General features: G+C 31.5%; 220 protein-coding genes, 4 tRNA genes and 3 pseudogenes (1 of these 227 cut by a window edge). 101 read left to right on the forward strand and 126 right to left on the reverse strand.

Annotated elements, in window-relative coordinates; genetic code table 11:
- Positions 1 to 94: 94 nt before the first annotated feature.
- The 21 genes and pseudogenes from G4L40_RS02665 to tpx all read right to left on the reverse strand — a co-directional run bounded on the left by G4L40_RS02665 (position 95) and on the right by tpx (position 26,436).
- Positions 95 to 370, reverse strand: coding sequence for a hypothetical protein (locus G4L40_RS02665; protein ID WP_166235619.1), 276 nt, complete (start codon positions 368 to 370; stop codon positions 95 to 97).
- A gap of 6 nt (positions 371 to 376) precedes the next feature.
- Positions 377 to 3,298, reverse strand: coding sequence for a restriction endonuclease (locus G4L40_RS02670; RefSeq protein WP_166235620.1), 2,922 nt, complete (start codon positions 3,296 to 3,298; stop codon positions 377 to 379).
- Position 3,299: 1 nt separating this feature from the next.
- Entirely contained in the window at positions 3,300 to 4,004 is a 705-nt protein-coding gene (locus G4L40_RS02675; protein ID WP_166235621.1) for a hypothetical protein, read from the reverse strand.
- A gap of 12 nt (positions 4,005 to 4,016) precedes the next feature.
- Entirely contained in the window at positions 4,017 to 5,930 is a 1,914-nt protein-coding gene (locus G4L40_RS02680; RefSeq protein WP_166235622.1) for a site-specific DNA-methyltransferase, read from the reverse strand.
- 10 nt (positions 5,931 to 5,940) lie between these two features.
- The gene (locus tag G4L40_RS02685; RefSeq protein ID WP_166235623.1) at positions 5,941 to 6,723 is read right to left on the reverse strand and encodes a hypothetical protein; all 783 of its coding nucleotides are present in this window, start codon (positions 6,721 to 6,723) and stop codon (positions 5,941 to 5,943) included.
- 2 nt (positions 6,724 to 6,725) lie between these two features.
- The gene (locus G4L40_RS02690) at positions 6,726 to 8,648 is read right to left on the reverse strand and encodes a site-specific DNA-methyltransferase (protein WP_166235624.1); all 1,923 of its coding nucleotides are present in this window, start codon (positions 8,646 to 8,648) and stop codon (positions 6,726 to 6,728) included.
- Positions 8,632 to 10,035, reverse strand: coding sequence for a GmrSD restriction endonuclease domain-containing protein (locus G4L40_RS02695; protein WP_166235625.1), 1,404 nt, complete (start codon positions 10,033 to 10,035; stop codon positions 8,632 to 8,634). The genes G4L40_RS02690 and G4L40_RS02695 overlap by 17 nt, the downstream gene beginning before the upstream one ends.
- An 18-nt stretch (positions 10,036 to 10,053) precedes the next feature.
- The gene (locus G4L40_RS02700; RefSeq protein ID WP_207785313.1) at positions 10,054 to 12,912 is read right to left on the reverse strand and encodes an SNF2-related protein; all 2,859 of its coding nucleotides are present in this window, start codon (positions 12,910 to 12,912) and stop codon (positions 10,054 to 10,056) included.
- Between the two features lie 317 nt (positions 12,913 to 13,229).
- On the reverse strand, positions 13,230 to 13,892 hold the full coding sequence (locus G4L40_RS02705; RefSeq protein ID WP_166235626.1) for a hypothetical protein: 663 nt from the start codon (positions 13,890 to 13,892) through the stop codon (positions 13,230 to 13,232).
- Between the two features lie 200 nt (positions 13,893 to 14,092).
- Positions 14,093 to 14,752, reverse strand: a complete 660-nt coding sequence (locus tag G4L40_RS02710) for an ATPase (RefSeq protein WP_166235627.1) — start codon at positions 14,750 to 14,752, stop codon at positions 14,093 to 14,095.
- Positions 14,736 to 15,707 (reverse strand): transcriptional regulator, encoded by a 972-nt coding sequence (locus G4L40_RS02715; protein ID WP_166235628.1) that lies wholly within the window; start codon positions 15,705 to 15,707, stop codon positions 14,736 to 14,738. The genes G4L40_RS02710 and G4L40_RS02715 overlap by 17 nt, the downstream gene beginning before the upstream one ends.
- 394 nt (positions 15,708 to 16,101) lie before the next feature.
- Positions 16,102 to 16,404, reverse strand: coding sequence for a helix-turn-helix domain-containing protein (locus G4L40_RS02720; RefSeq protein ID WP_166235629.1), 303 nt, complete (start codon positions 16,402 to 16,404; stop codon positions 16,102 to 16,104).
- Positions 16,405 to 16,520: 116 nt separating this feature from the next.
- Complete coding sequence (locus G4L40_RS02725; protein ID WP_166235630.1) at positions 16,521 to 17,360, reverse strand: RteC domain-containing protein; 840 nt, start codon at positions 17,358 to 17,360, stop codon at positions 16,521 to 16,523.
- Between the two features lie 92 nt (positions 17,361 to 17,452).
- A complete protein-coding gene (locus tag G4L40_RS02730) occupies positions 17,453 to 18,700 on the reverse strand; it encodes a site-specific integrase (protein ID WP_166235631.1) in 1,248 nt (415 codons plus the stop codon).
- Between the two features lie 249 nt (positions 18,701 to 18,949).
- Positions 18,950 to 19,037: transfer RNA gene (locus G4L40_RS02735), tRNA-Ser, on the reverse strand.
- Between the two features lie 146 nt (positions 19,038 to 19,183).
- Entirely contained in the window at positions 19,184 to 20,317 is a 1,134-nt protein-coding gene (ribB, locus tag G4L40_RS02740) for a 3,4-dihydroxy-2-butanone-4-phosphate synthase (RefSeq protein ID WP_166235632.1), read from the reverse strand.
- Positions 20,318 to 20,904: 587 nt separating this feature from the next.
- A pseudogene (locus G4L40_RS02745) lies at positions 20,905 to 22,338 on the reverse strand (LptF/LptG family permease); the annotation flags it as partial.
- A gap of 10 nt (positions 22,339 to 22,348) precedes the next feature.
- Positions 22,349 to 22,993: a LolA family protein gene (locus G4L40_RS02750; RefSeq protein ID WP_235922574.1), complete on the reverse strand. Its 645-nt coding sequence runs from the start codon at positions 22,991 to 22,993 to the stop codon at positions 22,349 to 22,351.
- 13 nt (positions 22,994 to 23,006) lie between these two features.
- Positions 23,007 to 25,526, reverse strand: coding sequence for a DNA translocase FtsK (locus G4L40_RS02755; RefSeq protein ID WP_166235634.1), 2,520 nt, complete (start codon positions 25,524 to 25,526; stop codon positions 23,007 to 23,009).
- Positions 25,527 to 25,559: 33 nt separating this feature from the next.
- Positions 25,560 to 25,934 carry a diacylglycerol kinase gene (locus G4L40_RS02760; RefSeq protein ID WP_166235635.1) on the reverse strand — a complete coding sequence of 125 codons (375 nt, stop codon included), beginning with the start codon at positions 25,932 to 25,934 and terminating at the stop codon, positions 25,560 to 25,562.
- Between the two features lie 4 nt (positions 25,935 to 25,938).
- Entirely contained in the window at positions 25,939 to 26,436 is a 498-nt protein-coding gene (tpx, locus tag G4L40_RS02765; protein ID WP_166235636.1) for a thiol peroxidase, read from the reverse strand.
- Positions 26,437 to 26,582: 146 nt separating this feature from the next.
- Between tpx and G4L40_RS02770 the strand changes: the two genes are divergently transcribed.
- The gene (locus G4L40_RS02770) at positions 26,583 to 27,152 is read left to right on the forward strand and encodes a fasciclin domain-containing protein (protein ID WP_166235637.1); all 570 of its coding nucleotides are present in this window, start codon (positions 26,583 to 26,585) and stop codon (positions 27,150 to 27,152) included.
- Between the two features lie 70 nt (positions 27,153 to 27,222).
- Here G4L40_RS02770 and G4L40_RS02775 read toward each other — a convergent pair whose 3' ends face one another.
- The 5 genes from G4L40_RS02775 to G4L40_RS02795 all read right to left on the reverse strand — a co-directional run bounded on the left by G4L40_RS02775 (position 27,223) and on the right by G4L40_RS02795 (position 32,891).
- Positions 27,223 to 27,861 carry an alpha/beta hydrolase gene (locus G4L40_RS02775; RefSeq protein ID WP_166235638.1) on the reverse strand — a complete coding sequence of 213 codons (639 nt, stop codon included), beginning with the start codon at positions 27,859 to 27,861 and terminating at the stop codon, positions 27,223 to 27,225.
- 4 nt (positions 27,862 to 27,865) lie between these two features.
- The gene (locus G4L40_RS02780; protein ID WP_166235639.1) at positions 27,866 to 28,189 is read right to left on the reverse strand and encodes a hypothetical protein; all 324 of its coding nucleotides are present in this window, start codon (positions 28,187 to 28,189) and stop codon (positions 27,866 to 27,868) included.
- 25 nt (positions 28,190 to 28,214) lie between these two features.
- Complete coding sequence (locus G4L40_RS02785; protein WP_166235640.1) at positions 28,215 to 29,471, reverse strand: dihydroorotase; 1,257 nt, start codon at positions 29,469 to 29,471, stop codon at positions 28,215 to 28,217.
- On the reverse strand, positions 29,468 to 31,393 hold the full coding sequence (locus G4L40_RS02790; RefSeq protein ID WP_166235641.1) for a vWA domain-containing protein: 1,926 nt from the start codon (positions 31,391 to 31,393) through the stop codon (positions 29,468 to 29,470). Before G4L40_RS02790 ends, G4L40_RS02785 begins: the two co-directional genes overlap by 4 nt.
- 151 nt (positions 31,394 to 31,544) lie before the next feature.
- Complete coding sequence (locus G4L40_RS02795; RefSeq protein ID WP_166235642.1) at positions 31,545 to 32,891, reverse strand: DEAD/DEAH box helicase; 1,347 nt, start codon at positions 32,889 to 32,891, stop codon at positions 31,545 to 31,547.
- A gap of 192 nt (positions 32,892 to 33,083) precedes the next feature.
- Between G4L40_RS02795 and G4L40_RS02800 the strand changes: the two genes are divergently transcribed.
- Complete coding sequence (locus G4L40_RS02800; protein WP_166235643.1) at positions 33,084 to 34,865, forward strand: BamA/TamA family outer membrane protein; 1,782 nt, start codon at positions 33,084 to 33,086, stop codon at positions 34,863 to 34,865.
- A 28-nt stretch (positions 34,866 to 34,893) separates the two neighbouring features.
- Here the strand turns inward: G4L40_RS02800 and hemN are convergent, their stop codons facing one another.
- Complete coding sequence (hemN, locus tag G4L40_RS02805; protein ID WP_166235644.1) at positions 34,894 to 36,258, reverse strand: oxygen-independent coproporphyrinogen III oxidase; 1,365 nt, start codon at positions 36,256 to 36,258, stop codon at positions 34,894 to 34,896.
- Between the two features lie 144 nt (positions 36,259 to 36,402).
- Between hemN and trxA the strand changes: the two genes are divergently transcribed.
- The 3 genes from trxA to G4L40_RS02820 all read left to right on the forward strand — a co-directional run bounded on the left by trxA (position 36,403) and on the right by G4L40_RS02820 (position 37,372).
- Positions 36,403 to 36,705 (forward strand): thioredoxin, encoded by a 303-nt coding sequence (gene trxA / locus G4L40_RS02810; protein ID WP_166235645.1) that lies wholly within the window; start codon positions 36,403 to 36,405, stop codon positions 36,703 to 36,705.
- 82 nt (positions 36,706 to 36,787) lie between these two features.
- Entirely contained in the window at positions 36,788 to 37,141 is a 354-nt protein-coding gene (locus tag G4L40_RS02815) for a rhodanese-like domain-containing protein (RefSeq protein ID WP_166235646.1), read from the forward strand.
- Positions 37,142 to 37,159: 18 nt separating this feature from the next.
- Entirely contained in the window at positions 37,160 to 37,372 is a 213-nt protein-coding gene (locus tag G4L40_RS02820; RefSeq protein ID WP_166235647.1) for a YgaP family membrane protein, read from the forward strand.
- Between the two features lie 34 nt (positions 37,373 to 37,406).
- On the opposite strand, the gene G4L40_RS02825 is transcribed toward G4L40_RS02820, so the two are convergent.
- From G4L40_RS02825 to G4L40_RS02835, 3 genes are all read right to left on the reverse strand, one after another.
- The gene (locus G4L40_RS02825; protein WP_166235648.1) at positions 37,407 to 37,550 is read right to left on the reverse strand and encodes a hypothetical protein; all 144 of its coding nucleotides are present in this window, start codon (positions 37,548 to 37,550) and stop codon (positions 37,407 to 37,409) included.
- A 74-nt stretch (positions 37,551 to 37,624) separates the two neighbouring features.
- Positions 37,625 to 38,047 (reverse strand): thiol-disulfide oxidoreductase DCC family protein, encoded by a 423-nt coding sequence (locus tag G4L40_RS02830; RefSeq protein WP_166235649.1) that lies wholly within the window; start codon positions 38,045 to 38,047, stop codon positions 37,625 to 37,627.
- A gap of 49 nt (positions 38,048 to 38,096) precedes the next feature.
- On the reverse strand, positions 38,097 to 40,265 hold the full coding sequence (locus tag G4L40_RS02835) for an endonuclease MutS2 (RefSeq protein ID WP_166235650.1): 2,169 nt from the start codon (positions 40,263 to 40,265) through the stop codon (positions 38,097 to 38,099).
- An 84-nt stretch (positions 40,266 to 40,349) separates the two neighbouring features.
- Here G4L40_RS02835 and ung point away from each other — a divergent pair, with 84 nt between their 5' ends.
- Positions 40,350 to 41,015, forward strand: a complete 666-nt coding sequence (gene ung, locus G4L40_RS02840) for a uracil-DNA glycosylase (RefSeq protein WP_166235651.1) — start codon at positions 40,350 to 40,352, stop codon at positions 41,013 to 41,015.
- 35 nt (positions 41,016 to 41,050) lie between these two features.
- Here the strand turns inward: ung and G4L40_RS02845 are convergent, their stop codons facing one another.
- From G4L40_RS02845 to G4L40_RS02940, 20 genes are all read right to left on the reverse strand, one after another.
- Positions 41,051 to 41,794: a DUF3667 domain-containing protein gene (locus tag G4L40_RS02845; protein ID WP_166235652.1), complete on the reverse strand. Its 744-nt coding sequence runs from the start codon at positions 41,792 to 41,794 to the stop codon at positions 41,051 to 41,053.
- 56 nt (positions 41,795 to 41,850) lie between these two features.
- On the reverse strand, positions 41,851 to 42,273 hold the full coding sequence (locus G4L40_RS02850) for a VOC family protein (protein WP_166235653.1): 423 nt from the start codon (positions 42,271 to 42,273) through the stop codon (positions 41,851 to 41,853).
- Between the two features lie 3 nt (positions 42,274 to 42,276).
- Positions 42,277 to 42,759 (reverse strand): hypothetical protein, encoded by a 483-nt coding sequence (locus G4L40_RS02855; RefSeq protein WP_166235654.1) that lies wholly within the window; start codon positions 42,757 to 42,759, stop codon positions 42,277 to 42,279.
- A 727-nt stretch (positions 42,760 to 43,486) separates the two neighbouring features.
- A complete protein-coding gene (locus G4L40_RS02860; protein ID WP_166235655.1) occupies positions 43,487 to 44,239 on the reverse strand; it encodes a hypothetical protein in 753 nt (250 codons plus the stop codon).
- A 176-nt stretch (positions 44,240 to 44,415) separates the two neighbouring features.
- On the reverse strand, positions 44,416 to 44,775 hold the full coding sequence (locus G4L40_RS02865; RefSeq protein WP_166235656.1) for a hypothetical protein: 360 nt from the start codon (positions 44,773 to 44,775) through the stop codon (positions 44,416 to 44,418).
- 163 nt (positions 44,776 to 44,938) lie between these two features.
- Positions 44,939 to 45,775 (reverse strand): hypothetical protein, encoded by an 837-nt coding sequence (locus G4L40_RS02870; RefSeq protein ID WP_166235657.1) that lies wholly within the window; start codon positions 45,773 to 45,775, stop codon positions 44,939 to 44,941.
- Positions 45,776 to 45,955: 180 nt separating this feature from the next.
- Positions 45,956 to 46,399 carry a hypothetical protein gene (locus tag G4L40_RS02875; RefSeq protein WP_166235658.1) on the reverse strand — a complete coding sequence of 148 codons (444 nt, stop codon included), beginning with the start codon at positions 46,397 to 46,399 and terminating at the stop codon, positions 45,956 to 45,958.
- Positions 46,400 to 46,571: 172 nt separating this feature from the next.
- On the reverse strand, positions 46,572 to 47,057 hold the full coding sequence (locus G4L40_RS02880) for a hypothetical protein (RefSeq protein ID WP_166235659.1): 486 nt from the start codon (positions 47,055 to 47,057) through the stop codon (positions 46,572 to 46,574).
- A gap of 164 nt (positions 47,058 to 47,221) precedes the next feature.
- On the reverse strand, positions 47,222 to 48,124 hold the full coding sequence (locus tag G4L40_RS02885) for a hypothetical protein (protein WP_166235660.1): 903 nt from the start codon (positions 48,122 to 48,124) through the stop codon (positions 47,222 to 47,224).
- Between the two features lie 68 nt (positions 48,125 to 48,192).
- Positions 48,193 to 48,516 carry a hypothetical protein gene (locus tag G4L40_RS02890; protein ID WP_166235661.1) on the reverse strand — a complete coding sequence of 108 codons (324 nt, stop codon included), beginning with the start codon at positions 48,514 to 48,516 and terminating at the stop codon, positions 48,193 to 48,195.
- 61 nt (positions 48,517 to 48,577) lie between these two features.
- A complete protein-coding gene (locus G4L40_RS02895) occupies positions 48,578 to 49,123 on the reverse strand; it encodes a hypothetical protein (protein WP_166235662.1) in 546 nt (181 codons plus the stop codon).
- A gap of 39 nt (positions 49,124 to 49,162) precedes the next feature.
- Entirely contained in the window at positions 49,163 to 49,744 is a 582-nt protein-coding gene (locus G4L40_RS02900) for a DUF3575 domain-containing protein (protein ID WP_166235663.1), read from the reverse strand.
- Between the two features lie 40 nt (positions 49,745 to 49,784).
- Complete coding sequence (locus G4L40_RS02905; RefSeq protein WP_166235664.1) at positions 49,785 to 50,717, reverse strand: transglutaminase; 933 nt, start codon at positions 50,715 to 50,717, stop codon at positions 49,785 to 49,787.
- 19 nt (positions 50,718 to 50,736) lie between these two features.
- Complete coding sequence (locus tag G4L40_RS02910) at positions 50,737 to 51,585, reverse strand: substrate-binding domain-containing protein (protein WP_166235665.1); 849 nt, start codon at positions 51,583 to 51,585, stop codon at positions 50,737 to 50,739.
- A gap of 49 nt (positions 51,586 to 51,634) precedes the next feature.
- On the reverse strand, positions 51,635 to 52,759 hold the full coding sequence (locus G4L40_RS02915) for an SDR family oxidoreductase (RefSeq protein WP_166235666.1): 1,125 nt from the start codon (positions 52,757 to 52,759) through the stop codon (positions 51,635 to 51,637).
- Positions 52,760 to 52,788: 29 nt separating this feature from the next.
- Positions 52,789 to 53,325 (reverse strand): GNAT family N-acetyltransferase, encoded by a 537-nt coding sequence (locus tag G4L40_RS02920; RefSeq protein WP_166235667.1) that lies wholly within the window; start codon positions 53,323 to 53,325, stop codon positions 52,789 to 52,791.
- 214 nt (positions 53,326 to 53,539) lie between these two features.
- Positions 53,540 to 54,406 (reverse strand): nucleoside phosphorylase, encoded by an 867-nt coding sequence (locus tag G4L40_RS02925; protein ID WP_166235668.1) that lies wholly within the window; start codon positions 54,404 to 54,406, stop codon positions 53,540 to 53,542.
- A 75-nt stretch (positions 54,407 to 54,481) separates the two neighbouring features.
- Positions 54,482 to 54,814, reverse strand: a complete 333-nt coding sequence (locus G4L40_RS02930) for a translation initiation factor (protein WP_166235669.1) — start codon at positions 54,812 to 54,814, stop codon at positions 54,482 to 54,484.
- A gap of 443 nt (positions 54,815 to 55,257) precedes the next feature.
- Positions 55,258 to 55,653, reverse strand: a complete 396-nt coding sequence (locus G4L40_RS02935; protein ID WP_166235670.1) for a GxxExxY protein — start codon at positions 55,651 to 55,653, stop codon at positions 55,258 to 55,260.
- A 190-nt stretch (positions 55,654 to 55,843) separates the two neighbouring features.
- Entirely contained in the window at positions 55,844 to 56,797 is a 954-nt protein-coding gene (locus G4L40_RS02940; RefSeq protein ID WP_166235671.1) for an isopenicillin N synthase family dioxygenase, read from the reverse strand.
- Positions 56,798 to 57,188: 391 nt separating this feature from the next.
- On the opposite strand from G4L40_RS02940, the gene G4L40_RS02945 reads away from it, so the two are divergent.
- The 6 genes from G4L40_RS02945 (at position 57,189) to G4L40_RS12995 (ending at position 63,875) form a co-directional block, all read left to right on the forward strand.
- Positions 57,189 to 59,165 (forward strand): alpha-ketoacid dehydrogenase subunit alpha/beta, encoded by a 1,977-nt coding sequence (locus G4L40_RS02945; RefSeq protein WP_166235672.1) that lies wholly within the window; start codon positions 57,189 to 57,191, stop codon positions 59,163 to 59,165.
- Positions 59,166 to 59,583: 418 nt separating this feature from the next.
- The gene (locus tag G4L40_RS02950) at positions 59,584 to 61,326 is read left to right on the forward strand and encodes a tyrosine-type recombinase/integrase (RefSeq protein WP_166235673.1); all 1,743 of its coding nucleotides are present in this window, start codon (positions 59,584 to 59,586) and stop codon (positions 61,324 to 61,326) included.
- 71 nt (positions 61,327 to 61,397) lie between these two features.
- The gene (locus G4L40_RS02955) at positions 61,398 to 61,859 is read left to right on the forward strand and encodes a hypothetical protein (protein ID WP_166235674.1); all 462 of its coding nucleotides are present in this window, start codon (positions 61,398 to 61,400) and stop codon (positions 61,857 to 61,859) included.
- A 168-nt stretch (positions 61,860 to 62,027) separates the two neighbouring features.
- Positions 62,028 to 62,627, forward strand: a complete 600-nt coding sequence (locus tag G4L40_RS02960) for a hypothetical protein (RefSeq protein WP_166235675.1) — start codon at positions 62,028 to 62,030, stop codon at positions 62,625 to 62,627.
- Positions 62,628 to 62,783: 156 nt separating this feature from the next.
- Positions 62,784 to 63,143: a hypothetical protein gene (locus G4L40_RS02965; RefSeq protein WP_166235676.1), complete on the forward strand. Its 360-nt coding sequence runs from the start codon at positions 62,784 to 62,786 to the stop codon at positions 63,141 to 63,143.
- Positions 63,144 to 63,305: 162 nt separating this feature from the next.
- Entirely contained in the window at positions 63,306 to 63,875 is a 570-nt protein-coding gene (locus G4L40_RS12995; protein WP_166235677.1) for a carboxypeptidase-like regulatory domain-containing protein, read from the forward strand.
- A gap of 277 nt (positions 63,876 to 64,152) precedes the next feature.
- On the opposite strand, the gene G4L40_RS02975 is transcribed toward G4L40_RS12995, so the two are convergent.
- Positions 64,153 to 64,668, reverse strand: a complete 516-nt coding sequence (locus tag G4L40_RS02975; RefSeq protein WP_166235678.1) for a hypothetical protein — start codon at positions 64,666 to 64,668, stop codon at positions 64,153 to 64,155.
- A gap of 252 nt (positions 64,669 to 64,920) precedes the next feature.
- On the opposite strand from G4L40_RS02975, the gene G4L40_RS02980 reads away from it, so the two are divergent.
- The 15 genes from G4L40_RS02980 to G4L40_RS03050 all read left to right on the forward strand — a co-directional run bounded on the left by G4L40_RS02980 (position 64,921) and on the right by G4L40_RS03050 (position 77,062).
- Entirely contained in the window at positions 64,921 to 65,553 is a 633-nt protein-coding gene (locus tag G4L40_RS02980; RefSeq protein ID WP_166235679.1) for a tetratricopeptide repeat protein, read from the forward strand.
- A 190-nt stretch (positions 65,554 to 65,743) separates the two neighbouring features.
- A complete protein-coding gene (locus G4L40_RS02985; RefSeq protein WP_166235680.1) occupies positions 65,744 to 66,235 on the forward strand; it encodes a hypothetical protein in 492 nt (163 codons plus the stop codon).
- A 196-nt stretch (positions 66,236 to 66,431) separates the two neighbouring features.
- Positions 66,432 to 67,316: a hypothetical protein gene (locus G4L40_RS02990; protein ID WP_166235681.1), complete on the forward strand. Its 885-nt coding sequence runs from the start codon at positions 66,432 to 66,434 to the stop codon at positions 67,314 to 67,316.
- Positions 67,317 to 67,509: 193 nt separating this feature from the next.
- Positions 67,510 to 68,847, forward strand: coding sequence for a hypothetical protein (locus tag G4L40_RS02995; protein ID WP_166235682.1), 1,338 nt, complete (start codon positions 67,510 to 67,512; stop codon positions 68,845 to 68,847).
- Between the two features lie 95 nt (positions 68,848 to 68,942).
- A complete protein-coding gene (locus G4L40_RS03000) occupies positions 68,943 to 69,431 on the forward strand; it encodes a hypothetical protein (RefSeq protein WP_166235683.1) in 489 nt (162 codons plus the stop codon).
- Positions 69,432 to 69,607: 176 nt separating this feature from the next.
- The gene (locus G4L40_RS03005; protein ID WP_166235684.1) at positions 69,608 to 70,144 is read left to right on the forward strand and encodes a hypothetical protein; all 537 of its coding nucleotides are present in this window, start codon (positions 69,608 to 69,610) and stop codon (positions 70,142 to 70,144) included.
- 182 nt (positions 70,145 to 70,326) lie between these two features.
- On the forward strand, positions 70,327 to 70,701 hold the full coding sequence (locus G4L40_RS03010; protein WP_166235685.1) for a hypothetical protein: 375 nt from the start codon (positions 70,327 to 70,329) through the stop codon (positions 70,699 to 70,701).
- A gap of 179 nt (positions 70,702 to 70,880) precedes the next feature.
- Positions 70,881 to 71,525: a hypothetical protein gene (locus tag G4L40_RS03015; protein WP_166235686.1), complete on the forward strand. Its 645-nt coding sequence runs from the start codon at positions 70,881 to 70,883 to the stop codon at positions 71,523 to 71,525.
- 163 nt (positions 71,526 to 71,688) lie between these two features.
- Positions 71,689 to 72,255, forward strand: coding sequence for a hypothetical protein (locus G4L40_RS03020; protein WP_166235687.1), 567 nt, complete (start codon positions 71,689 to 71,691; stop codon positions 72,253 to 72,255).
- A gap of 307 nt (positions 72,256 to 72,562) precedes the next feature.
- Complete coding sequence (locus G4L40_RS03025) at positions 72,563 to 73,351, forward strand: hypothetical protein (protein WP_166235688.1); 789 nt, start codon at positions 72,563 to 72,565, stop codon at positions 73,349 to 73,351.
- 176 nt (positions 73,352 to 73,527) lie between these two features.
- Positions 73,528 to 74,370: a toxin-antitoxin system YwqK family antitoxin gene (locus G4L40_RS03030; protein WP_166235689.1), complete on the forward strand. Its 843-nt coding sequence runs from the start codon at positions 73,528 to 73,530 to the stop codon at positions 74,368 to 74,370.
- A 171-nt stretch (positions 74,371 to 74,541) separates the two neighbouring features.
- The gene (locus G4L40_RS03035) at positions 74,542 to 74,979 is read left to right on the forward strand and encodes a protease inhibitor I42 family protein (protein ID WP_166235690.1); all 438 of its coding nucleotides are present in this window, start codon (positions 74,542 to 74,544) and stop codon (positions 74,977 to 74,979) included.
- 169 nt (positions 74,980 to 75,148) lie between these two features.
- Positions 75,149 to 75,799 (forward strand): DUF6630 family protein, encoded by a 651-nt coding sequence (locus G4L40_RS03040; protein WP_235922576.1) that lies wholly within the window; start codon positions 75,149 to 75,151, stop codon positions 75,797 to 75,799.
- A 122-nt stretch (positions 75,800 to 75,921) separates the two neighbouring features.
- Positions 75,922 to 76,467, forward strand: coding sequence for a hypothetical protein (locus G4L40_RS03045; RefSeq protein ID WP_166235691.1), 546 nt, complete (start codon positions 75,922 to 75,924; stop codon positions 76,465 to 76,467).
- 154 nt (positions 76,468 to 76,621) lie between these two features.
- Entirely contained in the window at positions 76,622 to 77,062 is a 441-nt protein-coding gene (locus tag G4L40_RS03050) for a hypothetical protein (RefSeq protein WP_166235692.1), read from the forward strand.
- Positions 77,063 to 77,167: 105 nt separating this feature from the next.
- On the opposite strand, the gene G4L40_RS03055 is transcribed toward G4L40_RS03050, so the two are convergent.
- On the reverse strand, positions 77,168 to 77,659 hold the full coding sequence (locus G4L40_RS03055) for a thermonuclease family protein (protein WP_166235693.1): 492 nt from the start codon (positions 77,657 to 77,659) through the stop codon (positions 77,168 to 77,170).
- Between the two features lie 97 nt (positions 77,660 to 77,756).
- Between G4L40_RS03055 and G4L40_RS03060 the strand changes: the two genes are divergently transcribed.
- From G4L40_RS03060 to G4L40_RS03075, 4 genes are all read left to right on the forward strand, one after another.
- The gene (locus G4L40_RS03060; RefSeq protein ID WP_166235694.1) at positions 77,757 to 78,560 is read left to right on the forward strand and encodes a hypothetical protein; all 804 of its coding nucleotides are present in this window, start codon (positions 77,757 to 77,759) and stop codon (positions 78,558 to 78,560) included.
- Positions 78,561 to 78,628: 68 nt separating this feature from the next.
- Positions 78,629 to 79,081 (forward strand): DUF5675 family protein, encoded by a 453-nt coding sequence (locus G4L40_RS03065; RefSeq protein ID WP_166235695.1) that lies wholly within the window; start codon positions 78,629 to 78,631, stop codon positions 79,079 to 79,081.
- Between the two features lie 12 nt (positions 79,082 to 79,093).
- Positions 79,094 to 79,357, forward strand: coding sequence for a hypothetical protein (locus tag G4L40_RS03070; RefSeq protein WP_166235696.1), 264 nt, complete (start codon positions 79,094 to 79,096; stop codon positions 79,355 to 79,357).
- Positions 79,347 to 79,604, forward strand: a complete 258-nt coding sequence (locus G4L40_RS03075; protein ID WP_309508540.1) for a hypothetical protein — start codon at positions 79,347 to 79,349, stop codon at positions 79,602 to 79,604. Before G4L40_RS03070 ends, G4L40_RS03075 begins: the two co-directional genes overlap by 11 nt.
- 203 nt (positions 79,605 to 79,807) lie before the next feature.
- Here the strand turns inward: G4L40_RS03075 and G4L40_RS03080 are convergent, their stop codons facing one another.
- Both G4L40_RS03080 and G4L40_RS03085 read right to left on the reverse strand, forming a co-directional pair.
- A complete protein-coding gene (locus G4L40_RS03080; protein ID WP_166235697.1) occupies positions 79,808 to 80,230 on the reverse strand; it encodes a DUF6943 family protein in 423 nt (140 codons plus the stop codon).
- 997 nt (positions 80,231 to 81,227) lie between these two features.
- On the reverse strand, positions 81,228 to 81,671 hold the full coding sequence (locus tag G4L40_RS03085) for a hypothetical protein (protein ID WP_166235698.1): 444 nt from the start codon (positions 81,669 to 81,671) through the stop codon (positions 81,228 to 81,230).
- A 395-nt stretch (positions 81,672 to 82,066) separates the two neighbouring features.
- Here G4L40_RS03085 and G4L40_RS03090 point away from each other — a divergent pair, with 395 nt between their 5' ends.
- The gene (locus tag G4L40_RS03090; RefSeq protein WP_166235699.1) at positions 82,067 to 82,975 is read left to right on the forward strand and encodes a tetratricopeptide repeat protein; all 909 of its coding nucleotides are present in this window, start codon (positions 82,067 to 82,069) and stop codon (positions 82,973 to 82,975) included.
- A 232-nt stretch (positions 82,976 to 83,207) separates the two neighbouring features.
- Here the strand turns inward: G4L40_RS03090 and G4L40_RS03095 are convergent, their stop codons facing one another.
- The 12 genes from G4L40_RS03095 to G4L40_RS03150 all read right to left on the reverse strand — a co-directional run bounded on the left by G4L40_RS03095 (position 83,208) and on the right by G4L40_RS03150 (position 102,833).
- Entirely contained in the window at positions 83,208 to 84,926 is a 1,719-nt protein-coding gene (locus G4L40_RS03095) for an FHA domain-containing serine/threonine-protein kinase (protein WP_166235700.1), read from the reverse strand.
- 2 nt (positions 84,927 to 84,928) lie between these two features.
- Positions 84,929 to 86,326: a DUF6339 family protein gene (locus G4L40_RS03100; protein ID WP_166235701.1), complete on the reverse strand. Its 1,398-nt coding sequence runs from the start codon at positions 86,324 to 86,326 to the stop codon at positions 84,929 to 84,931.
- Between the two features lies 1 nt (position 86,327).
- Positions 86,328 to 87,176, reverse strand: a complete 849-nt coding sequence (locus G4L40_RS03105; protein ID WP_166235702.1) for a hypothetical protein — start codon at positions 87,174 to 87,176, stop codon at positions 86,328 to 86,330.
- The gene (locus tag G4L40_RS03110; RefSeq protein ID WP_166235703.1) at positions 87,166 to 88,854 is read right to left on the reverse strand and encodes a hypothetical protein; all 1,689 of its coding nucleotides are present in this window, start codon (positions 88,852 to 88,854) and stop codon (positions 87,166 to 87,168) included. The genes G4L40_RS03105 and G4L40_RS03110 overlap by 11 nt, the downstream gene beginning before the upstream one ends.
- 64 nt (positions 88,855 to 88,918) lie before the next feature.
- Positions 88,919 to 92,278, reverse strand: a complete 3,360-nt coding sequence (locus tag G4L40_RS03115; RefSeq protein ID WP_166235704.1) for a helicase-related protein — start codon at positions 92,276 to 92,278, stop codon at positions 88,919 to 88,921.
- A 72-nt stretch (positions 92,279 to 92,350) separates the two neighbouring features.
- On the reverse strand, positions 92,351 to 92,803 hold the full coding sequence (locus tag G4L40_RS03120; protein ID WP_166235705.1) for a type II toxin-antitoxin system death-on-curing family toxin: 453 nt from the start codon (positions 92,801 to 92,803) through the stop codon (positions 92,351 to 92,353).
- A gap of 3 nt (positions 92,804 to 92,806) precedes the next feature.
- Positions 92,807 to 93,808 (reverse strand): DNA-binding protein, encoded by a 1,002-nt coding sequence (locus tag G4L40_RS03125; RefSeq protein WP_166235706.1) that lies wholly within the window; start codon positions 93,806 to 93,808, stop codon positions 92,807 to 92,809.
- 239 nt (positions 93,809 to 94,047) lie between these two features.
- Positions 94,048 to 97,179, reverse strand: a complete 3,132-nt coding sequence (locus G4L40_RS03130) for an Eco57I restriction-modification methylase domain-containing protein (protein WP_166235707.1) — start codon at positions 97,177 to 97,179, stop codon at positions 94,048 to 94,050.
- Positions 97,180 to 97,686: 507 nt separating this feature from the next.
- Entirely contained in the window at positions 97,687 to 99,912 is a 2,226-nt protein-coding gene (locus G4L40_RS03135) for a VapE domain-containing protein (RefSeq protein ID WP_166235708.1), read from the reverse strand.
- A gap of 97 nt (positions 99,913 to 100,009) precedes the next feature.
- Entirely contained in the window at positions 100,010 to 100,291 is a 282-nt protein-coding gene (locus G4L40_RS03140; RefSeq protein ID WP_166235709.1) for a helix-turn-helix domain-containing protein, read from the reverse strand.
- An 89-nt stretch (positions 100,292 to 100,380) separates the two neighbouring features.
- Entirely contained in the window at positions 100,381 to 101,283 is a 903-nt protein-coding gene (locus G4L40_RS03145; protein ID WP_166235710.1) for a hypothetical protein, read from the reverse strand.
- 332 nt (positions 101,284 to 101,615) lie between these two features.
- Entirely contained in the window at positions 101,616 to 102,833 is a 1,218-nt protein-coding gene (locus G4L40_RS03150; protein WP_166235711.1) for a site-specific integrase, read from the reverse strand.
- A 395-nt stretch (positions 102,834 to 103,228) separates the two neighbouring features.
- Between G4L40_RS03150 and G4L40_RS03155 the strand changes: the two genes are divergently transcribed.
- Positions 103,229 to 103,759 (forward strand): hypothetical protein, encoded by a 531-nt coding sequence (locus tag G4L40_RS03155; protein ID WP_166235712.1) that lies wholly within the window; start codon positions 103,229 to 103,231, stop codon positions 103,757 to 103,759.
- Positions 103,760 to 103,827: 68 nt separating this feature from the next.
- A complete protein-coding gene (locus G4L40_RS03160; protein ID WP_166235713.1) occupies positions 103,828 to 104,412 on the forward strand; it encodes a hypothetical protein in 585 nt (194 codons plus the stop codon).
- A 66-nt stretch (positions 104,413 to 104,478) separates the two neighbouring features.
- Here G4L40_RS03160 and G4L40_RS03165 read toward each other — a convergent pair whose 3' ends face one another.
- Complete coding sequence (locus G4L40_RS03165; protein WP_166235714.1) at positions 104,479 to 107,199, reverse strand: T9SS type A sorting domain-containing protein; 2,721 nt, start codon at positions 107,197 to 107,199, stop codon at positions 104,479 to 104,481.
- A 645-nt stretch (positions 107,200 to 107,844) separates the two neighbouring features.
- Between G4L40_RS03165 and G4L40_RS03170 the strand changes: the two genes are divergently transcribed.
- On the forward strand, positions 107,845 to 108,321 hold the full coding sequence (locus G4L40_RS03170; protein ID WP_166235715.1) for a T9SS type A sorting domain-containing protein: 477 nt from the start codon (positions 107,845 to 107,847) through the stop codon (positions 108,319 to 108,321).
- A gap of 32 nt (positions 108,322 to 108,353) precedes the next feature.
- On the forward strand, positions 108,354 to 110,672 hold the full coding sequence (locus tag G4L40_RS03175) for a collagen-like protein (protein ID WP_166235716.1): 2,319 nt from the start codon (positions 108,354 to 108,356) through the stop codon (positions 110,670 to 110,672).
- A gap of 154 nt (positions 110,673 to 110,826) precedes the next feature.
- Here the strand turns inward: G4L40_RS03175 and G4L40_RS03180 are convergent, their stop codons facing one another.
- The 9 genes from G4L40_RS03180 to aroC all read right to left on the reverse strand — a co-directional run bounded on the left by G4L40_RS03180 (position 110,827) and on the right by aroC (position 121,070).
- Positions 110,827 to 111,573 carry a maleate cis-trans isomerase family protein gene (locus G4L40_RS03180; RefSeq protein WP_316044629.1) on the reverse strand — a complete coding sequence of 249 codons (747 nt, stop codon included), beginning with the start codon at positions 111,571 to 111,573 and terminating at the stop codon, positions 110,827 to 110,829.
- Between the two features lie 69 nt (positions 111,574 to 111,642).
- Positions 111,643 to 112,551, reverse strand: a complete 909-nt coding sequence (locus tag G4L40_RS03185; RefSeq protein ID WP_166235717.1) for a fumarylacetoacetate hydrolase family protein — start codon at positions 112,549 to 112,551, stop codon at positions 111,643 to 111,645.
- Positions 112,552 to 112,611: 60 nt separating this feature from the next.
- Entirely contained in the window at positions 112,612 to 113,724 is a 1,113-nt protein-coding gene (locus tag G4L40_RS03190; RefSeq protein WP_166235718.1) for a cupin domain-containing protein, read from the reverse strand.
- A 44-nt stretch (positions 113,725 to 113,768) separates the two neighbouring features.
- Positions 113,769 to 114,752: a carbon-nitrogen hydrolase family protein gene (locus G4L40_RS03195; protein WP_166235719.1), complete on the reverse strand. Its 984-nt coding sequence runs from the start codon at positions 114,750 to 114,752 to the stop codon at positions 113,769 to 113,771.
- Between the two features lie 77 nt (positions 114,753 to 114,829).
- Entirely contained in the window at positions 114,830 to 115,249 is a 420-nt protein-coding gene (locus tag G4L40_RS03200) for an acyl-CoA thioesterase (RefSeq protein WP_166235720.1), read from the reverse strand.
- Positions 115,250 to 115,339: 90 nt separating this feature from the next.
- The gene (locus tag G4L40_RS03205; RefSeq protein WP_166235721.1) at positions 115,340 to 116,929 is read right to left on the reverse strand and encodes an AMP-binding protein; all 1,590 of its coding nucleotides are present in this window, start codon (positions 116,927 to 116,929) and stop codon (positions 115,340 to 115,342) included.
- A 9-nt stretch (positions 116,930 to 116,938) separates the two neighbouring features.
- Positions 116,939 to 119,236 carry an oxidoreductase gene (locus G4L40_RS03210; RefSeq protein WP_166235722.1) on the reverse strand — a complete coding sequence of 766 codons (2,298 nt, stop codon included), beginning with the start codon at positions 119,234 to 119,236 and terminating at the stop codon, positions 116,939 to 116,941.
- 65 nt (positions 119,237 to 119,301) lie between these two features.
- Complete coding sequence (locus G4L40_RS03215; protein ID WP_166235723.1) at positions 119,302 to 119,907, reverse strand: flavin reductase family protein; 606 nt, start codon at positions 119,905 to 119,907, stop codon at positions 119,302 to 119,304.
- A gap of 113 nt (positions 119,908 to 120,020) precedes the next feature.
- A complete protein-coding gene (gene aroC / locus G4L40_RS03220; RefSeq protein WP_166235724.1) occupies positions 120,021 to 121,070 on the reverse strand; it encodes a chorismate synthase in 1,050 nt (349 codons plus the stop codon).
- Between the two features lie 169 nt (positions 121,071 to 121,239).
- Here aroC and G4L40_RS03225 point away from each other — a divergent pair, with 169 nt between their 5' ends.
- The 3 genes from G4L40_RS03225 to G4L40_RS03235 all read left to right on the forward strand — a co-directional run bounded on the left by G4L40_RS03225 (position 121,240) and on the right by G4L40_RS03235 (position 123,454).
- Positions 121,240 to 122,064, forward strand: a complete 825-nt coding sequence (locus G4L40_RS03225) for a UDP-2,3-diacylglucosamine diphosphatase (RefSeq protein ID WP_166235725.1) — start codon at positions 121,240 to 121,242, stop codon at positions 122,062 to 122,064.
- A 43-nt stretch (positions 122,065 to 122,107) separates the two neighbouring features.
- Positions 122,108 to 122,896, forward strand: coding sequence for a hypothetical protein (locus tag G4L40_RS03230; RefSeq protein ID WP_166235726.1), 789 nt, complete (start codon positions 122,108 to 122,110; stop codon positions 122,894 to 122,896).
- A gap of 66 nt (positions 122,897 to 122,962) precedes the next feature.
- Positions 122,963 to 123,454 (forward strand): hypothetical protein, encoded by a 492-nt coding sequence (locus tag G4L40_RS03235; RefSeq protein WP_166235727.1) that lies wholly within the window; start codon positions 122,963 to 122,965, stop codon positions 123,452 to 123,454.
- 37 nt (positions 123,455 to 123,491) lie between these two features.
- Here G4L40_RS03235 and G4L40_RS03240 read toward each other — a convergent pair whose 3' ends face one another.
- The 13 genes from G4L40_RS03240 to G4L40_RS03300 all read right to left on the reverse strand — a co-directional run bounded on the left by G4L40_RS03240 (position 123,492) and on the right by G4L40_RS03300 (position 136,260).
- On the reverse strand, positions 123,492 to 123,926 hold the full coding sequence (locus G4L40_RS03240; protein ID WP_166235728.1) for a protease complex subunit PrcB family protein: 435 nt from the start codon (positions 123,924 to 123,926) through the stop codon (positions 123,492 to 123,494).
- Positions 123,919 to 125,055 carry an N-acetyl-alpha-D-glucosaminyl L-malate synthase BshA gene (gene bshA, locus G4L40_RS03245; protein ID WP_166235729.1) on the reverse strand — a complete coding sequence of 379 codons (1,137 nt, stop codon included), beginning with the start codon at positions 125,053 to 125,055 and terminating at the stop codon, positions 123,919 to 123,921. The genes G4L40_RS03240 and bshA overlap by 8 nt, the downstream gene beginning before the upstream one ends.
- 63 nt (positions 125,056 to 125,118) lie before the next feature.
- Positions 125,119 to 125,574 (reverse strand): DUF1801 domain-containing protein, encoded by a 456-nt coding sequence (locus G4L40_RS03250; protein WP_166235730.1) that lies wholly within the window; start codon positions 125,572 to 125,574, stop codon positions 125,119 to 125,121.
- 33 nt (positions 125,575 to 125,607) lie between these two features.
- The gene (locus G4L40_RS03255) at positions 125,608 to 128,496 is read right to left on the reverse strand and encodes a glycoside hydrolase family 3 N-terminal domain-containing protein (RefSeq protein ID WP_166235731.1); all 2,889 of its coding nucleotides are present in this window, start codon (positions 128,494 to 128,496) and stop codon (positions 125,608 to 125,610) included.
- 82 nt (positions 128,497 to 128,578) lie between these two features.
- Positions 128,579 to 129,061: an ABC transporter ATPase gene (locus G4L40_RS03260; protein ID WP_166235732.1), complete on the reverse strand. Its 483-nt coding sequence runs from the start codon at positions 129,059 to 129,061 to the stop codon at positions 128,579 to 128,581.
- A 2-nt stretch (positions 129,062 to 129,063) separates the two neighbouring features.
- Complete coding sequence (locus G4L40_RS03265) at positions 129,064 to 129,672, reverse strand: hypothetical protein (protein ID WP_166235733.1); 609 nt, start codon at positions 129,670 to 129,672, stop codon at positions 129,064 to 129,066.
- Positions 129,673 to 129,750: 78 nt separating this feature from the next.
- Entirely contained in the window at positions 129,751 to 130,380 is a 630-nt protein-coding gene (locus tag G4L40_RS03270) for a hypothetical protein (RefSeq protein ID WP_166235734.1), read from the reverse strand.
- A 7-nt stretch (positions 130,381 to 130,387) separates the two neighbouring features.
- Positions 130,388 to 131,179, reverse strand: a complete 792-nt coding sequence (locus tag G4L40_RS03275; protein WP_166235735.1) for a (Fe-S)-binding protein — start codon at positions 131,177 to 131,179, stop codon at positions 130,388 to 130,390.
- A 72-nt stretch (positions 131,180 to 131,251) separates the two neighbouring features.
- Positions 131,252 to 131,698, reverse strand: a complete 447-nt coding sequence (locus tag G4L40_RS03280; RefSeq protein WP_166235736.1) for an LNS2 domain-containing protein — start codon at positions 131,696 to 131,698, stop codon at positions 131,252 to 131,254.
- A 21-nt stretch (positions 131,699 to 131,719) separates the two neighbouring features.
- Entirely contained in the window at positions 131,720 to 133,045 is a 1,326-nt protein-coding gene (locus tag G4L40_RS03285) for a (Fe-S)-binding protein (protein WP_166235737.1), read from the reverse strand.
- 12 nt (positions 133,046 to 133,057) lie between these two features.
- Positions 133,058 to 134,011 carry an MlaD family protein gene (locus tag G4L40_RS03290; RefSeq protein WP_166235738.1) on the reverse strand — a complete coding sequence of 318 codons (954 nt, stop codon included), beginning with the start codon at positions 134,009 to 134,011 and terminating at the stop codon, positions 133,058 to 133,060.
- 36 nt (positions 134,012 to 134,047) lie between these two features.
- On the reverse strand, positions 134,048 to 135,160 hold the full coding sequence (locus tag G4L40_RS03295) for an N-acetylmuramoyl-L-alanine amidase (protein WP_166235739.1): 1,113 nt from the start codon (positions 135,158 to 135,160) through the stop codon (positions 134,048 to 134,050).
- 5 nt (positions 135,161 to 135,165) lie between these two features.
- Positions 135,166 to 136,260 (reverse strand): N-acetylmuramoyl-L-alanine amidase family protein, encoded by a 1,095-nt coding sequence (locus tag G4L40_RS03300; RefSeq protein ID WP_166235740.1) that lies wholly within the window; start codon positions 136,258 to 136,260, stop codon positions 135,166 to 135,168.
- A gap of 71 nt (positions 136,261 to 136,331) precedes the next feature.
- Here G4L40_RS03300 and G4L40_RS03305 point away from each other — a divergent pair, with 71 nt between their 5' ends.
- The 5 genes from G4L40_RS03305 (at position 136,332) to G4L40_RS03325 (ending at position 141,001) form a co-directional block, all read left to right on the forward strand.
- Positions 136,332 to 139,016: a putative LPS assembly protein LptD gene (locus G4L40_RS03305; RefSeq protein WP_166235741.1), complete on the forward strand. Its 2,685-nt coding sequence runs from the start codon at positions 136,332 to 136,334 to the stop codon at positions 139,014 to 139,016.
- 26 nt (positions 139,017 to 139,042) lie between these two features.
- On the forward strand, positions 139,043 to 139,423 hold the full coding sequence (locus G4L40_RS03310) for a RidA family protein (protein ID WP_166235742.1): 381 nt from the start codon (positions 139,043 to 139,045) through the stop codon (positions 139,421 to 139,423).
- Positions 139,424 to 139,614: 191 nt separating this feature from the next.
- Positions 139,615 to 139,989, forward strand: a complete 375-nt coding sequence (locus G4L40_RS03315) for a hypothetical protein (protein WP_166235743.1) — start codon at positions 139,615 to 139,617, stop codon at positions 139,987 to 139,989.
- Positions 139,989 to 140,435: a hypothetical protein gene (locus G4L40_RS03320; protein WP_166235744.1), complete on the forward strand. Its 447-nt coding sequence runs from the start codon at positions 139,989 to 139,991 to the stop codon at positions 140,433 to 140,435. Before G4L40_RS03315 ends, G4L40_RS03320 begins: the two co-directional genes overlap by 1 nt.
- Before the next feature lie 200 nt (positions 140,436 to 140,635).
- Positions 140,636 to 141,001 carry a hypothetical protein gene (locus G4L40_RS03325; RefSeq protein WP_166235745.1) on the forward strand — a complete coding sequence of 122 codons (366 nt, stop codon included), beginning with the start codon at positions 140,636 to 140,638 and terminating at the stop codon, positions 140,999 to 141,001.
- A gap of 115 nt (positions 141,002 to 141,116) precedes the next feature.
- Here the strand turns inward: G4L40_RS03325 and G4L40_RS03330 are convergent, their stop codons facing one another.
- The 5 genes from G4L40_RS03330 to G4L40_RS03350 form a co-directional block, all read right to left on the reverse strand.
- Positions 141,117 to 141,488, reverse strand: coding sequence for a methylglyoxal synthase (locus G4L40_RS03330; protein ID WP_166235746.1), 372 nt, complete (start codon positions 141,486 to 141,488; stop codon positions 141,117 to 141,119).
- A gap of 67 nt (positions 141,489 to 141,555) precedes the next feature.
- Positions 141,556 to 142,407, reverse strand: a complete 852-nt coding sequence (locus tag G4L40_RS03335; protein ID WP_166235747.1) for a BadF/BadG/BcrA/BcrD ATPase family protein — start codon at positions 142,405 to 142,407, stop codon at positions 141,556 to 141,558.
- Between the two features lie 71 nt (positions 142,408 to 142,478).
- The gene (gene gap, locus G4L40_RS03340; RefSeq protein WP_166235748.1) at positions 142,479 to 143,486 is read right to left on the reverse strand and encodes a type I glyceraldehyde-3-phosphate dehydrogenase; all 1,008 of its coding nucleotides are present in this window, start codon (positions 143,484 to 143,486) and stop codon (positions 142,479 to 142,481) included.
- Positions 143,487 to 143,533: 47 nt separating this feature from the next.
- Complete coding sequence (gene pfkA / locus G4L40_RS03345; protein WP_166235749.1) at positions 143,534 to 144,520, reverse strand: 6-phosphofructokinase; 987 nt, start codon at positions 144,518 to 144,520, stop codon at positions 143,534 to 143,536.
- A 134-nt stretch (positions 144,521 to 144,654) separates the two neighbouring features.
- Positions 144,655 to 149,052 (reverse strand): translocation/assembly module TamB domain-containing protein, encoded by a 4,398-nt coding sequence (locus G4L40_RS03350; protein ID WP_317163929.1) that lies wholly within the window; start codon positions 149,050 to 149,052, stop codon positions 144,655 to 144,657.
- A 203-nt stretch (positions 149,053 to 149,255) separates the two neighbouring features.
- Between G4L40_RS03350 and tsaD the strand changes: the two genes are divergently transcribed.
- The 12 genes from tsaD to G4L40_RS03410 all read left to right on the forward strand — a co-directional run bounded on the left by tsaD (position 149,256) and on the right by G4L40_RS03410 (position 160,241).
- The gene (gene tsaD, locus G4L40_RS03355) at positions 149,256 to 150,278 is read left to right on the forward strand and encodes a tRNA (adenosine(37)-N6)-threonylcarbamoyltransferase complex transferase subunit TsaD (protein WP_166235750.1); all 1,023 of its coding nucleotides are present in this window, start codon (positions 149,256 to 149,258) and stop codon (positions 150,276 to 150,278) included.
- A 4-nt stretch (positions 150,279 to 150,282) separates the two neighbouring features.
- Complete coding sequence (locus G4L40_RS03360; RefSeq protein ID WP_166235751.1) at positions 150,283 to 150,750, forward strand: hypothetical protein; 468 nt, start codon at positions 150,283 to 150,285, stop codon at positions 150,748 to 150,750.
- Positions 150,751 to 150,754: 4 nt separating this feature from the next.
- The gene (locus G4L40_RS03365; protein ID WP_166235752.1) at positions 150,755 to 151,459 is read left to right on the forward strand and encodes a 16S rRNA (uracil(1498)-N(3))-methyltransferase; all 705 of its coding nucleotides are present in this window, start codon (positions 150,755 to 150,757) and stop codon (positions 151,457 to 151,459) included.
- Positions 151,452 to 152,093 (forward strand): DUF4159 domain-containing protein, encoded by a 642-nt coding sequence (locus G4L40_RS03370; RefSeq protein WP_166235753.1) that lies wholly within the window; start codon positions 151,452 to 151,454, stop codon positions 152,091 to 152,093. The genes G4L40_RS03365 and G4L40_RS03370 overlap by 8 nt, the downstream gene beginning before the upstream one ends.
- A 266-nt stretch (positions 152,094 to 152,359) precedes the next feature.
- Complete coding sequence (locus G4L40_RS03375; protein WP_166235754.1) at positions 152,360 to 153,325, forward strand: zinc metalloprotease; 966 nt, start codon at positions 152,360 to 152,362, stop codon at positions 153,323 to 153,325.
- Positions 153,326 to 153,399: 74 nt separating this feature from the next.
- Positions 153,400 to 154,494 carry an AI-2E family transporter gene (locus G4L40_RS03380; RefSeq protein ID WP_166235755.1) on the forward strand — a complete coding sequence of 365 codons (1,095 nt, stop codon included), beginning with the start codon at positions 153,400 to 153,402 and terminating at the stop codon, positions 154,492 to 154,494.
- Between the two features lie 2 nt (positions 154,495 to 154,496).
- Positions 154,497 to 155,675 (forward strand): class I SAM-dependent methyltransferase, encoded by a 1,179-nt coding sequence (locus G4L40_RS03385; protein WP_166235756.1) that lies wholly within the window; start codon positions 154,497 to 154,499, stop codon positions 155,673 to 155,675.
- A gap of 5 nt (positions 155,676 to 155,680) precedes the next feature.
- Entirely contained in the window at positions 155,681 to 156,250 is a 570-nt protein-coding gene (locus G4L40_RS03390) for a hypothetical protein (RefSeq protein WP_166235757.1), read from the forward strand.
- An 11-nt stretch (positions 156,251 to 156,261) separates the two neighbouring features.
- Entirely contained in the window at positions 156,262 to 156,714 is a 453-nt protein-coding gene (locus G4L40_RS03395; protein ID WP_166235758.1) for a hypothetical protein, read from the forward strand.
- A 359-nt stretch (positions 156,715 to 157,073) separates the two neighbouring features.
- Entirely contained in the window at positions 157,074 to 158,216 is a 1,143-nt protein-coding gene (locus tag G4L40_RS03400) for a Shedu immune nuclease family protein (protein ID WP_166235759.1), read from the forward strand.
- 200 nt (positions 158,217 to 158,416) lie between these two features.
- Complete coding sequence (locus G4L40_RS03405; protein ID WP_166235760.1) at positions 158,417 to 159,079, forward strand: hypothetical protein; 663 nt, start codon at positions 158,417 to 158,419, stop codon at positions 159,077 to 159,079.
- A 121-nt stretch (positions 159,080 to 159,200) separates the two neighbouring features.
- Entirely contained in the window at positions 159,201 to 160,241 is a 1,041-nt protein-coding gene (locus G4L40_RS03410; RefSeq protein ID WP_166235761.1) for an RES family NAD+ phosphorylase, read from the forward strand.
- A 288-nt stretch (positions 160,242 to 160,529) separates the two neighbouring features.
- On the opposite strand, the gene G4L40_RS03415 is transcribed toward G4L40_RS03410, so the two are convergent.
- The 3 genes from G4L40_RS03415 to G4L40_RS03425 all read right to left on the reverse strand — a co-directional run bounded on the left by G4L40_RS03415 (position 160,530) and on the right by G4L40_RS03425 (position 160,788).
- Positions 160,530 to 160,603 (reverse strand) — tRNA-Arg (locus tag G4L40_RS03415).
- A 13-nt stretch (positions 160,604 to 160,616) separates the two neighbouring features.
- Positions 160,617 to 160,691, reverse strand: a tRNA-Pro gene (locus G4L40_RS03420).
- A 13-nt stretch (positions 160,692 to 160,704) separates the two neighbouring features.
- Positions 160,705 to 160,788, reverse strand: a tRNA-Ser gene (locus G4L40_RS03425).
- 322 nt (positions 160,789 to 161,110) lie between these two features.
- Between G4L40_RS03425 and G4L40_RS03430 the strand changes: the two genes are divergently transcribed.
- Together G4L40_RS03430 and G4L40_RS03435 are read left to right on the forward strand one after the other, a co-directional pair.
- Positions 161,111 to 162,289: an acetyl-CoA C-acyltransferase gene (locus tag G4L40_RS03430; RefSeq protein ID WP_166235762.1), complete on the forward strand. Its 1,179-nt coding sequence runs from the start codon at positions 161,111 to 161,113 to the stop codon at positions 162,287 to 162,289.
- Positions 162,290 to 162,376: 87 nt separating this feature from the next.
- Positions 162,377 to 163,138, forward strand: coding sequence for a C40 family peptidase (locus G4L40_RS03435; protein WP_166235763.1), 762 nt, complete (start codon positions 162,377 to 162,379; stop codon positions 163,136 to 163,138).
- Between the two features lie 42 nt (positions 163,139 to 163,180).
- Here the strand turns inward: G4L40_RS03435 and G4L40_RS03440 are convergent, their stop codons facing one another.
- The 6 genes from G4L40_RS03440 to G4L40_RS03465 all read right to left on the reverse strand — a co-directional run bounded on the left by G4L40_RS03440 (position 163,181) and on the right by G4L40_RS03465 (position 170,768).
- Positions 163,181 to 165,382, reverse strand: coding sequence for a TonB-dependent receptor (locus G4L40_RS03440; protein ID WP_166235764.1), 2,202 nt, complete (start codon positions 165,380 to 165,382; stop codon positions 163,181 to 163,183).
- Between the two features lie 93 nt (positions 165,383 to 165,475).
- On the reverse strand, positions 165,476 to 165,826 hold the full coding sequence (locus G4L40_RS03445; RefSeq protein ID WP_166235765.1) for a hypothetical protein: 351 nt from the start codon (positions 165,824 to 165,826) through the stop codon (positions 165,476 to 165,478).
- Between the two features lie 13 nt (positions 165,827 to 165,839).
- Positions 165,840 to 166,829: an aspartate-semialdehyde dehydrogenase gene (locus G4L40_RS03450; RefSeq protein WP_166235766.1), complete on the reverse strand. Its 990-nt coding sequence runs from the start codon at positions 166,827 to 166,829 to the stop codon at positions 165,840 to 165,842.
- A 451-nt stretch (positions 166,830 to 167,280) separates the two neighbouring features.
- The gene (gene mscL, locus G4L40_RS03455) at positions 167,281 to 167,658 is read right to left on the reverse strand and encodes a large conductance mechanosensitive channel protein MscL (protein WP_166235767.1); all 378 of its coding nucleotides are present in this window, start codon (positions 167,656 to 167,658) and stop codon (positions 167,281 to 167,283) included.
- A 67-nt stretch (positions 167,659 to 167,725) separates the two neighbouring features.
- Positions 167,726 to 170,170 (reverse strand): bifunctional UDP-N-acetylmuramoyl-tripeptide:D-alanyl-D-alanine ligase/alanine racemase, encoded by a 2,445-nt coding sequence (locus G4L40_RS03460; RefSeq protein WP_235922578.1) that lies wholly within the window; start codon positions 170,168 to 170,170, stop codon positions 167,726 to 167,728.
- Position 170,171: 1 nt separating this feature from the next.
- Positions 170,172 to 170,768, reverse strand: a complete 597-nt coding sequence (locus G4L40_RS03465) for a thymidine kinase (protein WP_166235768.1) — start codon at positions 170,766 to 170,768, stop codon at positions 170,172 to 170,174.
- A gap of 103 nt (positions 170,769 to 170,871) precedes the next feature.
- Here G4L40_RS03465 and G4L40_RS03470 point away from each other — a divergent pair, with 103 nt between their 5' ends.
- The 6 genes from G4L40_RS03470 to G4L40_RS03495 all read left to right on the forward strand — a co-directional run bounded on the left by G4L40_RS03470 (position 170,872) and on the right by G4L40_RS03495 (position 176,688).
- Complete coding sequence (locus G4L40_RS03470; RefSeq protein WP_166235769.1) at positions 170,872 to 171,798, forward strand: hypothetical protein; 927 nt, start codon at positions 170,872 to 170,874, stop codon at positions 171,796 to 171,798.
- Positions 171,799 to 171,803: 5 nt separating this feature from the next.
- Positions 171,804 to 172,484, forward strand: coding sequence for a 16S rRNA (cytidine(1402)-2'-O)-methyltransferase (rsmI, locus tag G4L40_RS03475; RefSeq protein ID WP_166235770.1), 681 nt, complete (start codon positions 171,804 to 171,806; stop codon positions 172,482 to 172,484).
- A gap of 321 nt (positions 172,485 to 172,805) precedes the next feature.
- Positions 172,806 to 173,231: an OsmC family protein gene (locus G4L40_RS03480; RefSeq protein WP_166235771.1), complete on the forward strand. Its 426-nt coding sequence runs from the start codon at positions 172,806 to 172,808 to the stop codon at positions 173,229 to 173,231.
- Between the two features lie 48 nt (positions 173,232 to 173,279).
- Entirely contained in the window at positions 173,280 to 173,603 is a 324-nt protein-coding gene (locus G4L40_RS03485) for a GIY-YIG nuclease family protein (protein ID WP_166235772.1), read from the forward strand.
- Positions 173,604 to 173,738: 135 nt separating this feature from the next.
- Complete coding sequence (gene recJ / locus G4L40_RS03490) at positions 173,739 to 175,439, forward strand: single-stranded-DNA-specific exonuclease RecJ (protein ID WP_166235773.1); 1,701 nt, start codon at positions 173,739 to 173,741, stop codon at positions 175,437 to 175,439.
- Positions 175,432 to 176,688: an MFS transporter gene (locus tag G4L40_RS03495; RefSeq protein WP_166235774.1), complete on the forward strand. Its 1,257-nt coding sequence runs from the start codon at positions 175,432 to 175,434 to the stop codon at positions 176,686 to 176,688. The genes recJ and G4L40_RS03495 overlap by 8 nt, the downstream gene beginning before the upstream one ends.
- Here G4L40_RS03495 and G4L40_RS03500 read toward each other — a convergent pair.
- Entirely contained in the window at positions 176,685 to 177,437 is a 753-nt protein-coding gene (locus tag G4L40_RS03500; RefSeq protein WP_166235775.1) for a UDP-2,3-diacylglucosamine diphosphatase, read from the reverse strand. The genes G4L40_RS03495 and G4L40_RS03500 overlap by 4 nt on opposite strands.
- Positions 177,438 to 177,502: 65 nt before the next feature.
- Positions 177,503 to 177,904 carry a TerB family tellurite resistance protein gene (locus G4L40_RS03505; RefSeq protein ID WP_166235776.1) on the reverse strand — a complete coding sequence of 134 codons (402 nt, stop codon included), beginning with the start codon at positions 177,902 to 177,904 and terminating at the stop codon, positions 177,503 to 177,505.
- Between the two features lie 43 nt (positions 177,905 to 177,947).
- On the opposite strand from G4L40_RS03505, the gene G4L40_RS03510 reads away from it, so the two are divergent.
- The 4 genes from G4L40_RS03510 (at position 177,948) to G4L40_RS03525 (ending at position 180,718) form a co-directional block, all read left to right on the forward strand.
- Positions 177,948 to 178,736 (forward strand): alpha/beta hydrolase, encoded by a 789-nt coding sequence (locus G4L40_RS03510; RefSeq protein WP_166235777.1) that lies wholly within the window; start codon positions 177,948 to 177,950, stop codon positions 178,734 to 178,736.
- A 46-nt stretch (positions 178,737 to 178,782) separates the two neighbouring features.
- Complete coding sequence (locus G4L40_RS03515; protein ID WP_166235778.1) at positions 178,783 to 179,247, forward strand: DUF1456 family protein; 465 nt, start codon at positions 178,783 to 178,785, stop codon at positions 179,245 to 179,247.
- A gap of 82 nt (positions 179,248 to 179,329) precedes the next feature.
- Positions 179,330 to 179,749, forward strand: coding sequence for a DUF1801 domain-containing protein (locus tag G4L40_RS03520; RefSeq protein ID WP_166235779.1), 420 nt, complete (start codon positions 179,330 to 179,332; stop codon positions 179,747 to 179,749).
- Positions 179,750 to 179,776: 27 nt separating this feature from the next.
- Complete coding sequence (locus G4L40_RS03525) at positions 179,777 to 180,718, forward strand: hypothetical protein (RefSeq protein ID WP_166235780.1); 942 nt, start codon at positions 179,777 to 179,779, stop codon at positions 180,716 to 180,718.
- Positions 180,719 to 180,761: 43 nt separating this feature from the next.
- Here the strand turns inward: G4L40_RS03525 and G4L40_RS03530 are convergent, their stop codons facing one another.
- Together G4L40_RS03530 and menD are read right to left on the reverse strand one after the other, a co-directional pair.
- Positions 180,762 to 181,103: a DUF2853 family protein gene (locus G4L40_RS03530; RefSeq protein WP_166235781.1), complete on the reverse strand. Its 342-nt coding sequence runs from the start codon at positions 181,101 to 181,103 to the stop codon at positions 180,762 to 180,764.
- 71 nt (positions 181,104 to 181,174) lie between these two features.
- A complete protein-coding gene (gene menD / locus G4L40_RS03535; RefSeq protein ID WP_166235782.1) occupies positions 181,175 to 182,830 on the reverse strand; it encodes a 2-succinyl-5-enolpyruvyl-6-hydroxy-3-cyclohexene-1-carboxylic-acid synthase in 1,656 nt (551 codons plus the stop codon).
- A gap of 82 nt (positions 182,831 to 182,912) precedes the next feature.
- On the opposite strand from menD, the gene G4L40_RS03540 reads away from it, so the two are divergent.
- Positions 182,913 to 183,407, forward strand: coding sequence for a GNAT family N-acetyltransferase (locus G4L40_RS03540; RefSeq protein ID WP_166235783.1), 495 nt, complete (start codon positions 182,913 to 182,915; stop codon positions 183,405 to 183,407).
- 67 nt (positions 183,408 to 183,474) lie between these two features.
- Here the strand turns inward: G4L40_RS03540 and G4L40_RS03545 are convergent, their stop codons facing one another.
- The 3 genes from G4L40_RS03545 to G4L40_RS03555 form a co-directional block, all read right to left on the reverse strand.
- Positions 183,475 to 184,071 (reverse strand): glutathione peroxidase, encoded by a 597-nt coding sequence (locus G4L40_RS03545; protein WP_166235784.1) that lies wholly within the window; start codon positions 184,069 to 184,071, stop codon positions 183,475 to 183,477.
- Between the two features lie 107 nt (positions 184,072 to 184,178).
- Positions 184,179 to 187,334, reverse strand: a complete 3,156-nt coding sequence (ccsA, locus tag G4L40_RS03550) for a cytochrome c biogenesis protein CcsA (RefSeq protein ID WP_166235785.1) — start codon at positions 187,332 to 187,334, stop codon at positions 184,179 to 184,181.
- A 101-nt stretch (positions 187,335 to 187,435) separates the two neighbouring features.
- Positions 187,436 to 188,167, reverse strand: a complete 732-nt coding sequence (locus G4L40_RS03555; RefSeq protein WP_166235786.1) for a biotin--[acetyl-CoA-carboxylase] ligase — start codon at positions 188,165 to 188,167, stop codon at positions 187,436 to 187,438.
- Between the two features lie 85 nt (positions 188,168 to 188,252).
- Between G4L40_RS03555 and rsfS the strand changes: the two genes are divergently transcribed.
- The 7 genes from rsfS (at position 188,253) to G4L40_RS03590 (ending at position 193,783) form a co-directional block, all read left to right on the forward strand.
- Positions 188,253 to 188,624 carry a ribosome silencing factor gene (gene rsfS, locus G4L40_RS03560; protein ID WP_166235787.1) on the forward strand — a complete coding sequence of 124 codons (372 nt, stop codon included), beginning with the start codon at positions 188,253 to 188,255 and terminating at the stop codon, positions 188,622 to 188,624.
- A gap of 8 nt (positions 188,625 to 188,632) precedes the next feature.
- Positions 188,633 to 190,558: an ATP-dependent zinc metalloprotease FtsH gene (ftsH, locus tag G4L40_RS03565; protein ID WP_166235788.1), complete on the forward strand. Its 1,926-nt coding sequence runs from the start codon at positions 188,633 to 188,635 to the stop codon at positions 190,556 to 190,558.
- A 106-nt stretch (positions 190,559 to 190,664) separates the two neighbouring features.
- On the forward strand, positions 190,665 to 191,270 hold the full coding sequence (locus G4L40_RS03570; protein WP_166235789.1) for a lactate utilization protein B/C: 606 nt from the start codon (positions 190,665 to 190,667) through the stop codon (positions 191,268 to 191,270).
- A gap of 1 nt (position 191,271) precedes the next feature.
- Positions 191,272 to 192,078, forward strand: coding sequence for a phosphatidate cytidylyltransferase (locus G4L40_RS03575; protein WP_166235790.1), 807 nt, complete (start codon positions 191,272 to 191,274; stop codon positions 192,076 to 192,078).
- Entirely contained in the window at positions 192,068 to 192,724 is a 657-nt protein-coding gene (locus G4L40_RS03580; RefSeq protein ID WP_166235791.1) for a phosphatidylserine decarboxylase family protein, read from the forward strand. Before G4L40_RS03575 ends, G4L40_RS03580 begins: the two co-directional genes overlap by 11 nt.
- Positions 192,725 to 193,006, forward strand: coding sequence for an acyl-CoA-binding protein (locus G4L40_RS03585; RefSeq protein WP_166235792.1), 282 nt, complete (start codon positions 192,725 to 192,727; stop codon positions 193,004 to 193,006).
- Between the two features lie 3 nt (positions 193,007 to 193,009).
- Complete coding sequence (locus tag G4L40_RS03590; protein ID WP_166235793.1) at positions 193,010 to 193,783, forward strand: superoxide dismutase; 774 nt, start codon at positions 193,010 to 193,012, stop codon at positions 193,781 to 193,783.
- 53 nt (positions 193,784 to 193,836) lie between these two features.
- Here the strand turns inward: G4L40_RS03590 and rocD are convergent, their stop codons facing one another.
- From rocD to G4L40_RS03615, 5 genes and pseudogenes are all read right to left on the reverse strand, one after another.
- A complete protein-coding gene (gene rocD, locus G4L40_RS03595) occupies positions 193,837 to 195,081 on the reverse strand; it encodes an ornithine--oxo-acid transaminase (protein WP_166235794.1) in 1,245 nt (414 codons plus the stop codon).
- A 125-nt stretch (positions 195,082 to 195,206) separates the two neighbouring features.
- Entirely contained in the window at positions 195,207 to 195,746 is a 540-nt protein-coding gene (locus G4L40_RS03600; RefSeq protein ID WP_166235795.1) for a DUF1697 domain-containing protein, read from the reverse strand.
- 30 nt (positions 195,747 to 195,776) lie between these two features.
- Positions 195,777 to 196,475 (reverse strand): DUF1003 domain-containing protein, encoded by a 699-nt coding sequence (locus tag G4L40_RS03605; protein WP_166235796.1) that lies wholly within the window; start codon positions 196,473 to 196,475, stop codon positions 195,777 to 195,779.
- A 211-nt stretch (positions 196,476 to 196,686) separates the two neighbouring features.
- Positions 196,687 to 196,839, reverse strand: a pseudogene (locus tag G4L40_RS13000) (DUF1697 domain-containing protein); the annotation flags it as partial.
- Positions 196,840 to 196,860: 21 nt separating this feature from the next.
- Complete coding sequence (locus G4L40_RS03615; RefSeq protein ID WP_166235797.1) at positions 196,861 to 199,725, reverse strand: ADP-ribosylation factor-like protein; 2,865 nt, start codon at positions 199,723 to 199,725, stop codon at positions 196,861 to 196,863.
- Positions 199,726 to 200,061: 336 nt separating this feature from the next.
- Between G4L40_RS03615 and rlmD the strand changes: the two genes are divergently transcribed.
- The 7 genes from rlmD to G4L40_RS03650 all read left to right on the forward strand — a co-directional run bounded on the left by rlmD (position 200,062) and on the right by G4L40_RS03650 (position 206,013).
- Positions 200,062 to 201,474, forward strand: a complete 1,413-nt coding sequence (rlmD, locus tag G4L40_RS03620) for a 23S rRNA (uracil(1939)-C(5))-methyltransferase RlmD (protein WP_166235798.1) — start codon at positions 200,062 to 200,064, stop codon at positions 201,472 to 201,474.
- A gap of 2 nt (positions 201,475 to 201,476) precedes the next feature.
- Positions 201,477 to 201,980, forward strand: a complete 504-nt coding sequence (locus G4L40_RS03625) for a DUF6452 family protein (RefSeq protein ID WP_166235799.1) — start codon at positions 201,477 to 201,479, stop codon at positions 201,978 to 201,980.
- Entirely contained in the window at positions 201,961 to 202,668 is a 708-nt protein-coding gene (locus G4L40_RS03630) for a DUF6048 family protein (protein ID WP_166235800.1), read from the forward strand. Before G4L40_RS03625 ends, G4L40_RS03630 begins: the two co-directional genes overlap by 20 nt.
- A gap of 166 nt (positions 202,669 to 202,834) precedes the next feature.
- Entirely contained in the window at positions 202,835 to 203,212 is a 378-nt protein-coding gene (locus G4L40_RS03635; protein WP_166235801.1) for a DUF6864 domain-containing function, read from the forward strand.
- Entirely contained in the window at positions 203,209 to 203,448 is a 240-nt protein-coding gene (locus tag G4L40_RS03640) for a hypothetical protein (RefSeq protein WP_166235802.1), read from the forward strand. The genes G4L40_RS03635 and G4L40_RS03640 overlap by 4 nt, the downstream gene beginning before the upstream one ends.
- A 203-nt stretch (positions 203,449 to 203,651) precedes the next feature.
- The gene (locus G4L40_RS03645; protein WP_166235803.1) at positions 203,652 to 205,232 is read left to right on the forward strand and encodes an ATP-binding protein; all 1,581 of its coding nucleotides are present in this window, start codon (positions 203,652 to 203,654) and stop codon (positions 205,230 to 205,232) included.
- A 226-nt stretch (positions 205,233 to 205,458) separates the two neighbouring features.
- Positions 205,459 to 206,013 carry a hypothetical protein gene (locus G4L40_RS03650; RefSeq protein ID WP_166235804.1) on the forward strand — a complete coding sequence of 185 codons (555 nt, stop codon included), beginning with the start codon at positions 205,459 to 205,461 and terminating at the stop codon, positions 206,011 to 206,013.
- A gap of 358 nt (positions 206,014 to 206,371) precedes the next feature.
- Here G4L40_RS03650 and G4L40_RS03655 read toward each other — a convergent pair whose 3' ends face one another.
- The gene (locus G4L40_RS03655) at positions 206,372 to 206,605 is read right to left on the reverse strand and encodes a hypothetical protein (protein ID WP_166235805.1); all 234 of its coding nucleotides are present in this window, start codon (positions 206,603 to 206,605) and stop codon (positions 206,372 to 206,374) included.
- A gap of 80 nt (positions 206,606 to 206,685) precedes the next feature.
- Positions 206,686 to 207,846: a THUMP domain-containing class I SAM-dependent RNA methyltransferase gene (locus tag G4L40_RS03660; protein WP_166235806.1), complete on the reverse strand. Its 1,161-nt coding sequence runs from the start codon at positions 207,844 to 207,846 to the stop codon at positions 206,686 to 206,688.
- A 110-nt stretch (positions 207,847 to 207,956) separates the two neighbouring features.
- Here G4L40_RS03660 and G4L40_RS03665 point away from each other — a divergent pair, with 110 nt between their 5' ends.
- The 7 genes from G4L40_RS03665 (at position 207,957) to G4L40_RS03695 (ending at position 212,323) form a co-directional block, all read left to right on the forward strand.
- Positions 207,957 to 208,721 carry an SAM-dependent methyltransferase gene (locus tag G4L40_RS03665; RefSeq protein WP_166236013.1) on the forward strand — a complete coding sequence of 255 codons (765 nt, stop codon included), beginning with the start codon at positions 207,957 to 207,959 and terminating at the stop codon, positions 208,719 to 208,721.
- Entirely contained in the window at positions 208,721 to 209,455 is a 735-nt protein-coding gene (locus G4L40_RS03670) for a ZIP family metal transporter (protein WP_166235807.1), read from the forward strand. The genes G4L40_RS03665 and G4L40_RS03670 overlap by 1 nt, the downstream gene beginning before the upstream one ends.
- Before the next feature lie 72 nt (positions 209,456 to 209,527).
- Positions 209,528 to 210,346, forward strand: coding sequence for an N-acetylmuramic acid 6-phosphate etherase (gene murQ, locus G4L40_RS03675; protein ID WP_166235808.1), 819 nt, complete (start codon positions 209,528 to 209,530; stop codon positions 210,344 to 210,346).
- Between the two features lie 4 nt (positions 210,347 to 210,350).
- A complete protein-coding gene (locus tag G4L40_RS03680) occupies positions 210,351 to 210,815 on the forward strand; it encodes a hypothetical protein (RefSeq protein ID WP_166235809.1) in 465 nt (154 codons plus the stop codon).
- Positions 210,815 to 211,054 (forward strand): DUF6095 family protein, encoded by a 240-nt coding sequence (locus G4L40_RS03685; protein ID WP_166235810.1) that lies wholly within the window; start codon positions 210,815 to 210,817, stop codon positions 211,052 to 211,054. Before G4L40_RS03680 ends, G4L40_RS03685 begins: the two co-directional genes overlap by 1 nt.
- 1 nt (position 211,055) lies before the next feature.
- Positions 211,056 to 211,427 carry a DNA topoisomerase IV gene (locus G4L40_RS03690; protein WP_166235811.1) on the forward strand — a complete coding sequence of 124 codons (372 nt, stop codon included), beginning with the start codon at positions 211,056 to 211,058 and terminating at the stop codon, positions 211,425 to 211,427.
- Between the two features lie 29 nt (positions 211,428 to 211,456).
- Positions 211,457 to 212,323: a TerC family protein gene (locus tag G4L40_RS03695; RefSeq protein WP_166236014.1), complete on the forward strand. Its 867-nt coding sequence runs from the start codon at positions 211,457 to 211,459 to the stop codon at positions 212,321 to 212,323.
- A 49-nt stretch (positions 212,324 to 212,372) separates the two neighbouring features.
- Here G4L40_RS03695 and G4L40_RS03700 read toward each other — a convergent pair whose 3' ends face one another.
- From G4L40_RS03700 to G4L40_RS03710, 3 genes are all read right to left on the reverse strand, one after another.
- A complete protein-coding gene (locus tag G4L40_RS03700) occupies positions 212,373 to 212,915 on the reverse strand; it encodes a hypothetical protein (RefSeq protein ID WP_166235812.1) in 543 nt (180 codons plus the stop codon).
- Between the two features lie 28 nt (positions 212,916 to 212,943).
- The gene (locus tag G4L40_RS03705; protein ID WP_166235813.1) at positions 212,944 to 213,225 is read right to left on the reverse strand and encodes a hypothetical protein; all 282 of its coding nucleotides are present in this window, start codon (positions 213,223 to 213,225) and stop codon (positions 212,944 to 212,946) included.
- A gap of 175 nt (positions 213,226 to 213,400) precedes the next feature.
- Entirely contained in the window at positions 213,401 to 214,063 is a 663-nt protein-coding gene (locus tag G4L40_RS03710; protein WP_166235814.1) for an OmpW/AlkL family protein, read from the reverse strand.
- 139 nt (positions 214,064 to 214,202) lie between these two features.
- Here G4L40_RS03710 and smpB point away from each other — a divergent pair, with 139 nt between their 5' ends.
- A complete protein-coding gene (gene smpB / locus G4L40_RS03715) occupies positions 214,203 to 214,655 on the forward strand; it encodes an SsrA-binding protein SmpB (RefSeq protein WP_166235815.1) in 453 nt (150 codons plus the stop codon).
- 58 nt (positions 214,656 to 214,713) lie between these two features.
- The gene (locus G4L40_RS03720) at positions 214,714 to 215,766 is read left to right on the forward strand and encodes a Fic family protein (RefSeq protein WP_166235816.1); all 1,053 of its coding nucleotides are present in this window, start codon (positions 214,714 to 214,716) and stop codon (positions 215,764 to 215,766) included.
- 25 nt (positions 215,767 to 215,791) lie between these two features.
- Here the strand turns inward: G4L40_RS03720 and G4L40_RS03725 are convergent, their stop codons facing one another.
- Positions 215,792 to 216,433: a protein-L-isoaspartate(D-aspartate) O-methyltransferase gene (locus G4L40_RS03725; protein WP_166235817.1), complete on the reverse strand. Its 642-nt coding sequence runs from the start codon at positions 216,431 to 216,433 to the stop codon at positions 215,792 to 215,794.
- Positions 216,434 to 216,572: 139 nt separating this feature from the next.
- Here G4L40_RS03725 and nadA point away from each other — a divergent pair, with 139 nt between their 5' ends.
- The 9 genes from nadA (at position 216,573) to G4L40_RS03770 (ending at position 226,243) form a co-directional block, all read left to right on the forward strand.
- A complete protein-coding gene (nadA, locus tag G4L40_RS03730; protein WP_166235818.1) occupies positions 216,573 to 217,565 on the forward strand; it encodes a quinolinate synthase NadA in 993 nt (330 codons plus the stop codon).
- Between the two features lies 1 nt (position 217,566).
- On the forward strand, positions 217,567 to 219,141 hold the full coding sequence (nadB, locus tag G4L40_RS03735; RefSeq protein WP_166235819.1) for an L-aspartate oxidase: 1,575 nt from the start codon (positions 217,567 to 217,569) through the stop codon (positions 219,139 to 219,141).
- A 74-nt stretch (positions 219,142 to 219,215) separates the two neighbouring features.
- Entirely contained in the window at positions 219,216 to 220,181 is a 966-nt protein-coding gene (locus G4L40_RS03740; protein ID WP_166235820.1) for a Gfo/Idh/MocA family protein, read from the forward strand.
- 28 nt (positions 220,182 to 220,209) lie between these two features.
- Entirely contained in the window at positions 220,210 to 221,100 is an 891-nt protein-coding gene (locus G4L40_RS03745) for a 3-hydroxyacyl-CoA dehydrogenase family protein (RefSeq protein WP_166235821.1), read from the forward strand.
- Between the two features lie 65 nt (positions 221,101 to 221,165).
- Positions 221,166 to 222,386 (forward strand): DUF1015 domain-containing protein, encoded by a 1,221-nt coding sequence (locus G4L40_RS03750; RefSeq protein ID WP_166235822.1) that lies wholly within the window; start codon positions 221,166 to 221,168, stop codon positions 222,384 to 222,386.
- A 90-nt stretch (positions 222,387 to 222,476) separates the two neighbouring features.
- Complete coding sequence (locus G4L40_RS03755; protein ID WP_166235823.1) at positions 222,477 to 223,139, forward strand: YggS family pyridoxal phosphate-dependent enzyme; 663 nt, start codon at positions 222,477 to 222,479, stop codon at positions 223,137 to 223,139.
- 74 nt (positions 223,140 to 223,213) lie between these two features.
- Positions 223,214 to 224,575: an exonuclease domain-containing protein gene (locus G4L40_RS03760; RefSeq protein ID WP_166236015.1), complete on the forward strand. Its 1,362-nt coding sequence runs from the start codon at positions 223,214 to 223,216 to the stop codon at positions 224,573 to 224,575.
- Between the two features lie 2 nt (positions 224,576 to 224,577).
- Entirely contained in the window at positions 224,578 to 225,513 is a 936-nt protein-coding gene (gene miaA, locus G4L40_RS03765) for a tRNA (adenosine(37)-N6)-dimethylallyltransferase MiaA (protein ID WP_166235824.1), read from the forward strand.
- A gap of 4 nt (positions 225,514 to 225,517) precedes the next feature.
- Positions 225,518 to 226,243, forward strand: coding sequence for an acyl-[acyl-carrier-protein] thioesterase (locus G4L40_RS03770; protein WP_166235825.1), 726 nt, complete (start codon positions 225,518 to 225,520; stop codon positions 226,241 to 226,243).
- A 33-nt stretch (positions 226,244 to 226,276) separates the two neighbouring features.
- Here G4L40_RS03770 and G4L40_RS03775 read toward each other — a convergent pair whose 3' ends face one another.
- The 5 genes and pseudogenes from G4L40_RS03775 to G4L40_RS03795 form a co-directional block, all read right to left on the reverse strand.
- The gene (locus G4L40_RS03775; RefSeq protein WP_166235826.1) at positions 226,277 to 226,975 is read right to left on the reverse strand and encodes a response regulator transcription factor; all 699 of its coding nucleotides are present in this window, start codon (positions 226,973 to 226,975) and stop codon (positions 226,277 to 226,279) included.
- Between the two features lie 23 nt (positions 226,976 to 226,998).
- Positions 226,999 to 228,582 (reverse strand): annotated as a pseudogene (locus G4L40_RS03780) (sensor histidine kinase).
- Positions 228,583 to 228,654: 72 nt separating this feature from the next.
- Positions 228,655 to 229,242 carry a dephospho-CoA kinase gene (coaE, locus tag G4L40_RS03785; protein ID WP_166235827.1) on the reverse strand — a complete coding sequence of 196 codons (588 nt, stop codon included), beginning with the start codon at positions 229,240 to 229,242 and terminating at the stop codon, positions 228,655 to 228,657.
- Positions 229,243 to 229,244: 2 nt separating this feature from the next.
- Positions 229,245 to 230,243, reverse strand: coding sequence for a glycosyltransferase (locus G4L40_RS03790; RefSeq protein ID WP_166235828.1), 999 nt, complete (start codon positions 230,241 to 230,243; stop codon positions 229,245 to 229,247).
- Positions 230,244 to 230,324: 81 nt separating this feature from the next.
- Positions 230,325 to 230,686 carry the final stretch of a T9SS type A sorting domain-containing protein gene (locus G4L40_RS03795; RefSeq protein WP_166235829.1) on the reverse strand. It continues 4,402 nt past the right edge of the window, so only the last 362 of its 4,764 coding nucleotides appear in the window; the start codon falls outside the window, past its right edge — the gene reads right to left on this strand; the stop codon is at positions 230,325 to 230,327.

Consider the following 230,686-nt stretch of genomic DNA (forward strand, 5'->3'; position numbering starts at 1 on the left):
ATGTCTTTGATGAAATTCTCTGCTGTTTTTTTCTTAGGTGTTTTCATACTATTTCAAAGTTAATAATTTTTGAAAACACTCTCTTAGTTTTGAACTAAATCAGTCCACTTTTTGCTGACGATTTACACTCAAAATTTTCTAGTGAACTTACTTCTTTTTGAATTTCAATATTTACTTTATTGTCTTTAGAATATTCGTCAAATAGTGTGTTGTAAAAACTTGTCTGGTCAAATATTTTTTTTAAAACTTCATGCAAAAGCAATTTATCTTCTTGAAGACAAATTGCTAATGCTCTTGTTAAATCGTTTTCTAATTTGTATCCTTTATCTTCTTTGGAATAGGAACTAAAAATGTTCAGATGTTTATTCATTAAAAATTATATACCAGAGTTAGTAATATCTGTTGCTACATCGTAATCTACACCTATTTCTTCAAAGTGTTTGCGACCACATTTGATTTTATCGTTTTCAGTTGTTCTTAATTTTAATTGGTCTTTTGTGGATTTAGTTTCTCTAACCATGTAGACCACATCACCGTTTTGCTTCATTATTGCCCAATCGGGATTATAACCTCCAACTGGCGTGTCTATTTTAAACCAACCTGGTAACTTGATGAAGTATTTAACATCTTTATTTTCCATTAGGTCTTTAGCAAATTTTTTCTCAATACTTGAGTCACACATTATCATATCTTGATAAATTTTATGTGATTGTTCCTTGGTAACTTCAACAACTTTATCTTTTGGATATTCTACTAATCTGTCAAAATCTCTTCTAATTTGTGACATTTCATATTGAACTCCTTCTAGTCTTTCATATTTGATACCGTCAATAATTACACGATTCATCACATAACGAATTTCTTTTACAACAGAATCCATAAACTGCTGCGGATTGATTTTAAATTCGTCTAATCTTTTTGATTGAATTAGAATTTGATAAATAGTATTTCTGGTTAACTCTGTTTTACCTTGAATGTATGTAAGAATATCTGGAACTACTTTAGCTGGTTCCGCATATTTAACTTGACCTAATTGTACTAATTGTGTTGAAACCCCTTTTGAGTGAATATCTAAATCTGCTAGTTGTGTTCTAATTTGTGGAGCTTTTATTTTCTCCATTAACTTGATAGCCTTAACTGCTTCTTCGATTAAATATTCGGTACTAAATTTGACTGAGTAGATTGTTTTTGTATTAATTGCATTCCAGAATTTTTCAAACTCTGGGTCTAATAATACTTTTTCATTGAATTTTACTTTTATGCGATTGTTTTTGTTTTCAATGATTTGATTTAATTGGTATTTTTCAACTGCTTTAATTACCTCTTTTAATGGAACTTCTTTAAGTTCTTCGGGTAAATTAATGGTGTAATTTTCTACAGCTTCATTAAATTCTTTATTAATAAATCCATCTTCAGCTATCCATTTATTGTCTTTAAGATGGTCCCAAATAATTTCAGATTCTTTTTCAGCAACTTTAAGAGATTTATCCTCTTTTGTATATTTAATACCTATGAATGCTTCTATTGGCAATCTACCAAATACAAAACCACAATCTTCTTCAAATTCTTTTTGTAATGAAGCTGCGAAATCTTCATAACTTTCATTTGCTATTACTACTAAATTATTTATGTTTTTATCAAAAATTCTTTCCCCTTTTTGATTAACTGGTAAACGTAAACCACGTCCAATCTCTTGACGTTTTTTAAGACCCGATTTAGTATCGTTTAAAGTACAAATTTGGAATACATTTGGATTATCCCAACCTTCTCTTAAAGCAGAGTGAGAGAAAATGAATTTTAATGGTTCCTCTAGTGATAATAATTTCTCCTTATCACGCATGATTAATGAATACGTATCTTCATCATCTGCTTGAGAACCACTTGTATTTTTTTCGTTTCCTTTTTTGTCTTTAGAGAAATAACCATTGTGTACTTTATCTACAGGAAGAATATCCAAGAACATTGTAAACTCTTGTGCGACTTCTTTATATATTTCTTCAAACCAAATACCATATTGTCCTAACTCAAAACCTGTATCCGTATGAATACGATAATTTTCTACCTTATCTAAAAAGAATAACGATAAAACTTTAATTCCAAGATCTTTAACTTGAAGCTCTTTTTCGAAATGATTTTTGATTGTTGCTCGAATTTGTTCTTTAATTATGTCTTTTTTAACACCTCCATTTTCTTGACCAATTCCTAAGCGTAAACCATTTGAGAATTTTACAAATTCCATACCTGGTCTTGAATTGATTTCAGTAATTTGGAAACCATTACGATATATTTCTCTTTCTTCTGATTCTATGAATAAATCCTTATCCTGAGTTAATGTTTTTTTAACTTCAACTGGACCTTCTTTTGTTTGTTTATGAAATGATACATTACAAGTAATCTTGCCTTTATTGTTTGTAATGCTATTTACTTTTACAAAGGCATTGTTTGCGTCGTTTTCTCCTAAAACCGAAGCAACCGATATCTTTTTTACTAACCCTTTTTGGAAAGCTTGAACAGGGTCTAAACTATATAATAAGTTATACTTGTCTTTGTGAGTAGCTGAATAACGAAGTGTGCATAAAGGATTTAAATTATTGATTGCCTCTTTTGCTTTAACACTCTCCATATTTTGAGGTTCATCCAAAATAACAATTGGATTTGTTGCTTGGATAAATTCAATAGGAGCTCTACCGGACATTCTATCATTCGGTATGTGAATTACATTGTTTGTTGCTTTGTTGAATGAATCGATATTAATAATCATTAATTGTAGTTCATTGCCAATTGCAAAGTTTCTTAATTCATTTACTCTCTTACTATCATATACAAAATGATTGAAAGGAACACGATTATAAAGATTAAGAAAATCTTCTTTTAAGGTTTTAATAGATTGTAATACTCCCTCACGAATAGCAATAGAAGGTACTACAATAATGAATTTCTTGAAACCATACTTTGCTTGTAATTCAAAAACTGTACGCAGGTAAACATAGGTTTTACCTGTACCTGTTTCCATTTCAATTGAAAAGTTTTTTCCTTTTGATTGCGGTGTATATTTTTGAAAAATATTATTGTATTTCTGAATTTCGTTGATATTATCGATAATTGAATTATCATCAATGATAATTTGATTACCAATACCTAATTCGTTTTGTACTTGGTTTGCAAAAATACCTTTACCCTGAGTCCCTAATTGTATTTCAAAGTCCCCTTTATTTAAAGGTTGTCCTTTAAAAGTGTCAACTACCGCTTTAATTGCTTCTAGTTGATATGATTGTTTATGGTCGAATTTTAGTTTCATCTTAATACCCAATTGATTTTAAAAATTCAATAAACTTGTTGGTATCCAAAGTATTCATATATTCAAGTACTCGATAATTACCTGGCTCTATTGCAAAACCATCCCATGCATTTAAATGAGTATTAAAACCATCATTTAGAATCATTTCCCAAGTTGAAGAACCAACAAGACTAAATTTTATAATTTCACTTGTCAAAATATCTTTTTTTTGTGTTTCAAATAAAACACCACAATAAAAATTTTTCTGAATTTCACCTGGTTTGATAGAATTACTATAGGGTCCAATATTTTTAAAATTATTAAATTTTGAACAAATACCAAACTTTACTCCATTTCTTATAAAAGATGATCTAACCTCTATTGTTTCTCCTTTTTTTAGAACAATATCAATTTGATTTTTGGCGTCATTACATATAGTTAAAGAAGCTATATTTCCTAATTCTTCATTAATGTATTGTAACCAAGCTTTTTCTGATAACAATCCTCCAAATGAATCTTTTAATTTTAATTCATCATCTCTTGTTATCGCTGAATCACTTGCAGCTCCAGAGTTCACTAATCCAGCTAATTTTTTTGCTTCATTTAATATGTTAATGTATTCTTCAGACCCTTTAATTAATTCAACATCTACTACATTAAATTCTATGTCTAAATAACTATTATTTACAGGTACTTGACATTTAATTGTGTTTCTTGACAATTTCATATTCATTATTCTTTAAACTGTTCTAAAATCTTCTATATTATGTGACTTTAAAATTTGAACAGCATTAGTTTTTAAATCATCTTTTTGATTAAAACCAGAATCTAATACAATTACTCTAGCTGGGTCCAATTTTGCAATTTCTTTAATCACTTCAACATTTAAACTATCATCTAAACATATTAATAATGAATTGTTCTCTATTGAATACACGTCTTTATTTGCAAGTTTTAACAAATCAATTTTTACTGACAATTTAAAACCAGATTTAAGAATTAATTCAGTTAATATATCTTCTTTTGAACTATTTAAATCAATGTGAAAAAGACCATTTTCTAATTCATTCTCTAATTTCATGTTTTCAGTATTTCCATCCCAAATTTTGAAATTTGATTTATCTAGTTTGAATGATTTAAAACCTAAATCTAAGTTTGTATCGTTCGACTCAACTTCAAATTTTATTTTATTAATTTCTTCTTGTTTTTTAGATTCAATTGTGTTTCTATAATAATTCAAAGCTTTTTTAATTCTATCTCTGCCAATATCCGCGATTGTTTTATAACCTTTTTTAAAAGCTTCAGATTTTTCATTACATAATTCTGGTAGTTGAATCATAATAAATTTTCTATTACCATTTGTAATATGATTTAAATCTAATACAGCATGAGCAGTAGAACATGAACCACCAAAAAAATCTAAAATAATATCATTATCATTATCAGAAGTTGCAAAAGACATTAAATGTTTTAAGAGTTCTATTGGCTTTGGATTATTAAATAAATTTGCTGTTCCAAGTGTATTTGTTAATAAAGCCTTACCTTTACTATTAGTTGCTTCATTAATTATCATTGATCTAGGAACTTTCATTTTTTCATCACCATCTTTATCTTTAGCATATATTTTATATTCAACTTTCCAATTTCCTTTAGTATCTTTTTCAATTAATACTTTATTTTCAGATAAAGCTTTTAAAAAAGAATTTTGTTCCCACTTCCATTCATCAAATAACTTGGTACCATCAGGACAATCAATTTCATATTGTAAACCTGGTCTAGGATCATCGGGACGCATCCTTAAGAATGATTTAGTTTGATAAGCTCCTAATTCATTAAAATGTTCATCTCTATACTTATATTTTTTTAAATCATCATCATCTAAAGGTAATCTTAACTTATCAATATAGTTTAGGTTCTTAGCATAGCATAATATGTACTCGTGATCTATTGCAAAATATTTAGAATCATTGCCACCACCACCATGCCTTTTCCAAATTATCTCTTGCAAATAATTTTCTTCACCAAAGATTTCATTACAAATTGATCGTAAATTATGAATTTCATTATCATCAATTGAAATACAAATTATTCCGTCTTTCTTTAATAAATTTCTTGCTAAAAATAATCTAGAATACATCATATTAGCCCAATTTGAGTGATACCTACCAGTTGTTTCTGAATTGGTTGAAAATTTTATACCTTCTTCATTCACTTGACCAGTATATGCTAAATATGTGTTTAAATTTTCTTGAAATCTATCTGGATAAATGAATTCACCCCCCGTGTTATAAGGTGGGTCTATATAAATCATTTTTATTTTACCATAATATGATTTTTGAAGTAGTTTCAATACTTCTAAATTATCACCTTCAATGAAAATATTTTCAGTTGTATCCCAATTAACACTTTCTTCTTTGCAAGGTTTTAAGGTTCCAATGCTTGGTTCTTGAATTACTTTAAAGCAATCTTTTTTACCTGGCCATTGCAACCCGAAACGTTCTTCAGAATCTGATACATCTTCACCTAAAGTTAGTTTTAGTTTTTCGAAATCTATTTTATCTTCTGAAAATACTTGAGGCATGATAGCTTTTAATTGCTTTTTTAAATCCTCAGTTATTTCAAGTGATTTTAAGTTTACTTTTTCAACTTCCATTATCTATATGTTATTCTTTTAAAAAATCTTCTATTGAGAATATTCCTAAATCAATTATTTTAAATTCATTTGTATCAATAGGAATATTAAAAACTTTCACTTTTGAAACATCATCATTGAAAGGAAACTTTGTTCTTTGATTATATAAAATATTAAATTCAATATTTGCTCTTTTACAAACTTTCCAAACTAGAATAAAATTATTATAATCGTCAGAATATGGCTCCCATTTATTTAAATCAATATACGAACGTTTTAATTCATAAATTTTAATGATATTATCACTTAAATCATATTTTATCAAATCAAAATCAGATACCTTTAAATCACTACCCAAACTAACTCTTTGCCATTTGTGATAAGCATTTGATGTTTTATCATTTAAATATTTTCCTGTAGAAATATTTTCCTTTATTGGCAATAAAAATTCTTTAAAAATTTGGTGTAAATCTTTTAAATTAATTTTTGTCAAATTAGTTGGATTGTTAACATAATCAACAATAAAGACTTCCTCAAGCTCTTCAATATCCTTATCAAACCTCAATAAAACTAAAGGAATAGATGTTCTTTTGTGAATTTCTTTTAATGGTTTCCATAATTTTTTTTCTTCATCTAACAACTTCTTTGTTTCAATTAAATTAGAAGAAGTACCTGATAAGCCAATAAGTAACTTAGGCTCACAATTTTTATCACCATAAATAATTTGCCATTGGTTTTCACAAACAAAAGAGAAATGATTAATAGAATTAATATTTAAATAATCATATAGGGCATTACCATTGTAATAATTCATATCTAAATTGTTTTAAAATCTTCAACCCCAAATGATTTTAATATTTGAGCTGCATTTGCCTTTAATTCATCTTTTTGATAGAAACCTGAATCTAAAAAGACCACTCTTGCTGGTTCTAACACTGCAATTTCTTTTATTACTTCATCATTTAAATTATCGTCTAAACAAATGATTAAACTGTCGTTTTCTATAGAAAAAACTTCTTTGTTTGCTAAAACTTTTGAATCTATTTTTACTGTTAATTCAAAACCAGATTTAAGAAATATTTCTGTTAAGATGTCTTCTTTAGAACTATTTATATCTATATGGAACAAGGCTTTTTCCAATTGATTTTGAAGTGTTTCATTTTCAGTATTTCCTTCCCAAGTTTTGAAATTTGAGCGATCGAGTTTGTAAATTTTCAAACCTAAATCAGAGGAAGACGATTCTTTATAGTTATCTGTGATTCGTTTAATTCTTTCAACACTTAAATTTGATATAGAATTTATTTTACTGGTTTCGCCAGTATTTGAAATAGGCTCTGGAAGCTGAATCATAATAAATTTTATATTTTTAGAATATTTATTATTAAGCTCAATAACTGCGTGAGCAGTTGTGGAAGACCCTGCAAAAAAATCAAGCACTATATCTCCATTTTCTACTAAAGGATTAATGATGTCACTTACAAATAAATAAGGCTTAGGATTATCAAATGAAAGTTTAATTCTTTTAAATAATTCATCATCACTCCCTCCATATTCTAAAATACTCGGAATATTTTCTTCCATATTTTCCTTTAGAAAATATTTTCGTTCAGGTTGTTTGGTTTCATCATCCCCAAATAAAATTAAATCATCTTCCAAAAGTTTTTTCATAGTTGAAGAAGGATTTCTCCATCCACGATCAGGAAAAGGGCATGGTTTATTTGTAATTGGATGAATCAAGGGTACAAAATAATCATCTGGAGCTTTCTTTTTATTTGGCCAAGCCATTGAAACACCTCTGTAAACATTTCCTTTTAGATCTATTTTTGAATATGCTTTTTCTCCTCCGCTAAAATTTTGTTTTCTAATCCAAGAACTAAATTCTTTATTTGCTTCATCTAATGGTAGCTTTTCATACAAAGATTTTGCTTTTTCTAGAATTTTTTCAGCATTTTTTTTGGGTCTTTTGAATTCTGATTTAGAAAATAAATACTCCTTATTTTTAGCAAAAATTAAAATATTTTCGTGTTGATATGAAACTCCTTTTGAATCACCTTTTGGATTTAATTTGTTCCATATTATATTACCAATAAAGTTTTCTTCACCAAATATTTCTTTACATAATTGTTCTAAATTACATACTTCATTTTCATCAATATGAATAATAAGAACACCATCATTTTTTAATAGATTTCTTGCTAAAAACAAACGTGGATACATCATGTTTAGCCAATTAGAATGAAAACGACCAGAAGTTTCCGTATTAGTGGAGAACTTTTTGCCTTCATCATTAACTTGACCTGTGTAAGCTAAATATGTATCTAAATTTTCTTGAAATCTATCTGGGTAAATGAATTCACCTCCTGTGTTGTAAGGAGGGTCAATGTAAATCATTTTGATTTTACTGTAATACGATTTTTGAAGTAGCTTTAAAACTTCTAGGTTATCTCCTTCAATGAAAATATTTTCAGTTGAATCCCAATTGACACTTTCTTCTTTACAAGGTTTTAATGTACCAATACTCGGTTCTTGAATTACTTTGAAACAATCTTTTTTACCAGGCCATTGCAAACCAAATCGTTCTTCAGAATCCGATATATCTTCACCTAAAGTAAGTTTTAGTTTTTCGAAATCAATTTTGTCTTCTGAAAACACTTCTGGAAAAAGTTCTTTTAACTTGTTCTTTTTGTCTTCTGAAATATTCATTGATTTTAAGTCTAATTTGTTAATTGTTTCCGACATTGTATTCTGTATTATTCTTCTTTGCTCTATTAAAATATCTTAACACTAACTGTGCATTAGCATACTCTGTTTTTCCCCCTTTTGAGAAAGGAACAATATGATCTACTTCTGAATCTTCGATTGCTAGAATTTGTTGGCCACTCAATGCACATACAGGATTTTCTTCAAATAACCTTTTCTTAATACTATATGGAAAAATTCTTTGTTGATACGATTTATCACCAATGATTTCATCTAATTTTTCATACCAAATTTTGAAGCGTTTTTTTAATATGTTTTTATCAGAAGTTTGAATTAATATTGACTCAATAAATTCTTGATTATTTGACATTAAATCTAACATTGCTTCTCTAATGTAATCTGCATGCTGTAATACTTCATTTTTTGAATAATTTACAAAACCACACATTTGGATATCAAACAATGCCATGTTTAATCGTGTTTTTATCCAACCTCCTTTATCAGTATTTTCATCGATTGGAACATATCTTCTGAAAGCTGTCTCACCAAAAACTACTTTAACTAAGTCAACAACATGTAAAAATCTTTCTCTGTATTCTTTTTCTTTAGCTGCTGAAAAGTTTCTATTATCTCTTAATTCTTTATTACAGAATTGTTTCATACTTGGTTTATAATTCAAATATGTTTTTTCACTTAATGCAAAGAATCTCAAAATCATACCACGATAAATCATTCTTTTCTTGTAGTTGTCTTTACTTACAAGGAAATGAAATGTTGAATCTTGTTCTAATTCGCCTAAAAGTTTTACATAGTTACCACGATAAACCGTATTACGAATTTCATCTTCATTCAATTTGATTGAACCTGTATTTAAACGTTCAAATATTTCAAATTTGATGTCTTCGTTTGATTCTTTCTTAATTATAATTGTATGAAGTGTTGTCTTCTTTATTTTGTTTTGTTGTTCTTTGTCTAACTGAGCAAATGTTTTTTTGTTTAATTCCTTTAACACATTTAAACCCGTTAATTTAAAATCAGTTCTATCGGGATATTTCCCACTCAAAAATGAGATAAAAGTTGTAAGTCTTTGTTGACCATCAATTACACTATAAGTTTCATTTTGTTCTTCGGCTAAATAAACAACTGGAATAGGTACATCCATTAAAACAGATTCTATTAATTTACTTGCTATAGCTGGAGTTGCTACATATTTACGTTGGTAATCCGGTTGTAAATCAATATCACCATCTTGATGCATTGAATGGAATTCGCGAATGGAAAAATCTTTTGCTTGCCAAATAATTTTTCTATTATCTTCTTCTGATAATTCTAATTCTTCATTTGTATCAAATTCATTTTGTAAATCTAATAAATCATCATCACTCCATTCATCGTTTTCTATATTTGAGTTTGATTTTGTATTCATGTGTTCCAATATATTTTATTAAATTAATTCCCAGTTTATTTTAAAAAGTAATTTTGACTCTATCTTTTGTTGCAATTTAGCTTCAACAATATCTATGATTTTATCTTTTTCTTCTTCGATTTTTCTTCCTTCGATTTCATATTGTCGCCAAGCTTCATCGCGTTTTTGTTCTTTATCCTTGAGTTTTTTTCGCATGCTTAATTTCTCAGGTAAACTTTGAGATAATCTACTAATACGTTTTAAATCTTTGATTTCTTCCTCTAATTCTTTTAAAGTTACTTTCAAAGAGTTTCTTTTATCATCTGACCATTTATCTAATTTTTCTAATTCTTCATCAAAAAATGCTGCATTTCTATTTTCAATTTGTTTTAAAATAGTTGCTTTATTTTTATCAAAAGTGTTTTCTAGAATGGATTCTTTATAGATTTCATAAGTAGTTATTTGTTCTTTAACTGGAAGACTTAACAATCTTTCACATTCTTCTTTTGTTAAACGTGTGTCTTCTGAAACACCCGAAAGTACAATGTAGTCTTCTTCTTCAAGAGCAGAAACAGTTACTTGATTTATTTGTAAACTTCCTTTTTTGCCAATGTACTTTTCTAATAAGGCTATGTTTGTTTTTGTACCTGTATAATCAAAAGTTAAAGTACTATTTTCAAGATTTATTTCTTTAAAATAATTTATTATTGATTGAGCCAAAGGATGACCTAAACGATAAAAATAGGCACTTTCCGCTTCTTTATTTAATTGATATCTTCCGGTATTAATGTTAGGAACATTGTATGGGTTTTTATTCAATTGAAATAAGAATTTATTATCATCAAAATTAGCTACTTCTTTTAGAGCCAATTTTGTTATTTTCCATAACCACTGTTGGTATTTGTTTAAATAAATTTCACTGTCGTTAAGTGTAACCTTTAATTTTTCAATTACTTCTTCATCAAAATTTTCAAGTAACTTTTGTCTTGTTTTTTTATATTCTACATCAATGTCTTCTTTGAATTCTTCTTTTAATTTATCAAAAGCTAGATTGATTTCTTCATTAGTTCTACAATATTGGTATATCTCAGCAATTTTCTTTTCAAAATCAATTCCACTTTCAATAGAACCCAATACTTCATCACTAGCCCCAAATACTCCATCAAATAACTTGAACTTTTCATTAAGAATTTCAAAAACTCTTTGATCTGCTGCATTGTTAGTATTTACAAAGTTTACCACAACTACGTCAAATTTTTGGCCATATCTATGACAACGACCAATTCTTTGTTCAATTCTTTGTGGGTTCCAAGGTAAGTCGTAATTGATTAAAAGCGAACAAAATTGTAAATTGATACCTTCAGCAGCAGCTTCGGTAGCAATCATAATTTTAGCTTCGTTTCTAAAATGTTCAACAATAGCAGCTCTAGTATCAGCACTTTTAGCACCACTAATTACATCCGTGCCTTTATGTTTCGCTATCCAAGATTGATAAATTTCGTTAATTTCTGGTGTATTATTTTGACCATTGAATAAAACTACTTTTCCTTTGTAATCTTCTGATTGTTCTAATAACTCTTTTAAATAGTACTGAGTTCGTTGTGATTCAGTAAAAATTATAGCTTTTTCATTAGCTTTAAATTCTCTTAACTTATCAAAACCTTGTTCTAAGGCTGTTTTTAACTTTTCACCTTTAGCATTATGTACAATATTTTCAGCTAAATCTCTGAATGTGAAAAGTTCTTCAACTTCGTTTTCTATTGCTTTTATTTCTTCATCAGAATAGAATTCCTCTTCTTCAACAACGTCGTTTTCGTAATATTCCTCCTCTAACTCTTCATAAGTATCGTAGTCTTCAAAAATATCATCAAAAGATTGATTGACTTTTATTTTCTTTAATTTGTTGTCTAATTTAACCGCCAAAGAACCAATTGTTTTTGCAATAGCGTGAGTTGAAGAAGCAAGCAATTTTCTCAGTATTAGCGTAATCAGATGCCTTTGACTATTTGGTAAAGCATATAAACTCTCTCTTTGTAGATACTCAGACACCATATCGTATAACAACTGTTCATCTTTACTGGGGGTAAAGTTAATTGTTAATGGTATTCTGTTTGTATAGTTAATATACTCCTGAACTTGTCTTCTTAGATTTCTTTTACAAATTGGTTTTAATCTTTCTTTTAAATCATCAAAATCTTCTTCGTTGTTAAGTCGAGAAAATTGAGATTTAAAACTTTTTATGTCACCAAATGTAAATTCATCTATAATGCTTACTAAACCAAACAACTCTAATAATGAATTTTGTAATGGTGTAGCAGTTAACAATACTTTCTTTCTTAATTCTAAAGCATTTTTGATGTTGTTGCCAATTTTATTATTTGGACGATATACATTTCTTAATTTGTGAGCTTCATCAATAATTACTAAATCCCAGTTAACCAAACTTAAAAAATCAGATTTATTACTTGCAAAATTGTATGATGTTATGACTATCTGATTTTGTTCAAATGGATTGAAAACATCATTTTTTTTGAACTGATTAAATGATTTAGTTTCTAAAATCAATGACGGTAGATAGAATTTATCCATCAATTCCTGATTCCATTGTTTTCTTAAACTTGAAGGGCAAATGATTAACAACTTTCTTTTACCAACAGCCCAATGCTGAGACAATAAAATACCAGCTTCAATTGTTTTTCCTAAACCAACTTCATCTGCTAAAATAGCACCTTTGGAAAGGGGAGAATTAAATGCAAATAAAGCTGCTTCAATTTGATGTGGATTCAAATCAACTTTAGCGTCCATTAATGTTGCACTAAGTTTTTCAACACTATCACTAGGACAACGTTTCGTTAATTCAAAGGCATAATATTTGGCTTGATATTGATTAATAATCATCTTGAAGAATAGAATAGAAATGTATAGAATATTAATTCGTAAACTTACAAAAAAAGTATTGAAAGAAAAATACTAGAATAAACAAAACAAAATATTTATCAACAAAATGTATTAAATATCTTATTTGTTCATAGGATTTGTTTGGTTTTGATTATTTAGAATTTTTTTCAAGTTTCAAGTTTCAGGTTTAAGGTTTCAGGATGAAGTTTAAGCTGCGCTTAAAAGTAAGCCTACTACTTAGGAGATTCCTAGCAAGCTCGGAAAGACAGAAAAAAAAGATGCTGAAACCAGTTCAGCATGACAAAGTTTTTTTAGAGTTATTCAAATAAAATTTTTAGCTTTCTACTGTAATTGATTTTTACGAGATAGTCAATGAATTCGGGGAGTTCTGATAGTGATAGTAAGCCGTTTGTGTTTTGTGGCATTGCTTCGCAGTTGAAGTCATAGATGTGTTTTTTGCATTTGATTTCACCGAGTGTAAATAGTAATAAAATATAAGCATTTCGTTCCAATTTTTTTTTACGGATTTGCATGGTGTTTTTATTACCATACAATGTCAAAATTATTTTTTTAGTTGCGATATTGTAATCTTCTAATTTGATTTTTGTGTTTTGGATTAATTCTGATAAATCATTTGGTATTGTTGGGTTTTCAAGGTTTAATGGTGTTATAAATACCTGAATGGAGAAGTATTGTAACGTCGGGGTTTTTTGTTCTAGTTCATTCATTTTTGGGAATAGTTTTCTGTAGCCGTGAGCTGTAAAAAAAAGTTTTAATTTATCTTCATTTTGTGGGTGGTTTGTGATGAAATATTCTATTCGTTTGGATACGTAGTTGAGGTTTCTTTGGAGGTGAAAGAGTACTTCTTTTTTGTTGATATCTAGTTTGCAAGCGTTGTAGATGGCTTGTTCGTTGTCTTGGAACCAGGTCCAGAAGTTTTGGATGGTTTTTATTTGGCGAGGGGATAGGTGTTTGTTCATTTTTATCGGATTTTACGTTGCACTTAGTTGGCACGCGGATGAAGCGGATTTTTAAGCGCGGGTTTGACGGATTTTTTTTGGTTGTCGGTTGTTGGTTGTTTGGGTGCATTTAAGCTGCGCTTAAAAGAGAATGCCTGCTTTGCAGGAGATTCCTAGTTTCACTCGGAATGACACAATCATTTTCATTATCATTGAAAATTTTATCTTTTATCCCTGGATTCATTGTTGAAGGTGATTAGGTTGAACATTGACCTCATCCTTGATCGAAGGCGGTTGCCGTAGAGGGCTTCGATTTCGCTTGCAGAGAGGTTTGTAGTTATGTGGGTGATGGAATGATTTTGCACAAAATCTTCGTATCGTGAAATGATTATTTCTGCCATTACGTTGAGGTCGTTGCCGTAGTGTTTGATGTTTTGTTCGGCGCCTAAGTCGTCGAAACAATAGCCGGTTAAGCGTGATTGTGTGTGTTCTTTTTGGGTGTAATTTTGGAGTGCTTCGAAGCCGTTTTTTGCGAACTCGAATGATATTTCTCTACACGTTTTAATTTTGTAGTCGTGTTTGTGGTAAAAAAATGGCCGAATTAACGCCATAATTGACGTTTTCCCGCATCCAATTGGTCCCGATAATAAAATACCTTTGCGAAGGTCTAAATCGAGCTCTAAAGCCGTTTTTTCATCTCGAATAGCATAAATTACTAATTTGAGAATGGTTTGGTGGTCGATAGCTTCAATTTTGAAATAACGACCGTAGATGAGTTTGCCCTGGTACTCGATGTAGTTTAAGCACCAGTTGAAGTTGTAAACTTTGATTCCGTTTTGGATAACGAAAGTGTCTTTGATGGTGTTAAAGTGCTTCTCCATAATTTTTTTGATTTGTTACGTGAAGGTGGTTTGGATTTAGATTAATGGTTCTCGACCCCGAACGGTCGGGACAGGCTTCCGCTCGAGATGACAGCGTGGAATTCTTGTTATCATTTTTGGAAAACTTTTTTGCGTTAAGCATCCAGTTTCTTGCAGCTGCTTTCCAATCTTTCATTTTGGTTCTGCCACCGACTAACCAGCCGTTGCTTTCGAAATAGTTGAAGAACCGTTGTGCTTCGATTTCGGTGAAGTTTTTTTCAATGAAGTAAATTTGAGCTTCTTCCTGAGTGGGTTTTGAAAATTTTGAAACAAGCTTCTCGACTGAGTTGGTGGAAACAGAAGAATTGTTTGAAAAATTCTTTTTCTTTTTTTCGCGCAACTTTTTTTCTTTTTCTTCTTCAACTTTTAAATCCAATTCTTGAACCTCTTCAAAAATTGAATTTGTAAAATTTAATTTTTTTTCATTTTTTGAATTTTCTTGCTTAGCTATGTTTATAATGTTTGTATTGTTTATATTGTTTATATAAGGTACATGTTTAGAGCTTGTTTGATGCTTGTTTAGAGCTTGTTTAGTAACCTGTTCATCAACCTGTTCAATGACTTGGTCATTTTTTGACTTGGTTGTGCGCTTTTTTAGTTCTTTTTTAGGAACTGGTTTGGTGTAAAAATCTAGGTTACATACTTCCAAAATTGACCCTTTAAATGGGTTAAAAGATGGTTTATAAATCACATATTCTCTATCCGTTAAATCTTTCATGCATTTGTGGTAAGTTGCGGTGGATGCAATTTTGCTAATGCGCATCAGTTCGTCTCGTGAAATGCTAATTGGATTTTGAAAGCGGTTTTGATTCCATAGTTGGAATATGGCCATGTAGAGGCTTATGTGTGTTGGGTTGAGGTCGTAATCGGCGCTTACTTTTTCGAAGAAGCCGGTCAAATGTTTTATATAGTTCATGGTTAATTGTTTATTGTTAAATGTTATGGTTTTAAGCTACGCTTAAAAGATGTCTCGACTACGCTCGATTTGACAAGGTTTAACTGAGTTAAACATTAGTCTACTTCGAAGGTGTCTCGACTGCGCTTGATTTGACAAGGTTTAACTGGATTAAACATTAGCCTACTTCGTAGGTGTCTCGACTTCGCTCGATTTGACAAGGTTTACTGGGTTAAACATTAGCCTACTTCGTAGATATCTCGACTGCGCTCGATATGACAAGGTTTAACTGGGTTAAACGTGAACCTACTTCGTAGGAGATACTTTGGCAAGCGCAGTATAACAACTTTTTGTGTTCGATTTGCAGGTGCAAACTTCACAGGTGCTGTTGCAGGTGTTTGTGTTTTCTTGCATCTTACTTTTCTAGCATTTTAGTGATGTCTTCGTAGTTGTAGTAGATGATGCCGCCGATGCGTTTGTACTTAAGTGTTCCGTTGATTCGGAGATTTTGTAAGGTGCCTGGAGAGATTTTTAGGATTTCACGAACTTCCGCTGATTTGAGCCAAGGTTTGTGAAGTGTTTCTTGAGTTGTTGAACTTTTGATTTCTTGAAGTAGCAGATTACCAAAGTTTAGTAAATCTCTTTTGGTTACTACTTGGTGGTTTAGTAGTTCGATGTTGTCTGTTTCTGGGAACAGGGCTTTGTGATTGAAATTCATAATGCTATGTTTTGAAGTTATTTGGTACAAAACAATTGCATTTGAAAAAGAAAAGTTCCCAAGTTGGTACCAACTTGGGAACGATTTTTATGCTTTTTGGTTGAATTTAGTTTTCTTTATTTATAATCGTTTTCGATTTTTGATTCCAGAGCTGCTTGCAACTGAATTAAAAATCTAGTTTGATCAGTTTTTCGGTTTTTGATATCGATGAAGCTTCTGGTGATGTTATCACCTAAATCGATTTGAAATGCTTTTTCAAAAACATGTGTAATCTCTTTTATATCGGCTTGACCGTTATCGAAAACTTTAGCTTCGTGTAACGCGTAAATTAATTCAATTAAATCTACTTTTTTGGCTGTCCAATGAAGATTGGATTTTATTTGATTGTTAGTAATTGCACATGATTGATTCAGATTATCAATACGGTTTTCGATGTGTAATGCTAGTAATTCGAAAGCAATTACTTCCGCTAGCAAAAAATCATGTGACGTACATAATTTAGCATCATGAATAATCACGGCGCAATCGTTTAAAAATATGTCTTTATACTTTTTCCTGGTAAAATACAATTCATCAAAATGAGTGGAATGGCTTTTTATGTATTTGATAAATTCTCTGTTTTTCCTGTAAAATTGGTTTATTATATCCAGCTTTTTCTCAAAGTGTTTTATCCTTTTGCTTTTATCTAATGGAAGAGATGCCACTAAAGAAAGGATTTCTTTGTAAAAAATAAGTTTTGCTACAATATTGGGTTTAATTTCTTTGAAGAATTTGATTTCTTCTTGAATGGTTTTGAAGACATGGTGTTTAAGCCAGTCTGTTAACTGCTTTAAAACGTCTTCAATGAAAATGATAATTTTTTTTGCTTTTTCTACATCATTGGAATAGGTGTTAAGGATTAGACTTAATTCGTGTTCAAAATCTACCAAAGAATTGTTTTTTATACTTGTAATCATAAAAAAATAGATTTTAGTTTGTCAAATAAAACTAAAATCTATTAAAATTATTGCAAATAAAATACTAAAAATTTTACAAAACTTTATATTTTTTAATAATTAATTGGTTTTGATTGGTTTTGTATGTTAGCATTGAATTTTGCTTTCAATATTTGCATATCCTCACTAATTTTCTTGTCTAAAATTTTAGCATAATGCTGTGTTGTTTTTAGATTGGTATGTCCTAACATTTTACTTACGGTTTCAATTGGAACTCCGTTACTCAATGTCACGGTTGTCGCAAAAGTGTGTCGAGCAATATGAAATGTTAGTTCTTTGTTGATTCCGCAAACCGTTGCAATTTCTTTCAGGTAAGCGTTCATTTTTTGATTGGAAAGTATAGGAAGAATGTTGCCTTTGTTTTTACTTGCTGGATGATTTTCGTATTTATCCATAATATATTTAGCTGTTGGTAACAATGGGATTTTAGAATTAGTATCTGTTTTCTGGCGGTTTTTATTTATCCATTTATCTCCATCGATACCCAGAACAATATTATCCGGTGTCAGTTGTTTCACGTCTATATATGCTAATCCAGTAAAGCAACTGAAAACAAATATATCACGAACTAGTGCCAAACGTTCTGAAACGAATTCTTTTTCCATCAAACTTTGAATTTCCTTTTCTGTAAGGAATTCACGAGTTACCTCTTTGACTTTTGCTTTGTAATTTGCAAATGGGTCTTTATTTAGCCATCCATTGGCCAAGCAAATGTTTATAATCTTGTGGAAGTTTTTAATATACTTTACAGCTGTGTTGTTCGCACACTTTCTTTCTGTACGAAGATAGAATTCATACTCGGTAATAAAAGCATGATCTATTTTCTCAATATCAATATCCGAAACTTTGTATTTCCATTGGAGAAAGTCTTTTGTATGTTTCAAGGATGTTTCATAACGTTCTAGTGTTCCTGGAGCGTACTCGCTTCCAACCAATTCTTTAATTTTTCGGTTGTGTTCTGTGAAGATAGGGATTAGTAGGCGTTCGCGTTGTTTTATGCCAAAAAGTTCATTTCTGAGGTTTTCGGAATTAACTAGAATTTCTTTCTTGTATAATCTTTTTTCAGCATCCATTATCTGATTTTTGATTATGTCAAGTTGATTATTTATTGATCTAGCATCTTCCGAATTGCCCTTAACTTTGGCACCTTCAGTAGACCATTTGTCTGGACTAATAAATTTATTCGTACTAAACTCAAATCTTTTTGAGTTAATTGTCACACGAGTGTAAATTGGACATACACCGTTAACATTGATTTTTGCTCTTTTTATGTAAAAGAGAATTGATACTTCAGAATTCATAATCGGTAACCTTTTAGTTTATATTAAATTTAATTGATTTAATATCATTTTACAAGATGTTCATTTGCTAAACAGCTTGTAAACTTTGGTGTTTCGACAAAAAGGAGTCACTTGGTTGCATTAAAAACTATAGACCCCTTGAAAGACACCATAACTTTGAGTTTATATGAATAATTTGATGAAGATATAAAAGAAAAAACCCACTAAATCGTTGAATTTAGTGGGTTTTAGTACCGTTTGTATTTCTACTGGCGGAGAAAGAGGGATTCGAACCCCCGGACCTGTTACAGTCAACAGTTTTCAAGACTGCCGCATTCGACCACTCTGCCATTTCTCCAATAAGTCGTGCAATCATTTCCGTATTGCGAGTGCAAATATAGAACGTTTTTTTATTTTTGCAAACCTTTTAAGGATAAAAAATATAAAAAAATACACTTTTTTTTTAACTCTTTCATTACGAAATAATTATAGAATTAAAAAAAATCAATAATTTACATATTCCGTAATTTCTAAACCATATCCAATCATTCCTACGCGCTTTGTTTGCTCTGTACTGTTTGAAAGTAATTTGATTTTTGAAATATCAATATCATGCAAGATTTGAGCTCCAATACCAAAATCTTTGGTATCCATTTTAATTTGTGGTGCTTTTAACTCTCCTGATTCTTGTATTACTTTTAATTCAGTCAATCGATCTAATAACTCTATAGACTGTATTTCTTGATTAATGAAAATGATAGCTCCTTTTTCAGCATCGTTTATCTTGCGAAACATATCATCTAACTTTTTATCAAGATTATTTGTCAAAGTACCTAAAATATCATTATTAACTTGGGTTGAATTAATACGTGTTAAAATAGATTCTCCACTACTCCATGTGCCTTTAGTTAAAGCAATATGAACTTGCTTATTAGTAGTTTGCAAATAAGCTCTCAAACGAAATGTTCCAAAACGTGTTTGGATATCAAAATCTTCTTTCTTTTGAATTAAACTATCGTGTTGCATTCTATAAGCAACTAAATCTTCAATAGAAACTAATTTTAAATCAAACTTCTTAGCCACTTCTACTAATTGTGGTAAACGAGCCATCGTTCCATCCTCATTCATGATTTCAACAATTACCCCAGCTGATTTAAAACCTGCTAATCGGGCAAAATCAATAGCTGCCTCTGTGTGACCTGTACGTCTTAAAACACCACCTTGCTTCGCTATTAGCGGAAAAATATGTCCTGGTCTTGCTAAATCATAAGGCTTAGTATCTGGATCAATAAGTGCTTGAATTGTTTTAGCTCTATCAGAAGCAGAAATACCCGTGCTTACTCCATTTCCTTTCAAATCTACCGAAACGGTAAAGGCAGTTTCCATATGATCTGTATTATTACGAACCATGGCGTGTAAATCTAATTCCTTACAACGAGATTCTGTCAAAGGAGCGCAAATAAGACCTCTTCCATGTGTTGCCATGAAATTAATCATCTCTGGAGTTACTTTTTCAGCAGCGGCTAAAAAATCACCTTCATTTTCTCTATCTTCATCGTCCACTACTATAATGATTTTTCCTTGTCGGATATCTTCAATAGCTTCTTCAATAGTGTTTAGTTGTATGTTGCTTGACATGGGGTAGTTAGTTGTTGTTTGTTTTAATTACTGAATTCAGAAACTGCTTCTTTTAATTGCTTTTTATTATATAAATAAATTAAAAGGAAAAAAGGAAATCCAAATAAAAGAGCTATATAAATATTTGTAAAATTATTTCTATTAGTAATTTTACTTATCTCTTCTAAATTCTGTTGGGATTTATAATTAAAAATGTAAAATAAAAATAAAATTATCAAACCTAAAGCTATTATTATTAAATTATTTGTTGTTGAAAGAGCAGAGAATACAAAAGAAATTATATAAAAAACAATGGCCAAATTAGAAAAGCTATTGTATTGCTGTTTCAAAAATGTGAGTCTTAAGTACGATTCATTAAAAAGTGAATTCTTTTCAAGTAATTCATGCTGTGAAATTCCTCTTATTTCAAGTATCTTTAGTGCAATTAATCTTTGCCCTGAATTATAATTAAATTGTTCTGAATTTTTAACAATATTCATCAAAACACTCGTTTCTTTACTCATAAAATCTTTTATAAACACATCATTTTCATCTAACTGAATTGTATCTAAAGAAACAATCTCTTTTTTAAATTCAATTTCGCTTGTATTTTTTTTATTAAATAACTTCATAATTGGATCTGTTATCCAATCAAAGTTGACCATAATTCCAATATCGTTAGTAGCTCTATAAGTTAATAATATTGCAAAAGGCGTCATTAATATAGAAGCCAACCATGCTCCAAGAAATGGCGGAATAGTATCTTCTTGCGCTAACTTTCTTCCAAATGTATTAATGAAATGAAAAGAAATAAAGATTAGCATCGCAAATACAATTGGCAAACCCAATCCTCCTTTTCTAATAATAGCTCCCAAAGGTGCTCCAATAAAAAACATCAAAAGACAAGAATAAGCAATAACAAATTTTTCATGAATAGCTAACCAATGTGAATTAATATTTTTTGATTTGTGCTCTAAATCTGTTTTGCTATTGTGTATACTAAACTCTGTACTTGAAACATTATTTTTGGCCATTTCAAGGATTTGTCTTTTTTCTATTTTTGAAAAAATTGATAACAAATCTCTTGTTTCATTTTCCTTTACATTAGGTTGCACAACCGAATTAGGCATTTTTTTATTAAAAACATTGTCATTTCTTTGTACAATATTGTCTGCAAAAGAAATTACATCTTTATTATAGCTTTTTTGAAGTGAATCGATAGTATATTTTAATTCAGGAACTGTTAACATTTTTTCAGATGTAATCTCTCCATTATCCATCTCTGCCTGATTTAACTTGGTTAAATCAATATTAATTACATACTTTTTAAAACTACTTTTGGCGAAAGGCATTTTATTTCGCTCTTCATATTTTTTTGGATGAATATCTTCGTAATAATAACCATCATACAATTCCAATTGCAAATAGTTTGAATCATCTTCACTAGTTAATAAACCTCTTTTTGCTTTAATAATAGTGTTGGCTCCTAATCCCATGTTATTATTTTTAACATGCATAGTAACACCTTCTAAAAACTCTCCGTTGTCTCCAGATTTCTTATCTACCTTAATATTCGAAGTCCCAATAGTATTAAATTGACCTTCTGCGATAGCCATAGCTGGTTTTTGCTGTACAATTGTTTTTCTAAGATTTATGAATTTATATTGTGCTTCAGGAATAACATTATTAGCAAAAAAGAATGAGACAAATGCTAATATTCCAATAGTTATCGTTAGCATTTTCATCGCTCGTTGTAAAGAAATCCCAGATGATTTCATTGCCGCAAACTCATAATTCTCAGCAAAACTTCCAAAAGTCATAATACCCGCCAATAAAATAGATAAAGGCAAAACCAACGGAACAATGGTAGGAGCATAAAATGAAAGGAACTTTATAATTGTAAAAAAATCTAAATCTTTACCCGCTAATTCGGCAATAAAAAGCCAAATTCCTTGCAAAACGAATATAAAAAACAAGATTACAAATACCGTAGTAAATGTAATCATGAAGGATTTAATAATGTATTTATCTAAAATTTTCACCCGAACTTTTTTAGTCTAATTTATTGATGTAATAATTAGGATATTTTGATTTGGTAAAGGTAAAATGATTTTTCGATAATGGTTGATTTGTTTTAAAAGAATTAACAGTTAACGTTGTTTTTGTTCCATTTTTTCCAACTTCAATAACTGTATAGATATGTTTTGTTTGTGTATCGATTCCTATAAGAATTTCTTTTCGTGTATCTTTGGCGCTATTAGGCGTCAACTTTACGTATTGAATTTTTCTTCCTTTTACATTTTGAAGTATGTCCCAAGCATATTTATATCCCGAATTAAAAAAAGTTAACATCTTATTAGGTGTTATCGATTTATCATCGGATTCGTTATAATCTTCTACTGTTATCTCTTCATCTTCAGGAACAATTGTGTATATTTTTTTTCCATCAAAAATTTTAGTAACTCCCATAAAGTTCAAGTTATATAAGTTGCCTTTTAATGCCACATTACCATTACTTTCTTGGTTAATTTTCTCTTTTGGGTTACTCAAAGAATATTTAAAGTCGATTACTATATTTTCATAAGACTTCACTTTAGCAGACACCTGATCTAAAAGCTCTTTTGCTTTTTTAGCATCTTGTGCATGCACTGATAATCCTATAAAAAGTACAAATACAACACTTAAAATACGTTTCATTTTGATATTAATTTTATTCATTATTTAAAAAATGTTCCAATGCTACTAAATCTGGAATTAAAACGGAACGGGCTTTACTTCCTTCAAACGGTCCTACAATACCTGCTGCCTCTAATTGATCAATTAATCGTCCAGCTCTATTGTAACCTAATTTTAATTTTCTTTGTATCAAAGAAGCACTTCCTTGTTGTGCCGTTACAATTACTTCTGCGGCTTCTCTAAACAAAGAATCTCTTTCAGAAATATCTATATCAAGTTTTATGCCACTTTCCTCACCTACATACTCAGGAAGCAAATAAGCTTCTGGATAAGCTTTTTGTGAACCAATAAAATCACATATCTTATCTACTTCTGGAGTGTCTACAAAGGCACATTGTACTCTGACAATCTCATTTCCTTGTGTGTATAATAAATCACCTCGACCTATCAACTGGTCTGCTCCTCCCGAATCTAAAATAGTTCTAGAGTCAATTTTAGAGGTTACTCTAAAAGCAATACGTGCAGGAAAGTTTGCTTTAATCATCCCTGTAATTACATTTACTGATGGACGCTGTGTAGCAATAATCAAGTGAATACCAATAGCCCGAGCTAACTGTGCTAGACGAGCAATAGGTGTTTCTACTTCTTTTCCTGCTGTCATAATTAAATCTGCAAACTCATCAACCACTAAGACTATATAGGGTAAAAAACGATGTCCATTTTGCGGGTTTAATTTTCTGTGTTTAAATTTTTCGTTGTATTCTTTGATATTTCTAACCATTGCATCTTTTAACAAAGAATAACGATTATCCATTTCAATACACAACGAATTTAAAGTATTAATTACTTTAGTATTGTCAGTAATGATAGCATCGCCACCATCTGGCAATTTGGCTAAATAATGACGCTCAATTTTATTAAAAAGCGTTAATTCTACTTTCTTAGGGTCAACCAAAACAAACTTAACTTCTGCTGGATGCTTTTTATACAGTAACGAAGTTAATACTGCATTCAATCCTACCGATTTTCCTTGTCCAGTTGCACCAGCCATCAATAAGTGAGGCATTTTTGCTAAATCCACAACAAATGTTTCATTAGAAATGGTCTTTCCTAATGCGATAGGTAGTTCCATTTCTGCGGTTTGAAATTTCGGTGAAGAAATTACGCTTTTCATTGAAACCATTGTCGGATTATTATTAGGCACTTCAATACCAATAGTTCCTTTCCCAGGAATTGGTGCAATAATACGAATACCCAATGCCGCTAACGATAAGGCAATGTCGTCTTCTAAGTTCTTGATTTTTGAAATACGAATTCCTGCTTCAGGAACAATTTCATATAACGTAACCGTTGGACCAACAGTAGCTTTGATTTGCGAAATACCAATGCTATAATTCTTTAAGGTATCTACAATTTTATTCTTATTTTCTTCTAATTCTGCTTGATTAATAGTAATTCCGCCTGAAGAATATTCTTTTAATAAATCAATTGGAGGAAATTGATAATGAGATAATTCTAATGTTGGATCAAATTCCCCAAAATCTTGTACTAATCTAGCTGCCAAATTTTCTTCCACCAAAACTTCTTCTTCTACTTTCTCAATTACAAAAGCATCTTCATTAACAAATGTTTCTTGTGGAATACTCCTATCTTCAATCGAAAAATTTTGTGTTTCAGGAATTTCGTTTTTTATTTTTGGATCCAAATTTAATTCAGAAGCATTTGAAATAGTTGGTTTTAATGCGTCTTTATCAATTTCAAATGAACTTGGATAAGTTTTCAATTCAAAATTTCCCATTTCCTCTTCATCTTCTGTAAGTACAAAATCATCCTCTTTAGAAGTAACGGGAATAATTGGCAAATCATTTTCAGCTTCTAAATGTTCCTCAGCTGGTAAATTTTCTGATAGTGTCGCGTCAGATGAAACTTCTGCCACCATATCTTCTTTGAACGAATCATTTGATTTTTCAAAAACAGAAGTAAAAGTATCAGGTGAAATCTTAATTTTAAATACCAAGAAAATTAAAATCCCAAAAAGCAACACCAATAAAGTTCCTGTTTTACCTATATAATCTTGAATGAATAAATTCATTTCATAACCTACAGTTCCTCCCAATTGCGGGATTACATTCCAAAAGAATCCTAATAAAACAGAACCAATAATAATTAAAAAACAATCCCAGAAGAAACTTTTTCTCAATTTAGTAAGTGCCATATCTAAAACCATATAGGCGCCAACTAAGAAAATAATTCTAATAAAAATAAATGAAGTAACTCCAAAACCTTTATACAAGAAAAAATCAGCTAAAAAAGCACCTATTTTTCCTAACCAATTATCGGTTTTAGCACTTCTATTTGCTAATTGCGCAACTTCACTCTGATCTGCATTCCCAGTAACAAAATAGGAAATGAAAGATAATAGTAACGCTATAGAAAAGAAAATAAGCAAAACACCAACAATAAACTTTTGTTGGCGGCTCATATTTAATGAAAACTTTTTATTGACTTTTTCTGTTGCTGTTTGAGCAGTGTCTTTTGAATTTTGTTTGGCCATTTAAACGGAACAATTTTTACAAAAGTAGCTAAATTAAAACAAATATGGAAAATAAATAATACATCCAATTGTAATAGCTGTCAAGGCAGCAAAAAACACTGCTCCAGCAGCAATATCTTTAATAAAACCGATACGCTCATGGTAATCAGGATGAATAAAATCGGCTATTTTTTCAACCGCAGTATTCAGTCCTTCGATACCTAAAACCAACCCAAAAACAAGGATTTGCATCATCCATTCCATTCGGTTAATTCCAAAATAAAAACCCGCAATTGTCATTAATACAGCCAATGATGATTGCACCATTACACTATGTTCTGTAGTAATTAATTTAAATGCACCTTTAAGGGCAAATACCATACTTTTTAACCGACCTGTAAAAAGCGTTTCGTCTTTTTCAAATTTCATATTTCTATAATACTGCTAATGCAGCTTCGTAGTTAGGCTCATCAGCAATTTCATTCACTTGTTCAGTGTGAAGAATAGTTCCATTTTCATCTAAAACTATTACAACACGTGAATGTAAACCCGCTAAAGGTCCATCAATAATTTCTAAACCATAATTTTTTCCAAAACTTCCGTCTTTGAAATCAGATAGATTGATTACGTTTTCTAACCCTTCAGCACCACAAAAACGTTTTTGAGCAAATGGTAAATCTCTTGAAATACACAAAACTTTAGTGTTTTCTAATGCACTCGCCTTCTCATTAAATTTACGCACTGATGCCGCACATGTTCCTGTATCTACGCTTGGAAAAATATTTAAAACTACTCTTGAACCAGCAAAATCAGCTAAAGTAGCAGTTCCTAAATCTATTTTAACTAAATTAAAATCTATTGCTTTTGTACCTACTTTTGGTAATTCACCTGATGTGTGAATTGGATTTCCTCCTAATGTTACTGTTGCCATACCTAATATTTTTTTGAAGAACAAATTTAAAGAATATTATCGAATCTAAATAAATAAAGTCTTAAGATTAAATTATTTTTCATTTTTTCAAATCCAATATTTATTTTTCTGCGTAAATGCAATTATAACTTTTAAAAATATAAAAAATGAAAACCTACAAAATTTTAGCTACAGGATTAGTAGCCTTCGGATTATTTTTCAGCACAACAACTTTAGCGCAATCAAAAGAAAAGACTGTAGAAGTAGGCGGAGCTCCAATGTATCCAAGTAAAAACATTATTGAAAATGCAGTAAACGCTAAAGACCACACAACTTTAGTTGCCGCTGTAAAAGCAGCAGGATTAGTTGATATATTAATGTCCGAAGGACCATTCACCCTTTTTGCCCCAACAAATGCCGCGTTTGATAAATTACCTAAAGGAACTGTTGAAACACTATTAAAACCAGAAAATAAAGAAATATTGCAAACTATTTTAAAATATCATGTTGTTGCTGGAAAATGGAACGTTAATGATATTATGGAAGCTACTAAAAAAGGAAATGGAAAATATTCTTTTAAAACTGTAAGTGGTGGCACATTAACTGCTTGGATGAAAGGCAACGACCTTTATATTACAGATGAAAATGGGAATAATGCTAAAGTAACTATTTCAGATGTAAATCAAAAAAATGGAGTTATTCACGTTATTGATGCAGTAGTAACTCCAAAATCTTAATGCTCATAATAGATTGTTTAGTTTAAAGTTGGTTCAAAAAAACTCCGAAATTACGTTCGGAGTTTTTATTTTATTTTTGTAACCAATTCTTAAAATCAAAAAAGTTTTGAGGTGCAACACCATGACCAACTGGGTACTCATGATACTCTACTTCTATCCCTAAACTTTCTAAAGCTGGCTTTGCTTTTCTTGCCCATTCCACAGGTATTACTTGATCAACAGAACCATGAGAAACAAAGAATTTTAAATGCGAAATCGCTTTGGTATCGATAACTTCTGGCATGATTTCCTGATTAAAATAACCACTTAACGCAACTACTTTTGTTATTTTATTTGGAAAAGTCAATGCTGTTGCGTAGCTCAAAATAGCGCCTTGACTAAAACCTATTAAATTTACATTTGTCGTATCAATTGGATATTTACTTACAATTTCATCTATGAAACTAGCAATTAACTGAACCGATTCTTTAGCTTGCTCATTGTCTGAAAATTTATTTTCATCTGCATCAAAATGAATCGCATACCAAGCATGACCATAAGGCTGTAAATCATAAGGCGCTCGAACAGAAATTACATAATATTCATCTGGTAATTCTGACGCAAAAGAAAACAAGTCCTCTTCGTTGCTACCATAACCGTGTAATAAAAGTAAAAGCGGATTTTTAGCTAACTTGATTTTTGGCTCTTGTATAAGATAATATAAATTCATTTTTTTAGAAGCTTTTAAATATTTTTTGATAAAATTCTCCTAAAAAAGGAACTATTTTCATTTGATCATTCAAACAATTAATGAATCCATAAATCCATAAAATAAAAATAAATACCCAAAAAGAAGCCGAAACCATCCAATTATCAAAATAACCAATTGGATATCCTAACAAAAAGAAAGTTAAAAAAATTCCTAAAGCTTGTCGAATATGAAAACTAGCAAATTCACTACGATTTTCTTCTTGATTCATAAATATAGCTATTACAGCACCTATAATGGTTAAATAGCTCACAATTGCCGTTTGTTTTCCTTGTTCGATTTTATTCATTTTACTAAAATTAATCCAATATCAATTAATCAATTATTAATTGTCCATTATTATAAATACCTATGACTTTACCTTTCATTTTTAGTCCTAAGAAAGCTGAATTTTTAGATTTTGAAAGGATGTTTTCTTTTCCAAATGTCCAATTATCTTCTGTTGTGAAAAGCGAAATATCAGCCTTATTTCCAATTGTTATTGATGAATTTTCTACATTGAAAACCAGTTTATTAGAATTCAGTTTCTCAACAACCACTTCAAGTGGTAGAATAGTTAATAAAGCACCAAAAGCACTTTCTAAACCAATGGTTCCATCCTTCGCTAAATCAAACTCTAATTTCTTATGTTCAATATCCAACGGATTGTGATCAGAAGTAATACAATCAATGGTGCCATCTAAAACGGCTTCTACCAAAGCTTTTCTTGTTGCTTCTTCTCGTAATGGAGGCAATACTTTGTATCGAGTATCGAATCCCATTAACACTTCGTCATTCAAAACTAAATTATGAACCGCAACACTACAAGTAATTTTTAATCCTTTGGCTTTTGCTTCTTTGATTAACTTGATACTTCCTTGTGTTGAAATAGTCGGAATGTGTAATTTTCCTCCTGTATATTCTAATAAAAATAAGTTTCGTGCCACTTGTAGTTCTTCTGCAAGCGCAGGAATTCCTTTCATTCCTAATTTTGTACTTACCACACCTTCATTTGCAATTCCGTTACCTTTTAAAGTACTATCCTGACAAAAACTAATCAACATACCATCGAAATCTTGTACATATTGCAAAGCAATTTTTTGAAGATTTGCATTTTGCATGGCTTTCTTGTAATCACCAAACGCAATAGCTCCGGCGTTTTTCATGTCGAATAATTCCGCCAAATCTGTCCCTTCGCTACCTTTGGTTAAGGCTCCGATTGGATATAAAGTTGTCGCTTGATTTTTAGCTCTATCCAATACAAATCGCACTTGAGCTTGATTATCTATCGTTGGATTTGAATTTGGTTGTAGTGCTACAGCAGTAAATCCGCTTTTAGCTGCTACTTTTAATCCGTTTTCTATGGTTTCTCTATCTTCATACCCAGGTTCTCCAAAAGAAACAGAACTATCCATCCAACCTTTGGAAACATGTAAATTAGGAATATTTACTACTTCAAATCCCGAAGTAGCTGAAATTTCTTTTTCTATTTGGGTTATCGTGCCATTCTCAATTTTAATATCCATCGTTTGGTTATGAAACGGACTTGATGTATCAATTATTTTGGCTTGTTTTAGAATAACTTGCGTCATTTTACAAATTTTTGGATTAGTAGTTCAGTTATTAAAAATAGTAGTGTTGCGATGATAAACCATTTCCAAATTTCATTACTTGTGCGTTCAGAAGCAATATCGTTTAGAACGGTTGATATGTTGTTTACTTTAGTAAAATCTTCAAAACTTGAAGTAGAAACTTGCGTTAAATCACTTTCAGTTCTTGGGTAATTAAAACTAATTTTACTTAACGATTGATTGCCTTTAATTACTTCAAAATTTCCAGCTTTTTCAGGATAATCTCCAAATGATAATTTACATTTTGCATTTAAAATTTGTTGCATTGGAATGAAACTATACTCTTTGTTTTTTATCGAAATTACCTCATCTTTTGCTAAAATGGTTTCTAAGATAAGTTTTTCGTTTTCTCCAATTGTATAAGCATTGACACCTGTTTTTCCTTGATTTTGACCCATGTTGTAAAATGTTGGAACAATCAGAGGAGCATTTTGAAAGTTACTATTCTGCTTATTTATCGGAGCCGAAAAAGCATAAAAAGTTCCCAAGCGATTGGTAGTCGAACCCACAAAAACAGCATTATCTTCGTATTGTAAAATATTTGTGATTCCTGTTAAACCAAAACTTTCTTTTACATTTGGATATTGAAAATTAGTCACCTTTTTCTCAAAAACAGTTTGATATAATGGATGACTAAAGTTGATTTTAGTAATTTGTTTAACCGAAGTCGTAAGTTGCGAATAACTCAATCCGCCGAAATTTTTCGCAAAACCATTCAAAAGACTTGGTGCATTTTTTGCATTCGGAATCAAAATAACATTACCTCCTTTTTCATAAAATGATTTCAATGTTGTTCCTAGAGCTGTTGGCAAATCTTCCAATTCATTTAACACAATCGCATCTTGATTTTCAATTTTGTTATAATCTAAAGTAGCTAATTCTGTACTTTGGAAATTGAATTCATCTGAAGTGAAAATACGACTTAAAAAATTGTTTTTATCTGAATTTCCAATAGCAATTACATTTGCTTTTTCTGGTTTTGAAATACTTAGATAATAGTCATTATCATAACTCAAACTATTATCTTCAATACTAATGTTTCCGTGGAAATCGTTTTTTGGTATGGTAATTGAAATTTCAGTTTTCTGATTTTCAAATTTTGCAATTGTTTTGGCAACCGCCTTGTTGTTACTAAAAACAGAAAGTGGCACTTCTAAATCTGTTTCACCAAAAGCATTTAACGAAATTTTTAATTCATAAAATTGGTCTAAAACTTGAGAAATTAGTACTTTTTCAATACTAACATTGTTTTTATTTTCTGCTTCAGGCTGAATGAAATAAACTACATTTTGTTCTGCTAAATCCAATGCTTTTTTACTTTCAGACTGAATAGCATCGGTTATGATTACATAATCTTTCTTGGTGTTCTTCTTTTTGGTTTCAACCTGATTAATCAAATAATCCAACTGAAAAGGCATAGCTGAATACTCTAAATTTTGCAATTCTTTTTGAATGGATTTTATATCGGTATCCCAAAAAATTTCAGAATTGGTTAGTAATGAGAATTGTTGATTTTCAGGTAATTCTTCTAATAATTCTTGGATGCTTCGTTTTAGTAATTCTCCTTTAGCCCCTTTGGCTTGCATCGAAAACGAATTATCTAATAATATGATAAGTTCGTTACCTTTATTAGTGGTGTCTTTGGCTTCAAAAAAAGGTTGGGCAAAAGCTAAAATCAAACAAGTTAACAATAATAAACGCGTGGCTAGCAAAAGCCATTTCTTTATTTTAGAACTTTTTCGGGTTTGAATTTGTAGTTCTTTGAGTAGTTTAACATTAGTAAAATACTCTTTTTTAAAGCGTCGCAATTGAAATAAATGCACCAAAATTGGTATAACCAACAGAAAAAGGAAATAGAGAATTTCTGGATGTTTGAACTGCATTTATAATTAGAATTTGTCAAAAGTACGAAATTCCATTTAGATTACTATAGATATTTGATTCATTTTTTTGGAACACGGATTACGCGGATTTGAGAAATTTACACAGATTTTTTTACTGCCAACTTAAAACTGACTACTGACCACTAAAACATTATCTCTTCTTTTTCTTCTCCGCACGTTTTCTTTCCACAGCTCGGTTTCTAGATTCTGTTTTTCTTGGTGTTCGTTTTCCGGGACCGCCTAAGTTGACTTTTTTGTTTTTGTCTTTCTTTTCATGAAATGCTTGACCACCTTCTTTTTTAGGGGTTTTCAACAAGAACTTCATTTTTTTCTTTTCCTTTTCGAAGTCTAAATAACGTTCTTCGATTTTTAAATCTTCAGGAAGTGGAAATTCTCTGATTTCGGTATCCATTAATAATTCTACCTCAATTTTACTTTCTACTTCACTTGGGGAAACCAAACTTATAGCAACACCTGTTTTGTCTGCACGACCGGTTCTTCCAATTCGGTGCATGTATTTTTCTGGCTCATCGGTAAATTGTAAATTGATTACGTGTGTAATATCGGAAATATCCAATCCACGCGCCATGATATCTGTGGTAACCAAACCACGTAATTCTCCCGCTTGAAAAGCAGCCATCGTATTCAAACGATAATTTTGTGATTTATTCGAGTGAATAACTCCAAATTGCTCTGGAAATTCACTTTCTAAGGTTTCAGAAACTAATTCTACAATACGTTTGTTGTTTACAAAAATCAACACACGATCCATTCCTTCCGTTTCACGAACCAAATGTTTCAACATATTTAATTTGGTTAGAAAATTTGGAACTTGATAAACGATTTGCTCGATTTGTTCTAGTGGTGTTCCACTTGGCGCTAGAGAAACTTCTTCTGGAAAATCGAAATATTCATCTAGCATAGCATCTACTTCTTCGGTCATTGTTGCCGAGAATAAGATGTTTTGTTTTTTTCCTCGCATCATCGATAAAATCGAAGTTAATTGCGCACGAAAACCTAAATTTAAAATTTCGTCAAATTCGTCAATCACTAATTTTTGTAACGCATCAAAACGTAAAACACCGTCAAGAGCTAAATCCATAACACGTCCTGGTGTTCCTACTAAAATATCTACTCCTTCTGCTAATGCTTTTCTTTGTGTATTGATATTTACTCCTCCATAAATTCCAAGTGTTCGCACACTCATGTATTTGGTTAGTTTTTCAACTTCTTCCGCAACTTGTACTACTAATTCACGTGTCGGAACTAAAATAACAACTCTTGCCGATTCATTATTTTGAAATTTCCAGTGTTTTAAAATTGGCAATAAATAGGCAAATGTTTTCCCTGTTCCTGTTTGCGCAATTCCCATCATGTCTCTTCCAGAAAGAATTACAGCGTGCGATTTTTCTTGAATAGGTGTAGCGTGCACAAAACCTAATTCGTCTAATGCTTTTTGCAGTGATTTTGGTAAATCAAATTCTTGGAACGTTTTCATAATGCTAATAAAAAATTATTGGCAAAGGTACATAAAGTTTTTGTAATGTTTTTTGGAGTAAAATAATATAGTTTATTCCGTTTTTAGTTACTTTACAGGCTCAATTTATACTAATTTGAATTGAAATGAGTTTATTAATCTATGAATAAGAAAAAGCTGCTATACTTTATACTTTGTTTTTGTTTTTTTACAATGAGCGCCAATGCACAAGTAAATGAACAAGAGAGTGATAGCGCTAAAATTTATAAAGACATTCATGATTTATCTAAAAAAAGTAAGTTCAATAAGTTTATCTATAAATTACTTTTTCGCCCTTCTGCGCTCAAAGTCCAGAATTTAATTCCAGAAAAAAACAGTAAGAAACAATTACTAATTTCTAAAAAAGCGTCTGGAAAAGTAATTAGAAATATTACTATAGAAACACTTGATCCCTTTGGTTATTCTATAAAAAACGAAAATCGCGTTCCTAAAAATGGAATTGAAAAATTTGGGAATTCAATTCATATTAAAACAAAAGAATTTACAATCCGAAATTTGATTTTATTTCGAAAAAATGATCTTTGTGATTCATTACTATTAAAAGAAACCGAACGTTTAATAAGAAGTCAGCGGTATGTAAGAGAAGTTTCTGTAACACCTGTTTTAATTTCAACTGCATCAGATTCTATTGATATAAAAATTAGAGTTTTAGACTCGTGGAGTTTGATACCAAATGGGAGTTTATCTGGAAATCAAAGCAGTGTAAAAGTAACCGAACGAAATATTCTTGGTTTTGGTCATCAGATTTCTGGTGAATTGGAAAATAAATTTTCACCTAAAGAACAAGCTGTTTTTGCACAATATAGTGTAAACAATATTAAAAATAGTTTCATCAAACTTGACTTGGAATACACTAACGAATACAACAACGATAGCAAACGAAGCGTCTCTTTAAACAGACCTTTTTATTCTGTGATTGCTAAAAATGCAGGTGGTTTTTATTTTGAAAATAGAACTTTTACTGAACAATTTCCAATAGCAGACACATTAGCAGCTGTAGCCACGCAATATGAATTTCAAGAATATTGGTACGGAAGGGCTTTCAAAATTAATGGTGAAAGCACTTTTGATAAAAAGACGACCAATTTAATTACCGCGATTTCTTATAATAGAAAAGCTTTTTTACTACAACCAAGCAGTATTTATGATAGTACTAATTTTTTTGCTACTGAAAAAAATATTATTGGCTATGTAGGTATTTCTAAACAAAGATTTTATCAAGACAAATATATTTTTAACTATGATATTACCGAAGATATTCCATATGGAGAAAATATTGCCTTAATTTTAGGATATCAAAATAAAGCCAATCGCTCAAGATGGTATTCGGGAATTACCCTTTCAAAAGGAAAAAAGTTTCACTTTGGATATCTAAGTAGTTTTGTAGAATGGGGAAGTTTTTATAAAAATAACGTTACTGAACAAACGGCTTTTAAATTAGGCTTTAACTACTTTAGTCCGCTGTTGCATCTGGGAAAATGGAAATTGCGTCAGTTTATCAAACCCACCTATATTTGGGGAAATAATAGAGATGCCTCGTTTAAAGACCAGCTTACACTGAACAATTATTATGGCATTGAAGGTTTTAATAACAGATTGACAGGAACTCAAAAATGGTTGGTTTCATTGCAAACGCAAACCTATATGCCTGGGAGTTGGAATGGCTTTCGTTTTAGCCCATATTTAAACATTTCAATGGGATCATTAGCAAACAAAAACGAACTCCTCAACAGCAAAGTCTATTCGAAGTTTAGTCTTGGAATTCAAATTAACAACGACTATTTGGTATTCAATAGTTTTCAAATTTCGTTGTCTTATTATCCATCAATACCGTTTGAAGGTGATAATTTATTGAAAACAAATTCTTTTGAAAACACTGATTTAATCATTAACGATTTTCAATTAGGCAAGCCTGCTTATATTCGATATGAGTAGTTTTTGGGTTTCAAGTTTCAGGTTTAACTCAAATCGTCATTGAAAATAATTTTGTTTCGGGAGCTTTTCTAATTAAACGTAAATCAAAAGCCATACATATATTTCGAACAAAAGGCTTTCCTTTTTCGGTTACAATTATTCCATGGTCTAAGAATTTCAATAAACCATCGGCTTCCATTTCTTCTAAATTGCTATGAATTGCTTCTAGTTCTGGAAATTGCATTGAAACATCGTTCCATGAAGTTGTAAACTGGCACATCAAATTTAAAATATGCTTTCTGATTACTAAATCTTCTGGAGTAAGTAAATGACCTCTAAAAACAGGTAATTGATTGGCTTCTAATCTAGAATAATAATCTTCTATTGTTTTTTCATTTTGGGCAAAACTATACCAACTATCACTAATTGACGAAACACCTAAACCTATCATCAATTGTGTTTTTGAAGCAGTATATCCCATGAAATTTCGATGTAATTTTCCCTCTTTAAAAGAAGTAAACATGGTGTCATTTTCTAGTGCAAAATGATCCATTCCTATTTCGTGATAACCATTGGTTGCCAGCATTTTTTTACCTTCTTCATACAACTGACGTTTTTCATCGTCTTTAGGCAAATCTTCATCATTAAATCCGCGTTGTCCATTGCCCTTAATCCATGGCACATGTGCATAACTATAAAAAGCTAATCTATCTGGAAGTAATGATTTTGTTTTGTCAATCGTGTCTTTAACATTGCTCAACGTTTGAAACGGTAAACCAAAAATTAAATCATGACCAATTGAAGTATAACCAATCTCTTTTGCCCAAAAGCTCACTTTTGCTACATTATGAAAAGGTTGAATACGATGAATTGCTTGTTGCACTTTTTCTGCATAATCTTGCACACCAAAACTTACTCTTCTAAAGCCCAAATCATATAGCTTTTGTAAATGTTGGCGAGTAGTATTATTGGGATGTCCTTCAAAACTAAATTCATACGCTGTAGCCTTTTCAGCATATTGAAAAATTCCGTTGATTAGCAATTCTAAATTTTCTGGTGAAAAAAAAGTTGGTGTTCCTCCGCCCAAATGAATTTCTTTAATAATTGGCTTTCTAGGAAACAAATCACAATACATACGCCACTCTTTCAAAACAGCTAATATGTATGGATGCTCTACTTCATGGCGTTTTGTAATGCGCTTATTACAACCACAAAAAGTACATAAACTCTCGCAAAAAGGCAAATGAATATACAAACTAATCCCTTCTGTTGCATTGGATTCTTTAAATGACCTTACTAATGAAGCTTTCCAATCTTCAACATGAAATAAATCCTCTTCCCAATAAGGAACAGTTGGGTAACTGGTATAGCGCGGACCAGGAACATTGTATTTTTGTACTAAAGACAGTTGCATAGTAGGTACATTTTTTTCAGAGTACGAAGATAGGGCAAGCCTATAAAACAAAAAATGATAATTATCATATCACTTCTTGTGTAACAAATATTACACAAAAAGGAAGTGCAAAATCGTACATTTGAATATTAAAATTTATTCAAAATGAATGCAAAATTTAACGAAATAATAAATGCAAATCACTTGGTTTTAGTTGACTTCTATGCCGACTGGTGTGGCCCGTGCAAAATGATGTCGCCCATTCTGCAAGAAGTAAAAACAACATTACAAGACACTGTAAAAATTATAAAAATAAACGTTGACCAACACCAAGACTTAGCGGCTCATTTTATGGTGAGAGGTGTTCCTACGTTGATGCTTTTTAAAAGTGGTAAAATGCTCTGGAGACAATCAGGTGTGCTGAGTACTACAGATTTAATTAAAATTATAGAGTCGCATTTGAAATAATATTTTGTATATTTATAAAACTTTTTAACCCATTTAATAGAATCTTATGAAAATAAAAATGTTCAGCTTTTTAATAGTAATAATGGCTTTTTCATCCTGTATTAAAAAATCTGTGGAAGGTGTTGTGCTTTCTGATGCTACAACTTTTGAGAAAAAAATGAGTGCTCCTAATGTACAATTAATAGATGTTAGAACTCCTGAAGAATTTGTAGAAGGTCATCTTCCAAAAGCAGTGAATATTGATGTTACTAGCGATGATTTTGAAACAAAAGTAACCTCTTTAGACAAAGAACAACCTGTAATGGTGTATTGCAAAATGGGTGGTAGAAGTGCTAAAGCAGCTGAAAAACTGAAAGAGTTAGGCTTTAAAAACATTACCGATTTAGATGGCGGATTCTCTAATTGGTCTAATGAAAACAAACCCATTGAAAAATAAACAATAAACCACTATATTATGAAAAAAAACGTTGGAAATGGCGATAGATTTATACGAGTTATCGTAGGTGTTATTGCAATTATTCTAGGACTTTCTGGAAAATTAGACGGCAATTTAAAATGGGTTGCTTTAGGAGTTGGAGCTATTATGGTAATAACATCCTTTGTTCAGTTTTGTCCACTATACACCATTTTAGGAATTAATACGTGTAAAGTTAAACCTAAAAAATAGATTTACTTACATCATAAAAAAAATGACCAGTTACTTACTGGTCATTTTTTTTCTTTTTATCACTTTTCATCATCAGCATAACAGCTCCTACAAGGCCTAATAAAACAAGTGCAAATACAACAATCATTATAAATGTACCGTTCTCGTGTGAATAAAGTGGGTGAATTAAGTTTGCCATAGTTACTAAAGTTAGAGTTTTAACAAATGTATTACTTATCTAAACAGCTTTTTATGATAATTATCATATTAAAATTACTCCAAAAATTTGCTTTTTAATGCTGGCGTAGGCACCAAACAAGATTCTTTTTTACCATACCATTGGTACCTGTTTTTAGCTACATATTCATAAATCAAATCCCGAAAACCTGTTGGCAAAATTTGAAAAACTGTTGCTACTGTAAATATACCTTTTAATCCTTTTGCAATTTGCAAAGCTGCTGTTGATTTATAATAGTAAGCAATCCCAGGCTCATATAATACAATACTATCAATATGAATGGGATTAATACCTATATGCTTTAACAATTTTTGTCCTAATTCAGATTGTAGGGCCACAAATCGAAACACATCGTCTTTATCGTGTTTAATAACGTATTGAATGGAAGTATCACACAAGTTACAAACTCCATCAAATAGGATTATTTTTTTATCTTTCGGCAAATCTTGTATTTCCATAATTCTGATTCAATTTAAAAGCTAAAACAAGCGCAATGCAACAACAATACTAGACTGGTTGCACATATTCTAATTGGTCTAAACTCACTTTTGAAATAAAAATACCATAATTCACTGTTGCTTTTGTTTTTTCAATGACATCTATTGTTCCAATAGCTTTTCCGTCTTTCATGCGTACCCTATCTCCTACTTTTAGTATTACTTTGGGCTTGTTTTCTTCTTCTATTTTAGCTTTTATTTTCTTTTCTTTTTTGACCACACGAATTTCTTCCACAATCACTTTAACTTCTTCGGCTACTTTTTTCTGGATAACTTCTTTAACTTTCTTTTCTTTGGCAGATAACTTTTTACGTTTCGAATTTTCAATTTCAACCATTTTCAAAAACTCACCAATCAACGTTTTCTTATCTTTATTGTTGAAATAACTTTCTGAAATATCATCTATTTTTTGTCCAATATAAATCAAACGTTGGTTGGCATCATACAATTCTTGATAACGTTCCAGTTTGTCTTGAATTTTTGCATTAATGTTCTCCATTTTTTTGCTTTCTTCTCTAGCTTTAGATTCTTCTTCTTTAAGATTTAAAGATGTTTTTTCTAGTTTAGAACGCTCTTTTTGAAGGGTTGCAATGGTTTTGTCAAAACGTACTTTCCCACCTTCAATTTTCTTTTTGGCACGATTAATTAAACCAAAGGGAATACCATTTTTTTGTGCTACTTCAAATGTGAATGAACTTCCCGCTTGCCCCAATATTAGTTTATACATTGGTTCTAATGATTTTTCATCAAACAGCATGTTGGCATTGGATGCAAAAGGCAATTCGTTGGCTAAAATTTTCAAATTGCTGTAATGCGTTGTAATGATTCCAAAAGCTTCTCGGGCATAAAATTCTTCTAAAAAAGTTTCTGCCAAAGCGCCTCCTAATTCGGGGTCAGAACCTGTTCCAAATTCATCAATTAAAAACAAGGTTTTGGCATTACATTTCTTTAAAAAATAATTCATGTTTTTCAAGCGATAGCTGTAGGTACTCAAATGATTTTCTATCGATTGATTATCTCCAATATCGGTTAAAATTCTATCAAACAAGAACGTTTCACTACGCTCATGCACTGGAATTAACATCCCGCTTTGCAACATCAATTGTAACAGTCCAACCGTTTTTAAAGAAATCGTTTTTCCTCCCGCATTAGGTCCCGAAATTACAATAATACGACTTTCATTGTGTAATTCTATAGTTTGTGGATAGGTAACCGCTTTCTTGGCTTTATTATTCAAATATAAAATGGGATGATAGGCTTCTCTAAAAAACAAGCGTTTTTCTTCAATAATATTGGGTAAAATACCGTTTATTTTATGAGCATATTTTGCTTTAGCAGCGATGACATCTATATCACTCAAAAAGTCTTGATACGCAGCAATTGTTTCTGTAAACGGACGAATTTCATTAGTCAAACGCTTTAAAATACGCATGATCTCTTCACGTTCTTCAAACTCTAAATTATTTAATTCACGTGAATAGCGTTGTGCTGCTTCGGGCTCAATATAGGCAATACTTCCTGTTTTTGAAGTACCTAAAATGGAACCTTTTACTTTGCGTCGATACATTGCTAAAACAGCCAAAACTCTTCGGTTTTCAACCACTGTTTCTTTAATATCATCTAAATAACCTAACGAATTGTATTGACTCAAAGCCATCCCAAAACTCTGGTTGATTTTTCCTCGCACTAAATTAATACTTCGTCTAATTTCTATTAAATCGGGCGATGCGTTATCTTTAATAATACCAAACTTATCTACTACTTCATCTATGCGTTGTACAATCAATTTTACGATATCAATTGTGCTTGCTTTTTGATATAAATTGGGATAATAATCTTCAAATTTCTTTAAAAATTGAATTAACGTGATTGCAGTTTCGGTAAGATTTGCTATTTTTTTAAAACTAGTTACCTCTAAAAAACTATCTTCAATAGCCAAAAATTTCAATTCATAGTTGATATTTTCAAAACCATGATTGGGAATAGCATTATTATTTGAAAACGAAGCAACATATTCAGAAGTTTGCTTTAGATTCGTCAACAAAGCTTCTTTGTCTTTAAAAGGCGTTATTGCCATTGCTTTTTCCTCGCCAATATCGGTATTACATTTACTGGCAATGGTTTGCAAAATGGTATTAAATTCTAAATCTTGTAGCGTTTTTTCTGTAATCGAAATCATTTTTCTTTTTCTTGTAGGTCAAAGTTACAAAGTAATGCAGGCATATTGCAATAGAAATTTATATTTTTGGTAAAAAATTATACAATGTTTATCAAAAAAGCATCTTGGCAACAGCTATTAGCCTCCGAATTTCAAAAGCCTTATTTTTTGGAATTGATGCAACTGGTAGCTCAAGAATATGAAACCACCATTTGTTTTCCGCCAAAGGAACTCATTTTCAATTCTTTTGAACAATTTGAATTTGAAGAAACCAAAGTAGTCATCATTGGACAAGATCCATATCATGGAACGGGTGAAGCAAATGGTTTGTGCTTTTCGGTAAATGATGGCGTGGCAATTCCGCCTTCGTTAAAGAATATTTTTACAGAGATTAATACGGAATATGAAAGCATTTTTTTTCCAAATTCGGGTAATTTAGAACGTTGGGCAAAACAAGGCGTCTTGCTTTTAAACGCTGGTCTTACGGTTAGAAAAGACGAAGCCAACAGCCATAAACACTTAAAATGGAATCTGTTTACAGATGCAGTAATTCAACTTATTAATGAGCAATCTGAAAATGTGGTATTTTTACTTTGGGGCAGCTTTGCTCAAAAAAAAGGAAAGCTAATCAATCGCAATAAACATTTGGTATTAGAAAGTGGCCATCCCTCGCCTTTGAGTGCCAATCGAGGTTTTTGGTTTGGCAACAATCATTTTAAATTAACCAATGCCTATTTGAACGAAAAAGGAAAAAAGGAAATTGAATGGTAGTCTACACAACAATCTATATTTTTTTGAAAACACCTCTATTGCGTTTTAATCCCAAACAATACAACCACAAGCGTTAACAATACAAGGAAGATTATGAAAAAAACTACATAACTCAATAGTGCATACAACAGCGCTTTAATTCTTGATATGTTATTAAAAAAAGTCATATAAGTCCATACCATTAAACCGATTTCAATTACTAAAAGAAAATCAACCAGAACTTTAATAGCTGGTGTATCATTCAAGAATTTAGTTAATGGAAAAATAGCAATTCTAAGTAGTAATTTTTGTGACGCTACATAAGCATTCAAAACCAAATGCTCAATAAAATTATATCCTTGTCGTTTGAAAACAAGATAAGAAGCCAAAGAGAACAGCGGTATCGACAACAAAATAATCCAAGCGTAATGATGTGAAATCCATTCATTAGCTGTTTCTGAACTTACGCCTTTAAAGCTAGACAATGCTTTCTTATCAAGCACGCTAAAATGAAACAAATGCCTAAGTAATCCATACGATGTTGCTAAAATAATAACTAGCGAAATCGGTTTGAAATGTTTTACTCGCTTACCCTCCACAAAATCTCGTATAGAATCTCCTGGTCGGGTAAACAGTTCTTTTGCAGTGTAGAGCACGCCCTTATCGAAATGAAAAAAACCATGCTGAATGTCGTGCCAAATAAAATGAAGATTTAATTTGTGTGTAGCAGCGGGCTGACCACAATTATTACAAAAGTGCCCTGAATAAGTTTGACCGCAGTTTTTACAAGTTATTTGCATTTATAGCTAATAATTCAATCAATGTTAACACGCATTACAATTATAGGAATAATTTTCTAATTTGTATCAAAATTTACCATCCATTCAATTCCAAATTTATCTCTAAACATGGCAAAATAAGCTTCTTCTGAATTCTCAGTAAAAGGAATTTCAACAGTTCCGCCTGCTGAAAGATTATGAAACAATTGCTTTGCTTCTTCTTTGCTTGCTGCGGTTATTGAAATTTTGCTTCTATTTTCGTTTTCATTGGTTTTTCCCATAAACTCTGGAACGTCGTTACCTATTAAAAAGTTATCTCCAATGGGTAGCGCAATGTACATGATTTTATTGGCTTCCTTTTCAGAAATAGGAAACTCAGGTGTTGCAAAATCTTTAAAACGAATGATTTTTGCAAACTCACCACCAAATGCCGCTTGATAAAAACCAAACGCTTCTTCAGCATTGCCATTAAAATTGATATGTGGATTGATTTGTGCCATGGTTTATTTTATTATAGGAGGAATAGAAAACATTGATTCAAAATTATCGAACTCTATATTACGTTCTACTTGTTTTAGTCCGTGATAATTTTTCATACCTTCAATCCATTCCGCAAAATTCCAAAACGCTTTAGGACCTTCTTTTGCATGAAGTAAAACTCTCTTTTTATTGTCTAATGAAAAAGCTATTGTAGTACCATCATTAATTCCTTCATTTATCATAACAGAATCTTTTGGGAAATTTAATTCACAAATGAGTTTTGTCAAGTATTTCCGTTTATCTTTATCTAAAACAAAATAATACAACCCTTTTTTTCCATATGGATATCTATCCAAATAATAAACGGTATCTGAAGAATTAATTTTTAAAAGATAGCTAGTGTGTATGTTAGATTTTCCGAATGTAAAATTTGTAAAACAACTTTCTTGTTGCTCTTTACAATTACAAAGTAAAAAGAGTAATATTAAAGAAAATATTTTTTTCATTTCTATATCTATAATTGTTCCGCTTTTCAACTGTTGCGAACTTCGGAACTTATTATTTTCTGTTAAAGATAAAATTTCTTGTAGAAAGTAAATGTGAATTTTGCACTTTTCTCGCAATAGCAAAAACCACAGTTAGCAACAGTGCTTTTATAGCCTATAAGATTTATGAAAAACAAATAGATCTAATAATAACGCTGCTATTAATAATATTGAACCACAACTAAATGCTAACTTTTTTATAGACTTAAATTTCCCTTTTTTATCTTTTACGTTATAATTTATCAATGTTATAGATATACTTAAAGCAAAACAGAGAAATGACACTGATAATAGCCATAGTGTTTCATCAATAAAAATGTAATATCCACCTGTTTTTCTTGGTAAATACATTTCTTTTTTTAATAAAGAAAATATTGAATAAAATATTAGGAAGAATGCACAAAATGCATAAATAATCTTAATACTAATATCAACTAATATGTTCTTATTTAAATTTGTACTTTTCATTAAGTTTTCACACTAAAATTTTAAGTTATTTTTCTGTCTTAAAATTAAGTTATATTCTTGAGTCTGCAATAGCATTGTTACTAACGTTTTTGGCTGCTCTCAGTGGCGTTGAGCCAACACCAAGCCTATACAAATATAACAAAACATTACATTCAGCAGCGGATTTTTCTACTGAAAATCCGGAAGTATCCATTGAAGCAAACGCTGTTATAGGGCGTTTTTATTTAAATTTCCGTTTTTCAATTAAGTATTCTGTATTTTCTACAATCCAATATTTTTCTATCCAAAGATTATCTTTATTATAAACATATCTAAATTTTTCATTCTCATATTTAGCTCTTCCACCAATAATAGTAATTGGATATTCTTCTTTTGGAAATGAATTTCTATTTAATTCCAGTACATTATTATTAGAATCATATTTGTATGAAGTAATTTCAATTTTATTTTGGTTATCAATTTTTGAGTATTCTTTACGTTCTAATATATTTCCTATTTTATCATAAAGTAATTCTTCTCTGTATCCAAAAACAGAATCTATTGCTGTTTTATCAGATTCTATTGTTTGTGGTAAATTCTGTTCGTTAAAATTTGAGAAATATTTTTTAACTAATACTTTTTCTTCTATTAATTGATTTTCAGAATTGTAAGTGTATAAATGTTTTATTGTATCATTAGTTTTACCTTTATTAATCTCAAATTTTATAATTTCAAAATCTAAATTATTCATATCATCATAGTAATATTCAGCATTATATGTTAATCTAGATTTGTTGAAGTACTGAATACTTTTTATCTTTCCATTTTTTAAAGAAATTTTTTTTGACCAACCTGTTTTCTTGTGCTTATTATAAAAACTGATAATTTCTACACTTTTATATTTTTTAAGGTTTTCATTCTTCTCAATTTTTTCGAGTGATTGGCTAAAAAGTGTTGAAGTGATAAAAAGAAGATTTAATAATAGAAATTTCATATTGTTTGTTTTCGTTTGGTTCGGCAAAATGACGCACAACGTTTCGGCGCTTGGCGAGGTTGCGAACTTCGGAACTGATTATTTTCTATCAAAGATAAAATTTCTTGCGAGAAATAAACGTGAATTTACTACAAAATTCGCAATCTTGCCAAACGCCTGTTAGCAGTAGTTTTTTTTCATTCTGTAGCAAAACCTAAAATATCAAACTTTTTTTTATTTGAATTGTATTTTAATCTCACGTTTAATTTTTGGATTCCATTATTCAATACTAAAATATTTTCGGCTTTTGAGTCGCCAAAAGGATAATTTAAGTCACCATTTTGAACTTTTAATTTTAATTCAAAGTTTTGCTTTTTTAATTCAGTTATTTTTTCCTTTAAGCTTTTTCCAATAAATACAATGTTTTCAGTTGAATCAGTTTTTGATAAATCTTTTGTAGTTAGTTCTTTTCCAATATTCAAAATTTCATTTATTGTTCTTTCATTTCTACAAGAAACAAAAAACATAAGAATAAAAAGGCTAAAATATTTTTTCACAATTTTTGGTAAAATTACTGCTAACGTCTCGCGGCTTCAAGTAGTGGCGATGAACCAAGACCAAGCCTTACAAATATAAATAAAACTTTTAATTAAAGACCTTTCCAATTTCTGATAAATCCCGAGCCTCGCCATTTCTTGAAACCGCTGTTAGTGGCAGTATTTATTTTTCTATAGATATTTCAATATTAGTTTTTAATGTAATTTTTTTATTGTCAATTTCCAATATCCATTCTTTTATTTCATTAAAACTTTTTGTTGAAAATGGATTAAGTGATTCTTGTATTTCTTTAGGCAAGTTGTTTCTATAACGGTTAAAAATATATTCTTTTTTTTCATATATAATTTTTAATGAAACGATATCATCAAAATTAGTGTCTTTGGGCAAATTTAATTCATTTTTATTTTCATTTAATATCGAATAAGAATAACTTTTATAACTGTTTTTGAGATTTAAAATTAATTCTAAATCAATATTTTTATCTGTAATTAAAATATTATTTATAAATATGTTAATTTTAAGAGGTTCGTATTTAGCACTAATTCTTTCTAATGTTAATTTTATATCTTTTGATAAGATTTCTTTACACTCATTGACTAAAATATTCATTTCAGTTTTTATTTTAGAATCTTCAATAATTGAGCCTTTATAATTTGTGTCTTTCTCAAGATTAATATAATTTTCAATTTCTTTATTTGAGTATTTTGAACTATATGTATTTAATAACTTTTTGTAAGTATATTCATTTAATGCTTGAATTTCTTCTTTTAAAAATTTTTCATAATGATAAACATCATCATTATTATTAAAATCTAAATTATAGTTTTCAAAAATATTTTTTGTTTGTGATTTTAAATCATCTTCAATTTTAGTAAAAATATTGTCAACAATTTCTTTGCATTTTATTGCTTGAAACAATGTTTCAGCATTGTTTTTGTCGTTTTGAGACCAAACAATTGTGGATAGTAATAGAAATAATATTTTAAATAAAGTTTTCATTTTTTATCTTACTTTGATTCTGCAAGAATATTGCCACTAACGTTTTATGGCTTGCTCTCAGTGGCGTTGAGCCAACACCGAACCTATACAAATATAACAAAACATTCCATTCAGCTACGAATTCTCAATAGGAAAATCCATAAGTAGTCTTTGAAGTAAACTCGGTAAACAGTAGTGTTTTTAATTCTTTTTTTTTGATAAAGTTCCTGGTGGAAATGTATGCTTTAGTTTATGTCTTATTGCTTGTATGTAATTATTTTCAGTATCTAAAGTTAATTTTACATGATAGCTCTCTTCATCTTGTCCAACAGTATCAATTGAGACAATATAATTTCCCGACAAAGTATTGTCAGAACATTTTACATCCATTTTAAGTAAATTTGACTCTTTAAAAATTTTATATTTTAATGATACAAAATCATCATTTTGAGATTCTGTGTTTCTAATCCAAAAATTATTTTGATCATAAAAGTTAATGATGTATATCGTATTACTTAAGTTTTTTTCTTTATGATAGAATTTTACCGTTTGCCATTCTCCTTTTAGCATTTTAAAATATTTTTCCTCTGAAGAATCACATGATGTCAGAATAATTATAAAGATAAATAAAAAAATTTTATCCATTTTTTTGTGACTTTTTTAAATTCTACTATTGCATTACTGCTAACCTTTACCACTTTCACTTGTTACAAGCTTCGGAACCGTTTATTTTCTGTTAAAGATAAAATTTCTTGCGAAAAGTAAACGTGTATTTACTACAAAATTTGCAATCTTGCCTAACGCCAGTTAGTAGCCGTTATTTTATTATTTTGTTTAGCCATTCTTCGGTTTCTTCCGATATATAATTCTTTTCTAAAAGAAGCTCTTTAAGTGTCATTGTTTTGTTATTTGTACAGCCCGCACAAGTACTCACTTTTTCACTACTATTTTTATTCATCTTAATTTGATTTAATTCTTCCTCAGTCAAATTAATCAACTTTTTTTGTGATAATTTTTCACAAATAGCTGTCGCTAAATATTTGTCCGCAATATTTTTTGCTTTAAGATTTTTTATAATATTTGAATAATCTTTTTTTAATAGAATTTCGGTAAATTTTTCTACTGGTTCTGATTTCTTTCCTGAATAAAAACAAGCAAATCCAATAAGGTTATTTTTATCAATTTTAATTTGTCTAGGCGGTAATTTAATAACTTGATTTTTCTGTAGAACTTCTTCTTTGTGTTCATTTTTACAGCTAAATAATACAAAAATTAAAAGATAAAATAAAACCTGTTTTTTCATATTTACTTATTGAATTTACGTCGGATTTTTATAATGGCTGCTAACGTTTCCACGCTTGACTAGGTTGCAAGCTTCGGAACCGTTTATTTTCTGTTAAAGATAAAATTTCTTGCAGAAAGTAAATGTGAATTTACTACATTTTTTGCCATTTCTTGAAACCACTGTTACCTGCTGTATTTTTTGGCTCTCAAATATTTTTCAGTAACATTGTCGTCAGATTTTTTCCAATTGATTTTATCATTTTCTATATGTCCAATCGATTTTACTTTGAACTTAACGTGTTGTTCATTAATGTCTAAAATTATAATATTGAAGATGATTTCTAATTCAAGATGATTTAACGCCACATTTGGATGAATTGCAAAGTTTGTATAATCTTGAAAAGTTTTAGCACTTGGATACATAATCATATCAAAACCACTCTCATATAAATATTCATTTGCTAACATTGAAGTTATGTGATATGGAAATTCTTCATTCATGAATTTCTCTGTTATAAAGTTTCTCAATGCAATTTTATAATCGAGTAATTTTATGTTTTCTTCATTTTGCTTTTGTATTAAGAAATTATAGTGATATTTTCCATATTCTTCCCAAGAATTGTTTTCTGGTAACTTTTCAGGAATGCAGCAAACGTATGAAAGATTTCTTTTTGAATTATAGTTCCAAATACTTAAATAAACTTCATCATTAATTTCAATATTGCATTCTTTCAAAGCAGGAATAGCATCGTCTGTACAATAGAAAACAGATTTATTTTTAATATTTGCTCTACCATTATTTTTGCAAACATTTGAAGGTGGAAAAGAAAATGTTTGAATTATTGTTTTGTCTTCGAGCTCACTTATAGTTTTAGCAAGCCTGGCTCTAAATAATTTTATTCCATTTATTCCAGTATCAAGCGAAGCTCCAAGTGCAGGAATTTTCAATGCATAATCATGGAATTTATTATAGATTTCATCATAGTCTGATTCCGAAAAATCATACTTGGACAAATTATCTAGATTTTTTAGATATGTTTCAAAATCTGGATAATCATTGTTTACTGTAAGATATTTTTCACTCATTTTTGGTAATATAGCAGGTAACTTTTTGATAACCGCTTGCATATTGTATATAGTTTTCTGTCATTGCGTTAACAGATATGATTCCAAAATCTACTCATGTCATTGTCAATATATGATTTCAAAAGAATTCGAAAATCTTCGTTGATATCAAGATTAAGTAAGTCTTTTGACAAATCAGGTCTAATTGCCCATATCCAACAGTAAATTTCCTCTCTAAGTGGTGGTTCATTGTCTGAAGTGAACTCGATAGTGTCTTCTGAAACTCCTATGGTATTTACAACTAGAGTGTCAACTGCTGAAAGTCTTTCGTCAAAATTGACGAAATCAATTATGTCTGTATGATTAACAGTCGTTGGATATACTTTTAATATTTTATTTAGTTCTGTCTCCATATAATGACGCCTAACTAGTAAATACCCTCAAATACTTACCTTTTTTACCTTCCTCCAAAAATTAATTCACCGTAAATTCTAACACGTTATTGGTGGTGTCGCCTACTGCTGTTGTTTTGATGATTACGGTTACTGCGTTTTTGGAATCTATGGAAACTACCTCATTATCAACTGTTAAACGGTAGTCACCTGTAGCTATTGGTGCAATGGTGGTGTCGTATTCATAAGTGGTTTCTAAGGCGTCTAATTGACAAATGGCAGCAATATAATCTCCAAATTGGTTGGAGCCGCTACTTGTAACAACATTGTATCCTGATGGTGCTACCAGCTCCCACACGTTATTGGCATTTTTCTTTTCTAAGGTGTAGTTAAAAAAGAATTGATTGGACGTTGTAGTTAGGTACAAATCAAAAGGATTTCCTCCTGTTTGTGGCAACAGTCTTGGAATGGCTGTAGAAACCGCTACTGTGTTTCCGCTTAAGTTTACAGCTATTAATCCGTTTGCTGTAACTACTTTGGAAGCAAAAAACTCATCATCGCTTTCGGTACAACCCGTAAATAGTGTAAAAAGAATCGCTATTGCAAAAAATTGAATGTATTTTTTCATGATGTAAATTTTAGTTGTTAGTACTGCTGTAGCCGGTTCTTAAAATCGGTAGCCTACATTAATTCCAATACGTGAAAGGGTTTCTGGACTATCGGCATGGAATAGGTTTTTTCCCATTCCTAGTGTTAAGTCAACCACAAAGCTTTCTTTGATATAAAATTTATACCCTATCGAAGCACCAATAGCAACATCATTATAGTCTTTAACTGTGGTGACTACATAATCTGCAGCGCCATTGTTTAAAGTTGTTAGTTCTTTATATTGTCCGCCATTAATCGATGAAAAGGCCTCTACATAATACAAATTAGCCGCACTTTTAGACAAGGCATAACGCACATAAGGAATCACTTGATAATCAATTAAAGTACGGGTATCATCCGTTGGAAAATCGTCTTCTTTGCTGGCTTTGTTCAAAAACATACCTGTAACTCCAACTGAGAAATCATGCTTTAAAAAACGTTCATAAGAAATGCCTACTCTTCCATTTGAAATTAAATTCAATACATCGATTTTAATTTCATTTTTTTTTGCAACAATAGGAGAAACAATAGAATCTGAAGAAGTTTGAGCAAAAGCGCCAACAGCTAAAAAGAAACAAAATAATAGACTTATTTTTTTCATAAACTAGGGATTGATAATTTTAGTAAATATAGAAAAATAATCAATTGAAAGTTAAAGCACCCAAAATTTCTTCACTCATGAATCGCCCACCTGGATATACTGCTGTATAGTCTAAGTTAATCCATATTTGCCCACGCTCATCAATATGATAATGTATTTGTTGGCCTTTGCTTTCTTTTGCAAAAAGTTGCTCTTTTATCAAATATATAGCCCATTCCAAATCGTTTTTATCACCAATCAACATTTCGGGATACAAATGTCCGCCCGTGTGAATGATGCGTGGTGTGCCGCCAACTGCTTTAATACAAGCTGCCATTAAAATAGCATGGTCGTCACAATCGCCTGAAAAATGTTGTAAACTTTCTGAAGCCGAAGCAATATATTCTCTTCCTTTGGGGTCGTTTACATAATTCCAATGGCTATTGATTTCTGTAAAAACTGCAAAACATTGTATCATCACTCGCTTTTCACCCACTTGTTTTAAATGATTAAAATGCTTGGTTGTAGCACTTAGCGCAAAATTTCGCACCGCTGGATTGGTAAAATCAACAGCATCGATAATCTTAGATTTATTAGGAAAAGGTAATAATTTTGAAATAATAATATCTTGTGGATTCGGGTTGTCTTGCATGGAATAAATCATGTAGCGGTAATCTTCAAAAACCCGATTAAAACCATAGTTTCCAAAAATGGTTCCTATAAAAAGAGAAATCAAATAGAGAAATACTATTAAAATAATAATTGTTTTTACCAATCGTAAAAGCAACTGAATCAATACAATGATGATGATGAATAAAAAAATACGGTCTAAATGAATGGCCCAATTGAGGTCAATAAAATTTTGATGGGCAATTAAAAAAACAGGAATTGCAATAAGTATGTTAAGTACAAAAATGATAACAGTATCCCACGGCTTTGGCAAAGAAAGCTTTTCTTTGATTTGTTGCAGCGTGAATGGGAATTTTGGTATCATTTAAGGCAAACAATAAATATTATTTGAGCAATTGTTCTTTAGACAGTTTTTTATCGATAATTTTTAGTTTCAAAAGTTGTTCCAAAATGGTATCTAGAACAGGAACTGTCAATTGTTTTTGTGACCATCGGGTTAATTTTAACCACTCTTGAATAGCACTGACTTCTTGGTTGTATTTTGAAGCTAAGGTTCGGTCAATACTTGGAATTTGCTTAAACTCTTCGGTTGTTGTATTGATAATATTCAGAATTTGCTGAATGACTTTAGGCTCTTTTTCCAAAACCTCATCACGAACCGCAATTACAAAACATGGCCAAGGTGTAGGACACTCTCCTACTCTTCTAAAAACACCTTTATCTACAAGTGGCTGGGTCATAAAGCGTTCCCACATAAAATAATCGGCTTCGCCTGAAGTTAAACTTTCAACAGCGCCATCGATAGTATTTACGATTTCAAATTGTAGTTTCTCGGTAGTCCAATTCTGATTTTGGGCGTTTACGATACTCATCAAATGCGAACCCGAACCCATTCTAGAAATGGCAACTTTAGTATTTTCTAAATCAGATACTGTTTTATACTTTGAATTAGCTGCAACGTGAATTCCCCAGATTAAAGGGCTTTGCACATACACCTGTACAATTTTACAAGGATTTCCTGCCGTGATGTCTTTTACGATGCCTTCGGTTAAAATTACAGCGATATCCGCTTCACCTTCTCGCAGCATTTGACACATTTTTCCTGTGCCTTCTGGTACATCCGTCCATTGCAAATCGATTCCTACAGCATCAAATTCGCCGTCTTCGATACACATGTGCCATGGCAAATTAAAATGTTCTGGAACGCCAACTATTTTTATTGTTTTACTCATGTGTTTTATTGTTTCTTACTATTTGTGAATCTTCCATTTTGTTTGAAAATTACACATTAATATCTTTAAAATTGTGCAATCTAGCGTATCGAATCATATTGGTAAACGATTCTGCATCTAGTTTTGGTATTTCTAAAATAGAATTTAATAACGTGGTATCATATTCATTCGCCGCCGAAGTTAGATAAGGTTTCAAATGCTTGCCAATGCTTTCGTAGTATAATTTTTCAATGGTGTTTTTATAATCAAAATCCAATGTGTTTTGAATGATACTAAAATTAGAATAGCCCACCTCTTTCATGATTAAATGCAAGCCTTTTACCAAGTTAAAGCTTTCGTTATGCACAATATTTAATTGTTTAATATCTTCACGTTGAAAGGTAGAAACAATCACTTTTGAGACATAATCTACAGGAATAATGTTCAATCCTGTTTCTTCGCTTATAGCAAAACGTACATTTTCTTGTTGGTCTTTGCGTTGTGCTGTAAAATGGAAAAACTTTGCCATCAAATAAAACACCATGTATTTTGGAATAAAATAGCGGTTTTCATTGCCTAGCATTTTTCCACCGATAACGCTTGGACGAAGAATTTGGTAAGGTAAATTTAATGCCTCACATTGTTGCATCACAAATTCCTCCGAATGGAATTTAGCATTTTCATACGCATTTCGGTGTTCCAATTCAAAATCTAAATTATGGAAATCGTTGTCAATCAAGCCTTTTCGAGCACCTGATGAAAAAGCGGTACTGATGTAAATAAACTTTTTAATAAACGGTGAAAATGTTTTAAAAATTGCCTTAGTGATGGCGGCATTTTCATTGAATATTTTTTCTTTTTGATCCGCATCGGTAGACAAATTCACATAACCTGCCGAATGAATAAAATAGGCACCTTTTATTTTTTCAGAAAAAGTATCTTGTACTGTAGCTAAATCTGTATCGATAATTTCAAGATATTCATTAAGCTTATCTACTCCTTTGTCCAACAAAAACTTAGGTGTATAATTACTCGACAATAGTTCGTTAATGCGTTCTTTAGCACTGATTTTTCCTTTGTTTCTAGTAATTAGAAATAATTTTCCTTCAATGTTATTGGTTATAAAATTTTCTAGAATATCATACATAATATGAGAACCTAGCACACCTGTTGCACCTGTAAGGATTATCTTCATTCGTTTTTAAATTTAGCACAAAAGTAATGCTATTTTACGGAATTATTTTCTAATTGCCACCATTTCCAAGTTACTCCATCTTCATCTGGGTAATCTTCCATAAAATGGAAACCTACTTTTTGCAAAACATGATTGGAAGCTCCGTTTTCGGCATGGGTGTAGGCATTCATTGTTTTGATATTCATTTGGTTAAAACCATGAGCCAACCAAGCATTTGAGGCTTCTGTAGCGAAACCTCTATTCCAAAATTTTTCGTTTAAACGATAGCCATAATCGTAGAAATTGGTATTGCCGTTTTCTACATGGTCGTTTACATATTTAATTCCTGTCCAGCCAATAAGTTCATTTGTGTCTTTAGTAATAGCAACAAAACGCCCAATTCCGTTATCAATGTACTGTTTCCTAACCATATCAATGTACGCATGAACTTCGTCAATATGTACAACGGGTTTTTGCCACAAGTATTTATGTACATTAGGATTGCAATCCATTTCAAATAGAGCATTTGCATCTTCGTGACGCATTTCTCTTAGGATTAATCGGGGTGTTTCGAGAATTAAATTCATTTTTGTTTTTTTTTTGGAACACAGATTGGAGAAATTTTAGAAATCTTTATAATCTTAATTCTAAATCTTAATTTATTTAAAATAGTTTGGAACACAGATTGGAGAAATTTTAAAAAATCTTTATAATCTATATTCTAAATCTTAATTTATTTAAAATAGTTTGGAACACAGATTGGAGAAATTTTAGAAATTCCAATAATTTTTGACTACTTATTTACTCTGCTAATTTATCTAACGCATATTCAATCAAAGCGTCGACGGCTTTGTATGGATCTTCGCTGAAAGTTCCTGTTGCACGGTTGGCAATGATGGCATTTAATGACAAACAGTTGTGTCCTAATAGTTTTCCTAAGCCATAAATAGCACCTGTTTCCATTTCTAAATTAGTCATTCTTATCCCATTGAAATTGAAACTGTCCATTTTATTATTTAATGCTGGATCTTGAATTCCTAAACGTACTACACGACCTTGTGGTCCGTAAAATCCGCCTGCTGTTCCTGTGAAACCTTTGAAGATTTTATCGCTTTCTAAACGTTTCTCAAGTGTTTTACTTCCCGCGATAACATAGGGACGCCCTTTGCGCATGTCCCAATTGGTTTGTGCAATAAATGCTTCTTCCATGTCAGTTTCAGAAATCTCTTCGATTAAATAAGAACGTAACATATTGTCTAATCCTAGTCCGTATTGACTCATTACGATGCTATCACAAGGAATATCAGCTTGTAAAGAACCTGATGTTCCGATACGGATGATGTTTAACGAAGTTAGTTCTTTTTTGACAGTTCTGGTTTCTAAATCTACGTTTACTAAGGCATCTAATTCGTTCATTACGATGTCGATGTTATCGGGTCCGATTCCTGAAGACATAACCGTAATTCTTTTGCCTTTATACATTCCTGTTTGGGTTTTGAACTCGCGCTTTTGCGTGCTAAACTCAATAGAATCGAAATGTTTAGTGATTTTCTCTACACGATTTTGGTCACCCACGAAGATAATATCGTTGGCAACTTGTCCAGGTTTTAAATTGATGTGGTATACACTTCCGTCTGGATTTAATATTAATTCTGATGCTGCTATCATTTGTTTTTGCATTATGCTTTAGGCAATAAGCTTAAAGCTATTTTTAATTCATAATTTTTAATTTACATATTGAATTTAACCTCCAACACGTTTTGTTTTGAATCCTTTGTCTTGTAATAGTTTCATGATTTTATCACGATAATCGCCTTGAATGATGATTTCGCCGTCTTTGAACGTACCACCAACTGCTAATTTGCTTTTGATTTCTTTTGCTAAGATTTTAAAATCTTCGTCCTCACCTTCATATCCTGAAATAATCGTGGTGGGTTTTCCTTTACGCTTCTCATATTTGCAAATCATCGGCTCTTTTTGAACGAATAATTCGTGAGGAGCTTCCTCGATAGCTTCTGGTTCGGTGGAAACTTCGTGGTCTGGGAATAGTTTTTTTAATTGTTCGCTTAAATCCATTTTTAATTTTTTGGAACACAGATTTGATAAATTTTAAAAATCTTTATAATCTGAATGTTGTAATTTTAATTAATTATTTTAATTTTTTGGAACACAGATTGGAGAAATTTTAAAAATCTTTATAATCTATATTTTAAATCTTAATTCATTTAAAATAGTTTGGAACACAGATTTGATAAATTTTAAAAATCTTTATAATCTGAATGTTGTAATTTTAATTAATTATTTTAATTTTTTGGAACACAGATTGGAGAAATTTTAAAAATCTTTATAATCTATATTCTAAATCTTAATTCATTTAAAATAGTTTGGAACACAGATTTGATAAATTTTAGAAATCTTTATAATCTATGCTCTAAATCTTAATTCATTTAAAATAGTTTGGAACACAGATTTGATAAATTTTAAAAATCTTTATAATCTATATTCTAACTTTTAATTGATTATCTTTTTTTCTTTTTTAAATCGTTTGTAAAAATCTTTCTAATGAATTGAGGGTCTTTTCCAAAATTTAGAATTAATCCTACTTCACATTCTGTTGCTTTCAAATAATTTAATAATTGATTTTCATGAATATCTGTTAAATATTCAACACATTTTAATTCCACAATAACCGCATCATTTATTATAATATCTGGAATATATTCTCCAACCACTTCGTTTTTGTAATAAACATTGACTTTTTTCTCAGAATCAATTTTATAACCATTTCTTTTCAGTTCAATGACTAAAGCTTTGTGGTATACCTTTTCTAAAAAACCAAAACCTAATTCATTGTACACATTATAATAAATCCCAATTATAGATTTAGTTAGTTCTTGATGCGGAAAATTTTTCATAATTACTTTGTATGGCGTTTAAATATTTAATTTTTGTAAAATTAGGAACACGGATTTAAGAAATTTGAGAAATTTTTAAAATTATTAAGATTTCTTCAATCTGTGTTCCAAAGGTAATCCTGTTATTTGCATTTAAAACAAAAAAGACATCAAGAAAACTCAATGCCTTTTCTATCTATTATAAAATGATTTATTTCTTAATCAATCCTAATTCCACCAAACGTTCGTGTAAGAATTCACCAGCTGTGATGTCTTCGTATAGTTTTGGGTTGTTTGCATCGATGCATTCTGGTAAGCAATTTAAACTCATGTCGCTTACTGGGTGCATGAAAAAAGGAATGGAATAACGAGATGAACCCCACAATTCTCTAGGTGGGTTTACCACTTGGTGAATGGTTGATTTCAACTTGTTGTTGGTGTGTCTTGATAACATATCACCTACGTTAATCATTAACTCGTCTGGTTGTGCCATAGCGTCAATCCAATCGCCGTTGTGATTTTGTACTTGTAGTCCTTTTCCTTGCGCGCCCATTAATAGGGTAATCAAGTTGATGTCGCCATGTGCTGCTGCACGAACGGCTCCGTCTTTAGGTTCGTCTGTAATTGGTGGATAGTGAATTGGACGTAAAATACTGTTTCCATCTTTGATAAATTTATCAAAATAGAATTCGTCTAATCCGATGTATAGTGCTAAAGCTCTTAGTACATAAACACCTGTTTTTTCTAACATTTGGTACGCTTCTTTACCTACTTCATTGAATTTAGGTAATTCTGTAACCTCAACGTTGTCTGGGTACTCCCCTGCATATTTTGAACCTTCGCTAACGTATTGTCCAAAATGCCAAAACTCTTTTAAATCTCCTGCAGAGCGCCCTTTTGCATGTTCTTTACCGAAAGAAACATACCCGCGTTGCCCTCCAATGCCTGGGATTTCATACTTTGCTTTGTTTTCTAATGGAAGGCTAAAAAAGTTTCTAACTTCTCCATACAAGCTTTCTACCAATTTGTCATCTAAGAAATGACCTTTTAATGCTACGAAGCCGATTTCTTCGTAGGCTTTTCCGATTTCATTTACAAATTTTTGTTTACGTGCCGGATCATCCGACAGGAAATCACGTAAGTCAACACTAGGAATTTGTTGCATACTTAAACTTTATTGTTAATAAATCAAATGGGCTATAACCCAAGTAAATACAAAGGTAATTAATTATTTTATATTGTGAAAGGGGAAAAGTGAGATGTGAGTTGTGAGGAGTGAGTTGTGAGATGTGAGGTGTGAGGTGTGAGATGTGAGGTGTGAGGTGTGAGATGTGAGGAGTGAATTGTGAGGTGTGAGTTGTGAATTGTTAGTTCTATGACTGTATTATTTATTTGCGTTTTTATGAAATGACATTGACGCTTTTTGTTTAAACTTGAAATTGTTCTTGAAATTGTTCTTGAAATTGTTCTTGAAATTGTTGCAACTTTTTTATAACAATTCGCTTTCAAAATGTTATTTTTATTACTTTTGAGCAAAATTTAATTGTTCCATTATCATGAACTTTGAAAGAAAAGAATTATCGAATCCACAGTTATTAGATTTATATAAAAAAATCCTTAAACCGCGATTGATTGAGGAGAAAATGCTCATCTTAATTCGTCAAGGGAAAGTATCTAAATGGTTTTCTGGTATTGGCCAAGAAGCAATTTCTGTTGGTATCACAGCTGTTTTAGATAAAGATGAATACATCTTACCGATGCATCGTAATTTAGGTGTTTTTACTACTCGTGATATTCCGTTGCACCGTTTGTTTTCGCAATGGCAAGGCAAGAAAAACGGGTTTACCAAAGGTCGTGATAGAAGTTTTCACTTTGGAACACAAGACTATAAGATTATAGGGATGATTTCGCATTTGGGTCCACAATTGGGGATTGCTGACGGAATTGCATTAGCCAATAAATTAAGAAAAAACGGAAAAGTTACTGCAGTTTTTACTGGTGAAGGTGCTACTTCGGAAGGCGATTTTCACGAGGCATTAAACATTGCTGCGGTATGGGAATTACCTGTTTTGTTTGTGATTGAGAACAATGGCTATGGCTTATCTACTCCTACTAACGAGCAATATCGTTGTGAGAACCTTGCTGACCGTGGTGTGGGTTATGGCATGGAAAGTCATATTGTAGATGGTAATAATTTATTGGAAGTATATCATTTAATTTCGGAATTAAAAGCTTCTATGGTTGCCCATCCTCGTCCTGTTTTATTAGAGTTTAAAACGTTTAGAATGCGTGGTCATGAAGAAGCGAGTGGTACAAAATATGTACCGCAAGAGCTGATGGATATGTGGACGGTGAAAGATCCTGTAGAAAATTATAGAAATTACTTAAAAGCTACAGCGGTATTGAATGACGAAGAAGATGAAGCTATTCGCGCTGCTATCAAGAATGAGATTGATACTGATTGGGCAAAAGTTCAAGAAGAACCGGCAATTGTAGCCTCGTTAGAAGAAGAATTGGGCGATGTTTATGCGCCTTACGATTTTGAGGAATTTACAGCTTCATCCGAAGTAGAAAATATCCGTGTGATTGATGCGATTTCGAATGGATTGCGTCAGTCGATGGAGCGCCATGAGAACTTGGTTATTATGGGACAAGACATTGCTGAATATGGTGGTGCTTTCAAAATCACCGATGGCTTTGTAGCGCAATTTGGCAAAGAAAGAGTTCGAAATACTCCTATCTGTGAAAGTGCTGTGGTTTCTGCGGCGAACGGATTATCCATAAACGGATTTAAAGCGGTGATGGAAATGCAGTTTGCCGATTTTGTTTCTACCGGATTTAATCCAATCGTAAACTTATTAGCAAAGCAACATTACAGATGGCTAGAAAAGTCGGATGTGGTGGTGCGTATGCCTTGTGGTGGCGGTACTCAGGCGGGGCCATTCCATTCGCAAACTAACGAAGCTTGGTTTACGAAAACGCCTGGGTTAAAAGTAGTATATCCTGCGTTTCCTTATGATGCAAAAGGGTTATTGAATACGGCTATTAACGACCCAAATCCTGTATTATTCTTCGAACACAAGCAATTGTATCGCAGTGTGTATCAAAATGTGCCAAAAGATTATTACACGTTACCTTTTGGGAAAGCGTCATTGATTAAAGAAGGTACGGATGTGACAATCATTTCGTTTGGTGCTGGGGTACATTGGGCTTTAGAAACGCTAGCCAACAACCCAGAAATCAAAGCGGATTTATTAGACTTAAGAACGTTACAACCTATGGATTGGGAGGCGATTTACGCTTCGGTTAAGAAAACGAATAAAGTGATTATTTTGCAAGAAGACACTTTGTTTGGTGGTGTGGCCAGTGATATTTCGGCTATGATTATGGAAAACTGCTTTGAACATTTAGACGCTCCTGTTAAGCGTGTAGGAAGTTTAGAATCGGCAATTCCGTTTATGAAATCGTTAGAAGATCAATATTTACCGAAAGGTAGATTTGAAGCGGAATTGAAAGCGCTTTTGGCTTATTAATTTCACAATATTTTTTTTAAAAAAGACATCTTCGGGTGTCTTTTTTTGTTTTGGTTCAAATACCTTTTGCATACACTATCTATACTGTATCTATACTTCTGGCATACACTAACCATACTTAACGCATACACTCATCATACACTCGGCATACTTAAAGAGTATGCAAAAGGAATCTTTTGACTGGTTTTGACCTAATTTAATGGTTCGTGATAGGTTTGGTCTCATTTTATGGGGGTTTTGTTCGGGTTTTGTTCGGGTCTTGTTCGGATGAGCTTTGGAAAAATGGATGTTTATACGAACAACGTAGGAAGAAAGGTAAAAGGAAATAGAAAAAATCAGGTTTTAGAATTATTTTATTATTGTTTCAGATTTTTATTTATTTTTGTTGTTTATAAGCCATTTAAATTTAGTATTTGCCATGAATAGTATACGTATTGAAAAGATTTTTCACCGAGGTGCTTATCGCATTGGGGTGTTTTTTGATAAAGATTTTGAAATTATTTCAATTTTGAAACGATTGGATGCTTCGTATAGTAGTTCTCGTCGTTGTTGGTATTTAGACTATTCTAAGAATTGTTATCATCTATTACGTTCTCATTTTCCAGATTTGGTAGTAGTTGCTGAATCTTCAATTCCCACAATGGTGACCGGTATTGTAAATCGTGACCTTTCACCCATAGCTTCTTCAAGCGCCATTCAGTTAGGCCCAAGTTTGGGTAATCCTGAACATAAACAAGTTTGTAGTATTTCTGACAAATTAAAGTTACAATTGTTGCCAAGTATTGGTAAATATTGGGTTTTTAAGATGCATTTTCATCACGAAATTAGCAAACAGCTTTTAAAAATAAAAGGTGTTTATTGGAATGGGAATTATAAGAGTTATATGGTTTTTAGAAATGAATCTGTGAAGCATCAGGTGGAAGCGGTTATTGGTGTTTCTGCTTTTTTTGGTACTGATTATTTTATTAAGGATTCGTTTCAAATATCGGGAAAAATTAGGATTTTACCGCATATAGAATCACAAGCCTGGATGGAAGTTTATGTTCCAAAGATAGTAGCGGTTCATGAGAAATTAAAGCGTTTTTCTATGGCGCGTTATAGCAAGATTAAGCATTGTTATTTGCTCCCTGCGGCTCCTGTGGTACTAGATTCATTGTATTTACAGTTTGAATCTACTGGTATTACAATTGAATCTTTGCTTCCAAACAACTATTTAGACAAACGTAATCTACCGAATAAGAAACAATTGGACTTATCAAAAACTAAGAAGAGCTTATTGGATTTGGTTCCAGAACAAGGTCACTCCTATTTGATTGGTATGATTGACACATTGTTTGCTTTGAATTATAGTAGTTCGACATTGCGAACCTATTGTGGTGCATTTATTCAGTTTTTGCGTTATTTTGAGTTTCGAAATCCCGAAAATATAAATAGAGCAGAAATTATACGTTTTTTAGGTTCGTTAATGGAGCGTGGTTTATCTGCTACGAGTGGTCATAGTATGGTGAATGGTGTTCAATTTTATTATCAACAGGTATTGGGTAAACATGATTATAGTTTTGTACTTCCACGACCTAAAAAGGAGAAAAAATTGCCTGTTGTATTGACTATGGAGGAGTGTTTACAGGTTTTTAAAGTAGTTGATAACCCTAAACATAAGTTATTGCTATTGATTGGTTATGGAGCAGGATTGCGCGTGAGTGAAATTGTTAGTTTAAGATGGAGTGATATCTTGTTTGAAGAGCACAAGATACATGTAAAGAATGCCAAAGGTAAGAAAGATCGAATGGTTATGTTGCCCTATTCGATTGTTACATCATTACAACTATATAGGACATTATACAATGGAAAGCATTATGTATTTGAGGGTCAGTTTGCTGGCGAGCCTTACAGTACGGGTAGTGTGCAACAGGTAATGCGCAATGCGATTAAGTTATCGGGATTAGAGAAAAAAGCGAGTGTGCATACATTGCGTCATAGTTTTGCTACTCATTTATTAGAGAATGGAACAGACATACGTTATATTCAGCAGTTTTTAGGGCATTCTAGTATAAAGACAACAACTGTTTACACGCATTTAACGAAAACTGCAGTTGATAAGATTCAGAGTCCGCTTGATCGTATGGTTGATATAAAAGGTAAGAAAAAACTTGAGGACTAAGTTTAAAAATTAAAAAAAGTTGTATATATTTGATGATATTTACTAGTTGTACAACATTTAAAAACTTCATTGTGAAAAAGATATTTCTCCTTTTACTTTCTCTACAAGTATTTTCTCAAGAAAAAGAAAATAATGATGAAATATTATTCATTCAAGATATTTATTTAAGTCAATGTTTTGAAGAATTACAAATTATAGACGAATTGAATAAATACCCTACTTTTGAAAATCAAAGATTTTGTAATCTTGAACACACAATGTATTTGTTTGCATATAAAGAAGAATTTGTACGAAAAGAAGCAGTAAAAAGACTAAAAGAAATAGCAAAATTATTTTATTTAGAGAATAAATATATTGTTTTGACACACGGCATGGACAGTTTCTACATTTCCGAAAAAGAAAACTTAAATTTAAAGGATGACAACGGGAAAATTTATATTAGTCTTGGTGAATGTGTCATCCCAAATTCAATGAACGAAGCTGAAAATGTCTTTAACGACGAAATGAAAAAACTGTTTACGCCTAAAAAATAAAACGTTGTACAACAGCGGTTTGCTTCAATGGCTACTTCCGGATTTTCCTACGGAAAATCCGCTGCTGAATGGAATGTTTTGTTATATTTGTAATGGCTTGGTGTTGGTTCGACGCCACTGAGAGCAAGCCACATAACGTTAGCGGCAACCTCAAATGAACACTCAAATATGACAAACGAAACGATATTAATTGAAAAAGTGTTGGGTAAAACCATAACTGATATTAGATGTAAATATGGTGTTGTAGATGGTTGGCTTGATACAGCAGAATGTTTTATAGAACTTGACCATAAAATCTGCATTGAAATTCCTTACGGACAGACAAATGACGTTGTGTTAGTTGAACCACACTCTGAGGCTAAAACTATTTTTGACAATCTTGCGGATATACCAGAATATCATATAAATAAAGAAGGAAAAACAATCGTTGAAGTTGCTGAGGCTCATAAGAAACGAAAACAAAATATTTTTAATCGTTTAAGAAAAGCATTGTTTAATTATGAACCACCAATAAAAGAATACAAACCATATAGAATTGAGTATCACGAGAACAAACTAAAATATATCGTAAACAGAAAGATAGTGGACTACTTGTGGGAAAACGACAATTCTGAAAAAGGCTATTTTGAATTGGACAATGGATTCATTATTTCTGATCAATATATGTCGCCAAGTGGAACTGGCCAGGCTGGTCTTCACTATTTCGATAGTTTAAATAGTTTGAAAGAGTGTAGAGAAAGTAATTTAAAACGACACACAGAAGAGTAAGAGGCAGCCGCTAACAAGCGTTTGGCAATAGGCGAAAATTCGTTTTCATAAGAAAAAAAGTGCTATATTTGAAAATCGTTCTTAGTAAGAAATTGGGTGCTGAAAATTCGCCCATCGCCAAGCGCCAGAACGTTAGCAGTAATTTTACCAAAAATTATGAAAAAATATTTTAGCCTTATTATTCTTATGTTTTTTGTTTCTTGTAGAAATGAAAGAACAATAAATGAAATTTTGAATGTTGGAAAAGAACTAACTACTAAAGATTTATCAAAAACTGATTCAACTGAAAACATTGTATTTATTGGAAAAAGCTTAAAGAGAAAAATAACCGAATTGAAAAAGCAAAACTTTGAATTAAAATTAAAAGTTCATAATGATGACTTAAATTATCCTTTTGGCGACTCAAAAGCCGAAAATATTTTAGTATTGAATAATGGAATCCAAAAATTAAACGTGAGATTAAAATACAATTCAAATAAAAAAAAGTTTGATATTTTAGGTTTTGCTACAGAATGAAAAAAAACTACTGCTAACAGGCGTTTGGCAAGATTGCGAATTTTGTAGTAAATTCACGTTTATTTCTCGCAAGAAATTTTATCTTTGATAGAAAATAAACGGTTCCGAAGTTCGCAACCTCGCCAAGCGCCGGAACGTTATAGTGCATTTTAAAAAACGATAGTGAAACAAAAAACAACAATATTATTTCTATTACTTATCTGCAATGTTTACGGACAAAAATGGCACTTAAACCGCATTGACAAAAATTCTAAATATAAATATGAATATTGGTTTCAATTCCAAAACTTAGAAGACAGCTGCACTTTTAACGAAGAAAAGATTTTAGGTAAATTGAAATCAACCATTCAATTAACCGATAACAAAAATAAATTTGTCTCGCTAGCAAATATTACAATTAAAAATTTGGAAAGTGGTCATATAACAAACTTAACAACTGATTTAAATGGTTTAGGAGAAGTAAGCTTGAAACCAGGAAAATACAAAGTTTTTATTTCTGCAATTAACTATGACGAATTCACGTTTGATTTCAAAATATCAGAAAACGAAGCTATTAACTTGAAAGTGCAACTTGGTTTAGCACCTGAGTTAGATGTTTATCAAATAAACTCTAAAACAGAACTTAAAGAAGTAGATATTTTTGAAATTATGAAGTGTGTTAAGGAAAATAAACAAAACTTTTATGAGAATTGTTCACAGCGTGAAAAATTTTATATAACAATGCAAATATAAAAACGCACTATAACAGCGGTTTGCTTCAATGGCTACTTCCGGATTTTCCTGCGGAAAATCGGCTGCTGAATGGAATGTTTTGTTATATTTGTAATGGCTTGGTGTTGGTGCAACGCCACTGAGAGCAAGCCGCAGAACGTTGTGTGAAACTGTTGAAAATCAGCAGTTAAATCACATTTACGTTCTTAAAAATATAAAGACGTGAAAGAAATTGCCTTTATTTTTATTGCAGTAGTTGTTATCTTAACAATTTATGGAATAGTAGGTATAAGTATGTTTATTTACAAAAGCAATAAGGAGTGGAAATCATTTCAAGAATGTAATAAACCATCGCCACAATTGTCCCAACAGCAATCGCACCATTTACAAACAACATCCAACGAGACATCTTACGCTGAAAATTCTCAACGTTTATCAAACGGGTTTTATCGGATGTCTGTTTTTCGTATTCCGTAACAAAACCTTCTGAATATTTTATGATACCTTTATAAGTAATTTTTAGTGTGTAATTATCGGACGTAAAAAGATAACCCTCATCTACTAAATACTGAATGGATGCTTTAACTTTATAAAAAATTGCATTCTCATTATCAGGTGAAAATACAGAATTAAATAATTCTTCTGTATTTGTAGGTTTAGGAAAATCGCCTTGTTTCTTTTCTAATTTTAATTTAAAAATATCATTAGATAGTGAAATTATATCTGCTGTATAATCTCTTTGTGTTACTGTAAAATATTGTAGTATAGAATCTAAATACTCTAAATTCTTAATAATGTCTTTATCTTCAGTCATAACGTAGAGAAATTAAAAAGCCGAAAATAATAAAAATTTGAATAACTTTACCGAAAAGAAACAGCATCACACAACAGTGGTTTTGCAAGATGGCAAAAGACAGTGAATATTTGAAAACAAAAGGAAAAATTTAAAATTAATTATTAATCGGTAAATGCTTGGTGTTCAATTATTTACCACCTCGCAAAGCCACAAAACGTTGGCAGTAATTTTAACGCAGAATCAAGAATATAACGAAATCTTAAATCAAAAATGACTGACTGGTACAGACGAAAATCTTGGACTGAAAGTGATGAAACAGAATTCTTCGCTAAACTTAATCGTGCGAGAAAAGATGGAAGAGCGCAATATCTGAAAATCCAAGCTATCGAATTACTTTACACAGAAAACAAAGAATTATTGAAAGTTGCAGAAAGCTTACTTATTAAAATGTTAAATGAATATTCAGAAGATAACTTTAATAAAAGTTCAGCACTTCATAATCTTGGCAATATTTACAAACAGCTTGGAAACGAAACGAAAGCGCTTGATTATTATGAGAAAGCAATTGATTTTGAAATTATTTTTTCGAATGTACAAACACAAGCATATTTAGATTATTCTGAATTGATAATTAAAACTAAAATTGTTTCTAAATACAAAGAAGTTGAAAAATTATTAATGGAAAAACATTCAAAAATTTTGTTCCCAATTGAAAAATACAAAGTAAATTCAATTTTATCAATCATTAACAAATATAACAATAAGGAAGATGAAGCTTTTTTTTATGCAAAGCTAGCTGAAGAAAGTGCTACAGCAGAAACTTCAGGGTTTAGATACCACAAATTTCTTGGAGTTGTGACCGAAAGAGAATCGTGGCTTGATAAAATTGTAAAGGGAAAATAAAAAACTACTGCCAACACAGGTTTTATGCTATTGCTGCGCTTGGGCTTTTTTGGACGCTTGGTCTCTTATCTTTTTTCTTTCAATCATGTTTTTTCTTTCAAAGTTTTCGGTATATTTGTTATCGCCAGTCTTGAAATTACGCAACAGACATTAAGCCTTGGAACGTTAGCAGTAATTTTAAACAATCATCGTGGAAATACCAACCATAAAAGAAATTTACATTTTCGATTATCAAAATGGCCATTTTTACTATAACTTTGAGAGTTATCTTAAAGATATTGAATTAAAAGAACTAAATTCACTTCCTGTTTTAAATAGAGAACAGAAAAGCGAAAGATACAATCAAAAAATTAATATAGTTACCTCAGAAAATAAACGCATAATTAAAATTCCAAGAGGTTACTTTTTTAATGATACAAAAGATTGGCAACTATATCAAATTTTTGCTGTGTTGGAATATTACAAACCAGAAATTAGCTATGCTTATTATAAACCTGGAGAAAAATATGGTGAAGGAGAAAATACTATTGTGGAAAGAGAAAATACACTTATAAAGAAAATATTTATCTATCATAATAATCAAAACGTATTAATTAGCAGTTTCATCAATGAACAGTTAAATCTAATTACCCAAAGCCAATTAGCTGAATTTGTAAAATCTTACTTTGAAAAAAGAAGTTGAGAAGTCAAAAACTACTGCTAACAGCGGTTTGCTTCAATGGCTACTTCCGGATTTTCCTGCGGAAAATCCGCTGCTGAATAAAATGTTTTGTTATATTTGTAATGGTTTGGTGTTGGTGCAACGCCACTGAAAGCAAGCCGCAGAACGTTACCAGCAAGTTTAAAAAACGCACGTACAAACTATCAGCAATAAGAAAATGTTGACTTATAACGAACACATAGAACTAAGAAACAAATTGTTCAAAGGCGAAATTCAATTAGAAGTCGCAAAGGCTCAATTTTGGGGTGATGTAAAAGAAGGACAACGATCTTGGCACACAAAAGACTGGCAAGAAAGAAGACTAAAATTTCTCAAAGACAAATGTGAAATATGCTCTGGCAATGAGACACTGACTATACAACATCTTTCTCATCCAAAAAAACACTCGGAATATCTACGAGAAATAACAAGGAAGTATGCCAAAGACCACATAGAGAACAATCCAGAAATAAATAAATCTGAGTTTACAGATTACGTAATAAAAAATCATGATTACGTTCCTGTTCTTTTGTGTCCGAATTGTAAGAACAAAAATCCAAGCGAAAGAGTGAGAAAAACTCCAAAATATCGTTGTGTTGATTGTAAGCATGAATTTGATGAAGCAATTTATAGATCTGTAAATGAACTTATCTCTATTTATTATGAAAATAAAGACGCTTATGAAGTTGTAGATAAATGCTTCATATCAAAGGATAAATGGAGAAATAAGAACAATTTGTCAGGTATTAAATATTGGATGCAAAGAGAACGTGCAAAAAATATTGATTCTGAAACAATTGAGAAAGAGGCATTTTTACTTCATCTCGATGATTGCATTAAGTATCTTTCGTTTGAAGACGCAATAACTGCTTGCAAAAAATGTGCATATAATTTTGATATAAAAAAAATGGAATTATGTCCTAAATGTAAACAGCATTACAAAGGACTTCAATATCCAACTTGCATCGAGTGCTTACCTGAAGACAAACGAAAAGCTGCGTTAGAAAGCATTCAATTTGGAAAAGAATGGCATGAAATGCATAAAAGACTAGGAATAGACTAAAAACCTGCTGGTAACAGCGGTTTGCTTCAATGGCTACTTCCGGATTTTCCTACGGAAAATCCGCTGCTGAATGGAATGTTTTGTTATATTTGTAATGGCTTGGTGTTGGTGCAACGCCACTGAGAGCAAGCCGCAAAACGTTGGCAGTAATGTTATTTAGCAACGTAGAAAAAAAAATCTTAAAAATATTTTAATGGATAAAAATACAATCATCAGAATATTAGTCGAAAAACTTGAAAATGAAATTAGAAATTCATTAAAAGAAAATCTTCATAAAAACCCAATGGCTGGAACACCTTTAGAAGGTATGTTTCTTTTACAAATTATTAATGAAGAGTGTGAAAATTACAGAAATTTTCTTTCTCAAAGTCAAGACAAAATCAATGTAACTCAAAATGAAATTGACATTATAATTTCAACAGCATCTAAAAATATAAGTAGACAAGTTTTTGACAATATGGATGATGAAGATGATGATAATGACTTTCAAAATTTTAATTTTCAAGATGATGATTTTGAAGATGATGAAAATGAAAACATTGAAAATGAAAAATTTATAATTAGTTCATTATTTTACAAGTTTTGTTTTTCTGATGAAGTAGCAGCATTATTTCTTAATGATGACTCACACAGCGAGGAAATTGCTCAAAATATTAAAAACACTACTAATTTAAGTGATTCCGCATCATTCTTAATGTTCAAAGCATTTTTAAGACGAAATAACATTCAAATTAACCAAATTGATGATGACAGGTTTGAATATAACAATTTCGAATTTGATTTTAATTTGACAAGAAGAAAAATTGAAAATTCTAACAATTATTTTGAAATCCTATCAAATAATATTGAAAATGTTAAAAATGAAGATGGTATTGAATTAGCTGTTGCAAATAATTTTGTTATTTATATAGAAAATAATAAACCTAAAATATTATGTAGTGTTATAAATGACCCTTACATTAACAAATATTCAATAAGAAGAGTTCAAACTAATGGAATAAGTTCAAGCATTGGATTTATTACAGATAACAAAATATCAACTATTTGCGAAAAAATTAAGGAAATTATTCCAAAAAAAGAAATAGTAAAATCTGTAAACAGTAATCCAAAACTTAACGAACAATTTAAAAATTACAAAGAAGGTTTAATGTCGCTAATAGGAGATAAAAATCCGGCTAAAGGTTCAGATGATAATAAAACAATTTCATTTTATCTTGGTTTAGCAAATAAAAATAAAGCTTTTGACTTTTATGAGTTAGTTCGTACTAACAACAATGGAGCCTATTTCAGAATTCATACTATGAACGGCTTTTCAACTATAGCAGAAACTACTTCTGAAGTTATTTACAATGATTTATCAAAAACGGAATGGTTTGATTTAATCTATAAAACTTCAATGAAACATTTTTTCAAAGAAGAAGTAAAACTTTTCAAGTCTGGTTATGTAAAACAAAAATCTGGTGGTTGCCTTGGAATGATTATTGGTTTAAGTTTTATTTTGTATTTTGCTTTTAATATTTTAACCGAATAAACACTACTGCCAACACAGGTTTTGCAAGATTGCGGGTTTTGGGCTTAATTTAAAGTTGGTTTTGTATCTTTGAGTTCAGTGTTTAACCGAAAGTTATGGCTTATTTAGTCCGCAACCACGCAAAGCCTGGGAACGTTAGCAGAAAGCTTATGAAAAAATTTCCGAAATACATTTTTACTTTTTTTATTTTCTTTTGTTGTTTTTTTGGACATAGTCAAAATTTTATAGGAAGATATTGTTATCATTATACAGACAAATATGAAGTGAAAACTGAAATTGAAATTGAAGTGAAAGCAGATTCAACATACATAATGAAATCTATCGTGAATAGTTCACCTAAACATGGAGAAATTAAAAAAATTGAAAGTGAAGAAAATGGACAATTGATTTTTGAGAATAAGAAAATATACCTAAAAAGTAATAATAGTAATGTAAAGTCTGCATATCCGATAAAAGTTAATAATCGAAAACTGATAATTTTTGCTCTTAAGAAAAAGAAGAAATTATTTAGCTCTGAAAATAAATATACTGTGTCAAAAGGGATAGTTTTTCGTAAAAATAAATGTATAACAATTAGTGAATAAAAAGCCTTCTGCTAACAGCGGTTTGCTTCAATGGCTACTTCCGGATTTTCCTACGGAAAATCCGCTGCTGAATGGAATGTTTTGTTATATTTGTAATGGCTTGGTGTTGGTGCAACGCCACTGAGAGCAAGCCACAGAACGTTAGCAGTAACCTTGAAAACTAAACGTAAAAGAAATTGAAAAAAATATTTATCATATTATTAATATTAAATTCCGTTTTGTTATTCGGTCAAAAAGATTGTGGATTTAAAATTGACGAGGAAAAAATACTGAAAAACGAAAACTTAGATTTTTTCTTAAATAAACTCAAAAAAGAAAAGTTTGACATAACAAACCGAAAAGAAGATATTCCAATGCACGTATTTAAACAATTGGAATGCTTAAACGACGAGTTTACAATTGCGAACCCAAACGAAGATTATCAAAGTAGTGATATAATAGATTTAGATAAAAAATTGCCTGAAAGAGGATTAATATTTTATGCGAAAAGCAAAAGTACATTAGTCTTATATTACTCAATTTCAATCGGACCAGGTATTACTTCAAAAATATTATTTATTGAATATAATGCAGAAAAAATTACAGATTTTTGGTGTGGAAACTCTATGGGTAGAGCTGACGTTAAAGATTTAGAAGGAATTAATATTATCATAAATAGAGAAAAAAAATTACCATATCCTTTGGGATTACAAAACGGAATGATTGTATTTTAAAAAGGCTACTGCTAACAACGGTTTGCTTCAATGGCTACTTCCGGATTTTCCTACGGAAAATCCGCTGCTGAATGGAATGTTTTGTTATATTTGTAATGGCTTGGTGTTGGCTCAACGCCACTGAGAGCAAGCCGCAGAACGTTAGCGGTAATGCTATCAAACTTTAATCAGAAAAAAATTTTATGAAAAAAAAACTGATTTATAAATTCTCAATTATAGTACTTTTTTTTGTTTTAATTTCTTGCGCAAGTATGGTAGAAAAACCAACTTTTACTGAAACTGATGGATTAAGTCTTAAATATGAAATGAGAACGAAAAACACAGGAATGCTATTAATTGAAGATAATAAAGATTCAATTCCATTCAGTTTTACTGTTACAAAAAGTAAAAAGAACGTTACTGATGGCAAGTCAAACAAACAAAAGCAAATTTTACTTTATCAGTACCACATAAAGTATGATAGAAATGGTATTGATAAATATCCTATTTTGGCAAAGTTTGATTCATTACCTAGTCTAAAGAGAAAGAAACTATTCATATATAATTCACATCGTTGAATAATATAATAAGCACTTCCGCTAACAGCGGTTTGCTTCAATGGCTACTTCCGGATTTTCCTACGGAAAATCCGCTGCTGAATGGAATGTTTTGTTATATTTGTAGTGGCTTGGTGTTGGTGCAACGCCACTGAGAGCAAGCCGCAAAACGTTAGCAGTAATTTTAGAAAAAGCCTACAATGACAGATTGGTACAGACGAAAAACTTGGACTAAAACAGACGAAGAAGAATACTTCGCCAAACTTGGACGTGCAAGAAAGGACGGACGAGCCCAATATTTAAGAGTTCAAGCCATAGAACTTATTGAGACCCATGACAAAAATCTATTATCGGTTGCAGAGACACTTTTAAATAAAATCTTGACAGACTATCCCGACAACCGAATTGAAAAAAGCCAAACATATAATTCACTAGGCGAAATATATAAGTTGAGAGAAGATTACGAAACCGCAATAGATTATTTTCAAAAATCGCTTGACTTTGAAAAAGAATTTCCAAATGTAATAACGACCGCATATTTGAATTTTTCTGAAACAGTTGTTCGTGCAGAAAAAACAGAATTATATGACAAAGTGGAAAACTTGCTGACAGAAAAAATAAATGAAGACACTTTAAAGTTTCCAGTTCAAAATTATATCATGTATTCTGTAATGACAGTAATTTCAGAGTATAAAGGTGATTTGGAACAGTCGAAAATCTATGCAGACTTAGCAGAAAATAATGCAACGATACAAACCAATTCACTTTGGAACCCACATAAGAAAAAATTTGGAATAGTAAAAGACAGAATTAAATGGTTGGACAAGCTCGTAGGACGGAAATAAAAACTACTGCTAACAGCCGTTTTGCAAAAGCGGGGGTTTCGTGCTTCGATGACAGTGAAGTGCTAAATTCAAGCTTTGTGCATCTAATGAAGTTTAGTGCTAACAATCCCCGTCTTCGCAAAGCGGCAAAACGTTGTAAAACAGTTTAGAAAAACCGATGAGAATGGAAAAACCTACTACGGACGAAATTATTGATTTCTTATTAAATACTTTATCTAACAATAAGTTTAAAAATGTAGATTCTAAATTAATAAGGCAAAAATTTAATTTAACTTTTAGTTCAGATGATATTGATTTGATAAAAAATTCTTTAATAAAAGCAGAAAATAAATCACTTATTGAATTAAACCAAAATAAGTCTTTTGCAAAATTAACTGAAATTGGCGTATCTGTTAAAAATGTAGGTTGGTTAGTGTATCTCGAATATGAAAAAGCAAAAAAAATAGATGAAATTGAGATTGAATCAATAAAAAAAGATACGTTAAAAGTTGATTTGAAATTAAAAAAATGGCAGCTTAAAACTTTTTGGTGCATTTTTGGTATTGCTATCATTGGTTCTGGATTAAGTGTTTATAATTTTATAAATAATTTATTTCCTTCAAGAAATGAAGAAAAACAAGAAGAACAAATAATAAGAATGGAATCGGAATTATCAAAATTGCGTACTTTAGTTTTAGACCAAAGAAAAGTTGATTCTTTGCGTAACTCCAATTCTTATAGAAAAAAATAATATCTTTAATCATAACTTAATAATTTAAACTTACTTGACACTTAAAAAAGGCGGACAAGTTAAACCTTTATAAAACCGATTTTACAACAGCGGTTTGTTTCAAGTGGCGGTTTAGTGATAATCCGAAAACGCCGTTGTAAAATTTAATAATTAGTTTATATTTGTATTGGCTTGGTGCTTAAATCGCCACCTGAAAACAAGCCACATAACGTTATAGGAAACCTATTCGCAGAAGCTTGAAAAATAAGTGACTTTAAATTCGCATCTTTCTTAAAAATCTATACTAAAGAAAAATAAAAAATTAAATATGGTTCATATAAGCTACAAACCAACAAAAAGGTACGAGACAAATTTTGATGCAGCTGAAGTTGCTAAAGAGATAGAAATTCCACTTAATAGCCAGAAATTCATTAAAGAATACTCAGAATCAGATAAATTATCAGATGAATATGGAAAAGACTTATTTTTAATTTTTGACAAAGAAATAGTTTATGCTTTTGATTATTTATATGATAGTAAAAAAATTGTGATTCCAGAAATTAATCCAGTTCTGATATTCTATTCAAATGCAATTCTTTGTCATGCGTCATTATTTCATTTCAAATCTGAATTACTAAAAAAATCTCCAGAAATAACTAAAATACAAGGTCGTATCCATCCGGCAGATTTTGCAGACTTCGCAAAATTGGCAGTCAACTGCATTGTAAATTTACAGGGAGCAATTGAAAGTTTTTTAAATTATTCAATTCCTGAAAACCATAAATTTATTTCAAAAAAGAAAAAAGAAATTAATCATCCAAGCATACACAATAAACTTGACGCAATATCGATAATTTCAAAAAAATCTTATGAAGAAAGTCATCCTTCAGAATTTGTTCTAATTAAAAACTTAATTGATTTGCGTAATGATATAATTCACCTGAAACCAATAAAAGATGAGACAAATACTAAATACAAAATGCTTTTTCGTAGAATGATTGATTTTGATTTTCTTAACGCTACTTTAGCAATTAGAGATTTCATAAACTACTATGAACCGGAATTGATTGAAGAATGTCCATGTGGAAAAGAATATTTTTATCTCATCAAATCATAATCAAAATATTTAGGCTTCCTATAACAGGCGTTTGGCAAGATTGCGAATTTTGTAGTAAATTCACGTTTATTTCTCGCAAGAAATTTTATCTTTGATAGAAATTAATCGGTTCCGAAGTTCGCAACCTCGCCAAGCGCCGGAACGTTAGCCGTTATATTACCAAAAACCTGCAAAAAATGAAATTTCTGAATATATTCATATTACTAATTTTTCTTAATTCTTGTGAAATATATTCTCAAGAAAAATATGTTGAAAAATATCCAAACGGAAATTTGAAAGTTGAAGGATTTCTTGTTGGTAAAACTTTAGATAGCGTTTATAAAGAATATTACGAAAATGGAAATATAAAAACTGAAGGTTTTTATAAAAATTGCGAATATAAAACTAATCACATATCAATTTATTCATCACTACAAACTTGTGGAAGAATAAATATTAAAGACTCTATTAATATTGGAAAATATCACGGAACTTGGAAAAATTATTATGAAAATGGAATATTAAAAAGTGTTTTCAATTATCATTGCAGTTTTTTGCAAGGTAATAATTACACATATTACGAAAATGGAAATTTAGAAAGTATTGAATTTTATAATGGTGGAAATTTATTAACATCAATAGAATATTATGAAAATGGCTTTGTAGCTAAAAATTCACTTTACACTTATATTCACAATAAAAAAGAAAGTAGAAACTTAAAAACTACAAGAGAATTGGAATATTATGAAAATGGTAATTTAAAAATTCAAAGAGAAATTATTGAAAAGGAAAAAAACGTGGAAATTGAAACCGTAAAAGAATATTACCCAAATGGTTTTCTAAAATCCGATAAAGAATTAATAGACTTGGACAAAAATGGAATCTATAGAGAATATTATGAAAATGGAAATGTAAAATACGAAGGGAAATTTCTAAACGACAAACCTATTGAAAAACAATACTATTATCTCGAAAATGGTAAACAACACAAAATAGAATATTGGAAAAAAGGCAAACTTATTAATACTGAAACAAAATAAAGCTACTGCTAACAGGCGTTTGGCAAGATTGCGAATTTTACAGTAAAATCACGTTTACATTTCGCAAGAAATTTTATCTTTGATAGAAAATAATTAGTTCCGAAGTTCGCAACCTCGCCAAGCGCCGGAACGTTGGCAGTAATGTTACCACGAAAACTTAAAAATGAAAAGTTGAAAAAAAAATATTTGAAAATATTCGGAGTAATTATTTCAATCATAATTCTGATTGGTATTTCTTATTATAATAAATTTTGCAACTATTATAAAAGTGGGGAAAATAATAACTTTGAATTAAAAGTTGGTGAAACTTTAGAAATCAGATTATACGAAAATGGTTCTACAGGGTTTTCAAATTGTTGGCTAAATGAAAATAGAAGCAAAAAATTAAAATTAGTTAACCGAAAATACGAAAATAGTCTGTATGCAAAACTTGGTTCCGAAGGTGCTGGAGGAATTATAACTTTAATTTTTAAAGCTTACGAAAAAGGAATTGATACAATAAAAATTGCGAATTGTCCACTCGGACAAGAGAGTAAAAATTGTAGTGACTATAATGAAAAAAACACTGCCGCTGACAATGAATTTATAGTAAAAATATCCGAAAGATAAAAAACACTACTGCTAACAGCGGTTTGCTTCAATGGCTACTTCCGGATTTTCCTACGGAAAATCCGCTGCTGAATGGAATGTTTTGTTATATTTGTGATGGCTTGGTGTTGGTTCAACGCCACTGAGAGCAAGCCGCAGAACGTTGTACGTAATTTAAAAACACCCTAAAATGAGACAGACAAACTACAAATTATCTACAATAGTTGCTTTACTATCCTTATCCTGTGGTGCTGGTACGACAACCCCTAAAGTTGTATTAGAAAATTCAACAAGAGAAAAATTTGACACTATAAACAAATCACAACTTATGACAGATATCGAAACTCAAAAACAAGGTTACATTGAATTAATTAAGCTGTGCCTTGGAGACAATAAAAAGAAAGAAGTTTCGAGTTTCATAGACACTCTTCGTAATTATAACGGTGACCAAAACTATTATACTACACTGAATTATGTTAAAGAGTATTTAGACAATAACGGCATTCATTTTATTATGGCGTTAGATTGGAAACAAGAAATTAGAGACTTAGTGTGGAGAGTTAATTCATCTTTGAAAGATAATTTTAATATAAACATTGAACTACCCAATCCTAAAGACTATGGCGAAAATGCATCGGTTTCAGCTAAAAATGTCTTTAGAGATTTTGACAAGTCAATTCAAAAGCAAAATTTTAAACTTGGTTTTATTGATACAAACTCGGACGAATATGTAATAATAGTTCACAAAATAAGTGATGAAAGTAAAGTTAAAGAAGCGGTTAAAAAAATTGGATATCCATACATAGACGCTAATTCACCCAAAATAAATAATGAGAAGTGAAATGTTCAAATAAACTACGTACAACACCAAATAAACAAAAGCGCTAATTCACTATACCTGTTAGGCGCCTTTGCCTATTTGGAAAACGTTAGGCGTCACTTTGAAAAACGAAATCTAAAAGAATGATTGATATAGAAAGACGAAAAAAATTAGCTTATCATTTAAGACATTTATCAATTGGATTAATAACAAATGATGAGTTTGAAGACTATATTACTGACGACGTAACATTTGGATGGCTTCCTGAACAATATTATAGAGCAAAAGAAGCTAAATTTGACGATCCGATTATTAGACCTTTGTTAGAATTAAGTTGGTGCTTATATAGTGATTTGAAAGAATACAAATTGAAAGATAAATACAAACTTGAAGAAAAACAATTAAAGGATATTGCACGCTATATTCTATTCTTACACTCAAATAATGAATATGAATGGTCATACATTGACCCAACAAATCCACTTATAAGATTCTCATTCAAAGATATTATACTAAGCGTCATTACTTTGGGCATACATTATAAAGAAAAAAGAAAAGAAAGAGAAAAAGAATTCGCTGAAATGGAAAAAATGGGAGATTTTGATTATTGGCCGTTCATAAGTAAAGAACAATACGAAGAGCAACTTAAAAACCAACCATTCTTATCTGAAAAAAAAGCGAACGCCTAACAGGCGTTTGGCAAGATTGCGAATTTTGTAGTGAATTCACGTTTGTTTCTCGCAAGAAATTTTATCTTTGATAGAAAATAATCGGTTCCGAAGTTCGCAACCTCGCCAAGCGCCGGAACGTTAGCAGCAAGCGTGCAAACCAAAATTCGTTAAAATGAAAATCCTAAAATTAATCGGTTTATTAATAATAATTGCAATCCTGATTTTGGCTGGAATTCTAAATTTCACAAAAACAGAATTAACTGTTGAAAATGCAGAATTTAATGAAAATTATGAAAATATTTATCCGTCAAGTTGTTTTATAAAATTTGAAAATAAAAAATTTCTTGTTCAAGAAATATACAAATACAAACATAAAATACTTAATGAATATTGGTTTGTAGCAAGTGAAGGTTTTGCAATTCAAAAATTCGAGTTTCCTTTTGAAATGAATTATAACAATGAACAAAAAAAGTATAGAATATTAAAATATACGGAAAATGAAAAATTAGTAAAATTCAATTCTCAAGAATATAAAATTACAGAAAAAAGAAATGACACAATTATTTCAAAAATTACCGAAAATAAAGTCATTATATTTATAGACAAAGAATAACGCCAGCTGCTAACAGCGGTTTAGCTCAATTACGCCTGTAAAGCACTATATTTATTGATATTTTTAGTTTTCAAACATCTATTAGTACAACATAAGTACAACAAATCAGAACTTTTTTACATGCTTGTAAATACCTCGTTTTTTAAGTTGTGCTTTGCGATTCATTTTTTGAAATTCTGCTAATCGTCCACAATAATATTCGTCTGTTGCTTTTGCAAATCCATTGATCAAAAGCAAATCATTCAAGCACTCCCCTCCTGGCAAGATTACATACCCTAATTGTCGGTTCCAATAATCGTAAAAGTTATCCTGTTCTGTAATTATCGTTACCACCGTTTTAGGCGGTGCTACTTCCAAAACATAATGCAAGGCTTCCAATCCTAATTGGATTAAAAATTGGGCAGCTAAACGTGTTTTCTGTTCGTCCTCTTTCATCTTTCTATTGTACTTTACTTCTGGTGCATCTAAACCATATAGTCGTATCTCTTTTTGCAAACGAGTGAAAAGATTGCTAATGATTATGCTGTCCCCATCTTTGACTTCATCTATTTGCCAATGGGTTTCCACTAAATAGGGTGCTTTTGCGTTGTATTGCATTGATTTTCAGTATTTTAAGTTATTGTAAATCAAAGATAATGAATGATATTTGAGTATAAAATTTCACTTAAATATTAACTTCTAAAATCTTTACAAAATGGCTAGACAGAAAGGCGTTTTAAAGTATGTGGGGACTCTTGGAGATGTTCGCCACTTTAAAATTAAAGGACAAGAAGGGTACTTTGCCGGAATGGTAGGTGGACCTTCAGGGGAGCAAGTTTTATCAGCTCCAGAATTTGAAAGAACTCGTGAGAACATGAACGAGTTTGGTGCTTGTGCTAAAGCAGGAAAATCGGTTAGAACTGGTTTATCACAAATCGTGAAGCAAATGTCTGATACGCAAGTAGCAGGACGTTTAACAGCTATCATGAAGAAAATCAATTTGGAAGACCAAACCGAAGCCAGAGGGTATCGTAAAATTGAGATTACCACTCAAAGAAATTACTTGGTAGGTTTTGAGTTTGACAAAAACACTTCCTTAAATGGTATTTTCAATGCTCCTTACAGTGTTACGCATGACCCAGCAAGAAACACTGCTGATTTTGTAATTCCTGCATTTAATCCAGCGAATTTGATTAATGCTCCTGCTGGTGCTACTCACTTTAGATTGATTCACACGCTTTCTGTTGTGAGTGACTTTGCTTACAATGCTGTAACGAATAGTTATGATCCTATTGACACAGCTCAAAATGAAGTGAGTGATGTTCAATTTAGTGGTTTCTTAGACTTGTATGCTCCTGCAACTGCAACTACCATTACAGCAACTTTGCCAAATGGTATTACACCATCAACAGATGTTACCGTTCTTCAAGGTATTGGAATTGAGTTCTACCAAAAAGTAGGTTCAAACTATTACTTATTTGCAACAGGTAACTGCTTGAAAATTGAGGACGCATTTTAAGAATCCTACTTACAAATCCCTCAGAAGCTCTGGGGGATTTTTTGTTTTAACTTACTAATTCAATTCCCATGGAAACAAAAATCATTCGCGTAGCACAGGGCAAACAAAGTACCTTAAGCCAATTATATATCAACGGAGTATTTCAATGTTATTTACTAGAGGATAAAATACGAACTGAAAAAATCAAGGAACATACTGCCATACCTACTGGAACCTATTCATTGCAGCTTAATACTTGGGGTGCAAAAAATGTCAACTACAAAAAGGCATTTGGAAAAGTTCACCAAGGTATGATTGAAATTACAGGTTTACCAAATTTCAGTTATGTGTATATCCATACAGGAAATACGATTGAAGATACCGCAGGATGTCCGCTTTGTGGATTTGGGTTCCAACTTATCCAGGGCGATTACCGAGTTAATCAAAGTGTTATGGCTTACCAAATGATTTATCCTAAACTAGTTGCATTAGCAAAGAACAAAGCAAACAAGATTAGTATCGAAAACAATTTCCAATTTTAAACTTGTAATGCCATGGAACAAGCTCCACAATTAATGGTACTTTTTGGAAGTTTAATAAGCTTATTATTATCGGTTGTAGCCTATTTTATCAAACAATTGCACACAGATTTCAAAAGAATGGAAAAAGACCTTGTTGAAGTAAAAACCATGGCATTATTAATCAAAACCGAGTTTAAAAGTAGTAGTGATTTACTGAACCAAAAAGTAGATTATTTAGAACACCGAGTACAAAAATTAGAATTAAACATTTTTAAAAATCACGAACATGAAAAGTAATGAAATGAATATCGTTCAAAGAGTAAAAGCTCCAACACCAAAGTTTTTCAAAGTATTGAGAACAATTGGTTTAGCCTTGGCAACCGTTGGAGGAACTATCATCGCTTCACCAATTGCATTGCCGGCTGGATTAGTTGCAGCTGCAGGTTATTTGGTTTTGGGCGGTGGTGTATTGTCGGCAGTATCGCAAACCGCTGTACAAGATGACGACGAACCGAGAGTTCCACAGGAAGACAGGGTTCAATAAACCTAAATTTGCTTAAAAATTGCAATCAAAAGCTCCTATTTCAGGGGCTTTTTTTTGTTTTATACCCAATTGCATCGCTTTTTCCAATTTTATTTAATTGGTGCGTTCATATTGCGGTTATGTATTGTTTTGCTTCGGGATAGGGATTGTTTTTGGAAATTTGATGAAATGAAAAAACCTAGCCCATCGGGGCCAGGTTTGTGTTATTTGTTTCTGTAACGTTGTAGGATGGCGTTACGGATTTCGTTGATTAAGTGGATGTTTTTTGCGTGGTGTGCTTCTTGTTCTTGCAACAGCTTGAGTGCTTGGATGTTTTTATGGTGCAGCTCGTGTTCACGCATTAATCGGGTGGCTTTTGGATTGAACTCTTTTTTGAATTCATAGAGAGATAAGAACGGAATAACCGAACCGCGAAGAAAAGGTATCCAGAATTTGGATTTCCATAGGCTCATGGCTATCCAAAAGATGTCCTCTTTTTGAGCTTCGGTTTGAAATACAAGTACAAAGCTGTTTGTAAAGGGTTCGTTTTGAGGTTTTCCGCTATTCAGTCCTTTTGATAATACGAAAAAGTGCGGTTTGGCATAGTGCGCCCCAGGTTGGTGGGTTTTAATAAAAATAGTGTCCATAGTACAAGGATTTAACAGGTTAACTTCCTTCGTCTTTCCTTCGTGATTGCCCGAAATGTGAATGGAAACCGAGATGCCCCACACACATTTTTGCAAAAGAAAAAAGGAAAAAAAAGAAAGCCGTCTTGCCTTGTGGAGGGTTTCAAAAAAGCAAGTTTTACGGGTAAAATACTACCCATATGCGTCTGTGGAAACGCTAAGTGGATGTTGTGGTATTGAAAATGTATGGGTGGAGATTTTATCCGGAACCGAAGGCTTGAACTTGCTTTTTTGAATACCCGGAACAAACCTTTGGCTTCTTTTTTATCCTTTTTTTTGTAAAAATGTTTACCCCAAATGTTCTTATGAAATGGGGTTTTAGGGGTGTTCAATCGGGACTGGTAAACAAGGGTGTGGTTTTCTTTTTTTAGGTGGACGACCTCGACTACGCTTGGTTTGACAATGTTTCTTTGTGAAGATTAGAAAAAAGAAAAACACACTCTTGTGATAGTTTGATTTTTGAGGATGCTTTGAAAGTGTTTAGTATTCAGTTTTTAGTGTTCAGTGGAGTGCGTGAACTGGAAATGGGAAGCATCTTCAAAAAACAATGAAAATTACGTTAGCGGTAGCGTTCCTATTATTCTTCGGGTGGGTGCGGCTGGGAGCGGATATTTTACATAATAACCCTTATAACTTTCAGGGGGACTGCGTGGGGTGTTGGGAATGAATTATAAGGTTTATTATGTAATAATAGCTTGGGAGTGGTTTTTGCGTGTTTTTAGCGTTTGTTTTTTGGATTGGGTGTAAGTGGATAAAAAAAGGCGGACTGTGCGCGAGGGGTTGGGAAAACAGGGAGCCTTTTTTTATTGACTTACTTTGGGTAAAACAAGTGCTAAAAACACACAAAATACCACTAGTGCGGTGGGGAGCGTTGGACTGGGTGGGTGAAACTACTTCAGCGAAGCGTTCCTATTTAATTATTATTCTATTGATATGCACAAAAAATAAATCGTTTTTTTTAAGATACTTTTTGAGATTTATTGTTTTTTGTTCTTTTATCAATAAAATCATCAACACAACCAAATTCTACTGCATCAAAGTAAAGTATTAGATTATCTACCTCATGCCAATGTTTTCTGGTTAGCACTAATTGGAAATTATCAATCATTATGTTTTTTAATACTTCACCTAAAGTACTTTTAGTTTCTAAACATGAACAATCTAAGCTATCTAACAAGCTTAATCTTAATGCCAAATCTTTATTAATGGTCAGATGATTTGGAATTATTTGTTCTATACCTTCATTAAATTCATACTTTATAAGTGTTGCAATTTCGTTAGGATTTTCCTCTATCAATTTTTTTAAGCTTGATTCGTTATTGATTAAATTGGCAAAAGAGGAACCGAATGAACTAGTATTGTTATTGTATCTGTCTTCTGTTATTAGAATTTCAATTTCCATAAATTATTAAATTAATTAAGCCTAAAGATAAAAATATAATTGAAATTAGTGAAATGAAGCAAACAAAGAATTGATGCTAGGAATACTTGGATACCGATAGCTATCGGCACAGGCTAGGAGCGATTTTTGTGCAGCTGAATGAGATAATGAAATTTTATTTACTTTTCATCTATGAGCTTTAATAATTTACAATTATTTCATTAGCATTATATCGTTTTAGCTAATAGATGCGTTATAATTAGTATCTCGTTTGATTGTTTAACCTCTTAATAAAGATTTATTTTGTAAATTAAACTATGATTTGATTATTAATTACTTTCATTTACGGAAAACCGTACACAATTATTAACCCAACGTATTAACTTTAATCACTTTATTAAATTAAATTCTAAAATATGAAAAAACTATTCTTATATGCTTTTTTAAGCTTTGCCATTTCTTCTTACTGTCAAACTGCAGAAGACTATTTTAAAAGTGGTCTGTCTAAACTTCGATTAGAAGACCATGAAGGAGCCATTGTTGAATTTACAAAAGCCATACAATTAAAACCTAATTATGTTTATGCCTACAGTAATAGAGGTGTTGCTAAAAAAGAATTAAAAGACTTTCAGGGAGCTGTTGAAGATTTTACCAAAGCGTTAGAATATGAACCTAATTATAATCCTGTTTATTTTAACAGAGCTGATGCAAAATATAATTTGAATGATCTTGAGGGAGCTATAGCTGATTATACTATTGCTATAAAATTAAAACCTACTGATGCAGAGTCTTATTATAACAGAGGAGTAATCTATTTAGAACTAAATGATTTTCCTGCTGCTATTGCTGATTATAATAAATCATTAGAATTAGAACCTAATAATGATTTTGTTTACTTACAAAGAGGTTACGCTAAAAATGAAATTAAAGACTATGAAGGTGCTATCCAAGATTATTCAAAAGCAATTGAATTTAATGATGGAAATTTAGAAGCTTATTTTTTTAGAGCTTCTGCAAAAAGTGATTTAAATAACTATGTTGGTTCAATAGAAGACTACAACTTACTTATAAAATTATCACCGAATGACAGTTTTGCTTTTTATAATAGAGGTGTTGCAAAGAGTCAATTAAAGGATTTTGAAGGTGCTATAGCTGATTACACGAAAGCTATTGAACTAGATTCTGAATTAGCAGATGCTTACATGGCAAGAGCTCTCGCAAAAATTGAATTAAAACAATTTGATGGTTTGTGTGCTGATTTATTAAAAGCAAGTGAAAATGATATTGAAAAAGCTAATACACTTATTGAACAATATTGCGAATAATGTTACTTGTTGTTTTAGAATTTATAACTTTCTGATTCACGAATTAATCTGAATAGTTAATTTACATAATTAGATATTCTAATCTGTCTTAAATTTTGTCATTTCATATTCTTGAGAGACAAATTATCTAAGACAGATTTTTTTATTGCACACTATTGGAATTTTATATAATTAGTTACTACAGTTATTTATCCAAATACATAAATAACAACCATTTACATTTTGTTAAATATTAAATTAATTTAGATTTGTCAGTTGTAAGGGCAAAATAAATATCATTAATTTTGAGATTGTTGTAACCTATTAATGGGACTTTATTTGTTACAACTACATCGTTTATTTCTGTTCCTGTACTCTCGAGGTCGTATAACCAAACATTGTCTTTGGTGTTGATTATTACACAATGTCTTCTACTTACTGTAGTAGAACCTGAGACTTTAATATCGTTCTGATTGTACTCTTCTCTTCCAAATTTTATTATTAGGTTATTTAATGCGCTAGGAGTTTGAACTTTATTATTGGTTTCTAATATTGTTATGGTATTTTCTTTCATATTGTTGAACTGAAAGTCCATAAATAATAGTTTTGATTTTAGTGTTGGTGATTTTTTAAAGTTATGGCTCAATTCATTTTCGGTAATAACAGAAAGGTTATATTCAATAAATGGATTGTTTTTTTGTTCTGCTTTTGTTTTTGGAGGAATGGATTTGCCATTACTATTTAACACAAAAGCAATAAAATAATTATTGGCAAAACAAGGTAACGATGGATTGGCTTCCATAATCATTTTGGAAAGTTCCATCGCTGTTTCGTATCTATCCGTTTCGTAATAACAACGAATTAAAAGATTGTAGGCTTCGTAATCTGCTGGGTTTCTATGAAGATGGTCTGATAATAATCCTATAGCTATTGGATATTTTTTTGCTTCCAAATTAATCCAACCTAAATCCTTTTGAACATCAAGCCTTGGATTGAGTTTTAGTGCCTTTTCATAGTAACTTTTTGCAGCATCAATCTTTTGAATTCTTAAGTTGTATTTACCTAATGCTTGTAAAACCGCCACATTGTTTTTATATTGTTTTTGCGCTAATTCTAAAAAATTTAGAGCATTACGCCATTTATTAGTTTTTAAGGCTTTGTCTGCTAAGTCAACTAATTCAGCAGCTTTGAGGTTATCTTTATTAAAAATCATTGGAACTGATTTAGCTTTCAACGCTTCTTCCAATTCAATCATAAATTGAAATCTAAGTTCAGGTGTTTTATTGATTGCTTTTAAGATTATTTCTTGTTGCCAATTCGGGAGTTTCTGAATTGGGAAATCAGTTGATTGGTGTTTTTCAATTATTTCTTCTCTTGATAATCCTAAAAAAGGGTTTTTCTTCGATAATAATTCCATTAACGTAACACCCAATGAGTAAATGTCAATTCTAGGATCATTTGTACTTTTAAAATCCCAATTAAAAGATTCTGGGCACATATATGACCTGGTTCCCATGTTTTTATTAGCAACGCCAAAGTCTGCAATCTTTATATTGCCATTCTGTGTAAAAAGTATGTTGTCGGGTTTGATATCGTGATGAATAATTCCTTTTTTGTGAATTATTCTTAGACTTTCTGCTAAAGTTATTACCCAATCAATAGCTTCTGTATTTGTATATGTATTGCTATTTATTTTATCTCTCAAACTACCACCAGAACAATATTCCATTACAAGATAAAATACACCCTCTTCTCTAAAGTGATGGTAGAAGGTAACAATATTTGGATTTTCAAATTTTGCTACTGTTTCAATTTCATGGATTATATTTTCTTGTAAAAATTTGTCTTCAGTTAATAATTGCTTGATCGCTACAAAACGATTTGACACTCTTTCTTTCGCTAAAAAAACCTTGCCAAAACCACCATTGCCAAGGTCTTTAATGAAAATGTATTTGTTGTCGAATAGTTTCATTATTAGATAAAAATTTCCGGCCAATATTTATTTAAAATACCCCAATTTTCTCTGTAGTATTTATTCTTTAAAGATTTTCCTTTTGCTGTAAAAGATTTTATATAAAGATTACCTAAATCATCTCTACATTCAGAAGGTAAAATTTTATATTCAATCTTGTCATAGATATCATAAACCGTTTGATAACCTTTCAAACCAATAACATCATTATTCTCTTTAAGTTGACTAATGTTATGTGCTTTAAAATATTTATTCCCCTTATATGTATAACAAATTCCTATTAATTTATTTTCATCATTATCTATTAATAGATTGTTTATTGTGTTAGTTTTATAGACGCCATTTTTATATAAATCTCGACTTTTATTTAAAATACTTTTTAAAGTCACTTTATTAATATTGCCCTCTTCATTGTAGCAAACCAACAAAAAACCATTTCTAAAGGATTCATAAATAGGAACTGACCAAGTGAAATTTGCAGGTAAATCAGTCAATTTATGGTTCCCATCCTGTGAAAGATTAAAATATTTAACTATTTCATCCTTTGAATTTGTTTTTTCTTGAATTCTATTAAGTGGTTCATTAAAAGTTTGACTATTTGAAAATGGAAGTTTTAATTCTTTAGGATTACATAAATCTTGAAACTTCATTTCAAGTTGCTTAACAAACCATTCTTTCTTAAAAAAACCAAGAGGTTTTGTACCACCTAACAAATTTACGAATTTAGATATTCTATCACCATTTTCTTTAGTTTCTTTAATGTCGTGAATTTTATAAAATTCAAGAATCCCTAAAATTGCTTCTTTATGTCTAACATATGAGCTTCCACCAAATGTAACAGTTCTGTAACGATTGTTGTTAAAATAAATTTTTGACAGCTCATATGGATCATCCATACTATCATCGATTGTTAAATGAATGGACCACCAAAGAGTAGTTAATGGGTAGTTAATCAAGTGTTTTTGAGATGATAAAGTCATCAACCAATGTCGGTTTATGTATGTTTCTCGTGAACTTTTTGATGGACTTTCAATTTCGTTCCACCTCAAATGAATGTACTTATACATATCAAAATGATGCAAATAACTCCAAAAATCTATGTCAGAAGCTTGTTTGGGTGTTATTTTAATACTTTCATACAATAATTTTGCACATTCAAAATCAGCTTTTCTAAAATCATTAGACTTTTGATTAAGATTTGATTTGAAGGTGCTAATCATTTCATTCCCTAAATCTCTAGGAATTTCATAAAAATCACAAACAGTAAAATCATTATTTTCAAAATGGTATTTAAACTCATTTTTATTTAAATAATATTTTATTATTGAGGAATCATCATTACTAATTAGATTTTTTAATTTCTCAACAACGCCAGTATTAAATTTTTTTTGATAATTCATATTATTCAAATTCTGTGTTTTTTTGTTTGTTGTCCATTTCTGCTAAAGTTTCTAATAAAGAATTAGTAGGTTTAGATAATAAATCTTCTATGAAACTTGGAACTTCATCAATAGAAGGAAATTCAGAATCTTTTTGCATTCTTGACCAATGAATTTTTAATACTCTAGACCAGCTTTTTTCTTCATAATCTTCGTTAGATAATTTATAACAAGCATGTATTAATGCGGGTTGTAGCAAAGAAGAAATTAGTAATTTTTGATAGTCTGGATTTTCAGAAAATTGTTTTAGTGCATCGAATTCTTTAATTGGTAATTCAATTACAATGCTATCACCAGAATAAATATATTGGACCCTTTTTTCAGTATTATTATTAGATGATCTTATTTTTATGATACTATCTAAACTAGTACCATTCAAATCTAATTCAAAATTATATTCACCCAAATAAGCTAAAATTTCACCTTTCTCTACATAAAAATCTAAATCTCTTAGTTCTTTTTTGATTGCTTGATTTTTATAATTCGGTAAATCTATATTTGCTATTACTAATAAAACTACTTCAACCTTATTTTTTAGATAATCTAAGGGTATACTTATGTTGAATTGAAATTCTTGTTCAAATACTTTTCTGAACATTGTATGTGTACAAAAAATCTCAGCAATTACTTTAGCTTCATTTTTTTGTATCATATCAATTATTTTTTCATTATTCCCAAAATTGATTTCTTCAGAAGTAATTATAAAATTGTTATTTTCAATCTTATTTTCAATATTACAGATTGGTTTAAAATCGTAATAATCTGGATCACCAAACACAGGATGTCCAAATTTATATCCATTAATTTTCATCTAATACCTCTTTAATTTCTTTTAACCTAATAGCATGTTTCAGTGTGTCTTCCAAAATAATTACTACTTCATTTACTCCTGAATTTAAATTTAGAAATAATCTATTTCCTTCAAATTTACCCTGAGAAGTAGAAGAAATATTAATAATTTCACGACCAGTTTTATCATCAGAACCAACAAACACTTCAAAATCAATTTTATTATTAGATTTTTTAGAATTCATTGTAATGATATATTTATAACTACCGTTCTCTTTAATTGCTCTACTACGAAGCCAATGAAAAGATTTAGGTGTGTAATCATTTTGAGGTTTTAGTATTTTTGGGGGTTTTATTTTTTCTTGAGTTTTGTCATCATTCTTTTGAAGTCCACTTTTACTACTTTTTAAACCTGGCAGATTTAATAATTTATCAAATTCTGGAATTGTAATTTCATTACCTTGTTGATCACCAACAAAATCTTTAATACAATCGGATTGAAATTCATTTAAAAAATCCAATGCTTTTTTACCATTTGGATCTTTCCAGTTCCCTTTTCTCCATTCAGTATGCGTTGCATTTTCAAGTTTTTTTAAAATTTCATTTCCTTTGTCATCATCACAAATGAAAACACCACAATACCCTCTGTATAATTTAGAAGGATCTTTAAAAATTAGCATTTTTGAATTTCTGAAGTTAGAAATTCTACCTTGATATTCTTCATTCTTAGCTATGACAAATTTTACACTACCTAGAATTGGAATTTCTTTTGCATACTTTTTATTTGAACAATTATTCCCTAAATAAGTTTCTATATATGGTCTAGGATTTGGATTGTTGTTATATTGTCCAGATTCATAAATACTAGGGTATAATCTTAAAATTTCATTATAGATGTTGTCTTTATTAAATTCTTTTTTGTCAATAGTAACAATTAGATCTCCTTCAAGAATAGCAAGCCAAAAGTTATTAACCAGTTCTTTTTCCATTATTGATTGTTTGTCTGGTTCATCCCATACACCAAGTATAAATGCGGAAGTACCTGACTCATTTCTAGAGAAGATTGATGGTATTAACTCTTTTTCTGTTATTGGATTAAAATCATTACTAAAGTAACCTTTATAGTTTAATAATTCACCATCTTTATAATGGGTTGATATTCTGGATATTCCTTGAAAAAGTATGCTTTTGTTTTCATGAAAAATGGATGTAACAAATATACTATGTAGATAAGAAGCCGCAAAGTAAGCCGCTTTTCCCATACCTTTTGAACCAGCAGAACCAGCAGAGCTTTTTGTTGATACATTTCTTGAATGTGCAAAAGAATCAAAAGAGGTTTTAAGTTCCATACCTTTTGTGTTATAATCTGCGATTTCAAGGCAAGTATAACTATCTTTTTCGATTGCATTACACATAGTATCAATCAATTCTAAATCGTCATTATTAGCTTTTTCCCATTTTTTACAACCAAATAAATGACTTTCAATTTCCGCTATGCTAGGAAATAAAGATTTATCAATTTTAAAATAATTAAATTCAATTTTTACAGGCTCTAATTCATTTAACCTTGCATCCAATGAATTTTGAATAGCTTCTCTTACAACAGATTGGTATCTAGTTTTATCAAATAATTCAATATCCCCATCACGAATACCCTGAAAGTCATCACCTTGCGTTAGTTTTTTAAAATGCCATTTCATAATTTATACTAGATTTATCTATTGTTTTTTAACTATGTTAATTTATAATTTTATGACTTAATTTTTAATTATTTAATTGATTTTCAACAGCTATTATTACTTCATTTTTTTGATTATCAACTCTTTTTAGAATTTTATCTAAGTAATCATCTCCAAAGTGATTTCTAACCCAATTTATTTCGTTTGTTAGTGCTTGAATCTCCTTCTCACTAGATTTAGGATTGATTGATTTTCTTCCTAATCTTCCTAGTGTTCGGATTGAAAGGGTATGATATTTTTTTAAATCTTTGATTAACATTTTTACAAAATTTGCTAAGTTTTCTTCGTTACCTGGTAATAATTTTAAATATACTTTTAAATTATCTAAAGCTTTGGATTCTAAAGCAATATCACTTCTACCTGTTTTATAGTTAGGTTTGAAGTTTTTAATGTTTTCGTAATTATTCCAAAAATCTTTTGAAAGGGGTAATTTATTTTCTTCAAATTCGCATTGTGTATTAATCAATAACTCTTCAAAAGTTACTTCTTTAATATTTGTATTTACATCTTCTTCATTTTCGATAATTTGAGCGAATAAACTCAATCCTTTTTTTCTCAATACATTTAATTGATATTTATCAAATCCCTTAGCTGTTTTGACTCTCGAGGGAAGGTTGCTAATTTTTTTGATAACTTCGGGATATTTGTTCTCGATATCTTTGTATGTGTTACGAATATGAGTTGATGTATTTATTTCTCCTCCTTCATCCGGATTTTGATTTAATTTATTGAATAACCCTGATGCAGTTGGTTCTTCTTCTTCGTCAAACATCTTTGCATCTTCCCCTAATGAACTATGAATTAGGAACATTTTTTGAGCAGCAATTTCTCTAGACTTAACAATATCAGCACCAATTTCAGATGGGAAGAAGTTATAAATGTGTAATTCATCAAAAACTTTTGTTCCAATACGATTAATACGACCTACTCTTTGAATAACTCTTGTTGGATTCCAAGGAATATCGTAATTGATAATTACTCCTGCACGGTTTAAATTGAACCCTTCAGAAAGTTTATCACTCGTTAATAATATGTCGAAATGATTTGTTTGTCCGTCTTTTCTTTGCGCATTGAAATCTGAATTCAGACTTTTAGCCAATTCTTTTGAAACCTTACCATCACAAACTAATAATCGCATACCGAATTTCTCACGGAAATAAGGCTCTAAATGCTTAATAGTATCAACATATTCTGAAAACAATATGACTTTTCTGTTTTTGTCTTTTTCTAAAATAGATTGTATTTCATTTGCTATACGTTCTCTTTTTGGGTCGTTTTCTACAATTTTTAGTTTTTTTAGTTGGCTTTGAATTTCTTGAAAAACTAAAATATCACTTTCAATATGTTCCAAAAATTCAGTTCTTCTTTGGAAATCGTTAATGTCATAAACTGTATTGTTTTTTGGAACTTTTTTATTTAATAAATCTTTAGAATACTCGCTTAAAATTCTATCAATATCATCTTCATCATATGACTTAATTTTGTCAATTAAACCTCTGTCTAATATGTATTTGCCATTAGACTTTTCAATGAAATCACGTACTAAAATATGCACTTGCAAAAAACGATCTATTGATTGACTGAATGCACCAAATGAACTTTCGAAACGCTTTACTAATAAACGTCTCATAAAGTCAAATAAGTTTTGCTGTTGTTGGAATTGTCTATTGCCTTGTTCGTCTAGTTGATCCTCGTCTACAATTTTTTCATAACTGAAAGGTTGATAAATTGCTCCTTTGAATCTGCCGTTTTCTTCAAAATATTCATTTAATATTCTGTCATAAAATGTATTTTGTTCATGTGATAAATGATAAAATAATTCAACTGGGTCTTTAACGGTAGATAAATCACCAACCTCTGCTTTATAAACGTAATCTTCTTTTAAATCTAAACGATTTCTTCTAATTACTACAGAGGAAATTATATTCTTAATTTGATTTGCCAATAATTTAGTTTCATGTCTTACCACGTTAACGTCTATGGGTAATTCCTTAGCTAACATAGTGCGATATAATGTTTCGGCTTTTTGACGCTTTGCTGGCTTATTAGAATTCCAGTTTTTGATTATGTCTGAAAGACGTTTGTATTTATAATTGAATGCCCTGAATAATCCTTCTAAGTTGTCATCAATTGTGATACCTGATTTACCAGGTACAATAAATAGTTTTAATAATGAAAATATATCCGCAGGTGAATTATTGAATGGTGTAGCTGTCAATAAAATTACGGTTCTGTCTCTACAGATGGTAAGTAAAGATTCGTAATCTGCGGAATCTTGATTCCTAAAATAATGTGCTTCGTCGACAATAACAACTTCGATTCCTTTTGTTTGAATAGTATCTGCTAAATCTTCTAATTTTCCTCTACTTTCTACTTCCCAATCATACAATTTAAATTCGTTAATATAACCCCACCAACCTGTATTGTATGTTTTATCACCCATTAATCCTGGAGGACAAATAACCATTCCTCTTTTGCCTAAGTTTTTAGCTATTAGAGAGGCAATTACTGATTTGCCCAAACCTACTACATCGGCAATAATTACACCGTTGTATTCCTCAATAATAGACAATGCTTGATTTACTGCATCGGTTTGATAGCTGTATTTTTTATATCCTATTTCTTCCAGAAGATTTTCTACTTCGGGTTTTATTTGTTTTTGTTGTTGTAGGTCTAAATAGGTTTTTAGAATTAAAACATAGGCTTCAAAAGGTGTTACTGAAGCTGCTTGTGATTTGTGCTGAATGAATTGTATCAAAAACTCTTTTCTGTTTTCGATTTCTGAAATTGGAATAGCTCGTTCCCAAAGTTCATCAAAATAGTTTTCAGCTTCGGTAAAACCATAATCTTTTATTTCTACATTGAATTCTTCTTGACCTGATAATCCTGCACGTGTTAAATTACTACTACCTGTAATAAACTGCCCTGTCATGGCTTGTATCTCTGCCTGTTCTTGGTTTAAACGGAATAGGTATAACTTAGCGTGGTTTGAATTTTCGGTTTTGCGAATGATTAATCGCTTTTCGTTTAGCATTTGCAAAAAGAACTCTACTTGATTGTAGAATGCTTCTGTATCCATTTCTTCATTGTTAATGGCATTGCCCATAGAAGTCATGAATTGATTGAATAGGTCGTCTTGTGACTGTTCCTCTTCTTGACTACCGTGTTCTACAATTTTATTTAAGATTTGATCTACTTGAAGACCAACCAATAATTTTAGTGTTAGGTTTTCGTTCTTTTTTAAGTTTTCAAAAAGTTCTTGCCAACCTGAAAAGTAAAAGAACCCTACTAAAAATTTAAGCTCATCACTAATGCCGATTAATGTATTTAATCTTCCTTTTAATGATTTATTGGTTTTATTATTGGTTATGAAATTGTTTGCCATTCTTTTAGTTACGTTTATTAACTTATCTATTTTTTAAAATATTGATATGTTTTGTTTTCTTGTGTTAATCAATTATTGTTCTTGATTGTTTAAATGATTTGTTTTAGCCTCAATTATTTTCATTTTTAATTCGATGCTAAAATCATCTTCATAAATGAATGAAGTAATTATTTCATGTAATAAATCTCTATCTATTATGTTATCAGCAACATCAACAGCAATATTTTCTATTTCTCTCATGAATCTACCAACTATGAAATCTAATTGATTGATTTCGAAAAAGTAAGCTGTTAAAACAACTGATGCTCTTTTGTTTCCATCAGAAAACGCATGATTTTTATTTAAGGCATAAAACAAATAAGCTGCTTTATCTTCTATAGTTGGATAATACCCATCATGTTGAACAAAATCTAAAACCGCTTCCAAATGTCCTTTGTCTTTTATGCCAAATAAACCACCTGATTTTTCTATTATATAGTCGTGTTCTTTGATAGCATATTCTATGTCAAAATAATTGAATTTCATACCCTATCTGTCTTTTAATCTTTTGAACACATCTATGTTTTCATCAATTCTTTCTTCAAGAGTTTTGCTTTTTTCACCTAAGAACCTATCAAAGTCTGTTTTTGAAACACTATCTATATATTGTTCAAGATTTTCATGTAAAACTTGCCTGAAACCATAATCTCTTGTAGCCATTTTTGTTCTTGCATCGTTGATTAATGGTGTAAATAATGGATGTTCTGCAAAGTTTTCAAGAAGATTATCCATTTCTGCCTTAGCCAATTTTCTATTATACTTTAACGACAATGATTTCATTTCGTGTGCTAAACCATTTTCAAAAGAAGCTATTAATTTTAAAACTTCAGCATACATGGTGTCTCTTACGTTTTCATTTGCTTCTAATTTTAAAACTCTTTTATACTCGTCTGCTTTTTCTTTAAAAACACATTGATAAATTTTATCTGTGTAGTATGAGTATTTGAAAGGACCTAAGTCTAAATATTCTTTTAAGGCATTTGTAAATTCTTTACGATAATGAGGTTCTTTTAATATTGTATTAAAAAAGTCTTCATCTCGTTGGTTGATGTATTTTGTAGAACCTCCTGTTTTTTGGTTTAAACTATCTATTACAATATCAAGCATTTTACTTCTTAAAGCTTTTGCCATATCGCTTTCAACTAAAAGCATTCCGATGTTTAAAAACGATCTAAAATTAAACACCCCTAGCTGTGGAGTTCTGCTAGACAAGTTTAGAATATGACCAAATTCTTCTTTGAATTCTTTTAATGATTTACCCTTTAATACATTATAACCGTTATGCTTTAGCTCTTTTTCATTATTTTCTAAGTAGCGTTCTATTGTTACAACATCTATTTGATAAAATTCTGCAATTTGCTGTTTTGTGAATACATATTGTTCTTTAAAATACATACCCGGTATACCTACATAGTCTTGTAATTGCATTATGACTATATAGTTATTTAGAATGTTTTGACGGTCAATATTTGAAACGGTTAAATCTTTCATTTTCTGACTTTTTTGTTTTATTTTACTAGCACCTGCTACAAAACTGAGCTCTATTCTTTCTCTTCTTTTGTTACAACACAACAATTTTATTACTAAAAATTATTTAAAAAAACAATTATTGTTGATAACTTTTTGATGTTCCCCTCATGAATGAGGGAAACATATTGTGTTATTGTTGAAAAACCCTTATTTTACTGGTCTTTTGGTTTAGATTATTTTTAGTGATTTTATTCACAATTTTAATAAACATAGCTGTTATACTCTTCCTCGCTTAACCCAAACTCTGGATCTACTACTAAAACTTCAGCATAACTCAACTCGTAGAGTTTGTAAACCATGAGGTCGATTTGGTTTGCAGTTTCATTTATCTCTAATTTATTTACTATCAGTAAATCAATTTCTGATATTAAATTCTCAAATATTTTTTGAACACTGGTACTACATTTAACAATTGGTATCTTTCGTAATTGCTCAGGTTTAATATTGACATCATTGAAATAATACGAGAACCAATAGTTAATTAGTTTTGAGTTTAAAATAGCTAGAATGTATTTTAAAGATAAATCTTTAACATTCTCTTTTAAAAGTATATTAGACATTCCAGTCCCATTTATGAATTTTTGATCATCAAATGCACAGACTAATCTTTGTTTAAGTTGAGGGTTTCTTATTCGTTGAACTAGAATTTTTTCATTATCAAAAATGTAACTAGGTCTTGGTCTATGAAGCCATTCACCATATTTTAAATATTCACCACCCCATTCAATAAAATACTTTGATACATTCTTTCCATAAAGCAATTTTCTATGGAATTCTGTTTCTTTATTTTCTGAAGAAAAACTACGAGGTTGGTTCTTTTTCCCATAAGCAATCAAACCTTGCCATATTTCTGTAAAATCATCTAGAGTTGAAATTACAATATCAATTTTTTTAATTACACTATTGTTTTCTTTAATGTTGAGTACAAATTCATCGTTAAGTTCAAGTAATCTTTTCTCTTTTTCAATCAAGTCACCGCTTACAAGGAAGTATTCATCATTTGTATTTTTTTTATTTTGAATAAAGAAAATATTGGTATCAACCATTGCCATTTCGAATACTTTATATAATGTTTTTGAAATTGAAACAAGATTATATTTTTCAAAAATTAATTTTCTTAATTTTTTAAAATAACCTAATCCTGTCCACGTATCAGGAACTATGTAGGAATTAATACCATTAGTGTTTAAAAATGATAATCCTTTTTCTATAAAGTATTTATAAATTTCATGCTTACCTTCAACACATTTATAATTATTATTAAAATATTCTTTACCAGTTTTAATAATACTACCATAAGGCGGATTCCCAATTACCACATCGAATTTTTCTACCCCAAACATCCAGTCGGGGTCAAACCAAGCAGAGCTTTCGTTACTGAAAGGTTTCCAAGCTGCTAATTGTTGTGCACGTTTGTTTTGCCCGCCAGCTTTGAGTTCGTTTTTATAAATTTGCGTTTGTAGTTTCTCAAATTGTTGTTTTAAATTTTCTTTTTCCTGAGGGCTGGCTTGTAAATAAGTGTTTCTTAATTGTTGCAGTTGGTTTTGTAAATCGGTAGTTTCTCCAAAATCAAAAGCCATCATACCCTCTTTTTTACCTTCGTCTAAACCTATTAAGGTATTGGCAGTTACAAACTTAAATTCTAGATTCGGCAGTGGTTCAATTCCTCTATTGTCTGCTTTGTCATCAATATTTTCATCAATAATCAACGAAAGGAAACTTCTTAGTTTTGAAATTTCAGCTGCAATAGGTTGTATGTCCACTCCATAGATAGAGTGCTGTATCACCCCTAATTTACGGGCATAATCACTATTTGAATTTTCAATTTTTTCTTTAAAATCATTCAAATATTTTGAATCTAATACTTTAGCTGCTTTTTCTACTTGTTTTGCTTTCCACCAAACGGCACCTTTATCTAATTTTTTTAATAAGGCTATAATTTTATGCAAAACTCCCATAGGGAAAGCACCTGAACCACAAGCTGGATCTAATATTTTAACTTCGCTTAAAGCTTCCAATATGGCAACAGTTTGTTTGTTGTTAAAAGGATTTTCTGCATCGTCTTTTAACAATATTTCTAATTGCTCTTCGTCTTCGATATTGGTTTTGGTTTTAATGTATTGCAATAATGATTGCTCTACCATATAATCTACAATCTCTCGTGGTGTATAGAAACTTCCTGTAGATTTACGAGCACTTTTCTCGGTATCTGGGTCAATCTCTGCCAATAGATTTTCGAAAATGGTACCTAGCATTTCAGGGTCGATACTTACCTCAAAATCGTTAATACTGTTTTCATCAATAGTGAAGTTGTATTGTTCTAGCGTTTCGAAAAACTTTAAAAACCAATCATTTGGAATATTTAGAGCAAAATTAATCTGATGTATTCCTTTGCTATCTTTTGCGAAAAAGTCATCATCTTGTGCTTCAAATAAACCTCCATTTAAAAATGGAACTAGTTCGTGTTTATTAGGTAAAACATAAGGTTTTCTGTCTTCCACTTTTTTGTTCAAGACCAAGAAGAATAATTTTTCTAAAATAGCATGGTAGTAGTTGTGTTGGTCATTATTGACACTTGCTACCATATTTGACGAAAGCCATTCTTCGGGAATTAGTGGAATACCGCTATCTGATTTCTTGTTTTTTAGAAACCAACAAAATATAGTTCTACCAATTAATCGAACTGCGAATTCTTGATATACTTTTCTGTTTTCTACAGGTGTAGATGGAAGTTTTAAACATGCATCAAAAGATTGTTCTTTTTTGTTGATGTTTACTTTACCACCAATAAGACTGTAGAAAGCCGTTGCAATTTCCTCGTAGAATTTTTTGTTTAATTTTTCAACACTAAATGCCTCTTGAATATCTTCTAACGAACTAAAATTACAACCGTTGATTCTGTTTTTAAATGTTTTATTCGTTTTTGACGGGTCGACAAAGTAGGTGTAACGTTTCCAGTTCGTAAACTTTTGTTCTTTATTACCATAATTTTTTCTAATGAATGAAAAACGGAAACAATTGTTTTCATCATAGAAAATGAAGATAGCGCCATCTTTAAAATCTTCTTTCAGGACTTTTTTAGCAATTTCAAACTGACGTTTTTTTGAGGAACGCTCCGATAGTAAACCGTTAAATTTACATGTAAATACAATTAATTCGTCTGAATTGTTAAAAGCAACTTCTCCTACTTTCTGAAGGTTAGAAAAGTTTATAAAATCATTACCCTCTATTATGTAATCAAGGTTTTCACTGTTTGGAGAAAAAGCAGCTATTTTACTTTTGAAGAAATCTGTAACCGATTTTATAGAGAAATTTTGAATTAGTTTGTCCATTAATTGTTTGTTTAAGTGCTTAGAGAAAATTAAAAAAAATATAATTCGTAAATATATAAAAAACGTACCGAAACCAAAATGAGGAAATCCGTATTTCAGTTAAAAATGATGAAAAATACTGCAAAATACCGCAGGGTGTAGGGTGTAGGGAAAAAACGAGTAAAAGATTTTTATTTTTTCTGAAATAAAAAAAACGGATTTATTTGAGGAAATGGGTGCAAACTACACTTAGTCCTTTATTGATTTGCTTTTGAATATGCCGATGTTGCTAGAAAATTTGAAAAGTAAAAAAATACAAAATGTTTGTGTGGAAATTTGCTTACACCCCTTACACCCTCTTTGGAGTGGTCTGTGGTCTGTGGTCAGTTGGCAGAAAAAAAAGTGGATATCCTAACGAGAATTTCTTTGTCTTTCCAAATTCATTTTTATCAGTTTTGGAGAAACTGAAACAAGTTCAGTTTGACAAGCATTCTATTTTTGGGATACCCACTTATGATAATTTTGGGTTTATATTTCGGATTGTCTGTTGGTTTGATCTACTTCTTCGTAGGTAAATTCTTTTACTGCGTAGACTGGACTTCCTTTTCGCATTAGTCTTGTGAAATTGTGTTTTTTTAAAGCTTTTCCGATTTTGTTTATTGTTCCGTCGGTGATGGTTATTTTTGCTCTTTCGGCTAGTTTAGCTGCTATCTGTGAGGCGTTTAAATAATGCGTGGCATTTTCTCTATCGCAAGGTTCAAACCATGTTAAAAGCAATTCTTCTTCTGGGCTTCGTAGTTGGTATTGTTCGTTGTTTTCGGTGATGTTTTTGATTTCTTCTTGGTCGAACCAATGTCTGAATCCTGATTTGAATAAATATAAGGCTTGTGATAATACATTGTCAATATTGATTTCGTGTTGGTATTGGATGTTTTCTACTTCAAAACAAAGGAATCGTCTGCTTCCTGTACTGTCGTTTAAGAATTGTGCTGTGTTGACACTTCCGGCAAATGATGCGCGTCTTGGCATGGTTTCGTTGTTATGTCCGTAGGCTTTTCTCATTCTGATTTGTGTCTTTGTGATGATTTCTTTTAAGCTTCCAATTTCGGAACGGTTTAGGTTTTCTAATTCGTCCAGGTTGATTAACATACATTCTGAAAGCTGCACTAAAGTGTCTTTGTTGTTTGGGTTTATGGTTCCAGAGAACAAATACTCTTTTAATTTTCTAGGCACTAGTTTTTCTACCCAAGTGGTTTTCCCTAATCCTTGTTTTCCACTGAATACAATTACCGTGTGATTGATAACTTTGTCATCCAATACACAACCCACCATTGCTACAATCCATTTTTTAAAACACTCTTGCCAAAGGTCTTGTTTTGTGGTGGTTATGGTGTTTGCCAATTCTAAAATATAGTCTGTTTTTTCATCATACGATGGTAGATTGAAAAAGTAATCTTCGAACGGATTGTATAATTCACAGAAATCGGAATACAATAGGTTTCGCAACGAAGAAAGGTTTGTTTTTATTCTTCCTTTTAAACATTCGCGAAGCATAGAGTTTTCTATAAAGTCGTTCATTACATGCCATTTCTTTTTAGCCCCACCCGACCTCCCCGAAAGGGAGGAGCTTGAAAGCTGTTGATATTCTAGTTTACCTGATACTATGTTGTGACGGAAATTGTATCGAGAGGTTAGAAAATTTTCTAGTTTGTCGATTGGTGTTATTCTCGTTTTTTCTTCTTCTTCGTCCTCATAGAAGTCGCCTCTCGACTCCGCTCGAGGTGACAGGTTTTGATTGTCTGATTTTTTTGTGTTGTTTTTAGTGTTTCTGTTCTTTTCAAAATTTTCATCTTTTCCAAATTCGTGAATGTTTCCGTAGGCGCTGTGAACGGTTTGTGTTACTTCTTTTTCGTCATAGCCAAAGTCTGTTAGTATGAAGCTTAGTGCTTCGTTTAATGATATGCCTTTTCGGTTTAGGTTGCACGCGAGTTGGTGTACGAATACGTTTCGGCTACCTGTCGCGTATTGCACTTTTTTTTCGGTGAAGCGAACGCAGTGGTTGTAGATGGCTTCGCTGTTAGTCGCAGTCGCAGTCGCAGTTGGCAGTTGAGATGCTGAAACGAGTTCAGCATGACAAGATTGATTTGAGTTATTATTATTCAAATGCATCTCGCCCCTCGACTCCGCTCGGGATGACAGCATTTCATTTTGCTCTTTTGTGACAAAGGTTTTAGCAGCTTCGTTATGATAGAGGTTATCATCGAATGAGTAGAAACATAGTCGGGTTATGTCTTTTCCGGATTTGTCTATTTCTTGGTTTAATAGGGTTTCATAGTGTTTTTGGATGGCCAAAAAGGTTTCTTTGTGGTCTTCTTTTGTGGTGTTTACTTTTACTAAAATCTTTAATCCATTGCCTGATGGACTTATGAAACTTGCATAAGTGTATTCGGATTGGTTGGCTTTATGTTTTGCGTTTTGTAAATCGGTTTGACTTAATTTATCGATGTCTAGGATTATGAAATTGGAGTATGCTTCCAGAAATTCCATTTTTCTTCCACCTACAAATTTTCCTGAAGGAGTGAATGCAGGCAATGATTTTTTGGCTTTTTCATAGGCTTCTAGTTTGTTTTCGGCTAATGATTTACGCAAATACGTTATCCCTGGTCTGTACTTTCCTGTTTTGATTTCGTGCAGGATTTCGGGAATTGTTTTGTGTTCTATTACTTCGTTGAAGTTTTTGAAGATTGTTATCATGTTTGAGTGAAAAGTGATTAGTGATTAGTGAAAAGTCTTAGTGGTTGTTCCTGTTTTACAGTCACATACCTCACATGTTCCGTTGCACTGGTTCATACTATTTTCCTTTGAATGATTTGTTGTAGTGTTCTTGTAGTAGTTTTTCAACATCAGAAAGTTTGTAGTAAATTTTACTTCCTACTTGACTGAATGAAATTTTGCCTTCATCTCTCCAGGTTTGTGCGGTGCGTTTTGAGACTTTCATCAGCATAATGAACTCTTGATTGTCTAAGAAGGTTTCTTTCTTTGGGTCTGGCTTGGCGTTTAGTTGGCTTTGAATTGCATCTAATTTTGCCATTAATTCGTTGTACTGGTCTTTTGTTAAAATAATTGCTTCCATTTTCGTAGTTTTTAAAAGTTTATGGAGCAAAATTGTGAAGTAAAAAAAAGTCCCTTAGTCCCAATCGGGTCCCAAGGGACTATTATTTTTTAGAGGAAATTGTCGAGGTCTATTCGTTTATGGGTCTTTGGTCGTTTATCGCCTCGTGATGGTTTGAGGATGGTTTCGACTGTTTGGGGACTTATTTCGTTGTTGTCTTTGTCGATAAAATTATTGACAATCATATTTACTATTTCGCCATTAGAAGCATCTATAAATGATTTTCCATCTACAAATAGTTCACGACTTAGTTGGTAGAATATATCTACTAATTGGTTTAGATTTCCGTTGAATTTCAGTTTTTTAGTGGTTAGTTTTTTCTCCAGTTCTAGTTCTTTTTCCTTCTCAATTTCGGAACGCATTTTGCGAAGCGTTTGTAATTTTTCGATGAATTGTACGCATTGCTGGTCATAAGCTTGCAGCTTGTTGTTGATTGAAATGATGTCGGCTTGTCGGTATTCGAAAATTTCTTCGTTCAAAAAGATTATTTTTTCATTGAACGATTCCATTTTTTCGACCTGTTGTTTGATTTCAAAAAACGAAAAATAACGATCTTCTGATTCGGCATTGATTAACCTTTTTGGAGTTGCTTGTTTGGTTTCTTTTACGCTCGAAGATTGCAGCTCTGTTCTTTTTTTCTCGATGATGTTGTACAATTTGTTGAATCTACTCAATGCCTTTTGGCTAAAGAATAGTTCTTCATTGTTGGCTAATAATTTTTCGAACTTGTTTAACCAAGTGTTTCCGTCTTGGGCAAGTTGGAGTTGGTAGTTAATGAATTCAGGTAGTTGGGATTGTGGGATTGTAAATACTTTTTCGAGTAAAGCAATACAATAGTTTTCCAGTGTGGGTTCCTGGTCGTGCGTAATGTCAAAAATAGAAGCTGCACTTTGTGCTGTGTCGATGGTTCTCCATTCTGAGAATAATGATTTTTTGATGTTTTGCCCTTTCAAGTTCACGTTTTTTGCCGGTGTTAAATTTGTTCATTATTTGTTATTTGGTTACACTTTTTCCAATGTCACTACTTGAAATGTTATAGTTGCTTGAAGTTCAGGTATACTTCAAGTTGATTTCAATATGATTTTGGAAGTTTTTTACTATTTGGGATGCCTAAAATTAGAACAAATTCAGTACCTGTTTGCGTTGTTTTTCGTACAAGTTTTTAACAAAATTGCGAGGGCTTGTAATTGCTAGGGTTTTGGATTTCGAGAGTAAAAAATGGTAAAATTTACCTTCGAAAAAGAAAACGAGAGTATTTTTTTGAAGTAATTACTCTCGTTCTGTTTTAGTAGATGTAGTTGTCAACCGCTTTGTCTAATTCTTCCGAAATGATTTTAGCATATACCTGGGTTGTGCTGATATCGCGGTGGTCCATTAGTTTTGAAACGTGCTCAATTCTCATTCCATTGTTTAATGCGTTTGTTGCAAAGGTGTGGCGGCTTATGTGGAACGTTACTTTTACTGGAATTTCTAATTTCTTTGCAATGCGCTGTAATTGAAAATTAGCTGCTTTATTGGCACTTTCTATAAAAGTATAACGGTATTCATCATTCTTTAAATACAGCTCTTTATTTGTGATTACAGGGAATATAAAGTCGTCTTGTTCTGCATTTTCCTTTTTGTATTTATTGATGATGTCCAATGCTAACTGACCAATCTTGAACTGATGCATTCTTCCTGTTTTGCGAATTACTTTTTGTATTCTTCTTTCTTCTTCATTGAAGTGTTTTACTTGAAATTCTAATACATCACTGAATCGTAATCCTCCAGCGAAAATTGAAAAGATAAACATATCGCGATATACACTCGCTTTTGATTTTTCATCTAGTTTATAATTGATAATCGCCTCGAATTGCTCTTTCTTTAAAAACTGTCTTCTGCTTGGGTCTTTCTTTAATTTCAACTTACTAAACGGATACATGTATTCCGGAATTAAATCTTCTTTGATAGCTTCTTTGAACATAATTGCCAGTATCATGATGGAATAACGTTGTGTTGTATTTCCGTTTTTTAATTCGTTGCTTAGATAACTCATATAGTCCATTAATAATGAAACTGTAATGTCATCAAAATAAACCTCCTTGGTTCCTACCCATTTTTCGAACTTATCTAAATAGGCATGGTAATTTTTATAGGTTGAAATGGAAACGTTGTTTTTGATTCGTTCACAATGTTTTCTGGAATACTCGAAGAAATTTGGTACTTCTTTACCTTTTATGGCTTCTTTTAGTTTTTTAATGGAAACGGTTTTTACTTTACGCTCCATGTCGGCAATTTGTCCTTCCGCATCGGCAATTTTTTGAGCAAGTGCAGCATTCATTCGCGCGCTATTAGGATAGCTTTTCTTTACTCTCTGCTTTGCTTCATCCCAATCACTTTCTTTAAGTTTGAGTCCGGCAGTGATAAATTTCGTTTTTCTATCTTTTATAATTCTAATGTACAAAGGGCTTTTACCTGTTTGATCTTTCTGGTTGGTGCGTAGTATTAATTTAATAGATGCCATAATTATAGAATTTTAGAAATGTTGTACTATATTTGTAAAGCGGTGCAAACGAGTGAAAGTATTGATTTTACTAGTGTTTCATTCTAGTGCAACGGAGTACTAAGGTACAACAATTGGTACAACAAATCAAGTATTTTGATGCTTTTTTATGCTTAAATTTGCTTTAGCATTTTTTATAAAGTCAATAAATACAGTACTTTAAGTGCAAAAGGGTACTTGCAGAATTATTATAGAGATAACAGCGGTTTGCTTCAATGGCTACTTCCGGATTTTCCTGCGGAAAATCCGCTGCTGAATGGAATGTTTTGTTATATTTGTAATGGCTTGGTGTTGGTTCAACGCCACAATTTTTAAGCCGCGAAACGTTACCAGTAAGTTTTGAAAATCTGCATAAAATGAACAATAGAATTTTACTTACAATTATTTTTTTCTTGTTAATAAATGTAAATTGTTATTCACAATCAGAATATCCTTTCTACGAACAATTGGCTTTTAATTTCTATAAAGACACTATTCTTGAAATGTATCCTGTTGAAAGGAAAATAACTGTGTTTAAATCTCTTAACTATGATTCTGGTGAAGAAATTTATTATGTCCCATCTGAATGCTTAAAGACAAAGCTTCCAAATTATGGAAAAAATATTGAAAAGTTAGAATATTCAAAATATTGGAGAAGATTTGAAGATATGAGATTGGATCTCGATTTAACAAATATTGACAAAAAGAAATTTAAAATCAGAAAATTTAATCGTGGAAATTTTCCAAAGTTATTTATTCATTATCCAAAAGTATATGAAAACAGATTTTTTGTAATTGTACACGAAAAATATCAAAACAGCGGAAAATATTATACTATTGAATTAAATAAAGCTGGTGAAATTATCGATTGGTGCCAATCAAAATATGAAACTGTAACTTTACATTAAACTTACTGGTAACAGCGGTTTGCTTCAATGGCTACTTCCGGATTTTCCTACGGAAAATCCACTACTGAATGGAATGTTTTGTTATATTTGTAATGGCTTGGTGTTGGTGTAACGCCACTGAGAGCAAGCCGCAGAACGTTGGTGACAATATTTCCGCAGAAGAAGAAAAAAAACCTAAAATGAAGTCGAAAATAGATATAACTGAATTTAGAAATAGATTAAAAGATAATACAAAAATTGGCTCGCCAAAACTTAAAATTCCGTTGGGTTTCTTTTCAATATTTACTGACAATTCAAAATGTTTTTATGGCAGATTTGACAACTCAACTTTTGAAATTATAAAAAATTCTAGTTTTGTTCCAAGTTTATATTTTCTGAAAGGAACTTATGAAAAAACTGAAAAAAGTTTGACTGTAAATTATAGTTTAGAACCAGTCGGCAAATTACGCTTAGTTTGGGTAAAATACTTTCCAATTATTGCACTTATTATGTTTAATTCTATATTTTATTTTCAAGTAAAACCGTCAATGAAAGTATATCTTATATTTAATTTATTCATAATTTTTATTTCAATCGTTTCAAAACTTAACATAAAATGGCAAAATAGAAACCTGAAAAGAAAATTTAATAAAATATTTGAATTAACGGAATGAAAACTTGGTCAATAAAAAAACCGATTTCTTAGTGAAATCGGTTTTTAAAATTTAGTAAGCTTATGGTTATTCTACCATTAGTTTTTTCATTACTCTAGTATTGTTATTTGAAGTAATTTCAATCATGTAAACACCTGCATTCAAATCGGCTATGTTAACCGTTTGAGCATTTGCATTTGTAATTTCTTTGGTCATTACAACTTTTCCTAATAAATCATAAATTACAATAGATTTAATAGTATGAATTGCGTTGTTTGCAGTAACCGTTACATAATCATTTGCTGGATTTGGATAAAAAGCAAACTGATTAGTATCAAAAGAGTTAGTTCCTAAAGCAGCAACAAATTTGGTATTGAAAGTATTGGTTACAATAGCTGGATTGAAATCGAAGTAGATAGAAGCTGTATTTGGAATAATATCTCCTACTGCATATCCTGCTTTTGGTTTTACTTTAAACATTACATATCCTTTTCCAATTGTAGTATTCGCTACAGAAACTGGCAACATGATATCGTCAAAATTCCATGTTAAATTAGCACCAACACGGTCTAAAACATAAGCATGGCTAGCGTCAACCATTTTAATTGTAGATTCATCTAATTTTGCATCTAATACATCATTCACTCTAACGTTTATGGCACTAGCATTACCTGTGTTTTCGAAACGAATAGTATAATATAAATAATCTTCTGAAGTGAATGAGCTGTGCAGAATTTCTTCTCCGTGTGATTCCATTTTATCGTTAGGGTCATAGGCGTTGATTACCATTTGCGCTAGAGAACTATCGTTATTTTCTGGTACGATATCACCTACTAATGGAACAATTGAAGCTAAATTTGTTAAATATTGACCTGCATTCACCGTAGGAATAGTAGGCACTTGCATTGTAACTGTAATTTCTCTTGCTTCAAAAGGCATTAAATTTGTAAAATCGTACGTAAATCCTGTTGGAGTAGCTGTGGTTCCTGCTTGAGAAATTGAAGCTATCGTTACATTGGCATCTTTCGTAAAAGTAACTGTTCCCGCTCCAACTGTTTGATTTCCTAGATTTGCATATACTACTTTATTAATATAAGTAAACCCTGGTCTTGGTGAAGAAACAGGTATTATAGTAACGGCAATATCATTGTAAGGTTGAGTTACAGTGATTGGGAAATTATAAGTAGTCATCCCTGCTCCTACTACTACACTTATATCACTATAACTTGAAGTTGTTATACCATACATAGCTGCATAGGCTGGATCCACTGTATAATTAAAATCGTACGAATTAGCAGGATTAGTTTCATAAATATTATAAATTCCTGCAGGTGAAGACACGTTATGAACAGTTCCATTATTATTCAATTCGTAATGAAATTGTCCTAATGGGAAGTTATTTTCACCATTATCTTGAACACCATTTGCATTTGTATCTAAGAAAGCATTTAAGCGTATTCCAGTACAATCTATAGCTCCTTGTGAATTACCTAAATCATTGATTTTGATATAACCTGATTGGTTACTATAATTAGTTACCATGATTAAATAATATTGTCCCATCACAGCGTTAGGAATTACAGGATATTCTACAGCTGCTCCTGAAAAACTACAACTAACAATCGTATTTGGAGTAATTTGACCATTACAAGGAGTTACAGGATCTGTAAAAGGCCCAAAAATAGCGTAATCAACGTCTAAATTATTGAAACCAAAATTAGGATCTGTACTTTGCTGAATCATTAAATTGATACTTCCTGATGTACTTATAGGTAAATAAAACCAAGTTGGATTTGGAGTTGAACCTAAACAACCCATACCTCCTGTTGAAGGTAGGTTAATTGTATTTGGGAAAGGATTTCCTAAAGCACCACATAAAGAATTTGCTAGACCACAAACCGATGCTAAATTACAATTTGCAAAAGTTCTTAAATTCATTGTATAAATACTATCACAACCATTAACAATACTTTCTCTGATATAGATAGGAACTGTAGTTGGTTGTACCGGTAATGTATAAGTTGCTGGATTAGCTATTGGATTTACCTCAGCCTCAGCATTAGCTTGAGAAGCATAATAACTAATTGTATTTGTAGTATTTAATTGTGCTTGTGCTGTTGTTAAATCAAAACTAATTACACCATTATTATCTTGGTCACATTGTTCCATTGGTGTTAATGCTGGTTGGCTGTAACTATATCCTATAACATGTAAGAAAAATACAGAAATATAAGAACTTCCGTTTGTAGTATTTGTGATTCTACAATATACTGATTGGTTTACACCTAAACCAACACAATAAGGTGATGAAAGTGGATTTACATTGTTATTTGCATCGTCATTTGAAACGTGATAAGTAATAACATGTTCTGATGGGTTTAACGTCCCCATTAAATTTGCATCATTATCTGTTAAGTTAAAACAAGCTTGATTTGGACCATCTACACAAGCTGAAAAACTTTGAGGTTGTCCAGGCTGGTTACATGTAGCTGTCATAAAAGTTATAGTAACTGGTGCGCTAGATTCAGTTGGTGAACAAATTGATGAAATTTCTACAGTAATATAACTACCACAAGAAAGTCCTGTTAACACAAATGGATTAGAGGTAGCATAATATTGCATTACTGAAGCTCCATTTAATGAAACTCCAATATTCCATGCTGAAGTTGTTGCAGAATCTTGCCAAAAAATGACGGCAGAATCTTGCGTTATGTTATTTACACCTGGGAACGTTGGGCTAGCACATTGAGCCGAGACCAAATTTGATGCAAACAAAAATGAAATAAATAGGAGTAGTGTTTTTTTCATAGGTTGTTTTTTTTGTTGTTAATTTTATGCAAATTACAAATTTTCAATGAATTACACTCAATCGTACAAAAAATTAACACTATAAGTTGCATTTTTTAAAAAAAATTAATTTTTAATCAAAATGTAAATTGTTAATTTTCAATTATTTAAAATTCTGTTTCTCATTATTTTTTTATTTTTTTTTAAATTTACAGCACTTTTTTTTAAATCATAACTTTTTTTTATATATTTGTGACGCTTTAAAACAAAATCGTATTTAAAGTCTAGTAGAAATACTAGAATAATCATGATAATCCCCCCTTATATATATAGATGCCTCAGATGGATAATACCGTTTGGGGTTTTTCTTTTTTAAAAAATAAATTCTCCTTTTAAGATAACACCCAACTAATTTCAACAATCATAAGTATTGTAAATTTAAAAAAAGATGGCATTGTTTTAAAAAAACACACTTGTCCTTCACAGACTACACTTATACTTGTGTACTCCCTCTAGCTAATTTACACTTCTTCACTTTTTCAAATAAGCATAGTTTTATAACAAATTAATAAGTGTTTAAATATTGATTGTAATAATTTATGCTTTCTTTTTTATTCATTTCTCAATTTAAATAATGTTCATAAAAACAACTAATAAACAAGTGATATGAAGAAAAAAAAATTACTTCTTATGGGCGCTTTTTTGAGTTGTTACTCTATTTATGCTCAAGAAGCTATAGTTACTTCTGGAGGAAATAATTCGGGTAGCAATGGAAATATAAGCTATTCTATAGGACAAGTAGTCTATACTACTTCCGTAGGAACAACTGGTTCTCTAGCAGAAGGTGTTCAACAGCCTTATGAAATTCAAACTTTGTCAGGAAATGACAATTTTAATATTAGTCTCGAACTATCCGCTTATCCAAATCCAACAACCAATTTACTTTATTTAGAAGTAAAGGAATCTAACTTTGAAGCTGTTCACTATCAATTATTTGATTTTAATGGTAGATTATTGGAAAGTAAAAAAATTGATTCTATCACAACTTCAATTCAAATGGAGCAATATCCGATGGCAGTTTATTTATTAAAAGTTTTAGACAACAACATTGAGGTTAAATCCTTCAAAATTATCAAACAATAGGTTAAAAATAAATACCCTTAAAATCATTATTTATGAAAAAAATATACATTTTAACAATGTTGTTATTAATGTCAGTTGCAACATTTGCTCAGAGTCAAGATTATATGAGCTATCAAGCAGTAATTAGAAATGCTAGCAACAACTTAATAACAAACCAACCTGTAGGAATGAAAATTAGTATTTTACAAGGTTCGGCAATTGGAACTGCAGTCTATGAAGAGACACAAACGCCTACTTCAAATATAAATGGATTAGTTACTCTTGCAATTGGTGGAGGAAGTACAATTTCTGGTTCATACGGCACTATAAATTGGGCAAATGGTCCTTATTTTATAAAAACAGAAACAGATCCAACAGGAGGAACAAATTATACAATTGTTGGAGTAACGCAATTTTTAAGTGTTCCTTATGCGCTTTATGCTGCAAATTCAGGGAGTTCAATACCTGGCCCACAAGGTCCTGCTGGATTAAATGGTACAGATGGTATTAACGGTTTAGATGGAGCAACAGGTCCAATGGGTCCACAAGGCCCTGCTGGAATAAATGGTTTAGACGGTGCAACTGGTCCAATGGGTTCTCAAGGTCCTGCTGGATTAAATGGTGTAGACGGTATTAACGGTTTAGATGGAGCAACAGGTGCAATGGGTCCACAAGGTCCTGCTGGATTGAATGGTTTAGACGGTGCAACTGGCCCAATGGGTCCTCAAGGTCCTGCTGGATTGAATGGTGTAGACGGTGCAACTGGCCCAATGGGTCCTCAAGGTCCTGCTGGATTGAATGGTGTAGACGGTGCAACTGGTCCGATGGGTCCTCAAGGTCCTGCTGGATTAAATGGTGTAGACGGTATTAACGGTTTAGATGGTGCAACAGGTCCAATGGGTCCACAAGGTCCTGCTGGATTAAATGGTACAGATGGTATTAACGGTTTAGATGGTACAACTGGCCCAATGGGTCCACAAGGTCCTGCCGGATTGAATGGTGTAGACGGTGCTACTGGTCCGATGGGTCCTCAAGGTCCTGCTGGATTGAATGGTTTAGACGGTGCAACTGGCCCAATGGGTCCTCAAGGTCCTGCTGGATTGAATGGTGTAGACGGTGCAACTGGTCCGATGGGTCCTCAAGGTCCAGCTGGATTAAATGGTGTAGACGGTATTAACGGTTTAGATGGAGCAACAGGTCCGATGGGTCCTCAAGGTCCTGCTGGATTGAATGGTTTAGACGGTGCAACTGGTCCAATGGGTCCACAAGGTCCTGCTGGATTAAATGGTGTAGACGGTATTAACGGTTTAGATGGAGCAACAGGTCCAATGGGTCCACAAGGTCCTGCTGGATTAAATGGTACAGATGGTATTAACGGTTTAGATGGTGCAACTGGTCCAATGGGTCCTCAAGGTCCTGCTGGATTAAATGGTACTGATGGTATTAACGGTTTAGATGGTGCAACTGGCCCAATGGGCCCACAAGGCCCTGCTGGATTGAATGGTGCAGATGGTATTAATGGTTTAGACGGTGCAACAGGTCCAATGGGTCCTCAAGGTCCTGCTGGATTAAATGGTACAGATGGTATTAACGGTTTAGACGGTGCAACTGGCCCAATGGGTCCTCAAGGTCCTGCTGGATTAAATGGTGTAGACGGTATTAACGGTTTAGATGGAGCAACAGGCCCAATGGGTCCACAAGGTCCTGCTGGAATAAATGGTGTAGACGGTATTAATGGTTTAGACGGTGCTACTGGCCCAATGGGTCCACAAGGTCCTGCTGGATTGAATGGTGTAGACGGTATTAATGGTTTAGACGGTGCAACTGGTCCAATGGGTCCTCAAGGTCCTGCTGGTAATGATGGTTTAGATGGTGCAACTGGTCCGATGGGTCCACAAGGTCCCGCTGGTAATGATGGTTTAGACGGTGCTACTGGCCCTATGGGTCCTCAAGGTCCTGCTGGAATAAATGGTGTAGACGGAGCAACTGGCCCGATGGGTCCTCAAGGTCCAATGGGTCCATCAGGAGTTCCTACAGCATTTACATTTCTTTCTAAAACAACTGACTATACTATCACTTCTAGTGACATTTTAAATAATGTATATTTAAAAAATACTAGTAACTCGTTAATTACAATTACACTTCCAAGCGCTAGTATAGCTGGATCTGGTAAGATGATTTATATCACAAGTACATCAACTAGTTTATACCAATCTATAAATGTATTGAGTAATGGTATTGATAGCATATATGGCTTTTACAGTAATCCAACAGGTACTATGAATATATCAACAATGACTTCTTCTAACATAGGTTGGATTCAATTGATTAGTGATGGAACAAGCTGGAATATTTTAGGAATGTATTGGTAATTTTAAGAACTCGAAAATTATCAATACGAATGCTTTACAAAATATAAAGCAAATGAATTTCAAAATTTAAATAATTATGTTAAGCAATAATTAGAACAAAAAAGCTACAACAATAGATGTTGTAGCTTTTTTATTTATCATAATTTCAAAAAAATCAATACTTACCACTCAACAACTCACCACCGATTGCTGATTTAGCTTCAATACCAATTTTTTTCATCATTTCATAAGTAGTACAAACCGCTGCAGAAGTTACTGGAATTCCACATTCCGCCTGAATCAAATCGATTGCTTCTAGTGATGGCATTTGCACACAAGCTGAAGCTACTAAAACATCAACATCTGTTAAATCTAATTGCTTATAGATTTCCAAAAGATTCATTGGATTTTGAGCGGCAACTTCTAAGTTATCAGGAATCTCTAAAGCGATACTTTGTTTTACTTTAATTCCTTGATTTTCTATATAATCTACAACCATATCTGTTAATGGTCGCATATAAGGTGTAATAATCGAAATTTGTTTAGCTCCTAACACTTTCAATCCATTGATTAAAGCTCCTGCGGAAGTTACAATTGGAGTAGGAAAATCGTTTGCCACCGTTTCTTGATGCAAATTTACTTCCGAAACACAATGATAACCACGTCCCATACTCATAATTGCTACTAAACATGCGTATCCCATTACGTCTACATGTGCATCAGATAATTCTTGCGCACATTTTAAACTCATAGCATCCATAGCTTCTAATTCTTCTTTAGTCACTTTTTTCATTCGCATTCTACTGCTATGAAAGGTAAAACGTTCAGGTAGAATGGTTTCACGGGAGCGGAAGATTGCTGGTATTTCGGTTTCCATCGTTACGTTTGAGGATGGAACTATTTGGCCGATTCTGTATTTCATTTTTATTAGTTTACAGTCTCAGTCTCAGTCAACAGTCTGAAAACTGAAAACTGCGACTGAATACTTTTATTATATTTCTTTAATCGTATTTGTTATTGTTCCAATCCCTTCCACAGTTGCCTCAACTACATCGCCATCATATATCCATTCTTGTGGGTCGCGACCTGCGCCAACGCCTGCTGGAGTTCCTGTTGCGATAATATCACCTGCTTCTAAAGTGAAAACGGTACTTAAATCTTCAATCAAATCGTTGATGTTGAAAAGCATGAATTTGGTATTCGAATTTTGTTTTTCAACACCATTTACTTTCAATGATAAATTCAAGTTGTGTGGGTTTTCGATTTCGTCTTTCGTAACAATAACTGGTCCCATCGGTGCAAAAGTATCTTGTCCTTTAGAAACAATCCACTGCCCTTCTCTACGGCAATCACGTGCTGAAATATCGTTAATCACTGTATAACCAAAAACATAATCTAAAGCGTCTGATTTTGATACATATTTTCCTTTTTTACCAATAATCACAGCTAATTCACATTCCCAATCCAATTGCGAAGTTAACTTCGTGTTTTTAATGATTTCGGTATTCGTTGCTGTAACCGTTGTGGGTGGTTTTGAGAAGATAATCGGTTTGGTTGGAAGTTTTCCAGTTGTGTCTAATGTACGAGCACTTTCGGCTACGTGTTCTGTATAATTTAAACCAATTCCGATGATGTTTTTTCTTGGTTTTTCGATTGGGGCTAAAATGGTTACTTCGCTCATTTCATAAGCGATTTCTTCGAAGAAATTCTCAGGTGTTTCCGCAATCATTTCTGTTATTTCTGGAATAATTTCAAATCCCATATCAATTAATTCTAACATATCGTTTGGTAATGGGAAATTGGAAACATCTCCAAAATCCTGCATATCGATAACTTGGTTATTATGAATAAAGCCTAAACGTGGCTCGGTGTCTTGTGTTTTATAGGTAAGTAGTTTCATATTTTTTATTTAACCGCAAAGAGCGCTAAGTTTTACGCAAAGTTCGCAAAGTTTTTGTTGTTATTGAATTTGTTGATGTCCGTTGTTTTCTGTTAATTCTCTTCCTTGGTATAATCCCAATCCTTCAATCACTGGTAAATCGTTGAAATTGAAAAGGCAAGCATCTTCGGTTTCGGATAAATTGTGATGTTCGTGCCAAGCCCAACTCGGAACACAGAAAATATCACGCTCTTTCCAATCGAAACGTTTTCCGTTGATGATCGTGTAGCCTTTTCCTTTGGCGCATTGGTACACAAATGAACCGGTATGTTTGTGTGCTTTTCCTTTGAATCCTGCTGGTAATAATTGCATCGCAGCTCCCATAGTTTGCATTACGTGTCCACCAGTTAATGGATTCGAATATTGCATAAAAATGCCATCAAACGGATTGACTTCATTGACTTTATGCGCTTCTAATAAGGCTGGATACACATTTTTCCAAGAATATTTGAATAGTGGAGAATAAGGTTTATCCCAAGTTTTATCGGCTGGAATCAATCCTGCACAACCATACGTTATTGGTGAAAAATTCAAGGGTGCTATCAATGGTTGTTTACCATCATAAACTGCATAATCATTAGCTTCTAAAGCATTCACCAACGGAATATCTAAACCATCTTGCCAAATGCAGGTTTTCCCACCTTCTTCTACACCATGTTCGTGCCAAGTGAAATTAGGAGTAATAACAAAATCGTTTACTTCTAACATGATTTTATTACCATCTACAACCGTATAACCTTTTTCGCCTTCCATAATAAAACGTAAAGCCGAAGCACGATGACGGTGTGCCGAAGTAAATTCACCAGGACGCGTAACTTGAATTCCAGTATATAGCCAACCCACAGCTGCTGAAACATCTTTACGTTTGTCGTTTACCAAATATACAACGCGTCTTCCAGCTTGTTCTGGCGTTACTAATTCGGATGATTTTAGAACTAATTCGCGTAAATCATCATATTTCCATAACATAGGAACCGAAGAAGAACGCGGTTCCCAAGGTTCGATATCATTAGCGACCGTCCATAAAGCTCCAGCGCCAAGCGTTTCTAACTCTTTATAATAGGCTTTTAGTTCGTCTGAATCTTGAACTCGCGCTCTTCCGTATTGGTCGTCTGAAAAATTATTTGTTTCCATAATCTTATGTTTTAATTAGTGACTTCGAGAGCCTCAGCCATCAATTATTTATCTTTATTAAACTCCTCGTGATTATCAATAAAGGTAATCTTACGTGTAGGAGCAGTGTTTACTCTTAAATCAAAAATATCAAATCGGTTGTAATGTCCTAAAATATCGTGCATTTGTTTCGGTTGAATACATTTTGCTAAATCTATTTCGGCATACACCATTCCTTCTTCATCGATAAGTGGTTGTCCGATTACAGCACCATTTGGACCAATAAATCCTGAGAAAGCCGAACTTTTTCTATCCAATAATTCATCTACATTTGGAACATCAGCACGTAAAGCATCTTTGATTTCTTGTGAAACGGTTGAACATGATACAATCGTAAACAATTTTCCTTCAAACGAATGCGCAGCCGCACGAATTTTAATTGCTTCTGCCATATCGTAATCCGGTGGCGCTACTGGCAATGAAATGTAATTCGCTATATGAATCAATTCGCCTTGAGAAAGTAGCGTAAAACGCGCTAAAGTATTTGTGTTTTCACCACAAGCTAAAGTTCCTATGGGACCAATTTCTGTATTGTACACTTTTAACGAAGAACCGTCACCTGAAGACCACGTTAGTTTTTCGGCCCAGGTTGGGACTAATTTTCTGTGTTTCCCAACGATAACGCCTTTGTTGTCGATGATTAAGTTGGTGTTATAAATTTCGCCATAGCTTTTACCGCGCTCGTTGATTCCCATTACGATATGAATGTCATTATCTTTGGCAGCTAAGCAAAGTTTTTTTATTTCTGGACCGGCTACATCAACCGAATTTTTATATAATTCTTCATACCATTTACTGCCTTGAACTGGCGTCATAATCCAATTCCAATAAGGATATCCTGCGATAAAAACCTCCGGAAAAGCGATTAATTTTGCTCCGTTATTGCTCGCTTCTTTAATGAAAGAAATGGCTTTATCGACTGTTTTTTCTACATTTAGAAATACTGGTGACGTTTGAACGGTTGCGGCTTTGAATTTTTTGAATTCCATTTGTGAATTTTTTTTTGGAACACAGATTGGAGAAATTTTTAAAATTTATATAATTTCTTAAATCTGTGTTTCTAGTTTTATAATTCGTATTGCTTTATTTTATTCTTCATTTCTTCTGTAAAAGGTTCGGCTTTGATGCCGTTTCTTTCTGGGTTGAAAGCTACGTTTACCAATGTTACTTCGCCTTCTAAAACGGTGTTTTCTGATTCATTTACAAACTGAAATCCGCAGAGTATTGACGAGTTTTTTAATTCTTTTACCCAAAGTTTTTTGGTTAAGATTTCTCCCAATCTTGCGGCATTTTTAAATTGAATTTTCAAATCAACCGTTGGAATACCATTGGTTTCGTGCATTTTTGAAAAAGGACGATTTAAGGCTTCTTCAAACCAATCTTCTACTAAACAATTTAGCATTTCTAAAAATCTTGGATAGAAGACAATTCCAGCATAATCAACATGTTGGAAACGTACTTTTTCTTGTTTTATGAATTCACTCATTTTGTTTGTTATCTAAATTATGAGATTCCTGCTTACGTCGGAATTACAAGATTATCTTTTTTTTGCTAATTACTTTTCACTATTTACTAATCACTTCAGCTTAAATCGTTGTATTTTTCCTGTCTCCGTTTTTGGTAAACATTCCACAAAATTAATCACTCTTGGATATTTATAAGGGGCCGCTACTTCTTTGAACCAGTGTTGGATACGATTCTTCATCACATCTGTCGCTTTAGATGTGTCATGTAACACAATATGCGCACAAACTAGCATTCCTCGCTCTTCATCGGGTAAACCAACAACGGCACATTCCAAAATATCTTCGTGGGTTAAAAGTACGGATTCTACTTCAATTGCCGCAATATTATAGCCCGAAGAAATAATCATATCATCGCCACGTGCCACAAAATGGAAATAGCCTTCTTCATCTTGACGGAAAATATCTCCTGTGATATTCCAACCATTTTCTACATATTCGCGTTGTTTTTCCTCTCGGTTTAGGTATTTACAACCTGTAATTCCTCGAACGGCTAGTCTTCCGGCTTCGTTTCTTGGTAATTCGTTTCCTTGTTTGTCTATGATTTTAGCTTCGTAACCCGTAATCGCTTTTCCAGTAGCGCCTGGTTTCATATTTTCTTCATTAGATGAAATAAAAATATGCAACATTTCGGTAGCACCGATTCCATCTATGATTTTTAAACCTGTAGCATCGTACCAATCTTGCCAGACTTTTAAAGGCAAGGTTTCGCCAGCAGATACACATTTTCTTAAACTCGAAATATCGTAATCTTGAACTTTGGTTGTTATGATGCGCCAAGCAGTAGGAGCGGTGAAGCAAATCGTAATTTTAAAATCTTGAATTGCTTTCAATAATAAATCTGGACTTGGTTTTTCAATTAGAAATGTTGAAGCTCCGAAATACATCGGAAACAACACTAATCCACCCAAACCAAAAGTAAATCCTATTGGCGGACTTCCTGTGAAAATATCATTTTGTGTTGGCTGTAAAGAATAGTTTGGAAATGCTTCACATATATTCAAAATGTCTTTGTGATAATGCGCTGTCATTTTAGGTAAACCCGTTGTTCCAGAAGTGAAACCAATTAAAGCAATTGAATCGGATTTGGAATGATAATTATCGAAAGTTTTGGGTTTAGAAGCCATTAATTCTTCCAATTGCGAATTCCCATAAAAACACGTTTGTTTCAGAAAATCCGATTTTACTAAATGAATTTCTTCTTCCAATTCCTTATCACACAATACATGTGAAATTTCGGCACAATCAATAATCGTAGTTAGTTCTTTTGAACGAAGTAATGGCATGGTAGCCACAACGATTCCGCCCGCTTTCAAAATAGCAAACCAACACGCTACCATCATCGGATTATTCGCCGAACGAATCAAAACGCGATTACCTGATTTCAAACCCAAATCATCCACCAAAACATGTGCAATTTGATTTGCTTTTTCAAATAAATCTTGATATGTCCAAGTTTCTTCAAATGTGCGAATGCAACTATTGTTTCCACGACCTTCGCGAATGTGGCTGTCCAACAATCTATCTACGCAATTTAGCATTTCAGATTGTTGGAATTGAGGTAAATCCAAAAAAGTGTATTCTGATTGTAATTCCAGAGATGGTAAGCTATTGTGTGCAAAATTATCTTCGTAATGTTTCATAATTCCTAATTACTTCTTATTACTTTTCGGTTTCAACGCTTTTTTCATGCCTTCCATTTGTTTTCTTTCCGAAGCTTTTAGTGGATACAAATGCGAAACACCCATTTTGTATTGATTTGGAATATCATTCGCTTGAAATTGTTCGTATGCTTGAGCATTTCTAACGAAATTAGCATCTAACAATAAAGGTCTTCCTAAAGCGACTAAATCAGCTCTTCCGTTTAGAAGAATAGTATTGATTTGATCAATATCTTGAATATAGCCAGCGGTTATGGTTGGAATATGAACGGTATTTCGAACGGCATCAGAAAAAGGCGTTTGCCACATTCTGCCTGTTAGCGGTTTTTGATTTGAGACAGTATTTCCTGTAGAAACATTGATAATATCTGCTCCTGCTTTTTTGAATGCTTCCGAAATAATAAAAACCTCTTCTTCAGAGATTCCGTTTTCTGCCCAATCAGTGGCTGAAATTCGTACTGAAATTGGTTTTTCTTTTGGAAATACTTCACGAATAGCATTAAATATCTCCAATGGATATTTTAAACGATTCTGTATTTTTCCACCAAATTCATCAGTACGAACATTTGTTAAAGGTGATAAAAAAGATGCTAATAAAAACCCATGATGTGCTTGTAATTCGATCATATCAAAGCCTGCTTCATCAGCATTTTTAGCTGCTTGCATAAATTGTGCTTTAATTACAGCCATATCTTTCAAAGTCATCTCCTTAGGAATAGTATAATTTTCATTAAAGGGAATTGGGGAAGCCGAAATTAAATTCCATGGTGTATCGATGGGTCCATTTCCTTCAAAAGGTTTTTTAACAGCACCTTTTCGTCCCGAATGTCCTAATTGAATGGCAATTTTTGTTGAAGAGTTATGGTGAACAAACGCAGTAATTTTTTTCCATTGATTCAATTGCTCTGCATTGTAAATTCCGGCACAGCCTTCTGTTATTCTTCCAGTTTCTGAAATTGCGGTCATTTCGGTGATGATTAATCCTACGCCTCCAGTAGCACGACTTCCGTAATGCACTAAATGCCAATCAGAAACTAATCCGTCAATTGCGGAATATTGTCCCATTGGCGCCATAACGATTCGGTTTGGAAGTTCAAGTTCTCTTATTTTAAATGGTGTAAATGCTGCAGAGTTGGAAGTCGGAAGTTTGGAGCTGGAAGTTTCCAAAAATTCTTTTAAGACCTTATCAGTAAACGAACTATCTCTCAAACGTAAATTCTCGTATGTTACTTTCTTAGAACGTGTCATGCATCCAAAAGCAAATTGTTGGAAGGAATGTTGCATGTGACGTCCCATATTTTCGAACCAATCAAGAGAAACTAAAGCTGCATACTGAATCATTTCGACAGTGTTTCTTCTAGATTTGTCGTATTGTTCAAAAGCTGCTTGTACATTATTTGGATTCGCAATCACAGCATCTGCTAAACCAATAGCACAATCCATAGCTAATTTAGTTCCTGAACCAATGGAGTAATGTGCTGTAGCCTTGGCATCACCTAATAAAACAATATTGTTATGATACCAATTTTGATTCGTAACATGTGGAAATTGACGCCAATGCGATTTGTTTGAAATCAGTGGATGTCCGTCTAATTCTTCTTTGAAGATTTCTGTGATTTTAGCCATCGTATCTTCTTCGTTAGTAACTTCAAAACCGTGTTTTTGCCACGTTTCATCGCTACATTCAAAAATCCACGTACTCATACCTTCTTCGTATTGATAGGTATGTGCTACTATAGTTCCATGTGGCGTACTTCTGAAGAAATAGGTGAATGCATCAAGAGGTTTTGTAGAACCTAACCAAACGAAGCGGTTTTTCTTTAATTCGATTTTCGTTCCGAATTCAGTTTCATGCTTTGTACGGATAGCACTTGCAATTCCGTCAGCAGCTAAAATGATATCCGAATCAGCAAATTGCGACAAATCCTCTACGTTTTGTTCGAAATGCAGATTAACACCTTCTTCGACACAGCGTTGTTGTAATAATTGTAAAAGAGTTTTACGAGAACAACCGCAAAAACCATTTCCAGCAATGCTTACTTCTTGACCATCACGAGCGACAATAATATCATCCCAATACGCAAATTTGCTTCGAATTAATTCATACGATTGCATATCGCGTTTTAAGAATTCGCCTAAAGTTTCGTCTGAAAAAACCACTCCGAAACCAAAACTATCATCAGGTTTGTTACGTTCGTAAATATCGATTTGGAAATGTGGCATTGCTTTTTTTGTTAATATCGAAAAGTAAAGTCCGCCTGGACCACCACCTATAACTGTTATTTTCATATTTTTTTGCACGCGGATGAAATGGATTTGCTTTGGCAAAACGTAGATTTCCGCAGATTTTTAATTTATTGTCTTTTAATAGCGAATATTTCTCCTAACTTACTATAATTAGAACCTGCTAAACGAGCAACAGGTTTGTATGTTTCCAAATTGATTCTGTGATTATCCATAAGAATTGAATCATCAATATGCATGGTGATAATTCTTCCAATAATAATACAAGCTCCACCATTTTGATGCTTTTCGATGAAATAATGATGTACCATTTCACATTCAAAATGCACTAAACTTTCTTTGACACGTTTTGGTTTGATGTAAATAGCGTCAATTGGTGTAACACCTGCTAATTCAAATTCGTCAACATCTGAAGCGACAGATTGAGAAGTAGTATTCATTTGCTCTACAACTTCTTCTGTAACTAAATTTACAACGAATTGTTTGTTTTCTAGTATATTATTTAAAGTGTCTTTATTTTTGTTTCCTGTTCGAACGGTTGAAAACATTACATGCGGAGGATCTTCACTAACGACATTAAAAAAAGAAAATGGAGCTAAATTATTGATTCCGTTAGTATCAATTGTAGAAATCCAACCAATAGGTCTTGGTATTACTGTTCCTGTTAAAAGCTTATATAAAGCGGAAGATTCGGTATCTTTAATATCGAATTGCATATTAATTTGTGTTGTTTCTACAAATTAAGCAATTTATTTGAAATTATTAAAAAAAAGTAACGAAAAAATATATAATCTTCAATTAAAAGTATAGGTTAATACATATTACATTTTTATTTCAACAAAAAATAATCTGCAAGTACTAATGCAGCCATAGCTTCAACTATAGGAACGGCTCTAGGCACCACACAAGGATCGTGACGTCCTTTTCCTTGTTGCTCGATGATTTCACCTTTTGTTGTTAAAACATCTTGTTTTTGTAATAGGGTTGCAACTGGTTTAAAAGCTACTCTAAAATATATATCCATGCCGTTAGATATTCCACCTTGAATTCCTCCCGAAAGGTTTGATTTTGTAGTTCCGTCGGCATTGTATAAATCATTGTGTTCGCTTCCTTTCATTTTGGCACCACAAAAACCACTACCAAATTCAAATCCTTTTACAGCATTGATTGAAAGCATTGCTTTTCCTAATTCTGCATGTAATTTATCAAAAACAGGTTCTCCTAATCCTATAGGAACATTTTGAATTACACAAGTAATAGTTCCTCCTACAGAATCACCTTCTTTTTTAATTTCTTTAATATAGGCTTCCATTTTTTTGGCTGTAGCCGAGTCAGGACAACGAACAGCATTGCTTTCTGTTTTAGAAAAATCTAAATCTTGATATGGTTTATCGATAAAAATTTCACCTACTGAAGAGACAAAAGCATTTATTTTTATATTAGGAATAATTTGTTTTGCAATAGCTCCCCCTACTACTCTGCTTGCAGTTTCACGTGCAGAACTTCTACCTCCACCTCTATAATCACGAATACCATACTTTTGTTCATAAACATAATCTGCGTGGCTAGGACGATAAGTTTCTTTTATGTGCGAATAGTCATCTGATTTTTGATTGGTATTTGGTATGAGAAACCCAATTGGTGTTCCTGTTGTTTTACCTTCAAAAATTCCTGATAGAAATTGGACTTCATCAGCTTCTTGTCTTTGAGTCACAATACTTGATTGTCCGGGTTTTCTTCGTTGCATTTCGGCATGAATCGCTTGAAAATCTATTTCAATCCCTGGAGGACAACCATCTACAATTCCTCCCAAGGCTTCACCATGTGATTCTCCAAAAGTGGTTAACTTGAATAATTTTCCAAATGTATTTCCTGCCATAACTTTATTCCAAATTGATTAAGTAACTAAAAACAAATGTAAGGATTATTTTAAATTAAACAGAAACCAATTCGTTAACAAAAGAATCTAATTCATAGCTATTTTATAACCTTTAGATAATTGTTGGATGATATAAAAACTGGTATTTTGTATCTCAAATAATTATATTTTGAAAAAACGTAAAGTTGAAATTTGTGTAATTTCTGATGTTCATTTAGGAACATATGGTTGTCATGCTTCAGAATTATTAGATTATTTAGACAGTATAAAACCAAAAATCTTAATTTTAAATGGTGATATAATTGATATATGGCAATTTAGAAAATCCTATTTCCCAAAATCGCATTTGAAAGTTGTCAAGAAATTAATCAGTTTTACTTCAAAAGGCACAAAAGTATATTACATAACCGGAAACCATGATGAAATGTTGCGAAAATTTAGCGATACACACATGGGTAATTTTTCACTAATTGATAAACTAGTATTAAATTTAGACGGAAAGAAAGCATGGTTTTTTCATGGCGATGTTTTTGATAGTTCGGTACATAGTGCAAAATGGATTGCTAAACTTGGAGGTTATGGATATGATTATTTGATTTTATTAAATAGGCTTATAAATTGGTGTTTGATAAAACTTGGAAAAGAGCCTTATTCTCTTTCTAAAAAGATTAAAGGAAGTGTCAAAAAAGCAGTAAAATTCATTTCCGATTTTGAAACTACTGCTACAGAAATTGCGATAGAAAATAATTATGATTTTGTATGTTGTGGGCATATTCACGAGCCTAAAATGATTCATCAAACTACAAAAAAAGGTAGTACTTTATATTTGAATAGTGGCGATTGGATTGAGAATTTAACCGCTTTAGAGTACAACAAAAAACGCTGGAAATTATACCATCATAAGAAAATAGAAAAAGTAAGTGAGGAAGAATATTTTGAATTAGAAACCAAACTAAGCGGTCAATTACTAGACTCATTATTATTCTCTAAATAATTTAATTATTTTGTTATATTAGCAACATAATTAAATACTTTTTATGAAAAAATCAGCTTTTCTTGTCACCCTACTAACTTCAATTCTTTTTATTTCATGTTCTAGTGATGATTCTGGTACTGGAAGTAACTTTGAAACACCTTTAACAATCGGAAATTACTGGACCTATGATGTAGAAGGTCAAGCCGGAATCACTAGAGATTCTTTGTATATATCTAATGATACTGTAATCGGTTCAAATACTTATAAAAAATTTAAAACTGAAAACAATATTGCTACTGGATTTTATTCATCAGCCTTGAGAAATAATGGCGTGAGAGAATCAAATGGAAAATTAAAACTTTCAGGCGATTTGTCTTTAGCATCAGGTCAAACATTACCAATTGCAGTAGATTTAACACTTAGCGATTTTGTTATTTTTAATAAAAATGCATCTAATAACCAAGCATTAAATTCGTCTCCAAAAACGGGTACAATTCAACAAACCGTTAGTGGTTATCCGTTAAATATCAATTATTCTTTACAATCCTATGGAGGAGAAACTTTAACCTCATTTACTTCACCTAATGGTGATGTTTATACCGATGTAAAAACTACCAAAATTAAACTCAATGTAGAGATCACAACAACTATATCAGGATTTCCTATAACTGCTTTGGCAGCTCAAGATGTTTTGGTTTCTACACAATATTTAGCCGATGGAATTGGTGTTGTATATACTAATACCGTAACATCATACAGCTTAAATTCACTTGTGGCTACACAATTAGGTATTCCTGCTACAAGTTCACAAACTCAAGAAGAATTTTTAGACACTTATTTAGTTAATTAGGCGTTAAAAGTACGATTTGGCATAATCCTTGTAGAATTTTTTCTACATTTGTAAAAACACATTTATATGAAAAAAGTAATTTTATCGGCTTTTATGCTACTAGGATTAGCATTCAGCGCACAAGCACAGGACATTTCTAAAAACGCACTAGGGTTACGCTTAGGTGATAATGATGGTTTTGGAGGTGAAGTTTCTTATCAAAGAGGTTTAGGAGACAACAACCGTTTAGAATTAGATTTAGGTTGGAGAAACAGCAATGATGTAGATGCTATTAAATTAGCTGGTTTATATCAATGGGTTTGGAACATTGATGGTGGTTTTAACTGGTATGCCGGTGTAGGTGGTGGAGCAGGTAGCTGGAGTTATGATGTTAATGGAGTTAGTGATAGTGGCGCAGTTTTATTTGCTGCTGGTGATGTAGGTATTGAATATAATTTTGATTTTCCACTTCAACTTTCATTAGACGTTAGACCAGAAATTTATTTTAATTCAAATGATTGGAGAGAAGACAATTTTGGACCAGATATCGCATTAGGTATTCGTTACAAATTTGACTAATTACAATAAAAAAAGGCTTCTAATTAGGAGCCTTTTTTTATTGTACTATTTTGATATTATTTGCTTTCGGTATAATTGTAATACAATAGGGCGAAGTTAATGCCATAGTCACCATTTCTCCTTTATTTGGAATTGTTTCTACTTTTTTAATCAAAAGTGATTCATTTTCCCAAGTAATTTTTTCAACATCAATTGCAAAACCCCCAGATGCTTTTTGACCTTGATAAAGCACTATAACATCATTTTCTTTAAAATTAACCACTACTAATTTATTAAACTCTGATTCGTCAATTTTTAAGGTTTCAATCAATTTTATATAATCTTCATTATTTGTAATATGTAAATAACCTGCATTTTCGGTTCCGCCATTAGTACTTTTATAAATAGTAGAAAACGAGGTATTTATAACCACTGGTTTAGGAGTTGCGCAAGAAGTTAAAATTAAAATAAGAATAGGTATTAATTTATTCATTTTTGGATTGGATTGCTTGGTAATAAACTTGTTCATATAATGGCATAATTTGCTGAATATCAAATAATTTTGCCGTTTCTAAAGCGTTAATTTTAAATTGTTTCAGTTTTGCTTTGTCTTTTAATAAATCAATTGCATCTTGACTCATTTTTGCAACATCGCCAACGTTGCTCAAATATCCTGAAAAACCATCTTTATTTACTTCTGGTAAACCTCCAGAATTACTAGAAATAACAGGAACTCCACAAGCCATAGCTTCTAGTGCTGCTAAACCAAAACTTTCAGTTTCTGAAGGTAATAAAAACAAATCGGAATACGATAAAATCTTATCAATTTCATTACTATTCCCAAAAAAAATCACTTTGTTTTGTATGCCTAATTGGTTGCATAAATATTCTGCATTTTCTTTTTCAGGGCCTTCACCTACCATCATTAATTTTGAAGGTATTTCTTTTTGAATTTCATAGAATATTTTTACAATATCTTCTATTCGCTTAACTTTTCTAAAATTAGAAATATGAGTAATAATCATTTCATTTTCGCAAGCCATTAACGAACGGTGACAAGCAATATTTTCAATTGGTTTGGCCTTAGCTAATTCGATAAAGTTTGGAATAACAACAATTTCTTTTTTAATATCAAAAAGGCGGTACGTATCGTCTTTTAAACTTTGTGAAACGCTGGTTACTACATCAGATTTATTGATACTAAAACTCACAGCAGGTTTATAGAACGGATGATTTCCAACTAAAGTGATATCGGTACCATGTAAAGTTGTTACCATTGGAATATGAATACCTTCATCGGCTAGCATTTGTTTTGCCATATAACCTGCATAGGCATGTGGAATAGCATAATGCACGTGTAACACGTCAATTTTATACAATTTAACCATATCCACCAACTTACTAGAAAGTGCTAATTCATAGGGCTGATAATGAAATAATGGATATTCTGGAACGTGAACTTCATGATAATGCACATTAGGATTCAACAAGGCTAAGCGCACTGGTTGACTGTAAGTTATGAAGTGAATTTCGTGACCTCTTTTGGCTAATTCTAAACCTAATTCTGTGGCTACTACTCCACTTCCTCCAAATGTAGGATAACAAACTATAGCAATTTTCATGTATGTAAAATTTGAAATAAAAATACCATTTCTATGATTGGTAATTATAAAACATTTGTTAATTTATTTTTTGAAAGCCGATTCGTAGGTTTCAATCCAATCTGCAACTGAGATTTTTTTTACTAACTCACCTATCAATTCAAACGGAATATTTTCAGGTTTTTTAAATCGCACACAGCTTTTTCCCATATCTAATTTTTGTTTAGAATGTTTTGTATATTCTGTCACAAACCAGTCGTGTAATTCTGGGTTAGCATAAATGCACATGTGATAAAAATTGATGCTATTTTTTTGGCTTGCAAATGACATAAAAGGCAAAGGCAATTCAGGAGTACAATGATAACCCGCTGGATAAATTGAATGTGGCACAAAATAACCTATCATCCCATATCCAATTCCTTCTTGAAATCCTTCTGGAAGATTTTCTAAAATTACATTTCTTAATTTTTGCAACGCTTCTCTTCTATCGTCTGGAGCTTCGTTGATGTATTGATCTACAGTAGTTGCTTTTGATATCATGTTTAGATGTTTAGAACGTTAGATGTTTAGAAATTATTCTATAATACTCTCGTAAATCACTTTTTGAATATTTTCTCTAATATTTTCTTTAGATAATTTGTTTGCAGCATTTGAATCGGGAAATGTTCTGTTAGATAAAAAAACGTATACAATTTCCTTTTCTGGATCTGCCCATGTCATGGTTCCTGTAAATCCAGTATGTCCAAAACTTGTTAACGATACACAACCACAAGTTGGTCCTTCATTTCCTAATTGTGGCTTATCAAAACCAACTCCTCTTCTATTTCCATCTTTACAAAAATAACAGGTATTAAATTTTTGCAAGGTTGCTTCAGTAATATATCGCATTCCTCCATAATTCCCTTTCTGTAAATACATTTGCATTACTTTGGCAATGTCTAGCGCATTAGAAAATAATCCAGCATGACCCGAAATTCCTCCTTGCATAGCAGCAGCCATATCATGAACATAGCCATGAACAAGTTGGTATCTGAAATAATTATCATTTTCGGTAGGAATTACCACACTCTTATCAAAATGATGCAACGGATTATAGGTAATTGACGTAGCTCCTAATTGATTATAAAAATTATTTTTTGCTAAGTATTCCAAGGTTTTTCCGTTTTGTTTTTCCAAATATTCTTTAAATAATATAAACGAAAAATCACTGTATTTGTACTGCTTTTTTGCCAATAACTCACTTGTTGCGATAGCTTTTATGATGGTATCATTATAATCTCTTCTCAAGTACAAATCTTCGGCTACTTTTAATTGAAACTCCACTGTTGGACGCGTTCTATAGTATTTTTCGCTAGGTTTGTTTAAACTATCTAATGTGGCTTTATAAAACGGAATCCATGGTTGAAAACGCGCTTGATGTGTTAACATATCTAAAACGGTTGCATCTTCTTTGTTTGAACCTTTAAAAACTGGCAACATCGTTTTTAATTTGGTTTCCAAAGTTAAATTTCCTTTGTCAAATTCTTGCATGATATTTGGCAACGTTCCAATAATTTTTGTTAGCGAAGCAATATCATACAAATCGGTATTTTGTACTTTGGCAGCACCTTCTTCATAAGTATGGTTTCCAAATGATTTTTGATAAACTACTTTTCCTTTTCTAGCGACAACCACTTGTAATCCCGGTGTCATTTTTTTATCAATAGCATATTTTGCAATCGAATCTATTTTGGTCAAAATTTTAGAATTCATTCCTACATTTTCAGGAATTTCAAAACCTAACCTTTGTATCGCAAGTGTTTCTATTCCTTCATTTACTTTGAAATGTTCTTCAATGGAAACGGGTAGTTTACCTTTTGAACCAATTGCTCCAAAAATCACTTGTGGTACAACCGTTTGGGCAATTGCATTGTTTTGATACCCAACAATTATGGTTTCTACCGATTCAAAATTTTTGATAGTTAACAAAGAATAAGGTTTAGTAAAAAATGTCAAAATCACATCATTCTGCTTTGCGATTTGATTAATCCAAAGCAATTCTCTGAACGTTAAATTGTGGTTTCTCCACGCTCCATCAGATTTGTGATAACCAATAATTACCTTCGTATAATCTTGTAATTCTACCAAAACAGAATCTAAGTTTTTAGAGGTAATTTGAGTCACATTCGCATAACTTTTTAACTTAGTAACAAAAACTTCCGAACTATCATTTCCTAATTTAACATAAGCGATTTTTTCTTTATCCAATTGTGCTACTGGAATTGATTTTGTTTCGTTTTTAATTACTGTCACTGCATTTTCATACAACTGATAATTCAAAGCATCATATTCAACCGCATTCAAATCATTGTACAAATTCTCCAAGACAATTGGTTGATAGTTTTGTAAATTAGCTTTGTATTTATAAGCTAAAATCTTTTTAACCGAATACGCTAAACGTTCTTCCGTTAATCTACCATCTTCTTTTGCTTCGTTAAACTTTTTGATGGCAACTGGCACATTTTCGGCGAAAAGCAATATGTCATTTCCTGCTAAAAAGGCTTCTAAATCAATATCGCCGGGTTTTTTAAAATTACTTGCGCCTTTCATATTCAAGGCATCAGTAAAAATTAAACCATTGAATTGTAGTTCATTTTTTAAAATATTAGTTACTACATTATAGGAAATTGATGTTGGATAGTTTTCTCTTGGTTCAATACTTGGCACGTTTAAATGTGCTACCATCACACTCGTTAATCCATTCTTAATTAATTCTTTATACGGATAAAGTTCAACATCGTCCAATCGATTTTTATCAAATTGCACAGTAGGTAATGTATGATGCGAATCGGTAGAAGTATCGCCGTGACCAGGAAAATGCTTTGCAGTTGCATATACGCCTTCGTCCTGCAAACCTTTCATTAAAGCTAAAGCGCGAAGAGTTACATTTTCTTTTGTTTCACCAAATGAGCGATTGCCGATAATAGGATTTTTTGGATTGGTATTAATATCTATTACTGGCGCAAAATTAAAATGAATTCCCATTCGCTTCGATTGTTTAGCCATTTGGTTTCCTGTTTTTTCTATCAATTTCATATCTTGAACAGCTCCAAGTGTCATATTCCATGGATAACGGTAAGTAGAATCTAATCGCATGCTCAAACCCCATTCAGCATCGATTCCTATAAATAAAGGCACTTTTGATTTTGCTTGATAACGATTTGTCAATTTTGCTTGACGCACTGGTCCGCCTTGAAAAAAGATTAAACCGCCAATTTTATTTTCTTCTATTAACCTATCAATTGATTTATTATGTGCTTCATCTTTGTTAGAATAAGCTGCTACCATAAACAATTGTCCTACTTTTTCATCAAAAGAAAGTTGGTTATAAACGCTATCTACCCAAACTTCTTGTGAAAGATTGGATTTTTTTTGTCCAAAAGAAACAACTGAAAAAAGTATAAAAACAAGTATATATCGCATGAAATCAGGGTTTTGTGTAATAAAAAAATCATCATTAAAATTGGTTTAATGATGATTTTCAAATATAGTTTAAATATTCGTTTTAGAAAAATCTATTATGCCAACTTTCGCTAGCTGGAACTTCCCAAAAATCTTGCCATTCTCCAACAGTGTTTACTAAGTTATTAAAAACAATCGTATTGGCAGAAACGGCTTTTTCTTTTGCTAATTTTTTAAATTCAATTAGTGGTTTAAAAGCTACATGCTCGCCCATTTTAAAGGTTACATTCATTTTATCTAATAAATCAACCCCATACTTTTGTTCTAGATTTTGAATAAACTGTACCGAAGCATCGATTGAACAACCCGTTGCAGGCTGCACCTCTTGATTAACCGCAATAATAATGAAACGATTGTATTTTGTAACAAAAGAAGCCTCAAGATGTTGTCCGTGTGAAGTCCAATTCTCTAAAAAAGCAGTCAAATCTTTTTCAATATCTTGAATTTCTTCATCAGAAAACTTTCTATTGGATTGGTATATCCAAATTTTAGATTCTTCGGGTAAAGTATCAAATGGTACGTACATTGTTATTTTTTTATGATATCTGTAACTACTTTATAAGTAACAAATTTTGATAATTTAGCATCAAATAATTCTAATTCATAGTAATATACTTCTAAACTATCATTTGTTTTTAAAACTTTATCCGTTAATAAGAAAGCGTTTTCAAAGCTACTTAATAAAATAAATTGATTCATTTTTCCTGAAGTTTCTTTAACAGAAAAAGTCATGAATTGTTCTGATTTAATTTCAGTTAATTTTCCTGAAATCATTGCGTCTGGTTCGTCTTCCATTACAGCTTCTTCATCGCCAGAATCATCTCCTAACATAGCCATGAAAACATCTGGACATTTTGCTCCCATTTTCAAACCAATATCATATCCTAACTCTTCCATTTTTTTATCGTTGGTGATTATGTTTTTACCATAATATTTTTCAACGTCTTTTTCATATTTGTTGATTGCTTCTAGAATACACAATCCTAAAGTCATTTCCATATTGTCTTTAGTCACTTCTTGTTTACTTGCACATTCACAACCTACATCAGACATTTTGTCGATTAATTGTTCTTTTGTTAATTTTTGTGCAAAAATTGAACTAGAAGTAAGCAATAATAGTAATAGTAATTTTTTCATACGTTTAAGTTTTAGTTTTTTGTCTTGAATTATTTTAAATGTGTATTGCCAAGAGCAAAAACAATACCACTTATTTTTTTAGTTTTTTACAATATCAGTAGCGACTTTCTGCGTGATAAATTTGTTTAATTTAGGATCATACAATTCTGCTTCGTAATAAGAAACTTTAATCAAATCATTTGCTTTTAATACTTTATCTGTTATTAAGAAAACATTATCAAAGCTTTGTAATATCACAAAATGATTTATTTTTCCTGAACTTTCTTTTACAACAACATATAAATACCCATCAATTTTAGTCTCTGTAAAAGTTCCCGAAATATTCAAATCTTCTTCGTCTTCTGCACTTACATCAATACCATTATCTTCGGCAATCTCGTTCATTAATTCTTCATCATTTAGCAATTTTTCCATGATTTCTGGACAAATGTCCATCATTTCTCCTCCGATATCTTCTCCAACATTTTCAATTAATTCAGAATCAATTGATTTTTTATTATACACTTTAAAAACTTCTGCTTTATTTGCATTAATAGCTTCTAACATGCATAAACCTAAAGTTACTTTTAGTTTACTTGGTTCTATTTTGGCTTTATTTGTACAAGTACAAGTACTTTCGGTAAGTTTTTTTATTAACTCTTGTTTCTTAGTCGATTGACTAAAAACAATATTGGTAATTAAAAAAAATAAAACAATTAATTTTCTCATCTGTTGATTATAAGTCTTGTGCATTTGCAATTAATTCGGCAACGTCAAGCACTTTAACAGAAGCTTCTTTTTCTTTGTGTTTGATACCATCTGTTAGCATTGTATTACAGAATGGGCAACCCGCAGCAATAATTTCAGGCTGTGTTTCTAAAGCATCTTCAGTTCTTTCAATATTGATGTCTTTATTTCCTTTTTCTGGTTCTTTAAACATTTGTGCTCCACCAGCACCACAACACAATCCATTAGCACGAGAACGTTTCATTTCAACTAATTCAGCGTCTAATTTTTGTATTAATTCTCTAGGAGCTTCATACACATTATTGGCTCTTCCTAAATAACAAGGGTCGTGAAAAGTAATGCGTTTTCCTTTAAATTGCCCACCTTCAATTGTTAATTTACCTTCATTTAATAAGGATTTGATAAATTCAGTATGATGCAAAACTTCATACTTTCCTCCTAATTCAGGATATTCATTTTTTAAAGTATTGAAACAATGTGGACATGCAGTAACAATGCGTTTTACTTCATAAGCATTCATTACTTCAATATTAGTCATAGCTTGCATTTGAAACAAAAATTCGTTTCCTGCTCTTTTTGCTGGATCGCCAGTACAACTTTCTTCTGTGCCTAAAACCGCAAAAGAGACATTAGCTCTGTTCAATATTTTAACAAAAGCCTTTGTGATTTTTTTTGCTCTATCATCAAAACTTCCTGCGCATCCTACCCAAAACAAAACATCTGGTTGTTTCCCTTGTGCCATCATTTCGGCCATTGTAGGAACTATTAAATTTTCTGACATAATTATAGTTTATGAGTTTAAAAGTTTGTGAGATTAAAAGTTTTATCAACCTTATCCTTCAAATACTTATTTTTATTCGTGATGTTCGTCGTCAAATACTTGTATAGTAACTTCTTTATCTACTAAATCGGTAAATTTTCCTCTGTATCGAGTTGCTTTAACCAAGTGATTATCAATCCAGTGATAGTTCCCTCCTCTTGGTTTACCCATTAACATTCCGTGGTATTTGAATCCATGTAATTTTAACCAAGTTTCTGTAACTTCTCTATGCGCTTCTGTTCTTGACGTAAAAAAGAAAATAATATGTCCTTCATCATACCATTTATTCAAGGTAATTAAAGCATCTGGATAAACCGCTGCTGTTACCATTCGCTCTGGTTCTTCATTTGGAATATCGTCGCAGATAGTTCCGTCTATATCAATCAAATAGTTTTTAATTCCTTCTGGTAATATTGGACTCAATTGCTCACCATTTACAGATATAGCCTGTAATTTCCCTTCAATTTCTTCTTTTTTCATGTTATTATTAATTGTTGTGTGTTATTCTTCGTTTGCCCAATTCAATCTATCCATTTGGTTATATTGCCATGGTGCTCCATTGTTTTCAATATTTGTCATCACATTATTCAATTCAGTAGGAGCTGCACTTTGTTCCATTACTAAATAACGACGCATATCAATTATAATTGAAAGTGGACTAATATTAATTGGACACTCTTCAACGCAAGCATTACAAGAGGTACAAGCCCATAGTTCTTCTGTTGTGATATAATCATTTAATAAAGATTTTCCATCATCTACAAAGACACCTTTATTTAAATCGATATTTTTACCAACTTCTTCAAGCCTATCTCTTGTGTCCATCATTATCTTTCTTGGCGATAATTTTTTACCTGTTTGATTCGCTGGACACGATGAAGTACATCTTCCACATTCGGTACAACTGTAGGCATTTAATAATTGAACCCAATTTAAGTCATGCACATCAGAAGCACCAAACTTTGCTGGAACTGCATCAGGATTTGCTGGTGCTGCAAACGGATCAGCATTTGGATCCATCATTAATTTTACTTCATTAGTTACACTTTCTAAGTTATCTAATTTACCTTTTGCATTCAAATCTGCATAAAAAGTGTTTGGAAATGCTAGTAGAATATGTAAATGTTTTGAAAAGTATAAATAATTTAAAAAGATTAAAATTCCAATGATGTGTAACCACCATGCCATTCTTTCAATAACAACAATCAAACCTTCGCTCATTCCATTAAAAACTGGTGCAATGAATTGAGAAACTGGAAAACTACCCGCTTGACTATAATGACCAACTCCTAAATTTTGCAAATGTAAATCAGCGGCATTCATTAGTAAGAATAATGACATCAATACCATTTCAAAATATAAAATATAATTGGCATCGTTTCTAGGTTTTCCATTCAAATCTGAACTTGCAAAACGTCCTAATTTTGTAATATTTCTTCTTATCCAGAAAACTACTACTGCCACTAAAACCAATAAAGCTAATATTTCAAAAGAACCAATTAATACATCATATAAGATGCCCATGAACGACAAAACGCGATGTGTTCCAAAAAGCCCATCGATTATAATTTCTATTACTTCAATATTAATGATAACAAATCCTACATACACAATAATGTGCAAAAAACCGGCAATTGGTCGTTTAACCATTTTGGATTGTCCTAAAGCTACCATCGTCATGTTTTTCCATCGTTCTGACGAATTATCAGTACGATTTACATCACGTCCTAACTTAATATTTCGGATTAATTTTTTAACATTAAGTGTAAAATAACCTACACCTATAGCCAAAAGCAATGCAAAGAAAATATTATCTAAAAAATTCATATTGAAGAGTTTTTACTTTTTAATTGTATCGTTGACTGGAGCAACGTAAGGTTTATTTTTCTTACCAAACAAAGAAACGTTTACATATCTTGTAGGATTTAAACGCAAATCTTGCAATAATAATTCTAGCTCTTTTGACGTTTTGGCAAAATTATTATACATCGTTTCGTCTTTCATTAATTTACCCATTGTTCCTTTTCCTTGCTCCATATCTGTCATTAACTTATCGACATTAGCTAAGGTTTTTTCTAAATTCTTAACGGTTTGCCCTAAGTTAGCACTTGCCAAAGAATCTGACATTTTAGAAAAATTTGCAGCTGTTTTATCAAAATTGCTTACTGTTGAATTTAATTTTGATTTGTTATCAGCAATTAAACCATTAATATTTTTTGAAGCTATGCTAAATTCTGACAATGTTTTGTTTAATTCAGCAATGCTATTTTTAAGATTTTGCTTGGTTTGAGTATCTAAAACATCATTAACATTGGTAAATAACACATCTGCATTTTCAAGTAATTTTTGAATTTTTACTTGAAGCGGTTCTAATTGTTGCGCTAAAGCATCTGTTAATCCTAATTTACTTGATGCCTGAAGGTAATCTCCTGACACAGCCAAGTTTGAATCTTTATCATTTGGAATAATAACAATTACTTTTCCTCCTAATGGAGAAGAACCTTGAAGTTCAGCTATACTTGTTTTTGAAATTGGATAATCGGAAGTGATTGACATTTCAACTAATACTTTTTTACTATCTAAAAAAGAATATGAATTTACTCTTCCTACAGGAACACCTTTTATTGTTATTGTTGATGAAGGTGCTAATCCTTCAACAGACTCAAAAATAACATATAACTTATTGTTATTATCAAAAAGATTCTTTCCTTTTAAAAAGTTATATCCCCATATAAACAAGACAATGGATACAATTACAAGGACAGCGGTTTTAATTTCTTTAGTTAGTTTCAAAGCGAAATAATTTTTTAACAAAAATAAACTTTTATTTTATTTTATTGCATCAGCAAGGTTTATTTTTATTCCATCTTTATAAGCAACAATATAAGCCGATGAGTAGCCTTTTTTCTTAGCTTCATCTAATCTTTTTTTAGCCTCTTCATATTGTGTTTCCATACCATAAAAATACTTGAACAATTTACCTGAAGTTTCAACTGAAATAGGTTTTAATCCTTTAAAATTTTGCGGAACCGTTTTTAATTTTTTTGAACTTGCAGCAATTTGAACTTTATACACAATTCCTTTATTAGATTGCTTTTCAACAGGTTTTGATTGTTCTTTCTCTACTGGTTTTTCCTCAGAAGTTGTTTTAACTGGCTCTTTCTCTTTAACCTCAGGTTCTTTTGAAGGGTTAAAAAACTCTTTTTTGTATTCTAAAATTGCTCCTGAAATTGCTTCAGCTAATTTGTCTTGACCAGATTCTGAATTTAAAAAAGCGCCTTCTTCTTTATTGGAAACAAATCCCATTTCAATTAAAACGCGCGGCATGGTAATTTGTCTTAACACCAGAAATCCTGCCTGCTTAACTCCTCTATTTTTGTTACTGGTTTTTTTAGTAAAAAATTGCTGTACATTTCCAGCCAATTCAATGCTTTGGTCTAAATATTCTTCTTGTAAAATAGAAATTCCAATTACTGATTCCGGAGATTTTGGGTCAAAACCATCATATTTTACTTTATAATCAGATTCCAGAGTAACTACTTCATTTTCAGCTTTTGCCACTTCTAAATTGGAGGCATTTCTTGTAATTCCCATTACATAAGTTTCATTTCCAGATGCGGCTTCGCTTTTATTTGCATTACAATGCATGGAAACAAAAATACTTCCTTTTGATTTATTGGCAATTTTTGCTCTTTGTTGCAATTCTATAAAAACATCTGTCTGCCTAGTGTAAACCACTTCAATTTGCGGATCCTTTTCTAAAATAGCCCCTACTTTTAAAACGGTTTTTAGTGCAATATTTTTTTCAATATTTCCATGATAAACAGCACCATAATCTTTTCCACCATGGCCTGCATCTAAAACTACTTTAAATTTTGTGGTTTGACCAAAACCAAACGCAACAGTAAGAACTACAAGAAATGTGGCTATTTTATGTATCATATTTGTTATTTATTCTCAAAAGTTACAATATAAGCCGATTTATAACCTTTCTTTTTTGCTTCTTCTAACAATTTTTTGCATGCTTCATAATCGGTTTCATCTCCATAAAAATATTTGTACAACTTATTCTCGTGAGTGTATGAAATATTTTTTAATCCTTTAAAATTTGCTGGTTTTGTATCTATTAGTTTGGTTCCTGCTTCAAGTTGCACTTTATAATGAGTTGTTTTATCACTATTAACCACAACATTATTCTCTGTTGGAATAGTATTCTCTGGAGCTACAATTAGTTCATCCTGAACATCAAGAGGTAATGCTACTTCTGAAGGGCTGAAAAAAGTATTTTTATAGGCTATAATTGAATTTGCAATAGACTGTGCCAATTCTGCTTTACCTTCTTCTGAACTTAAATATTTTGCTTCTTCAGGATTAGAAACAAACCCTAATTCAATCAAAACGCCTGGCATTACAGTTGCATCTAAAACCCATAGTGGTTGTTGGTGTACACCTTTGTCTTTTCGGTTTAACTTTGTTTTAAAACCATCTTGAATTAAACTTGCTAATTCAATACTTTGAAGCAATGATTCTTCTTGCATAATTTTTAATCCTATTAATGTTTCAGGATTGTTTGGATCAAAGCCTTTATATTTTGTTTTATAATCTGCTTCTTGAAAAATTACAGCATTTTCTGTTTTTGCTATTTCTAAATTAGTTCCTGTTCTCGACATTCCCATTACTAAAGTCATTGAACCATATGGCACAGCAGTTGTCGTTGAATTACAATGTACAGAAACAAATAAATTCGCTTTCGCACGATTAGCAATATTTGCACGCTCTCTTAATTCGATAAAAACATCTGTTTTTCGGGTGTAAACAAGAGCAACATCATTATAAGCTTCTAATAATTTACCTACTCTTAGCACTACATCTAATGCAATTTCTTTTTCTTTAAGACCGTTTTTCATGGCTCCTGGATCTTTTCCACCATGACCAGCGTCTAAAACTACTTTAAATTGATTAGAACTTTGTCCAAAATTTGGAATAAAAGCAAATAATAAAACTGCTAATAGGATATATTTGATAGTGTTTTTATAGATCATAAAACAAATGAAAAGTATTATAAGTTATAATTTTATTAAAACATTATTTTTGCAAAAAAATATATGTAAGTTTGACACTTCAAAAAGTAAGCCAAATTTTTACAAAAATACTATTAAAAGCATTGCGTACAAAGTTATTTTATATCGTTTTTTCAGTAATTTTTCTAACAATAGGAACTACACATGTATTTTCTCAAGAAATTAAGATTACCGATACCATCAAAATAGAGTCTTTATCCCTAATAAAACCTAAAGATTCTACTGCAATTGACTCCACAAAAAAGAAGAAACCTTTTTTGGATGGTGTTGTAAATATGAAGGCAAAAGATTATGAAAAATTAGACCAAAAAAAGAAACAAATTACACTTTACAACGAAGCCGAAATCTACTATACCGATTTTGAATTAAAGGCAGGAAAAATTGTAATGGACTATGAAAAAAATTTGGTTTACGCAGGAAGACTGAAAGATTCTACCGGAAAATACATCCAAAGACCTGTTTTTACTCAAGGAAGTAATGTAGTTGAACCCGATTCGATTGTTTTTCATACCAAAACAAAAAAAGCATTAGTTTGGAACTCTAGAACAAAACAAGGTGAACTAAATATTAAAGCAGAAATTTCAAAACGAGAAAACGATTCTGTGTATTTTATGAAAAATGCACGGTTGACTACTTCCAAAAATATTGAAGACCCAGAATATTACTTTTTAGTGCGAAAAGTCAAATTTGTTCCTAAAAAGAAAGTTGTTGCCGGATTAACAAACATGGTTATTGCTGATGTACCTACTCCAATTGGACTTCCGTTTGCTTATTTTCCGATGACGGAAGAAAGTACTTCTGGTTTTATATTGCCCACACCTGGACAAAACAACAGGCAAGGATATTTTCTTCAAAATGGAGGATATTATTTTGCTTTAAGCGATTATTATGATTTAGCCGTTTTAGGAGATTATTATACGAATGGTAGTTATGGTTTACGCGCTGAAAGCAGTTATGCCAAACGTTATAAATTTAGTGGTAGATTCAATTTTAGATTTGAAAACAACATTCAAAGTGAAAAGGGTTTTCCTGATTATGTAAAATCGAAACAATATAATATTCAATGGTCGCATAGTCAAGATGCAAAAGCGGCGGCTAATTCACGATTTTCAGCATCGGTGAATTTAGGAAGTAGCCAATATTACAGACAATCTATCAATATGAACAATGTTGGATCGAGCTTGAACAACAACTTGAGTTCTTCTATTTCATTTTCTAAAACATTCCAAACAGTACCACAAGTGAATATGTCGTTATCTGCCACACATTCACAAAACACCAACACAGAACAAATTGATATGACACTTCCTACATTACAAGCAAGTGTTGATCGTATCTATCCTTTTGCTCCAAAAGATGGTATTAAAAAAGGATTTTTCAAAAACATCAATTTACAATATAACGTAAGAGGAGAAAACCGAATCAAAACAGCTGATTCATTATTCTTTAAACCGCAGATGTTTAGAGATGCTAAAACAGGTTTTCAGCATAGTATTCCAATCAATACCAATTTTAAAGTATTCAAATATTTTAGTGTTTCTATGGGTGCTGCTTACAACGAAGTATGGGCATTCAACACAATTCAAAAATACTTTAGCACCATCGAAAACAAAGTGGTTACTGAAGATCAAAAAGGATTTGAAACCTTTAGAACCTATAATTTTTCAGCAGGAATTGGAACCACTATTTATGGAACTTTCAATTTTGGTGAAGACAAAAAAATTCAAGCGATACGTCACGTAATGCGTCCAAATGTTTCTTATGGTTATACTCCAAGTTTTGAAAAATATTATGACACTTATGCTATCGATGCTACTGGATTAACAACTGCCGAATACACTAAATTTGATGGTGGATTATTTGGCGCTCCAGGGAAAAGCTATTCAAACAGTTTAGGATTTTCGTTAAGTAATACTTTTGAAGCCAAAATGCAGGATAAGGAAAGTAAAAAAGGAGAAACTAAAAAAGTGATGCTTTTAAACAACTTAAACTTTTCAACGAGTTATAATTTAGCAGCCGATTCATTAGCTTGGTCACCAATGCGCGTGAGTGGAGGAACTCAACTGTTTAAACAAAAAATGAATGTGAATTTTGGCGCTACTTTAGATCCTTATGCTATTGATAATTCGGGAAGACGAATTGAAAAATTCAATATTGATAACGGCGGTAGTTTGTTTCGTATGACAAGTGCTAATATGACATTAAACTATTCGTTTTCTAGTACGGATGGTGAGAAAAAAACCAATAAGCAAAACCAACAAAATGGTGGAACTGGCGATGATTTATTTGGAACCAGTACCGATTTAAGTGATTCACGTCAAAGTTTATTTGATAAAGATAACGAAGGTAAAAAAGAAGAAAGTTCGAATGAATGGTACAATACTAAATTGCCTTGGGATTTGCGATTGGCTTATTCAGTTACCTATAACAATAGTAATCGTCAAGATGAGATTTCTTCAAACTCATTGATGGCCTCAGGAAATGTAGAATTAGCACCACGTTGGAAAGTGGGCTTCTCTTCTGGATATGACTTTAAACAAAAAGGCGTTACTTTTACTCAACTTCGTTTTGAACGTGATTTAGAAAGTTGGCGCATGAGTTTCAATTGGGTTCCATTTGGCACTAATACTTATTGGGGCTTCTTTATAGGAATTACCTCATCGGTATTGAGTGACATTAAATATGATAAACGCCAATTACCTGATAGAGTATTTTAATTAGATTTTTTAAAATTGAATTAGCTATGAAAAAAATAATTTATACAGACAAAGCTCCTGCACCTATTGGGCCATACAACCAAGCTGTTTTGGTGGGAAATACATTATACACATCAGGGCAAATTGCCTTAGACCCAGTTACAATGGAGTTGGTTTTAGACGATATTGAAACCGAAACCAAGCAAGTAATGGAAAACATGAAAGCCGTTTTAGCAGCAGCCGATATGACCTTTGAAAACGTAATCAAAACCTCTATTTTTATTATGAATATGGGTGATTTTGCACGTATCAATACTATATATGGCTGTTATTTTGATGAAACCACAGCACCCGCAAGAGAAACTGTCCAAGTGGCTTGTTTGCCCAAAAATGTAAACATAGAAATTTCAATGATAGCGGTAAAATAAATTTACAACGCTTTATATTATGAAATCCTCACAATTTTTTGTGGGGATTTTTTATAACGTAATTCTTTAAGCTGTAACTATTTTTTCTTATTTTTGGTAAAAGCTACTTTATGGCGTCAAGCTACCCAATTTTGGGTGTATAAGCTAATGTTTGTAGCCCATATATATAAGTTGTGCGTAATTTTAAAAAAATGATAGACGAAATATATTCTCATTGTATACAAAATGATAGATATGGATTTACAATTCCATATTTATATAAGATTGAAAAAGACAATAATCGTGAAAAATCTATCGAAGAAATTTTAGAATATTTATCAAAATCTGAAGCGTTTTACATTATATCAAAATGTAATGATCTCGATGAATATATCATTGGATTACACAAAAAAGAATATGCCCCAATATCTTATTATGCTCACTTTAATAATTTACTTTATGATCAGGAGGTCTTAGGTTTTTTTGAGTCTTTTCAAGAGTTATCTTCTTTCTTAACTAAAGAATATCAAAAATACATAGACAAAGGGCAATATTCAAAAAACATAGAAACTTTAAATTGGGAATAATGGATATCAAATTTTGGACAGCAATATATGCAGCAATAATTTCTACTATAGTTTTTATTTGGCGACTTTATGAATTTTATTATGATAGAAGAGGAAAATTTACTGTTGAATTAAGAAATATTCATAGAACACCTGTAATTAACTTTAAGGTTGGAGATAGTGTTAGCTATCTTGTAATAAAAATCACTAATGTTGGTAAAAATAAAAGATTTATTGAAGAGCCTAGTTTTGAAAGTAATTCAAAACAGAAGAAACATTTCAACTTATTAAAATTAGACAAAAAAGAAAACTACCCCATAGCTTTAGAACCTGGCGAAATTCATGAATATTCAGTTGAATTTGAGACCTTAAAAAATGAATTATCTGAATTTGATATTACAAAAATTAAAGCTCTTGTCTTTGACACTCAAAAAAATACTTACAAATCAAATTGGTTTAATCTATAGAAAAACTACGCACAACAGCGGTTTTGTGCAAGCGTGGTTTTGGGGATTTATCGGTAATGGTAAGTGTTTGCACTTCTCTCCTATTTTTCAATATTTTCTTTCAAACTTTTCGGTATATTTGTAAACGTCAGTAATAAAAATCCCCGCCTGACACAAAGCCGGCGGGACGTTAGCGGTAAGACTTGGGAACATTACGTTAAATGGAAACAATAAAAAAATTTTCAATCAACAAAGATTTCAATTCACTAAACTTTCTCGAAAATTTAGCGAAAAAATTTGATTTGTATCTTATTGGAGATTTTGAGGTTGAGCCTTTCACAAAATGGTCAATGGAATTTGCTTCAGAATATTGGTATCTAAATTATCACTTATTAAAAAAAGGAGAAGTAAGACTTGGAAATCAAGATTCTGAATTAAAATTTTTATTTCAAGAATCCAATTTGAATATTATTTGGCTAACCGTTACAGACAAGAAAAATTTTGAATTAAAATGCGTCGATGGAAGTTGGGAAGTGAAAGTTTTAAATCCAAATTTTGATAGATTGCAAGAATTATTAAATATTTAAAGACTTACCACAATAGTTTACTTCAATGCCTACTTCCGTATTTCCCAACGGAAAATCCTCTACTGAATGTAATTCTTTGATGTCGGTTCAACACCAGAGAAAGAAAGCTGTAAAACTACACCTCATCCAAGCCTAATAACAATAACTGTGCAGTAGCTTCGTTGGTGGCTAGAGGCACGTTGTGTACGTCACAAATTCTGATTAGCATATTGATATCCGCTTCGTGTGGATGGCTTGAGTTGGGGTCTTTAAAAAACAATACCATTTTCGTTTTTCCAACCGCTACTCTGGCCGCAATTTGCGCATCACCGCCTAAAGGTCCCGACAACATTTTTTTTACTTTGAATCCAGCTGCTTCTGCTCTTCCACCTGTAGTTCCTGTGGCAATAATTTTAATGTTTTCTTTTAAAAGCAAGGCTTTGTTTTTGTTTAAAAACTGTACCATATCTGCTTTTTTTCCGTCGTGGGCAATGATTGCTATTTCCATTTTTATTTTATAGATATTACAAAGTTCGCAAAAAAAACCTGAAAATTTCTTTTCAGGTTTTTTAATTTTATTTATTCAAAATATGATAGGCAATTAAGCCGTCTATTGGTCTTCTCAAAACATTACCTATTGTAATACCTCTTTTTGCTAATACTGCTGTTAATTCTTCTTTTAGATAAAAAGCAATAGAACCTACAAAATGCACTGGAATGTCTTTGCAATTATCAAATTGTTCAACATAATTTTCAACAAAATCTTCCATTTCTAACTGAATATACTTCTTGCAGAAATCATTGTCTTTGTGTTTAATTAAAAACTTAGCAAACGTAGCTAAATAAGCATTTGGATTAGGTTCTTTGTATAAATTATGCTTGATATAATCGGCATCTACATTGTACTCTTCTTCAAATTCTTGTGCTAATTCTTTTGGCATTTTATTAAAATAATACCCTCTTAACAAATGGCGTCCAAAACGATTTCCTGAGCAATCATCCATGGCAATATAGCCTAGTGATTGTACTTTTTGATGCAAAATTTTCCCATCAAAATAGCTACAATTTGAACCCGTTCCTAAAATACATACAATTGCTTCTTCGTCTTTTGGAGTGGTTGCATAAACAGCAGCATAGGTATCTTCATGAACTACTACTGTTGCATTTTTAAAATAGTTTTCAAAAACTTCGGTAAGGAAATTTTTCATTCTATCGGTTCCACAACCTGCGCCATAAAAAAACAAATGTGTCGCTTTATCTTTGTTATGTGAAATATCAAACTTATCGTCTAAACGATTAATGATTTCTTCTTTATCTAAAACTTCTGGATTTAATCCTAAAGTTTGTGTAGTGAATAATACTTTTCCGTTATCATCAATAGCAATCCAATCGGCTTTAGTAGATCCACTGTCAACTAGTAATTTCATTTGGTTGGTGTTAGTTAATTTAGGAACAAAAAATCCCGTGCACAAATGTAACGGGATTTTTTAAAGAACTATTATTTTAAACCAGCTACATGAACTGATAAGTCAATTAATTTGCTTGAATAACCATATTCGTTATCATACCAAGATACAATTTTGAAGAAAGTTGAATTTAATCCAATTCCTGCTTTTGCATCAACAATTGAAGTTCTTGAATCTCCTACAAAATCTTGTGATACTACATCATCTTCAGTAAATCCTAAAACACCTTTCATTTCGTTTTCAGAAGCTTTTCTCAAAACAGCCATAATATCCTCGTATGAAGTTTCTTTGGCTAATTTTACAGTTAAGTCAACCACAGATACATCTACTGTTGGAACACGAAACGACATTCCTGTAAGTTTTCCATTTAATGCTGGAATTACTTTTCCAACGGCTTTAGCGGCACCTGTAGAAGATGGGATAATATTTACACTTGCAGCACGTCCGCCTCTCCAATCTTTTCTTGAAGGTCCGTCTGCAGTTAACTGAGTTGCAGTTGTAGCGTGAACTGTCGTCATTAATCCTTCAACAATTCCGAAATTGTCATTGATAACTTTTGCTAATGGAGCTAAGCAGTTTGTAGTACAAGAAGCATTTGAAACAATAACATCAGTAGCTTTTACTTCTGTATGATTTACACCCATAACAAACATTGGTGCATCTGCCGACGGAGCAGAAATAACAACTTTTTTAGCTCCACCATCAATATGCGCTTGAGCTGTTTCTAAAGTTGTGAAAATTCCTGTACATTCTGCAACTACATCAACATCAACTGATGCGTCATCCCATTTAATTTGTTTTGGATCTTTTTCAGCTGTAACTCTGATGAACTTATCATTTACATAAAGTTGCCCGTCTTTAACTTCTACTTTTCCATTAAAACGACCATGAACTGAATCGTATTTCAATAAATAAGCTAAATGTTCAACGTCTAATAAATCATTAATTGCAACAACTTCTACATTATCTCTATTAAAAGATTCTCTGAATACTATTCTTCCAATTCTTCCAAAACCGTTAATTCCTAATTTTACTTTCATTTTATTTGGCTTTACGCTTTAAGCGATATATTAATATTAATTTATTTTTATGTTGTCATGATATCAGAAACACGCAATAATTCTTTATCGATTTCTGAATGACCTTTAATTGCTTGTTCCAATGGTGTTAGTGCAACTTTGTCGTTTAACATTCCTACCATATAATTTGATTTTCCTTCCAAGATAGATTCTACTGCTTTTACACCTAATCTACTTGCTAAAACCCTATCGTAGCAAGATGGAGAACCACCACGTTGCATATGACCTAAAACCGATACACGAATATCATATTCTGGAAAATTTTCTTCGATATAGTCTTTTAATTCGAATACGTTTTTTCCGATTTTATCACCTTCTGCAATAACAACAATGCTTGATGATTTACCAGAAGCTTTACTTTTGCGTAACGAATCTAAAAGTCTTTCTAAACCTAAATCTTCTTCAGGAATTAAAATTTCTTCAGCTCCAGCGCCAATTCCAGCGTTTAAAGCAATATGTCCTGCATCTCTACCCATAACTTCAACAAGGAAAAGACGGTTGTGAGAACTGGCAGTGTCACGAATTTTATCAATACAATCTACAACAGTATTCAAAGCAGTGTCATAACCTAAAGTATGACTCGTTCCATAAATATCATTATCAATTGTACCTGGGATTCCCATTACAGGAAAACCATATTCGTTATTAAAAACTTCCGCTCCTGTGAAACTTCCATCTCCACCTATCACTACAAGTGCATCAACTCCCGCAGCAACTAAATTATCATATGCTTTTTTACGTCCTTCAACTGTCATAAACTCTTTTGAACGCGCTGATTTTAAAATAGTTCCTCCTTTATTAATGATATTATTAACCGAGCGTGGTCCCATTTCTTTAAAATCTCCTTCAATCATTCCTTGATATCCTCTGTAAATACCCAAACATTCAATGTTGTGATATGCACAAGTACGAACAACAGAACGAATAGCAGCGTTCATTCCTGGTGAATCGCCACCCGATGTTAAAACACCTATTTTTCTAATCTTTGAAGTCATTATTTTGTTTGTTTATGTAAAGTTAAGAAACGAAAATGTAAAAAAACACGAATTTTGCTAACTATTTAATTATAGTGGCAAATTCAAACGTTTTCGTTAATAACTTTTTATTTTTTATGCTAAAAATTGAAGAATTATTCTATTTCTGGTACTTTAATAGGTTCTTCTTTAGTGCCTTCCGATTTTTTTACTTTTCGGTCGTTAATGTAATCTAAAAACTCAGTTGGTATGTCAGAATCAGGCATTTGATCATTAGAATTGGTTGAGTCTTTATCTTCTTTCTTTTTTGTAAAGATTTTACGAATCATTTCTTTAAAAGTATTGAACTCTACATTATAGGTTAGTCCAAGTCCTTGAGTATAACCAATACCTTCTCCTATATAATTGATGTCATTTTCTCTATTAAATACGTGTGCTGTTAGTGTACCGTCATCGTTCAATTGCATTTGAATTTCGACATTTCCTACAATAACAGATTCTGTTACACCACCTACAGGTACACCGACTTTTCCGTTGATTGAAATTTTATCATTAATTCTAGTACTCAAGGTAACCCCAACTCTGTCTGAGATTTCAGTTAATTTATTTCCTTGCGAATAATCAAAACCCAATTGCAGTTTACTATCTTCATCAGCAAATAAACCATTGATGATTGAATTTGCTCTTTCAAAAAGTGGACCATACGCAGCATTTCCGGCTGTTTCAGCAGTTACAAATGAACCTGTAGAAAGTAATGCAAACGCTTGTGTTTGACGCGTATCTTTGTCTTGTAACTTATAATCTATTTCGCTTTTTAGTACCGAACTAACATTAGGAAAATCAATATTAAAATCAGGTTCAGGATTGCTTAAATTTCCATTTAATAAAATAGAAACATTAGTATCTACCTTTTTATTAAACGAAGCACTTTCTAATAAAACGGCTGGGTTTGCAGTAGTTTTATAAGTTGCTTCTAAATCCAATACCGCATTCATAGGATCACCATCCCAGCGAATAGTTCCTCCTTTTTCAACATTAAATTTTTTATCAATTAGTCCACCATATTTAAAGTTGTATTGTCCTTCTTGTACAATAAAATCCCCATTCATTTGGAATTTTCCTAAGGTATTAATTTCCATAAACATAGAACCTAATCCCTTGCCTTTCATGGCATGACCTGATTCTCTATCCAAAATAATTTCAATTTCGGCATCGGTATCAATATCAAAATCAAATTCAAGTTCAATCCCTTGGTATTTATTTTTCTCTACAACTTTTCCGTCTTTTATTTTTTGAAATTCTTCTTTAGTCATAAACTTAATAAAAGAATTATCACCTATATCTTCATCATCATTCACTGGAATTTTAATCGAAGTTCCTTTTTCTGATTCTCCAGCTACCTTGATATTTAAAGCATTTACAGCGCCCGTTATGCTTGCAGTTCCTTTCATAAAAGCAGTTCCATAATAGTAAGCATCTTCATTATCTTCAGTGTCTAATGCCAAAATATTATTGGAACTTAAATGTAAATCCAATTGCCAATCTCCTAGTGCTTCATGACGAATACTTCCGTCTAAAATTCCTTTAGTTTTGTATTTTGTATCGGTAACTTCAATTTTTCTAAGACTAAATTGATGTTCGGTTATATCTACAATAGCATTTTTTTCAAACGCATAATCTACATTCAAATACGGCACACGCATTCCTGCATTATTTAGATACAAACGGCCATCTATTTCGGGTTTTGTTAGTGCTCCTGCAATATTAGCTCTACCCGTAGCATTACCTCTAACATCAGACAAAACAGAACCTAAAAGTGGTCCAAAAGGTGCTAAATCAAATTCTTGAAAACCAGCTTCTAACTCCAAACTTGATTGTTCGCCAACAAAGTTTACGTTTCCGTCTAAAAAGAATCGTTCGTCTCCATCTTGTTTTAAACTAGAGGCTACTTTGAATTGGTTAAAATTCTCATTTCCTTCAACGTTAAAATCTAAATCTCCAATTAGAATTTTATTAATTTGTAAGCTATCAATAGTTATACTTGATTGAGGATCATATACATTTTTATCTTGAAAGTATTTGACATTTCCATTTAGCTTCCCTCCAAAAGACAAACTATCTAACGATGGTGTTATTTTTTTCAAATCAACATCATCAAACGTTAACTGAAAATCTTTGTACGTTGAATCGCGCATAGAACCAAAGAAGTCCATTTTTTGATCATTATGTGACAAACTAATCTTTTGAAAATCAAAGTTTTTCATAAATTTATCAAACACAATTTTATTATCGTTAGTTTCATTTTCATTGATAAACCAAGTGTAATCTTTGAATTTTACTTCCGATTTTTTGAATCCAACTACCGACTGTTTTTTCTCGTCTATGGTGTGATATAAGTTTAAATCATATTTATCCTGACTTTGATTTCCTCCTTTAAACTCTGAACGAACAAACAAAGTATCATTAAGTGTAATATTAATTAAATTAAAATCAGCAATCTTATAATTTTTGTTTTTTATGGTGTCAACAGAAATATATGCGTTATAGATAGGATTTTTATTATCGATGTCAATTTTTACATTTTGAATATGATTTTCAAAAGCGACAATATTAGGTGATCTAAAATCCAATTCAAATTTACCTTCATCTGCATTGATTTTTCCTTTGAATCTGGTGTTTTCAGAAATCGAAACTTCTGGAATAAAAACTTCTACTATTTTATCATAAATTGTAAAATCAAACTCTAAGAATTGATCTTTTGCTAATTTATTCGGGGAATAATTGGCATACAAACTACCTAAAGCATTTTCAACTATTTTACGAACTTCTTTTACCTTGTATTTTCCAACAACTTGACCGCTAATAATATCTGGAGAATTCATTGTTATCGTACGAACTTTTTGTTCATCAAAAGAAGACGTAATTTCAAAATCCTCGAAAAAATAAAAATCTTTACTATTTTGATAAGACACGTCATGAATTTCCAAATTTCCAACCAAATCATCTATAGAACCACCATTAGCTTTAAAGTTGATATTCCCTTTAAAAATTGAAATAGAATCCTTTTTATAGAAATTCAAAAGATGTAAATCTGCATAATCAATTTGAGCTTTAAAATCATAATTATTGGCTTTCTTACTCAAATCAATCACACCGTCAAAGTCCATTTTTAAATTAGGGTCATTGCTGTTAAAATAACCTTTGTAATAAGGCATTTTCATACTTCCATCAACCGTAATATTTTGATAATTATATTTATTAAAATAGAACTTATCAATTTTACCTTTTATTTTAGTATTCAATAGTTTTTGAGTAAATCCTTTTCCATCAACATCTAAATCCAAGGTTGCTTTACCCAAATCTTTTTCACTTAATAATGCTCCCAAATCAAAATTAGCCAACTGAATATTTCCTTGATAAGAAGCATTATCAATATTATCAACATTTTGCATAGCTAATTTGCTCTCAATTTCGCCCAATTTTGAAAGTAAATAAACATCAGCATTGATATATTTCTGAGTTAATTCAACATCACCTGCTAAATTAACCGTTCCTAATTTTGCTAAAACAGATGGCAAATTTTCACCTAAAACTCTTGGCAGAATTCCTTTTAAATCTTCATAATTAGAGGTAACTCTATCAAAATTACCTTTCATGTAAAACGCTTGATTATCTTTTCCAAAAAGATTTCTAAAATTAACCGTTCCAATAATTTCGGATTGATTTTTATCTACTAACTTTAAATCATGCGTTGTAAAGTTATTTAATGTACCTACTAAATGCGTGTCAACATAAAACGTATTATTTTTTCCAAATTCATTATAAAAATGATTCAAATCATTTGAAGCAATTGAAGCTTTTTCAAACTGCACATCAAAAATTACTTTATTATTAAAATCTGAAAAATCTTTTCGATCATATTTTAACTCAACCCTTCCTTTCATTTCAGATTCTGGTGTATTCATTGCCAGTTGTTCTAAAAGAATATTCTTTTTTGTGTAAGTAAAATCGGCAGTTAAATTATTAACTTCTAAACCTCTATGATCTTTAAAAGAAAGCCTGTCTATAAATGTCGTTACATTTGGTCCTTTGATTAAAAAATCTTCAATTTTACCATTCAATCGCGTAAAATCTAAAACTTTAGGTGTTTTTAAATTTTCATCAATATAGCGAAAACGACTACTATAAATTGTCATTTTATTTGCTCTCATTCTAAACTTACCTGATGACGGTGTACCATCATCAAATGCTTCAATGAATTTATCTAAATTAGTATAATCTTCATTTTTATAGTTTACAATTTTAGCATCTAATCCGTCAATAATTACATCTTTAAGATAAGGATGTCCTGGGTCATATATTTTTTTAAAGCTTAAAATAGAAGTGTTTAATCGTTTTATAGCAAACAAAGTATCCTTATGATGGTCAAGAATTAGGATTCCTTTTAACTTTACACTACCAAAAGGAGTTATTGCAACTTGTTCAATTGTGAGATTTGTTCCATATGTTTTGTTGAGCTCATCTGTTGCATATTTCCCCAAATAAGTTTGCACTGGAGGCAACGACAATAGTATCCCCAGAAAGAGTAGCAATAATATTATTCCAAAAAGGAAACGAAATAGTATTTTTTTAAATTTTTTGATACTCTATTTTGTTTTAAATTTGCTTAAAATTATAAAAAAGGGGGATATCCAACAAAAATAAGGATTTTTGTAAGATAATTACAATATCTTTAAGTCAAATTTCGTGCCTAAATATGTTAGAAAAGAAAATATATACTTTAGCGATAGAAAGTTCGTGCGATGACACGTCTGCAGCCATACTTTGTAACGATATTGTTTTATCAAATATTGTTGCCAGACAAGCCATTCATGAAGAATATGGTGGTGTAGTGCCTGAGCTTGCTTCTAGAGCCCATCAGCAAAATATTGTTCCTGTGGTAGATGTTGCCATAAAAAAAGCAGGCATTACCAAAGAAGATTTGAATTGTATAGCTTTTACACAAGGTCCAGGATTAATGGGTTCGTTGTTGGTAGGTGGTTCATTTGCAAAATCAATGAGCATGGCATTAGACATTCCGTTGATTGCAATAAATCATATGAAAGCACACATTTTAGCTCATTTTATAGCCGAAGATGGATATGAAAAACCAACATTCCCATTTTTAGCTTTGACAATTTCAGGAGGACATACTCAAATTGTGAAAGTAACCAGCTTTTTTGACATGGAAATCATTGGAGAAACTACAGATGATGCTGTTGGTGAAGCATTTGATAAAAGCGCAAAAATATTAGGTCTTCCCTATCCTGGCGGACCTTTGATTGATAAATTTGCACAAGAAGGTAATCCAAAAGCGTTTCCATTTACCAAACCAAAAGTGCCTGGATTAAACTTTAGTTTTAGTGGTTTAAAAACACAAATTCTATATTTTATTCAAAAAAATGTAGCCCAAAACCCAAACTTTATTGAAGAAAACAAAGCCGATATTTGCGCTTCCATACAGCATACTATAATTCAAATTTTAATGGATAAACTTAAACTTGCTGTTGCTGAAACTGGTATTAATCAAATTGCAATTGGTGGTGGTGTTTCTGCAAATTCTGGAATTAGAACTACCTTGAAAGAAGCTGAAAAAAAATACGGTTGGAAAACGTATATTCCTAAATTTGAATACACAACAGATAACGCTGCCATGATTGGAATTGTAGGTTATTATAACTTTTTAGAAGAAAACTTTAGCAATGCTGACGTGGTTTCTAAAGCACGAATTGAATTTTAACAAAATGGATTCAATAATTAAAAGAAATAAGTCCAATTTTATTTGGCTAAGAAATGATAAGGTTTTAGGAAACTTATCATTTTCTGGTAATTCAAATCTTGAAGCTCAAATAAAAATTAGTGATACTGAATTATACGAAGTAAAACCTTACGGATGGTTTGGACAGAAAATCAAGATAACAAAAGATTCTAATACAATTTGTGAACTGAAATCAACCTTCTGGCAATCAAAAATGATTATATCTTTCAAAAAAGAAAAATACATCTTATCGTCTAAGGGCTTTTTCTCGAATTTTTTTGTTTTAAAAGATGAAAAAAGTGAAATTTTATTTGAATTACGTTTTTCAAGAAATATTAATAATTTCAAGGCTGTAATAAATCATAAAAACCATAACAAAGAAATATCTGATTTAGTCAAAATGTTAGCCGTCTACGGCGCAATCAATATAACTAAATCAAACTATCAATCTTAAAACTATGCAACTATTCTATAATTCCGATATAAAACAAGGTGACACAAACTTCTTTTTTGATAAAGAAGAAAGTAAGCACATAGTTAAAGTATTACGTAAAAAAGAAAGCGATAAAATACTGATTACAAATGGAATAGGCTACTTATTTGAATCGGAAATTATTTTAGCTTCTGAGAAAAAATGTGAAGTAAAAATCACTAAAGAAACCTTTCAAGAACCTGATAAATTTTACACACATATTGCAGTTGCTCCAACCAAAATGAACGACCGTTTAGAATGGTTTTTAGAAAAAGCCACCGAGATTGGCATTCATGAAATTACACCAATTATTTGTGATCATTCGGAACGAAAAGTGTATAAAATTGATCGAGCTGAAAAAATAATTCAGGCTGCTATGAAACAATCATTGCATTTTTATTTGCCTAAAATTAACGAACCTATTTCGCTTTCACAGTTTGTAAAATCTAATATTGATGGTCAAAAGTTTATTGCACATTGCGAAGAAACCGACAAAAAATCGTTTCAAAAGGAAATTACTAAAAATGAAAAAATTACTATTTTAATTGGTCCAGAAGGTGATTTTTCTACAAAAGAAATTAATTTAGCGATTGCCAATCAATTTATTCCTGTAACTTTGGGAAACACAAGATTACGAACAGAAACCGCAGCGTTAGTTGCTTGCCATACAATTGCATTACTAAATGAGTAAACCATTTTTAGTTGTATTTTTATTTCTTATAACCTTGGGATTTTCCCAAGAAGTGGCTGTTGGAAAATATTCTGGTGGCGGTGATTGGTATGCAAATCCGACTTCTTTACCTAATTTGGTGAAATTTTGTAATCAAAATATCAATACTACTTTAAATACCAAAATTGCAACTGTAGAAGTAGGTAGTGCAGAAATTTTTAATTATCCGTTTGTTCACATGACTGGGCACGGAAATGTAGTTTTTAGCGCAAATGATGTTATTAATTTACAAAAATATTTAAGCTCTGGTGGTTTCTTACACATAGATGACAATTATGGTATGGATGAATTTATAAGAAAAGAAATCAAAAAGATTTTTCCTGACAACCCATTAACAGAAATTCCTTCCAACCACATTCTTTTTCAAGAGCCGTATAATTTCCCTGGTGGATTACCTAAAATTCACGAACACGATAATAAAAAACCACAAGCATTTGGCATTTTTATAGACGGACGGATTGTTTTATTATACACCTACGAGTGTGATTTAGGCGATGGTTGGGAAGATGCAGAAGTACACAATGACCCAGCAAATGTAAGAGAAAAAGCACTCAAAATGGGTGCAAACATAATTCATTATGCTTTTACTTACTAATTCTTTTTAAATCAATTCTTAGTAATAGACCTTTAATATTATTTCAATCATTTAAATCTAATATTCCATATTTCATACTTTTTCATCTAATTTGATATTATATCCTAAAACTTTAACAAAATATACAGAAAATCTGTAAAATTAGAATTTTCAACTTCGTTAACTTTGAATCAGTTTTTTCATACAAACGATTTATTCTTTAAAAATAGATTATTGCTATTGTAAAAACTAAAAAAACCAAATTAACTAACTAAAATTTTAATTTTATGAAAAAAATCGTTTTATCAGCATTTGCTTTTCTGTTTTTGTTTTCATGTTCAAACGATGAAACATCAACAACAACGGAAGAAAAGACACTAGTTACACATGACCACAGAGGTTGTGCATCGCATGAAGTTTACGAAGAGCAATTGAGACAAAATCCAGAATTAGCTCAAAAAATGGAGCAAATTGAAAGATTTACAGAAGAAGCAATTAGAAACAATACTGCAAAATTAGTAAACGGGAAAATTCAAATTCCAGTTGTTGTAAATGTTTTGTATAAAACTGCTGCCGAAAATATTTCATTAACACAAATTCAATCACAAATAGACGTATTAAATAAAGACTTCAATGCAACTAATTCCGATTTTAATCAAGTGCCTGCGGTTTTTTCTGGAGTAAAAGCTAATGTAGGAATCTCGTTTGTTTTAGATGCTGTTTACAGAAAATCTACTACAAAAACATCTTGGGGAACCAGAGATGCAATGAAAAAATCAGCTCAAGGAGGACTTAATCCTACATCACCAACTACAAAATTAAATCTTTGGGTTTGTACAATTGGTGGTGGAATTCTAGGTTATGCTCAATTTCCTGGAGGTTCATCTGCAACAGATGGAGTTGTTATCGATTCTAGATATTTAGGGACAACTGGTACTGCAACAGCTCCTTTTAACAAAGGAAGAACAGCAACTCACGAAGTGGGTCACTGGATGAACTTAAGACATATTTGGGGTGATGCAACTTGCGGAAGCGACTTAGTATCAGATACACCTTCTCACAATACTGCAAATTATGGTATTCCAGCATTTCCACACTATTCAACATGTACTGGAACACCAATCGAAATGACTATGAACTACATGGATTACACAGATGACGCTGGTATGTATATGTTTTCAAATGGTCAAAAAAGCAGAATGCTTGCCATTTTCGCTTCAGGTGGTGCAAGAAATTCGTTTGCACAACCTTGATTTTAATTAATTGTTATTTGAGAAAACTCGCTATTTATTGGCGAGTTTTTTTTATTTTAGCCAAAAGAAAAAAAATGACTTCAAAAGAACTATCACATGGAATCGTAAGAGCAGTTTTAATACTTACTGCAATTGCTCTTTTGTTGTTTTTTTTATACCAAATAGCTACTGTCATTGTCTATTGCATTGTTGCTATTGTTTTTTCACTACTTCTTTATCCTTTGGTTTTGTTTTTAAGACGAAAACTCAAGTTTAGAAATACATTAGCTGTAGTAACTTCGCTGATTTTAGTGTTACTTGTTATTAGTGGAATTGTGCTTCTTTTTGTACCATTGATTGTATCGCAAGGCGAAAATTTATCACTTTTAGACATCCAATCATTAGAGAAAAATTACTTACAATTATTAAATAATATTACCAATTATTTGAATTCGCATAATATTGATTTACAACAATTAGTAAAAAACTCAAAACTAACTTCATTTTCTAATTTTGAATTTATTCCCAACTTTTTAAATAGTATTGCGAGTACTATTGGAAATATTGGAATGGGTTTAGCCTCAGTGCTTTTCATTTCATTCTTCTTACTTAAAGAAAGAACTTCATTTTCAGTAGCTTTTAAGAAAGTATTACCTGAAAATCAAAAAGAAAAAGTACTAAATTCAGTTGAAAAAATAAACGAAATGCTTTCTAAGTATTTTTTAGGCTTGTTATTACAATTATTCATAATTCTTATTTTATATTTCATTGTTTTCTTAATTTTTGGCATAGACAATGCGCTGATTATAGCACTTTTATGTGCTGTTTTTAATATTGTTCCATACGTTGGTCCATTAATTGCAACATTTGTAGCAGGAATATTAATTATGACCAACAGTATAGGTACAGGAGCCGATTTTAGCACCGAAACCTTACCTACTACCATCTACGTTTTAATTGGAATGTTTGTCGTACAATTAATAGATAACAACGTGAGTTCTCCTCTAATTTTCTCAAAAAGTACCAACTCGCATCCATTAGAAATATTTTTGGTTATCCTAATTTCTGGGATTTTATTTGGCATCACGGGAATGATTATTGCGGTTCCTTTTTATACTTCATTAAAAGTAATTGGTAAAGAATTCTTACCTGATAATCGCATAATCAAAGCACTTACCAAAAATTTTTAATTTTGAATATTCAACAACTTTTACATCCAGAAATTCAAAATTTCATTACAGAAAATTTAAGTATCGATAGCTCGAAATTAGCGCTAAAGAAAAATCCATTTCCGTCCGCTAATTATACCGAAATTATTCATCAAATTGTATCAAAAAAGAAAGCCAAAGACAAATTACCTACTTGGTTTGCTGCTTCAAATATTATTTATCCTGAAAAAATTTCTATAGAACAAACTTCTTCAGAAATAACAGCAAAATATAAAGCTTCATTGGTTTCTGGAGAAAATATAATAGATTGTACAGGCGGATTTGGCATAGATGATTACTACTTTGCACAGCAATTCAAATCGGTTATACACTGCGAAATTAATACTGAATTATCAGAAATTGTAAAACACAACTACACACAATTAAAAACAGAAAACATAACCTGTATTTCTGGTGATAGTTCTGAAATTTTAGCCCAATTAAAACAACGATTTGATTGTATTTATATTGATCCTTCACGAAGAAATGATTCCAAAGGAAAAGTATTCATGCTAGCCGATTGTCTGCCAAATGTAGTAGCGTTGCAAGATTTTTATTATCAATATTCAGATACTATTCTAATTAAAACCGCTCCTATTTTAGACCTTCAAGCGGGTTTAAATGAGTTAAAAAATGTTGCTTCCATTCATATTGTAGCCGTTGAAAATGAAGTCAAAGAATTGCTATGGGAAATCAAAAAATCATTTACCGATAGCCCAAAAATAATTGCGGTAAACATTGAAAAAGAACAAATACTTTCAACTGCAATCGAGCTTACAAAAAACTACCAAGCAACGTTTAGTTTGCCTAAAAAATATCTTTATGAACCTAATGCTGCATTACTAAAATCTGGCGGTTTTGAAGCGGTTTCTGAACTATTTGGTTTGGATAAATTGCACCAACATTCCCATTTATATACAACTGATGCAATTAAAGATTTTCAAGGAAGGCGATTTGAAATTAAGCAAGAAATTCCGTTTCAAAAAAACGATTTAAAAAAGTATGTTCAAAATCAGAAAATGAATGTTACTACCCGAAATTTCCCATTAAAAGTAGAAGACATCAAAAAGAAATACAAAATTAGCGACGGTGGCACATTGTTTGCTTTTTTTACTACAAACTTAAAAAATGAAAAAATAGTTTTACTTTGCACCAAAATTTAAAATCAATGAAAAATATACTTGCCCTTTTACTTTTTATCCCTGTATTAGCCACAGCACAAACTAAAGATTGTGTTTATGATATAGAAGAAAAAACGGACTCTACATCATTAAAAGTACTACCAAACGTATTAATTGATGAAAAGATTTTTGGAAACACAAATGAGTATCTGTTTTTCAATTTGATAAACAATGATGGCGCACCAATGTTAGGCTTGCAATTATTGCAAAAAAGTAAAGATTTTATACCAACCAAATGCATCAACAGTACTTCAAAAGTGATATTACAATTAAAAAACGGCAAAATTGTAACCCTAATTGCAAATGACGAAGAAAGTTGTAGTGTGTTAAACTATGATGAAAAAGAAAAAAACAACATCCGCATTTTAACAGCATACTTCTATTTTACCAAAACCAACTACGAAGAATTAAAAAATAGTTCTATCATGCTTATGCGAGTGCAATATGCAGGCGATTCAAAAGATTATGTACTAAAAAGTGAATTGACTTCAGAAACTTTAAATACCAAATCAAATCCTGAAACGTACTTTATGGATTTTATTAAGTGTGTGGAGTAAAACTATAGCAAATGAGAATTATTTATCTTGTCATCTTGAGTCTTTTTTTACAACATAGAGTTGTTTCACAAGAGAGTTCATTAAATACTCCTTCAAAACTTACAATTGAATTTATAAAAGACTATAAAAAATGGAATGATTTAGCATATGGCTTAAATCAAAATGGGAAAGAATATGATATCATTGAGAAAGAATACAAAAAAATAATTTCAAAATATTGCCTTGAAGGAAAAATACATCAAGGAATTTCTTTTGGTAGCGATTCTAATCACTGCCCAGAGCGAGAAAAAATAATTAAAGAAGATATCAAAACCGATAGAGCCATAATTATTACAAAATTTAAAGACAAAGTATTTGATTATTTAGAATCCGATTATGAATATCATTATATAAAAGTAAATGAAAAATGGTTTTTAGAGGAAATATACCTAATTGATGAAGAAGGAAAATACGAAGGCCTCTAACATATTAGATATAATAACAAAAAAAACAAAAAAGCCTTGCAAACGCAAGGCTTTTTTGTGATCGCGCCAGGATTTTTATACACACTGATTGACAATAAGTTAATACTAAACTGTGGCACAGCTGTGGCACAGAATTTTATTTTTCCCAAATTTAATTAGAAAAATAAAGAATAAAAATGTGTGTTTACATACTCTATTACTGAGCCATATTTGTTAAACTATATTTAATAATCTTTTATTTTATATATTTGATTTAACTAATAACAATATAAAAATAATTTGATGTTATTTAATAGTTAGCAGTAATGATTTACAAGTCCGTCTAAACAATAATGTATATTTGACATAAAATAAAATTTATGAGTCTTAGAGGTTCAAAACCAAATACAGCAGAAATTATTGACAATTTCAAATTGGAGCAACTTTATAATCACGAAATCGAAAACGGAAGATTTTTTAAAGTTGTATTTGCAGATAATGACAGTACAAATATACAGTTGGCTCCAAAAACATTTATGCAAGTCAAATATTTACCTTCAAGAAATAATATAGAAGGCATAGACATTATAAAAATTGTTGACGGGAAAGAAAGTCAAAAAGTTTCTTTCGCTAAGTTTGACTTTGCACAGTTAGAACTTTTCTTAAATTTTATACATGATATAGACTTAAGTACAGTTTCTGACAGAAGATTAAAATTAGCAGATAATTCATTAGATATTCTCGACGAAGAAACGAAAAAAAAAGTATCTACATTGTTGCAAGGTTCTGAAGGTGCCGAACTAATTCAACAATTATTAGATAACGATATTATCACAAGTCAAGATATTGTTAATACAGGCTACAGAAAGAATCAGTTAAAAATATTTAATAGATTGCTTAATGAGAATGGCTATTTACAATTGTATAAAAAAGAAGAAAACGCTATTTCGGAAAACTCGAAAGATGAAATTGCATGGCAACATTTTTTTAATAAAAACCCTTGGATTTTTGGTTATGGCTTGGATTATCGATATCAAAATATTTTACAAAAGGAGTTTTCAGCATCAGGTAATGATGCAGCTGGAAAAGGACAAGTAAATGCAGATTTTTTAATTGGTGACAACTACTTTACAACTTTTGTCGAATTGAAAACTCCAGATACAGAATTATTTGTGAATACAAGCAGTGGTCAAAATCGTTCGGGCAGCTGGTGCTTGTCAACCAAATTAATATATGCCGTTTCACAAATTTTGGAACAGAAGGCCGCAGGACAAATAAAACTCGAAAGCGAACCGTACAATTCTCAAGAAGAAAAAATAACTCAGAAAGGTTACGATTCTAAATGCATTCTAATTATTGGCAATTTAGATACAGAAATACAAAAATCTCAAGACAGCTATAAAGTAAAGGAAATCAAAAAGAAAACTTTTGAATTGTTTAGACGTGACTCTCGAAATATTGAAATATTAACTTATGATGAACTTTATTTAAGAGCATATCACATTTGTCATAAAGAAATCTAAATATCACTGCTGCTAATAGCAATTTCTATAAATAGCGAGCATTTTCCTTTTTTAAATTTTAACTTAGTAGAAAGTATATAGTCCCAAAGTTAACTACTTCCTGAAGCGGCAGACGTTAGCAGCAATTGACAGAGACTTAGATAGAATCATTTTCTTTATATAAAAAACAGCAAAATTTAACTTAGATTTTAACAATAGAAATGGAGGATATAAAGAAAACGGAAATTGAATTTGATAATTTTATGTTAGAAATAGGATATTCTAAGGTTTCTAACGATGTTGGATTTTCACCAAATTTTAAAAACGCAGATTATATAAATAAAAACAAAAATATAATTGTTGAACTTAAAATAATTGAAAAGGATTACTTTGAAAAAGGTGGATTTATAGATTCGACCAATAGTTTCATTTCATTTCCAATTAATATTAATAAAGATGGAACAGGAATATATAATTTTCAATTTCCTAATGTAAATCGAGAAGGAACTTTAGACAATATAGAAGAACCAATTAGAAGAACACTCAAAAAAGCGAATAAACAACTTAAAGAGACAAAAAGTTACTATTATGAAAATTCATTAAGTTTTGGATTAGTATTTATTCTGTTAGTTGGACTAAAATCCATTTCAGCAGAAAACTTAACACCAGTAATTAGAAAAATTTGCAACAATGAGTTTTCTGACATAGATGGAATTGTTGTATGTAAACCATATAAAACTGAAATTGTAAATACCAATTTCTTTAGAGACACCGAATGTTTTTCTATTACAAATGAAACGAATTTAGATAAGAAAACTATTTGCTTAGAACTTGCTGAAGATTGGGTTGTTTTTTTAGAAAAAGGCGGGCACAACTGCCAATAAAATGGTTTTTGCGAAAGTGGAAAAATGTTCTAATTCTGATTATTTATACTTCGATTGTCCCACCTTCGCAAAGCTCAAAGATGATATGTGATATTTTAGAAACCCAAAAACCAACAATAAATTGCAAAAACATTTAATATGTTCAGAATGCTTCAAGGACGAAGGTTTGAAACTTGATGCTCGTAAAATTGGCATCAAAAATAAAAAAGACTGTAGAAACTGCAACAAAAAAAACGGTTCAAAATTAACTGCCAAACTAATAGGCGATTTGGCATATCGATTTTTTGTAAAAGGTACATCCTGGAAAGTTGATTATGGAGCTGCACCATTAATTCAATTTAATGAACATCAAAAAACAAGTATTAGTTTTAAAGAACCATTAAAAAGTGACGTAGTTTTAATTGAAAAGAATATTAGTATTGGATTTTTTGATTATGGTCCCAGATTATGGATGTTAGGTCATATTGAACCATTAAAAAAATTGCAAACAAGAAAATATAGAAAAGAAATTATAGATAGGATTATCAAAGAATATCCATCACTAACTCTAACTAGTGATGCTAAATTTTACAGATTACGCAAAAATCCAAAAGAGCCCGAAAAACATTCTGAATATGATAGCCCTCCTAAATCAGGTAATGGTCGTTTAGACTCAAATCGATTACCTATTTTATATGCTTCTCCAGATCTAGAAGTTTGCATTCATGAATGCAGATCAACTGCAATAGACCATTTATTCGTTAGTACTTTACAGCCTAAATCTAATTTAAAACTATTAAATTTGGCAGTAATCTTAGAAGAAGATTGCACTGAATTTGAGAGTTTAGATATTTCTGTTCAATTTTTATTTTATGCGGAAAATCATTCTTACGAAATCTCAAGAGAGATTGCTAAAGCAGCATATAAATCAGGATTTGACGGAATTATTTACCCTTCATATTTTAGTTCGCTGAGAACTGGCTCGTATCCTACAGAAACAATTTATGGAATGTCTATAAGGAAATTTCCACAGTTTAAAGATAGAATTGAAAATCAAATCATTCCTAATGTTGCACTATTTGGAAGACCCATTAAAGAGAAAAAAATTTCTGTTGAGTGTATAAACAAAGTGATTTTAGACAGAATTGATTATCATATACATTTTGGACCTATAGGATATTAAAAACATCAAATAATAACTGTTTGCTTTATATGGGTCTCTTGAAATTAATTTAATGGAGATTTTAAACTTTTGAATTAGGTGATAAACCGAAACTAAAAACAATAAAATCTACTTTTGCAATAAATTATACTCTGACACACTAAATTTTACTGTGTCAAAACTGTGTCAAAAAACGTTTTTTGAAATTTTGAAAATAAATTAAAACACTGAAAAACAAGTAGTTATATTTTAGAAATAGAAACAAAAAAAATCCGTAACATCTTGAAAATCAAGTTATTACGGACTAGGTGATCGCGCCAGGATTCGAACCTGGGACCTACTCATTAGAAGTGAGTTGCTCTATCCAGCTGAGCTACGCAACCTATTTTATTTTTGTCGGGGTGGCAGGATTCGAACCTGCGGCCTCCTGCTCCCAAAGCAGGCGCGATAACCGGGCTACGCTACACCCCGAAGACAAAAAAAGCGGAGAGACAGGGACTCGAACCCTGGCGACGGTTACCCGTCGACAGATTAGCAATCTGCTCCGTTACCACTCCGGCACCTCTCCTATTATTCTGTAAGAACTTATCTTTTTTGCGGTTGCAAATGTATGGTTTCATTCGTTAATATACAACTATTATCAGACTTTTTTTATTTATTTTTAAATATATCTTTTAAAAGCGCTTATATTCAACACAATACCTTTATGCAAAAAAATGCAAACACCAGCTTGACTTTCCTTAAAAGGGTGACATACTAAAATATACATTCTTTGCTGTTAATTATGAAAAATCAATTTCATTTCCATTTTTAATTAGAATTGCATTAAATTAAGTATCTAAATTAGAATAAAATTAGTAAATTCGCAATTCAAATCTAAAAACACAATCATGAACAAAAAAGTAGTTATAGTTTCTGCCGTAAGAACTCCGATTGGAAGTTTTATGGGAGCATTATCAAGTGTACCTGCTACAAAATTAGGAGCAACTGCTATCAAAGGTGCTTTAAACAAAATCAATTTAGACCCTAAACTTGTTGACGAAGTATTGATGGGAAATGTGGTGCAAGCCGGAAATGGTCAAGCTCCAGCTAGACAAGCCGCTTTATATGCTGGTTTATCTGAAAATGTTGCTTGTACTACTGTAAATAAAGTTTGTGCTAGTGGAATGAAAGCCGTAATGCAAGGTGCTCAAGCTATTATGGCTGGGGATGCTGAAATTGTAGTTGCTGGTGGGATGGAAAATATGAGTTTAATCCCTCATTATGTACATTTAAGAAATGGTGTAAAATTTGGACCAACTTCTTTAGTGGATGGTATGCAAAAAGACGGGCTTACAGATGCTTATGATAATAACGCAATGGGAGTTTGTGCAGATTTATGTGCATCTGAATATAACTTTACAAGAGAAGATCAAGATAACTTCGCAATTCAATCGTATGAGCGTTCTGCAGCAGCTTGGCAAGCAGGCAAGTTTGATACAGAAATTGTTCCTGTAGAAGTTCCTCAAAGAAGAGGTGACGCTATCGTAGTTACTAAAGATGAAGAATATACTAACGTTAAATTAGACAAAATTCCTTCATTAGCTCCTGTTTTTACAAAAGATGGAACAGTAACAGCTGCAAATGCTTCAACAATTAATGATGGTGCCGCGGCTTTAGTTTTAATGAGTGAAGAAAAAGCAAAATCGCTAGGATTAACTCCTTTAGCTTACATTAAATCATATGCTGATGCAGCACAAGAACCAAAATGGTTTACTACTGCACCTGCAAAAGCATTACCAAAAGCATTAGACAAAGCAGGATTATCTGTAGCTGATGTAGATTTCTTTGAGTTTAACGAAGCTTTTGCTGTAGTAGGTTTAGCTAATGCAAAAATCTTAGGATTAGACAATAACAAAATCAATGTAAATGGTGGAGCTGTATCCTTAGGACATCCTCTAGGTTGTTCTGGTGCTAGAATTATAGTGACTCTAATTAGTGTTTTAAATCAAAACAATGCAAAAATTGGCGCAGCTGCAATCTGTAATGGTGGTGGTGGTGCTTCTGCAATTGTGATTGAAAGAGCATAATTTATAACTTTTACTAATGATGAATTTTGAAATTTAGTTACATTTGTAATTAAATTCTTAATTCATCATTTTTTATTTAGACCAACTATGTTTGGAATTTGTAATTTAGCCATCGTACCAATTAGAGCAGAAGCGAGCGACAGAAGTGAGCAAGTTTCACAATTGTTATTTGGCGAACACTTTAAAATTATTGAACTTACCGCGAAATGGGCACAAGTAGAATTGGCCTATGACGGTTATGTGGGGTGGATTGACAATAAACAATTTCAATCGATTACAGAAGAACAATATTTATTTTTAGACAAAGTCCCTAGTGTTCTAAATGCTGATTTAATTGACTACATCACAACACCTAACAATCAATTGATGCCTATTTCATTGGGTGCTTCTTTATCTTTTTTAGAAAACGAAGACATCAATACTGCCAAATATAGCTTTGAGGGCATGAAAGTTTGTGGTGTAAAGCCTAAATCAGAATTGGTAAAAACTGCTTTTATGTATTTGAATGCTCCCTATTTGTGGGGCGGAAAATCACCTTTCGGAATAGATTGCTCTGGATTTACACAAATGGTTTACAAATTAAATGGCTATCATTTGTTACGCGATGCCTCGCAACAAGCCACACAAGGTGATGCATTAAGTTTTATTGAAGAAAGCGAACCTGGCGATTTAGCCTTTTTTGACAATGATGAAGGAAACATTATCCATGTAGGAATTATGATGGAAAACAACTACATTATTCACGCTTCAGGAAAAGTTCGCATTGACAGATTAGATCATTTAGGAATTTATAATGCAGATACCAATCGACATACGCACAAACTGAGAGTTATTAAAAAGATTGTATAAAAAAAATCCCGCAGAAGCGGGATTTTTTATTACCTGTTGTGATTATAGTGCAAAACTTAAGCTAAGAATTATATTTCTTCCCATATTATTTATACCCTCTGCTTTCAATCTTGATAGATGGTTAACATACGTTTTATTCAACATATTATTTGCATTAACCGACAAATTAAAATTTGTTTTTCTATAAGCAACCTTTCCGCCAAGTGCAAAATTAACTAAGAAGTAATCGTTGGTTTTGGTTTCAAACTCCCCAAAATTATTTTGCTTGAATGTGTAATTTAAAAACATCGAAGCGAATCCTTCTTTGAACCAATTGCCGTATTCAAATTCTGCTTTGATATTATTTTTCCATTGATTGGCTGGAATTAATGGCAAATTACTTCCATCTTGTTTGGCTATTACATTTTCAAAACTACTGGTAAAATGTAACCAATCATAAGGATGTGGGTGAAAATGGATTCCTACCTCACTACCATACAATTGCGCATTATTTTGTACATAATTGTAAACATTATTTCCATCAATTACAGCTCCAGTTGGGGCGATGTAAATGTAATTATTAATATGGTTGTAGAAACCATTAGCAAACCATTCAAAATGTTCGCTCTTGTATTCCAAATTCAAATCAAATTGAATATTTTGTTCGTTTTTCAAAGTTGCATTTCCTATTTCATAGCGGTTACTTCCTTCGTGAACACCATTTGAAGTTAGTTCAGATAAATTGGGCGCTCTAAATCCAGAAGCAATATTAATTCTTGTTGTAATTGATTCTAATACATTTGTTTTGTATCCCAAAGAAGCATTAAAACTAGTAAACTGTTTGTTAATTCCTTCAAAATAGCCTTCCTCTCCTACTATTCCATGTGTTGTTGTATTAACATTTCTATTATCAAAACGAAGTCCTGCTTGTAGTACATTTGTTTTCCAAGCAAAATTTGTAGTGGCATAAACCCCAAAATCATTCACTTCAGCATTTGGAATTAATAATTCTTCTCCAAAATTGGTATTGATTTGATGAATTCCCTGCGTACCAATAATAGCTTCCCATTTTCCCATTTTTGGCATATAATATTTTAAATTGTAGCTTGCTGTTTGCAATTTCATTGATAAGGCAATTTCATTTAAAGCTTCTAATTCTTTTCTATTGTTTAATGAATATCCAAAATCGGCTTCTATTTTTGAATTTTTGAAATACAGTTTTTGATTCAAACTCAATACATGATTATCAACTTCTTGCTTTGGAAAAAGCGGATTTCTAAATCCTGAATTTTCAATATCTTCTTCGGGCAAACCTAAATTCAAATTGTTGTAATTATATCTAAAATCGGTAGCTAATTTTGAATTCGCAAATCCAATTCCAGCTTTAAAATCTTTTTCAATGAAACGCGTATTTATAATTCTATCGCCATTTGGCACTTTATAATCGGCATGTGATGTATAATTTCCTTTTACTAAAAATTTAAAATTCGACGGAGAAGCTTTAAAACCAAAAGTAGTAGCTGTACCTTGTGTATTGGTAAAATATTGCTGTTCCAATAAAGTTACTTTCTCATGTAAAGAAGCATATTTTTCTGGATTAAAATAGATTACACCACCAATAGCATCAGAGCCATACAACAATGATGCAGGTCCTTTGATTACTTCAACACTTTCAATTCCTGAAGCATTTAATCCCAATCCATGCTCTTCTCCAAATTGTTGATTTTCCATACGAATACCTTGAGAATAGACCAAAACTCTATTACCACTTAAACCTCTAATCACCGGCTTTCCAATAGAATTTCCTGTAGCGATTTGTGCAACTCCAGGCAATGTAGCTAATCCGTCAATTAAAGTAGTAGCACCTTTTTGTTTGAGTGAATTTACCGAAGCATGTTCGACTTTCATCACGTTTTGTGATTGTATCTTGTTGTATAATGTAGACACAATAACTTCATCTAAATGCTGTTCTTTTTCAACCAATTGAACATTTAGAACTTGTATCGCTTTATCAGTATAAACCATTTCAGATTTGGTTTCAAAACCGATATAATTAAAGATGATTTTATTTTGCCCTTTTGGCAAAGCATTAATTTCATAATAACCAGAGTCATCAGTGGTAGTTTCTATATTGTTTTCTTCTACATGTATCGCTACTCCTTGCAGCTTTTGGTTGTTAGTATCGGTTACATAACCGCTTATTTTATATTGTGAAAAGCTTGCCATTGAGAACAATAGCAAAGCCATATTGAAAAAAGATTTCATATTAGGGTTTTTAATAATTAATATACGACAATAGCACGCCAAATCAATGACGCACCACAAACTTGTCTTTTATGCACTAGGCACAAGACACTATTAAATATTAAAAGTGGGCGGTCCTCTTAAATAGAAGAAACTAACCTGTGAAGTTTTTTCATTTTTAGTTATTGCATCTAAATATGGAATCGGCTCACTAGGTACAAAAAGAGTATATTGAAAACGTTCAGGAGAAAGAAAAGCCGCCCATTTGAAATCACAAATCGGACAGTCTTCTTTCTCGGTGAATGTTTTAAAAGTAGTTGATTTATCTGTTGAATTTTGCTTTTTCGCAATACTTTCAACAGTATGATGGTGTTCGTGTGAAAAAGCGTGTATTGATTGATAGCCAACAGTGAATATCACTGAAAGCATCAATAAAATATTAATATACAATAGCTTTTTCTTCATTCAAAAAGAATAATTAAACTAACTTATTTGCAACCAAATATTCTGCAATTTGAATCGTGTTTGTTGCTGCTCCTTTTCTCAAATTATCTGATACAATCCACATATTCAATGTATTAGATTGGCTTTCATCTCTTCGGATTCTACCTACAAAAACATCATCTTTTCCTTGTGCATAAATTGGCATTGGATAAGTATATGTATCTAAATTATCCTGAACCGTTACGCCAGGCGTGTTATGTAAAATTTGACGAACTTCGCTAACATCAAATTCATTTTCAAACTGAATATTTACAGCTTCGCTATGACCGCCAACTACTGGAATACGAATTGCAGTTGCAGTAACAGCAATAGTTTTATCGTTTAATATTTTTTGCGTTTCACGAACCAATTTCATTTCTTCTTTGGTGTAGCCATTCTCTTCAAAACTATCGCATTGAGGAATTGCATTACGGTGAATTGGGTATTTGTAAGCCATATCACCTTGAATACCTGCATATTCATTTTCTAATTGTTGTACCGCTTTTACACCCGTTCCTGTAATGGATTGGTAAGTAGAAACTACTATACGTTTGATGTCATATTTAGTATGCAAAGGCGCCAAAGCCATTACCATTTGAATTGTCGAACAGTTTGGATTTGCAATAATTTTATCGTCTTTAGTTAAAACAGAAGCATTGATTTCTGGAACAACTAATTTCTTAGTAGCATCCATACGCCAAGCGGATGAATTATCGATTACGGTTGTTCCTACAGCTGCGAATTTTGGAGCCCATTCTAAAGAAGTTTCTCCACCAGCTGAGAACAAAGCAATCTCAGGTTTCATGTCAACAGCGGTTTGTAAACCTACTACTTTATAGGTGTTCCCTTTCCATTCGATTTCTTTTCCAACTGATTTTTCAGAAGCAACTGGAATTAATTCTGTTACAGGAAAATTACGTTCTGCTAATACTTGAAGCATTATTTCGCCTACCATACCGGTAGCGCCTACTACGGCTACTTTCATATATTTTGATTTAATTTTATAGCTGTGATATCTATAATCGCTTTAAATTTATTTATACATACTGATACAAACGAGTTTCGTAGCGATTTTTTTTTAAATTAATTTAGTTGTGCAAAAATATAGAATAATCAAATTACTTTTCAAATAGAATCTTATTTTTCACAAAAGTTTAATTATCTCATGAATTGCATTCAAAAATAAATCATTTGTGTTTTTATTAAAATACCTCAACAATACTTCTAGCATACTTCATCCATACCTTTAGCATACACTATCCATACACTATTCATACACTATCCATACATTATCCATACACCATCTATACAGTATCTTATTCTGAAAAATTATTTTTGAACTGTTTCATATAATTTTATCCTATCATACCCAATGATAAAAAAATACCCCGACGAATCGGGGTTTAATTTAGAATATATAGTGTAGCGTATAGTGACTATTTTTTTAATAAATCTCTAATTTCAGCAAGCAATTGTTCTTGTGTTGGTCCTGCTGGAGGTGCTGGAGCTGGTTCTTCTTTTTTCTTCATGCTGTTGATTCCTTTTACCATTAAAAAGATAACAAAAGCAATGACTAAGAAACTAATAACAGCTGCTAAAAATTTACCGTATAAAATCCCTCCATCAGTTTTTAATCCGGCTAAATCTTCTACTTGTGCCGCTTTTAAAGCTGGGTTTAATAAAGCTGGGGTTATTACATCTGATACTAAAGAGTTTACAATCGCTCCGAATGAAGCTCCAATAATTACTCCAACAGCCAAATCCATTGCATTACCTTTTGCAATAAAGTCTTTAAATTCTGAAATCATTCCCATAGGTCTTAATTTTTTAGGGTTAACTTTGTTTTTATATTTACGAATTTACAAAAATTTTAACACAATGTTAATTTTTGTAAAAAATTCTTTTAACACGTTGCGAAATGCCTGTTAGAATCTCGTAAGGTATTGTGCCAATTACACTTGCCATCTCTGTAACTTTAGGGTTTTTACCAAAAACAATTACTTCGTCTCCTGTTTTACAAGAAATATTAGTAACATCCACCATCATCATGTCCATACAAATCGATCCTAAAATCGTAGCTTTTTGGTTGTTGATGGTAACAAAACCTTTTTCATTGCCCCAAGCTCTTCGAATACCATCTGCATAACCAATTGGAATTGTAGCAACTTTCATTTTTTGAGTTACTTTATATCTTCTGCTGTAACCAATGCTTTCTTCAGCTGAAACTTCTCTGATTTGGGAAATAATGGTTTTTAAAGTACTTACATTTTCCAACACTTTTAATTCTTGTTCCGAATTTCCAATACCATACAAACCAATGCCTAATCGCACCATTTCCATTTGCTTTTCAGCATAATTGAAAATTCCTGATGTGTTTAAAATATGACGAATCGGTTTTGAAGGCAATACTTTTTCTAATTCGGAATACATCGCATCAAAACGTTGAAATTGTAATTTTGTGAAATCGTCTAATTCTAAGTCATCACTCGCAGCTAAATGTGAAAACACGCTTTTCACTTTAACAAAATTGTTGTTTTTTAGTAAGGAACACAATTCGGAAATCAAATGCGGTTCAAATCCCAAACGATGCATTCCCGTATCTAATTTAATGTGAATAGGATAGTGCGAAATATTTTGGTGTTGCGCAATTTTTAAAAACGCTTGTAAACCCGTAATCGAATAAATTTCGGGTTCCAAATTATAGGCAATCATGGCTCTAAAACTACTGTTTTCAGGATTTAAAACCATAATTGGAGTCGTAATTCCGGCTTTTCGCAATTCGATGCCTTCATCGGCAAACGCTACGCCTAAGTAATCTACTTTATGATGTTCGAGCAATTTGGCAATTTCGTAACCACCATTTCCGTAGCCAAATGCTTTAACCATCACCATAATTTTGGTTACTGGTTTTAGTTTGGATTTGTAGAAATTCAGGTTGTGACTAATTGCATCGAGATTAATTTCTAAAATGGTTTCGTGATTTTTCTCTTCCAATAAAACCACAATTTCATGGAAGTTAAACCCACGCGCGCCTTTCACTAGAATGGTTTCGTTTTGAAAAGATTGCGTATTGAATTGCTGTAAAAATTCTTGTGTAGTGGCAAACGAAATCACATTCGGTAAATCGTTCAATTGTTTTCCGATAGTTTCGCCAATGGTAATAATACGCTCGATTTTATTTTTCGAAAGCAATTGTTTTACTTGATTATAAAGCGTTTCAACCGCAATGCCACTCGTGAAAATGTCGGATAAAATAATCGTTTTTTTATCGTGTAATTTTTGTTGTTCCAAGAAATCCAGTGCAATCTTCAACGATTGATAATCTACCGAATAACTATCGTCGATGACCAAACAATTGTTGATACCTTTTTTAGCTTGCAATCTTAATTCTACTGGATATAATTCGGCAACACGATTTTGAATAAAAGCGATTTCTTCTCCTAAAAACAGCATGAAATTCACGCAAGTAATTACATTTTCAATCGAATTTTCATCGGAAAACGGAATAGTTACACTAAAAGTGTTGGTTGCATTTTTGAAAGTTAATTCTGTTTTACCATTTTCATTTTTCTTCGAAACGAAAAGATTCGCACTTTCATCTGAAAAACTCCAAGTGTGTATTTGACTGTTTTGTGGAAATAAAACTTCAATTTCAGCATTCTTTTCTAAGAAAACATCCGAACAATTTTCAAAAAGTTTGATTTTCTCTTTGATTTTGGTTTCATGATTTGCAAAACCTTCATCATGAACCGAACCGATATTGGTTAAAATGCCATATTTTGGTTGGATGATGTGTTCCAAATTCAACATTTCATTAGGTAACGAAATTCCAGCTTCAAAAATGCCTAAATCATAATTTCCTTCAATCGCTAAAATCGATAGCGGAACGCCGACTTGCGAATTATAACTTTTCGGATTTCGAACGATTAAATGATTTGGACTCAACAAGAAATTCAACCATTCTTTTACGATGGTTTTTCCGTTGCTTCCTGTAATTCCTACAAATGGAAAATCAAATTGTTTTCGATAGCCAATCGCAGTTTGTTGTATGGCTTTCAACGAATTTTCAACAATAATGAAATTCGCTTTTTCGTATACATGCTCTGGAATATATTCGACCACGAAATAACGAACGCCTTTTGCAATCAACTCTTCCAAATACAAATGGGCATCGTGATTTTGGCCTTTTATAGCAAAAAACAAAGTATTATTTCCATTTTGCAGAGAACGGCTATCTATTGAAATATGTGTTGCAGTAAACTCGGTTGAGTTTCCATGAAAAACACCTTTACAAAGCGAAATAATATGGCTTATTGTCAGTTTCAAATTATTCTTTTTCTTCTTTATGTTCCCGTATAGCATTATAATATGCGGCACGACTCAATGGTTCATATTCTTCTGTTTCGCCTAACATTACTAATTTTTCATCACTTGATTTTCTAAAACTATAGTGCGCTAAATTTCCTGTGCGTGTACAAACGGCGTGTACTTTTGTGACATATTCGGCAGTAGCCATCAAAGCAGGCATAGGTCCGAACGGATTACCTTTAAAATCCATATCTAACCCTGCAACAATAACTCTTATACCTGAATTGGCTAAATCGTTACAAACGGCAACAATTTCTTCGTCAAAAAATTGGGCTTCATCAATACCAACCACATCACAACCTTGCGCTAAGATTCTAATATTTTCGGCAACAGGAACAGGTGTAGAACGAATTTCATTGCGGTTATGCGACACCACCATTTCGTCGTCGTATCTAGTATCGACAGCAGGTTTAAAGATTTCTACTTTTTGTTTGGCAAATTGGGCGCGCTTTAATCTACGAATTAACTCTTCGGTTTTACCCGAAAACATAGAGCCGCAGATTACTTCTATCCAGCCAAATTGTTCTTGTTGATTTACGGTATTTTCGAGAAACATTTTTGTATCTTTCGTACGTTAAAAAATTATTTTCTGCTACATTTGTAAGCAAAACAAAAATATTAAAAAAGTATCGATATATTCAATTCCATCTAATAAAGTTATGAAGAAAAGAGTTACTGCTGAATTAATCAGTATTGCCCACCGCATTTTGAAATTAAAAAACCATTCTGAAACACTTCAATTACAGCAAGAAGCGAAAAACTTGTATGATCAATTGACCATTTTACGTTTTTATGAAGAAAACTTTGAATTGGTAAAAAATGAAATTTCAGAAGAAGTTTTAGCAACTAAATTAGAAGAAAAAAAAGAGGCAATTTTTGAACAACCTATTGCTGTTACAGAAGAATTAGCGCCAGTTAAAGAAGAAAAAGAAATTGTTACCGAAACAATTGTTGAAACTCCAATTTTAGAAGAAAAAATTGTGGTAGCAGAATTAATTGTGGAAGAAGAAGATGAGGAAGAAGAAGTATTGATTACTCCGATGGAAGAGACATCTATTGAAGAAGAAATTATTACAGAAGAACCTATCGTTGCACAAAAAAAGGAAGAACCTGCAAAACAAATTTCATTTGAAGATATGTTGGTGCATGATTATAAAGAATTGGATTTTGTAAAAGTAGAAGATGTTCCTGTAGCTGTTGAGCAAGCTAATGCAACTATTTTTGAAGCTACGCCACCAGAAGAAATTACAGCGAAGACATCCGAAACCGCTTCTGTTGTTATTGAAGAAGAAGTTAAAAAAACGGTTGAAAAAGTTCAGAAAGAAGACAAACCTTTGTCTTTAAACGATAAATTAAACAAAGGCATTAACATTGGTTTGAACGATCGTATTGCGTTTGAGAAAAAACTATTTGGCGGAAATGCTGAAGATTTTAATCGTGTACTTTCTCAATTGAATACATTTGATAGTTTTGAGGAAGCTAAGGGCTTTATAGTTGATTTTGTAAAACCAGATTATAACAATTGGGCAGGCAACGAAGAATATGAAACCCGTTTCTTAGAAATTGTAGAAAAAAAGTTTAGTTAATTTTGATGAGTAAACTATATATCGTTCCAACGCCAATTGGCAATTTAGAAGACATGACTTTTCGTGCGATTAAAGTATTGAAAGAAGTCGATTTAATTTTAGCAGAAGACACACGTACCAGCGGGATATTGCTAAAACACTTCGAAATTGCAACGCACATGCATAGTCACCACATGCACAACGAACACAAAACCGTTGAGAATTTGGTGAAGCGCTTACAAGCGGGCGAAACCATTGCTTTAATCAGCGATGCAGGAACTCCAGCGATTTCTGACCCAGGATTTTTGCTTACTCGCGCTTGTGTGGAAAACGGAATTGCGGTAGAATGTTTGCCAGGAGCAACTGCTTTTGTGCCGGCTTTAGTAAATAGCGGTTTACCCAATGATAAATTCGTGTTTGAAGGCTTTTTACCTGATAAAAAAGGAAGACAAACCCGATTTTTAGCCTTGCAAGAAGAATATCGCACTATGATTTTCTATGTATCGCCGCATAAACTAAATAAAACCTTAGCCGAATTTGTACAATATTTTGGAGCCGACAGACCTGTTTCTGTTTCTCGAGAATTATCCAAATTGCACGAAGAAACCGTAAGAGGAACCGCCGAAGAAGTTTTAAAACACTTTGAAGCAAAACCAGCTAAAGGGGAGATTGTTGTGGTTGTGGGAGGTTTAATTAAGACGAAATGATAATGAATTTTAAGAAAGTAGGATTATTCTTTTTTATTTTACTAACAATAAATGCTTTTATTTATTTTGTTATTATTGCGTACATTCAAAAATTAGTGAATAGTCATTTAGCTTTAGCCGACAATGTTACTATTGTTTTGTCTTTTGTTGCTTTATTGTTTTTTATTATCTCATTGTTTCGATTTTTTTATCAAAAGTTAAATATAACAACTTGGATCCTTCTATTAATAGCTATTAGTTTGTTTTTCTGGTTACCGAAAATTTACAATCTTAAATGCTATGGTTGCTCGATTTCAGGTTAACATAATAATATTATTTTAAATGGAAACACACAACATAACCACCACATGGAAAGGTAACATGCAATTTGAGTCCACTAACCCAAGTGGCGATGTCATTTCAATTGATGCGGGTCCAGAAAATGGAGGCGAAGGAAAAGGTTTGCGTCCAAAAGCATTAATGTTATCGGCTTTAGCGGGTTGCACAGGTTTAGACGTTGCTTCTTTAATGGAAAAAATGAAGTTAGAAGTAGCCGATTTCAAAATTGAAACTTCAGGCGAATTAACCGAAGAACATCCTAAAACGTATCACAAAGTAAAAGTAGATTATCATTTTTATGGCAGTAATTTAGACGAGAAAAAGCTAGAAAAAGCCGTGAATTTATCGGTAGAAAAATATTGTGGAGTGATGGAAATGTTCCGTCAATTTGCTAAAGTTGAGGTGGCGATTTTTTATCATAAAATATAGTTAGTTTGTCATTTCGACGTAAGGAGAAATCACATAAAGTTAAAAAGCATGAATGAATTTAATCCACAAATAGGTTTTCATTCTTATTATGTCTATATCATTACCAATAAATATCGTTCTACCTATTATATTGGAATGACAAATAATTTGAAAGAGCGATTAAGTCAACACAAAGAAAATTTGGAACTAGGTAATAAAACGTTTGCTTCAAAATATAATTTAGAGTTTCTGGTTTATTATGAAAAATTCGTGTGGGTTGAAGAAGCAATTGCAAGAGAAAAAGAAATTAAAAAATGGAGACGAGAAAAGAAGATGGATTTAATTAGAAATATGAATCCTGATTTCGAATTTTTAAATCATCATTTTCAGTAGTAATTTTTTAAAAGATTATGTGATTTCTCCTTACGTCGAAATGACAACCGAAAAAATAAAAAATATTTATACCTTTGTCATTCAATTATATAAGCCAAAACAAATAATTCATAATTTTTAATTCGTAATTAAACTATGCGTTGGAATCCAAAATCTAAGCCAAATCCAGAAAAAGTACAAGCCATTCAGAGCGCCCTTCAAGTCGATGAAATTATTGCGACACTTTTAGTTCAAAGAGGAATCGAAACCTTCGAACAAGCCAAAACCTTTTTCCGTCCCACTTTAGCCGATTTGCACAATCCGTATCTCATGAAAGATATGGACAAAGCCGTGGCGCGAATCGAAAAAGCTATTGCGAACAACGAAAATATATTAGTTTTCGGGGATTACGATGTCGATGGAACAACGGCTGTTTCCTTAGTTTCAAGTTATTTACGAAGTTTTTATCCGAATGTTGCGACCTATATTCCTGATAGATATGCAGAAGGTTACGGCATTTCCTATATGGGAATTGACTATGCCGAAGACAACGATATTTCCTTAATTATAGCTTTGGATTGTGGTATCAAATCTATTGATCATATCAATTATGCCAAAGCAAAAAACATCGATTTTATTATTTGCGACCACCACCGTCCAGGCGATATTTTGCCTGATGCGATTGCAGTTTTAGATCCAAAACGAGACGATTGTTCGTATCCATATGATGAATTGTGTGGTTGTGGTGTTGGATTCAAACTGATTCAAGCTTTAGCCGAAAATCGAAATCAAACCATTGAAGATTTAGTAGAATATTTAGATTTGGTAGCGACTGCTATTGCGGCTGACATTGTTCCGATTAATGGTGAAAATCGAGTGTTGGCGAAGTTTGGCTTAGAAGTGATTAATTCGAATCCGAGACCAGGAATAAAAGCATTGATTCAAAATGTAAAGAAAAAAGTGTTGACGATTACGGATGTGGTTTTCATCGTAGCGCCAAGAATCAATGCAGCAGGAAGAATCAAACACGGAAACGAAGCCGTTGCGTTGTTAACCGAATATGATTTAGACCAAGCCGAACAATTCGCTTCCGAAATCGAACAACATAATTCCGATAGAAAAGAGTTAGACAAACAAATTACGAAAGAAGCCTTACTTCAAATTGAAGAAAACAATGAGCAAGTACGATTTTCAACCGTCGTCTACCAAGAAAATTGGCACAAAGGCGTTATTGGGATTGTGGCTTCACGATTGGTTGAAAATTATTATCGTCCAACGATTGTTTTTACAAAAAGTGGTGAGAAATTAGCAGCTTCAGCGCGTTCGGTGAAAGATTTTGATATTTATAATGCGTTGGAAGCGTGTGCGGAACATTTGGAGCAATTCGGAGGTCACATGTATGCCGCTGGAATGACTCTTTTGGAAGAAAACTACGAGAATTTCAAAAATGCTTTCGAAAAAGTCGTGCAAGAAACCATTCATCCCGATTTATTGACTCCTGAAATTTCATACGATGCTGAAATCGAATTGTCCGAAATCAATCAGAAATTAATGCGTTTGTTGAAACAATTCGAACCTTTCGGACCCGAAAACATGACGCCTTTATTTTTAGCGAAAGGATTAACTGATTCAGGTTATGCGAAAACATTGGGTTCCGATAACGAACACTTGAAAGCATTCGTAAAGCAAGGAAATTCTGAGAGTTTTGGAGCAATTGGTTTTGGATTGGGAAATAAATTAGACTTAGTTACCAACAAAAATAAATTTGATGGAATTTTCTCTTTGGAAGAAAATGAATGGAAAGATACTGTAACTTTGCAACTGCAATTACGCGATATCAATACTTCAAATGGCTAAAAAAGACCCTTTTTCATCTTTACGTATACCGGAATTTCGATGGTTTTTAGCTATGAGATTATTTATTGTATTAGCCTGGTCGATGCAATTTGTATTGATTGAGTGGGAAGTGTATCGCATCACGAAAGACCCGTTATCATTGGGATTAATTGGTTTGATGGAAATAATTCCCGCAATAAGTATGGCGTTGTTTGCCGGACACATTGTAGATCAAAATGAGAAAAAAGGTTTGTTAATCAAATGCTTTTCTGGATTAGCAATTATCAGTGCTTTGTTTTGTTTGTTAGTGCATCCGAATTTTATCGATTCTTTTTCAAAAAACGCCATTTTATACGGAATTTACGCTCTAGTTTTCGTGGGCGGAATCATTCGTGCATTTTTAATTCCCTCCGTTTTTAGTTTGTTGGGATTAATTATTCCTAAAAAAGAACAACCTAACGCAGCGACATGGAGTAGTTCTACTTGGCAAGTAGCAGCTGTAATTGGGCCAGCTTTGGCGGGATTTGCAATTGGTTGGATTGGTGTGTTTTGGTCATTGGTTTTTGTTGTTTTTTGTGTGATAATGGCTTTAGTCGTATTGACACAAATTGAAAGAAAACCGATTTTGAATCCAAAATTAGGCGAACCAATTTTCAAAAGTTTGAAAGAAGGATTGTCGTTTGTGTTTAGTTCAAAACCTATTTTGAATGCTATCTCTTTAGATATGTTTGCGGTTTTATTCGGTGGAGCTGTTGCTTTATTACCCATTTTTGCGCAAGATATTTTAAAAGTAGGTTCGGAAGGTTTTGGTATTTTGAGAGCAGCTCCAGCAATTGGCGGCTTAATTACCATGTTGATTTCGACTTCTATTCCATTACATCAAAAAGCAGGTAAAAAGTTATTATTGGCTGTTTTCGGATTTGGAGTTTGTATTATTGTTTTCGGATTATCGACTAACTTTTGGTTATCGGTAGTGGCGTTATTTTTAAGTGGAGTTACAGATGGAATTTCTGTAGTAATTCGACAAACTATTCTACAAATTTATACGCCTGACCACATGCGAGGACGCGTTTCTTCTGTGAATTCGATATTTGTGGGTTCATCTAATGAATTGGGTGCTTTTGAAAGTGGCTTAGCTTCTAAATTGATGGGAGTTGTGAATGCAGTAGTTTTTGGCGGTATTATGACATTAGGCATTGTAGGTGTTACCGCTGTAGCATCACCAAAGTTTAGAGAATTGGATATCGAAAAAGATTTGGAAACGATTTAATTTTTGAATTCTTTCAATTCCATTTTTTCGCCATCAAAAACGCCATAGGTGAAATAACCAATCCAGTCGCCTAAGTTTACGTATTTAGAATTTTCGGTTAATTCGATTTCCAATGGTAAATGACGGTGTCCAAAAACAAAGTAATTGTACTCTTTAGTTTCTAACTTTCGTTTACAATATTGAACTAACCATTCGTTGTCTTCTCCTAAATATTTCACATCTTCTACACCTGAAATCAGTTTGTTTTTTACTGATAAATATTGGGCTAATTTCACACCAACATCCGGATGTAACCAACGAAATAACCATTTTGAAAACGGATTGGTGAAGACTTTTTTCATTCGTTTGTAGCCCATATCACCAGGCCCTTTTCCATCACCGTGCCCGATTAAAAACGTTTTTTCGTTAAAAGTAAATTCTTGATTATCGTGATAAACTGGAATATTCAATTCTTTATGAAAATAATCACTCATCCATAAGTCATGATTCCCCACAAAAAAGTAGATTGGAATACCTGAATCCTTAATTTCTGCTAATTTCCCTAAAACTCTAACAAATCCTTTTGGAACCACTGTTTTGTATTCAAACCAAAAATCGAATAAATCTCCTAACAAGAAAATTGCAGCGGCATCCTGTTTCACTTCATCTAACCAAGCTACAAATTTTTGTTCTCTAGGAAAACTCAATTCGGGCGTTGGTGCTCCAAAATGTTGGTCTGATGCGAAATAGATTTTTGAATTTGGTTTCAAAGGATTGGAATTAATTAGGTGTCAAAAATATGAAAAATTGCGGTAAAACAATTGTTGTCTAGCCCTTAATTGTGTTGCTCACTAAAAACAGAAAGCAGTATTTCACCAGAAACCATTCTATCTGGAGCCGCTTTCATTAGATGCAAAACTCTCTTCATGGCATAAGGATTTAGTCCCATATTAATACCAATTTCGTTAATTTTGATTTGCTCTCTTTCATGCAATACTCCATCGCAATGCATCAATAATGCCAAACGATAGAATTGACAAATTCTGTTAAACTCATCTTTGATTACTTGAATTTCGCCTCTATTTTTAAATAATTCTAAAAAAGTAGTTTTATCAATTTCTAATTCTTGTGCAACAATTTCTAAAAAATCGTATTCTCTATCATGCAATTCTCCATCAATTAGAGCAAATGCAATCATTTCTTGTAACAAACTGATTTTTTCTTGGTAAGTCTCCATCAAAATACTAATTTTATAACTTGTTGATTTATCAAATATAAAAATGAAAAAGCATTTATTCCTATATCCGTTGTTTTTTTTATTAACATTTCCATTTTGTAATGCCCAAAAAAATGTTTCTACTTTTGTGATAGAAGCTCCTCAATTGCAAAGCACGAAAAAAATATGGTTGTATTTGCCAGAGAATTATAATGCTACCACCAAAAAATATCCTGTACTCTATTTGCATGATGCACAAAACTTGTTTGATGCCAGTACCTCATATGCTGGTGAATGGCGTATTGATGAAACTTTAGATAGTTTGAAAGCTGAAGTAATTGTAGTTGGAATTGCACATGGGAATGAAAAACGAATTGATGAATTGACTCCATTTAAGCATGAAGAATATGGTGGTGGCGGTGCTGCCTCATATTTGGACTTTATTGTCAATACTTTAAAACCAAGAATAGACAGCACCTATAGAACTAAAACTGGGAAATATAATACCGCCATTGGTGGTAGCTCATTAGGTGGATTGGTTTCATATTATGCCGCTTTACAATATCCGAAAGTATTTGGAAAAGCAATGGTATTCTCTCCTTCCTTTTGGTTTAATCCAGCATTATATGTTCAAACCGAAAAATTAAAAACATTAAAAACCAAATTATATTTTATGTGTGGAGATGCCGAAAGCGAAACTATGGTTAGTGATATGAATAAAATGGTGGACTTAGTAAACGACAAACGTTGCTCTTGTGAACATTTAACAAAAAAAGTAGTTGTAATAGGCGGAAAACATAACGAAAAATTATGGGCAAGAGAATTTGCAAAAGCGTATCTTTGGCTTTTTTGAGTGAAATGATAGCTCTGTTAGTTTTGAATTATTAAAAAATATTTAGATGAATAATAATGATGTATTTAAAAAGTTACGCGTGGCATTGCAATTGCGTGATGACCAAATTATTGAGATATTAAATTTGGTAAATTTTAGAGTTTCTAAAGGTGAATTAGGCAATGTTTTTCGCAGTGATGACCATCCCAATTTTATGGAATGTGGTGATCAGTTATTGCGCAATTTTTTAAATGGTCTGGTTATCTATTTACGTGGCACTAAAGAAGATCCTAAACAACCGATGGAAGTTTTGAACGCAGTAAAAGCAACTAAAGTGCCTTTGAAAGAAGTTTACAAGAAAGATACCTCTCCTAAAAATACTAACACAAAAGAAGGAAATAAAAAGCCTTTTAAAGCTAAAACTACCGAAGCTAAAAAACCATTTGGAAAAGGAAAACCAACAGATAAAAAGGTAAAACCCGAAAATCCTGTAGAACGTTTTAAATTTAACTCTGGTAAAAATAAAAAGTAATTGGTATTTTTTATAACTATAGAGAAATCTCAACACGTAATTTATTTTAGATTTATAATACATCATACAGATCCAATATTACATGGAAATTCAAAGTCAAATCCAAGAATACATTACTAGTCAATCCGAGCCAAAAAGGACTGAGATTCAAACCTTGCATAAACGTATTCTTGAACTATTTCCTGCGTGCAAGTTGTGGTTTTTAGATGGTAAAAACAATGAAAATAAAATTGTTTCCAACCCCAATATAGGTTATGGGCTTCACTTATTGAAATATTCCAATGGTACAACTAAAGAGTTCTATAAAATTGGATTAAGTGCAAACACAACTGGAATTTCTGTTTATATTATGGGAATTGAAGACAAAAAATATTTACTCGAAACCTATGGCAGTACGATAGGTAAAGCTAGCATATCAGGCTATTGTATCAAATTTAAAACACTAAAAGATATAAATATTGATGTACTTGAAGCTGCGATTGTACAAGAAATGAAAAGCTAATAAAAAAACAAAAAACTAATTCTACCAATGAAATCAATATATCTTTTATTTTCACTACTTACAATTACAATATCTTTTGCCCAAAAAAAGGAAACTATAACAATTCCAAAAGGGATTGTATATAACTATTGTGACAGTAAAATAGTTGAAAAAGCAAAAAAATTAATAGCAGACAATTTGAATAATTCTGGTAATTATGACCTATTGCAAGACAACCTTATTATTGGACCTGAGTTATGGAAAAGGTTTAAAAACTATGAAAATGTTCAAAAAATCGAGAAAGGAAGAGTTGAATTTCACGTTGATGATTTGATTTTGGAAGGGAAAATGTGTCAAGATGTGAAGGATAGTAAAATAATTTGGGATGAACTTAAAAAAGAAGTTGCTGAGCAGTACAAAATAAGAAAGGCAACTGAAGATGAGTTAAAATACTACTGGTCTGTTATTTCATTTGATATTGATGAACCTTTGCTAATTATAGAAACCAAAGAGCACAATTATATTCTAAATTTATTGAAGAAAGATTTGAAATTGATGTGGTTAGATGAAGCTCCTAAACCGAATAAAAAGTCAAGTAATGGTACAAAAAAATATCAGGATGGAAAAGAAATGGATTCAATTTCTAAAGGGATTAAAGAAACCAGACTAGAAAAAGTAGTGTTGCTAAGTGCTGAAGAAGATTTTGAAAAAAACAGCTCTATTGAAGACATAAAAACTATTATTGACAAAACAAGTAAAATATTTGAAGATCTTTTTAAAAATTCAGATAAATCAGGAAAAATTATGGTTCAGTTTGAGTTAAAAAAGAAAAATAATGAAATACAATTTGCCGTTAGAGATGATTTAGATTTAGAAATTATGAAAGAGTTTGAAAAAAGAGTCAATGACGAAAAATATCCAAATTCGAAAAAAGAGCCTGTTAAACTTCAATTGATTTTCAAAGTAAACTCTTATAATGATACTGAATAAAAATAAAAAATCCTGAACTTTCATTCAGGATTTTTATTTTCTACTATTTGTAAACTGATTCTTTTTTGAAGTGTTTTGCTAATAGATAATATACCACTGCGCGGTATTTGTTTTTATTAGATTTTCCATATTGTTCAATCACAGCGGCAATTCCTTTATCCAAATCAGCACTATCTTTTAAACCTAATTTTTTAATTAAAAAATTGTTCTTCACTGTTGCTAATTCTTTTTCATCAGAACCAGAAACTGTTGAAGCATCTGCGTTATAAATAGATGGACCACAACCAATAACTACTTTAGTCAAAAAATCCATATCGGCAGTTACGCCACACTTTTCTTTTAAATCAGTTGCATATTTTGCAATTAATTCATCTCTTTTACTCATAATTTTGTTCTTTTAAGGGATTAATCAACTCAAATTTACGCAAATAATTTAACATTTGTTTTAAATTATCATTATTTTTTTAACGCCTTAAAGAAATCTAAAAGAATCGTATCATTAGTCTTTTCAGGTGTAAAAATTTCTAAAATACTTGGTGCATTATTTTGATGTAAAAAGGATGAAAAAGCAGTTCTTAAGTTTATTTCATCTGCTGCGCTAAAATAGGTTAAACCGTACATTTTTGCTAAGTGAGACACACTCAATTGATGTGAAGTTTCAAAAAATGTATTGAAGGTTTCAGTTTCTTGATGCCCGGGTAAAATTCTGAATATACCTCCTCCTCCATTGTTTAAAACTATAATTTTAAAGTTTTTGGGAATGTAATTATTCCACAAAGCATTACTATCATATAAAAAACTAATATCGCCAGTAACCAAAACCGTAGGCATTGTATTTATCACTGAGGCTCCAATAGCAGTTGATGTACTGCCGTCTATTCCGCTAGTTCCTCGATTGCAAAATACTTGAATTGTTCTGTCTAAGTCAAAAAGTTGTATGTAGCGAATAGCCGAACTATTGCTTACTTGTAGCTGAATATTTTTTGGTAGATTTTGACTTATAAAATCAAAAACCTTAAAATCAGAAAATGATGCTTTTTGTGCATATAATCTATGATTGGCTTGTCTGCTTTGCCAAATATTTGCAATAAATGATTTATAGTTACTTACTACAGTATTTTCATCTAATAAATAACTAAAAAAAGTGTTTGGAGCAGTTTCAAAATGTTGCGATAAAGCGCCATAAGTATCATAAGCTCTTAATTCATCTACATGCCAATGCTGTTTAGGTGTATATTTTCGTAAAAAAGACTTGATACGCTTTGAAACCACCATACCACCAAAAGTCAATAAAATTTCAGGTTGAAAATTCTCAAAATCTTCTTCAGTAAAAGGTGTGATTAGTGTATCTATTTGATCAATAAACGATTCATGATGCAAATTAGAGGTTTTTTCGGTTAAAACCACCACACTAGAATCATTGCCTAAGTAATCTAAAAAACGTTGCTCTATAGCATTAGGAAGCAATTCTCCTACTAGTACTAGTTTCTTTTTTGAATTATCCCATTGCTTTTTATGTTCCGAAGCTAAAACGAAATGCGCTACAGCACTTTCATTTAATTGCAGCGTTGGAAAATAAGTTGGTTCCAAAACTGTTTCATACAAAGGTTCTTCAAAAGGTGCATTAATATGAACCGGTCCTTTTTTAATTTCTGAAATTGCTATAGCTTCTTGTATCAATTGATCGTTAATTTCTGATGCTTCTTCAGTCAAATTGGCATTGAATAAGCTATGATTAGCAAATACATTTTCTTGACGAATAGTTTGTCCGTCGCCAATATCAATTTTACTTTGTGGTCTATCCGCAGAAATTACAATAAGAGGTGTTTGGCTATAAAATGCTTCCGCAAAAGCTGGATAATAATTTAATAATGCCGAACCTGAAGTACAAACTACAGCTACTGGCTTTTGGATTTGTTGTGCAATTCCTAATGCAAAAAAAGCAGCGCAACGTTCATCTGCAACACTATAACATTTAAAATAAGAATTATTGGTAAAGCCAATTGTTAATGGCGCATTTCTAGAGCCAGGTGAAATTACGATATGTTGGACTCCTTTTTGTTGGCAAATTTCAAGAATACTTTGCGCTAAAGGAATTTTAGGATACATCATTTTGATTGGTTGTAAGTTACAAAGTTACAAAGTTGGTCAGTATAATTATAGCGTTTAAATCAAAAAATACTACTTTTGAACTATGGAAATAAAAATTAGACCATATCAAATTGAGGATACTGCTGCTATTTTAGAAATTATTAATTATAATATTCTAAATTCTACCGCTTTATATGATTATGAACCTAGAAACTTAGCCCAACAAATAGCTATTTTTGAAGATAAAATTTCCAAAGGTTTTCCAATTATTGTAGCCGAAGTTGACAATACTATTGCTGGTTTTGGTTATTATAGTGAATTTCGTTTTAGAGCAGCCTACCAATTCACTGTCGAGCATTCCGTTTATGCTGACAATCGATATAATGGAAAAGGTGTTGGAAAAGTATTATTAACCGAATTAATTCGATTAGCAAAAGCTCAAAAACTGCATACTATGATTGGAGTAATCGATTCAGAAAACACAACAAGTATTGCTTTTCATAAGAAATTTGGTTTTGAAGAAGCTGGTTTTATTAAAGAATCTGGTTATAAATTTGACCGTTGGTTGCATTCCGTTTTCATGCAGAAAATGCTATAAAATTAGTCGCAGTTCTCAGTCGCAGTAAACAAATACTGTACACTGCTACTGAACACTGAATCCTAAATTATTTCCCTTCAATCCAATTTATGATTTCGGCAGCATTTGGAAGTACTCTTGGTGCAATTACATTCACCAATTCTCCTTTTTCATTGATTAAATATTTTTGAAAATTCCATTCTACTTCACTGTCTTGCAATCCATTTTTTGATTGTTGAGTTAAAAATTGGTACACCGGATGCATATCCTCTCCTTTCACTGAAATCTTACCCATCATTGGAAACGTTACCCCATAATTTTTTTGACAAAAAGCGCCAATTTCTTTGTTAGTCCCAGGTTCTTGAGCTCCAAAATTATTAGCAGGAAATCCTACAATAACAAAATCCTGATCTTTATACTTTTCATAAACTGCCTGTAACTGCTCATATTGTGGTGTTAATCCACATTCTGAAGCTGTATTCACAATCATTATTTTTTTACCTTTTAAAGTGGCAAAATCAAATTCATTTCCTTCTAGGTCTTGTACTTTGAATTGGTATATGGTTTCTTTGCTCATAACTGAAGATTTAGCGGTTTGTATGTTTGGCAATGTTGCATTTTGCGCTTGATTTTGACAACTCCATAAGGAAGTTAGCGCTAAGAATAATAAAAATGTTTTTTTCATGATGCTTTATTTTATTCAAATTTAAACTTTTTCAGCTGGTTTTTTGCTAAACAATTCATAAAAAAAGGCCATCATTTGATAGCCTTTTTTTATATTTTATTACTTACTTATCGTTTTAAATGCTTTCTATAAGATGGATAAGCAACTGCGGCAATAACTAAAACAATGGCAAGTATTATAAAATAATACGTTACATTTTGTTTTTCTCCCGAAGCATAACTATGCAAACCACTCAAGTGGAAATTCACTCCAAAATAAGTCATTAAAATCGACGCAAAAGCCAAAACGCTCATTACGTTGTATATCCAACGACCACGCAATGCAGGCACAAAACGAGCATGGATTACAAAAGCATATACCATAATACTAATCAAAGCCCAAGTTTCTTTTGGATCCCAACCCCAATAGCGTCCCCAACTTTCGTTTGCCCATTGTCCTCCAAGGAAGTTTCCAATAGTTAACATTACTAAACCTACGGTTAACGCCATTTCGTTGATATAGGTAATTTCGTCAATGCTTAATTTAATTTTCTCTTTGTTTTTTGCATTGGTAAAAATCATTAAAAACAAAGCAACTAAACCTAATACCATTGCTAAAGTAAATGGTCCATAACTCGCAACAATAACCGCTACGTGAATCATCAACCAATACGAATTTAAAACAGGTTGTAAGTTTCCGATTGACGGATCCATCCATTGCCAATGAGCAACCATTAAAATTATAGAAACTACAAAAGTGGTAGATGCAACTGTTAATTTAGACTTTCTTCCAAAGGCTAAACCAAAAAACATAGTTGCCCAACCTACATAAATCATACTCTCATACGCATCACTCCATGGTGCGTGACCAGAAATATACCAACGCACAGCTAATCCAGCTAGGTGCATGACAAAAAACAAACCTATCAAGCCATGGAAAATATTGATACTTGTTCTAATAAATTTTGTATCCTTAAAAATTTGTATAATACAAAAAGCCAACATTAGCACACCTGCTAACATGTACAAATAAAACAATCGTTTGAAAATATCATATTTGTTGTATAGAATTTCAGAATTGATTTTGCTTTCAGAAAGCATAACTTCTTTTCCATACTTTTTTTGATAAACATTTAAGCCTTTCAACAAACTATTTGGAAGTTCATAATCGCCATTTAAAGTAGCTTTATCAACAGCGTTTAAATAAAATGGCATCACGTTTTTTATAGAATCCAATGCGGTTCCGGTAGGTTGATTAACTTCTAAATAAGAAAGCCATTTATTTGATTTATCCCCTGGAACAGGAAATACTTTTAAAATTTGTCCGCTTAAAGCTGAATATAATAAATTCACTTTTTTATCTGCTTCAATAAAATCTTTTTGAAATTGATTTGGAACAGGCTCTTTGTACGCAGCTTCTAAATAATTTGACAATTTATACCCTCCTTTTTCATCAAAAAATGATACTAATGGCGCATATTTTGCGTCTTTTTCAATACCAATTATTTTACGAATACTATCGTTACCTCTTTTCAAATAAATAATTGGCAAATTATACCAATATTGAGGAAATTGTGTCATTGATAAAAACGCTTGATCAGAATTCATTCCTTCATACGTATCGCTTTTGGATACTTTTCGAAGCAATTCTGATGAAAACGTATTAATAGGTTTCATTCGACCTGCATCTTGTATGACTAATTTTCCAAATTCAGCTGCATGTTCTTCAGAAACAATATGTTTTTTTAATAATTTTAGCGTTTCCTCATTACTTGGTTGGTGATTGTGTTGTCCAAAAGTAAGTGTAGAAAACAGAAATAATATCAAACCTAGCAATTGATTTTTCTTCGCTTTTATTTTTTCTAATTTTTCTTTTAAACTAGCAAAACGGGTGTTTTTATTGAATAAAATAGCCATCAAACCTAAATACAATAAAAAATAACCAATATAAGTAATCCAAGTACCCCAAAAATCATGACTTACTGATAATTGTGTTCCTTTTTCGTCTGGATCAAAACCTGATTGAAACAATCTAAAACCTCTATAATCTAAAACGTTATTCATAAAAATACTGTCTTTAAACGTTTTATTTTCTTCGGTATCTATTACTTCAACTTTACTTTTGAAAGCAGAATAACTTTTATCCGTTCCAGGATATTTGTCCGCAATAAAATCATCTAACTTAATATTGAATGGTGTATTATAAATTTTACTTCCAAAGAATAATGTGAACTCTAATTTTCCAATTTTAACACTTTGTGGTATACCTTGCTTTCCTTTTGAGCCTACTAAAGTTACTGTTTCTTCTTTTCCTTGACTTTTTACTTTTACAACTAAAGCATCATCACTCTGTTTGTCTTTGAAATCATTATTAGATTCTAAAACCAATTCCCCTTTAATTGCAGGTTCTGGGAATACAAATTGAGCACCTCCCATGTTGTATAAAGAGCGTAACATTAATGTTTGTGGTGCATCTTTTGTTACTTGACCTTGTAGTTTATCTGCCATTCGCATGAAGTTTCCTTCAAAAGGCGATTGTATAGTATAAGCTTCTCCTATTTTAGTAATATTGATTGCCCCTTTAGTGAATTTATTAAACGCAAACAATATATTGTGCAAATTTTGAACTTCGCCTTCTTTCAAATAGTGTTCATGACGTGTTCCGCCACTTGATTCAACCATTTTCAACATTAATTGTCCGTTCTCAGATGGTTTAATTTTTTCCTTTCCATTCAAAATAAATGCTTCGTGTAATACTTCAAACGGAATGTTATTAAACTCACCTCCCATAGAAAAATCATTACTGGCAAAAAATGCTAAAAAAGAATCACCTTTCACTTCAGGCGCTAAGATTACATCTTTTTCAAAAGTTTTACGCTTCATCTCGCCTTTGTATTCTCCATCAACTAAAACCGTTAAATAAGGTTTGTCTGAATAAATAATATTTGCCGATTCACCTTCTCTTATTGGCATCATACCTTCATAACTAATATATCTAGTAACAAAAGCACCCACAATAATTAAAATAAATGAAAGGTGTAATAACAATGTTGCCCAATTTTCTTTTTTGTGTAATTGATATCGCTTGATATTGCCAATAAAGTTAATTACAAAAAACACCATTATGGTTTCAAACCACCAAGTATTGTATACAATAACTCTTGCTGTATCGGTATTATAAGCGTCTTCAATAAAAGTTCCGGCTGCCATTGCTCCTGCAAAAACGATAAACAAAACCGCCATTAAACGGGTAGAAAACAAAAAAGAGAATATTTTTTTTTCCATGAGATTAAGGAATACTATTTTTAATTGCCACAAATGTACTTAAAAGGAATAGTTTTTGGAAAAGTTTAACAAAGGATTCACGATTTTAAGCAGGTTTTAATTTAGTACAACATTTTTATTTCTTTGATATCAAATGAAGTTTGCATATCATCATCAAGTAAGACTTCTAATTTTCCTTCTTTTGATACTCTTATTATTTTTCCTACAAATCGATTTCCCATTGTATTCTCAAATGTTGAAACAACGTCTTTTTTAAATAATTTTTGATGGTATAAATTCCAATAAAAATCTTCACCTACCCTACCTAAGCGTTCTAAATTAAATTTTAATTGATTTGTAATTTTTTCAAGAAGTATCATTTTATCAAAAATAGTATTCTCTAAGAGAGCTAACGAGGCTGCTTGTGGTAAATGCTCAAATTGGGTTTGGTTAACATTGATTCCTATTCCAATTATTGATTGTACTTCCTCTTGGTTTTTTATACTATTTTCGATCAAAATGCCACCGATTTTTTTATTTTCTGCCAAAATGTCGTTTGGCCATTTGATTTGAAATATTAATTTACTTTCAGATTGCAATGCTTCAACTATACTTATAGCCACAATGCAATTTAGTGTAAACAAACTTTTTAAATAATTTGTATTATTCCTGTATAAAACACTAAAGGTTAAGTTTTTACCACTTTCAACAACCCAATCCGAACCCCGTTGTCCTTTGCCATTTGTTTGTGACTCCGCAACCACAATTGCAAAATTTTCTACCAATTCATCGGCAGCTAATTGCTTTAAAAAAGTATTTGTAGAGTCTATGGCATTGAGTTTGATAATCTTCATTTAGCAGTAATAAATTTTAATCTTATGTTAAGGTTCAAAAATAATGACAAAAAATGATACCTTTGCATAAATTCATAAATAATAAATGAAGAAGAAGGAAATTAATAATGATGATTTATTAGCAAACATCATCAAAGGGATAGAAGACGTAAAGGGAGAAAATATTGACATTCTTGATTTAAGAGAAATTGACAATACAGTATGTGATTATTTTGTGATTTGTAATGGAAATTCAAATACACAAGTTAATGCAATTGTAGGGTCGGTTCAAAAAGTGGTTTCAAAAGAATTAAAAGATAAACCATGGCACGTAGAAGGTGCTGAAAATGGCGAATGGGTATTGATGGACTATGTAAATATTGTAGTCCATGTATTTCAAAAACACATTCGCGAATACTACCGAATTGAAAGTTTATGGGGTGATGCTAAAATCACAACTATAGAAACAAAATACTAATTTTTTTTATGGCACAAAATCCTAACAATAATTCTGGCTTTAAGTTTAGTCCATGGATGAGTATTGTACTTGTTCTAATGATTTTCTTTACTATCAGTTTAGTTACTGATGGGTTAGATTTGAGTAATCCGGGCAAAACAAGTTTATCAAAATTTAACAAGTTTTTAGAAGCAGGTCAAGTTGAGAAAGTAACTTTCAACAATACCAAAGCTACTATTTATCTAAAAAAAGCGGCTTTAAAAGATAAAGCGCATGCTAAAGTTAAAAATGATATTACTGGCAAATTAAATGTAAAAGGTCCACATTACATCATGGAAATTGGTGATGTGAAAGCTTTTCAAGATAGCTTATCAAAAGCTGATGCTTCAGGAAAAATTTCTGAATACGAGAAAGAAGCTGAAAGCATGTGGGGCGACATTATTTCGTTGTTACTACCTGTAATATTATTAGGTGCTTTATGGATTTTCATGATGCGCAGAATGTCTGGTGGTTCTGGTGGTGGCGGAGGTCAAATCTTTAGCATTGGAAAATCAAAAGCTAAATTATTTGATGAAAAAAACGACACTAGAGTTACGTTTGAAAACGTGGCTGGTTTAGAAGGTGCCAAAGAAGAAATTCAGGAAATTGTGGAGTTCCTTAAAAATCCAGAAAAGTATACTTCAATCGGTGGAAAAATTCCAAAAGGAGCTTTATTAGTTGGACCTCCAGGAACCGGAAAAACATTATTAGCCAAAGCAGTTGCTGGTGAAGCTAAAGTACCTTTCTTTTCATTATCAGGTTCTGATTTTGTGGAGATGTTTGTAGGAGTTGGTGCTTCTCGTGTAAGAGATTTATTCAAACAAGCGAAAGAGAAATCGCCAGCCATTATTTTTATCGACGAAATTGATGCTGTGGGTAGAGCTCGTGGCAAAAACAATATGACAGGAGCAAATGATGAAAGAGAAAATACACTGAATCAGTTGCTAACAGAAATGGATGGTTTTGGTACAAATTCTAATGTAATTGTATTAGCAGCAACCAATAGAGCTGATGTGTTAGACAAAGCATTATTGCGTGCCGGTCGTTTTGACAGACAAATTTATGTTGACTTACCAGACATTAGAGAACGTAAAGAAATATTTGAAGTACATCTAAAACCTTTAAAAAAATCAGAGGAATTAGATACTGAATTTTTAGCTAAACAAACCCCAGGATTCTCAGGAGCTGACATTGCAAATGTTTGTAACGAAGCCGCTTTAATTGCTGCCCGTAACGACAAAAAAGCTGTAGATAAACAAGATTTCTTAGATGCAGTTGATAGAATTGTTGGTGGTTTAGAAAAGAAAAATAAAATTGTTACTCCAGAAGAAAAACGTGCCATTGCAATACACGAAGCAGGTCATGCTACCGTAAGTTGGATGTTAGAACATGCCGCACCTTTAGTAAAAGTAACAATTGTTCCGCGTGGACAAAGTTTAGGAGCAGCATGGTATCTTCCAGAAGAGCGATTGATTGTGAGACCAGAACAAATGCTAGATGAAATGTGTGCTACTATGGGCGGAAGAGCTGCAGAGCGCGTAATTTTTGATAAAATTTCAACGGGTGCGTTAAGTGATTTAGAAAAAGTAACACGTCAAGCAAGAGCAATGGTTACCATTTATGGCTTGAATGAAAAACTAGGAAACATCACTTACTATGATTCTTCAGGACAATCTGATTATAATTTTTCAAAACCTTATTCAGAAGATACTGCAAAAGTTATTGATACTGAAATTTCAAAATTAATCGAAGAACAATACCAAAGAGCTATTGATATCTTAGAGCACAATAAAGAGAAGTTAACGCAGTTAGCAGACATTCTGATTGAAAAAGAAGTTATTTTCAAAGATGATTTAGAAACTATTTTTGGAAAAAGACCATTTGATAAACAAGATGAGAGTCCAGTAGCTGAATAATACTTATCAACAAAATAATATTAATAAAAAACTTAGTTCATGATAAAAAGAACTAAGTTTTTTTTTATCTTTGATTTTTACTGTATAAAATACCTACTAAAGATAGATGAGTCTTTTTAGAAAATTTTTTGGAACTTCTGGGGAAGAAGGCGACAATAAGGATAAACCCGAAAACAAGAGCCCGTACACTCCTGATGTGACTTTGCCGATAGATGAACTGTTTACTTTCAATTTCAAAGAAAATGGAGGTAAGTTTATTTATTGTGAAAATTTAGCTGAAATTTCAGAAAATTTTGAAAATATTTTAGCTGAGAACGATTGGTTTGAATCTGAGGCACAATGTTTTGATGCTAGACTTTTTTATTTATTAGATGAAAACAAACTAAATTACACGCAACCAAAAAATCCAAAATTTTTCTTTTCATTTTGTGAAAATTTAATTGCTGATGAAGGTTCTATTCTATTTTCGTCTCTTCAATTAAAACATTTTAAACCTAACGAATTACCTACTAACATGATTGTTTTTGCAACAACAAGTCAAATAGTAAATTCAAAAGGAGATGGATTACGTGGTATTAAAAACAAACACGAAAAAGAATATCCTACTAATATAACTACTATAAAATACTTTGAAGAAGTAAAAGAGCAAGACTTTTTGCATTATGGAAGTTGCCATAAAAATTTATACCTACTTCTTTTAGAAGATTTATAAAATGAATGAAACGCTAAAAAGAGCAATTTCTGGTGCCGTTTACATAGCATTATTACTAGGCTGCATCTCCTACTCAAAAGAAAGTTTAGCTATTCTATTTGGTGTTTTTTTGTTGATTGGTGTTTACGAATTTTGTAAAATAGCCGCATTAAATTTATATTTCAGCATACCTATTGCTGCTTTATCCTACTTCTTTTTGTGGGATAAAAACCAAGATATTATTTCAAAAACTATACTTGTAAGTTTATCAACAATTATCTCCATAAAGCTATTGTTATATTTATTCAATAGTCAAAAAACAAACTTTACTATTGCAACACGTTATTTATTGTTAATAGGTTATATCATTATTCCATTTATCATTACAAACTATGTAGCTGTAGGAAAAAATGGGTACAACCCTAAAATATTAATTTCTATTTTAATTCTAATTTGGGCAAATGACACCTTTGCTTATTTAGTTGGTAAAAATTTTGGTAAAAACAAACTCTTTCCAAGTGTTTCACCCAAAAAAACAATTGAAGGTTTTATAGGCGGAATGCTTTTTACAATCATCTCAAGTGTTTTATTATCAAAATTTTACATTGAATCTAAGATTTTATACATTTGGATTGTAATTGCAATTATCGTGAGTATTTTTAGCACTTTAGGAGATTTAATTCAGTCCAAATTTAAACGTGTAGCTGGTGTTAAAGATAGTGGAAAAATAATGCCTGGACATGGTGGTATTTTAGATCGACTAGATAGTATTATCTTTGTCATTCCATTCATTAATTTGTTTTATTTAATTTTATATTATGTTTCATAAAGAAGGTTCAAAAATCATTTTCATCTCCCTAATTATTTCAGTCGGACTTATATTTTTGGCAGATGCATTTTTAAAAGACAATTTTTGGTTATTAAAATCAGTACAAGTGCTTGTTTTGATTTTTTTACTACTTATTTTACAGTTTTTCAGAAACCCTACTCGTGTTGCAGACAATAGCGACAACCATATTTTAGCACCAGTAGATGGAAAAGTTGTAGTTATAGAAGAAGTCTATGAACCAGAATATTTCAAAGACAAGCGTTTAATGGTTTCTATTTTTATGTCACCAATAAATGTACACGTAACACGTTATGCGTTAAATGGAATTGTAAAATACAGCAAATACCATCCAGGTAAATATTTAGTAGCTTGGCATCCAAAAGCTAGTGAAGAAAACGAAAGAACTACTGTTGTTATTAACAATCGAGTTTATGGAGAAGTTATGTATCGTCAAATTGCTGGTGCATTGGCTCGTAGAATTGTAAACTATGCACAAGAAGGTATGCGCGTAGTTCAAGGAAAAGATGCTGGATTTATTAAATTTGGCTCAAGAGTTGACTTGTACTTACCATTAGGTACAGAAGTCAATGTAAAAATAGGCGAAAAAGCCATCGGTAATAAAACTGTTATTTGTAAAAAAGCATAAATGAGCGAAAAGGACTTAAATACATTATTTGATGAAGCATTTGCTAATGCGCAACTCATTCCACAAGAATCGGTGCCACAGGATATGCAACTAGTTTTGTATGGTTTGTATAAACAAGCTAGTTCAGAAAGCACCAGTAGAATACATTACCAAAATCCACAAGATTTAAGAAATGCTTTTAAGTTAAACGCTTGGATGCAAGTAAAACATCTAACGGCAGATGAAGCCAAAGAAAAATACATCGAAATTATTAACGCCTTACTCAAAGAACGCAATTTATAGAACATGAAAAAAGCACTAGTAACCTTATCTTGTATATCCTTATTAATGCTAAGTTGCAAGGAAAATAGTAATCTAGAGGAAGTCCAAATTCCTGAGCCTGAAGTTGAAACCACACAAACTGCTTATGGAAATCCAGGAGATGTAAAAGTAAATGAAGGCGGAACTTTTCAAATGAAAGGTTTAAAATATGCTTACGAAGCTTTACAACCTCACATTGATGGAAGAACAATGCAAATTCATTATTCAAAACATCATTTGGGCTATGCCAACAAGTTAAATAAAGAAGTTGATACAACAAATTTAGCCACCAAATCTATTGAAGAAATTCTAAAAGGGTTAGATACAAACAATAAAACATTAAGAAATAATGCTGGTGGTTATTACAACCACAATTTATTTTTTGAAATCCTAGGGCCAAAAACAGGAGGAACACCTACTGGTGCTCTTGCAGAAGCCATCAATGCAGAACTTGGTTCATTTGATGATTTGCAAAACCAATTAATTGATGCTGGAAACAGTCAATTTGGTAGCGGTTGGGTTTGGCTAGTGGTTAAAAGTGACGGAAAACTTGCCGTTACTAGTACTGCAAATCAGGACAATCCTTTAATGCCAAATGCTGAAGTTCGCGGAACTCCTATTTTAGCAATTGACGTTTGGGAGCATGCCTACTACTTAAACTATCAAAACAAACGAAATGATTATTTAACAGCTATTTTCAATATCATCAATTGGAAAGTTGTTAATGACAAATACGAATCAGCAATAGCTAAATTATAAAATAAAAAATCCTGCAATATGCAGGATTTTTTTATACTTCATCTTGAAAAATATTATTTTTCAAACTCTTTTAATGTATTAATAATTATAGCAACACAAGTTCTCAATTGCTCTTCAGTCATTACTAATGGCGGTGCAAAACGGATGATGTTTCCATGCGTAGGTTTTGCTAACAAACCGTTTTCTGCTAAGCGTACGCAAATATTCCAAGCTGTATCACTTTCTTCAGTATCATTAATTACAACGGCATTCAATAAACCTTTACCTCTAACTAAAGTAGCTATGTTAGAAGTTTGAATAAATGCTCCTAATTCTTCACGGAAAATCTTTCCTAATTGTTCTGAATTTTCTGCTAATTTTTCATCTGCAACAACTTCTAAAGCGGCAATCGCAACAGCAGCTGCAATAGGATTCCCTCCAAAAGTTGAACCATGTTGTCCTGGCTTAATTACATTCATAATGCTATCATTTGCCAAAACAGCCGAAACAGGATAAGCTCCACCAGATAATGCTTTACCTAAAATTAAAATATCAGGTTGTACATTTTCATGATGAACTGCTAATAATTTACCTGTACGAGCAATTCCTGTTTGTACCTCATCCGCTATAAACAATACGTTATTAGCTTCACAAATAGCTTTTGCTTTTGCTAAAAATCCTTCCGAAGGCACATAAACTCCTGCTTCCCCTTGAATTGGCTCAACTAAGAATCCTGCAATGTTTTTTGATGAATTCACAGCCTTTTCTAACGCTTCAATATCATCATAAGGAATACTGATAAATCCAGCAGTATAAGGACCGAAATTTTTACGAGCATTTTCGTCGTTTGAGAATGAAATGATTGTTGTAGTTCTTCCGTGGAAGTTACCATCACAAACGATAATTTGCGCTTCGTTTTCGTTGATTCCTTTTTTCTCGTATGCCCATTTTCTACACAATTTTAAAGCGGTTTCAACTGCTTCAGCTCCTGTGTTCATTGGTAATACTTTATCAAACCCAAAATAATTGGTTACAAATTGTTCATAAACACCTAATTTGTCATTATAAAATGCTCTTGATGTCAATGTTAATGTCTGTGCTTGCGCTACCATTGCTCCTACAATTTTTGGATGACAATGTCCTTGATTAACCGCAGAATATGCCGAAAGAAAATCAAAATATTTTTTTCCTTCTACATCCCAAACATAAACCCCTTCTCCTCTACTCAAAACAACTGGTAGTGGATGATAATTGTGTGCACCGTACTTGTCTTCTAATGCAATTGCTTCAGCCGAACTCATTTTTTCTAAAACTGACATAAAATAGTGTTATTGATTGTTACATCGCAATTCCTTCTTTGTGGTGAGAAATCAACCGGTTACAAAAGTAGTAAATTTTGTTGGAAGATGGAAGTTGGATGCTGGAAGAAAAAAATTAGAAACTACTACTCAAACATTTCTAGTAAAGTGGTAACTGTATTCCAATTTCTAATGGTAGCCACTACATTTAACTTCTTCTCTATATACTTTTGGTCTAATCTAGTTTTTCCGGCTCCTATTGCATATTTGATATAAATTCTGCTTTTATCAATTGCAGCTTCATCGGGTTTGAATTGACTAATTTTTAAATCGTTGATAGCACTTCCTTGTAATTCTTTGGAAAGAAAAGCCACGTACAATTTCTTTGTATCGCAGTCTTTATCCTTTAGATATGAGTTGTTTTTAAAGCACGATTCTAAATCATTTTTTTCAATAACTACAACCGGAACTTCCAAACCTAATTCTTTGAAAATCTCCTGTTTTATTTTAAATCCAACACTCGCGCCATGTTCTTCTTCTGAATCTACAAAAACGTTTCCTGATTGAATATAAGTGCGCACATTTTGAAATCCCGCATTTTCTAAAAGCGTTTTCAAAACGTCCATTTTTATCATGTTGTGACCGGAAACATTGATTCCGCGAAGTAAAGCTAAGTGGGTTTTCATGGTAGTAATTTGGTGCAAAAATAGAATTTCCTATTTAATTCGGTTTAAAATATCATTCATCATTTCGATTTGCACTTTTTGAATTTCGATTAACTCTTGTTGTTGGTGCATTACCAAATGATCTATTTTATCATCTAACATTCGAATTTCTAGTTCTGACTTTAAATTAATCATGTAATCTTTCTTAGCACGTTCACGGTCTTTTTCTTCTTGTCGGTTTTGACTCATCATAATTACTGGCGCTTGTAGTGCTGCTATACATGATAAAATCAAATTCAATAAAATGAATGGATAAGGATCGAATTCTTTATTCGTAAAAATAAACACATTAGACCCAATCCAAATTGAAATAAATATAAAAAAAGAGATAATGAATGTCCAGCTTCCTCCAAATGCAGCCACTTTATCCGCTACAATTTGACCGTAATTTCTTGTATCAGCTTCCTCTTCAACCTTAGCTACAAACGAAGTATCATCGCCTAAAGACCTAACTACATCTTTTTCTAATTTTGATAACTGACTAATTTCGGTTTGTAAAAATTTTGAAATGTACTTTTCACGATACACATTCAATTCTTGCACAGAAATCGATTCATTCACATCAAAATCAGGGAAATCTTCTAAAATTAAGTTTAAAATTGAAGTTCGAATTGTTTTTCCTGAAACTCTATCATTTTCGGGAAATTCGATATTGGAAATAGCACTTGTAAACGTTGTATTGCTTCTCATAATTCAAAATCATTTTAGCTAATTTACGATTAAATCAATTGAATTCTACTACTATTGATTTTAAAAATTGTAGAAATCGAAAAAATCTTATCAAATCCGCACAACAATTCTTATTTTTGCCTCATGGGAAAAAAGAGAACAGAAAAAATCGTATTCGAAAACGTAAAAATCCTTGATGCAGGTGCAAAAGGTGTATCGGTAGCAAAAGCTACTAAATAGCTCCATATTTTTTATCAGAATCAACAAAAATCTTTCCCGATTGAATATTAGTCCGCTCGTTTTGAAATTCCACATTTTCTAAAACGGTTTTCAAAGCGTCTATTTTAACCATATTGTGACCGGAAACGTTGATTCCGAGAAGTAAGGCTAAGTGGGTTTACATGGTTTATTTTTTTCTTTTTCTATACAAATCAATATAAGAATTTTCTTTTGAGGGATCAAAAAATCTATCATAAATGAGCTTATAAAACAAATAAACACCTAAACAACTCCAAACAAATATTATTAATTTCGAAAACTCATTTTGTTTAAAATTATTCCATTCCAATTTATTCATTATATAACTAGTCTCTTGGATATAGTTGTAAGCTAAAAACATTGAAAATAAAAAATATAAAACAAATCCCTTTATAGCATTATTTTTCCATTTTTTAACAGCGATTAACTCATCATTTGTTAAACCTGGTTTTGATTTAGAATTAGGGAGTTCTTGATTTACAACTTTAAATTCTTCGATTTTACCATCATTGCCAAGAATTCCTATATTAACAGGAGCGTTAAAATTATTAGTTACAGAATTAACTTCTTTTACTAATGCTCTATTATTTTCGTCTTCTTGCATATTTTTTTTATCAATCAAATAACAATATTCTTTTACATTTACTTTTTTAAATTCTCCTATTTCATTACAAAAATTTATTTCTGATAAATCCTCGTTTTCTTTTATTTTTTTCCAATCTGCAAAGAAAACACAATCTATACTAACATAGACATTAAAAAAAGTTGAAACCCAATTATATTTGTTTTCCCAGTTCCTACTTTCAAACTCCTCTAAATACCCATCATATTCTTGGATTCTTTCAGAAAAATGGGGTGAATAATCTTCGTCATCAAAATTTAAAACATCTCTCCATCTTTTATTCCTATGGTTATCAAAATTCCTTTTTGGTGAATCAACATCTTCAGGTAAATCTAAAATAAAATCTACAATTTCTTTTTGAAGAATCAAATTTTTACCTTCTTTGTCTTGATATATCTCAATAGTTTGTTTTTCTCGATTTAATTCAATCATTAAAACACAACCATCTTTTTTAATAATTATTCCATTTCTCCAAAACCTGTATTCATTATCATCTTTACTAACAAAGCTACCATATTTTGAGAATATTTTTTGCATAGCAACACTCATCAAATAATTATCTCCAATTATTTTTATATTAGAACCAATAAAAATTTGTTCTTTTAAATCTTTTATATGAGGATTTATAGGTTTTAAATATTGCGGAATAAAATAAACATCCTTTTCATCATTAATTTCAAAAATTAAATCAAAATACTTTAGTAGATTAACAACTTCTTCAACACTTAATTCCAAAGAATTTTTTGTAATTGATTCTTCAATTTCCCTTTGAGTTAATCTATCTTTCTTTTCTTTACTTAAAATTTTTTCATATAATAATTCAAGTAAAACTTGAGGTTTACAAAAGACTTTATCTGGTATTAATTCGTGAAAATACAATAACATTCCCATGTTATGAAAAACCTTTAAAGCTGCAATAGCATTTTCTTTAGAAGGTCGGTTATTTATTTCATTAACTGTTACAAAATCTTTATTTAATTCTTGAATTCTTCTCCAAAAAACTTCATAAAATGCAGGATAATTAAACTTTGACATTATACTTTCAGCTTTTTCAAGAAAAATACTTTTAAAAATCTCTGTTCTTTTGAGATTAAGCAAGCTAAAATTGGTAAAACTTAAATTAAGTATTTTATAATTTTCAGAAAGTTTTTTTTGATTTAAAATTGTTTCTTGATTAATAGGGTTATTTAAATCAATTTTATTTTCTATTATTAAAACTTCTTCTTTTTTTGATTTATAATTTAATTGTTCTACAATACGTAACCAATAATCTAAATTAAAAAATTGATTTTCAATTTCGTCTGAATTTCTCGGAATGTCTTTACCCCAAAGAATTATGTTTAATGCATTTGGGCTAAAAAATAATTTGTGTGTTGCATGAAAATATTCTTGCCCACCAAAATCCCAAACATGAAAATTTATATCATTTAAAACAATGTGTTTATATCTTACACCATGAGTTGAATCGTTTAATATCGGAACTTCATTAGTTTCTAAATACTCTAATAAATTAGACTTCCCAATATTTGGGTTTCCTAACAGCAAAACCTTGATGTTTTTAAAAGGAATTCTTTCCTTAGCCTTTTGAGAATATTGCTTAATTGCTTCCCAACCTGCTTCTAAAACTTCTTTTGGAAAATCAATCTCGATTTTTTTATTCCCTCTTAAATTGACAGATTTAAGACTATCATTTTTTAATAAATCTGTAATGTCAGAAATTTCATTTTCTTCGAGATCAACTTTTTTTAATTTATTTAAGTGTCTTAATGGAGAAATATCGGAAACTTTTGTTCTTTTAATCCTTACATACTCTAAATTTTTTAATTCTCCAATTATTGTAATATCACTTATTGGGTTTGATTTTATATTTAAATTCTTTATTTTGATTAATTTTTTTAAAAAAGATAAATTTGAAATACCATTTAGTTTTAGTCTTAGGGTTTTTAATTTTATTAATTCCCCAATAAAACCAGGTTCTTTTATTTCACAACAATCCAAATCCAAAAATTTCAAATTTTTTAATTTACCAATTTCATCAATATTATTTAATTTCAATGAATATACCATTAATATTTCAAGTTTATCTAAAAATGAAATTGGTGATAAATCTATTAATCCAGAAGGATGAATAGACAAAAATTTAAGTTTTGATAATTCTTTAATAAAATTTATATTATTATTTTCACTACTAGTACTAAATGTTAATGAAGTTAATTCTTTTAATTTTTTGAGACTATCTAAATCCTCAATATTAGATATGTAAATTACTAAATCATTTAGCCCTGAAATTTCACTAATCAATTGCAAATTCTCTTTTGAACTAATCTCAACTCTTAGCTTTTTTAGGTTATTAAAATCTTTTAAAAAAGTTAAATCAATTTCATTATTCAATGACAATTCTTCAATTTCATGTAAATCATTTTTTAAAAAATCAATAATTTTAATTGTTACATCACTATCTTCTTCAATTTTTAGTGCTTTTATTGTTTCTTTTTCATTTAATATATATCCATTTTTTACATAAACAAAACTATAACATTCTTTAAACTCAATACCAAATTCACTTTCTAATTTTTGAATACTTTCTGGCTTCATAAAAAAACTAATTTCCCCAAATATACTAATTCCATGATATCAACATCAGAATGTTTTTAACTAATTAGCTAATACACTATATTTTTTCTTTAAAGATTCTAATAAAACAATTCATTATCTTATTTTTGCCTCATGGGAAAAAAGAGAACAGAAAAAATCGTATTCGAAAACGTAAAAATCCTTGATGCAGGTGCAAAAGGTGTATCGGTAGCAAAAGCTCCTGATGGTAAAGTAATATTTCTTCCAAATGTAGTACCAGGCGATGTGGTAGACGTGCAAACCATGAAGAAAAGAAAAGCCTACTACGAAGGTAAAGCAATAAAATTTCATGAATTTTCTGAGCATAGAATTGAAACGGTTTGTGCCCATTTTGGCGCTTGTGGTGGTTGTAAATGGCAAAACATGAAGTACAGTCAACAATTGTTCTATAAAAATCAGGAAGTATATAACAACTTGAAACGTATTGGTAAAATTGAATTACCAGAATTCGAGCCGATTTTAGGTTCTGAAAAGCAATTATTCTACAGAAACAAAATGGAATTTGGCTTCTCGAATGCGCGTTGGATGACCGATGCCGAAATTCAATCGGGAACTGAATTTGACAATAAAAATGCGTTAGGCTTTCATATTCCAAGAATGTGGGATAAGATTTTAGATATTGAGAAATGTCATTTACAAGAAGATCCATCAAACGAGATTCGTAACGAAATTAAGCGATTTGCAAACGAAAACAACCTAACGTTCTTCAATGCAAGAGCTGTGGAAGGTTTGTTGCGAACATTGATGATTCGTACTGCTTCAACGGGTGAAATCATGGTATTGATTCAGTTTTATGAAAACGATAAAAACGGTATCGAATTGATGATGAACTTCTTAGCGGAACGTTTTCCTCAAATTACGTCGTTACAATATGTAATCAATCAGAAATTGAATGACACGTTGTATGACCAAGACATTATTTTGTTCAAAGGTCGTGATTATATTTTGGAAGAAATGGAAGGTTTACATTTTAGTATTAATGCAAAATCGTTCTATCAAACCAATTCGGACCAAGCGTATGAATTGTATAAAATTACTAGAGAATTTGCAGGTTTAACTGGAAATGAAACGGTTTACGATTTATATACTGGAACCGGAACTATCGCGCAATTCGTTTCTAAAAAAGCGAAAAAAGTAATTGGCGTAGAAGCTGTTCCAGAAGCGATTATAGATGCAAAAGCAAATGCGGAACGCAATAACATTACGAATTGTGAGTTTTATGTTGGGGATATGAAAAACGTTTTCAACGACGAATTCATTAACCAACACGGGCAACCTGATGTTATCATCACCGATCCACCAAGAGATGGAATGCACAAAGATGTGGTAGAAATGTTATTAAAAACTGACGTACCAAAGATTGTATATGTAAGCTGTAATTCAGCAACACAAGCGCGTGATTTGGCTTTGATGGACGAAAAATACAAAGTAGTTCGTGTGCGTCCAGTGGATATGTTCCCGCAAACGCATCATGTGGAAAACGTGATTCTTTTAGAAAAAAGATAAATATGAAAAAAATAGCTTTTATAACCTTGTCCTTGCTTTTAGCGGTTTCATTTTGGAATTGCGAAAAAGACGACATTTGTGCCGAAGGAACTGCTGTAACTCCAAGAGTAATCATTGAGTTTTATGATGCTACTGCAACTACTACATTAAAAAACGTAACTAGTTTAGGCGTTATTGAACCTACATTTGCTACTGGTTTTGCTTTTACAGCTGTAAGTAAAATTCAAGTTCCTTTGCGAACCAATGCAACCACCACCACTTTGAATTTTATTCAAAACGGAAGCGACACTGATACTTCAAATGATAACATTGACGCTATTACATTTAACTATGCAACTAGCGATGTATACATTTCACGAGCTTGTGGATATAAAACTTTATTTTATTTGGACCCTACAACACCTGTGAGTTTAACCACTGATAGCAACAATTGGATTCAAAACATTGTAGTGACCCAACCTGATATTGAAAACGAAAATGAAGTACATGTTAAAATATATTTTTAGTCTCACATTAGGATGCGTTTCGTTTGTTGGAACTGCACAAGTAAAAGACACTGCCAAGGTAGTTTATCCAGAGCGTTATGGTTTGCGATTAGGAGTAGATTTACATCGTTTAGCCAGAACTTTTTATGAAACAGACTACAGAGGATTAGAATTGGTAGGAGATTACCGTTTAACCCGTCGTTTTTATATTGCTGGAGAACTTGGCAATGAAGACAAAACTGTAGACGATGACCGTTTGAACTTTACTACAAAAGGCACCTATTTTAAAGCAGGTTTTGATTACAACTCGTTTGAAAACTGGCTCGACATGGAAAACATGATTTATGTAGGAATGCGTTATGGGGTAAGCAGTTTTAGCCAAACCCTAAACAGTTATAAAATTTATGACCCTACCAATTATTATGGGGAAACCGTTATAACCTCTGGAGAAAAATTTAATGGCTTAACCGCGAGCTGGATAGAAGTTATAGGAGGAATCAAAGCCGAGTTGTTTAACAACTTATATTTAGGTTTTTCGTTGCGATTAAACTATTTGGTGTCTGATAAAAAGCCTGCCAACTTTGACAACTTATACATCCCAGGTTTTAACCGTACCTACGACGGGAAATTTGGCGCCGGATTGAACTACACTGTGAGCTATTTTATACCCATTTACAAGAAAAACAAACCCATAGCGGAGAAAAAATAAAACCAAGCGTTACGAAAGTAACGCTTTTTTTATACCCAAACTTTAACAAAATGTACAGAAAATCTGTAATGCCATTTGTAGGAGTTTGGATATATTTGTTTGATAACTTGATGGTATTTAATAGTTAGCAGTAATAATAAACCCGACCTTATAAAAATAGAAAAATATGATTACAGCATTAAGTAAAGATGGTAAGATAAAACGGAAAGTTATATATAATGAAGTAATTCTTATGATGGATAAATATGACTCTTTATCTTTTCACGCAAAAGACAATAACATTAATCTTGACACAAAAGTAAATTTCAATTTTAGTGATACAGGCGATAAATATGGAGCGAAAGGAAGTATATCAGATGATTATTCCGAAATCAATATAACTCTAATGAATTGGTATTCGACATCTAGAATTGAAAACACAGCCCCAGTTGAAGTAGAATTAAAATCTGGAGAAAAAATATGGCTTAAATATGGAACTTCAGCAGATGAAAAAAAAGACTTTAGAATGTTTCATTTAACAATTTGGGGGGAAACAAAACCATGAGTCGAGTAATTAAAAATATTGAAGAAAAGGGATCTTCAACTGAATCTAGCAAATTTGATCAATTTTTTGGGCAACACTTTAAAAGTTTAGTAGTTGGTATTTTAATACTTATACTCATAGCCGCATTCACAATAATCTATTGTGTAAAAACAACAGTTAGTGGAGAAGTGGTAACATTATTTTCAAGTGCTATTATGGGGCTGATTGGTTATTTTGCTGGTTCTAAGAATAATTAATATTAATGCTACTAATTGGGGTTGTACATGTGGGAGAGTGAGAATTTATCAGTAAGGATTTTGCATTTTTACTTCTATCCTATTTTCAAACTTTTCTTTCAAATTTTTCGATATATTTGTAAACATCAGTAATAAAAACCACACTTACAGAAAGCTAGCGGGTCGCTGGCAGGAATATTACTAAAAATCGTAAACCACAACATATGAAAAATAAAATTAGTGAAATTGATGGTACACCACATAAAAGATTTATTTTGTCAATTGTTTCTGATTATGATTTAAATCGGTCTATCAGTGAATTAATTGATAATGCTACAGACATTTGGATTAAAAACGATAGGACTAAAAAATTAAAAATAAAAATTAATTTTGACCAACACCAAAAAACAATTAAAATTGAAGATAATTCTGGCGGAGTAAAAGAAAGTGAACTAAATTTTTTAATCAGCCCTGGAGCATCTTCAAATACTCAAGATGATAATACAATCGGAATTTTTGGAGTTGGCACAAAAAGAGCTGTCATCGCTTTGTCACAAGATATAAAAATAACCACCCGATATCTGAAAAACAAAACTTATCGAATTGAGTTCGATGAGGATTGGCTGCAGAAAGAGGAAGAATGGCTTTTACCATATTACGAAGTCAACGAAATTGAACAAGGAAGCACAATAATTGATCTTCAAAAACTCCGCATAAGTATTGACGAGGATGATGTCTACAACTTAAAGAGTTTTATTTCATATACATATGCTAAATTTTTAGATAAATCAAACTTTGAAATATTAGTTGATGATATCAATATTAAAAGTAAAAAATATGAAAATTGGGCATACCCTAAAGGTTATGAGCCAAGAGATTATAGTGGTATATTAAATCTTACTTCGGGACGAAAAGTTAATGTTAATGTAATAGCAGGATTAACAACTGAATCAAGCCCCGCAAGTGGTGAATATGGTGTTTATTTTTATTGCAATGATAGATTAATCATAAAAGCTTTAAAAAGTCCTGAAGTTGGCTTTATAAAAGGTATTGCTGGTCAGCCACATCCAAGTTTATCTATTTCTAGGGTAATTGTTTCTTTAAATGGTGCCTCAATTGATATGCCTTGGAATAGTAGTAAATCAGATATAAATACAAATCATCCTGTATTCAAAGATTTACAAAAATGGTTATTAGAAATAGTAAAAAATTTTACATCTTTATCAAGAAGATTAGCAGGAGAATGGCCTGAAACAGTATTCAAATATAATACTGGTGAAATTTCAAAAATTAGTGTTCCTGACTTTAATTCAACTTCAAAATCCTATTTATTAAATTTACCAACTGTAAACGTAAAGTTTATTGATGTTGTGAAAAACAAAAATGCAAATGTGAGTAAATCTAAACCTTGGACTAAAGGGCTTTATGAAAGCATTATTGCTGTTGACTATATTTCAAAACAACGAATTGAAACTAAAAATAGAATTGCTTTATTAATGTTAGACAGTGCTTTAGAAATATCTTTTAAAGAGTTTTTAGTTAATGATGTAACATCAAAATACTATACTGATACCGATATTCAAAGAATATTTGCAAAAAGACATTTAGTGGTTGACGAAATAAAAAAATATGTGTCTAAAAAAGATATAACAGATATTGATTGGAAAAAAATAAAATATTACTACGATTTAAGAAGTAAATTGGTTCACGAAAGAGCAACTGTTGATATAACTGATAACCAACTTAAAGATCATAGAGAAATTACCGAAAAAGTTTTAAAAGTTTTATTTAAACTAAAATTCTAATAAAAAAACAGCTGCTAACGGACGTTACAAGAAAAGATTCCCACACTCCCACTCGAATCCATTAGCATGCGGCAACCTTATCTTTAAGAAATAAGTTTGAAAAGAAAACCAAATAAATCTCATTCTATTAAATAAATCTCAACACAAAATTTACATTTTAATTAACAATCTAAATGCCTCAGTACCAAAAATATTGAGTAGATTCGTATACTTAATTTGTAAAGTTATGAAACGTATACATAAAAACATTCCTGTAATGCTCTTACAACTAACTGTGATGAGCGCGCTAGTATTTACTAATTGTGAGGTTAAAGAAGAAACCAAAAACACTTCAAAGCAATTGTCCGCTGCTGATGCAAAAGCCAACCAAGACAAAAGAAAAAAATGGGAAGCTTCTCCAGATGGCATAAAATACAAAGAATGGCAGGCTTCTCCCGCTGGTAAAAAGATACAAGCCAGTCACGATAAAATAAGAAAGTACATTAAGGATTTTAGTGCTATGGAAGCGGTAGTAACTTCTGTCACTTTTCAACGCGAAAATGCAAAATCAGGACCAAAATGGCTCATCGTTAAAATCAATAACGAAGATTATATGATGCAATATAACCTGAAAGATTTTGAGCAATTAAAAAGCCTGAAAGTGAACGACAAAATAATTGTAAAAAGCCGTAGTGTAGGATATTCAAATAACCATCCCTATTTAATTGTATCAGGTGACTATATTGCAAAAAATAATAAAGTTATTTTTAAACGTGACTTTAGCAAAAATAAAGGCTGTTAAATCTTAGCTTCTCACTATTCAATTATTGGTTAATTATAAGTAAAAAATCATACCATCAGGATAAAAAAATAAAATCCCCTAGGGCTTTTATACAATTCCTGTACAGCATTTAGGTAATTCCCCTAGGGGATTTAATCAATTTCCCTAGGGGAATTATTTTATTAATCGGTATCAATGAAAAAAACACTTGTGAAATTTTAAAAACTATCCACCCATTCAAAACGAGTTTCTTAAATTTTCTGAATAAAGTAGTGTGAACAATGAAGAAACGGCAAATTATTTATCACTATTTAACTAAGCTCAAAAAGTTATTCAATATATTAGCAAAAAAATCCCGAGCTCACACTCGGGATTTTTTTTATTTTACTTCTTTAATGCCTTTGAGAAAAATCCATTTTACAAAGATTTTTTCACCATTGTGGGTTTTTATAGCTTGAAACTTTGGCGCTAACAGCAACGAAATCATAAAAGCCGTTACTGCAATCCACAACCCTTGTAAATGTGAATAATTCATCACTAATAAATAAGCCGGAATATAAAACACACTAAATCCTAAAAAATTATATAGGAACGATTTTACTTTTTTATTCATTGTATATGTTGTTTTGTTTGATTGTTGAATCGTTGAATTGTTGAAATGATTTTCACTTTTTACTTTTCACTTTTCACTTTTTACTTTTCTCCCAAATACTTTCCTTTCTTACTGCCTTCGTACATTTCGTATTTCACTAAGCGGGCTTCCAGTTTTCCATTGAAAAGCTTGATTTTTCTACTTGGTTTTAAGCCTACGAATTTCAATGCTTCTAAATTGGCTGTGATGAACCATGCGTTTGTATTGGTGTAATTTTGTTTTAAGGTATCTCCAATTTCTCTATAAAAACGCTCCATATCGATATCCAAACGTTCTCCATAAGGTGGATTAAACACCATGTGCAACGGTCCTTCAGTTTCTTTTTTAGAGTCGAAGAAATTTTCGTTACTTACGCTAACATATTCGTCTAAATTGGCATTTCGGATATTGTCTTTGGCTTTAGCTACAGCACTAGGAGCTTTGTCATAGCCTTTAATCGTATAATGAAATTCGCGTGTTTTCTTTAAAAGCGATTCCAGTATATTATCGAATAATTCTGCATCCCAATCTTTCCATTTTTCAAAACCAAACTCTTTACGGTTAATATTTGCCGGAACGTTGCAAGCAATCATAGCGGCTTCGGCTAAAATAGTTCCCGAACCACACATTGGATCTAAGAAATGACTTTTCCCTTCCCAACCCGATAAAATCAACATTCCTGCTGCTAAAACTTCGTTGATTGGCGCAATATTCGTAGCCGTTCTATAACCTCTATGATGCAATGAAGCGCCCGAAGAATCTAATGAAACGGTCACGTTATCTCTATCAATATGCACATGAATTTGCAAATCTGGAAAATCTTTATCGATACTTGGGCGTTTTCCATTCAAGTCTCTAAATTGATCTACAATCGCATCTTTGGTCTTCAATGCCACAAACTGACTGTGATTGAAGTTTTCAGAATGCAATGTAGTTTCAACTAAAAACGTATTGTGTTCAGTCAAATAATCCGACCAATCAATCGCTCTAATGCCTTCATACAACGCTTTATCGTTATGTGCTTTAAACGTTTTGATTGGTTTTAAGATTTTTAAAGCAGTACGAAGTGCCAAATTGGCTTTGTACATAAACCCTTTATCGCCTTTAAAACTCACCACACGTGTACCGATTTCCACTTGTTGCGCACCAAGAAGTTGTAATTCTTTAGCTAATATTTCTTCAAAACCAAAAAAGGTTTTGGCCGTCATTTTAAAATTTTCCATGCATCAATTTCAAATTCAATTGCAAAATTCAATTGCAATGTGAATAATTAAGGTATTCTTGTGCAAAAATACATTAAATTTGCTACTTCAAAGAAATGAAATCAGAATTAATGTCAGATAACAACAATAAACAACCCATAATAAACGAACCACAAACTACAAACTGGTTCGAATCTTGGTTTGATACCGAATATTATCACATTTTATACAAAGAACGCAACGACGAAGAAGCGCAATTATTAATGGATAATTTGACGCACTATTTGAATCTTCCCGAAGAAGCAAAAATATTAGATTTGGCTTGTGGAAAAGGACGTCATGCCATTTACTTAAATTCGTTAGGATTTGATGTAACAGGAGCTGATTTATCGGAAAATAGTATTGCCGAAGCATCAAAATTTACCAATGACAAATTACATTTTAAAGTACACGACATGCGTGAGCCTTTTGAAGAAAAGTATGATGCCATTTTTAATTTGTTCACGAGTTTTGGCTATTTTGATGATGATGCCGATAATTACAAAACTATCAAAGCGATTCATAATAGTTTAACCGAAACAGGTTTTGCCGTTATCGACTTTATGAATGTAGATTATGTGTTGGAAAATTTGGTACCCAATGAAATAAAAACGGTGGACGGCATTGATTTTCACATCAAACGCTACTTAAAAGACGGACATATTTATAAAGAAATTGATTTTGTAGATAAAGGTAAAACATTCCATTTTACCGAAAAAGTACAAGCCCTTCGCTTAGCCGATTTTGAGCAAATGATGGAAGAAGCTGGTATTTTCTTATTGGATATTTTTGGCGATTATAAATTGCGAAAATTCTACAAAACACAATCCGAACGTTTAATTATGATTTTTAAATAATGCAATATATCATCACCTTTTCAGCTGTTATTTTAGGGTTTTTAATCGCTTTGTTTTTAAAACCTCAAAAGAAAAAAAACATCAAATTATTGTTGGCGTTCAGTGGTGCATTTTTACTATCGCTTACTGTTTTACATTTACTTCCTGAATTATTTAGTGAAGGTCATAATCATGTTCATGAAGGTGAAGAAGTACATGCAACTTTGCCTGTTGGTGTATTTATTATGATTGGGATTTTGTTTCAAATTCTATTGGAATTTTTCTCAAAAGGAGCAGAACATGGTCATGTTCACGTGCATACAGACGCGCATAACGAATTGCATCACATTCCGTGGTTGTTGTTTGTTAGTTTGTGTATTCATGCTTTGTTAGAGGGTTTTCCAATTCATGACAACCAAAATTTAGCCTACGGAATTGCGGTACACCACTTCCCTATTGCTATTATTTTGACCTTGTTTTTTGTAAATGCGAAGATGAATAAAATGATGATATTTGCCTTCATGTTTTCATTTGCATTAATGACACCACTAGGTACGTTATTAGCGGAGCAAATGCATTTTGCCCAACATTATTCAAAGGAAATTTCGGCAATTGTAGTTGGTATATTATTTCATATTTCATCAACTATTATTTTTGAAAGTAACGAAGGTCACAAATTTAATTTGGCTAAAATTACGATGATTGTATTTGGTTTTGCCTTGGCATATCTTATTGAAATGGGGCATTCACATTAATCGTTGACCGATTCAAAACATTTGAAAATAACTTTGTAACTTTGATACATTACAACTTTGTAAACCAAAATAATGAACTTTACTAAAACCACCGAGCAAGCATCAAAATACGAACATTTAGAAAAAATGTCGGTTACTGATTTGTTGATCAATATTAATAACGAAGATAAAACGGTTCCATTAGCTGTAGAAAAAGCGTTGCCTCAAATTGAAAAATTAGTTTCTGAAGTGGTGACAAAAATGAAACAAGGCGGTCGTTTGTTTTATATTGGTGCAGGCACTTCTGGACGATTAGGTATTGTAGATGCTTCGGAATGTCCACCTACTTTTGGTGTTCCGTTTGATTTAGTTATCGGAATTATTGCGGGTGGTGATACTGCCATTAGAAAAGCAGTAGAATTTGCAGAAGACGACAAAGAACAAGCATGGAAAGACTTGCAACAATGGAATATTAATGAAAAAGATGTGGTGGTAGGTATCGCCGCTTCAGGAACTACGCCATACGTGATTGGTGGATTGGAAAAATCTAATCAAAACAACATCAGCACGGGAAGTATTAGTTGCAATGCCGAAAGTCCGTTATCAAAAACGGCAAAATTTCCAATTGATGTAGTGGTTGGTCCTGAATTTGTAACAGGAAGTTCTCGTATGAAAGCAGGTACAGCTCAGAAGTTAGTTTTAAACATGATTTCGACAGCAACCATGATTCAACTTGGAAAAGTAAAAGGCAACAAAATGGTAGACATGCAGCTGAGTAACACCAAATTAATTGATAGAGGCACACGAATGATTATGGAAGAAATTCCCGTTTCTTATGAAGAAGCCAATCAACTTTTAACGGCCCATGGAAGTGTTAGAAATGCTGTAGATTATTATAATTCAAACAATTAACCCTATGAAGAACATTTTTTTAGCAATCACAATATTGAGTTTGTCCTTCTCTTTTTCACAAGAATTGCAACTTGAAAAAGGCAAAATATTTTTAGAAGGTGAGCAATTATCTTCTTTTGAAACCAAAAAGTTAATGGCAACCAATTTAAAAGCTCAATACAAATTTAAAAAAGCCAAAAGTAAAGAATCGATTGGTGGTTTTTTATTAGGACTAGGTATCGGGGCTACAGCCGCTGATTTAGTAATGGGATTAACTTCGGATGTAAAGTATCCTACTCCAATTACTTATGCAGGTGTAGGTTTAATGGCTGTTTCGATTCCAATACTTTCTGGAAGAAAAAAAATGATTGAAGAAAGTATTGACATCTATAACCAAGGACTTAAAGAGGAAAAGAAAACACTAGGTGATAATTTTGAGTTAAATCTTGTAAACAATTCCAATGGTTTTGGAATCCAAATTAATTTCTAATGGCAACAGATAAGAAAGTTTTAATGAAAGGAATTCGTTATTTATCCGCTGCTTTGCCGTTGTTATTTATTGGGCCAGTAGTAATAAATAGTGCTTTTAAAAATGAGAAACATCCTTTATATCCCTTTATCTTAGGATTAGGTATTATAGCTGCATTAGGAGCTATGTTCTTAATTTATAAAGGAATTAACACTATGTTGAAGAGTTTATTTGATGGCGATAAAAATCAAAATTCATAATATGAAATCTATATCCGCACTATTACTTGTACTACTGCTTACTTCTTGCTACAATCAAGAACGCAATTGCAAAGATTTTAAAACCGGTAAATTTGCTTCAGCAACCGAAATTGAAGGTAAAAAATACACCAGTACTTTTGAACGAAACGACTCCATTCAAATCGAAACGTATGAAGGAAAAATTGATACTTTTAAAGTAAGATGGACAAATGATTGTGAATATATTATTCAAAATATGCATCCAAAAAACAGAGAAGAGAAGAAACCAATTCAAATGAAAATTTTGACAACTAGCTCAGATTCATATACTTTTGAATATTCTTTTATTGGTGATTCAAAAAAGCAACGCGGAACTGTAACAAAACTAGATTAATCAACGTATAATTCGATTTAAACACTAACATAAAACTCATGGAAGTATTATTTACATCAGATGCACTTATTGCCTTATTAACCTTAACTTTTTTAGAAATTATTCTTGGGATTGACAACATTGTATTCCTATCAATTGTTTCAGGTAAATTGAAAGCAGAAGACCAACCAAAAGCAAGACGCATTGGTCTTTTATTAGCTATGGCTTTTCGTATTATTTTATTATTTGGAATTACTTGGGTTTTAAGTTTACAAGATATTTTATTTCATTTAGATTTTGGCTTTTTTAGTGCTGGTGTAACCGGACAAAGTTTGATTATTTTTGGTGGTGGATTATTCTTACTATACAAATCTGTAACAGAAATTCACCACAAATTAGAGGGTGAAGAAGAATCAGAAAAAGGAAAAGCTAGCAATACTTTAACGGCAGCCATTACACAAATAGCATTATTAAATTTAGTTTTCTCATTTGATAGTATATTAACTGCAGTGGGGTTAATTAGTATGAAAGATCCCTCACAAGGTGGATTTGGCTATGAAGGGGCACTTATTATTATGATTTTGTCAATTATTATTTCAATTGTAATAATGATGATTTTTGCGGGGCCCGTTTCTAAGTTTGTTAATGAGCACCCAACTATTCAAATTCTTGGGCTTTCATTCTTAATTTTAATTGGGGTTATGCTTCTTGCGGAAGGATCGCATTTAGCGCATTTTAGATTCTTTGGAGAAACAGAAGTACATAGCATTCCAAAAGGATATTTATATTTCTCAATTTTCTTCTCATTGTTTGTAGAATTCTTAAACCTAAGAATGAAGAAAAGCAAAAATCCAGTTAAACTTCACAACAATAAAATTGTGGATGAAAAATTAAAAGATGAAGACATCATGAATTAATATTCATAAGCATTGATAAAAAAAGCTCCCAAATTTGGGAGCTTTTTTATTAGTCTTGGATATATGTTTTGTTTCCGTTTTTATTTATATAATACTTTCCGCCTCGTGGTCCTGTATATACTTTTTTACCTTTGTATTCTCCAGTTACTTTGTCGGCTACTTTTTTCTCTGCTGCCTTTGATGCCGCAGTTTCTTTCATATCTTCTTTTTCTTCAGCTACTGTTTTTTTAGTTTTCGATTTTGTAGTAGTTGCTTTTTCCTTTGTTTCTGTTTTTTTAGTATCTACTTTAGCTTTTGTTTCTTTTTTCTTAGCATCTACTTTAGCTTCGGTTTCCTTTTTCTTTGTAGTTGCTTTATCTTTTGTTTCTTTTGCAGTAGACTTTGCTTTTGACTTTGTTTCTTCTTTTGCTTCTTTTGTTTTTGATTTAGTTTCTTTAGCTTTTTTGTCTGCTTTTTCTTTTGTTTCTTTTTTAGCTTTTTCTACTTTTTCTGTAGTTTCTTTTTTAGTCTTAGCTTTTTTTGTTTTCGTTTCTTGAGCCATTGTACCTATCGAAAGGAACAATGCTAAAACCATTAGAAGGATTTTTTTCATGTTTGTCTCTTGTTTAAAAATTTAAAAATTATACTATTTTGTGAATTCTATTTACAGGTATCACAACTCCCTGTTTAAGTATTACCCTACTATCAGTAACACCCCAAATAGTAGTTTCAACCGCTTTTTTTGAAATATCATCTTCAAAGAAAATCTTAATTTTTACATGCTCTAAATTTCCTAACGATAAAGCTCTGTCTAAATCATTTTTCCTTTGAATAATTGCCTCTTTTTCTTCCAAAACATCAATTGCAGGAAAATTTAATGTGCTTATAGCTTCTTTGTCGATTAATTGAAATTCGTTATTCATTAGTTTAATTAGTTGGTTAGTTTCATAAAATTACTAAAAAAATAAAATATAAAAGCCTTTTTTCAGCTATATTATAATAGAATTTCACATTAAACTCATTTATCAAAATCTATACCATAAAAAAAGAGACTACCTTTTGAGTAATCTCTCTTTCAACTATTAAACGAAACATTTATTAGAATTTCATTCCAAAACCAATACCTAATAACCAAGGATTGATATCAACCTCTGCTGGCACTGTTAATCCTGGAGCTAAATTAGAAGCGTCTACTGTTACATCAGTACTTAAAAATAAGCGTTTTGCATCCACATTGATAAAATAAGTATCATCAATCATTAAATCAAAACCAACTTGAGCTGCATAACCTAATGCATTATCATATTTAACATCTGCAACAGCACCAGATTTTACGTTATAAAATAAAGTATAATTTAATCCCGCGCCAATGTATGGCTTGAATACTCCTTCTTTCTCAGTACAAAAATGATATTGAGCAGTTAATGTTGGAGGCAATAAATAAACACTTCCTAAATCTACATTTCCAGCAGCAGTATTAACCGCTTGAACATCGTGTTTTGTAGTTCCCAAAATTAATTCTGCAGCAATATTTTTTGTGAAAAAGTAAGTAAAATCTAATTCAGGAATTAATGCATTTGAAATCGCAACATCACCGCCAATCACACCTACTTTAGCGCTTTCAACTGGCACTACACCAACACCTCTTAATCTAACTTGCCATCTTTTAAAGTCATTTGTTTTTTCTTCTTTATCTTGTCCATTTACAAAATTTACAGTCAATAGGGACATAGCCATAATTGCAAAAAGTACTTTTCTCATTTTTTAATTAATTTAAAAATATAGTACAAATGTAAAAACCAATATTTCGATAAAAACTGATAAAAATCATAACTGAAAATTTATTTTTATAATAGATAATACTTAATAATTCTAGTTTTTTAAATACATTTGCGTCACTATGCTTAAAACAGTTAACATACTCAATAAAAGAGCCAAATTCGATTATGAAATTCTCGATAAATATTCGGCTGGAATTGTATTAACTGGTACAGAAATTAAATCTATTCGATTAGGAAAAGCTTCTATTACTGAAAGTTTTTGTGAATTTCATGATGGAGAACTTTTTGTTATTAATTCTAATATTGAAGAATATTTATATGGCACGCATTACAATCACAAAACAAAAAGTGAGCGTAAATTACTTTTAAACAAAAAAGAACTAAAAAAATTAAATAAAGATTCAGAAAATAAAGGATTAACCATTGTTCCACTCCGTTTGTTTACCAATGAAAAAGGTTTAGCAAAACTCGAAATTGCACTTTGTAGAGGTAAAAAGAACTACGACAAACGCGAATCATTAAAGGAACAAGATACCAAAAGAGATTTAGATCGAATAAAAAAGGCTTTTTAGCTTTTTTTTGTTAAATTTTATGACTAAATTTGTCATGACAATTAAACAGTTTTAAATCATGAAAACACTATTAAAAAACGCAAGAGAGCAAAAAGGCATCAAAACCAGAGAGTTAGCACAACTTTTAGGTATTGATCAGGCATTAGTTAGTAAGTTTGAAAATGGTTCGAGAAAACCAACACGTGAACAAATTTCAAAGTTAGCTACTGCACTTGATATTAATTTTGAAGAATTAATGATAGCTTGGCTTAAAGAAAAAATTCTGTATGAAATTGGCACTGATGATTTAGCTTTAAAAGCAATGCTACTAGCAGAAGAAGAAATAAAATACAACATTAGCTATGTTAGAAAATCATTGTCAAAAAACTTACAAGTTTTATTAAATGAAATCGATGAATTAAAATCTAAATTAGATAATTTCCGTCAGTTTGATAGTTATAGAATCAAACAAGCATTAGAATTAGAATATACTTTTGAAAGTAATCGCATCGAAGGAAATACTTTAACACTTAGAGAAACAGATTTAGTAATCAACGAAGGTTTAACTATTTCTGGCAAAAGTATGCGTGAACATTTAGAAGCTATCAATCATAAAGAAGCAATAGATTACATTAAACAACTAATGGATAAAAATACTTCATTAATTGAACGAGAAGTTCTTGCGATTCATAATTTAATTCTAAGAGGAATTCATCCAGAAGATGCAGGAAGATATCGTAAAGTACAGGTAATGATAAAAGGTAGTACACATATGCCACCACAACCTTTTTTGGTTGCTAAAGAAATGGAAGATTATTTTATTTGGTATGAAGAAAACAAATCCAAAATGCATCCTATAGTTTTAGCTGCCGAAATGCATGAACGCTTAGTTACCATACATCCATTTATTGATGGCAACGGAAGAACTTCACGTTTGATTATGAATTTAATTTTATTACAACACGGATATGTAATTGCTAACATAAAAGGAGATTATGATTCTCGAATGAAATATTATCAAGCATTAGAAACGGCTCAAACTTCAAACAATAAAGAAGATTTTTTAGTATTTATTGCTCAAATTGAAAAAGAAAGTTTAGAACGTTATTTGAGTATTATCCAACCTGCATAAAAAAGTCCTGTAAATTACAGGACTTTTAATTTTTATTTTCTAATAATGGAACAAATTTAAAATCACCAAATTCATGTTTTTCAAATTGGGTTTCATTTTTACGAATCAACAAAGTCATAATTTGGTCTTTTTCCCCAACCGGTATTACTAACCTTCCCCCTATTTTCAATTGTGCCATCAATGGTTGTGGAATAAACGGAGCTCCAGCAGTCACAATTATACTATCAAAAGGTGCATAATTTGGCAATCCTTTATATCCATCACCAAACGATAAATGTTTGGGTCTAATGTTTAATTTTGGTAATAAAATTGAAGTTGCCTTAAATAACTCATTTTGCCTTTCAACAGAATATACTTTAGCCCCCATCATACATAAAACAGCGGTTTGATAACCACTTCCTGTTCCAATCTCTAAAATTTTATGTTCTTTTTGAACTTCTAATAATTGCGATTGAAATGCTACGGTGTAAGGCTGTGAAATTGTTTGACCAGCACCTATAGGAAATGCTTTGTCTTGATAGGCAAAATCACCAAAACTTGAATTTAAAAACAAATGGCGTGGAATTTTACTAATGGCTGCCAACACGTTTTTATCGGTAATTCCTTTTTCTTCCAGTTGCTTTACTAACTGATTTCTAAGTCCTTGATGCTTATTAGTATCTTTCAATTTTATAGGAAATTTGGTTTGTAAATTTAGTATAAAAATAAGTTTATCCAATAGTTTAAAATTAAACTTTTTAAATAAAACTAACATTTGTCATACTATTAAATTTTGAGTAAATTTATATTCGCAAAAAAATAAACATATGAAACTTTCAAAAGCAATTGAAAATCTTGAAGATAAAGGTTATTTAGACATTTCATTAGACACTAAAATAGATTATATTGAAGCAATCAATACGCTTCGAAAAGAAAAAAATGCAGTTATTTTAGCACACTATTATCAAAGACCCGAAATTCAAGATATTGCAGATTTTGTTGGAGATAGCTTAGCTTTAGCACAAAAAGCAGCAGAAACAACTGCTGATATGATTGTATTTGCTGGAGTTCACTTTATGGCCGAAACAGCAAAAATTTTAAACCCAACAAAAAAAGTAGTTTTACCCGATTTAAAAGCCGGCTGTTCTCTAGCAGATTCATGTCCACCATCTGATTTTGAAGCATTTGTAAAACAACATCCAAACCATATTGTAGTTTCATATGTAAATACCTCAGCAGAAATTAAAGCTTTGACAGATATTGTTTGTACTTCTTCTAATGCTGAAAAAATTATTAATTCTATACCAAAAGACCAACCCATAATTTTTGCACCAGATAGAAATTTAGGCTCTTATTTAATGGAAAAAACTGGAAGAGAAATGCTATTGTGGGATGGAGCTTGTTTGGTTCACGAAGCTTTTTCAATTGATAAAATTTTAAATTTATATCAAGAAAATCCCGATGCTGAAATAATTGCGCATCCAGAATCACAAGCACATATATTAAAAGTTGCAAAATATATAGGGTCAACAGCTGGATTGCTGAATTACGTAAAAACAAGTATGGCAAAAAAATTTATTGTTGCCACCGAAGCTGGAATTTTACACAAAATGCAAAAAGAAGCTCCAGATAAAATTTTAATTGCAGCTCCAGCCAAAGAAGATAACTGTAATTGTAGCGAATGCGCCTTTATGAAGCTAAACACTTTGGAAAAACTATATTTATGCATGAAATATGAATTACCAAATGTTGAAATTGAAGAGTCATTACGAAAAAAAGCTGTGAAATCAATCAATAGAATGTTAGAAATCTCAAAATAATATGAGCATCATTCAATCCGACATATTAATTCTTGGTTCTGGCGTTGCTGGATTATCCACAGCTATAAAATTAGCGAAAGCTTTGCCCAATAAAAAGATCATTGTTGCCACCAAAAACAATAAAGAAGAATCCAATACAAAATACGCTCAAGGAGGAATTGCAGCAGTTTGGGATCAAGAAGATTCTTTTGAAAGTCACATTCAAGACACTTTACGGGCGGGTGATTATCTGAACGATATTGAAGTTGTAAAAATGGTGGTTGAAAATGCACCTATTCGACTTAAAGAATTAATAGATTGGGGGGCAGAATTTGATTTCAACACACAAAATGAATATGATTTAGGAAAAGAAGGAGGTCATTCAGCTAATCGAATCTTACATCATAAAGATATTACAGGTTATGAAATTCAAATGACCTTAATTAAACAGGTAGAAAATTTATCTAATATCGAATTTCTCTCACATCATTTTGCTATTGAATTAATCACAGAACATCATTTTACAGATAAAACCATAGAATTAGGACAAAATGACATTCATTGTTTTGGGGCATACATTTTAAACGAAAAAACTTCTGAAATTGACACATACTTGGCACATAAAGTCGTATTAGCAACTGGGGGAAGCGGACAAGCTTATGCAACAACTACAAATCCTGTAATAGCAACTGGGGATGGTGTAGGCATGGCTTTTAGAGCTAAAGCAATAATTGAAGACATGCAATACATTCAATTTCACCCTACAGCTTTATACGAACCAGGTAAAAGTCCAGCTTTTTTAATTTCAGAGGCCGTTCGCGGTTTTGGTGCTTATTTAAGAAATAAAAATGGTGAACGATTTATGCTAAAAACAGATGATCGTGGTGAACTAGCGTCAAGAGATATTGTTTCAAGGGCCATAAATATGGAAATTAATACTTCTGGCGCTGAATGTGTTTATCTTGATTGTACCCATTTAGAATATGAAGCGTTTTATAAACACTTTCCAAATATTGTTGAAAAATGCAAAAGTATTGGAATTGATGTCAAAAAAGATTTTATTCCAGTACTCCCTGCTATGCATTATATGTGTGGTGGTATTACTGTAAACAAAAAAGGACAAACATCAATTCATAATTTATATGCCAATGGAGAAGTTGCCAAAACAGGATTACATGGTGCAAATCGACTCGCTTCAAATTCTTTACTTGAAGCCTTAGTTTTTGGTCATGAAATTGCAGAAAACATCATCGCTGATGAAGCTGTATTTCAAGCAACATTTCCTCCAATTCCCGAATGGAATTCTGAAGGAACAATTGCCCCAAAAGAGCAAATTTTAATTTCTCATAACAGAAAATCTGTTCAAAATATTATGAACGATTTGGTTGGAATTGTTCGTTCAAACGAAAGATTAGAAAGAGCAATTGATCATTTAAACTATATTTATTCAGATACAGAAAAAATGTTCAAACACGTTACTATTTCGCCACAAATTTGTGAATTAAGAAACATCAATGCGGTTGCCTATTTAATTGTAAAACAATCCATGCAAGCCAAAGAAAACAAAGGCGCTTTTTACAGCTTGGATTTATTGTAAAATTGTAAAAAACTTTACCATTTTAGCTATAAAATTTAAACAAATAATACTATTTTTGTTTAAAATACTTTCTTATGCTAAAAGTTGGAGTTTTAGGTGCTGGTCACCTTGGAAAAATACATTTACGATTATTAAATCAATCTGAAAAATATGAATTAGTAGGCTTTTACGATGCTTTTGAAGAAAACGCCAACAAAGTAGCGGCCGAATTTGGTTATAAAAAATTCGATTCTATTGCCGAATTAATCGCTGCAGTTGATGTAGTAGATATTGTAACGCCAACGATGCAACATTTTGAATGTGCCAAACAAGTTATCGAAGCTGGTAAACATATTTTCATTGAAAAACCAATCTCAAATACAGTAGCCGAAGCGGAAGAAATTATCGCTTTAGCCAAAAAACACAACGTAAAAGGTCAGGTAGGACATGTAGAACGTTTTAATCCTGCGTTTACGGCTGTGAAAGATAAAATTAACAATCCAATGTTTATTGAAACACATCGCTTGGCCGAATTTAATCCACGTGGCACCGATGTTCCTGTGGTTTTAGATTTAATGATTCACGATATTGATGCAATTTTGAGCGTTGTAAAATCTAAAGTTAAATCTATTAACGCTAGTAGTGTTGCAGTAATTTCAGATTCTCCAGATATTACCAATGCTCGAATTGAATTTGAAAATGGTTGTGTGGCAAATATTACTTCAAGCCGAATTTCGATGAAAAACATGCGTAAATCGCGTTTTTTTCAAAAGGATGCATACATTTCTGTAGATTATTTGGATAAAGTGTGTGAAATCGTTCGTATGCAAGACGCTCCAGAAGTTCCTGGCGATTTTGATATGATTTTACAAAATGCTGAAGGTGTAAAAAAACAAATCTATTTTGACAATCCAAATGTACATGCTAATAACGCGATTTTGGACGAATTAGAAACATTTGCAGGCGCTATCAATAATAACACTACACCAATCGTAACGTTAGAAGACGGAACTGAAGCACTTCGTGTAGCATATCAGATTATTGATTGTATGAATAAATAAAAAAACCAAACAAACCTAAAATAACAAAATGAACACAATCGCAGTAATCGGAGCAGGAACTATGGGTAACGGAATTGCTCATACTTTCGCGCAAAGCGGATTTACCGTAAAATTAATAGATGTTTCTGAAAAATCATTAGAAAAAGGAATGGCAACTATTGCATCAAACCTTGATAGAATGGTTGCAAAAGGAAGTATCACCGAAGAAGATAAACACAAAACAATCGGAAATATCATCACGTATACTGACGTTAAAGATGGCGTTGTAGGATGTGATTTAGTAGTTGAAGCGGCTACAGAAAACGTACAATTAAAGTTCAACATCTTCAAACAATTGAGCGAAGTTTGTGATCATAACGTAATTTTAGCAACAAATACTTCATCTATTTCAATTACTCAAATTGCAGCTAACGTAGTTCATCCAGAACGTGTAATTGGAATGCACTTTATGAATCCAGTGCCGATTATGAAATTGGTAGAAATTATCCGTGGTTACAATACTTCAGATGAAGTAACTAAAATTATCATGGATTTATCTGTGAAATTAGGAAAAACTCCAACGGAAGTTAACGATTATCCAGGTTTCGTAGCCAACCGAATTTTAATGCCAATGATTAACGAAGCTATCGAAACGTTATACAATGGCGTTGGTGGTGTTTACGAAATCGACACAGTAATGAAATTAGGAATGGCGCACCCAATGGGACCATTACAATTAGCTGATTTCATCGGATTAGACGTTTGTTTATCTATCTTAAATGTAATGTACGACGGATTCAAAAACCCAAAATATGCACCTTGTCCATTATTAGTAAACATGGTAATGGCTGGAAAATTAGGAGTAAAATCAGGAGAAGGCTTCTATGATTACTCTGAAAGCAAGAAAGCAGAAAAAGTTTCGAAACAATTTTCTAAATAAAGTGAAAAGTGATTAGTAATTAGTGAATAGCTAGTTACTAATCACTAATTACTAATCACTTAAAAATGGCCAAAATAAAACCTTTCAAAGCAGTTCGTCCCGCTTCCGATAAAGTTGCATTGGTTTCGTGTAGAACGTATGATGATTATAGTTCGGCTGAGCTTGCTGCTTGGTTGAATTTTAATCCGTATTCGTTTTTACATGTAATTCATCCTGCTTATGCGAATGCGCAAAAAATCACAATGGACAAACGTTTCAAAGGTGTGGCTCATAAATATCAAGATTTCAAACAGGAACAAATTTTAGTTACTGAAGAGCACCCAGTTTTTTATCTGTACGAAATTCAGTCAAAAGGACAAATTTTTACGGGAATTATTGCTGGGACTTCTGTTCATGATTACCAAAATAATGTCATTAAAAAACACGAAGATACTTTGCAATATCGAGTGGAATTGTTCAAAGATTATTTACATCAAACGAATTTCAACACCGAACCCGTTTTAATTACGTATCCAGATAGTGTTGAAATCAATACGTTTATTTCTTTACGAAAAAAGAGCAAACCGGTTTACGAATTTTCTACAACCAATAAAGAAAAACATACCCTTTGGAAAATTGATACACAAAGTGAAATCGATTGGTTACAAGAACATTTCGAAAACATTCCGAATTTATATATTGCCGATGGACATCATCGTTCAGCTTCGGCGGAATTATTATATGAACAAGACAAGCATTTAGGCAACGAAAACCTGAATTATTTCATGAGTTTTTTAATTGCTGAAAGTAATGTCAAAATTTACGAATTTAATAGATTGATTCGCGATTTGAATGGTTTGAGTAAAGATGATTTTATCAAAAAATTATCCGAACATTTTATCATAAAATCCAAAGATCAAGAATTGTGGAAACCACAAAATAAGTTTGAATTTGGCATGTATTTAGATGGCAGCTTTTATGCTTTATTTTACAAACATGAAAACCACAATGCATCTTCGATTTTAGACAGCTTAGATGCTCAAATTTTATACGACAAAGTGCTTTTTCCATTATTAGGAATAGAAGATTTAAGAAACGATGAACGCATTGATTACATTCCTGGAAAGCAATCGATATCCGTCATAAAAGATTTAATCGACGAAGGCGAATTTGAAGTAGGTTTCATGCTCTACCCTTCCGACATTAACGAAATCAAAGCCTTAGCCGATAATAATTTAATCATGCCTCCAAAATCCACCTATATTGAACCTAAGTTTAGAAGTGGTTTGGTGGTTTATGAACTGTAATTTTGAGTAATTAAAACTTAGAAACACAGATATAATAAATTTTGAAAATTTTAATAATTTCTTAAATCTGCGTTCCAAAAAAATAAAAAAATGTCAATTTCAAAAAAAATCAATACCATAAAATCCCAACTTCCAGAACACGTTACATTGGTAGCGGTTTCAAAAACCAAACCTGTGGCGGATTTAATGGAAGCGTATAATGCTGGGCAACGTATTTTTGGAGAAAATAAAATCCAAGAAATGACCGACAAATGGGAAGTCATGCCAAAAGACATTGAATGGCACATGATTGGTCACGTGCAAACGAATAAAGTCAAATACATGGCGCCTTATGTGAGTTTGATTCATGGCGTGGACAGTTTGAAATTATTGCAAGAAATCAACAAACAAGCAATTAAAAACAATCGTGTGATTGATTGTTTATTTCAGGTTTATATTGCAGAAGAAGAAAGTAAATTTGGCTTAGACGAACAAGAATTGGAAGAAATTTTATCTTCTACAGAATTCAAACAATTAAAGAACATCAGAATCGTTGGTTTAATGGGAATGGCAACATTCACAGAAAACCAAAACCAAATTGAAAAAGAATTCAAGCATCTAAAAACGATTTTTGATAAATACAAAACACTGAACTCTGAACACTGTCAACTGAACACTCTCTCAATGGGCATGTCGGGCGATTATCAACTCGCAATTTCATGCGGAAGTACGATGGTTCGAATTGGAAGTAGTATCTTTGGAAATAGAAATTAGAATTCAGAAGTTAGAAAATTAAAAAAGAATTTTCAAAAAACATTTAAACTTATAACCTTTTAAACTATTAAACTATTTACTGCATTCTCGACATAGAAACCACTGGTGGTCAATACAATGAAGAAGGTATTACCGAAATTGCCATTTATAAATTTGATGGACATGAGGTAGTAGATCAACTCATTAGCCTTGTTAATCCCGAAAAACCAATACAACCCTTTGTTGTAAAGTTAACTGGAATTAACAATGCAATGCTACGCAGCGCTCCAAAGTTTTATGAAATTGCAAAACGAATTATAGAAATTACCGAAGGTTGCGTGCTTGTTGCACACAATGCTTCTTTCGATTACCGAATTTTACAAACCGAATTTAGACGATTAGGCTTTGATTTCAAAAAACCAACGCTTTGCACGGTTGAATTATCAAAAAGACTAATTCCAGACCAAGCTTCATACAGTTTGGGGAAATTAGTTCGTGCATTAGGAATTCCAATGGCTGACAGACATAGAGCCAGCGGAGACGCATTGGCAACCGTAAAATTATTCAAAATGCTGATGGCAAAAGACGTTGAAAAAGAAATTTTAAAAAGCTTCGTCAAAACCGAAATCAAATCAGGAATGTCTCCAAAGTTATTAGATATTGTAGAGAATTTACCTTCAAAAACAGGTATTTACTATATACATAACGAAAAAGGCAATTTAATTTATATTGGCAAAAGCAAAAACATCAAAAAACGTGTCAATCAACATTTTACAGGTTCTAATAGTAAAAGTAAAAAAATTCAGCGTGATGTATATGCCGTAAACGTTGAAGAAACGGGTAGCGAGCTTATCGCACTATTAAAAGAAAGCGAAGAAATTAAAATCAACAAGCCAATTTATAATGTTGCGCAACGTAAGAGTATTTTCCAATATGCTTTGTATATGCAAAAAGATGATGCTGGCTATTTAGCACTATCTATCGAAAAAGCAGATGGTCGTAAAAAAGAAATCACATCGTTTACAACTTTACAAGAAGGCAAAAACTACCTTTTTAAAATTACAGAAAAGTATAATTTATGCCAAAAAATAAACGGTTTATACGAAACAAAAAACGGTTGTTTTCAATACAAAATAAAAGAGTGTAATGGAGCTTGTTTAGGTGAAGAATCTCCAGAAATTTATAATGAACGTGTGCAAGAATTTATTACAGAAAACTCATTTGAAAACAATAACATGGTCATCATCGATAAAGGACGAACATTTGATGAGCGAAGTGCAATTTTAATCGAGAATGGCGTCTATAAAGGCTATTGTTTCTATGAATTAAACTATCAAGTAAATAATATTGAAATTCTTAAAAACATCATTATTCCGATGCAACACAATCGTGATACAAAAACGATTATTCAAACCTATTTGCGTAAAAATAGAGTACATAAAGTGATTACGTTTTAATTATGCCTTCAGAAAATTATCTTATCACCATTATTGGCCCAACAGCTATAGGAAAGACAGCCTTAAGTATTACTTTGGCTCAACATTTTGGTTGTGATATTATTTCATGTGATAGTAGACAATTTTTTAAAGAAATGAAAATTGGAACTGCTGTTCCTAATGATGATGAATTAGCTACTGCTACACATCATTTTATTCAAAATAAATCAATTTTTGATGGTTATTCAGTAGGAGATTTTGAACAAGAAGCTTTGGATAAATTAAGTGAATTATTTCAAAAAAACAACATTCAAATTATGGTAGGCGGTTCAGGATTGTATGTGGATGCAATTTTGAAAGGTTTTGATGATTTTCCAGATATAGATGGTTCTGTTCGAACTGAAATTAATGCTATGTTTGATGTTTTAGGAATTACATATTTACAAGAACAATTACAAGAATTAGATTCGAAATATTATCAAAAATTACTAACTCAAAACCCGCAAACACTACAAAACCCGCAACGTATGAAGAGGTTTGTAGAAGTTTGTAAAGGAACAGGAAAACCTTATTCGAGTTTTATTGGTAAACAAAAAAATGTTAGAAACTTCACTCCAATCATTATTGGTCTAGAAGCAGACAGAGAAGTAATGTACGACAGAATCAACCAACGCGTGGATATTATGCTAAATGAAGGGCTTATAGCCGAAGTACACTCACTATATCCAAACAAAGATTTGAATGCATTACAAACCGTTGGCTACAGAGAATTATTCGATTATTTCAATGAGAAAACAACACTAGAATTTGCTATTGGACAAATCAAAATTAACACGAGACGATTTGCCAAGCGTCAAATAACTTGGTTTAAACGAACCGAGAATGTGAGTTGGTTTGATTATTTAACTGATAAAAAAGAAATTATTAAAGTAATAGAATCTAAAATTCCAAAAAAATAAAAAAATGCCCATTTCACCCAACTTTACATCCATTTTAGAACAAGAATACGAAATAAATTTTGTGCAATGTTATCCAAATGGTGTTTTAAAATATACAGATTTATGTAATATTTTTCAAATCACTGCTGGAATTCATGCCGATTTAGGTGGCATTAGTTTTAGCGATATGCAAGAACATCATCAAGCTTGGGTAATGAGTAAAATGCGACTGGAAATTATCAATTTACCAAAATGGAAAGAAAAAGTTACTGTAAAAACTTGGATAAAATCGCTTGAAAACTCACGTTCGACTCGCTGTTTAGAATTGTACCGAGGTAATGAAAAATTAGTAGGATGTGAAACCTATTGGGTGGTAATGAATACACAAACCAGAAGGCCAGAAAATTTAGCATTACCTCATGAGCATTTTATTAAATACCCAGAAAATAATGCCTCTGAAAAAGAAGTTCAAAAAATTAATTTAAATGTTGCTTTTAAAAAGGTTTTGGACCATAAAGTACAATTGTCAGACATAGATATTGTAAACCATGCTAATAATGTAAAATATTTAGAATGGTGTTTAAATGCTATGGACGCAAAATTTGTGCTAAGACAAAAAATTAAAGGCTTTGAAATGAATTTTCTAAAAGAATTAAATCTGAATGATGATGTGGTTATCCAAAATCACGAAACTATTTATACGATTTCTAAGGATGATAAAATTTGTTTCGCACTTGATTTAATTACATAATAAAAATGGCTCTGAAAATCAGAGCCATTTTTATTATTTTTTGATTACTAATCTAAAACCTTCACCATGAATGTTTAAGATTTCAACATTTTCATCTAATTTTAAAAATTTTCTCAATTTGGCAATGTAAACATCCATACTTCTAGAAGTAAAATAATTATCATCTCTCCAAATTTTTGTCAATGCTAATTCTCTAGGCATTAAATCATTTTCGTGTAATGCTAACATTTTTAAAAGCTCACATTCTTTTGGAGATAGTTTAATTGGTTCTTGACCAGGAAATGTTAGAAAACGTAATTTCGAATTCAAGTGAAATTTTCCAATTTCGAACTCAAATTTAGTAGTATCAGGTTTTACTTCAGACGCTTTACGCTGAATGATTGCTTTAATTTTCATTAATAGCACTTCAGAATCAAATGGTTTGTTTAAATAATCATCTGCTCCTACTTTATAACCTTTTAAAACATCTTCTTTGAGTGTTTTAGCTGTTAAAAAGATAATTGGTACTTCCTGATTTTTTTCACGAATTTCTCTTGCTAATGTATAACCATCTTTATATGGCATCATTACATCTAAAATACATAAATCAAAAGTATCTTTTTTAAATTTTTCAAATCCTTCCATTCCGTTTTTTGCCAACGTAACTTCGAAGTCATTAATCATTAAATAATCCTTTAAAACAGCTCCAAAATTTGGATCATCCTCTACTAATAATATTTTTTTTCCTTCCATGATAATAGTGTTGTGTATATTTTTTAATTTATTAATGGCATTTTTATAATAAAGGTACTTCCGCGACCTTTTTCACTTTCAACATAAATTTGTCCGTTATGATCTTCAACTATTTGCTTTACATAAGCTAAACCAAGTCCGTGACCTTTTACGTTATGCAAATCTCCGGTGTGTTCTCTATAAAATTTTTCAAACACTTTTTTCTGAGCTACTTTACTCATTCCGGCCCCTTGATCTTGTATTTTTATTAAAATAAAATCCTTTATATTTTCGGTAAACACATCAATTACAGGTGCGTTTGGCGAATATTTAATTGCATTATCTAAGACATTTACTAACACATTTGTAAAATGAACTTCATTTAACAATATTGTAGTTCGCTGTGCATTAAAATGCTGATGTATAACTCCTTCTCTATCTTCAATAATTAAACTAACGTGTTCAATTGCATCTTCAATTATTTCAGAAACATCTCTTGGTTCTTTAGAAATATCTAATTCATTTTTTTCTAACTTTGAAATTCTAAGAACATTTTCAACTTGAGCGTGCATTCTCTTATTTTCTTCCTTAATCATTTGGAGATAACGCTGTACTTTTTCTTTATCTTCAATTATTTTTGGATTTTTAATTGCATCTAAAGCTAAGTTTATAGTAGCAATAGGTGTTTTAAACTCGTGTGTCATATTGTTGATAAAATCGGTCTTTATTTCCGAAATTTGTTTTTGTTTAATTAACTGATTCAAAGCGCTTGAATAGGTTAAAACAATAACCAATGTAAACAATAAAGACAAACTTGTAATTCCAATTAACGATGAAAAAACGAATTTACTCTTGTGAGGAAAACCTACCAATAATTGGTACTTTGACATTCCTTCATTATCTTGAAAAACAGGAATTCCATAGGTGGTTTTCTTATCGTATTTAAAATTTTCTGAACGAATTTTAGTAGCTAATCCATTACTATAAATTCAGAATTCAAAAGGCGTTTTAACACCATATTTTTTTAATTCAGCTTTTAATAACTTTTCTAATTCTTCGTTTGTAATTCTTTGCTGCAATGGTTTTTGGGAAACAATATCTTTAAAAACCACTTCAAAATTTGCTTTGTCTAAACTAGACAAACTTCCTGATTTTGAAATTGTTATATTTGGCTGATTGTTAATTTGAAAACTCCCGTCATTAATAGAATTTCCGTTGTAAATCTCAGTTTTCCGTTTAGCGATTAGATTTCCAACATTTACTGAATCAGCTTTATTATCAAAGAACGAACCTGTTATTCCATAATTTTCGGCTACTAAAGTATTGGTGTAAATTATAGTTTCATTTGTTTTTGTGTCTCGCTCATAAAAGTAAATTTCCTTTAATTGACTAGTTTCTGGATCCTTACCAATACTATCTTTAATTTCATTATACTTTGTAAAAAAAGAAACCAATTCTTTTTCTTTCAAATTATTTGAAACATTCCCAAGTACTTGCTGTACATGATATTTGAATTCTTCTTCGTTTTTATTCAACGAGGTTGTTATCCAATACAATTGAACTAAAATAATTCCTATTAATGACAAACTCATTAAAAAGACCAATAACCTAAACCTTGATTTATTCATCGACAACAAATTTAACATTTTAACATATCTTGTTAAAATACATTAACCAAAGATTAACATAAAAACCATTTTTTATGGTTTTGCTAAAATTTTAAGAATTTGGTCTATTTCTATAAACGTATTTTGTAAATCAATATTATGCACTACAAAATCACTTTTACTAATTTTCTCTTCTTCAGGCAGTTGATTTTGAATACGCTTTAATACACTATCTCTATCAACATTATCTCGTTTCATTGCTCTTTGAATACGGATTTCCTCAGGAGCCGTAACTAAAATTACTTTATCACAAGATAAATTCCCACCTGTTTCAAATAAAATTGCTACTTCTTTAATAATAAAAGGAGCCTTTTTATGTAAGTTGAGCCAATTTCTGAAGTGTTTTTTTACTTCTGGATGAACAATTGCATTTAATTTAGATAGTTTTTCGGGAGAATTAAAAACTATAGCAGCTATTTTTTTTCGATCTAAAGTGCCATCGATTGTAAGAATATTTTCGGAGAAAATAGCTTGAATTTTTGTCGAAATTTTTTTAGAATCCATCAGCTTTTTTGCTTCTTCGTCAGCTATATAAACAGGAATACCCTTTGAAGCAATATAACTTGCTACTGTAGATTTCCCACTGCCAATTCCACCTGTTAAACCAATAATTCTAGTCATATTTATTTTTTAAAAAATAATTCTGGAAATGCCTCTTCTGGTTTTTGTTTTAAAATAAAGATTTTACAAAACGAAAGCAAAAATCCTTTTCCGTAGCCATAAAATTGAATTATGGCTGCATAAACTGAATATAGCGCAATTTTAAGGCTTTTATTCACAAATAATGACACCGTGAATAGAACTGTGAAATAAACTATATACAATTCTAAAAAATAAGGGAATTTAAAACCTAATAGTAAAACTGAAAATAAGAATCCTAATAAAAAAAGACTTGGAAACCAAAAAGTAATTTTTACAAATTGTGGATACCACGAATTCAAAATAGGACGTGCTTTTCCAAATTTATTCACTTGAATTTGAAACTTTTCCCAACTAATTCTTCTTTTATGATAAACAAAAGCCTCTTTGATTAACTTAGTTCGGAATCCTAAATTCCATAATCTAATTGATAAATCTGGATCCTCACCAGGATGGATATTTCCAAAACCACTTGAAGCTTCAAATGCGATTTTTGACAATCCCATATTAAAACTTCTTGGTTGAAATTTATCTACTTTTTCACTTCCTCCTCTAATTCCTCCCGTTGTTAAAAAAGAAGTCATTGTAAAATTTATGGCTTTCTGTACATCTGAAAAAGTATCTAATGCAGCATCTGGTCCTCCAAAACAATCCACATAATCCTTTTCTAAGCTCTTTGTAACTTGTTCCAAATAATCCTCTGGAATAATACAATCTGAATCTAAAATGATGAAATAATCTCCTTTTGCAATTCGCATTCCGTAATTTCGTGAATCACCTGGTCCTGAATTTTTTTTAAAATAATAAGATATAGACAATAAAGAATTATACTTTTCAATTATATGTTCACATGAAATTGTAGAGCCATCTTCAACAACAACAACTTCAAAAACAAGTTCAGTTTTTAATTTTGATAAACTTTCTAAAAGTTCATCTATTTCATCAGGTCGATTATAAACGGGAATAATAAAAGAAAAATACATGCTCTAATTTTTACAAATATAGCAAAAAACAAAAGTCCCGCCAAAGCGGGACTTTTTAAAATATTAGAATTTTACCTCTAATTATTGCTTAACAACTTTAATTGTTTTGATTGTATCTCCTACTGTTACATTAACAATGTATGCTCCAGTACTCAATTGAGACATATCTATTTGTGTTGAAGTTGCATTTACATCTCTAGAAAGAACTTCTTGACCAAGTAAATTCATTACTCTTACTGAAGATATCTCTGATGTATAAGAAACATTAAACACATCTTTTACTGGATTTGGATAAGCTACAAAACTATTGTTATCAAATGAATCTGAAGCTAACACTTCTGCTACTTCTAATCCAAAAGTTCCTTTTGTTGTTCCAAAACCATAATCATCAACTTGAATATAATAAGTTGCACCTGGTGTTAAACCAGCTAAGTTTAAGAATG

It is taken from the genome of Flavobacterium celericrescens (assembly GCF_011392075.1).
GTDB classification, from domain to species: Bacteria; Bacteroidota; Bacteroidia; order Flavobacteriales; family Flavobacteriaceae; genus Flavobacterium; species Flavobacterium celericrescens.

Bases quoted from the DNA above. Each gene is read 5' to 3' on its own strand.
- G4L40_RS03390 (WP_166235757.1), top strand. From the start codon at position 155,681: ATGAAAAATATACTTGCCCTTTTACTTTTTATCCCTGTATTAGCCACA.
- G4L40_RS02895 (WP_166235662.1), bottom strand. From the start codon at position 49,123: ATGAAAAAATACATTCAATTTTTTGCAATAGCGATTCTTTTTACACTA.
- G4L40_RS03755 (WP_166235823.1), top strand. From the start codon at position 222,477: ATGTCAATTTCAAAAAAAATCAATACCATAAAATCCCAACTTCCAGAA.
- G4L40_RS03050 (WP_166235692.1), top strand. From the start codon at position 76,622: ATGAAAATCCTAAAATTAATCGGTTTATTAATAATAATTGCAATCCTG.
- G4L40_RS03215 (WP_166235723.1), bottom strand. From the start codon at position 119,907: ATGCAATTCGATATTAAAGATACCGAATCTTCCGCTTTATATAAGCTT.
- G4L40_RS03635 (WP_166235801.1), top strand. From the start codon at position 202,835: ATGATTACAGCATTAAGTAAAGATGGTAAGATAAAACGGAAAGTTATA.
- G4L40_RS02890 (WP_166235661.1), bottom strand. From the start codon at position 48,516: ATGGAGACAGAACTAAATAAAATATTAAAAGTATATCCAACGACTGTT.
- mscL (WP_166235767.1), bottom strand. From the start codon at position 167,658: ATGGGAATGATTTCAGAATTTAAAGACTTTATTGCAAAAGGTAATGCA.
- rocD (WP_166235794.1), bottom strand. From the start codon at position 195,081: ATGTCAGTTTTAGAAAAAATGAGTTCGGCTGAAGCAATTGCATTAGAA.
- G4L40_RS02995 (WP_166235682.1), top strand. From the start codon at position 67,510: ATGGATAAAAATACAATCATCAGAATATTAGTCGAAAAACTTGAAAAT.
- G4L40_RS03270 (WP_166235734.1), bottom strand. From the start codon at position 130,380: ATGAGAAAATTAATTGTTTTATTTTTTTTAATTACCAATATTGTTTTT.
- G4L40_RS03155 (WP_166235712.1), top strand. From the start codon at position 103,229: ATGAACAATAGAATTTTACTTACAATTATTTTTTTCTTGTTAATAAAT.
- G4L40_RS02780 (WP_166235639.1), bottom strand. From the start codon at position 28,189: ATGAATAAAATCGAACAAGGAAAACAAACGGCAATTGTGAGCTATTTA.
- G4L40_RS03045 (WP_166235691.1), top strand. From the start codon at position 75,922: ATGATTGATATAGAAAGACGAAAAAAATTAGCTTATCATTTAAGACAT.
- G4L40_RS03120 (WP_166235705.1), bottom strand. From the start codon at position 92,803: ATGAAATTCAATTATTTTGACATAGAATATGCTATCAAAGAACACGAC.
- G4L40_RS03380 (WP_166235755.1), top strand. From the start codon at position 153,400: ATGACTTCAAAAGAACTATCACATGGAATCGTAAGAGCAGTTTTAATA.
- G4L40_RS03465 (WP_166235768.1), bottom strand. From the start codon at position 170,768: ATGTTTCTCGAAAATACCGTAAATCAACAAGAACAATTTGGCTGGATA.
- G4L40_RS03680 (WP_166235809.1), top strand. From the start codon at position 210,351: ATGAAGAACATTTTTTTAGCAATCACAATATTGAGTTTGTCCTTCTCT.
- G4L40_RS03710 (WP_166235814.1), bottom strand. From the start codon at position 214,063: ATGAGAAAAGTACTTTTTGCAATTATGGCTATGTCCCTATTGACTGTA.
- G4L40_RS03250 (WP_166235730.1), bottom strand. From the start codon at position 125,574: ATGATATCAAAAGCAACTACTGTAGATCAATACATCAACGAAGCTCCA.
- G4L40_RS02950 (WP_166235673.1), top strand. From the start codon at position 59,584: ATGAATAGTATACGTATTGAAAAGATTTTTCACCGAGGTGCTTATCGC.
- ung (WP_166235651.1), top strand. From the start codon at position 40,350: ATGTTTATCAAAAAAGCATCTTGGCAACAGCTATTAGCCTCCGAATTT.
- G4L40_RS02860 (WP_166235655.1), bottom strand. From the start codon at position 44,239: ATGAAATTTCTATTATTAAATCTTCTTTTTATCACTTCAACACTTTTT.
- G4L40_RS03790 (WP_166235828.1), bottom strand. From the start codon at position 230,243: ATGTATTTTTCTTTTATTATTCCCGTTTATAATCGACCTGATGAAATA.
- G4L40_RS02835 (WP_166235650.1), bottom strand. From the start codon at position 40,265: ATGATTTCGATTACAGAAAAAACGCTACAAGATTTAGAATTTAATACC.
- G4L40_RS02990 (WP_166235681.1), top strand. From the start codon at position 66,432: ATGTTGACTTATAACGAACACATAGAACTAAGAAACAAATTGTTCAAA.
- G4L40_RS03010 (WP_166235685.1), top strand. From the start codon at position 70,327: ATGAAAAAAAAACTGATTTATAAATTCTCAATTATAGTACTTTTTTTT.
- G4L40_RS03745 (WP_166235821.1), top strand. From the start codon at position 220,210: ATGAACACAATCGCAGTAATCGGAGCAGGAACTATGGGTAACGGAATT.
- G4L40_RS02850 (WP_166235653.1), bottom strand. From the start codon at position 42,273: ATGGCACAAATCAATCCACATATCAATTTTAATGGCAATGCTGAAGAA.
- G4L40_RS03235 (WP_166235727.1), top strand. From the start codon at position 122,963: ATGAAAAAAGTAATTTTATCGGCTTTTATGCTACTAGGATTAGCATTC.
- G4L40_RS03065 (WP_166235695.1), top strand. From the start codon at position 78,629: ATGGAAACAAAAATCATTCGCGTAGCACAGGGCAAACAAAGTACCTTA.
- G4L40_RS02845 (WP_166235652.1), bottom strand. From the start codon at position 41,794: ATGCAAATAACTTGTAAAAACTGCGGTCAAACTTATTCAGGGCACTTT.
- G4L40_RS03280 (WP_166235736.1), bottom strand. From the start codon at position 131,698: ATGAAAAAAGAAGAAATTGAAGGGAAATTACAGGCTATATCTGTAAAT.
- G4L40_RS03665 (WP_166236013.1), top strand. From the start codon at position 207,957: ATGTCAGATAACAACAATAAACAACCCATAATAAACGAACCACAAACT.
- G4L40_RS03650 (WP_166235804.1), top strand. From the start codon at position 205,459: ATGAAACGTATACATAAAAACATTCCTGTAATGCTCTTACAACTAACT.
- G4L40_RS03570 (WP_166235789.1), top strand. From the start codon at position 190,665: ATGAGTCTTTTTAGAAAATTTTTTGGAACTTCTGGGGAAGAAGGCGAC.
- G4L40_RS03205 (WP_166235721.1), bottom strand. From the start codon at position 116,929: ATGAAACATTACGAAGATAATTTTGCACACAATAGCTTACCATCTCTG.
- G4L40_RS03640 (WP_166235802.1), top strand. From the start codon at position 203,209: ATGAGTCGAGTAATTAAAAATATTGAAGAAAAGGGATCTTCAACTGAA.
- G4L40_RS03230 (WP_166235726.1), top strand. From the start codon at position 122,108: ATGAAAAAATCAGCTTTTCTTGTCACCCTACTAACTTCAATTCTTTTT.
- G4L40_RS02665 (WP_166235619.1), bottom strand. From the start codon at position 370: ATGAATAAACATCTGAACATTTTTAGTTCCTATTCCAAAGAAGATAAA.
- G4L40_RS02690 (WP_166235624.1), bottom strand. From the start codon at position 8,648: ATGTCGGAAACAATTAACAAATTAGACTTAAAATCAATGAATATTTCA.
- G4L40_RS03590 (WP_166235793.1), top strand. From the start codon at position 193,010: ATGAAAAAAGCACTAGTAACCTTATCTTGTATATCCTTATTAATGCTA.
- G4L40_RS03330 (WP_166235746.1), bottom strand. From the start codon at position 141,488: ATGGAAATAGCAATCATTGCCCACGACGGAAAAAAAGCAGATATGGTA.
- G4L40_RS02830 (WP_166235649.1), bottom strand. From the start codon at position 38,047: ATGGAAATACAAGATTTGCCGAAAGATAAAAAAATAATCCTATTTGAT.
- G4L40_RS03110 (WP_166235703.1), bottom strand. From the start codon at position 88,854: ATGAAATGGCATTTTAAAAAACTAACGCAAGGTGATGACTTTCAGGGT.
- G4L40_RS03255 (WP_166235731.1), bottom strand. From the start codon at position 128,496: ATGCGATATATACTTGTTTTTATACTTTTTTCAGTTGTTTCTTTTGGA.
- G4L40_RS02875 (WP_166235658.1), bottom strand. From the start codon at position 46,399: ATGGATAAAATTTTTTTATTTATCTTTATAATTATTCTGACATCATGT.
- G4L40_RS02795 (WP_166235642.1), bottom strand. From the start codon at position 32,891: ATGAAAACGTTCCAAGAATTTGATTTACCAAAATCACTGCAAAAAGCA.
- G4L40_RS02675 (WP_166235621.1), bottom strand. From the start codon at position 4,004: ATGAAATTGTCAAGAAACACAATTAAATGTCAAGTACCTGTAAATAAT.
- G4L40_RS02760 (WP_166235635.1), bottom strand. From the start codon at position 25,934: ATGAAATTTGAAAAAGACGAAACGCTTTTTACAGGTCGGTTAAAAAGT.
- G4L40_RS03200 (WP_166235720.1), bottom strand. From the start codon at position 115,249: ATGAGTGAATTCATAAAACAAGAAAAAGTACGTTTCCAACATGTTGAT.
- G4L40_RS02695 (WP_166235625.1), bottom strand. From the start codon at position 10,035: ATGAATACAAAATCAAACTCAAATATAGAAAACGATGAATGGAGTGAT.
- G4L40_RS02925 (WP_166235668.1), bottom strand. From the start codon at position 54,406: ATGATAGCAGCATCAGAATTAATATTAAATCCAGACGGAAGTGTATAC.
- G4L40_RS03625 (WP_166235799.1), top strand. From the start codon at position 201,477: ATGAAAAAAATAGCTTTTATAACCTTGTCCTTGCTTTTAGCGGTTTCA.
- G4L40_RS03055 (WP_166235693.1), bottom strand. From the start codon at position 77,659: ATGCAATACAACGCAAAAGCACCCTATTTAGTGGAAACCCATTGGCAA.
- aroC (WP_166235724.1), bottom strand. From the start codon at position 121,070: ATGGCAGGAAATACATTTGGAAAATTATTCAAGTTAACCACTTTTGGA.
- G4L40_RS03705 (WP_166235813.1), bottom strand. From the start codon at position 213,225: ATGAATAACGAATTTCAATTAATCGACAAAGAAGCTATAAGCACATTA.
- G4L40_RS03285 (WP_166235737.1), bottom strand. From the start codon at position 133,045: ATGAATTTTTTAGATAATATTTTCTTTGCATTGCTTTTGGCTATAGGT.
- coaE (WP_166235827.1), bottom strand. From the start codon at position 229,242: ATGACTAGAATTATTGGTTTAACAGGTGGAATTGGCAGTGGGAAATCT.
- G4L40_RS02935 (WP_166235670.1), bottom strand. From the start codon at position 55,653: ATGAAAAATTTTCCGCATCAAGAACTAACTAAATCTATAATTGGGATT.
- G4L40_RS02715 (WP_166235628.1), bottom strand. From the start codon at position 15,707: ATGAACTATATAAAACATTTGACCGGCTTCTTCGAAAAAGTAAGCGCC.
- G4L40_RS03505 (WP_166235776.1), bottom strand. From the start codon at position 177,904: ATGGAGACTTACCAAGAAAAAATCAGTTTGTTACAAGAAATGATTGCA.
- miaA (WP_166235824.1), top strand. From the start codon at position 224,578: ATGCCTTCAGAAAATTATCTTATCACCATTATTGGCCCAACAGCTATA.
- G4L40_RS03085 (WP_166235698.1), bottom strand. From the start codon at position 81,671: ATGGAAATTGAAATTCTAATAACAGAAGACAGATACAATAACAATACT.
- G4L40_RS03080 (WP_166235697.1), bottom strand. From the start codon at position 80,230: ATGGACACTATTTTTATTAAAACCCACCAACCTGGGGCGCACTATGCC.
- G4L40_RS02670 (WP_166235620.1), bottom strand. From the start codon at position 3,298: ATGAAACTAAAATTCGACCATAAACAATCATATCAACTAGAAGCAATT.
- hemN (WP_166235644.1), bottom strand. From the start codon at position 36,258: ATGCAACTGTCTTTAGTACAAAAATACAATGTTCCTGGTCCGCGCTAT.
- G4L40_RS03575 (WP_166235790.1), top strand. From the start codon at position 191,272: ATGAATGAAACGCTAAAAAGAGCAATTTCTGGTGCCGTTTACATAGCA.
- G4L40_RS03130 (WP_166235707.1), bottom strand. From the start codon at position 97,179: ATGGACAAACTAATTCAAAATTTCTCTATAAAATCGGTTACAGATTTC.
- G4L40_RS03530 (WP_166235781.1), bottom strand. From the start codon at position 181,103: ATGAGTAAAAGAGATGAATTAATTGCAAAATATGCAACTGATTTAAAA.
- tsaD (WP_166235750.1), top strand. From the start codon at position 149,256: ATGTTAGAAAAGAAAATATATACTTTAGCGATAGAAAGTTCGTGCGAT.
- G4L40_RS03435 (WP_166235763.1), top strand. From the start codon at position 162,377: ATGTTTGGAATTTGTAATTTAGCCATCGTACCAATTAGAGCAGAAGCG.
- G4L40_RS03580 (WP_166235791.1), top strand. From the start codon at position 192,068: ATGTTTCATAAAGAAGGTTCAAAAATCATTTTCATCTCCCTAATTATT.
- ribB (WP_166235632.1), bottom strand. From the start codon at position 20,317: ATGTCAAGCAACATACAACTAAACACTATTGAAGAAGCTATTGAAGAT.
- G4L40_RS03000 (WP_166235683.1), top strand. From the start codon at position 68,943: ATGGCTTATTTAGTCCGCAACCACGCAAAGCCTGGGAACGTTAGCAGA.
- G4L40_RS03495 (WP_166235774.1), top strand. From the start codon at position 175,432: ATGGCTAAAAAAGACCCTTTTTCATCTTTACGTATACCGGAATTTCGA.
- G4L40_RS03655 (WP_166235805.1), bottom strand. From the start codon at position 206,605: ATGAATAAAAAAGTAAAATCGTTCCTATATAATTTTTTAGGATTTAGT.
- G4L40_RS03265 (WP_166235733.1), bottom strand. From the start codon at position 129,672: ATGAAAAAATTACTATTACTATTATTGCTTACTTCTAGTTCAATTTTT.
- G4L40_RS03195 (WP_166235719.1), bottom strand. From the start codon at position 114,752: ATGGAATTCAAAAAATTCAAAGCCGCAACCGTTCAAACGTCACCAGTA.
- G4L40_RS02705 (WP_166235626.1), bottom strand. From the start codon at position 13,892: ATGAACAAACACCTATCCCCTCGCCAAATAAAAACCATCCAAAACTTC.
- G4L40_RS03515 (WP_166235778.1), top strand. From the start codon at position 178,783: ATGAATAATAATGATGTATTTAAAAAGTTACGCGTGGCATTGCAATTG.
- G4L40_RS03165 (WP_166235714.1), bottom strand. From the start codon at position 107,199: ATGAAAAAAACACTACTCCTATTTATTTCATTTTTGTTTGCATCAAAT.
- G4L40_RS03015 (WP_166235686.1), top strand. From the start codon at position 70,881: ATGACAGATTGGTACAGACGAAAAACTTGGACTAAAACAGACGAAGAA.
- G4L40_RS03260 (WP_166235732.1), bottom strand. From the start codon at position 129,061: ATGTACGTACCATTTGATACTTTACCCGAAGAATCTAAAATTTGGATA.
- G4L40_RS02945 (WP_166235672.1), top strand. From the start codon at position 57,189: ATGAACTTTGAAAGAAAAGAATTATCGAATCCACAGTTATTAGATTTA.
- G4L40_RS02755 (WP_166235634.1), bottom strand. From the start codon at position 25,526: ATGGCCAAACAAAATTCAAAAGACACTGCTCAAACAGCAACAGAAAAA.
- G4L40_RS02940 (WP_166235671.1), bottom strand. From the start codon at position 56,797: ATGCAACAAATTCCTAGTGTTGACTTACGTGATTTCCTGTCGGATGAT.
- G4L40_RS03115 (WP_166235704.1), bottom strand. From the start codon at position 92,278: ATGGCAAACAATTTCATAACCAATAATAAAACCAATAAATCATTAAAA.
- G4L40_RS03480 (WP_166235771.1), top strand. From the start codon at position 172,806: ATGGAAACACACAACATAACCACCACATGGAAAGGTAACATGCAATTT.
- G4L40_RS02905 (WP_166235664.1), bottom strand. From the start codon at position 50,717: ATGATACCAAAATTCCCATTCACGCTGCAACAAATCAAAGAAAAGCTT.
- G4L40_RS02790 (WP_166235641.1), bottom strand. From the start codon at position 31,393: ATGCAGTTCAAACATCCAGAAATTCTCTATTTCCTTTTTCTGTTGGTT.
- G4L40_RS03440 (WP_166235764.1), bottom strand. From the start codon at position 165,382: ATGAAATCTTTTTTCAATATGGCTTTGCTATTGTTCTCAATGGCAAGC.
- G4L40_RS03600 (WP_166235795.1), bottom strand. From the start codon at position 195,746: ATGAAAACCCACTTAGCTTTACTTCGCGGAATCAATGTTTCCGGTCAC.
- G4L40_RS02770 (WP_166235637.1), top strand. From the start codon at position 26,583: ATGAAAACCTACAAAATTTTAGCTACAGGATTAGTAGCCTTCGGATTA.
- G4L40_RS02775 (WP_166235638.1), bottom strand. From the start codon at position 27,861: ATGAATTTATATTATCTTATACAAGAGCCAAAAATCAAGTTAGCTAAA.
- G4L40_RS03470 (WP_166235769.1), top strand. From the start codon at position 170,872: ATGAAGAAAAGAGTTACTGCTGAATTAATCAGTATTGCCCACCGCATT.
- G4L40_RS03720 (WP_166235816.1), top strand. From the start codon at position 214,714: ATGAAAACACTATTAAAAAACGCAAGAGAGCAAAAAGGCATCAAAACC.
- G4L40_RS03240 (WP_166235728.1), bottom strand. From the start codon at position 123,926: ATGAATAAATTAATACCTATTCTTATTTTAATTTTAACTTCTTGCGCA.
- G4L40_RS02825 (WP_166235648.1), bottom strand. From the start codon at position 37,550: ATGGCAAACTTAATTCACCCACTTTATTCACACGAGAACGGTACATTT.
- G4L40_RS02980 (WP_166235679.1), top strand. From the start codon at position 64,921: ATGACTGACTGGTACAGACGAAAATCTTGGACTGAAAGTGATGAAACA.
- G4L40_RS03670 (WP_166235807.1), top strand. From the start codon at position 208,721: ATGCAATATATCATCACCTTTTCAGCTGTTATTTTAGGGTTTTTAATC.
- G4L40_RS02800 (WP_166235643.1), top strand. From the start codon at position 33,084: ATGAGCGCCAATGCACAAGTAAATGAACAAGAGAGTGATAGCGCTAAA.
- G4L40_RS03060 (WP_166235694.1), top strand. From the start codon at position 77,757: ATGGCTAGACAGAAAGGCGTTTTAAAGTATGTGGGGACTCTTGGAGAT.
- G4L40_RS02920 (WP_166235667.1), bottom strand. From the start codon at position 53,325: ATGAATTTAATTCTCGAAACACCCCGATTAATCCTAAGAGAAATGCGT.
- G4L40_RS03555 (WP_166235786.1), bottom strand. From the start codon at position 188,167: ATGAAGATTATCAAACTCAATGCCATAGACTCTACAAATACTTTTTTA.
- G4L40_RS02730 (WP_166235631.1), bottom strand. From the start codon at position 18,700: ATGAATTCTGAAGTATCAATTCTCTTTTACATAAAAAGAGCAAAAATC.
- G4L40_RS03740 (WP_166235820.1), top strand. From the start codon at position 219,216: ATGCTAAAAGTTGGAGTTTTAGGTGCTGGTCACCTTGGAAAAATACAT.
- G4L40_RS03430 (WP_166235762.1), top strand. From the start codon at position 161,111: ATGAACAAAAAAGTAGTTATAGTTTCTGCCGTAAGAACTCCGATTGGA.
- G4L40_RS03585 (WP_166235792.1), top strand. From the start codon at position 192,725: ATGAGCGAAAAGGACTTAAATACATTATTTGATGAAGCATTTGCTAAT.
- G4L40_RS03095 (WP_166235700.1), bottom strand. From the start codon at position 84,926: ATGAAACTATTCGACAACAAATACATTTTCATTAAAGACCTTGGCAAT.
- trxA (WP_166235645.1), top strand. From the start codon at position 36,403: ATGAATGCAAAATTTAACGAAATAATAAATGCAAATCACTTGGTTTTA.
- G4L40_RS02870 (WP_166235657.1), bottom strand. From the start codon at position 45,775: ATGAAAACTTTATTTAAAATATTATTTCTATTACTATCCACAATTGTT.
- G4L40_RS02710 (WP_166235627.1), bottom strand. From the start codon at position 14,752: ATGGAGAAGCACTTTAACACCATCAAAGACACTTTCGTTATCCAAAAC.
- G4L40_RS02885 (WP_166235660.1), bottom strand. From the start codon at position 48,124: ATGAGTGAAAAATATCTTACAGTAAACAATGATTATCCAGATTTTGAA.
- G4L40_RS03775 (WP_166235826.1), bottom strand. From the start codon at position 226,975: ATGGAAGGAAAAAAAATATTATTAGTAGAGGATGATCCAAATTTTGGA.
- G4L40_RS03020 (WP_166235687.1), top strand. From the start codon at position 71,689: ATGGAAAAACCTACTACGGACGAAATTATTGATTTCTTATTAAATACT.
- G4L40_RS03070 (WP_166235696.1), top strand. From the start codon at position 79,094: ATGGAACAAGCTCCACAATTAATGGTACTTTTTGGAAGTTTAATAAGC.
- G4L40_RS03160 (WP_166235713.1), top strand. From the start codon at position 103,828: ATGGAATGTTTTGTTATATTTGTAATGGCTTGGTGTTGGTGTAACGCC.
- G4L40_RS03040 (WP_235922576.1), top strand. From the start codon at position 75,149: ATGAGACAGACAAACTACAAATTATCTACAATAGTTGCTTTACTATCC.
- G4L40_RS03700 (WP_166235812.1), bottom strand. From the start codon at position 212,915: ATGAAAAAAATCCTTCTAATGGTTTTAGCATTGTTCCTTTCGATAGGT.
- G4L40_RS02915 (WP_166235666.1), bottom strand. From the start codon at position 52,759: ATGAAGATAATCCTTACAGGTGCAACAGGTGTGCTAGGTTCTCATATT.
- G4L40_RS02965 (WP_166235676.1), top strand. From the start codon at position 62,784: ATGAAAAAATATTTTAGCCTTATTATTCTTATGTTTTTTGTTTCTTGT.
- G4L40_RS02685 (WP_166235623.1), bottom strand. From the start codon at position 6,723: ATGAATTATTACAATGGTAATGCCCTATATGATTATTTAAATATTAAT.
- G4L40_RS02785 (WP_166235640.1), bottom strand. From the start codon at position 29,471: ATGACGCAAGTTATTCTAAAACAAGCCAAAATAATTGATACATCAAGT.
- G4L40_RS03125 (WP_166235706.1), bottom strand. From the start codon at position 93,808: ATGAAAGATTTAACCGTTTCAAATATTGACCGTCAAAACATTCTAAAT.
- pfkA (WP_166235749.1), bottom strand. From the start codon at position 144,520: ATGACTTCAAAGATTAGAAAAATAGGTGTTTTAACATCGGGTGGCGAT.
- G4L40_RS03030 (WP_166235689.1), top strand. From the start codon at position 73,528: ATGAAATTTCTGAATATATTCATATTACTAATTTTTCTTAATTCTTGT.
- rlmD (WP_166235798.1), top strand. From the start codon at position 200,062: ATGGGAAAAAAGAGAACAGAAAAAATCGTATTCGAAAACGTAAAAATC.
- G4L40_RS02750 (WP_235922574.1), bottom strand. From the start codon at position 22,993: ATGAAACGTATTTTAAGTGTTGTATTTGTACTTTTTATAGGATTATCA.
- G4L40_RS03660 (WP_166235806.1), bottom strand. From the start codon at position 207,846: ATGGAAAATTTTAAAATGACGGCCAAAACCTTTTTTGGTTTTGAAGAA.
- G4L40_RS02910 (WP_166235665.1), bottom strand. From the start codon at position 51,585: ATGAGTAAAACAATAAAAATAGTTGGCGTTCCAGAACATTTTAATTTG.
- G4L40_RS03645 (WP_166235803.1), top strand. From the start codon at position 203,652: ATGAAAAATAAAATTAGTGAAATTGATGGTACACCACATAAAAGATTT.
- smpB (WP_166235815.1), top strand. From the start codon at position 214,203: ATGCTTAAAACAGTTAACATACTCAATAAAAGAGCCAAATTCGATTAT.
- G4L40_RS03170 (WP_166235715.1), top strand. From the start codon at position 107,845: ATGAAGAAAAAAAAATTACTTCTTATGGGCGCTTTTTTGAGTTGTTAC.
- G4L40_RS03320 (WP_166235744.1), top strand. From the start codon at position 139,989: ATGGATATCAAATTTTGGACAGCAATATATGCAGCAATAATTTCTACT.
- G4L40_RS03520 (WP_166235779.1), top strand. From the start codon at position 179,330: ATGGAAATTCAAAGTCAAATCCAAGAATACATTACTAGTCAATCCGAG.
- G4L40_RS03545 (WP_166235784.1), bottom strand. From the start codon at position 184,071: ATGAAAAAAACATTTTTATTATTCTTAGCGCTAACTTCCTTATGGAGT.
- rsfS (WP_166235787.1), top strand. From the start codon at position 188,253: ATGAAGAAGAAGGAAATTAATAATGATGATTTATTAGCAAACATCATC.
- G4L40_RS02900 (WP_166235663.1), bottom strand. From the start codon at position 49,744: ATGAAAAAAATAAGTCTATTATTTTGTTTCTTTTTAGCTGTTGGCGCT.
- G4L40_RS02680 (WP_166235622.1), bottom strand. From the start codon at position 5,930: ATGGAAGTTGAAAAAGTAAACTTAAAATCACTTGAAATAACTGAGGAT.
- G4L40_RS03300 (WP_166235740.1), bottom strand. From the start codon at position 136,260: ATGATCTATAAAAACACTATCAAATATATCCTATTAGCAGTTTTATTA.
- G4L40_RS03210 (WP_166235722.1), bottom strand. From the start codon at position 119,236: ATGAAAATAACAGTTATAGGTGGTGGTCCAGGCGGACTTTACTTTTCG.
- tpx (WP_166235636.1), bottom strand. From the start codon at position 26,436: ATGGCAACAGTAACATTAGGAGGAAATCCAATTCACACATCAGGTGAA.
- G4L40_RS03485 (WP_166235772.1), top strand. From the start codon at position 173,280: ATGAATGAATTTAATCCACAAATAGGTTTTCATTCTTATTATGTCTAT.
- G4L40_RS03275 (WP_166235735.1), bottom strand. From the start codon at position 131,179: ATGTCAGAAAATTTAATAGTTCCTACAATGGCCGAAATGATGGCACAA.
- G4L40_RS02975 (WP_166235678.1), bottom strand. From the start codon at position 64,668: ATGACTGAAGATAAAGACATTATTAAGAATTTAGAGTATTTAGATTCT.
- G4L40_RS03395 (WP_166235758.1), top strand. From the start codon at position 156,262: ATGAGAATTATTTATCTTGTCATCTTGAGTCTTTTTTTACAACATAGA.
- G4L40_RS03075 (WP_309508540.1), top strand. From the start codon at position 79,347: ATGAAAAGTAATGAAATGAATATCGTTCAAAGAGTAAAAGCTCCAACA.
- G4L40_RS03375 (WP_166235754.1), top strand. From the start codon at position 152,360: ATGAAAAAAATCGTTTTATCAGCATTTGCTTTTCTGTTTTTGTTTTCA.
- menD (WP_166235782.1), bottom strand. From the start codon at position 182,830: ATGATGTATCCTAAAATTCCTTTAGCGCAAAGTATTCTTGAAATTTGC.
- G4L40_RS03140 (WP_166235709.1), bottom strand. From the start codon at position 100,291: ATGGAAGCAATTATTTTAACAAAAGACCAGTACAACGAATTAATGGCA.
- G4L40_RS03325 (WP_166235745.1), top strand. From the start codon at position 140,636: ATGGAAACAATAAAAAAATTTTCAATCAACAAAGATTTCAATTCACTA.
- G4L40_RS03185 (WP_166235717.1), bottom strand. From the start codon at position 112,551: ATGAAACTACTTACCTATAAAACACAAGACACCGAGCCACGTTTAGGC.
- G4L40_RS03750 (WP_166235822.1), top strand. From the start codon at position 221,166: ATGGCCAAAATAAAACCTTTCAAAGCAGTTCGTCCCGCTTCCGATAAA.
- murQ (WP_166235808.1), top strand. From the start codon at position 209,528: ATGAACTTTACTAAAACCACCGAGCAAGCATCAAAATACGAACATTTA.
- G4L40_RS03365 (WP_166235752.1), top strand. From the start codon at position 150,755: ATGCAACTATTCTATAATTCCGATATAAAACAAGGTGACACAAACTTC.
- G4L40_RS03180 (WP_316044629.1), bottom strand. From the start codon at position 111,573: ATGAAATACAGAATCGGCCAAATAGTTCCATCCTCAAACGTAACGATG.
- G4L40_RS03090 (WP_166235699.1), top strand. From the start codon at position 82,067: ATGAAAAAACTATTCTTATATGCTTTTTTAAGCTTTGCCATTTCTTCT.
- G4L40_RS02720 (WP_166235629.1), bottom strand. From the start codon at position 16,404: ATGAATTTCAATCACAAAGCCCTGTTCCCAGAAACAGACAACATCGAA.
- G4L40_RS03525 (WP_166235780.1), top strand. From the start codon at position 179,777: ATGAAATCAATATATCTTTTATTTTCACTACTTACAATTACAATATCT.
- G4L40_RS03135 (WP_166235708.1), bottom strand. From the start codon at position 99,912: ATGATAACAATCTTCAAAAACTTCAACGAAGTAATAGAACACAAAACA.
- G4L40_RS03770 (WP_166235825.1), top strand. From the start codon at position 225,518: ATGCCCATTTCACCCAACTTTACATCCATTTTAGAACAAGAATACGAA.
- G4L40_RS02930 (WP_166235669.1), bottom strand. From the start codon at position 54,814: ATGGATTTAAGCGAACAATTAAAAAAACTATTCCCAGACCACGAAGTT.
- G4L40_RS03310 (WP_166235742.1), top strand. From the start codon at position 139,043: ATGAAAAAAATAATTTATACAGACAAAGCTCCTGCACCTATTGGGCCA.
- G4L40_RS03510 (WP_166235777.1), top strand. From the start codon at position 177,948: ATGAAAAAGCATTTATTCCTATATCCGTTGTTTTTTTTATTAACATTT.
- G4L40_RS03605 (WP_166235796.1), bottom strand. From the start codon at position 196,475: ATGAGAAGCAATACAACGTTTACAAGTGCTATTTCCAATATCGAATTT.
- G4L40_RS03450 (WP_166235766.1), bottom strand. From the start codon at position 166,829: ATGAAAGTAGCCGTAGTAGGCGCTACCGGTATGGTAGGCGAAATAATG.
- G4L40_RS02700 (WP_207785313.1), bottom strand. From the start codon at position 12,912: ATGATTATTAATCAATATCAAGCCAAATATTATGCCTTTGAATTAACG.
- rsmI (WP_166235770.1), top strand. From the start codon at position 171,804: ATGAGTAAACTATATATCGTTCCAACGCCAATTGGCAATTTAGAAGAC.
- ccsA (WP_166235785.1), bottom strand. From the start codon at position 187,334: ATGGAAAAAAAAATATTCTCTTTTTTGTTTTCTACCCGTTTAATGGCG.
- G4L40_RS03105 (WP_166235702.1), bottom strand. From the start codon at position 87,176: ATGAAAATTAATGGATATAAATTTGGACATCCTGTGTTTGGTGATCCA.
- G4L40_RS03295 (WP_166235739.1), bottom strand. From the start codon at position 135,160: ATGATACATAAAATAGCCACATTTCTTGTAGTTCTTACTGTTGCGTTT.
- gap (WP_166235748.1), bottom strand. From the start codon at position 143,486: ATGAAAGTAAAATTAGGAATTAACGGTTTTGGAAGAATTGGAAGAATA.
- G4L40_RS03100 (WP_166235701.1), bottom strand. From the start codon at position 86,326: ATGAATTATCAAAAAAAATTTAATACTGGCGTTGTTGAGAAATTAAAA.
- G4L40_RS03360 (WP_166235751.1), top strand. From the start codon at position 150,283: ATGGATTCAATAATTAAAAGAAATAAGTCCAATTTTATTTGGCTAAGA.
- G4L40_RS03540 (WP_166235783.1), top strand. From the start codon at position 182,913: ATGGAAATAAAAATTAGACCATATCAAATTGAGGATACTGCTGCTATT.
- ftsH (WP_166235788.1), top strand. From the start codon at position 188,633: ATGGCACAAAATCCTAACAATAATTCTGGCTTTAAGTTTAGTCCATGG.
- G4L40_RS02880 (WP_166235659.1), bottom strand. From the start codon at position 47,057: ATGAAAAAACAGGTTTTATTTTATCTTTTAATTTTTGTATTATTTAGC.
- G4L40_RS03445 (WP_166235765.1), bottom strand. From the start codon at position 165,826: ATGAAGAAAAAGCTATTGTATATTAATATTTTATTGATGCTTTCAGTG.
- G4L40_RS03690 (WP_166235811.1), top strand. From the start codon at position 211,056: ATGAAATCTATATCCGCACTATTACTTGTACTACTGCTTACTTCTTGC.
- G4L40_RS02855 (WP_166235654.1), bottom strand. From the start codon at position 42,759: ATGAAAAAAATATTTTCTTTAATATTACTCTTTTTACTTTGTAATTGT.
- G4L40_RS03630 (WP_166235800.1), top strand. From the start codon at position 201,961: ATGTTAAAATATATTTTTAGTCTCACATTAGGATGCGTTTCGTTTGTT.
- G4L40_RS03150 (WP_166235711.1), bottom strand. From the start codon at position 102,833: ATGGCATCTATTAAATTAATACTACGCACCAACCAGAAAGATCAAACA.
- G4L40_RS03405 (WP_166235760.1), top strand. From the start codon at position 158,417: ATGGAGGATATAAAGAAAACGGAAATTGAATTTGATAATTTTATGTTA.
- G4L40_RS02820 (WP_166235647.1), top strand. From the start codon at position 37,160: ATGAAAAAAAACGTTGGAAATGGCGATAGATTTATACGAGTTATCGTA.
- G4L40_RS03335 (WP_166235747.1), bottom strand. From the start codon at position 142,407: ATGAAATTACTAGTTGACAGTGGATCTACTAAAGCCGATTGGATTGCT.
- G4L40_RS02960 (WP_166235675.1), top strand. From the start codon at position 62,028: ATGACAAACGAAACGATATTAATTGAAAAAGTGTTGGGTAAAACCATA.
- G4L40_RS03190 (WP_166235718.1), bottom strand. From the start codon at position 113,724: ATGGAAACAAATAATTTTTCAGACGACCAATACGGAAGAGCGCGAGTT.
- nadB (WP_166235819.1), top strand. From the start codon at position 217,567: ATGAGCATCATTCAATCCGACATATTAATTCTTGGTTCTGGCGTTGCT.
- G4L40_RS03025 (WP_166235688.1), top strand. From the start codon at position 72,563: ATGGTTCATATAAGCTACAAACCAACAAAAAGGTACGAGACAAATTTT.
- G4L40_RS03685 (WP_166235810.1), top strand. From the start codon at position 210,815: ATGGCAACAGATAAGAAAGTTTTAATGAAAGGAATTCGTTATTTATCC.
- nadA (WP_166235818.1), top strand. From the start codon at position 216,573: ATGAAACTTTCAAAAGCAATTGAAAATCTTGAAGATAAAGGTTATTTA.
- G4L40_RS03315 (WP_166235743.1), top strand. From the start codon at position 139,615: ATGATAGACGAAATATATTCTCATTGTATACAAAATGATAGATATGGA.
- G4L40_RS02815 (WP_166235646.1), top strand. From the start codon at position 36,788: ATGGCTTTTTCATCCTGTATTAAAAAATCTGTGGAAGGTGTTGTGCTT.
- G4L40_RS03175 (WP_166235716.1), top strand. From the start codon at position 108,354: ATGAAAAAAATATACATTTTAACAATGTTGTTATTAATGTCAGTTGCA.
- G4L40_RS02725 (WP_166235630.1), bottom strand. From the start codon at position 17,360: ATGATTACAAGTATAAAAAACAATTCTTTGGTAGATTTTGAACACGAA.
- recJ (WP_166235773.1), top strand. From the start codon at position 173,739: ATGCGTTGGAATCCAAAATCTAAGCCAAATCCAGAAAAAGTACAAGCC.
- bshA (WP_166235729.1), bottom strand. From the start codon at position 125,055: ATGAAAATTGCTATAGTTTGTTATCCTACATTTGGAGGAAGTGGAGTA.
- G4L40_RS03400 (WP_166235759.1), top strand. From the start codon at position 157,074: ATGAGTCTTAGAGGTTCAAAACCAAATACAGCAGAAATTATTGACAAT.
- G4L40_RS03370 (WP_166235753.1), top strand. From the start codon at position 151,452: ATGAGTAAACCATTTTTAGTTGTATTTTTATTTCTTATAACCTTGGGA.